General features: G+C 37.4%; 211 protein-coding genes, 7 tRNA genes, 1 other RNA gene, 2 riboswitches and 8 other annotated features (1 of these 229 cut by a window edge). Of the genes, 29 read left to right on the top strand and 190 right to left on the bottom strand.

All coding sequences use genetic code 11. The features are described 5' to 3' along the window. The 10 genes from AC4PG8_RS01095 to lepA form a co-directional block, all read right to left on the bottom strand. Positions 1–171: the 5' portion of a GatB/YqeY domain-containing protein gene (locus AC4PG8_RS01095; RefSeq protein ID WP_003736634.1), read on the bottom strand. Its footprint begins 276 nt before the window's first position; 171 of the gene's 447 nt are visible here — the first part of the coding sequence; it begins with the start codon at positions 169–171; its stop codon lies off the left edge, out of view. A 19-nt stretch (positions 172–190) separates the two neighbouring features. Continuing rightward, positions 191–364 (bottom strand): 30S ribosomal protein S21, encoded by a 174-nt coding sequence (rpsU, locus tag AC4PG8_RS01090; RefSeq protein ID WP_003719762.1) that lies wholly within the window; start codon positions 362–364, stop codon positions 191–193. A 197-nt stretch (positions 365–561) separates the two neighbouring features. Further along, positions 562–1,329, bottom strand: a complete 768-nt coding sequence (locus AC4PG8_RS01085) for a 16S rRNA (uracil(1498)-N(3))-methyltransferase (protein WP_185539894.1) — start codon at positions 1,327–1,329, stop codon at positions 562–564. Next, positions 1,330–2,274, bottom strand: a complete 945-nt coding sequence (gene prmA, locus AC4PG8_RS01080; protein ID WP_070753082.1) for a 50S ribosomal protein L11 methyltransferase — start codon at positions 2,272–2,274, stop codon at positions 1,330–1,332. Positions 2,275–2,346: 72 nt separating this feature from the next. Continuing rightward, complete coding sequence (gene dnaJ / locus AC4PG8_RS01075) at positions 2,347–3,477, bottom strand: molecular chaperone DnaJ (RefSeq protein WP_003766918.1); 1,131 nt, start codon at positions 3,475–3,477, stop codon at positions 2,347–2,349. A gap of 141 nt (positions 3,478–3,618) precedes the next feature. Then, the gene (gene dnaK / locus AC4PG8_RS01070) at positions 3,619–5,460 is read right to left on the bottom strand and encodes a molecular chaperone DnaK (RefSeq protein ID WP_033533024.1); all 1,842 of its coding nucleotides are present in this window, start codon (positions 5,458–5,460) and stop codon (positions 3,619–3,621) included. A gap of 33 nt (positions 5,461–5,493) precedes the next feature. Further along, positions 5,494–6,069, bottom strand: coding sequence for a nucleotide exchange factor GrpE (gene grpE, locus AC4PG8_RS01065; protein ID WP_033533023.1), 576 nt, complete (start codon positions 6,067–6,069; stop codon positions 5,494–5,496). Positions 6,070–6,110: 41 nt separating this feature from the next. After that, complete coding sequence (gene hrcA, locus AC4PG8_RS01060) at positions 6,111–7,148, bottom strand: heat-inducible transcriptional repressor HrcA (protein WP_003721983.1); 1,038 nt, start codon at positions 7,146–7,148, stop codon at positions 6,111–6,113. Positions 7,149–7,294: 146 nt separating this feature from the next. Further along, positions 7,295–8,452: a radical SAM family heme chaperone HemW gene (gene hemW, locus AC4PG8_RS01055; protein ID WP_194322235.1), complete on the bottom strand. Its 1,158-nt coding sequence runs from the start codon at positions 8,450–8,452 to the stop codon at positions 7,295–7,297. Between the two features lie 143 nt (positions 8,453–8,595). Further along, entirely contained in the window at positions 8,596–10,422 is a 1,827-nt protein-coding gene (lepA, locus tag AC4PG8_RS01050; protein ID WP_003766925.1) for a translation elongation factor 4, read from the bottom strand. A gap of 244 nt (positions 10,423–10,666) precedes the next feature. Here lepA and rpsT point away from each other — a divergent pair, with 244 nt between their 5' ends. Further along, entirely contained in the window at positions 10,667–10,921 is a 255-nt protein-coding gene (rpsT, locus tag AC4PG8_RS01045; protein ID WP_003726526.1) for a 30S ribosomal protein S20, read from the top strand. 84 nt (positions 10,922–11,005) lie between these two features. Here the strand turns inward: rpsT and holA are convergent, their stop codons facing one another. From holA to AC4PG8_RS00985, 12 genes are all read right to left on the bottom strand, one after another. Continuing rightward, positions 11,006–12,037 carry a DNA polymerase III subunit delta gene (holA, locus tag AC4PG8_RS01040; protein ID WP_492169936.1) on the bottom strand — a complete coding sequence of 344 codons (1,032 nt, stop codon included), beginning with the start codon at positions 12,035–12,037 and terminating at the stop codon, positions 11,006–11,008. A 67-nt stretch (positions 12,038–12,104) separates the two neighbouring features. Beyond that, on the bottom strand, positions 12,105–14,327 hold the full coding sequence (locus AC4PG8_RS01035) for a DNA internalization-related competence protein ComEC/Rec2 (RefSeq protein WP_492170200.1): 2,223 nt from the start codon (positions 14,325–14,327) through the stop codon (positions 12,105–12,107). A gap of 34 nt (positions 14,328–14,361) precedes the next feature. After that, on the bottom strand, positions 14,362–14,922 hold the full coding sequence (locus AC4PG8_RS01030; protein ID WP_003762318.1) for a ComE operon protein 2: 561 nt from the start codon (positions 14,920–14,922) through the stop codon (positions 14,362–14,364). 71 nt (positions 14,923–14,993) lie between these two features. After that, positions 14,994–15,596 (bottom strand): helix-hairpin-helix domain-containing protein, encoded by a 603-nt coding sequence (locus tag AC4PG8_RS01025; RefSeq protein WP_033533018.1) that lies wholly within the window; start codon positions 15,594–15,596, stop codon positions 14,994–14,996. A 102-nt stretch (positions 15,597–15,698) separates the two neighbouring features. Further along, positions 15,699–16,430 (bottom strand): class I SAM-dependent DNA methyltransferase, encoded by a 732-nt coding sequence (locus AC4PG8_RS01020; protein WP_185539890.1) that lies wholly within the window; start codon positions 16,428–16,430, stop codon positions 15,699–15,701. A 59-nt stretch (positions 16,431–16,489) separates the two neighbouring features. Next, positions 16,490–16,846 (bottom strand): ribosome silencing factor, encoded by a 357-nt coding sequence (rsfS, locus tag AC4PG8_RS01015; protein WP_003721994.1) that lies wholly within the window; start codon positions 16,844–16,846, stop codon positions 16,490–16,492. 4 nt (positions 16,847–16,850) lie between these two features. Continuing rightward, positions 16,851–17,426, bottom strand: coding sequence for a bis(5'-nucleosyl)-tetraphosphatase (symmetrical) YqeK (gene yqeK, locus AC4PG8_RS01010; protein WP_185539888.1), 576 nt, complete (start codon positions 17,424–17,426; stop codon positions 16,851–16,853). Further along, positions 17,413–17,979 carry a nicotinate-nucleotide adenylyltransferase gene (locus AC4PG8_RS01005; protein ID WP_003762326.1) on the bottom strand — a complete coding sequence of 189 codons (567 nt, stop codon included), beginning with the start codon at positions 17,977–17,979 and terminating at the stop codon, positions 17,413–17,415. Before AC4PG8_RS01005 ends, yqeK begins: the two co-directional genes overlap by 14 nt. 18 nt (positions 17,980–17,997) lie before the next feature. Then, a complete protein-coding gene (yhbY, locus tag AC4PG8_RS01000) occupies positions 17,998–18,288 on the bottom strand; it encodes a ribosome assembly RNA-binding protein YhbY (RefSeq protein ID WP_003771899.1) in 291 nt (96 codons plus the stop codon). Then, positions 18,288–19,109, bottom strand: coding sequence for a shikimate dehydrogenase (gene aroE, locus AC4PG8_RS00995; RefSeq protein WP_492169935.1), 822 nt, complete (start codon positions 19,107–19,109; stop codon positions 18,288–18,290). The genes yhbY and aroE overlap by 1 nt, the downstream gene beginning before the upstream one ends. Positions 19,110–19,128: 19 nt before the next feature. Continuing rightward, on the bottom strand, positions 19,129–20,229 hold the full coding sequence (gene yqeH, locus AC4PG8_RS00990) for a ribosome biogenesis GTPase YqeH (RefSeq protein ID WP_185539886.1): 1,101 nt from the start codon (positions 20,227–20,229) through the stop codon (positions 19,129–19,131). After that, the gene (locus tag AC4PG8_RS00985; protein WP_003762335.1) at positions 20,226–20,747 is read right to left on the bottom strand and encodes a YqeG family HAD IIIA-type phosphatase; all 522 of its coding nucleotides are present in this window, start codon (positions 20,745–20,747) and stop codon (positions 20,226–20,228) included. Before AC4PG8_RS00985 ends, yqeH begins: the two co-directional genes overlap by 4 nt. Positions 20,748–20,910: 163 nt before the next feature. Between AC4PG8_RS00985 and AC4PG8_RS00980 the strand changes: the two genes are divergently transcribed. After that, complete coding sequence (locus AC4PG8_RS00980) at positions 20,911–22,719, top strand: M3 family oligoendopeptidase (RefSeq protein ID WP_185549670.1); 1,809 nt, start codon at positions 20,911–20,913, stop codon at positions 22,717–22,719. Positions 22,720–22,751: 32 nt separating this feature from the next. Here the strand turns inward: AC4PG8_RS00980 and AC4PG8_RS00975 are convergent, their stop codons facing one another. The 6 genes from AC4PG8_RS00975 to mltG all read right to left on the bottom strand — a co-directional run bounded on the left by AC4PG8_RS00975 (position 22,752) and on the right by mltG (position 27,286). After that, positions 22,752–23,453 carry a 5'-methylthioadenosine/adenosylhomocysteine nucleosidase gene (locus tag AC4PG8_RS00975; protein WP_033533013.1) on the bottom strand — a complete coding sequence of 234 codons (702 nt, stop codon included), beginning with the start codon at positions 23,451–23,453 and terminating at the stop codon, positions 22,752–22,754. A 50-nt stretch (positions 23,454–23,503) separates the two neighbouring features. Continuing rightward, positions 23,504–24,136: a YrrS family protein gene (locus AC4PG8_RS00970; RefSeq protein WP_160463831.1), complete on the bottom strand. Its 633-nt coding sequence runs from the start codon at positions 24,134–24,136 to the stop codon at positions 23,504–23,506. 47 nt (positions 24,137–24,183) lie between these two features. After that, positions 24,184–24,666, bottom strand: a complete 483-nt coding sequence (gene greA, locus AC4PG8_RS00965) for a transcription elongation factor GreA (protein WP_003722004.1) — start codon at positions 24,664–24,666, stop codon at positions 24,184–24,186. A gap of 193 nt (positions 24,667–24,859) precedes the next feature. Then, positions 24,860–25,489, bottom strand: coding sequence for a uridine kinase (udk, locus tag AC4PG8_RS00960; RefSeq protein ID WP_003762345.1), 630 nt, complete (start codon positions 25,487–25,489; stop codon positions 24,860–24,862). Further along, positions 25,486–26,139 (bottom strand): O-methyltransferase, encoded by a 654-nt coding sequence (locus AC4PG8_RS00955; RefSeq protein ID WP_003771906.1) that lies wholly within the window; start codon positions 26,137–26,139, stop codon positions 25,486–25,488. The genes udk and AC4PG8_RS00955 overlap by 4 nt, the downstream gene beginning before the upstream one ends. Positions 26,140–26,215: 76 nt before the next feature. Further along, positions 26,216–27,286 carry an endolytic transglycosylase MltG gene (mltG, locus tag AC4PG8_RS00950; protein ID WP_003762348.1) on the bottom strand — a complete coding sequence of 357 codons (1,071 nt, stop codon included), beginning with the start codon at positions 27,284–27,286 and terminating at the stop codon, positions 26,216–26,218. A 202-nt stretch (positions 27,287–27,488) separates the two neighbouring features. On the opposite strand from mltG, the gene AC4PG8_RS00945 reads away from it, so the two are divergent. Continuing rightward, the gene (locus AC4PG8_RS00945; RefSeq protein WP_010991582.1) at positions 27,489–28,115 is read left to right on the top strand and encodes a DedA family protein; all 627 of its coding nucleotides are present in this window, start codon (positions 27,489–27,491) and stop codon (positions 28,113–28,115) included. 44 nt (positions 28,116–28,159) lie between these two features. Here the strand turns inward: AC4PG8_RS00945 and AC4PG8_RS00940 are convergent, their stop codons facing one another. The 6 genes from AC4PG8_RS00940 to AC4PG8_RS00915 form a co-directional block, all read right to left on the bottom strand. Further along, positions 28,160–28,462, bottom strand: coding sequence for a DUF1292 domain-containing protein (locus AC4PG8_RS00940; protein ID WP_003722010.1), 303 nt, complete (start codon positions 28,460–28,462; stop codon positions 28,160–28,162). A gap of 15 nt (positions 28,463–28,477) precedes the next feature. Next, the gene (ruvX, locus tag AC4PG8_RS00935; RefSeq protein WP_185539882.1) at positions 28,478–28,894 is read right to left on the bottom strand and encodes a Holliday junction resolvase RuvX; all 417 of its coding nucleotides are present in this window, start codon (positions 28,892–28,894) and stop codon (positions 28,478–28,480) included. Then, on the bottom strand, positions 28,891–29,163 hold the full coding sequence (gene reoM, locus AC4PG8_RS00930; RefSeq protein ID WP_003719797.1) for an IreB family regulatory phosphoprotein ReoM: 273 nt from the start codon (positions 29,161–29,163) through the stop codon (positions 28,891–28,893). Before reoM ends, ruvX begins: the two co-directional genes overlap by 4 nt. Positions 29,164–29,255: 92 nt before the next feature. Then, positions 29,256–31,895, bottom strand: coding sequence for an alanine--tRNA ligase (gene alaS, locus AC4PG8_RS00925; protein ID WP_045554185.1), 2,640 nt, complete (start codon positions 31,893–31,895; stop codon positions 29,256–29,258). Positions 31,896–32,203: 308 nt separating this feature from the next. Continuing rightward, on the bottom strand, positions 32,204–32,899 hold the full coding sequence (locus tag AC4PG8_RS00920; protein ID WP_010991584.1) for an ABC transporter ATP-binding protein: 696 nt from the start codon (positions 32,897–32,899) through the stop codon (positions 32,204–32,206). Positions 32,900–32,907: 8 nt separating this feature from the next. Continuing rightward, positions 32,908–34,410 (bottom strand): ABC transporter permease, encoded by a 1,503-nt coding sequence (locus tag AC4PG8_RS00915; RefSeq protein WP_194323459.1) that lies wholly within the window; start codon positions 34,408–34,410, stop codon positions 32,908–32,910. Positions 34,411–34,577: 167 nt separating this feature from the next. On the opposite strand from AC4PG8_RS00915, the gene pieR reads away from it, so the two are divergent. After that, on the top strand, positions 34,578–35,264 hold the full coding sequence (pieR, locus tag AC4PG8_RS00910) for a two component system response regulator PieR (protein ID WP_003762357.1): 687 nt from the start codon (positions 34,578–34,580) through the stop codon (positions 35,262–35,264). Then, on the top strand, positions 35,261–36,700 hold the full coding sequence (pieS, locus tag AC4PG8_RS00905) for a two component system sensor histidine kinase PieS (protein ID WP_185482068.1): 1,440 nt from the start codon (positions 35,261–35,263) through the stop codon (positions 36,698–36,700). The genes pieR and pieS overlap by 4 nt, the downstream gene beginning before the upstream one ends. 29 nt (positions 36,701–36,729) lie before the next feature. Here the strand turns inward: pieS and recD2 are convergent, their stop codons facing one another. From recD2 to AC4PG8_RS00870, 7 genes are all read right to left on the bottom strand, one after another. After that, complete coding sequence (recD2, locus tag AC4PG8_RS00900) at positions 36,730–39,126, bottom strand: SF1B family DNA helicase RecD2 (RefSeq protein ID WP_492169934.1); 2,397 nt, start codon at positions 39,124–39,126, stop codon at positions 36,730–36,732. A gap of 25 nt (positions 39,127–39,151) precedes the next feature. After that, positions 39,152–39,790 carry a tetratricopeptide repeat protein gene (locus tag AC4PG8_RS00895; protein WP_010991587.1) on the bottom strand — a complete coding sequence of 213 codons (639 nt, stop codon included), beginning with the start codon at positions 39,788–39,790 and terminating at the stop codon, positions 39,152–39,154. A gap of 43 nt (positions 39,791–39,833) precedes the next feature. Continuing rightward, positions 39,834–40,574 (bottom strand): alpha/beta hydrolase, encoded by a 741-nt coding sequence (locus AC4PG8_RS00890; RefSeq protein ID WP_492169933.1) that lies wholly within the window; start codon positions 40,572–40,574, stop codon positions 39,834–39,836. 117 nt (positions 40,575–40,691) lie between these two features. Then, entirely contained in the window at positions 40,692–41,807 is a 1,116-nt protein-coding gene (gene mnmA, locus AC4PG8_RS00885) for a tRNA 2-thiouridine(34) synthase MnmA (RefSeq protein WP_185512602.1), read from the bottom strand. An 18-nt stretch (positions 41,808–41,825) separates the two neighbouring features. Further along, positions 41,826–42,974, bottom strand: a complete 1,149-nt coding sequence (locus AC4PG8_RS00880) for a cysteine desulfurase family protein (RefSeq protein WP_492169932.1) — start codon at positions 42,972–42,974, stop codon at positions 41,826–41,828. A gap of 114 nt (positions 42,975–43,088) precedes the next feature. After that, positions 43,089–43,284, bottom strand: a non-coding RNA gene (ssrS, locus tag AC4PG8_RS00875) — 6S RNA. A gap of 70 nt (positions 43,285–43,354) precedes the next feature. Further along, positions 43,355–44,638, bottom strand: coding sequence for a replication-associated recombination protein A (locus AC4PG8_RS00870; RefSeq protein WP_185538676.1), 1,284 nt, complete (start codon positions 44,636–44,638; stop codon positions 43,355–43,357). A 149-nt stretch (positions 44,639–44,787) separates the two neighbouring features. Between AC4PG8_RS00870 and cymR the strand changes: the two genes are divergently transcribed. The 4 genes from cymR to AC4PG8_RS00850 all read left to right on the top strand — a co-directional run bounded on the left by cymR (position 44,788) and on the right by AC4PG8_RS00850 (position 47,569). Further along, entirely contained in the window at positions 44,788–45,210 is a 423-nt protein-coding gene (gene cymR, locus AC4PG8_RS00865) for a cysteine metabolism transcriptional regulator CymR (RefSeq protein WP_003732594.1), read from the top strand. A gap of 244 nt (positions 45,211–45,454) precedes the next feature. Next, positions 45,455–46,660: an ammonium transporter gene (locus tag AC4PG8_RS00860; RefSeq protein WP_003771923.1), complete on the top strand. Its 1,206-nt coding sequence runs from the start codon at positions 45,455–45,457 to the stop codon at positions 46,658–46,660. Between the two features lie 13 nt (positions 46,661–46,673). Beyond that, positions 46,674–47,039 (top strand): P-II family nitrogen regulator, encoded by a 366-nt coding sequence (locus AC4PG8_RS00855; protein WP_003766988.1) that lies wholly within the window; start codon positions 46,674–46,676, stop codon positions 47,037–47,039. 149 nt (positions 47,040–47,188) lie between these two features. After that, a complete protein-coding gene (locus AC4PG8_RS00850) occupies positions 47,189–47,569 on the top strand; it encodes a hypothetical protein (protein WP_003762380.1) in 381 nt (126 codons plus the stop codon). 35 nt (positions 47,570–47,604) lie between these two features. Here the strand turns inward: AC4PG8_RS00850 and aspS are convergent, their stop codons facing one another. Both aspS and hisS read right to left on the bottom strand, forming a co-directional pair. Further along, entirely contained in the window at positions 47,605–49,380 is a 1,776-nt protein-coding gene (gene aspS, locus AC4PG8_RS00845) for an aspartate--tRNA ligase (RefSeq protein WP_185539870.1), read from the bottom strand. 1 nt (position 49,381) lies between these two features. Continuing rightward, positions 49,382–50,659 (bottom strand): histidine--tRNA ligase, encoded by a 1,278-nt coding sequence (hisS, locus tag AC4PG8_RS00840; RefSeq protein ID WP_033838177.1) that lies wholly within the window; start codon positions 50,657–50,659, stop codon positions 49,382–49,384. A gap of 54 nt (positions 50,660–50,713) precedes the next feature. After that, positions 50,714–50,941: a binding site (T-box leader), on the bottom strand. A 159-nt stretch (positions 50,942–51,100) separates the two neighbouring features. Here hisS and AC4PG8_RS00835 point away from each other — a divergent pair. Beyond that, complete coding sequence (locus AC4PG8_RS00835) at positions 51,101–52,384, top strand: N-acetylmuramoyl-L-alanine amidase family protein (RefSeq protein WP_045553064.1); 1,284 nt, start codon at positions 51,101–51,103, stop codon at positions 52,382–52,384. A gap of 48 nt (positions 52,385–52,432) precedes the next feature. On the opposite strand, the gene dtd is transcribed toward AC4PG8_RS00835, so the two are convergent. The 56 genes from dtd to AC4PG8_RS00555 all read right to left on the bottom strand — a co-directional run bounded on the left by dtd (position 52,433) and on the right by AC4PG8_RS00555 (position 116,696). Continuing rightward, positions 52,433–52,885, bottom strand: a complete 453-nt coding sequence (dtd, locus tag AC4PG8_RS00830) for a D-aminoacyl-tRNA deacylase (RefSeq protein ID WP_003762386.1) — start codon at positions 52,883–52,885, stop codon at positions 52,433–52,435. A gap of 15 nt (positions 52,886–52,900) precedes the next feature. Beyond that, positions 52,901–55,117, bottom strand: a complete 2,217-nt coding sequence (locus tag AC4PG8_RS00825) for a RelA/SpoT family protein (protein ID WP_003762388.1) — start codon at positions 55,115–55,117, stop codon at positions 52,901–52,903. 205 nt (positions 55,118–55,322) lie between these two features. Next, positions 55,323–55,844: an adenine phosphoribosyltransferase gene (locus AC4PG8_RS00820; RefSeq protein WP_003723528.1), complete on the bottom strand. Its 522-nt coding sequence runs from the start codon at positions 55,842–55,844 to the stop codon at positions 55,323–55,325. Continuing rightward, positions 55,834–58,185 (bottom strand): single-stranded-DNA-specific exonuclease RecJ, encoded by a 2,352-nt coding sequence (gene recJ, locus AC4PG8_RS00815; protein ID WP_492169931.1) that lies wholly within the window; start codon positions 58,183–58,185, stop codon positions 55,834–55,836. Before recJ ends, AC4PG8_RS00820 begins: the two co-directional genes overlap by 11 nt. A gap of 104 nt (positions 58,186–58,289) precedes the next feature. Further along, the gene (locus AC4PG8_RS00810; RefSeq protein ID WP_003771938.1) at positions 58,290–58,634 is read right to left on the bottom strand and encodes a LapA family protein; all 345 of its coding nucleotides are present in this window, start codon (positions 58,632–58,634) and stop codon (positions 58,290–58,292) included. 96 nt (positions 58,635–58,730) lie between these two features. Further along, positions 58,731–60,995 (bottom strand): protein translocase subunit SecDF, encoded by a 2,265-nt coding sequence (gene secDF / locus AC4PG8_RS00805; protein ID WP_003771940.1) that lies wholly within the window; start codon positions 60,993–60,995, stop codon positions 58,731–58,733. 109 nt (positions 60,996–61,104) lie between these two features. Then, positions 61,105–61,398, bottom strand: coding sequence for a post-transcriptional regulator (locus tag AC4PG8_RS00800; RefSeq protein WP_003762397.1), 294 nt, complete (start codon positions 61,396–61,398; stop codon positions 61,105–61,107). Positions 61,399–61,538: 140 nt separating this feature from the next. After that, on the bottom strand, positions 61,539–61,868 hold the full coding sequence (yajC, locus tag AC4PG8_RS00795; RefSeq protein ID WP_153648100.1) for a preprotein translocase subunit YajC: 330 nt from the start codon (positions 61,866–61,868) through the stop codon (positions 61,539–61,541). Between the two features lie 33 nt (positions 61,869–61,901). Beyond that, complete coding sequence (gene tgt, locus AC4PG8_RS00790) at positions 61,902–63,041, bottom strand: tRNA guanosine(34) transglycosylase Tgt (protein ID WP_003762399.1); 1,140 nt, start codon at positions 63,039–63,041, stop codon at positions 61,902–61,904. A gap of 86 nt (positions 63,042–63,127) precedes the next feature. After that, entirely contained in the window at positions 63,128–64,156 is a 1,029-nt protein-coding gene (queA, locus tag AC4PG8_RS00785; RefSeq protein ID WP_492169930.1) for a tRNA preQ1(34) S-adenosylmethionine ribosyltransferase-isomerase QueA, read from the bottom strand. A 3-nt stretch (positions 64,157–64,159) separates the two neighbouring features. Beyond that, a complete protein-coding gene (gene ruvB / locus AC4PG8_RS00780) occupies positions 64,160–65,167 on the bottom strand; it encodes a Holliday junction branch migration DNA helicase RuvB (protein WP_003762401.1) in 1,008 nt (335 codons plus the stop codon). A 15-nt stretch (positions 65,168–65,182) separates the two neighbouring features. Next, positions 65,183–65,788, bottom strand: a complete 606-nt coding sequence (gene ruvA / locus AC4PG8_RS00775; RefSeq protein ID WP_003762402.1) for a Holliday junction branch migration protein RuvA — start codon at positions 65,786–65,788, stop codon at positions 65,183–65,185. A 124-nt stretch (positions 65,789–65,912) separates the two neighbouring features. Continuing rightward, positions 65,913–66,848: an L-lactate dehydrogenase gene (locus AC4PG8_RS00770; RefSeq protein WP_003762403.1), complete on the bottom strand. Its 936-nt coding sequence runs from the start codon at positions 66,846–66,848 to the stop codon at positions 65,913–65,915. A 66-nt stretch (positions 66,849–66,914) separates the two neighbouring features. After that, complete coding sequence (locus AC4PG8_RS00765; protein WP_003762405.1) at positions 66,915–67,640, bottom strand: YebC/PmpR family DNA-binding transcriptional regulator; 726 nt, start codon at positions 67,638–67,640, stop codon at positions 66,915–66,917. Positions 67,641–67,752: 112 nt separating this feature from the next. Further along, positions 67,753–68,601, bottom strand: coding sequence for a prephenate dehydratase (gene pheA / locus AC4PG8_RS00760; RefSeq protein ID WP_003762407.1), 849 nt, complete (start codon positions 68,599–68,601; stop codon positions 67,753–67,755). A gap of 67 nt (positions 68,602–68,668) precedes the next feature. Next, positions 68,669–69,958 (bottom strand): GTPase ObgE, encoded by a 1,290-nt coding sequence (obgE, locus tag AC4PG8_RS00755; RefSeq protein ID WP_003767023.1) that lies wholly within the window; start codon positions 69,956–69,958, stop codon positions 68,669–68,671. A 159-nt stretch (positions 69,959–70,117) separates the two neighbouring features. Then, on the bottom strand, positions 70,118–71,611 hold the full coding sequence (gene glpK / locus AC4PG8_RS00750; RefSeq protein ID WP_003771956.1) for a glycerol kinase GlpK: 1,494 nt from the start codon (positions 71,609–71,611) through the stop codon (positions 70,118–70,120). 74 nt (positions 71,612–71,685) lie between these two features. Next, a complete protein-coding gene (locus AC4PG8_RS00745) occupies positions 71,686–72,504 on the bottom strand; it encodes an MIP/aquaporin family protein (RefSeq protein WP_492169929.1) in 819 nt (272 codons plus the stop codon). Between the two features lie 366 nt (positions 72,505–72,870). Then, complete coding sequence (rpmA, locus tag AC4PG8_RS00740) at positions 72,871–73,161, bottom strand: 50S ribosomal protein L27 (protein ID WP_003726866.1); 291 nt, start codon at positions 73,159–73,161, stop codon at positions 72,871–72,873. 13 nt (positions 73,162–73,174) lie between these two features. Further along, positions 73,175–73,492 (bottom strand): ribosomal-processing cysteine protease Prp, encoded by a 318-nt coding sequence (locus tag AC4PG8_RS00735; RefSeq protein ID WP_003762411.1) that lies wholly within the window; start codon positions 73,490–73,492, stop codon positions 73,175–73,177. Between the two features lie 18 nt (positions 73,493–73,510). Then, positions 73,511–73,819, bottom strand: coding sequence for a 50S ribosomal protein L21 (gene rplU, locus AC4PG8_RS00730; protein ID WP_003719835.1), 309 nt, complete (start codon positions 73,817–73,819; stop codon positions 73,511–73,513). Between the two features lie 12 nt (positions 73,820–73,831). Further along, positions 73,832–73,910: a sequence feature (ribosomal protein L21 leader region), on the bottom strand. Positions 73,911–73,975: 65 nt separating this feature from the next. Continuing rightward, positions 73,976–75,337 carry a ribonuclease E/G gene (locus tag AC4PG8_RS00725; RefSeq protein ID WP_492169928.1) on the bottom strand — a complete coding sequence of 454 codons (1,362 nt, stop codon included), beginning with the start codon at positions 75,335–75,337 and terminating at the stop codon, positions 73,976–73,978. 52 nt (positions 75,338–75,389) lie between these two features. After that, on the bottom strand, positions 75,390–76,190 hold the full coding sequence (minD, locus tag AC4PG8_RS00720) for a septum site-determining protein MinD (RefSeq protein ID WP_003762415.1): 801 nt from the start codon (positions 76,188–76,190) through the stop codon (positions 75,390–75,392). A 2-nt stretch (positions 76,191–76,192) separates the two neighbouring features. Beyond that, positions 76,193–76,870 carry a septum site-determining protein MinC gene (gene minC / locus AC4PG8_RS00715; RefSeq protein ID WP_003762416.1) on the bottom strand — a complete coding sequence of 226 codons (678 nt, stop codon included), beginning with the start codon at positions 76,868–76,870 and terminating at the stop codon, positions 76,193–76,195. 178 nt (positions 76,871–77,048) lie between these two features. After that, complete coding sequence (mreD, locus tag AC4PG8_RS00710) at positions 77,049–77,567, bottom strand: rod shape-determining protein MreD (protein ID WP_045554197.1); 519 nt, start codon at positions 77,565–77,567, stop codon at positions 77,049–77,051. Positions 77,568–77,569: 2 nt separating this feature from the next. Continuing rightward, on the bottom strand, positions 77,570–78,457 hold the full coding sequence (gene mreC / locus AC4PG8_RS00705) for a rod shape-determining protein MreC (protein WP_003762420.1): 888 nt from the start codon (positions 78,455–78,457) through the stop codon (positions 77,570–77,572). 85 nt (positions 78,458–78,542) lie between these two features. Beyond that, the gene (locus AC4PG8_RS00700) at positions 78,543–79,556 is read right to left on the bottom strand and encodes a rod shape-determining protein (RefSeq protein ID WP_003767044.1); all 1,014 of its coding nucleotides are present in this window, start codon (positions 79,554–79,556) and stop codon (positions 78,543–78,545) included. Positions 79,557–80,008: 452 nt separating this feature from the next. Further along, complete coding sequence (gene radC / locus AC4PG8_RS00695; RefSeq protein ID WP_003762424.1) at positions 80,009–80,683, bottom strand: RadC family protein; 675 nt, start codon at positions 80,681–80,683, stop codon at positions 80,009–80,011. A gap of 12 nt (positions 80,684–80,695) precedes the next feature. Continuing rightward, entirely contained in the window at positions 80,696–81,406 is a 711-nt protein-coding gene (locus AC4PG8_RS00690; RefSeq protein WP_033838194.1) for a prepilin peptidase, read from the bottom strand. A 213-nt stretch (positions 81,407–81,619) separates the two neighbouring features. Next, positions 81,620–82,909 (bottom strand): bifunctional folylpolyglutamate synthase/dihydrofolate synthase, encoded by a 1,290-nt coding sequence (locus AC4PG8_RS00685; protein ID WP_492169927.1) that lies wholly within the window; start codon positions 82,907–82,909, stop codon positions 81,620–81,622. Positions 82,910–82,972: 63 nt separating this feature from the next. Then, positions 82,973–85,621: a valine--tRNA ligase gene (locus AC4PG8_RS00680; protein WP_045553073.1), complete on the bottom strand. Its 2,649-nt coding sequence runs from the start codon at positions 85,619–85,621 to the stop codon at positions 82,973–82,975. Between the two features lie 47 nt (positions 85,622–85,668). Continuing rightward, positions 85,669–85,895, bottom strand: a binding site (T-box leader). Between the two features lie 47 nt (positions 85,896–85,942). Next, on the bottom strand, positions 85,943–87,232 hold the full coding sequence (gene hemL, locus AC4PG8_RS00675; protein ID WP_003762428.1) for a glutamate-1-semialdehyde 2,1-aminomutase: 1,290 nt from the start codon (positions 87,230–87,232) through the stop codon (positions 85,943–85,945). Positions 87,233–87,244: 12 nt separating this feature from the next. After that, entirely contained in the window at positions 87,245–88,219 is a 975-nt protein-coding gene (gene hemB / locus AC4PG8_RS00670) for a porphobilinogen synthase (RefSeq protein WP_070753020.1), read from the bottom strand. Beyond that, complete coding sequence (locus tag AC4PG8_RS00665) at positions 88,216–88,938, bottom strand: uroporphyrinogen-III synthase (RefSeq protein WP_492169926.1); 723 nt, start codon at positions 88,936–88,938, stop codon at positions 88,216–88,218. Before AC4PG8_RS00665 ends, hemB begins: the two co-directional genes overlap by 4 nt. Beyond that, complete coding sequence (hemC, locus tag AC4PG8_RS00660) at positions 88,935–89,864, bottom strand: hydroxymethylbilane synthase (RefSeq protein ID WP_492169925.1); 930 nt, start codon at positions 89,862–89,864, stop codon at positions 88,935–88,937. Before hemC ends, AC4PG8_RS00665 begins: the two co-directional genes overlap by 4 nt. 3 nt (positions 89,865–89,867) lie before the next feature. After that, positions 89,868–91,175: a glutamyl-tRNA reductase gene (gene hemA / locus AC4PG8_RS00655; protein ID WP_070753017.1), complete on the bottom strand. Its 1,308-nt coding sequence runs from the start codon at positions 91,173–91,175 to the stop codon at positions 89,868–89,870. A 127-nt stretch (positions 91,176–91,302) separates the two neighbouring features. Then, positions 91,303–91,887, bottom strand: coding sequence for a ribosome biogenesis GTP-binding protein YihA/YsxC (gene yihA, locus AC4PG8_RS00650; RefSeq protein WP_003762435.1), 585 nt, complete (start codon positions 91,885–91,887; stop codon positions 91,303–91,305). A 107-nt stretch (positions 91,888–91,994) separates the two neighbouring features. After that, the gene (gene thrS, locus AC4PG8_RS00645; protein WP_160463811.1) at positions 91,995–93,917 is read right to left on the bottom strand and encodes a threonine--tRNA ligase; all 1,923 of its coding nucleotides are present in this window, start codon (positions 93,915–93,917) and stop codon (positions 91,995–91,997) included. 69 nt (positions 93,918–93,986) lie between these two features. After that, positions 93,987–94,217 (bottom strand) — a binding site (T-box leader). Between the two features lie 50 nt (positions 94,218–94,267). Continuing rightward, positions 94,268–95,191, bottom strand: a complete 924-nt coding sequence (gene dnaI / locus AC4PG8_RS00640) for a primosomal protein DnaI (RefSeq protein ID WP_003767061.1) — start codon at positions 95,189–95,191, stop codon at positions 94,268–94,270. 9 nt (positions 95,192–95,200) lie between these two features. Next, a complete protein-coding gene (locus AC4PG8_RS00635) occupies positions 95,201–96,577 on the bottom strand; it encodes a replication initiation and membrane attachment family protein (RefSeq protein WP_160463809.1) in 1,377 nt (458 codons plus the stop codon). Between the two features lie 5 nt (positions 96,578–96,582). Then, complete coding sequence (nrdR, locus tag AC4PG8_RS00630; protein WP_003762439.1) at positions 96,583–97,047, bottom strand: transcriptional regulator NrdR; 465 nt, start codon at positions 97,045–97,047, stop codon at positions 96,583–96,585. A 77-nt stretch (positions 97,048–97,124) separates the two neighbouring features. Next, positions 97,125–97,727: a dephospho-CoA kinase gene (gene coaE / locus AC4PG8_RS00625; protein ID WP_070753013.1), complete on the bottom strand. Its 603-nt coding sequence runs from the start codon at positions 97,725–97,727 to the stop codon at positions 97,125–97,127. Between the two features lie 16 nt (positions 97,728–97,743). Beyond that, positions 97,744–98,565 (bottom strand): DNA-formamidopyrimidine glycosylase, encoded by an 822-nt coding sequence (gene mutM / locus AC4PG8_RS00620; RefSeq protein ID WP_010991606.1) that lies wholly within the window; start codon positions 98,563–98,565, stop codon positions 97,744–97,746. Positions 98,566–98,588: 23 nt separating this feature from the next. Then, positions 98,589–101,216 carry a DNA polymerase I gene (polA, locus tag AC4PG8_RS00615; protein WP_185570777.1) on the bottom strand — a complete coding sequence of 876 codons (2,628 nt, stop codon included), beginning with the start codon at positions 101,214–101,216 and terminating at the stop codon, positions 98,589–98,591. Positions 101,217–101,381: 165 nt separating this feature from the next. Beyond that, the gene (icd, locus tag AC4PG8_RS00610) at positions 101,382–102,644 is read right to left on the bottom strand and encodes an NADP-dependent isocitrate dehydrogenase (RefSeq protein ID WP_003771987.1); all 1,263 of its coding nucleotides are present in this window, start codon (positions 102,642–102,644) and stop codon (positions 101,382–101,384) included. A gap of 19 nt (positions 102,645–102,663) precedes the next feature. Beyond that, complete coding sequence (gene citZ, locus AC4PG8_RS00605; RefSeq protein WP_003771989.1) at positions 102,664–103,785, bottom strand: citrate synthase; 1,122 nt, start codon at positions 103,783–103,785, stop codon at positions 102,664–102,666. Positions 103,786–103,821: 36 nt separating this feature from the next. Further along, positions 103,822–104,283: a DUF441 domain-containing protein gene (locus tag AC4PG8_RS00600; protein ID WP_003762446.1), complete on the bottom strand. Its 462-nt coding sequence runs from the start codon at positions 104,281–104,283 to the stop codon at positions 103,822–103,824. Positions 104,284–104,440: 157 nt separating this feature from the next. Continuing rightward, positions 104,441–104,818, bottom strand: coding sequence for an FxsA family protein (locus AC4PG8_RS00595; protein WP_185562364.1), 378 nt, complete (start codon positions 104,816–104,818; stop codon positions 104,441–104,443). A 118-nt stretch (positions 104,819–104,936) separates the two neighbouring features. Continuing rightward, the gene (gene pyk / locus AC4PG8_RS00590; protein WP_003771992.1) at positions 104,937–106,694 is read right to left on the bottom strand and encodes a pyruvate kinase; all 1,758 of its coding nucleotides are present in this window, start codon (positions 106,692–106,694) and stop codon (positions 104,937–104,939) included. A gap of 281 nt (positions 106,695–106,975) precedes the next feature. Continuing rightward, positions 106,976–107,935, bottom strand: a complete 960-nt coding sequence (gene pfkA / locus AC4PG8_RS00585) for a 6-phosphofructokinase (RefSeq protein WP_003762450.1) — start codon at positions 107,933–107,935, stop codon at positions 106,976–106,978. A gap of 284 nt (positions 107,936–108,219) precedes the next feature. Next, positions 108,220–109,176 (bottom strand): acetyl-CoA carboxylase carboxyltransferase subunit alpha, encoded by a 957-nt coding sequence (locus tag AC4PG8_RS00580; RefSeq protein WP_003771994.1) that lies wholly within the window; start codon positions 109,174–109,176, stop codon positions 108,220–108,222. Continuing rightward, entirely contained in the window at positions 109,166–110,050 is an 885-nt protein-coding gene (accD, locus tag AC4PG8_RS00575) for an acetyl-CoA carboxylase, carboxyltransferase subunit beta (RefSeq protein ID WP_010991609.1), read from the bottom strand. Before accD ends, AC4PG8_RS00580 begins: the two co-directional genes overlap by 11 nt. A gap of 215 nt (positions 110,051–110,265) precedes the next feature. Further along, positions 110,266–113,592, bottom strand: coding sequence for a DNA polymerase III subunit alpha (gene dnaE / locus AC4PG8_RS00570; RefSeq protein WP_492169924.1), 3,327 nt, complete (start codon positions 113,590–113,592; stop codon positions 110,266–110,268). 122 nt (positions 113,593–113,714) lie between these two features. After that, positions 113,715–114,650 (bottom strand): DHH family phosphoesterase, encoded by a 936-nt coding sequence (locus AC4PG8_RS00565; RefSeq protein WP_185504935.1) that lies wholly within the window; start codon positions 114,648–114,650, stop codon positions 113,715–113,717. 20 nt (positions 114,651–114,670) lie between these two features. Beyond that, a complete protein-coding gene (gene ytoI, locus AC4PG8_RS00560; RefSeq protein ID WP_010991612.1) occupies positions 114,671–115,984 on the bottom strand; it encodes a CBS-HotDog domain-containing transcription factor YtoI in 1,314 nt (437 codons plus the stop codon). A gap of 25 nt (positions 115,985–116,009) precedes the next feature. Then, positions 116,010–116,696, bottom strand: a complete 687-nt coding sequence (locus tag AC4PG8_RS00555; protein WP_003772005.1) for a metal-dependent hydrolase — start codon at positions 116,694–116,696, stop codon at positions 116,010–116,012. A 163-nt stretch (positions 116,697–116,859) separates the two neighbouring features. Here AC4PG8_RS00555 and AC4PG8_RS00550 point away from each other — a divergent pair, with 163 nt between their 5' ends. Beyond that, positions 116,860–117,957 carry a M24 family metallopeptidase gene (locus tag AC4PG8_RS00550; protein ID WP_492169923.1) on the top strand — a complete coding sequence of 366 codons (1,098 nt, stop codon included), beginning with the start codon at positions 116,860–116,862 and terminating at the stop codon, positions 117,955–117,957. A 39-nt stretch (positions 117,958–117,996) separates the two neighbouring features. Here the strand turns inward: AC4PG8_RS00550 and ald are convergent, their stop codons facing one another. Beyond that, on the bottom strand, positions 117,997–119,109 hold the full coding sequence (ald, locus tag AC4PG8_RS00545) for an alanine dehydrogenase (RefSeq protein ID WP_492169922.1): 1,113 nt from the start codon (positions 119,107–119,109) through the stop codon (positions 117,997–117,999). 238 nt (positions 119,110–119,347) lie between these two features. On the opposite strand from ald, the gene AC4PG8_RS00540 reads away from it, so the two are divergent. Continuing rightward, positions 119,348–119,806 (top strand): universal stress protein, encoded by a 459-nt coding sequence (locus tag AC4PG8_RS00540; RefSeq protein ID WP_003762459.1) that lies wholly within the window; start codon positions 119,348–119,350, stop codon positions 119,804–119,806. A gap of 51 nt (positions 119,807–119,857) precedes the next feature. Here the strand turns inward: AC4PG8_RS00540 and AC4PG8_RS00535 are convergent, their stop codons facing one another. The 5 genes from AC4PG8_RS00535 to sppA all read right to left on the bottom strand — a co-directional run bounded on the left by AC4PG8_RS00535 (position 119,858) and on the right by sppA (position 124,390). Continuing rightward, positions 119,858–121,051 carry an acetate kinase gene (locus tag AC4PG8_RS00535; protein WP_010991613.1) on the bottom strand — a complete coding sequence of 398 codons (1,194 nt, stop codon included), beginning with the start codon at positions 121,049–121,051 and terminating at the stop codon, positions 119,858–119,860. Positions 121,052–121,061: 10 nt separating this feature from the next. Then, positions 121,062–122,072: a class I SAM-dependent methyltransferase gene (locus AC4PG8_RS00530; protein ID WP_033838198.1), complete on the bottom strand. Its 1,011-nt coding sequence runs from the start codon at positions 122,070–122,072 to the stop codon at positions 121,062–121,064. A 190-nt stretch (positions 122,073–122,262) separates the two neighbouring features. Next, positions 122,263–122,760, bottom strand: a complete 498-nt coding sequence (gene tpx, locus AC4PG8_RS00525) for a thiol peroxidase (RefSeq protein WP_003727378.1) — start codon at positions 122,758–122,760, stop codon at positions 122,263–122,265. 60 nt (positions 122,761–122,820) lie between these two features. After that, positions 122,821–123,357 (bottom strand): RDD family protein, encoded by a 537-nt coding sequence (locus tag AC4PG8_RS00520; protein WP_033838200.1) that lies wholly within the window; start codon positions 123,355–123,357, stop codon positions 122,821–122,823. Between the two features lie 19 nt (positions 123,358–123,376). Next, complete coding sequence (sppA, locus tag AC4PG8_RS00515; protein ID WP_112119904.1) at positions 123,377–124,390, bottom strand: signal peptide peptidase SppA; 1,014 nt, start codon at positions 124,388–124,390, stop codon at positions 123,377–123,379. 179 nt (positions 124,391–124,569) lie between these two features. On the opposite strand from sppA, the gene AC4PG8_RS00510 reads away from it, so the two are divergent. Continuing rightward, positions 124,570–125,373 carry an NAD kinase gene (locus AC4PG8_RS00510; RefSeq protein WP_003723315.1) on the top strand — a complete coding sequence of 268 codons (804 nt, stop codon included), beginning with the start codon at positions 124,570–124,572 and terminating at the stop codon, positions 125,371–125,373. A 70-nt stretch (positions 125,374–125,443) separates the two neighbouring features. Here the strand turns inward: AC4PG8_RS00510 and AC4PG8_RS00505 are convergent, their stop codons facing one another. The 9 genes from AC4PG8_RS00505 to ezrA form a co-directional block, all read right to left on the bottom strand. Continuing rightward, positions 125,444–125,695: a hypothetical protein gene (locus tag AC4PG8_RS00505; protein ID WP_112119905.1), complete on the bottom strand. Its 252-nt coding sequence runs from the start codon at positions 125,693–125,695 to the stop codon at positions 125,444–125,446. 292 nt (positions 125,696–125,987) lie between these two features. Beyond that, the gene (argF, locus tag AC4PG8_RS00500) at positions 125,988–126,938 is read right to left on the bottom strand and encodes an ornithine carbamoyltransferase (RefSeq protein WP_492169921.1); all 951 of its coding nucleotides are present in this window, start codon (positions 126,936–126,938) and stop codon (positions 125,988–125,990) included. Position 126,939: 1 nt separating this feature from the next. Continuing rightward, positions 126,940–128,094, bottom strand: a complete 1,155-nt coding sequence (argD, locus tag AC4PG8_RS00495; RefSeq protein ID WP_492169920.1) for an acetylornithine transaminase — start codon at positions 128,092–128,094, stop codon at positions 126,940–126,942. Then, a complete protein-coding gene (argB, locus tag AC4PG8_RS00490; RefSeq protein ID WP_492169919.1) occupies positions 128,091–128,843 on the bottom strand; it encodes an acetylglutamate kinase in 753 nt (250 codons plus the stop codon). The genes argD and argB overlap by 4 nt, the downstream gene beginning before the upstream one ends. A gap of 12 nt (positions 128,844–128,855) precedes the next feature. Beyond that, positions 128,856–130,052 carry a bifunctional glutamate N-acetyltransferase/amino-acid acetyltransferase ArgJ gene (gene argJ / locus AC4PG8_RS00485; protein ID WP_492169918.1) on the bottom strand — a complete coding sequence of 399 codons (1,197 nt, stop codon included), beginning with the start codon at positions 130,050–130,052 and terminating at the stop codon, positions 128,856–128,858. Positions 130,053–130,067: 15 nt separating this feature from the next. Next, a complete protein-coding gene (gene argC / locus AC4PG8_RS00480; RefSeq protein WP_492169917.1) occupies positions 130,068–131,099 on the bottom strand; it encodes an N-acetyl-gamma-glutamyl-phosphate reductase in 1,032 nt (343 codons plus the stop codon). Between the two features lie 171 nt (positions 131,100–131,270). After that, positions 131,271–132,482 carry a tRNA uracil 4-sulfurtransferase ThiI gene (gene thiI / locus AC4PG8_RS00475; protein WP_160463798.1) on the bottom strand — a complete coding sequence of 404 codons (1,212 nt, stop codon included), beginning with the start codon at positions 132,480–132,482 and terminating at the stop codon, positions 131,271–131,273. 1 nt (position 132,483) lies between these two features. After that, positions 132,484–133,623, bottom strand: a complete 1,140-nt coding sequence (locus AC4PG8_RS00470; RefSeq protein ID WP_492169916.1) for a cysteine desulfurase family protein — start codon at positions 133,621–133,623, stop codon at positions 132,484–132,486. Between the two features lie 127 nt (positions 133,624–133,750). Beyond that, a complete protein-coding gene (gene ezrA, locus AC4PG8_RS00465) occupies positions 133,751–135,466 on the bottom strand; it encodes a septation ring formation regulator EzrA (RefSeq protein WP_492169915.1) in 1,716 nt (571 codons plus the stop codon). Between the two features lie 279 nt (positions 135,467–135,745). Between ezrA and AC4PG8_RS00460 the strand changes: the two genes are divergently transcribed. Continuing rightward, positions 135,746–136,234 carry a GAF domain-containing protein gene (locus AC4PG8_RS00460; RefSeq protein WP_031649367.1) on the top strand — a complete coding sequence of 163 codons (489 nt, stop codon included), beginning with the start codon at positions 135,746–135,748 and terminating at the stop codon, positions 136,232–136,234. Between the two features lie 211 nt (positions 136,235–136,445). Further along, positions 136,446–137,048 (top strand): 30S ribosomal protein S4, encoded by a 603-nt coding sequence (gene rpsD, locus AC4PG8_RS00455; RefSeq protein ID WP_003723325.1) that lies wholly within the window; start codon positions 136,446–136,448, stop codon positions 137,046–137,048. A 99-nt stretch (positions 137,049–137,147) separates the two neighbouring features. Here the strand turns inward: rpsD and tyrS are convergent, their stop codons facing one another. The 5 genes from tyrS to AC4PG8_RS00430 form a co-directional block, all read right to left on the bottom strand. After that, positions 137,148–138,407, bottom strand: coding sequence for a tyrosine--tRNA ligase (gene tyrS, locus AC4PG8_RS00450; RefSeq protein ID WP_185510523.1), 1,260 nt, complete (start codon positions 138,405–138,407; stop codon positions 137,148–137,150). 59 nt (positions 138,408–138,466) lie between these two features. Further along, positions 138,467–138,675: a binding site (T-box leader), on the bottom strand. A gap of 53 nt (positions 138,676–138,728) precedes the next feature. Continuing rightward, complete coding sequence (gene ccpA / locus AC4PG8_RS00445) at positions 138,729–139,736, bottom strand: catabolite control protein A (protein ID WP_492169914.1); 1,008 nt, start codon at positions 139,734–139,736, stop codon at positions 138,729–138,731. 234 nt (positions 139,737–139,970) lie between these two features. After that, a complete protein-coding gene (locus AC4PG8_RS00440) occupies positions 139,971–141,056 on the bottom strand; it encodes a bifunctional 3-deoxy-7-phosphoheptulonate synthase/chorismate mutase (RefSeq protein WP_003767131.1) in 1,086 nt (361 codons plus the stop codon). A gap of 217 nt (positions 141,057–141,273) precedes the next feature. Continuing rightward, entirely contained in the window at positions 141,274–141,798 is a 525-nt protein-coding gene (locus AC4PG8_RS00435; RefSeq protein ID WP_160465865.1) for a YtxH domain-containing protein, read from the bottom strand. Between the two features lie 21 nt (positions 141,799–141,819). Beyond that, on the bottom strand, positions 141,820–142,275 hold the full coding sequence (locus tag AC4PG8_RS00430) for a DUF948 domain-containing protein (protein WP_003762481.1): 456 nt from the start codon (positions 142,273–142,275) through the stop codon (positions 141,820–141,822). A 257-nt stretch (positions 142,276–142,532) separates the two neighbouring features. Between AC4PG8_RS00430 and AC4PG8_RS00425 the strand changes: the two genes are divergently transcribed. Further along, positions 142,533–143,645 carry a M29 family aminopeptidase T gene (locus AC4PG8_RS00425; protein WP_003762483.1) on the top strand — a complete coding sequence of 371 codons (1,113 nt, stop codon included), beginning with the start codon at positions 142,533–142,535 and terminating at the stop codon, positions 143,643–143,645. A gap of 39 nt (positions 143,646–143,684) precedes the next feature. Here AC4PG8_RS00425 and AC4PG8_RS00420 read toward each other — a convergent pair whose 3' ends face one another. The 8 genes from AC4PG8_RS00420 to AC4PG8_RS00385 form a co-directional block, all read right to left on the bottom strand. After that, positions 143,685–144,230 carry a peroxiredoxin gene (locus tag AC4PG8_RS00420; RefSeq protein ID WP_003762484.1) on the bottom strand — a complete coding sequence of 182 codons (546 nt, stop codon included), beginning with the start codon at positions 144,228–144,230 and terminating at the stop codon, positions 143,685–143,687. A gap of 144 nt (positions 144,231–144,374) precedes the next feature. Further along, the gene (gene murC / locus AC4PG8_RS00415) at positions 144,375–145,718 is read right to left on the bottom strand and encodes a UDP-N-acetylmuramate--L-alanine ligase (protein ID WP_185539847.1); all 1,344 of its coding nucleotides are present in this window, start codon (positions 145,716–145,718) and stop codon (positions 144,375–144,377) included. A 295-nt stretch (positions 145,719–146,013) separates the two neighbouring features. Continuing rightward, the gene (locus tag AC4PG8_RS00410) at positions 146,014–148,362 is read right to left on the bottom strand and encodes a DNA translocase FtsK (protein ID WP_492169913.1); all 2,349 of its coding nucleotides are present in this window, start codon (positions 148,360–148,362) and stop codon (positions 146,014–146,016) included. A gap of 309 nt (positions 148,363–148,671) precedes the next feature. Next, positions 148,672–149,289 carry a YtpR family tRNA-binding protein gene (ytpR, locus tag AC4PG8_RS00405; RefSeq protein WP_160463795.1) on the bottom strand — a complete coding sequence of 206 codons (618 nt, stop codon included), beginning with the start codon at positions 149,287–149,289 and terminating at the stop codon, positions 148,672–148,674. A gap of 5 nt (positions 149,290–149,294) precedes the next feature. Beyond that, a complete protein-coding gene (locus AC4PG8_RS00400; protein WP_492169912.1) occupies positions 149,295–150,095 on the bottom strand; it encodes a DUF1444 domain-containing protein in 801 nt (266 codons plus the stop codon). A 34-nt stretch (positions 150,096–150,129) separates the two neighbouring features. Continuing rightward, positions 150,130–150,441 (bottom strand): thioredoxin family protein, encoded by a 312-nt coding sequence (locus tag AC4PG8_RS00395; protein ID WP_003762489.1) that lies wholly within the window; start codon positions 150,439–150,441, stop codon positions 150,130–150,132. 113 nt (positions 150,442–150,554) lie between these two features. Then, the gene (locus AC4PG8_RS00390) at positions 150,555–150,773 is read right to left on the bottom strand and encodes a hypothetical protein (protein ID WP_160463793.1); all 219 of its coding nucleotides are present in this window, start codon (positions 150,771–150,773) and stop codon (positions 150,555–150,557) included. Continuing rightward, a complete protein-coding gene (locus AC4PG8_RS00385) occupies positions 150,766–151,839 on the bottom strand; it encodes a M42 family metallopeptidase (RefSeq protein WP_160463792.1) in 1,074 nt (357 codons plus the stop codon). Before AC4PG8_RS00385 ends, AC4PG8_RS00390 begins: the two co-directional genes overlap by 8 nt. A gap of 196 nt (positions 151,840–152,035) precedes the next feature. Between AC4PG8_RS00385 and AC4PG8_RS00380 the strand changes: the two genes are divergently transcribed. Then, positions 152,036–152,347 (top strand): PepSY domain-containing protein, encoded by a 312-nt coding sequence (locus tag AC4PG8_RS00380; RefSeq protein WP_003762492.1) that lies wholly within the window; start codon positions 152,036–152,038, stop codon positions 152,345–152,347. Positions 152,348–152,383: 36 nt separating this feature from the next. On the opposite strand, the gene AC4PG8_RS00375 is transcribed toward AC4PG8_RS00380, so the two are convergent. The 9 genes from AC4PG8_RS00375 to AC4PG8_RS00335 form a co-directional block, all read right to left on the bottom strand. Beyond that, on the bottom strand, positions 152,384–152,632 hold the full coding sequence (locus AC4PG8_RS00375) for a metal-sensitive transcriptional regulator (RefSeq protein ID WP_185539834.1): 249 nt from the start codon (positions 152,630–152,632) through the stop codon (positions 152,384–152,386). 132 nt (positions 152,633–152,764) lie between these two features. Beyond that, positions 152,765–153,613, bottom strand: coding sequence for a YtnP family quorum-quenching lactonase (locus AC4PG8_RS00370; protein ID WP_160463790.1), 849 nt, complete (start codon positions 153,611–153,613; stop codon positions 152,765–152,767). 61 nt (positions 153,614–153,674) lie between these two features. Further along, positions 153,675–154,319, bottom strand: coding sequence for a tRNA (guanosine(46)-N7)-methyltransferase TrmB (gene trmB, locus AC4PG8_RS00365; protein ID WP_003762495.1), 645 nt, complete (start codon positions 154,317–154,319; stop codon positions 153,675–153,677). Positions 154,320–154,325: 6 nt separating this feature from the next. Then, positions 154,326–155,108 carry a phosphotransferase family protein gene (locus AC4PG8_RS00360; RefSeq protein ID WP_045553091.1) on the bottom strand — a complete coding sequence of 261 codons (783 nt, stop codon included), beginning with the start codon at positions 155,106–155,108 and terminating at the stop codon, positions 154,326–154,328. 203 nt (positions 155,109–155,311) lie between these two features. Further along, complete coding sequence (gene mdrM, locus AC4PG8_RS00355) at positions 155,312–156,787, bottom strand: multidrug efflux MFS transporter MdrM (protein WP_194317855.1); 1,476 nt, start codon at positions 156,785–156,787, stop codon at positions 155,312–155,314. Beyond that, the gene (locus AC4PG8_RS00350; RefSeq protein ID WP_003762499.1) at positions 156,784–157,224 is read right to left on the bottom strand and encodes a MarR family winged helix-turn-helix transcriptional regulator; all 441 of its coding nucleotides are present in this window, start codon (positions 157,222–157,224) and stop codon (positions 156,784–156,786) included. Before AC4PG8_RS00350 ends, mdrM begins: the two co-directional genes overlap by 4 nt. A 225-nt stretch (positions 157,225–157,449) precedes the next feature. Next, positions 157,450–158,319 (bottom strand): D-amino-acid transaminase, encoded by an 870-nt coding sequence (gene dat, locus AC4PG8_RS00345; RefSeq protein ID WP_003762500.1) that lies wholly within the window; start codon positions 158,317–158,319, stop codon positions 157,450–157,452. Between the two features lie 112 nt (positions 158,320–158,431). Then, positions 158,432–159,844, bottom strand: a complete 1,413-nt coding sequence (gene pepV / locus AC4PG8_RS00340; RefSeq protein WP_160463788.1) for a dipeptidase PepV — start codon at positions 159,842–159,844, stop codon at positions 158,432–158,434. Positions 159,845–159,917: 73 nt separating this feature from the next. Continuing rightward, positions 159,918–160,331, bottom strand: coding sequence for an NUDIX hydrolase (locus AC4PG8_RS00335; protein WP_003762502.1), 414 nt, complete (start codon positions 160,329–160,331; stop codon positions 159,918–159,920). A 104-nt stretch (positions 160,332–160,435) separates the two neighbouring features. Between AC4PG8_RS00335 and AC4PG8_RS00330 the strand changes: the two genes are divergently transcribed. Beyond that, the gene (locus tag AC4PG8_RS00330; protein WP_045554220.1) at positions 160,436–161,266 is read left to right on the top strand and encodes an NAD(P)H-hydrate dehydratase; all 831 of its coding nucleotides are present in this window, start codon (positions 160,436–160,438) and stop codon (positions 161,264–161,266) included. 36 nt (positions 161,267–161,302) lie between these two features. Here AC4PG8_RS00330 and AC4PG8_RS00325 read toward each other — a convergent pair whose 3' ends face one another. The 11 genes from AC4PG8_RS00325 to trpE all read right to left on the bottom strand — a co-directional run bounded on the left by AC4PG8_RS00325 (position 161,303) and on the right by trpE (position 172,184). Further along, the gene (locus tag AC4PG8_RS00325; RefSeq protein ID WP_185482037.1) at positions 161,303–161,956 is read right to left on the bottom strand and encodes a phosphatase PAP2 family protein; all 654 of its coding nucleotides are present in this window, start codon (positions 161,954–161,956) and stop codon (positions 161,303–161,305) included. A gap of 9 nt (positions 161,957–161,965) precedes the next feature. Then, positions 161,966–163,579 (bottom strand): putative polysaccharide biosynthesis protein, encoded by a 1,614-nt coding sequence (locus tag AC4PG8_RS00320; RefSeq protein WP_003772090.1) that lies wholly within the window; start codon positions 163,577–163,579, stop codon positions 161,966–161,968. Between the two features lie 110 nt (positions 163,580–163,689). Next, entirely contained in the window at positions 163,690–165,303 is a 1,614-nt protein-coding gene (locus AC4PG8_RS00315; protein WP_003772092.1) for a putative polysaccharide biosynthesis protein, read from the bottom strand. An 84-nt stretch (positions 165,304–165,387) separates the two neighbouring features. Then, entirely contained in the window at positions 165,388–165,825 is a 438-nt protein-coding gene (locus tag AC4PG8_RS00310; RefSeq protein WP_003762507.1) for a hypothetical protein, read from the bottom strand. Between the two features lie 70 nt (positions 165,826–165,895). Further along, entirely contained in the window at positions 165,896–166,669 is a 774-nt protein-coding gene (gene trpA, locus AC4PG8_RS00305) for a tryptophan synthase subunit alpha (protein ID WP_160463785.1), read from the bottom strand. Further along, a complete protein-coding gene (gene trpB / locus AC4PG8_RS00300) occupies positions 166,662–167,864 on the bottom strand; it encodes a tryptophan synthase subunit beta (RefSeq protein ID WP_160463784.1) in 1,203 nt (400 codons plus the stop codon). The genes trpA and trpB overlap by 8 nt, the downstream gene beginning before the upstream one ends. Continuing rightward, entirely contained in the window at positions 167,864–168,475 is a 612-nt protein-coding gene (locus AC4PG8_RS00295; protein WP_185510222.1) for a phosphoribosylanthranilate isomerase, read from the bottom strand. Before AC4PG8_RS00295 ends, trpB begins: the two co-directional genes overlap by 1 nt. Beyond that, a complete protein-coding gene (trpC, locus tag AC4PG8_RS00290; RefSeq protein WP_185510221.1) occupies positions 168,472–169,230 on the bottom strand; it encodes an indole-3-glycerol phosphate synthase TrpC in 759 nt (252 codons plus the stop codon). Before trpC ends, AC4PG8_RS00295 begins: the two co-directional genes overlap by 4 nt. Next, positions 169,227–170,246, bottom strand: a complete 1,020-nt coding sequence (gene trpD / locus AC4PG8_RS00285) for an anthranilate phosphoribosyltransferase (RefSeq protein ID WP_492169911.1) — start codon at positions 170,244–170,246, stop codon at positions 169,227–169,229. The genes trpC and trpD overlap by 4 nt, the downstream gene beginning before the upstream one ends. Continuing rightward, positions 170,218–170,823 carry an aminodeoxychorismate/anthranilate synthase component II gene (locus tag AC4PG8_RS00280; RefSeq protein WP_185482030.1) on the bottom strand — a complete coding sequence of 202 codons (606 nt, stop codon included), beginning with the start codon at positions 170,821–170,823 and terminating at the stop codon, positions 170,218–170,220. Before AC4PG8_RS00280 ends, trpD begins: the two co-directional genes overlap by 29 nt. Continuing rightward, positions 170,820–172,184, bottom strand: coding sequence for an anthranilate synthase component I (gene trpE, locus AC4PG8_RS00275; protein WP_492169910.1), 1,365 nt, complete (start codon positions 172,182–172,184; stop codon positions 170,820–170,822). The genes AC4PG8_RS00280 and trpE overlap by 4 nt, the downstream gene beginning before the upstream one ends. 64 nt (positions 172,185–172,248) lie before the next feature. After that, positions 172,249–172,473 (bottom strand) — a binding site (T-box leader). 48 nt (positions 172,474–172,521) lie between these two features. Then, positions 172,522–172,765: a binding site (T-box leader), on the bottom strand. Between the two features lie 489 nt (positions 172,766–173,254). Here trpE and lap point away from each other — a divergent pair. The 4 genes from lap (at position 173,255) to AC4PG8_RS00255 (ending at position 178,475) form a co-directional block, all read left to right on the top strand. Next, positions 173,255–175,855 (top strand): adhesion-mediating acetaldehyde/alcohol dehydrogenase LAP, encoded by a 2,601-nt coding sequence (gene lap, locus AC4PG8_RS00270; RefSeq protein WP_003762516.1) that lies wholly within the window; start codon positions 173,255–173,257, stop codon positions 175,853–175,855. A 123-nt stretch (positions 175,856–175,978) separates the two neighbouring features. After that, on the top strand, positions 175,979–176,407 hold the full coding sequence (locus AC4PG8_RS00265) for a VOC family protein (RefSeq protein WP_010991640.1): 429 nt from the start codon (positions 175,979–175,981) through the stop codon (positions 176,405–176,407). 83 nt (positions 176,408–176,490) lie between these two features. After that, entirely contained in the window at positions 176,491–177,411 is a 921-nt protein-coding gene (locus tag AC4PG8_RS00260) for an ABC transporter ATP-binding protein (protein WP_003762518.1), read from the top strand. Beyond that, positions 177,408–178,475, top strand: a complete 1,068-nt coding sequence (locus AC4PG8_RS00255; RefSeq protein ID WP_003772110.1) for an ABC transporter permease — start codon at positions 177,408–177,410, stop codon at positions 178,473–178,475. The genes AC4PG8_RS00260 and AC4PG8_RS00255 overlap by 4 nt, the downstream gene beginning before the upstream one ends. Positions 178,476–178,514: 39 nt before the next feature. On the opposite strand, the gene AC4PG8_RS00250 is transcribed toward AC4PG8_RS00255, so the two are convergent. From AC4PG8_RS00250 to AC4PG8_RS00210, 9 genes are all read right to left on the bottom strand, one after another. Continuing rightward, complete coding sequence (locus tag AC4PG8_RS00250; RefSeq protein ID WP_185540571.1) at positions 178,515–179,489, bottom strand: S66 family peptidase; 975 nt, start codon at positions 179,487–179,489, stop codon at positions 178,515–178,517. Next, the gene (locus tag AC4PG8_RS00245; RefSeq protein WP_070752933.1) at positions 179,489–180,070 is read right to left on the bottom strand and encodes a DNA-3-methyladenine glycosylase I; all 582 of its coding nucleotides are present in this window, start codon (positions 180,068–180,070) and stop codon (positions 179,489–179,491) included. The genes AC4PG8_RS00250 and AC4PG8_RS00245 overlap by 1 nt, the downstream gene beginning before the upstream one ends. A gap of 12 nt (positions 180,071–180,082) precedes the next feature. Beyond that, the gene (locus AC4PG8_RS00240) at positions 180,083–180,316 is read right to left on the bottom strand and encodes a hypothetical protein (protein ID WP_003762523.1); all 234 of its coding nucleotides are present in this window, start codon (positions 180,314–180,316) and stop codon (positions 180,083–180,085) included. A gap of 103 nt (positions 180,317–180,419) precedes the next feature. Then, positions 180,420–183,122: an aconitate hydratase AcnA gene (gene acnA / locus AC4PG8_RS00235; protein WP_033532966.1), complete on the bottom strand. Its 2,703-nt coding sequence runs from the start codon at positions 183,120–183,122 to the stop codon at positions 180,420–180,422. A gap of 155 nt (positions 183,123–183,277) precedes the next feature. Continuing rightward, positions 183,278–184,081: an STAS domain-containing protein gene (locus tag AC4PG8_RS00230; RefSeq protein WP_003762527.1), complete on the bottom strand. Its 804-nt coding sequence runs from the start codon at positions 184,079–184,081 to the stop codon at positions 183,278–183,280. A gap of 23 nt (positions 184,082–184,104) precedes the next feature. Beyond that, positions 184,105–184,527, bottom strand: a complete 423-nt coding sequence (locus AC4PG8_RS00225; protein ID WP_003762529.1) for a general stress protein — start codon at positions 184,525–184,527, stop codon at positions 184,105–184,107. Beyond that, positions 184,527–187,745 carry a DEAD/DEAH box helicase gene (locus AC4PG8_RS00220; protein WP_492169909.1) on the bottom strand — a complete coding sequence of 1,073 codons (3,219 nt, stop codon included), beginning with the start codon at positions 187,743–187,745 and terminating at the stop codon, positions 184,527–184,529. The genes AC4PG8_RS00225 and AC4PG8_RS00220 overlap by 1 nt, the downstream gene beginning before the upstream one ends. An 83-nt stretch (positions 187,746–187,828) precedes the next feature. Next, on the bottom strand, positions 187,829–190,900 hold the full coding sequence (locus tag AC4PG8_RS00215; protein ID WP_492169908.1) for an SbcC/MukB-like Walker B domain-containing protein: 3,072 nt from the start codon (positions 190,898–190,900) through the stop codon (positions 187,829–187,831). Further along, positions 190,897–192,021, bottom strand: a complete 1,125-nt coding sequence (locus AC4PG8_RS00210; RefSeq protein ID WP_185484711.1) for an exonuclease SbcCD subunit D — start codon at positions 192,019–192,021, stop codon at positions 190,897–190,899. Before AC4PG8_RS00210 ends, AC4PG8_RS00215 begins: the two co-directional genes overlap by 4 nt. Before the next feature lie 115 nt (positions 192,022–192,136). On the opposite strand from AC4PG8_RS00210, the gene AC4PG8_RS00205 reads away from it, so the two are divergent. Then, complete coding sequence (locus tag AC4PG8_RS00205; protein ID WP_003762533.1) at positions 192,137–192,745, top strand: lysophospholipid acyltransferase family protein; 609 nt, start codon at positions 192,137–192,139, stop codon at positions 192,743–192,745. A gap of 42 nt (positions 192,746–192,787) precedes the next feature. Here the strand turns inward: AC4PG8_RS00205 and AC4PG8_RS00200 are convergent, their stop codons facing one another. From AC4PG8_RS00200 to leuS, 12 genes are all read right to left on the bottom strand, one after another. After that, a complete protein-coding gene (locus AC4PG8_RS00200) occupies positions 192,788–193,303 on the bottom strand; it encodes a hypothetical protein (protein ID WP_003767188.1) in 516 nt (171 codons plus the stop codon). Between the two features lie 173 nt (positions 193,304–193,476). After that, positions 193,477–193,965 carry a CcdC family protein gene (locus AC4PG8_RS00195; protein WP_070023880.1) on the bottom strand — a complete coding sequence of 163 codons (489 nt, stop codon included), beginning with the start codon at positions 193,963–193,965 and terminating at the stop codon, positions 193,477–193,479. 80 nt (positions 193,966–194,045) lie between these two features. Then, positions 194,046–195,851, bottom strand: coding sequence for an ABC transporter ATP-binding protein (locus AC4PG8_RS00190; RefSeq protein ID WP_492169907.1), 1,806 nt, complete (start codon positions 195,849–195,851; stop codon positions 194,046–194,048). Continuing rightward, positions 195,835–197,604 carry an ABC transporter ATP-binding protein gene (locus AC4PG8_RS00185; protein ID WP_185512567.1) on the bottom strand — a complete coding sequence of 590 codons (1,770 nt, stop codon included), beginning with the start codon at positions 197,602–197,604 and terminating at the stop codon, positions 195,835–195,837. The genes AC4PG8_RS00190 and AC4PG8_RS00185 overlap by 17 nt, the downstream gene beginning before the upstream one ends. Before the next feature lie 413 nt (positions 197,605–198,017). Next, a complete protein-coding gene (locus AC4PG8_RS00180) occupies positions 198,018–198,638 on the bottom strand; it encodes a cell surface protein (protein WP_185484714.1) in 621 nt (206 codons plus the stop codon). Between the two features lie 15 nt (positions 198,639–198,653). Further along, positions 198,654–199,148: a matrixin family metalloprotease gene (locus tag AC4PG8_RS00175; RefSeq protein WP_070752915.1), complete on the bottom strand. Its 495-nt coding sequence runs from the start codon at positions 199,146–199,148 to the stop codon at positions 198,654–198,656. 177 nt (positions 199,149–199,325) lie between these two features. Beyond that, positions 199,326–199,835: a VanZ family protein gene (locus tag AC4PG8_RS00170; protein WP_492169906.1), complete on the bottom strand. Its 510-nt coding sequence runs from the start codon at positions 199,833–199,835 to the stop codon at positions 199,326–199,328. Between the two features lie 514 nt (positions 199,836–200,349). Further along, on the bottom strand, positions 200,350–200,589 hold the full coding sequence (locus AC4PG8_RS00165; RefSeq protein ID WP_492169905.1) for a hypothetical protein: 240 nt from the start codon (positions 200,587–200,589) through the stop codon (positions 200,350–200,352). Positions 200,590–200,722: 133 nt separating this feature from the next. Further along, complete coding sequence (gene tsf / locus AC4PG8_RS00160) at positions 200,723–201,607, bottom strand: translation elongation factor Ts (RefSeq protein WP_003762546.1); 885 nt, start codon at positions 201,605–201,607, stop codon at positions 200,723–200,725. Positions 201,608–201,686: 79 nt separating this feature from the next. Further along, positions 201,687–202,436: a 30S ribosomal protein S2 gene (gene rpsB / locus AC4PG8_RS00155; protein ID WP_003772143.1), complete on the bottom strand. Its 750-nt coding sequence runs from the start codon at positions 202,434–202,436 to the stop codon at positions 201,687–201,689. 195 nt (positions 202,437–202,631) lie between these two features. Continuing rightward, positions 202,632–203,009, bottom strand: a complete 378-nt coding sequence (locus AC4PG8_RS00150; RefSeq protein ID WP_160463766.1) for an ArpU family phage packaging/lysis transcriptional regulator — start codon at positions 203,007–203,009, stop codon at positions 202,632–202,634. 131 nt (positions 203,010–203,140) lie between these two features. Continuing rightward, the gene (leuS, locus tag AC4PG8_RS00145; protein ID WP_185538758.1) at positions 203,141–205,552 is read right to left on the bottom strand and encodes a leucine--tRNA ligase; all 2,412 of its coding nucleotides are present in this window, start codon (positions 205,550–205,552) and stop codon (positions 203,141–203,143) included. A 73-nt stretch (positions 205,553–205,625) separates the two neighbouring features. Continuing rightward, positions 205,626–205,827: a binding site (T-box leader), on the bottom strand. Between the two features lie 128 nt (positions 205,828–205,955). Between leuS and mnmL the strand changes: the two genes are divergently transcribed. Together mnmL and mnmM are read left to right on the top strand one after the other, a co-directional pair. Then, positions 205,956–206,921 (top strand): tRNA modification radical SAM protein MnmL/YtqA, encoded by a 966-nt coding sequence (mnmL, locus tag AC4PG8_RS00140; RefSeq protein ID WP_492169904.1) that lies wholly within the window; start codon positions 205,956–205,958, stop codon positions 206,919–206,921. After that, a complete protein-coding gene (mnmM, locus tag AC4PG8_RS00135) occupies positions 206,918–207,493 on the top strand; it encodes a tRNA 5-(aminomethyl)-2-thiouridylate-methyltransferase MnmM (RefSeq protein WP_185538760.1) in 576 nt (191 codons plus the stop codon). Before mnmL ends, mnmM begins: the two co-directional genes overlap by 4 nt. Positions 207,494–207,518: 25 nt before the next feature. Here mnmM and asnB read toward each other — a convergent pair whose 3' ends face one another. Together asnB and metK are read right to left on the bottom strand one after the other, a co-directional pair. After that, on the bottom strand, positions 207,519–209,384 hold the full coding sequence (asnB, locus tag AC4PG8_RS00130) for an asparagine synthase (glutamine-hydrolyzing) (protein WP_003762560.1): 1,866 nt from the start codon (positions 209,382–209,384) through the stop codon (positions 207,519–207,521). Between the two features lie 136 nt (positions 209,385–209,520). Further along, the gene (gene metK / locus AC4PG8_RS00125; RefSeq protein ID WP_003762563.1) at positions 209,521–210,720 is read right to left on the bottom strand and encodes a methionine adenosyltransferase; all 1,200 of its coding nucleotides are present in this window, start codon (positions 210,718–210,720) and stop codon (positions 209,521–209,523) included. Positions 210,721–210,827: 107 nt separating this feature from the next. After that, a riboswitch (SAM riboswitch) is annotated at positions 210,828–210,936 on the bottom strand. A 194-nt stretch (positions 210,937–211,130) separates the two neighbouring features. On the opposite strand from metK, the gene AC4PG8_RS00120 reads away from it, so the two are divergent. After that, positions 211,131–211,433 carry a hypothetical protein gene (locus tag AC4PG8_RS00120; protein WP_003772154.1) on the top strand — a complete coding sequence of 101 codons (303 nt, stop codon included), beginning with the start codon at positions 211,131–211,133 and terminating at the stop codon, positions 211,431–211,433. A gap of 66 nt (positions 211,434–211,499) precedes the next feature. Here the strand turns inward: AC4PG8_RS00120 and AC4PG8_RS00115 are convergent, their stop codons facing one another. From AC4PG8_RS00115 to ytkD, 3 genes are read right to left on the bottom strand one after another with little or no spacing between them, the layout of a single operon-like run. Then, on the bottom strand, positions 211,500–212,408 hold the full coding sequence (locus tag AC4PG8_RS00115; RefSeq protein ID WP_185484720.1) for an L-lactate dehydrogenase: 909 nt from the start codon (positions 212,406–212,408) through the stop codon (positions 211,500–211,502). Between the two features lie 16 nt (positions 212,409–212,424). Then, positions 212,425–212,667: a DUF2584 domain-containing protein gene (locus AC4PG8_RS00110; RefSeq protein ID WP_003762570.1), complete on the bottom strand. Its 243-nt coding sequence runs from the start codon at positions 212,665–212,667 to the stop codon at positions 212,425–212,427. A gap of 50 nt (positions 212,668–212,717) precedes the next feature. Next, on the bottom strand, positions 212,718–213,191 hold the full coding sequence (gene ytkD / locus AC4PG8_RS00105; RefSeq protein WP_492169903.1) for an RNA deprotection pyrophosphohydrolase: 474 nt from the start codon (positions 213,189–213,191) through the stop codon (positions 212,718–212,720). A gap of 73 nt (positions 213,192–213,264) precedes the next feature. Here ytkD and yidD point away from each other — a divergent pair, with 73 nt between their 5' ends. After that, positions 213,265–213,531 (top strand): membrane protein insertion efficiency factor YidD, encoded by a 267-nt coding sequence (yidD, locus tag AC4PG8_RS00100; RefSeq protein WP_003772163.1) that lies wholly within the window; start codon positions 213,265–213,267, stop codon positions 213,529–213,531. 148 nt (positions 213,532–213,679) lie between these two features. Continuing rightward, positions 213,680–214,633: a metal ABC transporter substrate-binding protein gene (locus AC4PG8_RS00095; protein ID WP_185538769.1), complete on the top strand. Its 954-nt coding sequence runs from the start codon at positions 213,680–213,682 to the stop codon at positions 214,631–214,633. A gap of 21 nt (positions 214,634–214,654) precedes the next feature. Here AC4PG8_RS00095 and AC4PG8_RS00090 read toward each other — a convergent pair whose 3' ends face one another. From AC4PG8_RS00090 to AC4PG8_RS00070, 5 genes are read right to left on the bottom strand one after another with little or no spacing between them, the layout of a single operon-like run. Beyond that, positions 214,655–216,064: an o-succinylbenzoate--CoA ligase gene (locus AC4PG8_RS00090; RefSeq protein ID WP_492169902.1), complete on the bottom strand. Its 1,410-nt coding sequence runs from the start codon at positions 216,062–216,064 to the stop codon at positions 214,655–214,657. A 15-nt stretch (positions 216,065–216,079) separates the two neighbouring features. Next, positions 216,080–216,898: a 1,4-dihydroxy-2-naphthoyl-CoA synthase gene (gene menB / locus AC4PG8_RS00085; protein ID WP_003723264.1), complete on the bottom strand. Its 819-nt coding sequence runs from the start codon at positions 216,896–216,898 to the stop codon at positions 216,080–216,082. Further along, positions 216,895–217,722: a 2-succinyl-6-hydroxy-2,4-cyclohexadiene-1-carboxylate synthase gene (gene menH, locus AC4PG8_RS00080; protein ID WP_492169901.1), complete on the bottom strand. Its 828-nt coding sequence runs from the start codon at positions 217,720–217,722 to the stop codon at positions 216,895–216,897. The genes menB and menH overlap by 4 nt, the downstream gene beginning before the upstream one ends. A gap of 1 nt (position 217,723) precedes the next feature. After that, the gene (menD, locus tag AC4PG8_RS00075; protein WP_492169900.1) at positions 217,724–219,466 is read right to left on the bottom strand and encodes a 2-succinyl-5-enolpyruvyl-6-hydroxy-3-cyclohexene-1-carboxylic-acid synthase; all 1,743 of its coding nucleotides are present in this window, start codon (positions 219,464–219,466) and stop codon (positions 217,724–217,726) included. Further along, positions 219,463–220,851, bottom strand: coding sequence for an isochorismate synthase (locus AC4PG8_RS00070; protein WP_003772173.1), 1,389 nt, complete (start codon positions 220,849–220,851; stop codon positions 219,463–219,465). The genes menD and AC4PG8_RS00070 overlap by 4 nt, the downstream gene beginning before the upstream one ends. Before the next feature lie 174 nt (positions 220,852–221,025). Between AC4PG8_RS00070 and AC4PG8_RS00065 the strand changes: the two genes are divergently transcribed. After that, positions 221,026–221,964 carry a 1,4-dihydroxy-2-naphthoate polyprenyltransferase gene (locus AC4PG8_RS00065; RefSeq protein ID WP_003767239.1) on the top strand — a complete coding sequence of 313 codons (939 nt, stop codon included), beginning with the start codon at positions 221,026–221,028 and terminating at the stop codon, positions 221,962–221,964. Between the two features lie 34 nt (positions 221,965–221,998). Here the strand turns inward: AC4PG8_RS00065 and AC4PG8_RS00060 are convergent, their stop codons facing one another. The 12 genes from AC4PG8_RS00060 to AC4PG8_RS00005 form a co-directional block, all read right to left on the bottom strand. Beyond that, positions 221,999–223,852, bottom strand: coding sequence for a bifunctional homocysteine S-methyltransferase/methylenetetrahydrofolate reductase (locus AC4PG8_RS00060; RefSeq protein WP_492169899.1), 1,854 nt, complete (start codon positions 223,850–223,852; stop codon positions 221,999–222,001). Then, the gene (gene metC / locus AC4PG8_RS00055; RefSeq protein ID WP_070752885.1) at positions 223,849–225,021 is read right to left on the bottom strand and encodes a cystathionine beta-lyase; all 1,173 of its coding nucleotides are present in this window, start codon (positions 225,019–225,021) and stop codon (positions 223,849–223,851) included. The genes AC4PG8_RS00060 and metC overlap by 4 nt, the downstream gene beginning before the upstream one ends. Beyond that, the gene (locus tag AC4PG8_RS00050) at positions 225,014–226,138 is read right to left on the bottom strand and encodes an aminotransferase class I/II-fold pyridoxal phosphate-dependent enzyme (RefSeq protein ID WP_492169898.1); all 1,125 of its coding nucleotides are present in this window, start codon (positions 226,136–226,138) and stop codon (positions 225,014–225,016) included. The genes metC and AC4PG8_RS00050 overlap by 8 nt, the downstream gene beginning before the upstream one ends. Before the next feature lie 21 nt (positions 226,139–226,159). Then, positions 226,160–228,457 carry a 5-methyltetrahydropteroyltriglutamate--homocysteine S-methyltransferase gene (gene metE / locus AC4PG8_RS00045; protein WP_185547529.1) on the bottom strand — a complete coding sequence of 766 codons (2,298 nt, stop codon included), beginning with the start codon at positions 228,455–228,457 and terminating at the stop codon, positions 226,160–226,162. 106 nt (positions 228,458–228,563) lie between these two features. Further along, positions 228,564–228,670, bottom strand: a riboswitch (SAM riboswitch). Positions 228,671–228,764: 94 nt separating this feature from the next. Further along, positions 228,765–229,922: an MFS transporter gene (locus AC4PG8_RS00040; RefSeq protein WP_160463755.1), complete on the bottom strand. Its 1,158-nt coding sequence runs from the start codon at positions 229,920–229,922 to the stop codon at positions 228,765–228,767. 62 nt (positions 229,923–229,984) lie between these two features. Further along, positions 229,985–230,056 (bottom strand) — tRNA-Glu (locus AC4PG8_RS00035). A 5-nt stretch (positions 230,057–230,061) separates the two neighbouring features. Further along, a tRNA-Ser gene (locus tag AC4PG8_RS00030) sits at positions 230,062–230,152 on the bottom strand. 36 nt (positions 230,153–230,188) lie between these two features. Continuing rightward, a tRNA-Asn gene (locus AC4PG8_RS00025) sits at positions 230,189–230,261 on the bottom strand. Between the two features lie 6 nt (positions 230,262–230,267). Next, positions 230,268–230,341 (bottom strand) — tRNA-Ile (locus tag AC4PG8_RS00020). Positions 230,342–230,367: 26 nt separating this feature from the next. Beyond that, positions 230,368–230,438, bottom strand: a tRNA-Gly gene (locus AC4PG8_RS00015). A gap of 22 nt (positions 230,439–230,460) precedes the next feature. Then, positions 230,461–230,533 (bottom strand) — tRNA-His (locus tag AC4PG8_RS00010). Positions 230,534–230,559: 26 nt separating this feature from the next. Then, positions 230,560–230,632: transfer RNA gene (locus AC4PG8_RS00005), tRNA-Phe, on the bottom strand. Between the last annotated feature and the right edge of the window lie 54 nt (positions 230,633–230,686).

Here is a 230,686-nt window from a genome sequence, read left to right as displayed (position 1 = left end):
TTCGCGGGAAATCACGGTTACTTCATCATCCGGAGTAAGATCTTTCACACCTTGGTGAATTGCTTCGTTTTGTAAAGCTGCTTTTAACATGCGAATAACGGAAAGTTTTTCTTTTTCTTTATCGCGCATCGCTTGCTTCATATCTTCATTTAACTTGTCAAGCAGTGTCAACGAAATCATCGCCTTTTAATTAGAATTTGCGTTTTCTTGCTGCTTCGGATTTTTTCTTACGTTTTACGCTTGGTTTTTCATAAAATTCGCGCTTTCTGGATTCTTGCAAAGTTCCACTTTTGGAAACAGTACGTTTAAAGCGACGAAGAGCATCTTCAAGCGATTCGTTTTTACGAACTACTGTTTTTGACATCTCTCTTTCCCTCCCTCCGGCACTTACATGCACTCACTTAAATCCTTCATTTAAGTTCCAGAATAGGACATAACGGAAAATAAATTATGAATTATTCTGAAGTAATGCAGATAAGCATTCACTCATTAAAAATTATATACGAAACATTGGGCATCGTCAACATGAAATCGTTAACTTTCGCATAAAACTTTGAAATGTTAACGATTTTTATTTTTGTAAAGGTCAAAATAGAATGAAGCAGCTGATAATACATAGAGCGGAGCAGTTTCTGTTCTTAAAATTCTTGGGCCGAGTCCGGCAAGTTTGGCATTTACTTCTTGAAGAAGCAACAGCTCTTTTTCACTAATGCCGCCTTCTGGTCCAAAAATACACAAAACAGACTCACCAGGCTTCATTGTTTGAAATAAACTAGCAAGCGCACTATCCTCACCTTCTCGGGCACTCTCTTCATAGGCGGCAATAACATAGTCATAATGAACATGGTCAAACATTAATTCTTTGAAACTAGCAGCATAATGAACTTCTGGAATGACAGTTCGGTGCGATTGTTCAGCTGCTTCTTGCGCAATTTTTTGAAGGCGCTCGATTTTTTTGATGACTTTTTTATCATCCCATTTCACCACAGAACGTTCGGCTTTATAGGGAATGAATTTGTGTGCACCTAGTTCTGTACTTTTTTGAATGATGAGTTCTAGTTTGTCGCCTTTCGGTAGGCCGCTTGCAATAGTGATTTCAATAGGCAATTCAGTATCTTCTTCTAGCCATTTTACTAGATTTAACAATACCTCTTCCTCATTTATTGCCGTAATAGCCGCGATACATGTTTTTTTGCTCGGAAAAACAATGAATACTTGGTCGGATTCTTTCATCCGCATAACACGTGCAATATGATGAAAATTTTCTCCTGTAATGCTTAGGGTATCGTTATCGTTTTCTAGCTCATAAGTTACAAAATAACGTTGCATTTATTCCACTCCTCGTTTGGAAATGATCGCAACCCAGTCCCCTTGTTGCTCGATTTTTTCGATGATAAGCCCAGCGTTTTTCAGCGCTTCTTCTACTACTTTGGCTTTGTCTTCAATAATTCCTGAAGCAATGAAAATTCCGCCTGGTTTAAGTGCTTTATAAACATCTTCCGGGAAAAGCAAAATAACTTCTGCTAAAATGTTGGCTACGACAATATCTACATCGGATTTATTAATATCTTGAAGGAGATTATTTTGCTTTACGGTAATGATATTTTCTGTTTTATTTAAACGAATATTTTCTTCTGCAGCGCGAGTAGCAATTTCGTCGAGGTCTGTTGCTAAAATGGATTTTGCTCCAAGTTTGGCGCTAGCGATACTTAACACACCGGAACCCGTGCCAACGTCAATGAGTTCATCACCTGGTTGTAAATAATCACTTAGCGCGCGGATACAAAGTTGTGTTGTCGGATGTGTCCCAGTACCGAAAGCCATTCCTGGATCTAGCTCAATGATTATTTCGTTAGCAGATGGTGTATAAGATTCCCAACTTGGTACAATCGTAATACGGTCTGTGATTTGAACAGGATGATAGTATTTTTTCCAAGCAGTTGCCCATTCTTCATCGTCTACATCGTTCACAACAAATTGAAATTTACCAAGAGGAATATCAAAGGTTGTAAGGTTCTTCAAAGTTTTTTCGATTTCTGGGATTTGCTCGACAAATTCCGTGGTTTTTAAGAAGTAAGCTTTGATGATAACGCCATCTTCTGGATAATCTTCTCGTTTTAATGCATAAATTTCACCGAATTTGTCTTCTCGTTCGCGTAAAAAGTCTGCTACATCTTCAATAGAAACTCCCGCTGCCCCGAACTCCGTTAAAACATTTGCAACTGGCTCCACTGCTTCGTTTGTTGTATGGACTTCTACTTCTGACCATTCCATTTTTCAACACTCCTTTAGTATGTAGAAAAGGTCGATGGTTGCTTCTCGCACAACTATCGACCTCTACGTTCATCAATCGCCTTTAAAAGCTCGTTTCATTTTGTCAAAAAATCCAGATGTTTGTTCGTCTACTTTGTCTCCAGTAGTGGAAGCAAATTCTCGTAAGATTTCTTTTTGTTTATCATCTAGTTTTTTCGGAACGATTACTTTGACGATTACATGTTGATCACCTGTTCCGTTTCCACGAAGATGCGGAACACCTTTACCTCGTAAGCGGAAGGTTGTCCCTGTTTGTGTACCACTAGGGATTTTGAGGCGAACTTTACCGTGCACAGTTGGTACATCGATTTCGTCACCTAGGGTAGCTTGTACGAACGTGATTGGCACTTCTACATAAATGTCGTCAGCTTCTCGTTCGAAAAACTCATCTGGAATCACAACAAATACAACATATAAATCGCCGTTTGGTCCGCCGTTAATACCAGCTTCTCCTTCGCCAGATACGCGCATTTGTTGTCCGTCATTCACACCAGCCGGAACTTTCACTTTGATTTTTTTCGTTTTAGTCACGCGGCCTTTACCGTGACAAGTTGGACATTTTTCTTTGATTTCTTTACCAGTACCATTACAGTATTGACATGTGCGTTTATTGACTACGCGACCGAATGGGGTATTTTGTTCCACGTTAATAGAACCTTTACCTCCACAATGGCTACATTTTTCTGGTGTAGTTCCAGGTTTTGCGCCAGAGCCGTGACAAGTATCACAGTTTTCTTCGCGAGGAATTTCGATTTCCGCATCTTTACCAAAAATAGCTTCTTTGAATTTAAGGCGCATCGTATATTGTAAATCGCTACCTTGTCTTGGTGCGTTAGGGTCTTGTTGGCGTCCTCCGCCACCGAAGAATGTGTCAAAGATGTCTTCAAATCCAGAGAATCCCCCGCCGCTAAAACCGCCACCAGCACCGCCGCCGAAGCCTTGGTTTGGATCTACGTGTCCATATTGATCATATTGCGCACGTTTTTGTGGGTCACTTAATGCTTCATAAGCCTCTGATATTTCTTTAAATTTTTCATCAGCGCCTGCTTCTTTATTTATGTCCGGATGATACTGTTTGGACAGTTTCCGGTAAGCTTTTTTTATTTCGTCCGCTGAGGCGCTTTTGGAAATACCAAGCACTTCATAGTAATCTCGTTTTGCCATCCGCCATCACTCCTGTCCATGATAGATTTTTATAGTCCTAACGTATTGTAACATTTGAAAGAGATGTTGTAAAAACTTTATTTCAGATAAAAAGCCAAAGCCACAGTAGACTTTGACTCATTATCCTTACCTTTAAAAAGATTATTTGTTTTCTTTGTCGTCGTCATTTACTTCTTCAAATTCAGCATCTACTACATCGTCATTTTGAGGAGCTTCTTGACCTTCTGCGCCACCTGCTGCTTGTTGTTCTGCTGCAGCTTGTTCGTATAATTTAACAGATAGGTTTTGAACGATTTCGTTTAAGCTGTCTGTTTTTTCTTTGATAGCTTCGAAATCTTCACCTTTAAGAGCTTCTTGTAGTTCATCACGAGCTGCTTCTGCTTTTTTCACTTCTTCTTCTTCAACTTTGCCTTCTAGTTCTTTCAAAGTTTTATCGACAGTGAATACTAATTGGTCTGCATTGTTGCGAAGTTCAGCGTTTTCTTTGTTCTTTTTATCTTCTTCAGCATTAGCTTCTGCGTCTTGAACCATTTTTTCAATTTCTTCATCAGTTAGGCCAGAAGAAGATTTAATAACGATGTTTTGTTCTTTACCAGTTCCAAGATCTTTTGCACGAACTGTTACGATACCATTTTTATCGATGTCAAAAGATACTTCGATTTGTGGAATTCCGCGTGGTGCTGGTGGAATATCCGCTAATTGGAAACGACCTAATGTTTTGTTGTCTTTTGCCATTGGACGTTCACCTTGAAGTACATGAATATCTACTGCTGGTTGGTTATCAGCTGCTGTAGAGAAAGTTTGTGATTTAGATGTTGGGATAGTTGTATTACGTTCGATAAGTGTAGTCATAACGCCACCCATTGTTTCAATACCAAGGGATAATGGAGTTACGTCAAGTAGTACAACGTCTTTTACATCACCAGTGATTACGCCACCTTGAATTGCAGCACCCATTGCTACAACTTCATCCGGGTTTACACCTTTATGAGGTTCTTTGCCTAATTCTTTTTTGATTGTTTCTTGAACTGCAGGGATACGAGTAGATCCACCAACTAAGATTACTTGGTCAATATCGCTTGCAGATAGGTTTGCATCTTTTAATGCTTGACGAGTTGGCGCAATAGTACGTTCAACTAAGTCATGTGTTAATTCATCAAATTTAGCACGAGTAAGGGTTACTTCTAAGTGAAGTGGACCAGCTTCTCCAGCTGTGATAAATGGTAAGGAGATTTGTGTGCTTGTTACGCCAGAAAGATCTTTTTTCGCTTTTTCAGCTGCATCTTTCAAACGTTGAAGCGCCATTTTATCTTGGCTTAAGTCAATACCATTGTCTTTTTTGAATTCTGCTACTAGGTAGTCGATGATTTTTTTATCGAAGTCATCTCCACCTAATTCGTTATCACCAGCAGTTGAGTGTACTTCAAATACGCCGTCACCTAATTCAAGGATAGATACGTCAAAAGTACCGCCACCAAGGTCAAATACTAGAATTGTTTGGTCTGTTTCTGTTTTATCCATACCGTAAGCAAGAGCTGCTGCTGTTGGTTCGTTGATAATACGTTCTACTTCAAGACCAGCGATTTTACCAGCATCTTTTGTTGCTTGACGTTGTGCATCGTTGAAGTAAGCTGGAACTGTAATAACAGCTTTATCTACAGTTTCACCAAGGTAGTCTTCTGCATAGCTTTTTAGATATTGTAAAATGATTGCACTGATTTCTTGTGGTGAGTAATCTTTTCCTTCGATTGTTTCTTTATAGTTAGTACCCATGTGACGTTTAATAGAACTAATTGTATTTGGGTTTGTAATAGCAGCACGTTTCGCTACTTCACCAACTTGGCGTTCGCCGTTTTTGAAACCAACTACAGAAGGTGTTGTACGTGCGCCTTCTGGGTTAGGGATAATTTTAGCTTCTCCGCCTTCTAATACTGCTACTGCAGAGTTTGTTGTTCCTAAGTCAATTCCGATAATTTTACTCATTGTTATTTCCTCCTGTTATTCAGTAATTATTTTTTATTGATTCACTTTTACCATCGATGGGCGAATAACCCGGTCTTTTAATTTATAACCTTTTTGAAGTTCAGCAGTGATTTCATTACTACCTGCATTTTCATCACTATCTTGCATCACGGCTTGATGGAAGTTCGGGTCAAATTGTTCGCCGACAGCCGGAATAACCTCAATACCTTCTTTTTCAAAAGCAACAAGAATTTGGTTGTATACCATTTCCATTCCTTTTAGAATTTGTTTCACTTCTTCTTGATCAGAAGTCGTTGCAAGAGCTTTTTCAAAACTATCTAGTGCAGGAAGTAAATCTTGCGCTAGGCTTTGCGAACGGTATTTTTGGCTAGCATCGCGGTCAGCAATATGTCTTTTTTTGACATTTTCAAAATCCGCTTGCATGCGAAGATAACGATTTTCAACTTCATCTAGTTTGTTTTCAAGCTCTAAAATTTTGGCTTGTTCTTCTGTTAAAGTTTCTTCTGTCGCTTCTTCTTCCACTGTTTCTTCTGATTCATCTAAACTATTTAATTCTTCTTGTTCGATTTCCTCAGCTAGTTTTTCTTTTTTGTTCTTTTTCTCAGACACTGTAGCCACCTCCTGAAAAAACTTATGCTTTTTCAGCCTTCCTAATTTTGGTTATCACGATAAAGTTTGGTTAACACATCGGTTAAATCTCGACTCATTACATCAACTAAGCCCATCATTCTGCTATATTCCATTCTTGTTGGACCTAGGAGCACAATACCGCCAACACGTTCGCCAGCAATATTGTATGTTGCTGTAATGATACTACAATCTTCCATTAGACTATTATTGTTTTCACGGCCAATTTTAACTTGTAGGCCGTCGGGAATATCCCTAAACAACTCATATACATCTTGTTCTTCTTCCATCAAATGGAGCATCTCACGGACTTTATTAATATCATGAAATTCTGGTTGATTTAAGATGTTCGTTTTTCCGCCAAAATACACTTTTTGCTGGCTGGCCTGGGCAAAAGAATCAGAAAAGACATGCATAAAGCTTTCATAGTTTCTAACATGCTTTCCAAGTAGTTCTTTTACTTCCATTGGTATTTGTACTTTTAAATCATCCAGTGAAAGCCCAACTAACCGTTCGTTTAAAATGTTGACCATTCGTTCAATATCAGAAAGCGTTGTGCCCTCGGGTATTGTCACAAGATGGTTATCAACATGCCCTTGATCGGTAATTAAAATGAGCATTGCCTGGAAATTATTTATTGGTACAAATCTAAAGCCACTTAAATGATTTTTCGTTGCTTCTGGACCAAGCAAGATGGACGTGTAATTGGTTAAATCGGATAACATTAATGCTGAATTTTGGATGAGTCCTTCCATTTCGTAATAATTCTCTGAAAAGAAAGAACGAATCATTTGTCTGTCGGATTTGTCTAGCTTCTTGGGCTGGAGCAAATAATCGACATAGAAGCGATACCCTTTCTCAGAAGGAACACGTCCGGACGAAGAATGTGTTTTTTCAATAAAACCGTATTCTTCAAGGACACCCATCTCATTACGGATAGTCGCTGAACTATAAGGCAAACTTTTTTCTTTCAGCAAATTTTTCGATCCAACCGGCTGAATAGTCCAAGTGAAATGATCGATGATGGCACGGAAAATCAGAAGTTGTCTTTCTGTTAACATATCTATCACCTCTTTTAGCACTCAATAACGTCAAGTGCTAAATACAAGTATAAATTTACCAAACAATTCTAGCTTAGTCAACCGAAAACACTCGATTTCAGACTAAAGTAGGATTGTTTGGTCAAAAAAGGTCAAATGATGCGGTTTTAGAGAAATTCTTGAAAAACATTATTTCCTAAAAATCTTCCGCTTCTTGTAAGTGCCACATTTTCTTCGTTATTTTCAAGCCAGCCTTTTGCAGTAGTTTTTTGAATAGCATGCGCAAAAGTCGTATCTAAATCTTGACCGAATTTTTGCTTGAAGTGAATTTTATTAACTCCGTCTACTTTTCTAAGGCCTAAAAACATTTCTTCTTCCATTTTTTCTTTTAAAGTAAGTTCTTTTTGTTGGAATGTAGGAAGTTTATTTTCTTGTAATGGTTCCATGTATTTTTTTATTGGACCAAAATTGCTATAACGGGTGTTGCCGACATATCCATGTGCTCCGGCGCCAAACCCGTAATAATGCTCATTGCTCCAGTAAGTAATATTGTGTTTGCTTTGAAAGCCTTCTTTCGCGAAATTACTAATCTCATATTGTTTCCGACCGTGTTTTTCCATTTCTGTTAGTAATAAATCATACATGTTTGCTTCGGCATCTTGGCCAGGTAGGAATAGTTTTCCTTTTTGCATAAGGTTGTAAAAAATCGTTTTTGGTTCAATAATTAGTGAGTATGCTGAATAGTGAGGTAAGTCTAAATCAAGTGCTTGTTTTAAAGTGTCTTTAAAGTCAGCCTCTGTTTGACCTGGCAAACTAAAAATCAAATCAATACTTACATTTTCAAAACCAACTTTGCGCATGTTTTCAACAGATTGGTATACATCTTTCACGGTATGAATGCGACCAATTTTTTTAAGAAGCTCGTTATTGAAACTTTGAACACCCATACTAATGCGATTGACACCATAATCTTGCATCGCTTGTAATTTGGATATAGAAAGATCTCCTGGATTTGCTTCAAAGGAAAACTCAATTTCATTTTTGAGTGGTAAAATTTCTTGGATAGCTGTGCAAAGTCTTGCAATTTGCGCCTCATTTAAGGTCGTAGGTGTTCCGCCGCCCACAAAAACCGTGTCAACCGGAGCGATGGGACCTTTTGCAGCAGTCATTTCCATTTCTTTTATTAGTAAATCTACGTATTCATCGACTGGTTGTCCTTCTAAGAATACTTTATTAAAATCGCAGTAATAGCAAATGTGTTCGCAAAACGGAATATGGATATATACCGCTGAACTTTCATTACTCGATAGATTCGTATTTATCATTTTTATCAATTCCTTGCACTTAAAATTTGCTTCGTTGTCCACTAGTCAGTTTAACATATTTTTTAGTGCATATGTGGAGGTTTCGCTTTTAACATAAAAAGATTGTGCTATGAACATATTCGCTCTTAGCACAATCTTTGTTATTATTTCGATTCGTCCATTTTCAAGATTGCCATGAAAGCTTCTTGCGGTACTTCAACGGAACCGATTTGTTTCATTCGTTTTTTACCTTCTTTTTGTTTCTCTAAGAGTTTTCGTTTACGCGATACGTCCCCACCATAACATTTAGCAAGTACGTTTTTACGTAGAGCTTTAATAGTGGAACGAGAAACAATTTTTGTTGCAATTGCTGCTTGAATAGGTACTTCAAATTGTTGTCTTGGAATAAGTTCTTTTAATTTCTCCACAATGATTTTTCCACGCTCGTAGGCAAAATCACGGTGAACGATAAAGCTAAGTGCATCCACTTTTTCTGCATTTAAAAGAATATCCATTTTCACAAGTTTAGAAGCTTTATAGCCAATTAATTCATAATCAAAGGACGCATAGCCTTTTGTAGATGATTTTAATTGGTCGAAGAAGTCGTATACTATTTCAGATAGTGGGATTTCGTACACAATACTAACGCGAATATCATCCAAGTACTCCATCGTAATGAAGTTCCCCCGTTTGTTTTGTGCAAGTTCCATTACCGCACCAACATAATCATTTGGAACCATGACAGTTGCTTTAACGTATGGTTCTTCCACGCTTTCAATTACGCCAGGTTCAGGCATATCAGCTGGGTTATCGACCACAATATTAGATCCATCTGTTAAATTCACGTGGTAAATAACACTTGGGGCCGTAGTAATTAAATCGATATTAAATTCGCGCTCAATTCTTTCTTGAATAATTTCCATGTGTAGTAGACCTAAAAATCCACAACGGAATCCAAAACCTAATGCTTGAGAAGTCTCTGCTTCAAATTGTAAAGCTGAATCATTGAGTTCTAATTTTTCAAGTGCATCACGCAAATCGTTATATTTGGAAGAGTCAATTGGATAAAGTCCGCAATAAACCATTGGATTTAATTTGCGGTATCCGTCAAGAGCTTCTTCAGCAGGATTGTTCGCGAGTGTAATTGTATCACCCACTCGAGTATCTCCAACATTTTTGATTGCAGCTGTTAAGTAACCAACGTCACCAACAAGGAGCTCATCACGTGGTGTTGCTTTTGGAGAGAAAACACCAACTTCTGTAACTTCAAACTCTTTGCCGTTTGACATCATTTTAATTCTGTCGCCAGCTTTTACAACGCCATCCATAATACGGATATTAGCTATTACACCACGATATGCATCAAAAACAGAGTCAAAAATAAGTGCTTTAAGTGGTTTATCTACGTCACCAGATGGTTCTGGTACTTTTTCAACTATTTGTTCAAGGATGTCTTCAATCCCGATGCCTGATTTTGCAGAAGCAAGGACAGCATCTGATGCATCCAAGCCAATAACATCTTCAATTTCAGCACGAACTCTTTCTGGATCTGCTGCTGGCAAATCAATCTTATTAATTACAGGTAAAATTTCTAAATCATTATCTAGAGCTAAATAAACGTTTGCCAGTGTTTGCGCTTCGATACCTTGCGCAGCGTCTACTACTAAAATAGCACCTTCACATGCGGCTAAACTTCTAGATACTTCATAAGTGAAATCGACGTGTCCCGGTGTATCGATCAAATGAAAGATATACGTTTCTCCGTCTTTTGCTTTATATTTTAATTGTACAGCATTTAATTTTATGGTTATCCCGCGTTCACGTTCTAAATCCATCGAATCTAGTAGCTGATTTTTCATTTCACGATGCGTCAAAGCACCTGTTTGTTCTAAAATCCGATCAGCGAGTGTAGATTTACCATGATCTATGTGCGCGATAATCGAAAAGTTTCTAATTTTCTTTTGTCTTGCATTCATTTCTTCTTTGTTCATTTCCCCAGCTCCTGATTAGAACTCATCGCATAAATCCGATGGCAAGCTATCCTTGATTATATCAGTAGAACGCTTAACATTCAATGACTTCTTTATTAATTACGGATAAATTTAAAATAAAATAGAAAGTATTATTGCAATATGGCTGTGTTTTCGGTATAATAGCATTTGTTCTGATATAATTTAAAAAGGTATGTTATATGAAATAAATACTACCTCATTAGTTTGGACGGAGGTGAATGGAATGCCAAATATTAAATCTGCAATTAAACGTGTAAAAACTGCTGAAACTCGCAACAGCCGTAATGCATCTCAACGTTCTGCAATGCGTACTGCTATCAAAAAATTTGATGAAGCAGCTGCAAACAACGCGGACAACGCGAAAGATCTTTACGTAGAAGCATCGAAAAAATTAGATAGCGCTGTGAGCAAAGGATTGATTCACAAAAACAATGCTGCTCGCAACAAATCTCGCTTAGCTGCTAAATTAGCTAAATAATACCATTTAGGTATAAAACATCACACCTTGTGTGGTGTTTTTTGTTTTTAAAATAGCTTTGTCCTCAGGAGACAAAGCTATTTTTTATACAGTTTTTTGGCGATTATCCTGTAATTCAAATAAAAACCATTCTAACTTCTGTTCTTTATCACCGAAGCCTGTTTTCATTTCAAGATCTATTTCAGCCAATCGTTTTAAAGCTTGATTTAATTGTAGCTCTGAGAAATTCTTTGCTTGTTTAGACGCTAATTTCACACGAAACGGATGTACTTTTAATTTAGTTGCAGCTTGTTGTTGTGAATAACCTTGTTGCTCAAGTAACTTTAATTGATTTAACAAGCGAAATTGGCTAGAAATTAAAGCTAATATCTTGATAGGTTCTTCTTTTTGTTTTAACAAGTCGTAATAAATTCTAAGTGCCCCACCAATATCCATCGCAATCATCTTATCTAGCAATAAGAAAATATTTTGCTCGAGAGAACGAACGACTAGAGATTCGACATCCTGCACCGTGATTTCTTTAGTGTCAAAGCAATACAACATAAGTTTTTGTAATTCATTCATTGCTGTCGTTAATTGACCACTTGTAAGTTCAATAAGCCGAGTAATCGCCTCTTGAGACATATGCATATTGTTCTCGTTTAGTTTTGCTTCAAGCCATTTCTTCAGTTCATTTTCATTAGGTCGTTTCGCTTCTATTACTGTAGCAGTTTTTTTGAGTAGTTTGGTAAGTTTTTTACGTTCATCTAATTTTTCTACCCGTGCCACAAAACATAATACAGAGTAGTCTACCGGCTCATTTAAATAAGCTTCTAACTTTGCAGTGTCGTGTTCTACTTTGTTTTTACTTTTTTCGGTGGTTAAGAACATCGGATTATTTGCCATTACTAGGCGCTTATCGCCAAAAAACGGCATACTTTCGGCTTCTTGAATAACTACTTCAATTGGCATTTCTTCTAAATCTAAATTAGCATAATTAAACTCGACTTCTTCCCCATCTAAAATATTATCTATTAAAAGTTGCTTTGTCTCGTTAATAATATAATCTTCTGTCCCAATGATTAAATACACAGGAGTTATTTTTTTGGAGCGTATCTGTTTCCATTCTGGCAGCATTCATTTCGCCTCGCTTCACTCTTATTTCTCTTTCTATGGTAAAACATGAAATAAGAGATAGCAAGTTTTATTTCAAAGTGGTTTCGAAGCCCTTTCCAAATGTATAGATTATTTCTCCTTGTAGATCAGTTCGTAAAATCATTACATCTGCTTCCTCTAACGTGTCTATCGTTTCTTTATGAGGATGGCCAAAACGGTTCTTTAAACCACAAGAAATAATTGCATAAGTTGGCTTTACTTGATTGACGAATGCTTTAGAGGTTGACGTTTTACTTCCATGATGCCCAACTTTTAAAATATCGGCCTTAATCGATTTATCTAAAAGCGCCTTTTCTCCGCTTGCTTCTAAATCTCCTGTGAAAATCCATGTCTTATTATCCAATATTGCTTTTAAAACAATAGAATCATCGTTTCCGCCTTCTCCCATTTCATTTGGATACAAACATTCAAATTTATTTTGACCAACTTGCCACTGTGCTCCGGCTAAAATAATCGTTTGTTTTACTTTTGGCATAGTCTTAAGAGCTTCTCTCATAATGGCTTTATTTTCTGCCCCTTTTGCAAAAATCAGTTCTTTTATGGCAATATTTTTTTGCAGTTCATCGAGCCCTTCCATGTGATCCGCGTCGCTATGTGTAATGATGACTTTATCTAAACTACTAATTCCTTTTGATTTTAAAACGGGTGTGAGAGTACTTCCACCGATTGTGAAAGGTTTTCGTTTTTTTGTCCAAGCTTCTTTCTCCATCAGAAGTTCACCACCAGTATCTATAAGGTAATTGCCTTTGTTTTTCGGTAATTGTATTAATATGCTATCTCCTTGCCCGACGTCAATAAAACTAATCTTGCCAGTAACATTAAAACTAGAAAAATAACATAATAAACAAAAGCAAATAAAGATTCCGATTGGAAATTGTTTCTTTTGCCACTGATAAAAAAATAGTAGTATTGTAACGATAATTAGCACGATCATGATAGTGTTTGGTCTGCCAGTAATAATAGTTTGATGCGGTATCTTTGCAAAGAGATTAGTTAAACTTTCCATTAATTGAATCAAAAAAGTAAGCATATATTCAGGGATTTTCATTAATGTTGGGGAAATAATAGATAGAAAAAAAACACCTAAACAACCTGGTAATACAATGATTGTAAAAAGTGGAACATATAGTAGGTTAAAGAAAATCCCTACCCAAGAAAACGAGTAAAAATGATACATCATAACAACAGAAGACATCATCGTTGAGATAAAGGAAATAGTCAATGATTTAACAAAAGGACTTTGTTGCCTTACTAATATTTGACGGGATGACAAAATTATCCCAAAAGATACAACATAAGAAAGTTGAAAACCCACTTCATAAATGACATGAGGTTGTATTATAAAAAACAAGATAAAAGATATACAAATAACAGAAAAAGAACTCAATTTAGTAGCATATTTTTCTGAAAGCAAAAGTAAAGCAGTCATTGTCGCTGCTCGAATTACAGGCGGACTTGCTCCTGTGAGGATAACGTAAAAAGGTAATAATACAAGGAGAGAAATAGTGACTCGCTCCCTTGTTATACCTAGCTTTAACAATAAAAAATAAATTGATCCGATTAATAAATTAACATGAAGCCCTGATATAGCTAATAAATGAACAACGCCCATTTGTTGATATACTTCATACATTTCAGGTGAAAAGCCATTTTTCTCACCAGTGATTAACGCTAGTAGATAAGGAGTTATTTTTGGAGAGATGTTTTCAGTTAGGTGATTCATTATCAATAAACGTATATTTTGAATGCGCATTAGTATGGACGGAGCAGATTGTCCAGAAATATAGAGTGTATTTACTTGTAATATATAGTTAATGTTTTTACCTTTAAGATACTCTTTATAATTAAATTGAGCTTGATTACGATTTGTTTGAGGGGGCTCTAACTTAGCGGAAACCGAAATAAATTGGCCATAAGTGAGCTTTTTAAGATTTTGTTGCTCTTTTTCAGTTGATATTTTGTAACTCAATTGGAATTTTTCTTTCTGGCAGCGTACTACAGCTTGGAAACTATCACCATCTACTTTTAAGTCATTGATTATTTGGCAATTTCCGTTAAATTCAGTAGCTGTATAAGAAGACACATTTGATTTTTCCACAAAAAGTAAAAAACAACAAGTTAGGAGATAAACGAGGACAAACAGAAGAATAATTTTGGATTTTTTAATAAAAGCAACGATGCCGAGCAAACAAATACATATGGGAACGATAGAGCTTGTAAAAGTAGTACAGATAATAGCTAAAATAATGATAGCTAAATATCGCTCGATAACGTTCCCTCCTTATTTAATTCAATTTATTTGAAATGTTTTGATAGAGTTGTTCTGCTTTTTCTGGTTCGATATTCACTTCCACTGCTGCTTCTTTTACTAAAGTATGCATTTTTTCTGCATTCCAATTATTAACTTGAAGAACAGATTCATCAAATTCTACTTTTTGTAATTCAACTCCAGCAATATTAAATAGTTCTAAAGCGTATGGGTGGTTTTTGTAGTCTTTAGCGAAATACACTTTCTTTATTCCTGCTTGAATGATTGATTTCGTACAAGCGAGACAAGGGAAATGTGTTACGTATAATTCTGCTTTATCTGTCGAAGCGCCAAATTTAGCACACTGTAAAATCGCATTCATTTCTGCGTGAATAGTCCGGATACAGTGGCCATCAACAACGTAACAACCATGTTCTGCGCAGTGATCTCCGCCAGCTATTGACCCGTTATATCCGCCCGCAATAATACGTTTATCACGTACTATAGTTGCACCTACCATTAATCTTGTACACGTGCTCCTTGATGAAATTAGATGACTTTGCGCCATAAAAAACTGATCCCATGCGATTCTTTGCACATTAAAAACTCCCTTATGATTTGATAAATATTAGTATAGGTGTTTATAAGGAAGTTCGTCAACCACTTTTATTAATTAACATCCAAATATTCTTTTAATTTTTCAACTGTTTTTTCGCCTATGCCAGTAACATTTTTTAAGTCTTCTATTGTCTGAAACAATCCTTCTTTTTCACGATATTCGATAATAGCTGTTGCTTTTGAATCTCCAATTCCGGGTACTTGTTGTAAGTCTACCTTCGTTGCGCTATTAATATTAACTTTTTTGTCTGTTTCAGATGATTCTATATCATCTTTTACTACTTCCTCTGATCCTGCTTCTCCATTTTTATAAACATAGATACTCATTTCGTCTTTTAGTTTTTCGGCTAAGTTTAATTTGCTGTTGTCCGCATCTTCTGTGAGTCCTCCTGCTACTTTCACAACATCTTGCACTCTGGCATCTACTGGTAATTTATACACACCAGGAGTTCGGACTGCTCCTTTGATGTCAATATAGATATGTGTAGCATTCTTTTTTTCCTCTTTTTGTGGTTTTTCTTCAGTATTTAGCGCTTGGTTTGCTGTAACCTTATCTGTTTGAGAAGTTGGGATACTTATATAAATTACTCCAGCACAAAGAATGGCAATTCCTATTAAAAAATAGTTTTTGTGTTTCTTCAGTAGTTCCATCATCCATTTCACCGCCTTTAATTATATTATTCGCCAAACGACCAAAAACTCCTTTTCGATTATTTAGAGCAAAAACACATAAAAAAAGAAAGTAATCTTGGAAAATTACTTTCTTGCTACGAAAAAGATTCTTTCGCTGGTATTTGTTGGATTTTCATGACTGAAATCAGCGTAAACATCAATTTTCGAAAAACCGTATTTTTTTAATAATTCTTTATATGTGGTGATTGGATAGGTCCTTTCTTTATGTAATTCATCGACCCGATTATACGTGTTATCCTCTCCTAAAATGTAAAAGGTTAGTTCATGTTCGACTGAATGGGGATATTCACCAGGAAACGAATTCCAAATTATCGAAATTTCCTCATCGCTATCACCATAAGAATAATCTTTAAAGCCTTGATCTATTTTAAATACAGAATGTACATCAAATAAAAATAAGCCATTTTGTTTTAAGTGAGCAGATACCGCTTTAATAGTATTCTCAAGTGCTTGTTCGGTTTCTAAATAATTAAGAGAATCACAGAAACATGTAATGACATCGAAGCTTTGATTTAAAGCTAACTTTGACATGTCTTGCTCTAGAATTGGTAGATTTATTTCAGCTGCTGCGACTTTTTCTTTAGCAACTGCTACCATCTCTTTCGACAAATCCACACCAGTAACTTGATGCCCTAAAAAGCTTAATCGTAGAGCGAATTCAGCTGTACCGCATGCTAAATCGAGTACTTTTTTTGATGTTTCACCAATAAAGTCCGCTGAAAACTCCAACCATTCATCATAAAGCTCAGAATCCATGAGTCTATCATAGAATCCCGGAAAATATTCATAACTCATTATCGATTTCTCCTTAAAAAAACAGACGGATTTTTTACCCGCCTGTTTTTTGTTAGTTATTAAGAAATAAACGCAGCAGAAACGTCCACAAGTGGCGCGTCTCCCCATAGTTTTTCTAAATTATAGTAAGAACGCTCTTCTTTGTGGAATACATGGATAATAACATCTCCTAAATCGATTAAAATCCACTGAGCCGCATCAAAGCCTTCTAAACGTTTTACATCTACTTGGTTTTCAAGCGCTTTTTCTTTAATTTCACGAGCAATTGCTTGGACTTGTTTGTCTGAATTACCATGGCAGATAACAAAATAATCCGCGAAACTTGATAACCCCTTCATGTCTAGTGCTAAAATATCCTCTGCTCTTTTATCGTCTGCTGCCTTTGCGGTCAGCATTAATGTATCATAACTGTTCAAATTATTAATAGTCTCCTTCCAAATTTAAATTAACAAAATAATTATAGGCATCCAGTGTATCTGGAAAAACCGATTGTTGCTTTTTAATCAAATACGTTATTGTATTGGATAAAGCAAACAACATTGCTGCATCAAGTGATTTCAGTGCTAGTCTGCGTGCTTTATATACACCAGGAAATGTTCTTCCGGGTTCCGTATAATCTGCTAAATAGATGAGTTTATCGAAATCGGACATCGCTCCGCTTCCTGTCGTATGAAGACGAATAGCTTCCAAGATTTCTGGATCAGTAATACCAAACTCTTTTTCTGCTAAATATGCGCCAACTGGAGCGTGCCAAAGCGAGCGATGAAACTGTAATAAACGTGGATCAAATCCCTCGTCTTCAATGATTTTTCTCGCTTTATCATCTTCATAGTATTTCGCATAATCATGTAACAGGGCGGTTATTCTCGCCTTTTCTACATCCATATGATAATGTTCTGCGAGTTCTATTGCTGCTTTTTCAACGCCTAAAGTGTGTTTGTATCTTGCAGTTGGCATAGCTTCTTCTACTTTTTTTAGCACTTCATTTCTTTCCATAAAGTTGATGCTCCTTTATATATGACCATACTTTTTCTGGTAAAAAGGCTTCTGCGTGTTCAATATCATTTCTAATTTCAGTTGAAGAAATAGCTGTTTCCGGCATATTGATTTTAACAATATCGTACGGAACTTCTTTTTGATATAGTGGGCGGTTAACCCCAACGAATGTCACCATTTTTACTAAGTCATCTATATGATACCACTTTGGCAAATATTCTACCATGTCCCCGCCGATAATAAAATAAAAATCCGTATCTGGCTGTTCGCTTATCATATCACGCATTGTATCATACGTATAGGACTTTCCAGTTCGCATAAGCTCGCGAGTGTCAATTTCAAAAGAATCCCTATCTTCTATCATCAATTGAAGCATTTCCACTCGTTCCTCATTTGAAGCCATACCACTAATCTGTTTATGTGGAGGAACTTTATTGGGGAGAAAAAGGATTTTTTCAAGACCGAGTTGCGCTTTTGCTTCTTCTGCCATATGGAGGTGCGCTAAATGTGGTGGATCAAATGTGCCGCCTAAGATACCGACTTTATGTTTCATGACAGGTTTCCTCCAAATTTAAGGCAACTTAATTTGTTGCTTATTTACGGATTGTTTGTATAGGATAATCGTTCTGCCAATAACTTGAACGATGTCTGCTCCTGCACGTGTGCTAATTTTCTCAGCAACTGTTTGTTTGTCTTCCTCGCAATTTTGCAAAATGGAGATTTTAATTAATTCTCTAGCTTCAAGTGCTTCTTTAACTTGGATAATTAAATTTGGTGACACGCTTCCCTTTCCTACTTGGAAAATTGGTTGAATCGTGTGTGCTTCTTTTCTTAAAAAACGTTTTTGTGTAGCTGTTAACATTAGTTTCCTCCTAATTGTTCGAGTACTGCTTCTTTCATCAGTGATCGCTCTGGCTTGATGCCAGTCCATATTTCAAAGGCTAGTGCCCCTTGATTAACAAACATTGGTAAGCCATTTTGTGTAATAGCCCCATTTTTCTTTGCTTCTTTTAAAAAGGCTGTTTCGGCTGGATTATAAATAATATCAGAACAAATTGTTCCTTTTGTTAAATTAGAAAGAGAAATTGGGCTTTTATTCTTAGAAGCTTCTAGACCGATAGAAGTAGTTTGGATAATAATTGTAAAATCAGCCAGTTCTTTTTCAGCTTGTTCTAGTGTCATGGCATGATGATTATCATTATCTTTCGTCATTTCTATCGCTTTTTCTGTTGTTCGATTGGCAACGGTTATTTTCGCCTCAGTATGGCTTTTAAGTGCAAGATAAATTGCTTTACTAGCTCCACCTGCGCCTGTGATTAAAATAGAATCGTCTTTTGTAATCGAACGAATTTCTTCTAATCCTTCTAAATAACCTTTGCCATCTGTATTGAATCCATACCACTTGCCATCTTTTCTAAGCACTGTATTCACCGCGCCTGATGCTGCTGCCAAATCCTCTAATTCATCTAAAAATGGTAAAATACGCTCTTTAAATGGTGTCGTGATATTAAATCCGCGCACTCCAGAATCCATTAATTTTTTTATTTCTACCTCAAAAGTATCTTCTTCTATCAAAACAGAGTTATACTCCGCGTTCATTCCAAGTTCTTGGAAAATCCGATTTTGCATAGCTGGTGATAACGAGTGACGAATAGGATTTCCGATAACAACATATTTTTCCAAATGCCAGGCCTCCTTAGTTTTACACGAGTGATGTCCGGATTGTTGCGCTAACGCCTTCAGGAACCCAAGCAGTGACTTTTGCGCCGCCTTCAGGTATTGTCACCCATCCAAGTCCAGAAAACACAATATCCGCTTTATCTTTCACGATAAAGGTATACGGTACGAGCTTAGGAAGTGTCTTCATCCCTTCTTCTGTTGGAGGTTGAAGAACAAAACCGGCTTGTTTTTCATATAATGCATCTGCTTTTTCTAATTTTGTTCGGTGAATTGGTAAATTATTAGATACATAGACAACTAATGATTTTCTTCCACCTGACACGTAATCTAAACGAGCAAGCGCGCCTAAAAATAGAGTTTGTTCTTCATTTAATTGGAAGACGGCAGGTTTTACTTCTTTTTTAGGTGTGATAGCTTTTAAAGTTGTTGTATCGATAAAATGCGCCATTTGATGGTGATTTATAATTCCAGGTGTGTCAACAAGTACATTGCCATCAGCAAGCGGAATTTCGATTTTATCAAGTGTTGTTCCAGGGAATTGCGACGTAGTAATCACATTGTTTTCACCTGAAGCTTGTTTGATGATACGATTGATAAGCGTTGATTTACCAACATTTGTACAACCAACAACATACACATCTTGTCCATTTCGTAATTCTTCTATCTTTTCTAAAAGAGTATCAAAACCGTGCCCTTTTTCAGCGCTGACTAAAACAACATCTGTTGCCGCCAAACCTTGTTCTTTTGCACGAGTTCTCATCCAGCGAGTTAATTTATCACGTTTTAATGATTTTGGTAAAACGTCTTCTTTGTTTCCGACAAGTAATACCGGGTTGTTTCCTGCAAAACGAGGAAGTCCAGGCAACCAACTGCCATCAAAATCAAAAATATCTACTACATAGACGATTAAAGCTTGCTTCGAACTAATTTGATTTAAAATACGTAAAAAATCATCGTCTGTTAGCGCCACATCTTGAATTTCATTGTAATGCTTTAGACGAAAACATCTTTTACAAATAACTTGTTCATTATTTAGCGATGACTTAGGAGCATAGCCGATTTTATCAGGATCTTCTGTTTGAATAATGGCCCCACAACCAATACATCTTATTTCTTCTGTCAAAGTGATTCCTCCCACTTAATTTGGTTTTTCTTTGCTAACCGTTTTAAAATAATACTTTCCATCATTCGATTTAATTTTGTCGCCATACCGTCTGTTTGTTTTACAGGACGAACAAAAATAGTTGTTAATTTTTGACGATTACCACCGAATATATCTGTCATAATTTGATCACCAATCATCACAGTTTCTTCTGGTGTTGCGTTCATTTCTTTTAGTGCCCAGCGAAAATTAGCGCCTAAGGGTTTTTTTGCCCGCGCTAAATAAGGGACATCAATTGCTTTTGCCACACGAGCAACTCGTTCTTCATTATTGTTAGAAAAAATCATAACTTTGATTCCTTCTTCTTTCAATATAGTAAACCAGTTGATTACTTCATCCGTTGCATCTAGTTGATCCCAAGCAAGCAGCGTATTATCGAGATCAGTTAAAATAGTAGTCTTTCCCATTTTACGAAGCTGATCTGCTGTTATTCCAAATGGAGTATTCAACATTTTATCTGGTGAGAATTGCTTTAACACGTATTGGCACCTCATTCTTTTATTTAGTACAGTCTATTCTATCATACATTCAATTAGACTAATAATCTATAAATTTTACCATCTTTCTGCTTATTTTACAAAAAAACCTTAGAAAAATGCTATAATATGAAAGGAAATGTTATTTTTTTAAGGAGGTAGACGAATGTCAAAAGATTATGCATTAACTTGGGATTTAGAAAATATATATGTTGGCGGTAGTGGTTCTGAAGAATTACAGCAAACACTTCAAGAGGTAAAAGCTGATTTGGATAGCTTTGTCGTGAATGTAGCTGAGTGGGAAGTTCCCGAAAACGTCGAAGCTTCAGTAGAATTTCTACTATTGGTTAATCAAAATGCGGACATCTCAAAAGTTTTATTAACTGCTGGTTCTTTTTTAGAATGTCTTGCTTCAGCCGATGTTAATGATACTCGTGCAAATGAACTTTCTGCGTTAATTTATCAATATGTGGCTACCCTATCGACGGCAGAAGATGAATGGCATGACAAATTTGCTCAAATATCTGACCGTGTTTGGGATGAACTAATGCAGCAAAATGGTTTGTCACAAATTAGTTTTATTTTAAGTGAAGCTCGTACAAAACGTCGTAAAAAAGGCAGTAAAGAACAAGAAGCCGCGATTAATTCTTTAGCTGTTGATGGTTATCGTGGTTGGTCTGACCATTATGATACAATCGTTGGTAAACTACGGATGCACATTACTACTGACGGGGAAGAAAAGTCCGTATCTGCTGGACAAGCTCTGAACTTATTAAATCACCCTGATCGCGCAGTCCGTCAGGCAGTTTTCAAAGAATATACTCGTGTTTGGCAAGAAGAATCTCGTCTATTTAGCGATACTCTAAATCATTTATCAGGTTTCCGTTTAGCTACATATGATATTCGTAAATGGGATAATATTTTAGAAGAACCACTTGCTATTAATCGTTTGGATGAACAAACATTAAAATCTATGTGGAACGTCATTCAAACGAACAAGCCGACTTTTGTCCGATTCTTAGATAGAAAAGCTCAATTGCTTGGGCTTGAAAAATTAAGCTTTTATGATGTCGAAGCTCCTCTTGTATTCTCAAGCGAACCAAAAAAATATACTTATCAAGAAGGCGCAGATTTTATCATCGAACAATTTAATAAATTCAGCCCGAAAATGGCAAACTTCGCGAAATCCGCTTTCGAAAAAGGTTGGATTGAAGCAGAAGATCGTGATAATAAACGTCCTGGTGGCTTTTGCACGGATTTCCCGGTCGAAAAAGAAAGCCGGATTTTCATGACATATGACGGAGCTCCTGGTACTGTGGCAACTCTTGCACATGAACTCGGACACGCCTTCCACTCTCATGTTATTCGGGAAGAGCCATTTGAAAACACTGATTACGCAATGAATGTTGCGGAAACTGCTTCTACTTTTGCTGAAATGATTATTGCCGATGCTTCTGTAAAAGATGCCAAAACAAAAGAAGAAAAAATCACCTTACTAGAAGATAAAATTGGTCGTAGTATTGCTTTCTTTATGAATATTCATGCTAGATTTATTTTTGAATGCAATTTTTATGAAGCACGCAAACAAGGTGTAGTGTCAGTTGATAGACTTAATTCTTTAATGGAGGAAGCGCAACGTGAAGCTTACTTAGATGCTTTAGATGAATATCATCCACAATTTTGGGCTTCTAAACTACATTTTTATATTGCTGATGTACCATTTTACAATTTCCCATATACTTTTGGTTACTTATTCTCGCTTGGTATTTATCACAAAGCACAAGCGGAAGGTGCTAGCTACGAAGATAAATATATTGCGCTTCTAAAAGATACGGGTTCGATGACAACAGAACAACTTGCAGAAAAACATCTTGGAGTCGACTTGCGTAAAGCTGATTTCTGGGAAGAAGCAGTTGCCCTAGCCGCTAAAGATGTAGAAGATTTCCTAACTTTAACGGAAGAATACGTAAAATAAAAAAATCCAGGAGAATCTCTCTCCTGGATTTTTTATATTGTTTTTAATAATTCGATGATACAAGTAGCTGATTGTTTTGCAGCTAAATGAATAAACTCATCAAAAGACATTGTCGCCTCTTGATTGGCTAAATCCGATATAGCTCGGATGATAAGAAATGGAATATCAAATTGATAGGCTACTTGCGCAATGGCAGCAGCTTCCATTTCCACAGCTTTAACATCCGGGAAAAATGTTCGAATAATTTCATGTTGATCTGGACGCATAATAAATGAATCATTTGTAATTACAAGACCATATACTGCTTTATTTTCACTATCTGCAAAATAATCACGATAAATAGTCTCTGCTTTTTTCAAAAGAACAGCATCGCCTTGATAAAATGCTGGCATACGTGGAACTTGGCCATATGTATAACCAAACTCAGTAACATCAACATCACCATATGCTAAGCGATCAGATATAATGACATCGCCAATTGCTAAGCCTTCACCTATACCTCCAGCTGAACCAGTGTTAATAATAATTTCTGGTTTAAAACGGTCTGCTAGAAGTGTGGTACCAAGGGCAGCATTAACTTTCCCTATACCTGATTCTAAAAGCACAACTTCTTTACCAGCAATTTCACCAATGTAAAATTTTGCTCCGCCGATAATTACTTCTTCTGTGCTGGGCATGGTGTTTTTTAACAGTTCAACTTCTTCTTCCATTGCTCCAATAATGCCTATTGTCATTATGTAACCTCCAAAAAAAGCACAGTCGTTAACAACTAACTTCTGTGCTTTTATCTTTTGTCGTTTGTTTTTAGCTCTTCTACTTTTGTTGGTTGCCATCCTTCACCGTCTACCCATGTAATATAAACACGGTAAGCTTTATCAGGATTTGCTTTAGTAGAAAGTGTACCAATTGCTTGAGTAGCAGGGTCAGCCCCTTGCTCTACAAACCAAAGTGATGTATTTGAGATTGGGATATCTGTCGCTGCTGAAAAAGCTTTGCGTTTTTCTTGCCAGTCTACACTTGTAGAGCTGTAGGAATTCACATGATCACCAGTTTGCTCAGTTCCAATTGGTTTCCAGCCTTTTGTAATAACTTTTGCCACATTAGGATCATCGCTTTTAGTCGTTTCTGTTGTTTTTTCATCCGAAGAAGTCGATTTTTTTTCGGAAGTTTTATTTGATTTAGCGGCATCTTCTTTTTTCGCATTGGAAGATGCCGTTTTGTTTTCTTGCTGAGTTGGATCGCTTTCTGTTTTAAACAGTACAAAATATAGACTACCAATGATAAGTAAGCTTACCACGATAATTAAAAGATTTAAAACTAGATTCGTTTTTTTTCGTTTTGTATTTTGTCTTGAGCGAGATCCTTCGACTAAGTTTTGTTTAATGCGACGGTTATTTGATTGTCGATTATCTGCCATTTGCTTTCACCACCTTATAAGTAACCGCTGTATAAAAACAGATAAAATTAAGATGCAGTGATTTTTTCGATCTTAACACTCATGTCACCAGCAGGGGTTTGGATAGTTACTTCTTCCCCTTCTTTATGACCAAGTAAACCTTTAGCAATTGGAGAATCGTTAGAAATCTTACCTTCAAAAGGATCAGCTTCTGCGCTCCCTACAATCGTGTATGTTTCTTCTTCTCCGTCTGGTAATTCAATAAATGTAACGGTGTTTCCAAGTGTTACTAAACCATTATGAGCTTCTGCTGCATCAATGATTTGAGCATTACGAATCATATTTTCAATAGTAGTGATACGACCTTCAACAAAAGCTTGTTCGTCTTTTGCGGAATCATACTCGGAGTTCTCAGATAAATCACCAAAGCTACGGGCAATTTTAATCCGTTCTACTACTTCTTTCCGTTTTACTGTCTTAAGTTCTTGTAATTCATTTTCTAATTTTGCTTTCCCATCTAGGGTCATTGGAAATACTTTTTCTGTCGCCAATCGTTTTCGCTCCTTTTGTTTGTTCATTATTGTATAGAAAAGCACGGAGATATCGCTCCGCACCTTCATAAAAAAACATTACTACTCGTGAGAAAGATTAACATGCCACGCTAGAAATAGCAAGCAATTGTCTCTCTTTTTACTAGGAAAATTTTACCTTAAATTAATCTGTTTGACAAGTGTTACCTGTTACTTATACATGTTTTTGCAAGATTGATTCAATTTTTGTTGTCATCAAATCAATTGCCACATGATTTTCTCCACCTTCTGGAATAATTATATCGGCAAATTTTTTCGTTGGTTCAATAAATTCGTTATGCATTGGTTTTACTACAGAAAGATATTGATCGATAACAGAATCCATCGTTCGACCTCGCTCTTTCATGTCTCTTAATAACCTACGAATAAAACGAATATCGTCATCTGTATCAACATATACTTTAATATCCATCAAGTCGCGTAATCGCTTATCTTCTAAGATTAAAATACCTTCTAAAATAATTACTTCTCTAGGTTCTTGAATTTCTACTTCTTGTTTCCGCGTATATTTTTCATAATCGTAAATTGGTTTTTCTATTGTTTCATAACGGCGTAGTGCTGCTATATGGGAAATAAGTAAGTCCGTATCAAATGCTAACGGATGATCGTAGTTTACTTTTAAACGCTCTTCAAAACTAATATCTGCTTGATCATGATAGTAGACATCTTGCGCAATCATTAAAATAGAATGCCCGCTAAAATGATCACAAATTGCTTTAGTTACACTGGTTTTTCCTGAACCTGAACCACCAGTTACACCGACTACGATTGGTTTTTTTGTCATGATATGCCTCCAGTTTTCTTTCTTTTTGAAATAGATAAACCATCTCCGAGTGGAATAGTTGTAGTATCAAAATCAGGATGCGTCACTAAAAAATCATTAAAATGGCGCATTTTACGAGCAACTCGAAGTTTACGCTGTTTTTCTGGTGACATATCAAGCGCAAGTCCTTTGAAAAGAACATTATCACTATAAATCACACCATCTGGAGCAAGGGAATCTGTATAAATATGGAAAAACTTTTCATATTGTGCTTTGGCAGCATCAATAAATATGGCATCAAACGGACCATACGTCAAAATTTCTTCTGAACCTTCAATTGCATCAGTAAGCAAGACTTTTATTCTGTCAGAAGCCCCGTAACGCTCTATATTATGTAAAGCTTCTTTATATCGTTCTTCATCACGTTCGACTGTGATAATTTCCGTTTTTGGAAGTTTATCTGCCATTTTTAAAGCAGAGTATCCGATTGCTGTTCCAAGTTCTAAAATACGTTCCGGCTTTTGAATATCTAAAATTTGCAATAAACAATGTAACGAATCTGGCTCCATAATCGGCACTTCATGTTCCTTTGCGTATACTTCTAATTCTTCAAAAAAAGGCGTGCTCTTTGGAATATGTTTTAATAAATAATCATGAATTATATCATTCACTGCTAAATCCCCTCATTTTAACAAACAAAGCACCTGCCAAAAACATGCAATACACGTTTCTGACAAGTGGTTCATTTTAATTATTTTTCGTAATATGCTCTTCTTTTAGTTTATTGTGCTCTTCTAATGTTTTAGAGAAATAAACTTTACCAGTTTTCGTATTCGCTAAAAAGTATAGATAATCACTTTTTTCTGGGTAAAGAGCTGCTTCCATAGATGTGTCACCGCTATTAGAAATCGGTCCTGGTGGCAGTCCATTGTTTTTGTATGTGTTATACGGCGAATCTACTTCTAAATCTTTATAGGTTGTTTTGCTTTTATGTTCACCAAGCGCATAAAGAACAGTAGGATCGGTTTGTAAACGCATATCTTTTGCTAAACGATTATAAAAAACGCTAGCAATCATTTTGCGATCCACATCAGCAGTTGCTTCTTTTTCAATGATGGAAGACATTGTTAGGAATTTATGCACGGACATTTTTTGTTTCGTTAGTTCGTCTCGGTATTTAGCAATATTAACGTCTGTTGCTTTCACCATTTCTTTAATTATCGTTTCAGCTGATACATCCGAGCCTTTAAAAGTATATGTCGCTGGATATAAATAGCCTTCTAACGGATGTTTTATAGATTTATTCAAAACATCATTTGTGACAGTTTCTGGGAATGCTTTAATAATAGAAGCAACAAACTCTGGATCATCCATTATTTTAAGAACATCGGCTTTTTTTAATTTAGGTTGATAAGCGACGATTCTATCAGCAATTTGATCGAGTGTATATCCTTCTGGAATGACTAGTTTTGCCGGTGCGACAGTCTTTCCTTCTTGCATTTTCTTCACGATTTGATCTGTGTTCATAGCTTGCGTGAATTCATAATTCCCAGCTTTTAAATTCGTATCATTATTGTATTTTACATAAAAAGAGAAAATAGAAGCGTTATTAATGACTTTTTTATCTTCTAAAATAGTAGATATATCTGAAATACTAGATCCTGCTGGAATTTCAACAGCGATCTTCTCTTTGCTTGCTTCATCTCTTGGCTCTAGCTGTGACTTCACATAATAATACCCTGCAAAAGTTGCGATTACTAAAATTAGAATGATAATAGAAATAATAATTGTAATTTTCTTACCTTTTGTATTCTTCATTATAGACCTCATTTCATTGAAAACAATTCCTATCTATTATACCGATTATCTAAAAAAAATGCTATTCAATACGGAAAATTTTCTTAAAAAGTGACGTTTTTATGTTTTTTCGGTATAATAAACAGCGTGATTAAACGAACAAGACAGAATCGGTCAAGGACTTGCTTCTGCCAATTAAATAAAGATTGAAGGAGTCTTTTGGATGTTACATACGTTAATACAAAGTTTGCAAGATTTCACGATGTGGTTAGTAGACTCACTTGGACACTGGGGAATTTTCCTCGGAATGCTTATCGAAAGTGTCTGCATTCCGCTTCCAAGTGAAGTTATCATGCTGTTTGGCGGATTTATGGCGGAAGCTGGGAAACTGAATTTCTGGCTCGTTGTATTTGCTGGTATCGCTGGTAACTTAGTTGGTTCACTGATTGCTTACTACATTGGTAAATTCGGTGGTAGAGCTTTAGTATTGAAATTCGGAAAGTATATATTCTTAAATGTGAAGCACTTGGATAAAGCAGAATTATGGTTTGGTCGATACGGCGCAAGAGCTGTATTTTTCGGCCGTGTTTTGCCAGTTATCCGAACATTTATCTCTTTACCAGCTGGAATTGCCAAAATGAATGTCTGGAAATTTGTTATATATACGATTTTAGGCTGCATTCCGTGGAATATTTTTCTGACATGGCTCGGTTATTCATTAGGTTCCAATTGGAGCGTTGTGGAAAAATATACACGACCAATTAGCTATTTAATGTTAGCTCTAGTAGTTGCAATTGTTGTCTACCTTGCTTACAAAGTATGGAATAAACGCGCTAGAAACGCAAAATAAAAAGCATGTCTTGACAGTTTTTGTCAGGACATGCTTTTTTTATATTATTCTTCGTCTTCGTCAGCTAGGAAAGTTGCAAGTATTTCTTCAATCATATCCCACTCTTCGTCTGTTTCAACAGGTTTAAGTTGACCTTGTTTACCTTCTTCATCTTGAATGTAACTAGATGCAAGAATTTCGATTTCTTCGTCTTCCCCTTTTCCTGCTGGGAAATATAATACGTAAGATTTGTCAAAGTCTTCGGAATCAAAGTCAAAAAGAATTTCGTAAGCTTCTTCTTTTCCTTCTTCATTTGTAATCCAAATAATATTTTCTTCTTCATGATTATGGTTATGTTCTTCTGCCATTAAATTCACCTCAAATTAATTAGTAGTGTCCAAATAGGACTGTAAAATCATTACTGCAGCTAACTTATCAATTACTTCTTTTCGTTTTTTACGCGAAACGTCTGCTTCGATCAAAGTTCTTTCAGCGGCAGAAGTGGTCAAACGTTCATCCCAAAGTACAATAGGGAGTCCAATTCTTGACTCAAGTACTTCAGCATATATTTTGGAACTTTCAGCACGAGGCCCGATGGTATTATTCATATTCTTCGGTAGCCCAACAACGACTTTTTCAACTTCGTATTCGAGCACAAGCTCTTTTACTCTGTCATAGCCAAATTGTTTTCTGCTCTCGTCAATCTGAATGGTTTCAACACCTTGTGCGGTCCAACCAAGTGGATCACTTATCGCTACGCCGACTGTTTTCGAGCCGACATCTAAACCCATTATTCTCATTTCTCACCAATTTCGTTATTTTTCAGATACGCTTTAACAAGTTCCTCGATAATTTCATCTCGTTCTAAACGGCGTATCATGCTCCGGGCATCCTTGTGACGAGGTATATAGGCAGGGTCACCTGAGAGTAAATAGCCAACGATTTGATTAACGGGATTATAGCCTTTTTCTTCAAGAGCGACGTAGACTTGTTTCATTAATTTTTTTACATCTTCTTCAATAGAGTCATCGCCGAAGTTGTAAAACATTGTTTGATCTTTTGAATCCATAATCGAAGCACCTCATTCCTTCATGTATCTCTATTCATTTTACACCATGTGAACGGAAATAACAAAGAAAAATGAAGTGCTTTAACGAAAATTTATGCTTGTTGTTCTTTCACCCATGTAGAAACATAATCAAGAGCTGTTCCTAGTTCAGCTGGATTTTTACCGCCAGCTTGTGCCATATCAGGACGTCCGCCACCATTTCCGCCGCATCGTGTCGCAACTTCTTTTAAAAGTTTACCAGCATGATAGCCAGCTTTGATTGCATCTTCTGAAACTGCAGAAATCAAGTTTACTTTATCACCTTGAACTGCTCCTAGAACAAGAACGCCACCAATTTTTTTATCTTTCCAGTTATCAACAAACTGACGTAATTGGTTCATATCTTTCGCATTTACTTGTTTAGCAATTACTTTTACGCCACCGATTTCTTCTGGTGATTCAAAAATATCGGCACTGGCAGCACTTGCTAATTTACTTAATAATGACTCGTTTTCACGTTTTACTTCACGTAAATCCGCTTGCAGTTGCTCTACTTTTTGTGGCGTTTCTTTTGTAGTTGTTTTTAGTAGGTTAGCAGTTTGTTTTAGTGTATTTTCTTGCTCAGTCACAAAGCGATATGCTTCTTTTCCGGTAACTGCTTCAATACGTCGAGTTCCCGCTCCGATACCTGTTTCAGAAACGATTTTAAATAGACCAATGTCTGCTGTATTACGAACGTGAACGCCACCGCAAAGTTCAATACTATATTTACCAACTTGAACCACACGAACGACCTCGCCATATTTTTCACCAAAAAGGGCCATAGCTCCAAGTTCTTTCGCTTCTGCAATCGGCATTTCTTCAATAATAACATTGATTTGTTCCCAAATTTTTTCATTGACGATTTCTTCCATTTTTGTTAATTCTTCTTCTGTAATTTGACCAAAATGAGAGAAGTCAAAACGTAAGCGATCTGGGGAAACGAGTGAACCTGCTTGGTTAACATGTTCGCCTAATGTATCTTTGAGTGCACGATGTAAAAGATGGGTTGCTGTATGATTTTTGATTGTTTCACGACGTTTTACTTTGTCAACAGCAAGTTTCACTGTGTCGCCTGTTTTTAATACGCCTTCTTTTACAGAAATACGATGTAAGTTTTGTTTATTAGGAGCTTTTTGAACATCTTCTACGTAAGCAACTCCTGTTTCACTTTCTATCGTTCCTTTATCAGCAACTTGTCCGCCGCTTTCTGCATAAAATGGTGTTTCTTTGAAAATAACTTGTGCCTCACTTCCAGAAGCTACTTCATCAACAAGCGTATCATCTTGAATTAAATACAATATTTCAGAAACATGTTCTGTTGTATTATAGCCAACGAATTCACTTTTATCTGTTAAATTAGCTAGCAGTTCGCCCTGAACTTGCATTGATTTCACGTCTGCTCTGGCGGAACGAGCACGGTCGCGTTGTTCTTTCATTTCAGCTTCAAATCCAGCATGATCGACTTTTAAGCCATGGTCTTCTGCGTATTCTTCCGTTAATTCTACTGGGAAACCAAATGTATCATATAATTTGAAGATATCTGCGCCTTTAATAGTTTGTTCGTTTGTTTCTTTGGCATTTTTAAGGATCGTTTCAAGGATTGCTAGACCTTCATTTAATGTTTCGTGGAATCGTTCTTCTTCCGTACGAATTACTTTTTGAATAAAGTCTGTTTGATTTTCTACTTCTGGATAGAAACTATTCATGATTTTACCAACGACTGGTACTAATTTGTACATAAATGGTTCATTGATTGTAAGTACTTTTGCGTAACGAACTGCACGGCGAAGTAAACGACGCAAAATGTATCCACGTCCTTCGTTGGATGGCAATGCGCCATCGCCAATTGCAAATGCCACGGTACGAATATGGTCAGCGATTACTTTAAACGCAACATCATTTTCTTGTTTGTGACCGTATTTCACGCCAGAAATTTGTTCTACTTCACGAATAATCGGCATAAATAAATCTGTTTCAAAGTTCGTTGGCGCGTCTTGGATAATAGAAACCATGCGTTCTAGACCCATCCCGGTATCAATGTTTTGTTTAGGAAGTGGTGTGTATGTTCCATCTGGATTATGGTTAAACTGAGAAAATACAAGGTTCCAAATTTCTAAGTAACGTTCATTTTCGCCACCAGGATATAATTCTGGGTCACTTTCGTCATCTCCAAAAGCAGGTCCGCGATCATAGAAAATTTCGCTGTCCGGGCCACTTGGTCCAATACCGATATCCCAGAAATTATCTTCAATTTCGACGATATGATCTTCACTTAAGCCGATTTTTTCGCGCCATAAAGTTTTCGCTTCTTCGTCTTCAGGATAAACAGTGACATATAATTTATCAGGATCAAAGCCAATCCATTTAGGACTTGTTAGAAATTCCCAAGCAAAAAGAATTGCGCCTTCTTTAAAGTAATCACCAATCGAAAAGTTTCCTAGCATTTCAAAGAAAGTATGGTGACGGGCTGTTTTACCTACGTTTTCAATGTCATTCGTACGGATTGATTTTTGTGCATTAGCCATTCTTGGATTATCCGGAATAACCGAACCATCAAAGTATTTTTTCATTGTTGCTACACCACTATTAATCCAAAGAATCGTTGGATCGTTGTTTGGTACAAGTGGTGCACTAGGTTCGATTGTATGCCCTTTTTCTTTAAAGAAATCTAAAAATAGCTGTCTTACTTCTGCGCTTGATAATTGTTTCATTTTTTATTTCCTCCTTTTGGTTTTTTACAACAAAAAAAGCCTATATGATTGCTCACAGGGACGATTTCAGTAAAATCGCGGTACCACCCTGTTTGCAATGATATAGACTTTGTATCATTACCTCTTCAGTTATCTGTTAACGTGGATAAGACGGATCATCTAATGGGAGAGCAATTTTGGTGCAAGCGTGGTTTTCCTTCCAGCCATGGGAAAACTCTCTAATCACGTGGAAACCAAAATCATATTCCTATCATGTATCAATTTCTATTCAACAATAAACTAAATTATAAAGAACGGATGGCTAAATGTCAACTGTTTATTAAGCTATTCGTTGATTGTTTCTTTTCAACAAAGCTTCCGTTTTTAAGAGTTAGTTTTACATCTGATACTTTCGCAATTTCTGGGTCATGCGTTACCATAATGACACATTTTCCTTCTTTATGCGCTAAATCCTGGAATAACGTAACTACTTCTTTACTTGTTCGTTCGTCTAAGTTTCCGGTAGGTTCATCAGCAACGATTAATTCTGTTTCACAACATAACGCCCGTGCGATGGAAACCCTTTGCTGCTGTCCGCCACTTAAAGTCAGCACTTTTTGGCGTGCCATTTTCTCGGTAATGCCCACTTTTTCAAGCATGCTTAGTGCAAAAGCTTTTTTGTCTGGCTGATTGACATGGGTAATTTCCATTGCAGTTGTTACGTTTTGAAGAGCAGTCATATATGTTAACAGATTATAACTTTGGAATACAATGGATACATATCTATTTCTAAATTGTTGTAAGCCAATGCTTTTGAGTGAACTACCTTTATAGTAGATGTCTCCTTCTTTTTGCGTATCCAGTCCTCCTGCAAGCGATAAGAAAGTGGTTTTCCCAGAGCCAGAACTTCCTACTACAGTGTAAAAAACCCCAGCTTCAAAATCATAATTTATATCACTTAAAATCGATTCATCTTTTGTTTTATACCAATAAGAGATATTTTCAAACGTCAATACTTTGGTCATATCGTCACCTACTCCTGTTTAGTTAGAATTGTTTTTGGATTCATACGAAGAACAAGTGCTGCCGGTAAAAGAACGGATATAAAGGCGATTCCAATACCAATTCCGCCCATTTTCAGCATATCTTCTAAAGTTACTTGGATGTTGAGCTCTTTAATTTGTTCTGTATTTTTCGTTAAGTTACTAACACTTCCCGCAAATCCACCTGGACCTCCTGGACCACCGCCACCTGGGCCGCGATTTTCTGAAGTAGTTGATTCACTTGTAGTAGATGAATTTTGCTGTGCTAGTAATTGGTTTCCAGCTAATTGAGCTACATAATGACTACTTGCAGCTGCTAAACCAAAGGAAACGAGCGCTACTATTAAAATTTCTACAAAGAACTGAGCGATTAATTTACCACGTTTTTCTCCAATAGCTAATAGCACGCCCATTTCGTATTTACGATCACGTACTTGCATCATTACAAGTAAGCCTAGGATTAAGGCTCCCGCAATACTAACTATATAAACTACATTTTTAGAAAACGAAGCTACACTATTAATTGGGCCAATCATTTGTTGATAAAGTGTATCATTGGCATCTAATTTAAATGTGTCCCAGTCAATGCCATCAACTTTTTTCGCTTCTTTCTCAAAAGCAGAAATATTAGCCGCATCATCCATTGTGTAAACGGCGGAGTCTACTGTGTCTTTATAATCAGAACCTTTAATAGTATTGGCTACTGTATAAGGAACGTATACTTTGTTATAAGGGTTTAGGAAGGAGAAGTTTTGCGCCATATCACTTCCTGAATCGGTTGTTTTATAAATACCAACAATTTTTAGTGTTACTTTTGTATTTCCATCACTTGAAGTAACGGTAAAAGAGTCGCCAACTTTCCAGTCATTTTGTTCTGCTAAGTTTTCTTCTACCATTGCAACATTTTTATCTTTATCATTAGCTGTAATTGCTACACCACTTGTTAATTTACTTGTTCCTGCATCAAAATCGGTACTTGTTGCGGAATCAAGTAGACCGCTAATACTTAAGTCTGCATCTACCATTTGCGGACCGCCATTTCCACCTCCTGGACCTCCTGTTTGATTAGAACTCGAGGAATCATCACTGCTAGAGGAAGTGTCTCCTGAAGATTCAATAGGGTCAAATCCAGACGCTAATGCTTGCGTACTTGAATAGTAATTGTAATTTTTCACATGATCTAATGATGCTAATTCGTTCGCATCGCTTACATCAATTGGGTTACTTTGAAATTTTGGTTTTGAGTCTGTCGAACTGCTATCACTATTTGCAGCCTCTTCTTTCATTGCAGCCATTTGCTTTTCTTGGTCAACAGTTAATGTTACTGTACCTCCTAGCTGTTCCCTCGCTAATTCGCTTGCTTTATCTGCAGCGGATTGAATGGTAAAGCCTGATAAAATAAGCACACACACTACTGTGAAAATAATTAGTTGTAAAACAGATCTACCTTTTCTTGCTTTCATGCTGAGCCATGCTCTCTTAAAAAAATTCATGTAATTTCCTCCATTTCTGTTTCTACCCCACTAAGATTACTGGGCAGTTATGAAGAAAGTATGAACAAACTATGATGCATATTTTAAACTTTCGCGAAAAAAATAATTTGGCTTGATTATTGGGTCTAATTAGTCTAGTTTTAATGTAAGAGGAGTGAATACAAAATATGAAACTACTTATGATAGAAGATAATGTCAGCGTTTGTGAAATGATAGAAATGTTCTTTATGAAAGAAGAAATTGATGCTACGTTTGTGCATGATGGCAAACTTGGTTATGAAACATTTTTTAAGGATGATTTTGATATTGCAATTATTGATTTAATGCTGCCAAATATGGACGGAATGACAATTTGCCGTAAAATTCGTGAAGTTAGTGATGTTCCGATTATTATTTTAACGGCAAAAGAGTCTGAATCTGATCAAGTGCTTGGTCTTGAAATGGGCGCTGATGATTATGTTACGAAACCATTTAGCCCACTTACATTAATGGCGCGTATCAAAGCTGTTACTCGTCGAAAAAACAATCATACGACGACTGAAAATGATGAAGACATTTTAGAAACAACTTATTTTAAAATTAGTAAGCGCACCCGGGAAATTTTTTATCAAGGTGAGCTGCTTGATGCCTTGACTCCGAAAGAATTTGATTTACTTTACTTTCTAATGCAACATCCGCGTCAAGTTTTTTCAAGAGAACAGTTACTCGAGCAAGTCTGGGGTTATCAATTTTACGGGGATGAGCGTACAGTGGATGTTCATATCAAACGTTTACGCCAAAAAATCGCAACAGACACGAAGCCGTTTTTACACACTGTTTGGGGTGTAGGCTATAAATTTGATGAAACGGAATGAAGCGAATGAAATTTAAATATGCCTACCAACTTTTTTTCACACAATTTATCATTTTACTTATTGCTTGTATTATGATTGGCGTGCTTGTTTCTCACTCACTAAAAGACTATTTTTATCAAAGCCAAGTAGATGATTTAACTAGTTATGGTGAAACGATTTCGATGGACATTCGCCACTCGCCGCAAGATGCAACCATTCAAGTTCTTAATACGTATCAGCGCATTTTAGATGTTAAAAAGATCCATTACACCATCAAAAATGCAGATGACGAAACGATTTACCCTACTCAGCTCAATCAACCATTACCAAAAGATTTTTCAATTTCAAAAGATGATAAGAAAAAATTGAAAAGTGGTGAAACAGTTAGTAAAAAAATCGACAATCGTTTTAATCGTGAAATGACTATTGTTTATGTACCAATTATGGATGGCGATAAATTTGTTGGATCTATCGTCTTGAATTCTCCAATTAGCGGAACTGAACAAGTGATTGGAACAATTAATCGTTATATGTTCTATACTATTTTACTGTCGATTACGATTGCGCTTATTTTGAGTGCTATTCTGTCCAAACTACAAGTCAATCGGATTAATAAATTGCGTTCAGCGACAAAAGATGTGATTCAAGGCAATTATAAAGCGCGCCTAAAAGAGAATAATTTTGATGAAATTGGTGCACTTGCCATTGATTTCAACAAAATGACGGAAACGCTTGAAACATCTCAAGAAGAAATTGAACGACAAGAAAAACGTCGGCGCCAGTTTATCGCGGATGTTTCCCATGAAATGCGTACCCCACTCACAACAATTAGTGGCTTAACAGAAGGTCTAGTAAACGATATTATTCCAAAAAGTGAAACAGATCGCTGTATTGCTTTAATAGACACGGAAGCAAGACGATTAACAAAATTGGTTAATGAAAACCTTGATTATGAAAAAATACGCAGCAATAAAATCAAACTACAAAAAACTCGCTTTAATGGTCGTGAATTTTTAGAGCTAATTAAAGAACAACTAGATTATGTAGCCACCGAAAAAGGCAATAAGATTACAGTCGATATTGATAAAGATATGTATATTTACGCCGATTATGACCGTTTAACTCAAGTATTTATTAATATTGTTAAAAATGGTGTCCAGTTTACTGAAAATGGTCTGATTACCTTAACTGGGACTCAAGATTATAAGGAATCTGTATTAACTATTACGGATACTGGCATCGGCATGAACACAGAAGAACTAGAACAGATTTGGGAACGATTTTATAAAGCAGATATGTCCCGCACGAATACAGCTTTCGGGGAATCTGGAATTGGTCTTTCTATCGTGAAACAGTTAATTGAATACCATGATGGAACAATTAGCGTTACTAGCGAGCCAAATAAAGGCACGACATTTACGATTCGTTTACCGTTTTTCCAAGATAATGAGCAATAAAAAAACACCCACTTGCGAGTGGGTGTTTTTCATCCTGCCATAAATTGTTCTGGAGTAATTCCTTCCATCCCAATCATTGGATCAATCTCCATAATGTTTTCGGCAGTTAATATTCGTTTATTTGTCATTTGTTCGAGCATCACATCTTCACTCATTAAACGTTCCGATAGAGTGGTATTTCGCTTATTTTCATCTACACGTTCTACACCCATTCGGAAAGCTTCTTCTTCTCCGCAAAGAATTAGGAATTGTTTACTTCTTGTAACGCCAGTATATAACAAATCTCTACGTAACATCCGGTAATAACTACGCACAATTGGCATAATAACAATCGGAAACTCACTACCCTGCGCTTTATGAATCGAACAACAATAAGCATGGGTTAATTGATTAAACTCTTGCCTGTAATAAGAAACCTCTGTTTGGTCAAATTGAACGACAATTAAATCTTGTTTCTCGGTATTTTCTTTGGCATAAATAATGGATACGATTTCACCAATATCTCCGTTAAAGACATTTTTCTCCGGTTGGTTGATTAGTTGCAACACTTTGTCGTGAACCCGGTATTTGATTTCGCCAAATTGTACTTCTTTTCGGCGACCAGTGTCGTTTGGATTAAAGATTTCTTGTAGTTTTTTATTTAATATATCAATTCCAGCTGGACCGCGATACATTGGAGCCAACACTTGAATATCTTTTGCACGAAAACCTTTATTTTTAGCATTTTTCACGACTTGTTCCACAACGTCACCAATTTGATTTACAGTACAGTGGAAAAATGACCGATCGGCACTATTTTTCGCAAAATCAGCTGGTAGCATTCCTTCTTTGATATAATGAGCCATTTCAATGATGGAAGAACCATCTTTTTGCCGATAAATATCGGAAAGTGCAACCGTCGGAATTTGCTCTGATTGAAGAATATCTTTTAATACTTGACCTGGTCCAACAGAAGGAAGCTGGTCTTGGTCGCCAACGAGCACTACTTGCATATGAGCAGGTAAAGCGCGGAATAATTGATTCGCAAGCCAAATATCCACCATTGACATTTCATCCACAATTAACAAACGTCCATCAATTAATCGTTCTGCATCGTCATCCATCTGTTCTTGGCCATTCATTCCAAGTAACCGGTGAATCGTCATTGCTGGAAGGCCAGTGGATTCAGACATTCGTTTAGCCGCACGACCTGTTGGAGCTGCGAGTAACACTGGAAAAGTCGCACCATCTTTATAGGCATGTGGATCAAGACTAACACCATTTAACTCGGCATATAATTCTACAATTCCTTTAATAACAGTCGTTTTCCCTGTTCCTGGTCCTCCAGTAAGAACGAGCATCGGTGACATTAAAGCTTGTTCTAATGCCGCACGTTGAGATTCCCCGTAATGCACACCAATACGCTCTTCAAGTTCCCCAAGCGCTAATAAAAACTCCGATTGCGGAAATTGTTCTTGATACTCTGTTTGCTTTAACATTCGTTTTACATGGTAAGCAAAACCGCTTTCTGAATAATAAAGTGACGGCATATAGACGCGCGTGTTTTCGGTAATTATTTTTTGTTCTTCTGCAAGTTTTTCTATTTGTTGCAGTAAAATTGCCTGATCAATCCTAATGCCTTCACTTTCTTCTAGCAGATAAGTTACTTCCCCGAGCAAAACCTCTTGTTCCATATAGACATGCCCTTGCTGCATACAAACGGAATCTAGCATAAATAAAATCCCTGCTCTAAGTCGTTCTGGATGGTTTCCGCCAAGTCCAAGCTTACGTCCAAGCTCATCAGCACGCTGGAAACCAATTCCTTTAACATCTTCAATTAATTTATAAGGATTATTTTCTAGCACTTCGATCGCATTTTGTTTATATACCTGAAAAATTTTCATGGATAATTGCGGGCCAAAGCCATATTCATTTAAACCAACCATCACATGCTCTAAACCTTGATTTTCTCTAAGGGAAGCAAGCAAACTTTCCGCTGTTCCAGAAGGCAGTTTAGGAACAGTATTTAGTAAACTTGGGTCAGATAGTATTTTCGTAATCGCGTCATCACCAATTGTATCGACAATGTTTTCCGCCGTTACTTTACCAATCCCCTTAAAAAGTTCCCCTGAAAGATAGTTAATCAAGCCAGCGCGAGATTGAGGCATTTCTTTTCGAAACCGGTCCGCTTTAAATTGCTGACCAAATTTAGCATGTTCCTGCATTTTTCCGTAAAAAGTATACACTTCTTGTTCATGAAGCGCTGGGAAAAAACCAGTTACAATAATATCCTTTTCATCCCAATTCGCATTCGTCTCTTTTACTAAAATTCTTACCACAGAAAAGAGGTTTTCGGCATTATAAAAAATGGTAGACAACATCGTCCCCTTCATGAAAAGTTCTTCTGGGGTATCATTAAATAAGGCGAGAGATTCTTGTTCAGCCATCTTTAGCCGCCTCCTTTCTATATTTTTATTCCGCTTCGTTTTCTAAATCTTGAATAGCGTTTAAAGCATTCTCAGCAAGTTCATGCGGTATTCCAGTTGCAAGCGCGCGTTCAAAGTAATTTTTTGCAAGTACAATGTCGCCTTGCCATGCCAGATAAGCAGCTCCGATATTATAAAGTGCATCTGGATCTTCTTGTTTAATAAGAAGTACTCTTTCAAGCATATTAATCGCATCTTCGTAAAATCCGCTGCGAGCAAGAACGATACCATATTGAAATAACGCTTCACTATCTTCTGGATTTAATTCGACACTTCTAAGTAAATAAGGCATAGCTAGCGTTAACTCTTCCATTTGAACAAAACTCATTCCTAACATGAAAAATAAATCGCCATTTTCCATTCCTTGTTTTGTTGCATTTTGGAAGCTATCCGCAGCTTCTTGATAACGTTCCAATTCGTAATATAAATTCCCTAAGCTATAATAAGCCGCCGGAACCGTGTCATCTAGTTCAAGCGCTCTTTTGAAAAATAATTCTGCGCGTTCAAAATCATCCATTGATAGTAAAACATTACCAAAATTAATATAACCAACTGGATCACTAGGATGTTCTTCAATTACTTCCGTAAATAGTTTAACTGCTTCTTCTAAGTTTCCCTCTTGCATTTGTTTGATTCCTAATTGATTTTTATCCATTTTAAATTCTCCTCTATCTTTCTTGGTTTTTTACAGACGTATTTAACCATGCTATCAGCGCGTTTGAAACTTGATCAGTTTGTTCCGCCTCACTAATAGTAGCTTTACCGTCACCATGCTGAGCTCCGTATGAGCCGAATTGCGCATGATTTCCACCCTCAATAGATACAAATGTAGTATCTTTAGGCAAGTATTTTTTATTTTTATCATAAGAATCTTTATTTAAAACATCATCTTTTGTCCCAGTTATGGAAAGCGCTGGGAAAGAGGCATTTTTCAGCGAACCTTTTTTATCAGGATAACTCGCTAAGAAAAATACGCCTTCGATTTCACTCTCGTTTTCATGTGCAAATCGGGAAGACATAACGCCTCCAAGCGAATGACCGCCAATCACAAACTTTTCATCAGGTGCTTCATCAATAATATCAGCCGCACGATTTTTACCAAATACAGCTAAATTAAGAGGCATTTCAGCAATGTATGTTTTATAACCACTCGAAGCTAGTTTGTTCGCAAGTGGCGCATAGCTCAGTGCGTCCACAAAAGCTCCTGGATACAAAATAACGCTGATCCCTGCATCCGACTTTCGCGGAGTAAAAACAAGTATATCATTTTCCTCAAGCACATCAACCGTTTTTGTTGAGTTTGCAGCTTCTTCAGCTACATTTGATGGCTCAGAATTAAAATAAAAATATCCCCAAATTAGAAGACAAAATAAAACTATTACACTCCCGAAAATCGCTAACTTTTTCATAAAGGACCTCTTTTCCTTGTATCGTTTAATATTTTACCATAAAATCGCCTTAAAATAACTCATTTAAACAGGAAAAAACCGGAGTCTCGTAGAAAACAAGATTCTCCGGTTCTAATTTTAACCAACATAGTTTAACTTTGCGCCTTTTTTCCAAACGGTATCAATAGTTCCCCCGCCTAAGCAAATGTCGCCATCATAGAAAACAACTGCTTGACCAGGAGTAATTGCACGCACTGGATCCGCAAAAATCACTTCTGCTGTGCCATCTTCACGCATGTTTACAGTTACTTTTGTATCTGTTTGACGGTAACGGAATTTTGCTGTGCAAACAAAAGTTTTTGGTTTTTCTGAATTGGTAGTAAAGGAAATATCTGTGGCAATTAACGAATCTGAGTACAAGGAATCATGATGGAAACCTTGTTCTACAAATAAAACATTATTTTTTAAATCTTTACCAACAACAAACCAAGGTTCACCGTCTCCACCGATTCCTAGACCATGGCGTTGACCAATTGTGTAATACATTAAGCCATCATGTTTACCAAGCACTTCGCCGTCCAAAGTTCTCATATCACCAGGTTGTGCCGGAAGATATTCACTTAAAAATTGTTTGAAGTTTCTTTCACCAATAAAACAAATCCCCGTGCTATCTTTTTTGTTGGCAGTAGCAAGTCCAGCTTTTGTCGCAATTTCACGAACTTCTGTTTTTTCCATACCACCTAGCGGAAACATTACTTTTTTCAGTTGATCTTGCGAAAGTTGATTTAAAAAGTAAGTTTGGTCTTTATTATTATCGACTCCACGAAGTAATTCGATTTCGTCGCCTACTTTTTTTACTTGCGCATAATGACCAGTAGCTACATAGTCTGCACCAAGACTTTCTGCATGTTCCAAAAATGCCTTAAATTTAATTTCTTTATTACACATAACATCTGGGTTTGGCGTACGGCCAAGTTTATATTCATCTAAGAAATAGGTAAATACTTTGTCCCAATATTCTTTTTCGAAATTCACTGCATAATACGGGATTCCAATTTGGTTCGCTACTCGAATGACATCATCATAATCTTCCGTTGCTGTACAAACACCAAATTCATCTGTATCGTCCCAATTTTTCATGAAAATACCAATGACATCATAACCTTGTTCTTTTAATATATGAGCAGTGACTGATGAATCTACTCCGCCTGACATGCCGACAACTACACGAATGTCACTATTATTTGTACTCAAAGCTAGCTCCTCACCTTCTTAATTTTTCATTAAACGCGCCACGACTTCACTAACTTTCGTAGCCGCCGCTTCTATTTCTTCCAAATGGTTCCCCAGCCCAAAACTAATCCGAACGGTTTCTTGGATTGCTGGGTGATTTTCTCCAAAAAGAGCTACTAAAACATGAGAAGGATCAACAGTTCCCGCTGTACATGCTGAACCACTAGAAACAGCAATGCCTTCCATATCTAAATTCATTAGTAATTGCTCAATGGAGACTCCTGGGAAACGCACGCTAAAAACATGTGGTAATGTATTCGCTTCTAAACCGTTCACTTCAAAATCTAAGCCCGCTGCACGCCAAATTTCCGCCATGCGCTTTTTAAAGGAAACATACTCCTCATTTTTAAGTTCACGTTCATTTGTCATAATGGTAGAAGCTGCACTAAAACCACAGATTCCTGCTAAGTTTTCAGTCCCAGCGCGACGTTTTCGTTCTTGTTCCCCGCCGTGCATTTGATAAGCAAGACGTGTGCCATTTTTGACGTATAAAAAGCCTACGCCACGTGGTCCATTTATTTTATGAGAAGAAGTAGTTAATAAATCTACTCCAAGTTCTATTACATTTATATTTAATAGCCCGTAAGCTTGTACTGCATCTGTGTGGAAAACGGCTTGATGGTCAAGAAGTACAGCGCCAATTTCTGCAATTGGCTGGATAGTACCAATTTCATTATTACCATACATAATAGAAACAAGAATTGTATCAGGGCGTAAAGCTTTTTGCACGCTCTCACTAGACACTATCCCATGCTCATCTACTGGTAAATAAGTGACTTTAAAACCTTGCGTTTCAAGATATTCACATGTTTTTAAAACAGCATGATGCTCAATCTGTGAGGTGATAATATGTTTTCCATTCTCTTTATGTGCTAAAGCTGTTCCAATAAGAGCCAAGTTATCTCCTTCTGTACCACCGCTAGTGAAAACAATTTCTTTTTCTTCAGCTTGAATACTTTGGGCAATAGTATGACGTGCTTCATCAAGCGCTTTTCTTGCCTCTCGCCCAGCATAATGGATACTGGATGGATTGCCGTACGTATTAGTAATTGCGCCAAGCATTGTTTGGATAACTTCTGGATGAATCGGACTTGTCGCAGCATGGTCTAAGTAAATTCTGTTTTCCATTTTTTATCGCGTCCTTTTTTGGTGACGAATTCCTGTTCGCCGTTAATCGTTTCTTATTGTAACAGCAATACTCCTGTAAAGTAAAGAGGAATAACTCCTATTTACACGCAAAAAAGAAACCCCAATCGTACCGTTTAGGATTCCCTTCCTTTGAACCCGCTCTCAATTAAAGCAGGTGGGTGCTCTGTCTAACGGTTTGCACTTCCTCGTGTGAAGGCATGTGCGCCGCGCCGGAACTCCAAGCTCCCTAGGTATAAAAAATTGTTCGGTTCAAAAATATCAGGAACTATATCGAATACATTAGGGTTTCTTTTCTTAACTTAGAATACCATATGAAAGACGAAATTTCAATGTTAGCGACTTTTCAGTTTGGTAATTTTTTATTCTTTTTTCGCTTTATTTTCATTAATTTTTTGGTACACACCAGCGATTGTTTGTTCGAATTTTGAAGTGAATTTCGGGTCATAATATAATTTATTTTTGAGTCGATCAGGTAAATATTGTTGATCCACCCATGCATTATCGTAATTATGCGGATACTTGTAATCAATTGCTCGACCAAGTTTTTTGGCACCTGAATAATGACCATCACGTAAATGATCGGGCACTTCGCCACTATTTCCCTGGCGAATATCAGCTAATGCTGCGTCAATTGCCATAATAGCAGAATTTGATTTCGGTGAAAGACAAAGTTCAATAACAGCATTTGCAAGCGGAATTCTTGCCTCAGGAAAACCTACTTTTTCTGCGGTTTGAATTGCAGAAAGTGTATGTGCACCGGCTTGTGGGTTTGCGAGACCAATATCCTCATAAGCCATAACTAGCATTCTCCTGCTAATACTCACTAAATCTCCTGCTTCAATTAAACGCCCCATATAATGGAGTGCTGCATTAACGTCGCTACCACGAACTGATTTTTGGAAAGCACTTAAAACATCGTAATGAGCATCGCCGTCTTTATCATGTGCAAGACTTTTCTTTTGCAAACACTCTTCCGCCACATCAAGCGTAATATGAATAACCCCGTTCTCATTTGGTTCAGAAGAAATAACAGCAAGCTCCAGCGCATTAAGAGCACTACGTACATCACCATTACTCGCCGTGGCAAAATGTTTTTTCGCAAATTCATCTATTTCTACTTCATAGTTTCCAAGTCCACGTTCTTTATCATGAAGAGCTCGGTCCATTGTTATCATAATATCTTCTACCGTTAAAGGTTTTAATTCAAAAATTTGCGTTCTACTTCGAATCGCAGGATTGATTGCGATATAAGGGTTACTTGTCGTTGCGCCAATTAAAATAATCGCTCCACTTTCAAGTAAAGGAAGTAAAAAATCCTGCTTTGCTTTATCTAAACGATGTACTTCATCCAATAGAAGAATAACTGTACCGCTCATTTTCGCCTCGGCTGCTACTACTTCCATATCTTTTTTGTTATTTGTTACTGCGTTTAATGTCCGGAAAGCATATTTAGTACTACCCGCAATCGCACTAGCAATCGAAGTTTTTCCAATTCCAGGAGGCCCGTATAATATCATAGAAGATAATTGTTTCGCTTTGACCATCCGATAAATAATTTTATCTTTACCGACTAAATGCGTTTGTCCTACAATTTCATCAAGTGCTTTTGGACGCATTCGGTAAGCTAAAGGTTGAATTGCCATATAACCGCTCCTTCTCATTTGCTTGTTTTCTATTATACCATAAGAACACCTGTACGTTCACTCGCTTGTTTCCATTGCCTTCTGACAGTAATTCCGATATAATAGATGCGATATAAGTGTTTTTTGAAATTACTGGAGGTTATATAAAAATGAAAATTACAACAAAAGGCCGTTATGGCTTAACAATAACACTTGAACTTGCGAAAAGAATTGGTGATGGGCCTATCTCTCTTCGCAGTATTGCGCAAGATAAAAATTTATCCGAGCATTACTTAGAACAATTAATCGGACCGCTACGTAATGCAGGAATTGTCAAAAGCATCCGCGGTGCACACGGTGGATATGTATTAAACGGCGACCCTGAAAAAATTACTGCGGGTGACATTATCCGCACACTGGAAGGTCCTATTGTACTCGTTGAAAGTATGGAAGATGAAGAAGCAGCCCAGAGAGAACTTTGGACTCGAATGCGCAATGCTGTCCGCGACGTGTTAGATCAAACCACTCTTGCTGACTTACTAAAACATTCTACTGATTCTGAACTAACAGATGGTTACATGTTTTATATTTAATGGAAAAAGCCTATTTTTTAATAGGCTTTTTATCTACCATTTTTATGGAAACTAACCCATTTATTTGTCTGATTATTCTGAAATAAATCTAAAAAGCACCCAATTGAAAACGCTGTATGTTAGATAATCTAACCAAATTGATTGAATTGATAAAATATTCTTGCCTTTATTTGAATATAGTGTATTATAAACGCATAAATAAAATATTACATGTTAGTTTATCTAACAAAAAGGAGAGTTGAGTATGGAATCAGTATTTATGTTCTTTTGTACTTTATTGGTTTGGTTGATGACACCAGGGATTGCATTATTTTATGGCGGTATGGTTCGCCGCAAAAACGTGTTAAGTACAGCAATGTATAGTTTTAGCTCCATGGCAATTATTTCTATTCTTTGGGTGATTGTTGGCTACTCGTTAGCTTTTGCACCTGGAAATGGCTTTATCGGCAGTTTCGACTGGACTTTCCTTCATAATGTCGGTTTTGCGGCAAACGACACTTACTCAGATGCAATTCCACACATTCTGTTTATGATGTTCCAAATGACTTTCGCTATTTTAACAGTAGCTATCATTTCTGGGGCATTTGCTGAACGGATGAACTTCTCTGCTTACTTGATTTTTATTATTTTATGGTCGTTACTAGTATATTCCCCTGTTGCACACTGGGTTTGGGGCGACGGTGGTTGGTTACGCGAGCTAGGAGCACTTGATTTCGCTGGTGGAAATGTTGTTCATATCAGTTCAGGTGTAACGGGTCTCGTCTTAGCTATTATGATTGGTCGGAGAAAAGAAGCTGATTCTGCTTCACCTCATAACCTCCCACTGGCTCTTATTGGTGGAATTCTAGTCTGGTTTGGTTGGTATGGGTTTAATGTCGGTAGCGCCCTTACGATTGATAATGTAGCGATGACTGCATTTGTTAATACGAATACAGCGGCTGCAGCTGGAATTATTGGCTGGGGATTGGTTGAATGGTTAATCAATAAAAAACCGACTATGCTTGGAACAATTTCTGGCGCTATCGCTGGTTTAGTGTCCATTACACCTGCTGCCGGTTTCGTTACAGTACCTAGCTCTTTGATTATCGGCTTTCTTGGCGGAGCACTTTGCTTCTGGGCAGTATTCTGGTTGAAAGGAAAAGTGAAATATGACGATGCGCTTGACGCGTTTGGCTTACACGGAATTGGTGGAATTTGGGGCGGCATCGCTACGGGACTTTTTGCCACAACGAAGGTAAATGAAGCTGGAGCAGATGGTCTCTTTTACGGTAATGCTTCCTTAGTTGTAAAACAATTAATCGCAATTGGCTCCACTGTCGCATATGTTGCAGTAGTCACAGCTCTAATTGTCGTAGTAATCAAACTATTTTTACCAATTCGCGTAAACGAAGAACAAGAATATAAAGGACTTGATTTGACGCTACACGGCGAAAAAGCATATCAAGAATAAGGGGGCTTACAATATGTCAGGATTAACTAAAATCGAAATTATTACACGTCCAAACCGCTTCCATTTATTTCAAAAAGAACTTGCAAAAATTGGCGTAAGTGGACTAACTGTTACAAAAGCACTTGGGACTGGCTTAGAAAAAGGATTTATTGAATTATACCGCGGTACTAAAAAAGAAAGTAATGTTCACGAACGAATGAAAATTGAAATTGTTGTTTCTACTGTTCCGGTTGAAGATGTCCTTCGCGTCGTTAAAGAAACTCTTCGAACTGGCGAACCTGGTGATGGAAAAGTATTTATTTATCCCCTTGCCGAGGTCGTTAAAATCAGCACAGGTGAAACCGGCATCGATGCTTTACAAGATAAACCAGCAAAATGAATAGTTAAAATGGTGAATTAATTAAAAATGGGGCCTCTATTCTAAAAAATCAATGAGAAATGGCGTTTACCCCTTCCGCTTCTTAGCTTTTACACTTATAATGGAAAAGGAAGAACGTTTAGAACAGATAAGGAGGCGCGAAATTCCCTATGCGTAAAATCCCCATTTTCACCCTTCTAGCAGCCATACTACTTTTTGGCGGTTATTACCTTTATCAACATGCTTCGTCAAAAGTAGATGTTACATTTAACTTTGTGGTGGATCAAAAAGATAAAAATAATACCGTCACCGGCAAAATTGATGGTGCTGGAAACAAATCAATTACTTTACCGCTTTCTAAGGAGAGCTGGGATACAGTAGAAAAAGGGAATCGCTACAATGTGGAAGCCACTTTTTATAATAAAAATAAAATCAGCTCCAGTGAAGCGAAGGAACTTGACGGCCCATTTTGGTCCAACGATTCCAATCAAGGATTATTAGTTAATAAAGTGCACGTCGAAAATATTCAAGAATTAAGTGATGATTTTTAAAAAAGAAGCTGAGCGCGGACGCTCAGCTTCTTTTTTTAGTTAGTTTCTTTTTTCACTGTTTCTAGTTTTAATTCTGCTAATTGTGCTGCACTAACTTCACCTGGTGCGTTTGTTAGTGGATCTACTGCACTTCCTGTTTTAGGGAATGCGATAGTGTCGCGCAAGTTATTTCTACCGGCTAGAATCATTACAATACGGTCTAAACCAAGTGCAATTCCTCCGTGTGGCGGTGTACCATATTCTAAAGCCTCCATTAGGAAACCAAATTGCTCTTTCGCTGACTCGTCTGTGAAACCAAGCGCGCGGAACATCGATTCTTGTACTTCTTTTTTATAAATACGAAGCGAACCACCGCCAATTTCATAACCATTTAAAACAATATCATACGCTTCTGCCATTACTTTGGAAGAATCTGTTTCAAGAAGTGGAATATCTTCTTCTTTTGGTAAAGTGAATGGATGATGCGCCGATACATAACGCCCTGCTTCTTCGTCATACTCAAAGAGCGGCCAATCTGTTACCCAAAGGAAAGCAAGTTCATCTTCATTAATTAAATCTAAGTCTTTCCCTAGCTTGTTACGAAGCGCTCCAAGTGATGCTGCAACTATATCCGCTTTATCTGCTGCAAATAGCAATAAATCGCCATCTTCAGCTTGAAGTGCTGCTTGTAGTTCTGCTGCTTTATCTTCCGGGAAAAATTTAGCAATTGGTCCTTTTAATTCACCAGCTTCTACTTTCAGCCAAGCTAGCCCTTTTGCCCCGTAATTAGCAACAAAAACGCCTAATGCATCTAAATCTTTACGAGAGAAATTAGCTGCGGCAGCTTTTGCATTAATCGCTTTTACTTCGCCACCGTTTTCAATAGCTGATTGGAATACTTTAAAATCAACATCTTTTACAACTTCTGAAACGTTTTGTAATTCTAAACCGAAACGAATATCTGGTTTATCGCTACCAAAACGGTTCATTGCTTCTTTATAAGTCATACGTGGGAATGGTTTTTCGATCGTAATGTTTTTCGCTTCTTTAACAACATCCACCAACATGTCTTCTGTAATCGCTTGAATCTCTTCTTTTGTTAAAAAGCTTGTTTCTAAATCGATTTGTGTGAATTCCGGTTGACGGTCACCGCGCAAATCTTCATCACGGAAACAACGTACGATTTGATAATATTTATCAAAACCGGCAGTCATTAATAACTGTTTCAAAATTTGCGGAGATTGCGGCAGCGCATAGAAATTACCTGGATAGACCCGACTTGGTACTAGATAATCACGTGCACCTTCTGGCGTGCTTTTCGTTAAATAAGGTGTTTCAATATCAAAGAAACCAAGTGCATCTAGTTTGTTTCGGAAAGTTCTTGTTACTGTATGGCGCATTTTGAAAATATTGTTCATTTCTGGGCGGCGCAAGTCTAAGTAGCGATATTTTAAGCGAAGTTCATCAGAAACATTCACGCCGTCTTCAATGTAAAATGGCGGTGTTTTGGAGGCATTTAAAATAGTAATTTCTTCCGCTAAAACTTCTACTTTACCGGTTGCTAACTTATCGTTAATCGCTTTTTCCCCGCGAGCATGAACTTTTCCTTTGATTGTAACAACAAATTCATTTCTAACGCTATCTGCAATTTCCAATGCTTCTTTTGAAAATTCAGGATTAAAAACTACTTGCACGATCCCTTCACGGTCGCGCAAATCAATGAAAATAAGTCCACCTAAATCGCGACGCTTCTGCACCCAACCATGAAGGATAACATTTTGACCAATATGTGTTTCGTTTAATTCACCGCAGTAACTTGTACGTTTTTCCATTTTATTTCTCCTCCTTGGTGTTTGTTAGTTTTTCGATAATTGTAGTTTCAGAAACAGCTTCTTGTTCGCCTGTTTCCATATTTTTTAATTGATAATTACCTGTTTGTAACTCTTCTTCACCTAGAATTACGGTATATATTGCTTTTTTTCTATTAGCATCTTTTAATTGTGCTTTTAATTTTCGTTTTAAATAATCTTTTTCTGCGCTAATTCCATTTTGTCTTAATTTATTTACAAGTGTCACTGCTTTTAATTCAGCTTCTGGCTGTGCAGTAATTACATATACTTCTAAAGGTTTTGTTTCTGGAATATTGATTTCGGCTTTTTCTAAGGCAAGTAAAATTCGCTCTACTCCAATTCCAAATCCAATCCCTGGTGTGTCAGGACCACCGAATTCTTTTACTAAACCGTGATACCTACCACCACCGCAAAGTGTTGTTTTCGCTCCAAAGCCTTCTTCTACACTCATAATTTCAAACGTTGTATGATTATAATAATCTAAACCACGAACCATTGTTGGATCAATTTCAAATGGAATTTCTAATGCAGTTAGGTATTTTTTAACATTTTCAAAATAAGCAACTGATTCTTCATTTAAGAAATCCAAAATAGATGGTGCTGATTGAATAAGCGGATTATCATGATCTTTTTTACAATCTAAAATGCGCAGTGGATTTTTGTGTAGACGCACCTGACATTCTGCACAAAATTCATCAATATGTGGTTCAAAATGTGCAACTAGTGCTTCTCGGTGTTTTAAACGACTTTCTTTATCACCAAGACTGTTAATGACTAGTTTAATATTAGTTAAACCAATTTTCCTGAAAAACTCCATTGCAAGCGAGATAACTTCTACATCAATGGAAGGATCATCACTACCAAGTGCTTCGATTCCCATTTGAGTAAATTGGCGTTGTCTTCCGCCTTGTGGACGTTCATAGCGGAACATTGGCTCATTGTAGTACATTTTAATAGGTTGGCTAACTTCGCCGTATAATTTATGTTCGACAAAAGCGCGCACGACCGAAGCAGTTCCCTCTGGTCTTAATGTAAGACTTCTACCACCTTTATCTAGAAAAGTATACATTTCTTTAGATACGATGTCTGTTGAATCACCCACGCCTCGTTCAAATAACTCAGTGTGTTCAAAAATAGGCGTCCTAATTTCTTCGTATTGATAGTTTTCACAAACTTTTTTAAATGCTGATTCTAAAAAATGCCATTTACTAACTTCTTCTGGCAAAATATCTCGTGTCCCTCTTGGTAATTGCAAATCCATCACCATACCCCTCCTTAAAAATATAAAGAAAAACCCCCGTCACTTGTTATAAAAACAAGGGACGAGAGTTTATTTACACCCGTGGTACCACCCTAATTAGAACTATTAATAAGTCCTCACTTAAGTCAGTTAACGCCTGAATACGTTCTTGTTTACTGTTTTCAACAAGAAACCTCGAGAGTGTCTTTTCGGAAAATATGACTATCTTTATCCTTTCAGCCAAATGGGATAAATTCTCTGTATAGCAGGGATTTTCTTACTTTTCTCTGTCGCTAGTTTTAAATATGAATTATTCTAAGATTACTAAAAACACACTGAAAAGTCAACATTTTGTCAGTTTTTTTATAAAAATCCACTTTCTAGTTCCATGAAAGCGCATTTTATGGTAACATTTTACTGTCAGATAAAAGTTTATGAGTATATGGGTGGTGTTAGCTTTAAATGAAGAATAAATTCATTTTTATCACCGTTGTCTCCATTTTATTGATTGCAGCAGGTATTTTTACAACGATTGCAATGGCGAATGCGAATTCCGTCATCGTAAAAGCAGAAGTCTTAAATGTCCGCAGCGGTCCTGGTTTAGCCTATGATGTAACAAGCCAAGCCAGAAAAAATGAAGTACTCCGGGTAGTTGGTGAAGAAAATCAATGGTACAAAGTTCAATTAGATAACGGAAATAGCGGCTGGGTTGCTAGCTGGTTAGTAGAAAATACAGATGTCAGCGCAGCAAGTAACAGTATTGCTATTGTCTCTTCTGATGGTGGACTCAATGTACGTGAAAAACCTAGTACTTCAAGCACATCACTTGGATTACTAAATAACGGTGATCAAGTAACCGTTACAAGCCAACAAAATGGTTGGGCGCAAATTCAGTATAACGGTAAAAGCGCATGGGTTAGTTCTCAGTACTTAACTATACGTGAATCCGTAACAAAAGTAGATGAAAGCGAACTTCAAACAGTAACGATTCGCGATGACTCCACAAACATAAGAAATAAACCAGGACGAGATGGCGCTGTTATTGAAAAAGCCAATTCTGGCCAAGGTTTCGCTATTCAAGGAGTTCAAGGTGACTGGTATAAAATTCGTACCACAAGCGGAGAAGAAGGTTATGTTGCTAACTGGGTAGTTGATGTGTCCGACAAAGGCCAAACTTCCAGCCCACGAAGTAAAACAACTAAATTATCCGAAGCGACCATTGTTATTGACCCCGGTCATGGCGGCAATGATCCAGGAGCAAAAGGTGCTAATGGTACTATAGAAAAAGAAATGACTTTAAAAACAGCTAAAAAACTGAAAGAAAAATTAGAATCAAGAGGCGCTAAAGTAATTTTAACGAGAAATAGTGATAAATATGTTTCCTTAAAATCTCGGACTAATGTAGCAGCAGAAAATAAAGCAGACGTCTTTATTAGTATTCATTTTGATAGCTTAGAAGATAGTAGCAAAGGTGTTAGCGGACAGACTACTTATTATTATGATAATAGTGATAAATCGCTCGCTGAAAGTATAAATACTACGCTTGGAAATGATCTCCCTACTACTAACCGCGGCTCAAGAGTTGGCGATTATTATGTAGTAAGAGAAAATTCACAACCAGCTGTCCTTCTAGAACTTGGTTACTTGAGTTCTGCAAAAGACGAACGAAACATTAATTCGGCATCTTATAGAAGCCAAATTGCTGATTCAGTAACTGATGGATTATCTAATTATTTTTCTAACTAAAAAAAGCAATCATTCCAGTGATGAAATATCACCAGAATGATTGCTTTTTTATTTTCGCATTTCTTCAGAGTCGAGCATAATAGTAACTGGGCCATTATTGACAATTTTCACGTCCATAAATGCACCAAACACACCAGTTTCAACTATAAATCCTGCATCGGAAAGTTTGTTATTAAATAAATTGTACAATCCTTCCGCCTTTTCTCCAGGAGCAGATTTTGTAAAGCTTGGGCGTTTGCCTCTACTAACATCCGCATATAAGGTGAATTGTGAAACGCTGAGAATCGCGCCTCCCCGTTCGGCTAAAGAAATATTCATTTTCTCTGATTCATCTTCAAAAACTCGTAACCCAATAATTTTTTTTGCCATGTATTCTACTGTTTCTTCAGTATCACTATGAGTAAACCCAACTAATAGACATAGACCTCCAGCAATTTCACTAATAATTTCCCCTTCAACACGGACGGAAGCTTCATAACATCTTTGTAGTAGCACACGCACTTCTTTTCCACTCCTTTAATTCATTAATCTTCTAACTGTATAAACATCTGGAATTTGTTTTATCTTATCCACAACTCGCTGTAAGTGATTAATATTATGAATTTGTAGTGTGACAACGAGGGTTGCCATTTTATTGTTGTCTACTTTTGCATTGACTCCATTAATATTGGAGGTCAAGCTATTAATAACTTGAAGAATATCATTTAGCAAGCCGTTACGATTATAACCATAAATTTCAATATCAACATTATAGTCATTTTTTGCTTGCGAATCTGTATCTTCCCAGTCTACTTCTATTAAACGTTCTGGTTCAATCGCTTGGACGTTCGGGCAGTCTTGGCGGTGAATGGAAATACCGCGCCCTTTTGTAATATAACCTACAATATCATCACCAGGCACTGGATTACAGCATCTAGAAAGACGAATTAATAAGTTTCCTACCCCTTGAACTACGACACCGGCATTATGTTTAATCTTCAGCTTCTCGTTATTAGCATCTGAATTAGACGGTTTATTTTCTGCTTGTGTTAATAGTTTTTCCGTTTCAGCTTCAAGTTCCCGCTCTTTCCGCAGTTTCTCTGTTAAGCGATTAGCAACCTGTAAAGCAGTAATGCCATTATAACCAACCGCTGCAAAAAGATCATCTTCATGAGAAAAGTTCAACTTATCAGCTAACTTGCGAAGATTTTCAGTCACCATGATTTTTTTCGGTTCAAATCCAAGCTGTCTAATTTCTTTTTCAACTAAATCGCGGCCTTTTTCAACGTTTTCTTCTTTTGCTTGTCGTTTGAAAAATTGCTTGATTTTGTTGCGGGCTTGTGAAGTTTGAACTAATTTTAACCAGTCACGGCTTGGTCCATAAGAATGTTTGGATGTTAAAATATCAATAATATCGCCTGTTTTTAATTTATAATCTAGTGTGACAATTTTTCCGTTGATTTTTGCACCGATTGTTTTGTTTCCAATTTCGGTATGGACACGATAAGCAAAATCAAGTGGAACTGAGCCATTTGGTAATTCGTATACATCTCCTTTTGGCGTGAAGACATAAACAACATCAGAAAATAAATCGAGTTTTAAGCTTTCCATGAACTCTTCCGCATTATCCGATTCGTTTTGATATTCTAAAATTTCGCGGAACCAAGTAAGCTTGTTATCAAAAGAAGTTTTTGAATTAACGACTTTGCCTTCTTTATACGCCCAGTGAGCAGCGACCCCATATTCAGCGATTTGGTGCATTTCATGGGTTCTGATTTGCACTTCGAGTGGTTCGCCCTGTGGTCCAATAACCGTCGTATGAATGGATTGATACATATTAGATTTTGGCATTGCAATATAGTCTTTAAAACGACCTGGCATCGGTTTCCAGCGCGTATGAATAATCCCAAGCACAGCATAACAATCTTTAATACTACTAACAACAATACGGACTGCAAGCAAATCATAAATTTCGTTAAATTGCTTATTTTGCTCCGACATTTTCCGGTAAATAGAATAAATATGTTTCGGTCTTCCAGAAATATCAGCTTGAATATTTAATTCGTCCAGGTTTTCATTTACCCCGTCTATAACATCATGCAAATAGCGCTCTCTGGCATCTCTTTTTTGCTTCATTAAATGGACAATACGGTAATATTGTTGTGGATTTAAATAACGTAACGCGGTATCTTCTAATTCCCATTTAACTCGTGAAATCCCTAAACGATGCGCTAGTGGAGCGAATATTTCTAAGGTTTCATTCGCAATTCTACGTTGCTTCTCGACTGGTAAATGTTTTAAGGTACGCATATTGTGTAATCGATCGGCAAGTTTTATTAAAATGACACGAATATCTTGCGCCATTGCAATAAACATTTTCCGGTGGTTTTCAGCTTGTTGCTCTTCATGCGATTTATATTTAATTTTACCTAGTTTTGTAACGCCATCCACTAGCATGGCAACTTCCTCGCCAAAAACTTCTTCTAAATCAGCTAGTGTAACGGGTGTATCTTCTACGACATCATGTAGAAACCCTGAAGCAACAGTCGATGGATCCATTTTCAGTTCTACTAAAATACCAGCGACTTGAATTGGATGAATAATATACGGCTCACCTGATTTACGAAATTGTTCTTTATGAGAATCGCGCGCAAATTCATACGCTTTTTTTACAAGCGCAAGATGTTCCTGATTCATATAATGAGAAGCCATATCGATGACTTGCTCAGCTGTCAGATTTTGTTCTTTCGCCATTTACATTCACCCTCTTATTTCTTTGTCATATATCCAACTTAAAAACACCCAATAACTGAGTGTTCCTAAAAAGATTCTTGTATAATATTATAGCATGACGCTTGTTTGTTTATAAAGCACTTTTCCTTGTTTTTCCACATTTTCTAGTGGTTTAGAGATTTTTATGAAAAAAACTACTCCTAAAATATCAGGAGTAGTTCGTTTTTTATAATTTCATTAGAATTAAACGATCGTAACCATTTAATTTTTTATGTCCTTCTAATTCTTTTAGTTCGATTAGGAAAGCACAACCAGCAACAATACCGCCTAGTTCTTCTACTAGTTTGATTGTAGCTTCAATTGTTCCACCAGTTGCTAGTAAATCATCTGTGATTAAAACGCGTTGACCAGGTTTGATGGCATCACTATGCATGGATAATTTATTTGTTCCATATTCTAAATCATATTCCATTTCAATCGTTTCACGTGGAAGTTTACCTGGTTTACGAACTGGAGCAAAACCTATTCCAAGCGCATAAGCCACAGGACAACCAATAATAAAGCCACGTGCTTCCGGTCCTACAATAATATCGATTTTTAATTCTTTTGCATATTCCACGATTTTATCCGTAGCAAAACGATATGCCTCGCCGTCATTCATAAGTGGCGTAATGTCTTTAAAAACAATACCTTTTTTCGGCCAATCGTTCACAATCGCTACGTAATCTTGTAAATCTTTAATTTCCATTTTCTAGTTCCTCCGCATTCGGGTAAATTGATGTTTCCATCATTGATTTCATCCAACTATGAAGCTCAGTATAATTGGAGTATAACAGTTTTTTTCTAGTAGTTATTTCTTCTATCTTTTGTTGATAAACTATGGATTCGTCCAAATTACGTTTTTCAACAACATGGTTAATAATAATCTGACCACTATCCATTTTAGCAAATTCTAAATCAAAAAACACCTTTGACATGAAATCTATTTGTTCTTTGTTCCAGCCAAACTTTTGTATAAGCCTAGGAGTGTATTTTTCGATTGGAAATGGTTGGAATTTTTTTATTAAGCTATATAGTTCAGCAAATGCTCCCCGATCAGGTATTGCTGGGATTTGATTACCTTCAGAAGCATCAAAATGAACAAAGATTCGCTCTGGTTTTGTTTCGCGTACAATTTCTTCTATTAGCTCTACTTTCGCCGGCATATCAGCAAAAACTAATTCCTCAGTTTGAAAATCTGCTGTAAAACCTTTCGTTTCATCGACCAATATATATTTTTGTTCCGCGAGGGTTGTAACTGTTCTTTCTTCAAAGCAAACAAAAAGTCGCTGCTCATTTCGTTCTTGTAAAATTCTAGACCATTCAGCTTTATTCCGCACATCAAAAAGTTGCCAGTGCGGGATGTGAATATCCATCATTCGAAGTTGTGGCTTTTTAATATTATTCCACTCATTAATAGACAGCTCACCGACAACAACTACTGCTGCATGAGGCGATATTTTCTCCACTAAGTCTCCTACACCAAAACCAATAGCATCTAAAGTTACATCACTATCTTCATTTGCAAGCATCGTTTTTAAATGAGTTTTATCTGCCCCAATTCTTTTAGTACCTTTTAAATTCATCTCTTCTAAAAGGAAAATTGGTTTTGGATTATCCATTCCAAACGGCGCTAATTTTTCTAATTGCGCTATAAAAGAAACAGAAATATCTGCAAGGTTTATTTTTTCTTCTATTTTCAAAGCAGGTCGGAAATCTTCATCGGAAAGGTGACTAGCTTCTTCTTGTAGCTTGTTATCAAGTTCAGCTAAGTTTTCTGCTGGTAAAGTAAGACCCGCAGCCATTGGATGGCCACCGAAAGCTGTCATTAATGAACGATGCTTATCTAACGCTTGATACAAGTGAAAAGCTTCTACACTACGTCCTGATCCTTTTGCTACACCAGTCACTGGATCAATGCCAAGTACGATAGCCGGTCGAGAATAAACGCTAACTAATTTTGAAGCGACAATCCCTAAAATACCAGTATTCCAGCCTTCTCCGGAGACAACAATGATATTTCCAAGCGATTCTTTTGCCTCGATTGCAGCCATCGCTAATTTCGTCACATCTACAACCACTTGTTTCCGTTCTTTATTAGCATCATCAATCTCTTCCGCTAAGAAAAGCGCTTCTTCTGGATCCTCGGTTAAAAGTAAATCCGCGGCAGGATCAGCAGGACCAAGCCGGCCGACAGCATTAAGTCGTGGCGCAAGTCCAAATCCGATTGTTTCTTCTGTAGCTTCTTCTAATTTCAAACTTGCTTTTTTCGCTAAAACAGCAAGTCCTAAGTTAGCATTTTCACGTAATTGGCGTAACCCTAATTGAACTAAAAGTCGGTTTTCATCCGTTAAAGAAACTAAATCCGCTACTGTCCCAACTGCTACTAGATCCAGTAATTCTTTCGGTTCCTCACCAAGAAGGGCATGAGATAATTTATAAGCAACACCGACTCCAGCAAGTTCATCAAATGGATACGCAGATTTAGGATGCTTTGGATGAATTACTGCAATAGCATCTGGCATGACTTCACGCGGTTCATGGTGATCCGTAACAATGACATCTAGCCCGATTTCTTTCGCATGCGTCATCACTTCTAGTGCGGCAATTCCATTATCCACCGTAATGATGAGATCAACACCTTGGTTTTTCGCCATATCAAATGCTGCAACATTTGGTCCATATCCTTCTGTAAAACGATTTGGAATATAAAATTCGGCATTTGCTCCTAAATGTCGTAGTGTCTTCATTAAAACAGCAATACTTGTCACACCATCAGCATCATAATCTCCGTAGACTAAAATCTGCTCATTTAAGTCAATTGCTTGTTTAATTCGAGCAACAGCAAGGTCCATTTCTGCAAGTAAAAATGGGTCGTAACTTTCATATTTCTCTGGGTGGAAAAATTTATCGAATTGTCCTTGCGTTGTAATTTTTCTTTTCCAAAGTAATTTTGCAAGTGGAAGCGAGATTTTTAATTGTTCGGCTAGTTGGCTAGCTTTCTCGTCGCTTGCTTCCTCGATATTCCATAAGTATTTTGAATGAATCACTTTACCCCACCTCTCAACCTTCCTATTATATCTAAAATTGCTAGAAAAACCAAGAGGAATCTTCCAAACAAAAACGCTAACTAAGTAAGTTAGCGTCTTCTTTATTATTTAATTGGCTCTACTGTATTTTCAGTATCGCGTTTTTCTACATTAGATGAATGTGTTTTCATCGATTTTGCAGCTGCTAATTGACGTTCTAGCTCTGTTTTTTCAGCAGTTAATTGCTTTACTCTTTTCTTCATGCCACGTGATTTGGCAATGTTTAAGAAAAAGATAATTAAACAACCAACTAGTACAGAACCTATAATAATTAAAATTAACGGCCACTCAGCTTGAGCAAATAAAAAGTTGACTTCAACTGGGTCTACATTAATAACTGCAAATATCGCAATAATAAGTGCTAGAATAATCCCCACAATCACTTGCCATTGAACTTTGTTTTCTTTCATCCTCTCTCTCCTCCTCGCAACAATTATCTTATTATTTACCCGTTTCAAGTCTATTAAAAACAGCCGAACTTCATTTTATGAAATTCGGCCATTTTTTTAAACTACAGGTTGTCCATTATTACGTGGTTTTTTCTTTTTAACCGTACTAATCGGACCTTTTTTACGTAACTGTCTTGCTTTAAATACGTACCATAATTGCATTGCCATGAAGATGGATGAGAATACACTTGAAACCAATCCAACTAGTAAAGCAATGGAGAAGTTAAGAATCGATTCACTACCAAATAATACAAGTGCAAGTACAGTAAAGATAACTGTTAGAATTGTATTAATGGAACGAGTGAATGTTTGACGTAATGCTTTATTAACAGCATCTGCAATCTCTTCTTTTGTTTTAAAGCGTTGCATCTTCATGCTAATATCTCGTATCCGGTCGGCGGTGACTATCGTATCATTTATGGAATAACCGATAACCGTCAGAACCGCTGCAATAAATGTTAAGTCAACCTCAAGTCTTGTAACACTAAAGAAGATGAAGATAATAAAGGCGTCGAATAGCAGTGAAAGTATCGCTGCAATCCCCATATAGAATTCAAATCGAACAGCGATATATAACACGATTAAGACAGAAGCCACACCAAGGGCCCAGAAGCCATTTTTAGCAAGTTCTTTCCCAACTGTCGGGGAAACTGTACTAATGCTTGGTTCGTGCTTATACTTATCTTCAAAGTAATCTTTAAATTTAGCTACATCATTTTGTGATAAGGTTCCTTTGTAAGACACAACAGCTGTTTTCGATCCTGAGCCTTGGAACACAATATCATTCGATGGCATATCAATCGCATCTAAATCTTTCTTAATTTGCGTCTCAGTCAATGTTTGATTAGCTGTAACTTCTGCTCGAGTCCCGCTGGCAAAGTCAATCCCAAGATTTAATTTAAAGATGGATAGTATAACAATACCAACGATAACTATTGCAGCAAATATAGATAAAAATAGACGATGATGTTTTACAAAGTCATAACGATCAAAGTGCGTTTTTAAGCTAAAGCTGTTAATACCTTCATGTAAGTTATGAATATCTTTTCGTTTAACTGCAAAGAAACCTGGTTTGTTGTTAAGCCAATTGCTTTTCACGAGTAATCCTAGTAAGAATCTTGAACCCCAAACAGCTGTTAGGAAGCTGACTAGAATACTAATGATTAGAACTGTAGCAAACCCTTTGATAGAGCTTGTACCGAAGTAGAAAAGAACTGCAGCAACAATCAGTGTCGTTAAGTTACCATCTAAAATCGCACGGAATGCTTCTTTTCCACCGACTTCAAATGCTGCTTTTGTCGACCTTCCGACCTTGATTTCTTCTTTTATTCGCTCGTATGTTATAACGTTTGCGTCAACAGCCATACCTATACCCAGAATTAAACCTGCAATACCTGGTAAAGTAAGTGTGGCATTGAGTAAGCTTAGTATTAATAGAACTAAATAAGTGTAAGCAACTAATGTAATAGATGCGATAACACCCGGTAGACGGTAAACAGCCATCATGAAAATAAAGATAGCCATAACCCCGATAATACCAGCTAAAATAGTTTCTTGTAATGCATCTTGACCAAACTGTGCGCCAACAGATGTAGAGTAAACTTCAGTCATTTTTACAGGAAGTGCGCCAGAGTTTAACAATTCAGCTAAATCTTTTGCTTCTTCGGTTGTAAAACTTCCGGAAATTTCTACTTTATCTGTATCAAGAACACTACTTACATTTGGTGCAGATAAGTAAGCTGGATTTTTCTTTTCACGTTCTGTTTTGTATTTTTGTCCTTCTTTCCAGTCTAACCAAATAACTAATTGATTGTCAGGTGCTTCTGCTAGAATAGTTTTTGTTACGCTAGCAAATTTATCTGCGCTTTTTAGTTTTAAAGTAACGATGGGATTATTGCTAGAATCGAAAGCTTGTTTGGCGCCACCTGCAACCAAGTCACTACCATTCATCATCATTTTGTCATTTGCATCTCTAAATGATAACTGGGCAGTAGTTGATAACATTTTTCGTGCTTCTGCTTGGTCAGTTACCCCAGCAAGTTGGACACGGATGCGGTTATTTCCTTCGATTTGAATACTTGGTTCCGCAACACCTAATGAATTGACCCGTTTATCAAGTGAAGTAACCGTATCTGTTAATGTTTGCTTAGAAACAGTTCCTTTACCATCAGCTGGAGACACTTCATATAGAACTTCAAATCCCCCTTGAAGATCTAAGCCAAGATTAATATTTTGCATAACCATTTTCGCGGTACCAAATACAGCACCGAAGATAATTGCAACTACTAGAAAGAAAATAACTATCTTACTCTTTTTTACCATTTCTGTTTCGTTCCTCCCTCATCTAAACCATAACAAATCCCAGTCTAACAACTAATACTTAATGATTTTATGTACTTAACTTACTATTTAAGTATTCGTCAGCAGGCTGTTAATCTTCCACATTTGGTTGAAGCGAATTTTCCGCTTGAGCAACATGGTTATTAGATTCTTGTTCAGCTGTTGTCATAATAAACTGCATTAATTGTCCAATTTTCATTTGCATGACATCATTTATTCTTTCATGCAATGCTGGGGCTGGGTTATTCTTCCACTTTTCCTCTGTTAAAAACGCCCAAATGTGACTAGCCTTGATTTCTCGGTAGCCTAGAATATGAAAATCTTCCACTTTGATTAATATCGCTGGTTCTAAATCCTCATACCAAGCCGAAAATGTATCCGTCATCAAGTCATCCCCTTTCTTAAACAATAAGCATATTCCCATTTTATCTAAAAAAAGCTTAAATGGAAAGTATAAGCTCTATTTTTATGTTTAAAAAATGCCACTCCACCGTTTAAAGGGAAATGGCATTTTTATTTCAAGTATTATTTGTTGTCTTCTACAACTTCAGTGTCATCAGAAGTTGTTTCTGCTACAACTGGATTAGAAACTGTATTACCTTTTTCAAGTACAGTTCTGATTGCATTACGGTCAAAAGTTAATTTGCTGTTTCCGCATTTCAAAATGACTGTGCCATCTTCAATTGCTTCAACAATACCGTGAAGTCCACCAATAGTAATAATTTTATCACCTTTTGCTAAACTACTTTGCATATTTTGTACTTCTTTTTGACGTTTTTGTTGAGGTCTGATTAGTAAGAAATAGAACAAAACGATCATCAAGATAATTGGTATAAATGTTACAATACCGCCCATATTTTCCAACTCCTTTCGATACTATATATATATTTAGAAATTTTTTGCATCAGGACGATTAAATCCATATTGCTCAAAAAATTCTTCCCTAAAATCAGCAAGACGATCTTCCATAATAGCGCCACGGACTTGCTTCATTAAGTTTAACAGAAAATGAAGATTATGATAAGTTGTAAGTCTAATTCCAAATGTTTCTTCACAACGAATCAAGTGTCTAATGTATGCACGTGAGTAATTTTTACATGTATAACAATCGCAATTTTCATCGATAGGACGGAAATCATGTGTGAACTTAGCGTTTTTAATAACTAAGCGACCACTAGATGTCATACAAGTACCATTACGTGCAATACGTGTGGGAAGAACACAGTCAAACATGTCCACTCCTCGAATTACGCCATCAATTAATGAGTCAGGCGAACCTACGCCCATTAGATAACGCGGTTTATTAGCTGGTAATAGTGGTGTAGTGTGTTCCAAAACGCGATTCATCACGTCTTTAGGTTCACCGACAGACAATCCACCAATGGAGTATCCAGGGAAGTCTAGAGATACTAAATCTTTAGCACTTTGAGCGCGTAAGTCTTCGTAAGCTCCACCTTGGACGATACCAAATAAACCTTGGTCTTCTGGTCTTTCGTGTGCTTTTAAGCCACGTTCAGCCCAGCGTGATGTTCTTTCTACTGATTTTTTCATATATTCATGAGACGCTGGATACGGCGGACATTCATCAAAGCTCATCATAATGTCCGATCCAAGCGCATTTTGAATTTGGATTGCTTTTTCTGGTGATAAGAAAAGTTTATCTCCGTTTAAATGGTTGCGGAAATGAACGCCCTCTTCTTTAATATCACGCATTTTACTCAAACTAAACACCTGAAAACCGCCTGAATCCGTTAAGATTGGTTGGTCCCAGTTCATAAACTTATGTAGCCCGCCCGCTTCTCGAATTAATTCTTCTCCGGGACGTAACCATAAATGATAGGTGTTACTTAAAATAATACCTGCGCCCATCGCTTTTAATTCTTCGGGCGACATTGTTTTTACCGTTGCAAGTGTTCCAACTGGCATAAACATGGGTGTATCAAATGTGCCGTGTGGTGTATGAATTTTACCAAGACGAGCACCAGTTTGTTTATCTGTTTTTATTAGTTCATAACGAATCGCAGACATGTGTTACCTCTTTCTAATTTACTCTATTCACTAGCATAACGAAAATTACCGATGAAAACAAGCTTTTCTGTTATTTTTTTCGCAAATTAATGAATAAACATTGCATCGCCAAAACTAAAGAAGCGATATTGTTGTTCTACCGCATGGTTATAGGCTGCTAATATTTTAGTGCGATCAGATAAAGCGGATACAAGCATAATCAATGTCGATTTTGGTAAATGGAAATTAGTAATTAACGCATCTACTGCCTGGAATTCATATCCTGGAGAAATGAAAATATCTGTCCAACCTGATTCTGCAATTAGTTTTCCATCATGACGACTCGCAATCGTTTCTAAAGTACGAATGGAAGTTGTTCCGACCGCAACCACTTTTCCGCCAGTTGATTTGATTTTATTAATTCGGTCAGCAGATTCTTCGGTTAAACGATAAAATTCAGAATGCATTTTGTGGTTTTGAGTATCTTCCACGTCTACTGGGCGGAATGTACCAAGGCCAACATGCAGAGTTACAAATATTATTTCTACACCTTTAGCACTAATTTGCGCTAATAACTCTTCCGTGAAATGAAGGCCGGCAGTTGGCGCTGCTGCAGAACCATTTTCTTTCGCGTAAACTGTTTGATAACGATCTTGATCTGCAAGTTGCTCTTTAATGTATGGAGGCAGTGGCATTTCACCAAGTTGCTCCAATACTTCATAAAAAATACCTTCATAAGAAAATTCAAGAATTCGGCCACCGTGCTCAAGTTCTTCTAAACAAGTAGCTTTTAACGCCCCATCCCCAAAGGTAATAGTAGCACCTTTACGAATTCTTTTTGCAGGTTTTACCAAAGTTTCCCAAGCATTGCCTTCTTTTTGTTTTAAAAGTAATACTTCAATATGAGCGCCAGTTTCATCTTTAATTCCATGAAGCCTAGCTGGAAGAACACGCGTATCGTTTAATACTAGTGCATCTCCTTTATTTAAATAACTAATTATATCAGTAAAATGTTGATCTTTTATCTCACCTGATTCTTTATCAAGTACCATTAGTCGGCTTGAAGTCCGGTCAAGTAATGGGGTTTGCGCAATTAATTCTTCTGGTAAATCAAAATCGAAATCTTCTACTTTCATTCTTTATACCTCTTTTTCATAACTTATTCCTAAATGGTTGTATGCTGTTTCCGTCGCGATTCGTCCTCGCGGGGTTCTTTGTAGAAAACCGATTTGTAGTAAATAGGGTTCTTGCATATCTTCAATGGTTTCGCGCTCTTCACCAATGCTTGCTGCGATTGTATCTAAACCAACAGGACCACCTCTAAATGATTGAATAATCGTATGAAGTAGCTTTTGGTCAATCGTATCAAGTCCTCTTGGATCCACTTGAAGTAGTGTCAGTGCCTCTTTTGCCAATTTTTCAGTAACTGTGCCGTTCCCTCTAACTTGCGCAAAGTCACGAACACGCTTCAATAGCCGATTAGCAATCCGCGGGGTTCCCCTTGACCGTCTTGCAATTTCACGTGCACCAAGGTCATCGATTTTCGTATCCAATATCCCAGACGTTCTAAGGACAATTTCGGTTAATTGCTCTTCCGTGTAAAATTCTAAATGGTCAATTACACCAAAGCGGTCTCTAAGTGGTGCCGATAAAAGTCCCGCCCGAGTTGTCGCTCCAATCAGCGTAAATGGCGGCAAATCTAAGCGAACAGAACGCGCGGTAGGTCCTGTTCCAATAACAATATCCAAACAATAATCCTCCATTGCTGGATATAAAATTTCTTCAATTGCTCGCGATAAACGGTGGATTTCATCAATAAATAAAACGTCACCTGGTTCTAAACTTGTCAAAATAGTCGCCAAGTCACCTGGGCGTTCAATCGCAGGTCCACTCGTTGTCTTAATTTCGCTCCCCATTTCAGAAGCAATGACCATCGCAAGGGTTGTTTTACCGAGTCCAGGAGGTCCATATAAAAGCACATGATCCAGCGCTTCATTTCGGAGTGTGGCAGCTTCAATAAAGACAGTTAAGTTATTCTTTACTTTGTCTTGCCCAATATATTGTGAAAGGGTCTGTGGCCGCAAACTAGTTTCAAAAGATACTTCTTCTGCGTCTACCGTTTCACTTGAAATAATTCGTTCATCCATGCCACAAGCTCCTCTCTATTTTGTCATTAATCGCAGTGCTAGCTTGATGTATGCATCGCTTGTTAAGTCGTTTTCTTTTGCCATTTTTGGTATAACTTTTTTTAGTTCTCTCGTACTGTAACCAAGTGCTTCGAGCGCTAAAACAGCTTCCTCTAGTTGCGGTGAAAGCCCCGTAACAATATCGTTTTCTGCAGCTTTATAGACGATTTCACTTGCAACTACATCTGCTAGTTTACCTTTTAAATCAAGGATAATTTGACGTGCTGTTTTTTTACCGACACTTGGAAATTTAGTTAAATAAACATCATCTTCTGATTCGATTGCAGTAATAAGTGGTACTACATCTCCAGAAGCTATAATAGCTAGCGCACTTTTTGGCCCAATACCTGAAACGCTTAATAATTTTTTGAACAGATAACGTTCTTCTGTTGACTGGAAACCAAACAAGGAAATGTTGTCTTCCCGCACATGTTGATACAAAAAGACTTGTGCTTCAGTACCTTCTAATCGTTGAAAGGAAAATGGGTTTCCTGTAATTATTTGATAGCCGATTTGTCCTGTTTCGACAACAATATATTCTGGTGTAATCGTTTTTACTATTCCTTTTATGTAATCGTACAATTTATTCGTCCTCTCTTCATTTCACGTCATACATTATATGATAGCATAAAAAGGAACATCTGTACTAGTTTTTGTTCATAAAAGGAAATCGTTTTTTAGTTTACATAATAATATTATTGACTTCTTATATAGATTTTATATTTTCCTTGATTACAGCAGCTGAATGGTCAAATGCTTGTTGCTCTTGTTCGTTTAATTTTAAGGAAATAATTTCTTTTACACCATTTTGGCTTAAAACTGCTGGAACGCCGATTGCTAAACCAGTTTGACCATATTCGCCATCAAGAACACAAGAAACAGTTAGAGCACGCTGACTACCGCTGAAAATATGGCGGCAAATCTCTACAATAGTTCCAGCAATCCCGTATTCAGTGCAGCCTTTTTGATGATATATTTCAAAGCCAGTATCACGGGCAGTTTCACCAATTAATTTTAAATCAAGGGATTCTCCGAGTTTTTCCATACTATATTCATTTACTGGTTTACCGTATATCGAGGAATGTGACCAGACAGGGAACTGCGAATCACCGTGTTCGCCTAAAATAAATGCATCGATACTTTGAGCAGCAATATCTAATTTCTCTGCTAATAAACGGCGTAATCTTGTTGTATCAAGCCAAACTCCAGTTCCAAGCACCTGCTCTCTTGGTAGTCCAGATAATTTCCAAACTTGATACGTAATGATGTCACAAGGATTTGTGGCAATTAAGAAAATACCTTTAAAGCCGCCTTTCATCATTTCAGGAACAATACTCGCCACTATTCTTGATGTGCTTCTTAGTTCGTCTAAACGTGTTTGCCCTTCTTTTAATGGTCCCGCTGTCACTGTAATTACTGCAATATCGACATCTGCGCAATCACTTGCTTCACGAACTGAAATATCCATCTTACCGGACATAAATGCTGCTGCATCTGCCAAGTCCTTCCGATTTCCTTCCACACGTTCTTTATTTAAATCAACAAGGATTAACTCCTCTACAAATTTTTGGTTAACAAATGCGTGAGCCGCTGCCGACCCTACATTACCTGCCCCAATTATCATAACTTTACGTGGTTTCATTTTTATTTCCTCCTCTTGATTCATATAAAACACCCCATTCAGATTGCACAAAAGGGGTGTTTTGACTTAATTTATCTCAGCGTTTGTATAAACTTCTTGTACATCATCGTCATCTTCTAATGCTTCCATCATTTTATCAAATTGTGTTTGGTTGTTTTCTGCAATTTCGTTGTAGACAGTTGGAAACATCGAAAGTTCTGCTGTAGCAAAAGTATAACCAGCTTGTTGTAAAGCATCTTTGACATCAGAAAATGCTCCGGGTTCAGTGAACACTTCAAAGACGTCATCACTTACCTCTACATCATCTGCTCCAGCTTCAATCGCTTCTAGCATAAACTCCTCTTCATCAACGGTTAAGCCTTCCCTTAGAATAACTAAGTAGCCCTTACGATCAAACATATAGCTGACACTTCCCGTTTCCCCGAGGCTACCACCGTTTTTATTGAAAGCAACACGGACATTCGTACTTGTGCGATTTTTATTATCTGTAAGCGCATGGACAAGCACTGCAATTCCACCTGGCGCATACCCTTCATACGTTACTTCATCATAATTTTCGCCGCTAGTATTTCCAGCAGCTTTATCTATAGCACGTTTGATGTTGTCATTCGGCATATTGACTGCTTTTGCTTTATCCATTACTAATCGAAGTGACGGGTTCAGATTCGGGTCAGGGCCTTTTTTTGCTGCAACGAAAATTTCTCTTGCTAACTTTTGAAATACTTTAGAACGCTTGGAATCTTGCGCATTTTTTCGACCTTGAATATTGTTCCATTTTGAATGTCCTGCCATCTGTTTCACTCCTTCAAGTTTTAGTAAAGCTTTTCTCCTACAAATTTTAACGTAAAAAATAACTATTCGCAAATAAAAAAAGTTACCGCAATAAAATACGATAACTCATTATTTAAGTAGTTTGTAAGCGATGCACATGGTAAGTTCCAAGTTTGTTCGCCTTACCTCCTAAAAGCCTAATTTCATCAAGAGCATTCGTTACAAGTGTTTCTTTACCTTCTGAAAGCACATCTATTAAGAAAAAATATTCTCCTAATGACGTTTTAAGTGGTCTCGACTCAATTTTACTTAAGTCAATGTCACGCCAAGCAAATGTAGACAATACTTTATGTAACGCTCCCGGCATATTGTTAGGTAAAATGACCGAAATCGAAGTTTTTTCTTCTTCTTTTGGTAATAAAATGGAAACTGGCTTACGACTTAAAACAAAAAATCTCGTTTGGTTCAATTCTAAATCTTGGGCATTTTCTTGAACGATTTCTAGTCCATATTCACTGGCTGCCATCCGAGGAGCAATTGCTGCTACAAGTTCAGTTGGATTATTGCTAACCCATTTTGCCGCATAAGCTGTCGAAGGTGTTACTTCACGCTCTACCCCGTAAAGTTCTGCCTGAAGGAACGTATGACACTGGGCAAGAGCCTGCGGATGCGACATTACTTTTTGCACGGATTTCCAAGTTGCTTTATGAGCTGGATGAACCATTAAATGTTGCGCAATCGGTAAAACAATTTCCGCCACAACAGGGACACTTGAAAAATGAAATAAATAGTCTAGCGTAATATTGACGCTTCCTTCAATAGTATTTTCAATTGGGACAACCGCCACGTCCACATCTTCTTTTTCGATTGCCATAATGCAATCAGGAATAGTGCTTTTAGCAACCATCTCTTCTTTTGGAAAAGCTTTCGCTGCTGCTGCATGAGTAAAAGATGCTGCTGGGCCTAAATAAGCAATTTTCATTTTCAACTCTCCTTTTTATTGTAGCTAGGAAAAAAGCGTGCGCCAATTGATTGGCGCAGCACTTTTTTTAATCCATAAATTCAAATTCATAATCAAGTAAGCGAACAATGTCTCCGTCTTTAGCTCCACGTTTTCTAAGTGCTTCATCAACACCCATTGCACGAAGTTGACGCGCAAAACGGCTAATAGAAGCATCCCGTTCGAAGTTAGTCATAGTGAATAAGCGTTCAATTTTGGCACCGCTAAGTACGAATGTACCATCTGGCTCTCTTGTAATTTCAAAGTCAGGTTCTTCAGCAACATACTTGTAAAGAACTGTATCTTCATCTTCTTGTTCCAGAATTTCATTGAGTGGGAATTCTGGGGTTGTTTCTAATTTATCTGCAATTGCAAGAAGTAATTCACGTAGACCCGTTTTTGTTACTGCGGAAATCGGGAATACCGGAATATCTTCAGCGATTTTAGTTTTAAACTCTTTTAGATTTTCTTCCGCGTCCGGCATATCCATTTTGTTCGCTACGATGATTTGTGGACGTTCCATTAAGCGTAAGTTATATTGTTCTAGTTCATTATTGATTGCCATATAATCTTCATAAGGTACGCGACCTTCTGAACCAGACATATCAATTACATGTACGATAACTCGAGTTCTTTCGATATGGCGTAGGAATTGATGTCCTAGACCAACACCTTGGCTAGCCCCTTCAATTAGACCTGGTAAATCAGCCATAACAAAACTACGTCCATCTCCCGCATCAACCATTCCTAAATTAGGAACAATCGTCGTGAAATGGTAAGCAGCGATTTTTGGTCTTGCTGCAGATACAACAGATAATAAGGTAGATTTACCAACACTTGGGAAACCAACTAAACCAACATCTGCTAATACTTTAAGTTCTAATTGTACATTTCGTTCTTGCCCTGGCTCCCCGTTTTCAGAGAGTTCTGGAGCTGGATTTGCTGGTGTTGCAAAACGTTTGTTACCACGTCCGCCACGTCCGGCTTTTGCAATAACTGCACGCTGACCATGTGCCACTAAATCAGCAATAATCTCTCCAGTATCAATATCTTTCACAATCGTTCCTTGTGGTACTTTGACAACTAAATCTTCTGCACCGCGTCCATGCATACTTTTACTCATGCCATGCTCGCCGTGTTCTGCTTTAAAGATTCGTTTAAAGCGAAAATCTACTAGTGTGCGCAAACCTTCATCTACTACGAATACAACGTCTGCTCCTTTACCGCCGTCACCGCCAGCAGGACCACCGTTTGGTACAAATTTTTCGCGACGGAATGCTACCATACCGTCCCCACCATTACCAGCTTTTACATATATTTTAACCTGATCTACAAACATAATTTTTATATTCTCCCGTTCCTTAAAAGTCTTATCTTTCATTATAACGAACAAACTATACATCTGTCACTATATTTATTTCTATTTCCAGATATTTATTTGTTTTACATCACAAAAATGCGCCAAATGCTTTTACACATTTGGCGCATCTTTTAACAATTATTTGAAAGCTTGTGCAGCTTTGACTGCTTTATGCCAACCTTCATATAAATCTTCTCTTTGATCGTCTTTCATTTCTACTTCAAAACGTTTGTCTAGTTTCCAATGTTTTTTAATTTCGTTTTTATCTTTCCAAACGCCTACTGCAAGTCCTGCTAAGAAAGCTGCTCCAAGAACAGTTGTTTCTTTGTTTTCTGGACGTTCTACAGGAACACCTAGAATATCGGATTGGAATTGCATTAAGAAGTTATTAGCAGAAGCCCCGCCATCCACACGTAACGTTTTTAAGCTAATACCAGAATCTTGTTCCATTGCATACAGTACATCACGAGTTTGATAAGCAAGAGATTCCAATGTCGCACGGATAAATTGTTCTTTTTCAGTACCGCGAGTTAATCCAAAGACAGCACCACGAACGTCGGAATCCCAGTAAGGTGCGCCTAAACCAACGAATGCTGGTACAACATATACACCATCACTAGATTCAATCCGGCTCGCATAGTTTTCAGAATCACTTGATTGACGAACCATACGTAAGCCATCACGTAACCACTGAATAGCAGAACCAGCAACGAAAATACTACCTTCAAGCGCATATTCCACTTTACCATCAAGTCCCCATGCAAGTGTAGTTAATAGTCCATTTTCAGAACGTACTGCTTTTTCGCCTGTGTTCATTAGTAAGAAACAACCAGTTCCGTAAGTGTTTTTCGCCATACCTTTTTCAAAACAACCTTGACCAAATAATGCGGCTTGTTGGTCACCGGCAATACCTGCAACAGGAACTTCTTCACCAAAGAAGTGATAAGGCACTGTGTCCGCGTATACTTCAGAGGAAGGACGAACTTCAGGTAACATTGCTCTTGGGATATTAAGCATTTTTAGAAGCTCATCATCCCATTCTAAATCATAAATATTATAAAGAAGTGTCCGGGAAGCATTGGAATAATCGGTAATATGAGCACGACCACCAGTTAATTTCCAAACTAACCAAGTATCAATTGTACCGAAAAGAAGTTCTCCTTTTTCAGCACGTTCTTGTGCGCCATCTACATGATCAAGAATCCAGCGAGCTTTTGTACCTGCAAAGTATGGATCAATCAAAAGACCAGTTTTTGATCTAATCGTATCTTCGTAACCATCTTTACGAAGTTGTTTACAAATATCTTCAGTTTGACGAGATTGCCAAACAATCGCATTATAAATTGGATTTCCGCTTTCTTTATCCCAAATAACAGTAGTTTCACGTTGGTTTGTAATACCAATCCCAGCAATTTCTTTAGAAGAAATATTTGTTTTGAGTAATACGCCTGCAATTACTGCTAAAATCGAAGCCCAGATTTCATTGGCACTATGTTCAACCCAACCTGGCTTAGGAAAAATTTGATCAAATTCTTCTTGCGCAACGCCAATTACTTCTCCTTCTTCGTCAATAATCATCGCTCTTGAACTTGTTGTTCCTTGATCCAGTGCTAAAATATATTTCTTTTCCATGTAAAATTCCTCCTCTAGTTTTAAGTACAACGAAAGCCCAGAGACTTTCGTTTAGAGCTAGTTATTATTCTAGCTTATGCTAAATCTTTTTTCTTGTCGAGCTGCATTGTTAAAATAAGAATTAAAACAAATAATACTGCGAACACCCAGAACCACATTCCTAGTTCGCCATTAATAATTGCATTATACCCTAAAGCACCTAATGCACCACCCATAATTGGTCCAATAACCGGAATCCATGAGTAACCCCAATCAGATCCACCTTTGCCAGAAATCGGCCAAACAAAATGCGCAATTCTTGGTCCAAGGTCACGTGCTGGGTTGATTGCATAACCAGTAGTTCCACCAAGAGACATCCCGATAGCTACGATTAATGCGCCAACAACAAGTGGATTTAATCCATCTGAAAAGGAATTTGCACCTAGTGATAGTAATCCAAACACTAACATAAAAGTACCTAATGCTTCACCAAAAAAGTTAGATGTAAAATGGCGAATAGCTGGCGCCGTTGCAAAAACACCTAGTTTTGTTGGTTTATCTTCTGTTTTCTTCCAGTGCGGGTAGTAATGTAACCATACGAGTGTTGCCCCAATGAATGCTCCGATAAACTGAGCAACAATATACGGCAATACATAGTTCCACGGGAAAGCACCTGCAAGCGCCATACCGATTGTTACAGCCGGGTTAAGATGGGCCATACTCATATATCCTGAAACATATACACCCATTGTAACACCTAGCCCCCAAGCTAAAGTAACAACGACCCAGCCGCCATTCTCTGCCTTGGATTTCTTCAGTGAAACACCCGCTACGACACCAGCACCTAAAATAATTAGGATGGCAGTACCAATTACTTCACCTAGAAATTGTGTTGCTAAACTTGTGTCAATCATCTTTTCCAACTCCTTCTTCTTGCTTATTTGTAGCACCGGAATTTTAACACTTACTAGTCCCCTTACATTCCGATTATCAATTAACTTCAAAAAAAGAATGACAATCAAAACGTAGGCACACTAGTACCCTTGCATCGTTTCGATTGTCATCTCTTCTCCTGACATGTTAATTAACTTGAGTCTATTTAATCACATCAAGAAAACGCTGTCAATCAAACGACTTGTCCTATTTTTCACAATGTCTCTTCATCTGCCTCTTTACTTTTACCCCAATTTAGGAGAGTTATAACCCTTTTTAAAAGGAATTAATTCACAAAGAAGAAAACACAAAAAAACCGCCACAAGTGACGGTTTTTAATTTTGTATTTAAGCTTCTTGTACTTCAGGATAAACGCTAACTTTTTTCTTGTCGCGTCCCATACGTTCGAAACGTACAACGCCGTCAGTTTTAGCGAATAGAGTATCATCGCCGCCACGACCAACGTTAGTTCCTGGATAGATTTTAGTACCACGTTGACGGTAAAGGATAGATCCACCAGTAACAAATTGTCCGTCCGCACGTTTTGCACCTAAACGTTTTGATTCAGAGTCACGTCCGTTAGAAGTCGAACCGCCACCCTTTTTGTGCGCAAAATGTTGAATATCAAATTTTAACATGAAATTCCACCTCCTATTTGGAGTTAATTTTTATATGATCAGGATAGCTGTACGCTAATGACCTTAGTTGATTTTCCATCCCTGTAAGCAAGATTTGTACCACATCATCTCCAACAAAATCAGCAGGCACAGAATAGTAAAGGTAACCCTCCGACTCTTCAAACACAGGCTCAAAGTCACGTACTTCTGAAATAGCATTAACCATCCCAAAGGCAATTGACGAAGCTCCTGCACAAACCAAATCACTGCCATGTTCGGCAAAATCGGCATGTCCACTCATTGTAAAAGAAACTATTTGGTTGTTTTCTCGCATAACATCGACTTGAATCATTTTTTTCGTCCTTTCAAATTAAGCATTGATTGCATCAATAGTTAATTTTGTGTAAGGTTGACGATGACCTTGTTTTTTGTGGTAGTTCTTTTTCGGTTTATATTTATAAACTGTCAATTTCTTCGCACGGCCTTGTTTTTCAACTTTAGCTGTTACAGTTGCTCCGTCCACGAATGGAACGCCAACTTTAGCGGAATCTCCGCCTACGAATAGAACTTTGTCAAAAGTAACAACATCACCAACTTCACCTGCTAATTTCTCAACATAGATTTCTTGGCCTGCTTCTACTTTGATTTGTTTCCCACCTGTTTCAATAATTGCGTACATACTTGCACCTCCTCATATACTAAGACTCGCCATTACAGGGGACTTACACAAGGTAAATACTTAACCCAGCTCTGTGCGGTTGTAGCTTGGTGCGCTACAAACATAACAGTAAAATGATAGCATAGAGAAGCTGTCTATGTCAATCACTTGTTAATTTTAATTTTCAACACGAGCAATTTGATAAAAAGGAACTCGTTCGTCTGCCACTTCCCAATCAATTGGAGCATTATTAAAGGTATTCAAATCTAAGAACGCATCTAACACATCCTCTGTGGTGATGACTTGGATGCTACTTGGATCTCCCATCATAATCCCACTTAATTCTCTTTCTAGTTGAAAAGCAAGTGTATCTTTTGAAGCAACGTGTCCTGTCCCGTAACAAACCGGGCATGGAATTGTTGTCACCTCTAAAAAGGATTGTTGTTTCTTTCGTCTCGTTAGTTGCAAGAGCCCTGACTGCGATAAAGCGGCCACTTGTGTCGTAATGTATTCTTCACGACTTTCTTTCTCTATCGCCTCACGCAGCTCTCCTTGCCCCTCCTCTGACATACCACCAATAAAATCAACAAGAATCATTCCACTCATATTCCGAAGACGAATTTGCCTAAAAATCTCGGGAACCGCTTTTATATTAACAGCTTCTACCGTTTTTTCTTTAGCACTTGTACCTTTAAAACGACTAGAATTCACGTCCACTACCCACATAGCTTCTGTTTTTTCAATAAAAAGAGAAGAACCATTTGAAAGATGAACGACGGGTCTGCTAAGACGATCCATCTGTTGCTTAATACCTAAATCAGCAAATAAGTCCGCACTTTTCTTTAAACTAACTTCTTTATCAGTAAAATTAGCTTCCACTATCTTCGCAAATTCAAAATCATCAGTAATAATTTCTATTGGCATATAGCGCTGGATAAATTGCTTCGTACTCAAGAAAACGCCTGAAGCAGCAGATAAAAGTAAGCCAGGTTTCTTTCTTGTTTCGGCTTCTTTAATTAATGTTTGATATTTTTCTCTTGCTTGGTTTAATGCTAATTCTAATTGCTCTTTCGTTGCAGTTTCTGCGCTAGAGCGAATAATTATTGCTTCATTCTCTTCTAAAAGCGACTCCATTACTATTTTCAGAGGTTCTTTATCCTGAATTCTTTTGGAAATGGAGATATATTCTTTTCCGTGCAAATAAATCAGCAAATCTCCTGAAAATTCAAGAACAGCTGATAAAAGTGGAAGTTTTGTAGCACTGCCTTCTCGAACAATTTGAACAGGTATTTTTGCGCCTTGTGTTTTTTCATAGCTAGCTGGAATATCTTTTAAATGTATAAAACCTTTATTTTGATTACCTAAATCAACAAAAGCTGCGTCCATTTTTCGGTCTATTTTTTGAATAAAGCCATAAAAAATGTCACCTACTTGAATTTTGTTAGATGGGCGAATAATTTCAACATCAATTAGCACGTCGTCTTCTAGTACTGCTACACGTTTTTCTATGTTAGCTGCATTTATTACTAGTTTTTTCATCCAATCACCTTTTATAAAGACCCTTCATCCAAAAGATAAAGGGTCTAATTTTTTATTTTCCGCCAAAAAGTTGTTTTAAGCGCGTGAAAAATCCTGGTTTTTTCGCTTCAATCGACATTAATGGAATAGATTCACCAAGAATGCGTCGTGCAATATTGCGGTATCCTTGAGAGGCGCGATTATTCGGTAACATCGCAACCGGATCTCCGCTATTAGATGAACGAATAACTTCATCATCATCAATAATTATACCAAGTAATTCAATAGATAAATGCGTAGTGATTTCATCGATGTCCATCACATCCCCATTTACCATCATTTGTGTACGAATACGATTGATAATAAGTTTTGGTGGCTCAATATCTTCTTTTTCAAGCAAGCCAATAATTCTATCCGCATCACGGACAGCTGAAATCTCTGGAGTAGTCACAACAATTGCTTTATCAGCCCCAGCAACCGCATTTTTATATCCTGTTTCAATTCCTGCTGGGCAATCAATTAGAATATAATCGTAATCAGGACGTAGTTGATTAATTAGCTCTATCATTTGTTCTCCCGAAACAGCATTTTTATCCGTAGTTTGTGCTGCTGGAAGTAAGAAAAGTAAATCATCAAAACGCTTATCTTTAATCATAGCTTGATGAATTTTGCAGCGTCCTTCAACAACATCTACTAAATCATAAATAATCCGATTTTCAAGGCCTAGAACAACATCTAAATTACGAAGACCGATATCCATATCAATCAAGCACACTTTCTTACCTTGAAGAGCAAGTGCAGTTCCTAAGTTAGCAGTTGAAGTAGTTTTTCCTACTCCACCTTTCCCAGAAGTAATGACTATAGCTTCTCCCATGTTTAACGCCCTCCTTGAAAATTAGAAATTTCCGGTCTAATTTTTCTTATCTTATGTATTTCATCAATTACTATTTCACCCGCGTCATTTACAAACGCAGAAAATAAATCTGTATCTGCAACTTCTTTATAATCTTCACTATCAAATCCATACACTTTGCCAGCTATTCTAACTTGTGATGGATAAAGAAATTTCCCAGCAACAACAGCATTTTCATCGCCTTCAAAACCAGCATGAATGATTCCCTTAATATTACCAAGAACAAATACATTTCCATTAGAACGAATTTGTCCACCAGGATTCACATCGCCAATTAACAAGAAATCTCCAGGAACTTGAACAACTTGTCCAGAACGAATAATCGTTGCCATGGAAAAAATTTGGTCATTTTCCTTCCATTTTTTAGCGTCATCTTTAGACATAACATTACTATAAAATGCGCTAATCTTCATTTGACTATTGTTATGAATAATAGTTGAAATTTCGCGTTCTTCTTCCTCTGAAAATAGTCGATTCCCAATTTGAACTTGTACCTCTAATTTTTCACCAGAGTATGGGTTTTGCTTTTGATCTGCTAGTAATTGCGATAATTCTTGTTGCAGCTCCGATATACTTGCCTTATCACTAAGAAAAATACTGATGCCACTTTTTGTGCCTTTAATTTGAACATTCTTCTTCATATACCATTTCACCCCGCAACATTTATACTCTAGCCTTTAGTATACACTAACTCAAATTAAATGATAATAAAAAAATACTTTTTCTGAAAAAAACAGCTTGAAATCGCAAACTGTGGATATACTCCACAGTCATACTTTTACAAGTAATAGCGAATTCAAACTGATAAAATTACTATAGTTATTCTGATTTAACCAAACGATCAAGGAATAATCGGAATGGGAAAAAGATAACTAAAAAGAATGCTAGATTAAACAAAATCGTTGTCCAAAGACGCTGATCAATAAATACCGGAATGGTCATTGTGGTCGAACCAATTAAATAATAAAAAGCATATACCAGACTCTCAGTAAGGATAACATTAAATACAGTGATTAATCCTACCAAGAAGATATTATTCTGTAAAACTTTCATAAATTTATCGGTAATGTAAACCGTAAACGGAAAGATTGCAAAATAAATCCCCATGACACCTGTATAATAAATATCAAACAATAACCCTAATATAAAAGCATATACTAAAGTAGTATTACGTTTATAAAAACAAGTCATTATTGTTAGCATTACAAGTAAAAAGTGTGGAATAAAGAGATGCTTATCATTGAAAAGACCATTACCAAACTGGAGGCTAATGACACCTTCTAAAATAAATGTTCCGACCATAATTGCAGGAAGCGCAATATTTTTCTTTACATTCATGGTTACCTGCCTCCAGTCGTGTCCGAACTGGATGTATCATCTGCCGTTGTTCCTGCTTCAGCTGAACGCTTTAGAACAGTAACATGATTTAGATCATACATATCAGCACCCGGCTTAATAAACGCAGTCTGAGATAATCCCATCTTATCAGTTTCTACTTTTTCAATAGTACCAATAAAAATACCTGCCGGGAATTTCCCTCCGAGTCCAGAAGTAACAACTTTTTGTCCTTTTTTAAACTTCATATCATAAGGTAATTGTTTTAATTCAAGCAACTTCGTATCACTGTCATATCCATTAATAATTCCAAATGCATTTTCGTCTCCCTGTACTTTAGCAGAAACACGATTTTTAACATCCGATGAAGTTAACAATTCAACCGTAGCTGATTTTGCACCTGTTGTTGTCACCCTACCAATAAGACCACTCGGCGTAGTTACTGCCATATCTGGTTTTACTCCATCGCTTGAGCCTTTGTCAATCTCAACTTGATCATTCCAATTAGTAGGATTTCTAGAAATAACAGAGGCGTTCAGTGGATCATAGTCCCGGATACTATCAGTAATATCTAGACTTTCTTTTAAATCTTTATTTTCTTTTTTTAAGTCTGCAACTTCACTTTCAAGTTGTGCCAATTCTTCTAAACGTTCTTTCAGATGTTGATTTTCAGTATATGTGTTTTTTAAGTCTGCAACTCCACCAAACACACCTGAGACAAATGAAGTAGGCTTAGCTACAATATTCTCGCCAAATCCAACAACATCTTTCACAAATTGTTCTGGCCACGAAGCATTTTCACGATCGCGTAAAGAAAAACCAACTAACGCGACAAGAACAATAATGGATATTAACAAGATAATCAAACGTTTATTAAGAAAAAATTGTGGCATAACGACACCTCATCTCGTTAGTACTCTTTTTTCATTTTTTTGCAGCGAATTCATCTTGTTATATGACATAAATGAGTGTGTCCATTTAGTTCATTTTTTTGCGTTTATACATGTCCATGTTTTCTAGCGCTTTACCAGTACCAATGGCAACACAATCAAGTGGTTCTTCAGCAATAATTACAGGCATTTTTGTTTCTTCGGAAATAACTGTATCTAAATTGCGAAGAAGTGCGCCCCCACCTGTTAATACAATTCCTTTATCCATAATATCAGCAGATAATTCTGGTGGCGTATTTTCAAGTGTTCCTTTTACAGCATCAATAATTGCTGCAACGGTATCAGAAAGTGCTTCACTGATTTCTTCCGGAGTAACTTCAATTGTTTTTGGAAGACCAGTTACTAAATCACGACCACGAATACTAAATGGAGATAAGTCCAATCCTTTTGGACTAGCTGAACCGATTTCCATTTTGATTGCTTCTGCAGTACGATCACCGATTAATAAATTATATTTTTTGCGGATATAATTAATAATAACTTCATCTAAATCGTCGCCAGCAGTTCTTACAGAGCGGCTTGTTACGATGCCACCTAGAGAAATTACAGCGACTTCTGTTGTACCACCACCAATATCAACTACCATGCTACCAGTTGGTTCCCCTACAGGAAGACCAGCACCAATAGCTGCAGCGAAAGGTTCTTCAATAGTGAAGGCATCTTTAGCCCCTGCTTGACGAGTTGCATCAATCACAGCGCGTTTTTCAACACCAGTAATGCCTGATGGTACACATATCATTACACGTGGTTTGCTAGCATTAACACTTTTACCAGCTTTTTGTATGTAATATTTCATCATTGCTGCTGTTGTATCATAATCAGCAATAACGCCATCTTTCATTGGTCGAATAGCAACAATATTTCCTGGTGTTCTACCAATCATATTTTTTGCATCGCTACCAACTGCAACTATTTCTTGTGTGTCTTTTTTCATTGCCACAACGGAAGGCTCACGAAGGACAATACCTTTTCCCTTCATATAGACAAGTGTGTTCGCTGTTCCTAAGTCAATTCCAATATCTTTATTACCAAATCCAAACATCTGTATTCTCCTTTTCCTTCGTAATATTCTACAGGATACATTAAGTTTCCTTATTCGTCCATTAAATTAATGTTACCTTATCCCTTTATGTCAATGTTTCTGTATAGACACATAAACAACCATCTTATTATAACATAAGTAAGAGTATCAGACATTAATTTTTCATGAGAAGGAAAAAATTTTAACTTTTCTTTAAAAATATGTTTTTTGCATTTTTAATTTTATCGAAATTAAACTTTTTAAAGTAATTATTTTTATTTTGAAAATTCCATAATACAAAGAAAAACTGGAATAATAAACATCCCCACAACTATAGAAAAAACAATAATATTATCTTTATATACTTTCCATCGTTTTAGCATAATAAGTCACCTTCTGCTTTTTAATTGATACTCACTTTAACACAAGGAAATAAATGCTGTCTGTAGATAATTTGTGAACACTTTTTTGGTTTAAAAGTAGCCTTTTTCTTTTAAACTAATGTATTTGTTTTTCCCAATAATAATGTGGTCTAAAAGCGTTATTCCAACAATATTTCCAGCCTCCGCTAAACGTTTAGTCACAAGTAAATCTTCGCTTGAAGGCGCGGGATCACCAGACGGATGGTTATGAAAACACATTATAGAAGCTGATGATTTTCTTAATGCCAGTCTAAAAACTTCTCTAGGATGAACAATGGAAGCATTCAAACCACCGACAAAGATTGTTTGCCTATAAATCACTTGATTCTTGGTGTTTAAAAAAATACAGTGGAAATGTTCTTGAAAAAGGAAAGCTAACTCAGGCATTACTAGTTTCACTGCATCTTCCGGACATCTAATGACAATTTCTTTTTGTTCCGTAACTAAACTGATGCGTTTCCCAAGTTCGACTGCTGCCATAATTTTTGAGGCTTTAGCAATTCCAATTCCATTCACTAATTGAAATTCTTCAATAGACGCGTACTGCATTTCAGCTATATGTTTAAATTTCATCATAATTCGATTAGCAATTGTTAAAACTGATTCCGTTTTCGTTCCAGTTTCAATAATTAATGCCACTAACTCCGAAGTCGAAAGCGCCTCTATCCCATAATTTTGTAATTTTTCTCGTGGCTTCTCATTTTCCGAGATTTCATTTACTAGCATAAATCCCAACCCTCATTTCATTAAAATACTAACTATGATAAATGATATAAAAATGTAAGGTACAAAAGGCACTTGTTTATTTTTCTCCACTTTTTTTAAAACTAAAGCACTTAAAAGGATGATTGCACCTAGAACAATGGAGAGAAAAAAGATAATATATCCCATTTCAAAACCTAAAAAAGAACTTAAAATAATAAGTATTTTAATGTCGCCTAATCCAATGCCTTTTCGAAATAAAATAAAAAATAGTAAGTAGAAACAATTACTTATAAGACTAGAGTAGATTAAAGATACAGCTGGTTGTTGAAAGGAAATATAACATGTCAACAATACTAAAAAGAATAGAATCATTACAGAATTAGGAACATGCAAATATAAAATATCTGTCACGAAGAAAAAGGCGAGAAAATAATAAATAATACAGCCTATAACAAAACGATAAGAAAAAGAAAATTGATAATGTAGAAGAAGGATGTAAATTGGTGTCGTTAATTCTAATAAAAAGTAGTTAAGCGGAATAGGAGTTTGACAGCATTTAGATTTCCCTTTTAAAAATAGGAAGGAATAAATTGGTATCATTTGAGAGAACGATAACGTTTTTTGACAATGATTACATTCTGAAAAACGAAATAGAAATGATTTTTTTATTGGAAAGCATTCCCCTGCGACTTGAATAAAAGAAATAAAAATAGAACTATAGATTATTAGTAAAAAGTAAACCATCCGCCACCTCCTAGTTGTTACAAACAGAATAGCAAAGAAGATTTATTTTTGCACATTGGTAAAATGATGTTTTCACTGGGTAGACTAACTAAAAAACACCTATTTTCCCTTAGTAGAAAATAGGTGTTTTTATTTACTTTTAGCATATGAAAATACTATTTTAGCAGTTTGCGCTTTTTTATTTTTCTAAGTATACTCACTTTATTCAAAAAGTTAGTTGTGCGATGTAAGCAAATATTTACGGACTTCAGAAATGAAATAAAGCGAGCCTGTAACGAAAAACTTAGTATCATTTTTGATTTCTTTTATATCATCTAGCGCTTGCTTCCAGTTTGGATTAGTAGAAATACCTTCTATAGTTCCAATTTGTGTGACTTCGTAATCACTCATTGCCCGAGGATAATCAAAGGTTGTCAATAAAATTTCAGTATCAGGAATTGTCTTTAATAAAGCTATCATTTCTTGAAAATTTTTATCTTTAAGTATGCTAACTATTATTTTTTTATGCCCAGGATATGTTTTTATTGAGTCAGCAAAGGTTTTTACGCCTTCAGGATTGTGTGCTCCGTCCAGCATAATAAATGGTTTCACATCAAGCAATTCCATTCTTCCTGGCCAAAAAGCTTTCTTTAATCCCTGTTTAATTGCTGATTGATTAATCTCATAGGATGAAAATGTGTTTAGATACTGTAGTACTTTTATTGCAACTGCTGCATTGTTTAACTGATGTATTCCTAACAAGCCAATGGTTATGTCCGGTATTTCGTCTCCATGGGATGTTCTAAATGTGATTTCATCGCCTCTATTTTGAATGAAGAAATCTTTGTTTAGCCATGCAACATTCGAATTGTTTCTAACAGCATTATTTATTATTACTTCTTGCGCTTCTTTTTGAATGACTCCAGAAATAACAGGTATACCAGGTTTTATAATTCCTGCTTTTTCGCCAGCTATTTGTTCTATGCTATTTCCTAAAAACTCCATATGATCCATTCCAATGGTTGTAATTACAGAGATTAAAGGCGTTAGAACATTTGTGGAGTCTAGTCTTCCTCCAAGCCCAACTTCAATGATACCAATATCGATTGGCTCATACTCTGCAAAACATAAGAACATCATTGCTGTAATAATTTCAAATTCAGATGGCGGACCGTATACAGTTTTTTCAAGTTCTTCAGCTATAGGTTTTATTCTATTTGCTAAATCTACAATCATTTGATCACTAACAGGAATACCATTTACACTAATTCGTTCATTAAAAGTTTCAATATAAGGAGAAGTAAAAGTTCCTGTTTTATATCCTGCTTCTTCTAAACTACTTCTAATAAATGTTAGAGTAGACCCTTTCCCATTAGTGCCAGCTATATGTACCCACTTATTAGCCTTTTCCGGATGGTTAAGCTTTTCCATTATATATTCCATTCGAGCTAATCCGGGTTTTATTCCTAAACGAAGCGTTCCATGAATCCAATCCAAAGCTTCCTGATACGATTTTAATGCCATCTTTTTAACCACCTTAAAAGATGACCTTACCACACGATTTTATGATAAGGTCAAATCATTTTATTAAACTTCTTTCAATGTTTCAATCCTTTCAAGAACTGAAGCTTTTTTCTCTAGATAATCTTTTTCTTTTAAACGTTCTTCTGCTACAACATTTTCAGGAGCTTTACTAATGAAACGTTCGTTATTTAGTTTGCCTTGAACTCTAGCTACTTCTTTATTCCATTTTTCCAGTTCTTTTTCAAGGCGAGCGATTTCTACGTCTAAATCAATTAATGCTTCTAATGGAATAAATATTTCAGCGCCAGATACTACAGCTGTCATTGCAGTCTTAGAAGGCTCGATGTCAAATGCTATAGTAATATTTTCTGGATTACAAAAGCGTTCTATATAAGAGATGTTTTGTTCTAAAATTTCTTTATAAGTTTCATCTTTTGGTTTTATTTCGAGCACGATTGGTTTGCTAAGAGGCGTATTCACTTCTGCACGGATATTTCGTACAGCTCGAATTACTTCAACTAATGTTCGCATTGCAGTTGATGCTTTTGAGTCCATTTGTTGCTCATTAACTTCAGGCCAGTTGGAAATGGTGATAGATTCACCTTCATGAGGCAAGTTTTGCCAAATTTCTTCTGTTACAAATGGCATGAAAGGATGTAGCAAGCGCATTGTAGTATTTAAAGTATATGCAAGTACTGATCTTGTAGTTTGTTTAGCAACTTCATCTTCTCCGTATAATGGAATTTTAGCAATTTCAATATACCAATCACAAAAATCATCCCAAATAAAGTTATACAAAGTTCGGCCAACTTCACCAAATTCATATTTTTCACCTAGAGAAGTAACTGCTTGAATGGTTTCATTTAGTCTTGTTAAGATCCACTTATCACTAACTTCAGTCACATTAGATAGGTCGATTTCATCATATTTCATACCATCAAGATTCATTAATACAAATCGTGATGCATTCCAAATCTTATTAATGAAATTCCAAGTAGACTCTACTTTTTCAAAACTAAATTTCAAGTCTTGACCAGGTGAGGAACCAGTGGCAAGTGTGTAGCGTAATGAATCGGCTCCATACTTATCAATAACTTCAATTGGATCTACTCCGTTACCAAGTGATTTAGACATTTTGCGCCCTTCTGAATCACGTACCAAACCATGAATTAAAGTGTCTTTAAAAGGTCTTTCTCCTGTAAATTCAACAGATTGGAAAATCATTCTTGATACCCAGAAAAAGATGATATCGTAACCAGTTACTAATGTATTAGTTGGGAAGAAATGTTTGTAATCAGGATTTTCAGTGTCAGGCCAACCCATAGTAGAAAATGGCCATAAAGCAGAACTAAACCAAGTATCCAGAACATCTTCATCTTGCTCCCATTGATCTAGGTTTTCAGGCTCATTTTCGCCAACGTAGATTTCACCAGTTTCTTTGTGATACCAAGCAGGGATTCTATGTCCCCACCATAATTGGCGAGAAATACACCAATCGTGAATATTATCCATCCAAGTTTCATATGTTTTTTCAAATCTAGCAGGTACAAAATTTACTTTGTCTTCTGTTTTTTGAAGTGCTAATGCTTCAGCTGCAAGAGGTTCCATTTTAACGAACCATTGCAATGAAAGATACGGTTCTACTACAGCGCCTGTTCTTTCAGAATGTCCTACTGAATGAAGATGAGGTTCTTGTTTTATAAATAAGCCTAAATCTTTAAAGTCTTGAATAATAGCTTTTCTTGCAACAAAACGATCTAAACCATCATATTTACCAGCATTTTCATTCATTGTTCCATCTTCGTGCATTACAATTATTCTTGGTAAATCATGACGATTGCCCACTTCAAAGTCGTTTGGATCATGCGCTGGAGTGATTTTCACTGCTCCTGAACCAAATTCTCTTTCTACGTATTCATCAGCAACGATGGGAATTTCTCTGTTTAAAATAGGCAACATAATCGTTTTACCAATTAAGTGTTGGTATCTTTCATCTTTTGGATGTACAGCAACTGCAGTATCTCCAGGAATTGTTTCTGGTCTAGTTGTTGCAACTTCTAAATATCCTGATCCATCAGTAAGTGGATATTTTAGATGATAAAAACTTCCTTCTATATCTTTATGAATAACTTCAATATCTGATAAAGCTGTTTTTGCTTCTGGATCCCAGTTTATAATATACTGTCCACGATAAATAAGCCCTTTATTGTATAGCGTAACAAATACTTTTTTTACTGCATCAGATAAGCCGGCATCTAAAGTAAAACGTTCTCTGGAATAATCTAAACCTAGACCTAATTTTTCCCACTGTTCTCGGATAAAATCAGCATATTCTTCTTTCCATTCCCATGTTTTATCAACGAATTTTTCTCGACCTAAATCATAACGAGAAATATTTTCTTCTTTTAATTTAGCTTCTACTTTTGCTTGTGTAGCTATACCGGCATGGTCCATCCCTGGTAAATAAAGTGTATCAAAGCCTTGCATTCTTTTCATACGAGTAATTATATCTTGTAATGTTGTATCCCAAGCATGCCCCAGATGAAGTTTTCCGGTTACATTTGGTGGCGGGATTACAATGCTATAAGGCTTTTTATCAGTATTACCTTCTGCTTTAAAAAACTCTTTTTCTAACCACCATTTATATTTCCCGGCCTCTACATTACTAGGTTCGTATTTGGTAGGCATATTTATTTCGTTTTGTTCTGTCATAACGATTCCTCCTTTTTAAGCAAAATAAAAAACTCTTCTCATCCTAATAAAAGGACGAAAAGAGTATTATTCGCGGTACCACCTTTTTACCTACAATAAGAAATGTAGGCACTTCATTGTGTTAACGATAGACGAGATCTACCGGTTATTCCCTACTATTATTTCAGGAAAACTGCTCCAAGGCTACCTTCAGACATTATTTTTGAAAGCTTGCACCGACCGCTTTCTCTCTTAGAAAAATAAATGACCTACTCTTCCTCTTCATCGCATTTAGTTCTATATACTAAAAATAATTTTAACAAATGTTTGTAGATTCGTCAATTAGCCGCGAAGCATTTTACAGGTAACGTCAAAAGCTTCTAAAGTCGCATCAATTTCTTTTTCAGTATGCATTGTAGAAATAAAAACGCCTTCAAACTGAGATGGTGGTAGAAAAATACCTTGCGCTAACATTTCTCGGTAGTAGTTTCTGAAAAATTCTAAATCACTTGTTTTAGCAGTATCAAAGTTAGTGACTTTTTGGTCAGTGAAGAAAAAGCCGAACATCGAGCCTGCTTTGTTTATTGATAATGGTACTTCGTGTCTATTTGAAATTTCGGTCAAGCCTTCTTCCATGCGCTTAATCAGGGAACGGAATACATCATAATGTTGTGGTGTTAATTGTCGAACCGTTTCAAATCCAGCATTCATTGCTAACGGATTACCTGATAAAGTACCAGCTTGGTAGATAGAACCGGCTGGAGCAATTTGTTCCATGATTTCTTTTTTACCACCATAAGCACCAACTGGTAATCCACCGCCGATTACTTTTCCTAAACAAGTAATGTCTGGGGTTACAACATAGTATCCTTGGGCAGAATAATAGTCTACACGGAAGCCTGTCATAACTTCATCAAAGATCAGTAGCGCACCGTATTCAGTTGTTAGTTCTCGTAATCCTTCTAAGAAACCATCAATTGGAGGGACAACACCCATGTTTCCTGCGACTGGCTCCACGATAACAGCTGCTATTTCTTCACCAAATTTTTCAAAAGCTAGTTTGGCGCCTTCTACGTCATTGTATGGAACAGTAATTGTATCAGCAGCAAGACCTTTTGTAACTCCAGGCGAGTCAGGTAATCCTAATGTTGCAACCCCTGAACCAGCTTTGATTAATAAAGAATCTCCGTGACCATGGTAACTTCCTTCAAATTTCAAGATTTTTTCTCTTTTCGTGTATCCACGAGCTAAACGAATAGCGCTCATTGTTGCTTCTGTTCCCGAAGAAACCATACGCACTATTTCGATAGATGGAACGCGCTCAATCACGAGTTTTGCAAGTTCTGTCTCAATTTCTGTAGGTGTACCAAAGCTAGTTCCTTTCATAGCTGCGTTTGTTATCGCATTAACAACAGAAGGATCCGCATGTCCTAAAATAAGTGGTCCCCATGATAAAACGTAATCAATATATTCATTTCCATCGACGTCAGTAATATAGGCGCCTTTCCCGTGGTCCATAAAAACTGGTGAAGCATCGACTGAGTTAAAGGCGCGTACTGGGCTGTTTACGCCACCAGGTAAAACTTTTTTTGCTTCTTTAAATGCTTTTTCAGATTTTATATAGTTTTGCAAAATTCCCGCCTCCTATTTGTTTAAGTATGTTGCTACATCTTTTGCAAAGTAAGTAATAATTAATGTCGCTCCAGCTCGTTTCATACTAGTCAGCATTTCTAAAACAATTCGCTCTTCATCAATCCAACCATTTTGAGCTGCTGCTTTCACCATTGCATATTCACCGCTAACATTATAGGCTACAACAGGTAAATTCGTATGATTCTTTACATCTCGCATTATATCAAGGTACGAAAGAGACGGCTTCACTATTAGAAAGTCTGCGCCTTCTTGCTCATCCGATTGAGCCTCCCGTAATGCTTCTTCGCGATTCGCTGGATCCATTTGATAGGATTTTCTATCTCCAAATTGCGGTGCACTACCAGCGGCATCACGGAAAGGTCCATAAAATGCAGAAGCGTATTTCACTGCGTAAGACATAATTGGTATATCGTAGAACCCAGCTTCATCAAGGCCTTCTCTGATTACTTGAACAAAACCATCCATCATGTTTGAAGGCGCAATGATATCCGCACCCGCAGCAGCTTGACTGACAGCTGTTTGTTTCAGTAATTCTAGTGATTCATCGTTTAGAATTTGACCATTCTCGATTACACCACAATGTCCATGATCTGTGAATTCACATAAACATGTATCTGCTACCACAATTATTTCAGGAAATTTGCTTTTTATTAATCTAGTTGCTTCTTGGATAATGCCATGGTCATGATAAGCTTGTGTGCCAACAGCATCTTTTTCAGCAGGTATTCCAAATAAAATAACAGCTTTAATTCCAAGGCTCGCAACAGCGTTCATTTCCGCTTCTAATTCATGTAAAGGGAATTGAAAAACGCCTGGCATGGAAACTACTTCTGTTTTTGGTTCTGTACCATCTTTGACAAAAATCGGATAGATTAAATCATCTGTATGTAAAACTGTTTCCCTCACTAAATCACGCATTGTTTTTGTCTTTCTTAAACGACGATGTCTATCAAATTGATTATTCATTTAAATTCCTCCTGTATTATCAAATCAGCTAAGTGCTTCATGGTGAAGGTTTTTGGTTGGTATGTAACTTCCCAACCATCTGCTAAAATTGCTTCGGTAGTTATATTACCGATTGATGCAATGCGCCAGTTTTCATTTTTAATAGAAAATTGTTTCGCAATCATATAAAAGTTTTTCCAAGCGGAAGGGCTAGCGAAAATAATTATTCGTTTTTCCTCTAGTTGCAATTGTTCGATTAATATTGTTTGAGAATTTTCTGGGAAGCTTGTTTCATATAATTCAATCGGAAAAACTAGGTGGCCGTTTTGCGTCAGTGTATCTTCTATTATCGTTCGACTTAAGTTGCTTTGTGGAATTAAAATACTTGTTTGGCTAGTATTTTCACTTAACCACTCAGACAAAAATACTTCTGATTGGTAAACGGACGGTACAAAATTAGGCTTATATCCATATTCTGCTAACTTTTCTTTTGTTTTCTCTCCAATAACGGCTATTTTGTAATTTAATTTATCAGCTTGTTCATTGAAGAAATATTCTACTGCATTCGCACTTGTTAAAAAAAGCCAGTCTGCCTCTTTTTGATTTAGACTCAGACTAATTTTTTTAGGATGCGTTTCAATTAGTGGAATTGATTCAACGTCGAAACCATTTTGCGAAAAATAATCTTGCCATGGTTTATTTTTGCTCGCTTCTCTTGTTAAAACAATTTTTTTAATCATATATTTCTCAGCTCTTTGATAATGGTATCTGCACCTTCACTCAGCAATTCTTCAGCTACTTGATTGCCGATTTCAGCTGGGCTCGCACCAGTTCGTTCAGATTCAAGAATAATGGAACCATCTGCGTTACCAACCAAACCTTTAAAGTGAACTGAATCGCCTGTTTTTGTTGCAAATCCAGCAATTGGGATTTCGCAGCCGCCATTTAGTTTTTTCAAGAAAACGCGCTCTGCTTCTACACAGATTCCCGTTTCTTCATGGTGAATAGAAGCTAGCATATCGCAAATTTGAAGATCGGTTTCTCTACATTCGATAGCAAGAGCCCCTTGCCCTACAGCAGGTAAACATAATTCAGGAGATATATCTTCTAGTTTTAAACTCGTATTTTCAAGCCAACCCATTCGTGCAAGTCCAGCTTTTGCTAAAATGATTGCATCAAAGTTTTCAGCATGTAATTTTTGAAGCCGAGTATCAATATTGCCACGAATTGGCTTAACGACAAAATCAGGACGATGGTTTAAGAGTTGTGCCGCGCGACGTAGACTACTTGTGCCGATTACTGCACCTTTTGGTAAGTCATCTAGCGTGCTTACCTCATTAAAAACAAAACAATCTAATGGGGATTCACGTTTTGGAATTGCTCCAATGACTAGTCCATCTTTCAAACTTGAAGGCACATCTTTCATACTATGTACCGCGAAATCTATTACTTCATCGCTCAAAGCTTGCTCAACTTCAGAAACAAATAGACCTTTTCCACCGACTTTACTCAAAGTAACATCTAAAATACGGTCGCCCTTTGTAACAATTTCTTTTATTTCAAAATCGATTTCAGGATAGTTTTCTTTGAGTTTTTTTATCACCCAGTTAGACTGTGTTAAAGCTAATTTACTACGTCTTGAACCAACAATTATTTTCCGTTTCATGCATTAACTCCTCGTTTCAGCTTGTTCTTTTTCTATTATAGCTACATCTGTTTCCGTTAAACCAAATATCCGTTTAAAATGTTCAATGCTTGTATCTGCATTTTCTTCCACAGACATTTCCTTTAATTCTGAGATAGGTTGTTTTAGCATTTGATTAATGATACTTTTCATATGTTTCCCGATTTGGATGTATTCACGTTCTGTTAATCCAGGAAGTTTATTTTCTAAGCTAGTCATAGTAACTTCTTGCATATCTAACGCTTTTTCGCGCAAAGCTCGGATGACAGGAACGACGCCGAGTTGTTTTTCCCATTCAAAAAAGCTTCGAACTTCTGTCTCAATGGTGTTTTCAAGTTCTTGAACGATCCTTTGACGTTCTAAAGAGTTAGCACTTACCACTCCAGCTAAATCATCAATATCATATAAATGGAAATTGGGAATATATGAACAATCATGTTCAACATTTCTTGGTAAGCCGATGTCAATTACAAGCATAGAGCTCGCTTTTTGTTCCATCAATTCTTGCATAGCTACCTGTTTAATAATCGGCTCTTCAGCACTTGTTGAGACGAGAACAATATCTGCTTCTAACAAATGGTCCGACATATTTTCATATGCACCAACTTTTGCTTGAAATTGATGCGCTAATATTTCTGCGTTAGATTTTGTGCGATTGATGATAGTAATATCTGCAATGCCACTTCCAGCAAGATTTTGTAAAGCAAGTTCGCTCATTTCCCCTGCTCCAATAAGGACGATTTTTTTATTATCTAATGAACCATATAGTTTTTTGGCAACTTCTACAGCTGCATAACTGACCGAAACGGCATTTTCGTTAATTTTCGTATGATGATGCACTTTTTTTGCAAAAGTAACTACTTCCCGAAAAAGTTTATTTAAAAGCGTGCCTGTTGTTCCAGTCTGTTTCGCGATTTCGAATGCATGTTTTACTTGTCCGAGAATTTGCGTTTCTCCGAGTACAAGTGAATCGAGTCCCGCAGTTACTTTATATAAATGATTGACGGCCTCTGTTTCTTCATGAAAAAACAAATAAGGCTCGATTTTATCCATATCCATTTGAAACCAATTGGCCATAAAGCGTTTTAAGTAATATCTGCCTGTATGTATTTGATCGACAACTGCCACAATCTCCGTACGATTGCATGTCGAAATAATAACATTTTCGAGGATACTTTTTTCCTGCAGTAATGTTACTAAGGCCATTTCTTCTTCCGTTTCTTTAAAAACTAATTTTTCGCGGATGTCGATTGGTGCTGTGTGATGATTCAGCCCCATGGTGAGAATAAACATTCGATAATCCTCCTAAAATTAAATTGAACTCTAATACATTCTACCACTTTTCGATGTGTACACCAAATAGTCCGTTTATGTATTTAGACGGAAAAAAGAGCTGGATTTTTCATTCCAACTCTCTCTATTATTCCATTCCTTCTTTGATAAACTGCCATGCTTCGTCTTTTCCCATTTTTGTTTCAGAAGAAAATAAGACAAATTTGTCGTCAGGATCAAAATCTAGTGTTTCGCGAACAATTTTAGCATTTTTTTGCCATTTGCTGCGTGGTATTTTGTCGGCTTTTGTTGCTACGACGATGACAGGAATATCATAATACTTTAGAAATTCATACATCATTCGGTCGTCTTCTGTAGGTTTATGACGCAAATCTACAATTTGAATCACACCACGAAGTTGCTCACGAGAAGTAATATAAGTTTCAATCATCACGCCCCATTTTTCGCGTTCGGTTTTCGAAACTTTGGCAAAACCGTAGCCTGGTACATCGACAAAGAAAAGTGCTTCTTCAATTTTATAAAAATTTAGCGTTTGTGTTTTTCCTGGTTTTTGTGAAATTCTTGCCATACTTTTACGGCGAATCATCGTATTAATAAACGATGACTTTCCGACGTTGGATCGACCTGCAAGTGCATATTCTGGAAGGTCTGTTTCAGGGTATTGCTCTGGTCGAACAGCGCTTATTACTAGTTCTACATTATTTACATCCATAATTGTCCATCCTGTTCTATTCATTATCTTTTACTAGTATAACGGAAAAAGAGGAAAAAAGCACCATGAAAAAATACTGCCCCATTTGAGAGACAGTATTTTCGCGATTAATATTTGCTTACTTCAGCAACAACTTGTGCGATAAACGCATCTAAATCCATTGTTTCAGAGTCTTTAGAGCCGTAACGACGAACGTTAACAGAACCAGCTTCTACTTCTTGATCCCCAAGTACTAATGCGTATGGGATTTTCTTAGTTTGTGCTTCACGAATTTTATATCCTAGTTTTTCGTTACGGTCATCTACTTCCGCGCGAAGTCCAGCGCGTTGTAATTTATCTTGGACTCCTTTTGCATAATCTAAATGAGCGTCGGCATTAACTGGAATAAGTTCCATTTGTACTGGAGCTAACCAAGTTGGGAAAGCACCCTTATATTCTTCAATTAGGTAAGCAACAAAGCGTTCCATTGTCGATACAACACCACGGTGAATAACTACTGGGCGATGTTTTTCACCATCTTCGCCGATGTAAGTTAAATCAAAGCGTTCTGGAAGTAAGAAGTCAAGTTGTACAGTAGAAAGAGTTTCTTCTTTTCCTATAGCAGTTTTTACTTGAACATCTAATTTTGGACCATAAAACGCAGCTTCACCCTCTGCTTCAAAGTACTCCATATTCATTTCATCCATGGCTGATTTAAGCATTGCTTGGGCTTTTTCCCACATCGCATCATCGTCAAAATATTTTTCAGTATTTTTCGGATCGCGATAGCTTAAACGGAATGAGTAATCTTTAATATCGAAGTCTTTGTATACTTCTAAAATTAGTTCCACCACGCGTTTGAATTCATCTTTAATTTGATCTGGGCGAACAAATACATGTGCGTCGTTTAGAGTCATGCCACGAACACGTTGTAGTCCTGAAAGTGCTCCACTCATTTCATAGCGATGCATCATACCAAGTTCTGCAATACGGATTGGCAGTTCACGATAACTATGAATGTCATTTTTATAAATCATCATGTGATGTGGACAGTTCATTGGTCGTAACACAAGTTCTTCGTTATCCATTTTCATAGTTGGGAACATATCTTCATGGTAGTGATCCCAGTGACCACTTGTTTTGTAAAGTTCCACGTTTGCCATAATTGGAGTATAAACGTGATTGTAACCTAAGCGTTCTTCTTTATCCACGATGTAACGTTCAATAACGCGGCGGATAGTTGCACCTTTTGGTAACCAAAGAGGTAGTCCTTGACCGACTTCGATACTGTTCGCAAATAAATCTAATTCTTTCCCTAATTTACGATGGTCACGTTCTTTTGCTTCTTTTTGCATTTGGATAAATTCTTTTAAGCCATTTTTGTCAAAGAAAGCTGTGCCGTAAATACGTTGAAGCATTTTGTTGTTGCTGTCGCCGCGCCAGTATGCACCAGCCACGCTTAACAGTTTAAACACTTGAATTTTACCAGTAGAAGGAACATGGACACCGCGACAAAGGTCAAAAAACTCGCCTTGAGTATAAATTGTCACTGTTTCATCTTCAGGAATTGCTTCGATTAGTTCTAATTTATATTGATCGCCAATCGCTTCAAAACGTTTAATTGCTTCTTCACGAGAAACAACTTCGCGTTCGATTGGTACATTTTCACGAACGATTTTTTGCATTTCTTTTTCGATTTCAACTAAAGATTCATCACTAATAACAGCTTCTGTATCAATATCATAGTAGAAACCAGATTCAATCGCTGGACCAACCCCAAATTTCACATCTGGATAAAGTCGTTTTAGCGCTTGAGCCATTAGATGAGCAGTACTATGGCGCAAAATGCCAAGTGCATCTTCATGATCCGGAGTGACGATTTCAATTGCCCCATCTTCATGGATTGGAGTTACTAAGTCAAGTAATTCTCCGTTTAATTTACCTGCGAGTGCTTTCTTTTTTAGACCTGGGCTGATGGAAGCCGCGATGTCAGCTGTTGACACGCCTGGCTCAAATTCTTTTACAGCGCCGTCTGGAAATGTGATTTTCATACTAATCTCTCCTTTTCTTTTTTTAAATGTGGTTAGGAGGGCAAAATAAAAAACCCATCCCTCCTGTTGTCAAGGGACGAGTTTATGCTCGTGGTTCCACCCAAGATTCAGAAATAGCTAAAATCAACTACTTCACTCTTGTCGCCTGTAACGGAGCGATCCGTCTATTATTACTAGTAAAAAACGTTCCTAATAGAAGTTCCAAGGTGGTCCAAATTTAAGTTCCAATAGAAGGTTCCCAGCTAGCCCTTCCTCTCTATAATTTTCCGTTAAATTGGTTGTCCTTTTCATCACTTTGTTTTATATTACTTCACATTATAAGCCCGATGAGATATATTTGCAAGTACTTTTTAGAAGCGGCGATTTTTTCCTTCTAAGTTGACCTCTTTAGATAAATAACGCACCCGTTCCATGATTCGGCGAGCTTTTAGTTTTTCTTCCGTACCATTTTGAGCAAACATTAAATGATTCTCAAGTTGATCCATATTGTAATTAGACGAGAAGAATGTTGGTAATTCTTCTTGCATCCGGAATTGTAAAATCGCACCCAGCACTTCATCGCGTGTCCACGCTGTCATCGATTCTGCGCCAATATCATCAAGCATTAATACTTCAGTTTCTTTGGCAAACTGGATTTTTTCGCCAACAGTATTATCCGAAATAGACTGCTTCACTTCCCGCATAAATTCTGGTAAATAAACTAAAGTTGTTGAAATACCTTTTAAAGCTAACTCTTTTGCAAGTGCTCCAAGCAAGTAGGATTTTCCAGTCCCAAAACTTCCATGAATAAATAACCCCTTCACACGCTCACCATTTTGAGGTGGATAGTTATTTAAAAATTGATAAGCTTCAACAAGCGCCAGTTTACGCGATTCTTCATCGGTATAAAAGTCAGCTAAATTAGCATCCACCACTTGTTTTGGCATGTAAAGCGAACGAATTCTCCGCTCGACAGCACGACGTTTATCTTCTTCAATTTTTTCTTTTGTTGGATAATAGGTGACAGTAATGAATTCCCCGTTAAGGACAAGTTTTGGAGCATAACCAGGCATTAATGTCTCTTCTTGCTCTGTGAATTTTTTATGTTGCGTCATAAATTCGTACAAATTAGACAAGTTTTGATTAATTAATTGTTCCGTAATATCTTCTTTATTTTCCTTGAAAAAATCTTGAATTGGTTGATAATGGAGAACTTGTTGTTTTAAACCTTGGTATTCTTTTTCAAAATCTCGCCCTTCAAAAAGCTGTCCTAATGTTCTTTCGATGTTATCCATATTCTTCACCTACCTTTTATTTAGTCGTTCTTTAATTTCACGAACTTGTTCTTCAAGCGTTTGTTTTTCTTTATCTGTCATTTTGTTTTCTGCTGGAGCAACTTGTTCTTTATCAAACCAATCCGGTAAAATTTCTTTTCTAGTGGATTTTTGGTAATTTCGGTTGTAATTATTATTTTTCGGTGTGGCTGGTTCTTCTTGTAGTCGTTTATATTTTTCGTGCTCTTGCCACGCGAGATCCATAGCTTCTTTTGCCGTTTTTACATTTTTTCGTTTCCAGTGGGCCGCGATAGTCATCATGTAATTTTTAGAAAGCTTCCGGTCTAGGCGAAGTAAAACATATTCAATTAGCACATTCATCACGGGAACCGGTAGATTTTGTTGATTCATGACTTCTTCTACGACGCGTAAATCGGTTTCTGCCGGGATCGCCCCATCTGAAATATCCACTAATAATTGGAATGGCGTGATGCTCTCTAAATATACTTGAAGGGCTTCTTCATCATTTAAAGCTTCTTCTGGTTCTTTAGTTACAGGTGTTTCCTGCTTCATTTGTAATTTTGGTGGAGCGCCATTTTCAATCGTATAGCCTTCGCGCACGATTTTTCGTAAATAAACGATGTCGATTTCGCCATTTGCATCAAGCGCACGATACAAATAACTCGGCATATCTTTTTCAGAAACTTGATAAATCCCGTGTAATTTTAAAATCGTTTGGCGCACTTCTTTTGTTATTTTTTCCCTGGCAATCATACCTGGTGAAAGTAAACTTAAGAATAAATTAAAGTCAAAACTCGCGTCATCAAATTCGATTTCTTTTGGCACAATTTTATCCACTAAAACCTGATTAGATTCTGATGGAACTGCACTACTGCCGCCTTTAAAGGGTTCAAAAACATCTTGGAACGAACGAGTAATTTCGCTGTATGTATCTGTGTCAAAAGTTTCATCTGCAAAAAAACGACGCAAACGCTGAAACTGCGCATTGCCAATTTTACTATATAAATAAATATTTAAAAGACCATCTGAAAAAAACTTTTCGGGTGATAACGGTGGTAAAATTTCGTAAATATAAAAGCGTTGGTCATTTTCTGTTTTTACATAACTTTTTAAAAGACCTAAGCCTTCTAGTTTCAATCGCGCCTCGAATAACGCTTTCAAACTAATATCAAGCATATTTAAAAGTTGGACGTGCGAATGCGCTTCTGACCACAGTCTGTTTTCTTCCACTTCTGTGAACAGGGTTTGGTATAAAGCAAGACATTCTGCCCCCATTAACGGTTGATACAACATCGTAATTATTTTTCTATCGGCACCTGTCAAAATCCCACTTGCCTTCACTTGATAGCTATCTACCGCCTGAAGCTCCATCCAAAATTCCGTCAATTTACTCACCTATCTTTATTTTTTTCCATCAAATCTTTTAGTTCTTCTACAAACACACTAATATCTTTAAATTGGCGATAAACCGATGCAAAGCGTACGTATGCAACTTCATCAAGACTCGCTAATTTATTCATTACTTTTTCACCGATTAAATCAGAAGCGATTTCGCTGTCACCAATGTTTCTTAGTTCGCGCTCTACTTCATTCACGATTTCTTCAATTTGTTCCGCACTAACTGGGCGTTTCTCACAAGCTCTTATTAAACCGCGTCTTACTTTTTCACGAGCAAATTCTTCTCTTGCCCCGTCTTTTTTCACAACTATTAAAGGACTCTCTTCTACCTTTTCAAAAGTAGTAAAACGGAATCCGCATTTTTCACATTCACGCCTTCTTCGGATGGAGTTACCATCGTCTGCCGGTCTTGAGTCTACAACACGCGTGCCATTATATTTACAAGTAGGACATCTCACAAAAAATCACTCCTATCTCTAGCATTCTTTATCTGTTTATTTGTATGCCTCATTATACCATGTGAAAGTAAGGGTGGCTATTTGTTATTAACAAAACGCTCGATAAATGTAAGGACTTGCTTTTGTGTTTTTTCAAGTGACTCATTATTATCTATCACAAAATCGGCTTTTTTCGCCTTTTCATCAATTCCCATTTGGCTATTAATTCTTGCTAATGCCTCTTCTTTAGTTAGGTTATTTCGTTCCATTAAACGCTTTAACTCTGTTTCCGGTGTCGTCCAAACCACGATAATTTGATCCACTAAAGATTCTAAATGACTTTCAAAAAGTAGCGGAATATCAAAAAATACAACTTTTTCTCCTGCTTCAAAAAAGCGTTCTCTTTCATTCAACATATAGTCTTTCACGCGAGGATGGGTAATTTCATTTAATTTTTCCCGTTTTTCTTTATCACGAAAAATAATTTCTCCTAGTTTAGCCCGGTTTAAAGTACCGTCTTCAAGTAAAATGTCTTTTCCAAAGTATGCAACAATTTCCGCTAGGCCATCTGTTCCTTTTTCAACTACTTTTCTAGCTGCAACATCAGCATCAACTAGCGGAATTCCAGCTTGCTGAATCAGGTTACTCACAGTTGACTTTCCTGTTGCCACACTTCCTGTTAATCCAATTGTTTTACCCATGATTTCAGCTCGCTTTCTATTTTTGACAGTGCGGGCAAAAATGCGTCCCGCGTCCATTTAGTTTAATTTTTTCAATGGGTGTCCCGCAAATAACGCACGGTTCCCCAGTTTTTCCGTACACTTTTAATTTATCTTGATATTGTCCTAGTTTACCTTGTGAATTCACGTAAGTTCTAACAGTGGAACCACCAAGGGCAACTGCTTCAGTCATGATACTTTTTGTCGCTTCAAATATGCGATTAATTTCTTTATCAGATAGCGAGTTGGCGGCTCTCTCTGGATGCACTTTTGCTTCAAAACAAATTTCATCCGCATAAATATTCCCAACACCAGCAACTAATTTTTGATCAAGTAAGGCTGTTTTGATAGCTCTACTCGTTTTTTTCACACCAGTTGCAAAATCAGCTAATGTAAATGCAGGGGTTAAAGGTTCTGGACCTAGTTTTTTTATCGATTTTGTTTCTGACTCGCCGTATTTATTCGTCACTTCCATTGTCCCAAACTTCCGCACATCTAAAAAGCGCAATTCAGTATGATCTTCAAAATGAAAAATGATATGCGTGTGCTTAGTAACTTCCTCGTTCTCATCCATTAAACGGAATTTACCTTCCATACGCAAATGGGATAAAATCGTACAATTTGTTAAGTCAAATAGTAAAAATTTACCGCGACGACGCACTGCTTCTATTTCTTGCCCGACAAGCATATGGACAAACTCGTCGGGTGGTGTTGCTACTATCATTTTGGGAACGCGGACAATCACTTGATCTATTTTTTTACCTGGGACTAATTCTTGTAATGTTGCGCGGACATTTTCTACTTCCGGCATTTCTGGCATATATAAACTCCCCGTTTCTCTATTTATTTCGCATCATACCAAGTGTCGCCAAATGCGCTATCAACTTTAAGTGGCACAGAAAGTTCTACCGCATTTTCCATTACATCAGGTACAATCTCTTCTAATTTTGCAATTTCTGCTTCAGGTGCTTCAAAGATAAGCTCATCGTGCACTTGAAGTAATAATTTTGCTTCTAAATTCTCAGATTTTAAGCGTTCGCTCATGAGAATCATTGCTTTTTTTATAATATCCGCGGCACTACCTTGAATAGGTGTATTCATTGCCGTTCTTTCTGCAAATCCTCTTACATTGAAATTGCGGCTGACGATTTCCGGAATATACCGACGACGATGTAAAATAGTTTCTACGTAGCCTTTTTCTTTCGCAAAACGAACAATATCTTGCATATATTCTTTTACAGCTGGATAACTCACAAAATAACGATCAATAAAGTCTTTTGCTTCTTTTCTCGTGATACCAAGGTTTTGAGAGAGCCCATAATCACTAATTCCGTATACAATTCCAAAGTTTACTGCTTTGGCTTGACGACGCATTAAAGAATCAACTTCATCTTGTTCTACATGGAAAACATCCATCGCTGTTTTTGTATGAATATCATAGTCGTGTTTAAACGCATAAATTAAATTCTCGTCTTCAGAAATATGCGCTAAAACACGCAATTCTACTTGGGAGTAATCGGCGGAAAACATTTTCCAACCAGGTTTACTTGGTACGAAAACTTGTCTGATTTTCCGGCCTTCTTCTAGGCGAATCGGGATGTTTTGTAAGTTCGGATCTACAGAGCTTAAACGACCCGTTTGCGTTAACGTTTGGTTGAAACGCGTGTGTACTTTATGCGTTTCTTTGTCAGTTACTTTAAGCAAGCCTTCAATGTAGGTAGATTGAATTTTACCAAGTTGACGATATAATAAAATTTCATCAATAATCGCATGTTTTCCTGATAAGCTCTCTAGTACATCCGCTGCGGTTGAATAACCAGTTTTGGTTTTTTTCACTGGAGGAAGTTCTAGTTTTTCAAATAAAATGACACCTAATTGTTTTGGTGAATTGATGTTAAATTCTTCGCCAGCGAGTGAATGAATCGATTCTTCTAATGTTTTCAATCTACCAGCTAATTCTACTTTCATATTTTCTAAGCGTTTAGTATCTACGCTAACTCCTTGCATTTCCATTTGAGCCAAGACAAATGTCAGTGGTAACTCTAAATCTTCCATCAAAGCTAATTGCTCATTTTCCTCTAAATCATCTACTAGTCTTTTCTCTAATTCAGCAATTGCTACTGCTTTTCTGGCTAAGTGGGCAGCAACAATGTCCTCTTCCGGCGTGCTTCGTTTAGCGCCTTTTCCATAAATTGCTTCGTCTGTTTCTACTTCTGTATAATCATGTCTCACAGCAACACTTGTAAAGTCATCAATGGAATCTGATGGATTTAGTAAATAAGAAGCTAACATAATATCAAAAGTGACACCTTTTATAGCAAAACCAATTCGGTTCATCGCTACCATTGTTTTTTTCGCATCATAAACGACTTTTGTTTCGTCACTTTCCACCCAATTACGGAAAACCGCACTTTTTTCTGCAGTTTCCTTCGTAAAGAAGTATGTCCCTTGGCTAGAATGAACGGTTAATCCAATAAAGTTTGCGGTATGATAATTATCATTTTCCAGTTCCACATAAAGCGCGGTTTTCCCGCCAAAGTGTTGTTCTTTTAATTCGGTTACTATTTCAAAAGATAGTTCTTTTAATTCTTTTGCTTCTTCCGCTGTATCTCCTTCGATGTTTTTCAAAAGTGTTGTGAAGTTCATTTCTTTTAATAGTGGGATGACTTTTTCTGTTTGATAGCCATCATATTTCGTACTTTCGACTGTACATTCAATTGGTGAATCTACATTGATTGTCGCAAGTTCTTTACTTAAAATAGCTAATTCTTTATTTTCTAGTACTTTTTCTTTTAATTTTTTACCTGAAATTTCTTCAGCATGTTCAAGGACACTTTCAACTGTACCGCCAAATTCATGCAAAAGTTTCAAGGCTGTTTTTTCACCTACGCCAGGAATGCCGGGAATATTATCAGATGAATCTCCCATTAAACCTTTCATATCAATGATTTGCGATGGTGTTAAGTCATATTTTTCTTTTAAGGTTTCTGGAGTGTTTGTTTCCATATCAGCTATACCTTTTTTAGTAATATAAACAGTGGTTTTCCGAGAAGCAAGTTGAGTTAAATCGCGGTCTCCTGTTATAATAGCGACTTCCATTCCGTCTGCTTCTGCTTTTTTCGTTAACGTCCCGATAATATCATCGGCCTCGTAGTTAGCAAGTTCATATTGCGGGATATCGTAAGCTGTTAAGAGCTCTCGGATAAATGGAAATTGCTCGGATAATTCACTTGGCGTTTTTTGGCGACCACCTTTATATCCTTTAAATGTAGTATGGCGGAAGGTTGTTTTTCCTGCATCAAAAGCAACGAGCACATGGCTAGGCTTTTCTTTTTCAAGTACGTTCATCAGCATCATTGCAAATCCGTACACCGCATTTGTATATACACCTTTATCATTATTTAAGAGCGGCAACGCATAAAACGCGCGGTTCGCAATACTATTTCCATCAATTAATACTAATTTATTCACAGGGATATCCTCCTCGATATTATCATTCACTTGTGTCTATTTTACCATAGGAACATAAAAACAAACCACTTATCCGAATGGGATTAAATGGTTTGTTTAAAATACGTACATTTCCTTTATAAAAAGATATTACAAACTAGTTTTATCGTTTAAAATTGACTTATTTTAGAAGTTTTTGATTAACTCGTCCGCAAATTCCGAACATTTAACTTCTGTAGCTCCATCCATTAATCTAGCGAAATCATATGTTACGGTTTTTGCAGCGATAGTTTTTTCCATAGAGTGGTTAATGAGTGCTGCTGCTTCACCCCAGCCAATATGTTCAAGTAGTAATGTTCCAGATAAAATAACGGATGATGGATTGACTTTATCAAGACCAGCATATTTTGGAGCAGTACCATGTGTTGCTTCAAAAATCGCATGACCAGTTAAATAATTAATGTTCGCTCCAGGAGCAATTCCAATTCCACCTACTTGAGCAGCAAGGGCATCAGAAATGTAATCTCCATTTAAATTCATCGTAGCTACTACATCAAATTCAGCTGGGCGAGTGAGGATTTGTTGTAAGAAAATATCTGCAATCGAATCTTTTACTAATATTTTCCCAGCAGCAAGCTCTTCTTTTTGTTTTGCATCAGCAGCTTCTGTACCTTCTGCTTCTTTGATACGATCATACTCGTTCCAAGTAAATACTTTATCGCCGTATTCGCGTTCACATAAATCATAGCCCCAGTTTTTGAAAGCTCCTTCAGTGAATTTCATGATATTTCCTTTGTGTACAAGTGTTAAAGATTTACGTCCTTCTTTAATCGCATATTCAATCGCTGAACGGACTAAACGCTCTGTTCCTTCTTTTGAAATTGGTTTAATCCCAATACCAGAAGTTTCCGGGAAACGAATTTTATCCACACCAAACTCCGATTTTAAGAAATCAATTAATTTTTTCGATTCTGCGCTACCTTCTTTAAATTCAATTCCCGCATAAATATCTTCTGTATTTTCACGGAAAATGACCATATCAGTATCTTCAGGACGTTTTACTGGTGACGGAACACCTTTGAAATAACGCACTGGTCGTAAACATACATATAAATCTAACTCTTGACGTAAAGCAACGTTTAGAGAGCGAATCCCGCCACCAATTGGCGTTGTAAGTGGCCCTTTAATAGCAATTAAATACTCATCAATTGTATCTAGTGTTTCTTGTGGAAGCCATTCGCCAGTTTGTTTAAATGCTTTTTCGCCAGCTAGAACTTCTTTCCAAGCAATTTCTTTTTCGCCATTGTAAGCTTTTTTAACTGCCGCATCTAAAACGCGTTTTGCAGCTGCCCAGATGTCTGGACCTGTTCCATCTCCTTCAATAAAAGGAATGACTGGGTTGTTCGGTGTTTTTAAAACACCATTTTCTACTTGAATTTTTTGACTCATAAAACTTGTTCCTCCTCCATTAAATTCGTTCTTCTACAGGTAAATAACTTCTATTTTCAGGTCCAACGTAGATAGCACGTGGACGAATAAGACGATTATCACGATATTGTTCAAAAATGTGCGCTAACCAACCAGAAACACGACTTACAGAAAATACTAGCGTGAATAAATCGCGGTCAATCCCAAGCGCGTGATAAACCGAAGCTGAATAAAAGTCGACATTAGGTTTTAAATGTTTTAATTCCCAAACAGCTTCTTCTACTTGCAGTGAAATATCAAACCATTTTTCTTCGCCTTTTTCAGCAGTTAATTTTCTAGACATTTCACGTAAATGTTGGGCACGCGGATCCCCACCACGATAAACTCGGTGACCAAAGCCCATGATTTTTTGTTTAGTATCGATTTTTTCTTGGATATAATTACGTACATCGCCAGCTGCATCGATTTCTTCTAACATATCAAATACACGTTCGTTCGCACCACCATGAAGTGGGCCTTTTAGCGCACCAATGGCAGATGTTACACCAGAATAAACGTCCGAAAGCGTTGCCACACAAACTCGAGCTGTAAATGTAGATGCATTAAACTCATGGTCTGCGTGCAGTACTAGCGCTTTGTTCATTGCTTCTACCGATAACTCATCCGCTTCTTCCCCTGTAATCATATAAAGGAAATTTGCTGCCATATTTAAATCTTCTCTTGGCGGAATGGGATCAAGTCCGCGACGAATTCTTGAAAAAGCAGCAACAATCGTTGGCATTTTCGCTTGAAGACGTAGCCCTTTTCGGTACACAGCTTCCCCATCATCTAATTCTGCTTCGGTGTCAAACACACCTAACATCGATACCGTTGTTCTTAAAACGCTCATTGGATGCAATTTTTGATGATTTTGCATTCTTAAACTTGTAATAATGGTTTCAGATACTGCCATATTTTCTTGGATTTCTAATTTAAACTTTTTAAATTCTTCTTTATTTGGCAAACGTAAATGCCATAATAAGTAAATCACTTCTTCAAAAGAAGCATTATTTTCCATCAAATCATCAATACCGTAACCAACGTACGTTAACATATCATCAATAATAGAACTAATGGAAGTCTCAGCAACATATACATTTTCCAACCCTTTAGATAACGTCATTTCGTTTCCTCCTTTTATCCTTTTTTACTTATGTATTTATTTTATGAATGCAACTAACTGCATTGCCATATACGCAATACCCGCTGCAATTACCGGTCCAGCAGCAATCCCTCTAAACAGTACTACTGCTAAAATCGTTCCAAATACAAGTGAAACAGTTACTTGTGGATCAACGGCCATATAGCCTACACCCTTTTTCGCTAAAATAGAAACAGCAATTCCTGCCCCAAGACCAATCCAGCCAGCTGCCGATTTAAAAGAATCAATTAAATCTTTAAAACCGATTTGACCAGTCGCGATTGGAATTAAGATAGCAACAGTAATAATCGTTACGCCCCAATTAATTCCTTTAGCTTGAATCAGTTCCATTGCTTTACCATCGACGTGAAATAACTTTAATAAAATAACGACAGCTACCGCAATAATAAGCGAATTATTTTTTGCTATAAGTCCAAGAAGTAAAAAAAGAAGTAAAAACAACATACTTTCCGTAAACATACTAAGTCACCTTTCAATATCACGCATCTAGGAAGCGAGATAACAATTATTATATCATAAACATACCTTATAGTAATACTAAAATGCCATAAGGAAAATGAATTACCCTTTTTTCAACTAAACCTCTATAGAAAGTTTTTTCCCATAGAGGTTTCAATTACATATCAAAATAATAATATTGTGTGTGTTTCTTTTGGTTTCCAAGCCACTTCGTTAATTTAGGTTTTAATAGTTTACGAGAAAACGGGATAAAAATAACTAGCCCTAAAATAGTTGTAATAACTCCTGGAATAATTAATAGGAAACCCGCGATAAAAAAGCATAGGCTATCTAATAAATATGGTGCTACTGTTCGTCCATCACGTAAATTCCGGAAAAGGTTGCCTCCAAGGCGTTTGAAAATAAAAATACCAAAGGCGCTCGAAGCTATTTGAATAAAAAGAAGTGGCCAAAAACCGATTACTTGGAATAGCCAAACATACATAATCAATTCTGTTAAGCCATATAAAGCCCAATAAAGAATAAATTTTCTCATAAAATCAACTCCAATACTTAATGACTATTATAACCTATTTTAGCGCAATCGAAAAACAATACAAGCGTAGACACAAAAAAAGCGTCCCGCTAGCGGGACGCTTTTAGAAAGGTTAATTTTAGTGAGTTGCTGTTTTGCCGTTATATACAACACCTTGACGAGAATCAACAGTGATGATTTCACCGTCTTTTACAAGAGATGTTGCGTCTTTAGCGCCAACGATGACAGGAATGCCAAGGTTGATTCCAACAACTGCTGCATGGCTAGTTAAGCCGCCTTCTTCGACAACAACTGCAGCACTTTTCTCGAATGCAGGAAGGATTTCTTTATCAGTTGTTTTAACGATTAAGATTCCGCCTTCTTCTGCTTTTTGAAGAGCTTCTGCATTGGATTTAGCAACTACTGCTTTACCAATAACTGATTTGCTACCAATACCTTGGCCTTTAACTACTTTTTCACCAATTAATTGGATTTTCATAACGTTTGTTGTTCCACTTTCTGTAACTGGAACACCAGCAGTGATGATGATTAGATCGCCTTGTTTCGCAACACCAGAAGCAAGAGATTCTTTTACTGCAAGGTCGAACATTTCGTCTGTATTGCTAACAGGAGTAGCTAGACGAGGATATACGCCCCAAGAAAGAGCTAATCCGCGATATACATGTTCGTTGAATGTTACAGCAACGATATGAGATTTTGGACGGTATTTAGAAATCATACGAGCTGTGTGACCACTTTGAGTCGCAGCAACGATAGTTTGAACGTTTAGGTTTTTCGCAGTATGGCCAACTGCTTGACCGATAGCTTCTGTCATATCTGTATTTTCATGAAGTTTAAGTGCAAATTTATCTTGAGCAACTAGAACTTCCTCAGTACGAACAGCGATTTTCGCCATCATTTTAACTGCTTCTACTGGATAATCCCCAGCAGCTGTTTCACCGGATAACATAATAGCATCTGTTCCATCAAAAATCGCATTCGCTACGTCACTTGCTTCAGCGCGAGTTGGACGTGGGTTACGTTGCATGGAATCAAGCATTTGTGTAGCAGTAATAACAGGTTTACCAAGTTTATTACATTTTCTGATAAGTTCTTTTTGTACAATCGGAACTTCTTCAGCTGGAATTTCAACGCCTAGGTCACCACGAGCAACCATTAAGCCTTGAGATACTTGTAAGATTTCGTCGATGTTGTCAACGCCTTCTTGGTTTTCGATTTTAGGAATGATTTGTACGTGAGTTGCGTTATGCTCTTCTAAAATTTTAGTAATTTCAAGAACATCTGTAGCACGACGTACGAAAGATGCAGCGATAAAGTCAATACCTTGTTCTAAACCGAAGCGGATATCAGCAGCATCTTTTTCTGTGATTCCTGGTAGGTTGATAGAAACATTCGGTACGTTAACACCTTTTTTATTTTTAAGTACACCTGGGTTAAGTACTTTAGTTACTAGTTCGCGATTAGCTTCGTCTTTTTCGATTACTTCAAGACCGATTAAACCGTCATCAAGTAAAATGGAAGAACCAATTTCTACGTCATCATAAAGTTCTCCGTAAGTTACAGAGAATTTTTCTTTTGTTCCTTCAACAGGAGTCATAGATACACGTACAACGTCACCTGTTTGGAATTCTAATTTTCCGCCGACCATGTCGTTTGTACGGATTTCTGGACCTTTTGTATCAAGTAAGATAGCAACTTGTTTGCCAGTTTTTTTCGATGCTTCACGGATATTTACAATACGCGCACCGTGCTCTTCAAAATCTCCGTGAGAGAAATTAAGACGTGCAACGTTCATTCCTGCTTCGATCAACTGAACTAATGTGTCAACTGACTCACTTGCAGGACCAATTGTACAAACAATTTTCGTTTTTTTCATGTTATTACTCCTCCTAGAACTTAGCTATTCATTCGTATTCATTATAAACATATATTACCTATTTTACCAGTCACAACCTTGCAAAACAAGTAAGTTTGTGAATAAGAGCGCAATTGTGAAGCATGGTAACGATAACAAGAAAACGTTTTCCAGATTGTTACAGCATGCTTGATTAACAATTGACTTCTCTTTTTTCTCAAAGTCTATTTTTATACGTTACTAAAATTTTTCACAAAGAAAGGCTACCATGCTTTGTCATGGCAGCCAGCTCTTCAGCCGTTTTAAATCGACAAAATAGATGCAAGATCAAATAATTTTTGATCAAGAGTGTGTTTTTCTTTTAAAATTTCACCAATATTATTTTCGACAATTCTATTTTCACGGATTCCAACAGCTAATCCTCCGCGGTTTTCTAGCAATAATTCTACTGAGCGCGCACCAAGACGACTTGCAAGTACACGGTCAAATGCAGTTGGGCTACCACCACGTTGAACATGTCCAAGAACAGTTACACGTGCATGATAATCGCCATATTCAGCTAGTTGTTTGGCAAACTCGTTACCAGACATAACTCCTTCAGCAACTACAATAATACTATGTTTTTTACCACGTTCGCGACCTTTGTTTAAACGATCCACAACATCGTCCATGTTAAAGCTTTCTTCTGGAACGATGATAGCTTCAGCGCCACCAGCAAGGCCAGACCAAAGTGCGATATCACCTGCGTCACGACCCATAACTTCAATAATGAAAGTACGTTCATGACTTGTCGCTGTATCGCGGATTTTATCAAGTGCATCAAGCACAGTGTTTAGCGCTGTATCAAAACCAATAGTAAAATCAGTTCCAGAAATATCATTATCAATTGTTCCTGGGATACCAATAGTTGGGAATCCACGTTTTGTAAGTGCTTCCGCGCCGTGATAAGAACCATCTCCACCGATAACAACTAAGCCATCGATTTGATGTTTTTTCAATTGTTCAATTCCTTTAAGTTGTCCTTCTTCTGTAGCGAATTCAGGATATCTTGCGGAATAAAGGAATGTACCTCCGCGGTGAAGTAAATCACCAACAGAACCTAATTCTAATTTACGAATATCGCCATTGACTAGCCCTAAAAAGCCATAGTTAATACCGTAAACCTCAAGTCCTTCATAGATTGCTTTCCGTACAACAGCGCGAGTGGCTGCATTCATTCCAGGAGCGTCTCCTCCACTTGTTAAAATTGCAATTCGTTTCATTTTACTTACCACCTCAGACAATGATATTGTTTTTCATCACATGTGTTTATTCTACATGAAAAAAGCTCAAATGAAAAGCTCCAACAGAACACTTTTTTAAAGCGTAACCGCTTGCACATGCGCTTTTTCATATCGGTCTATTCCATTTCACCCGCAAAATGGCTTTCTACCTAAATAACACTTTAATTGGTCTATACTTGTGAACTTATAAACTTTCTTTTCTACATTACTATATAAAAAGAAGATGATTCCTTAAAAATAAGAGAATCATCTTCTTTTGGACTTTATAAAGTTTCGTAAACGCCGATTTTTTTGAATTTATCGTAACGTTGCTCAATTAGTTGCTCTTCAGAAAAGGCCATTAATGCATGAAGGGATTTCGTGATAGTTTTATTAATTTCTTCTGCTTGTGCTGCTAAATCGCGATGAGCACCGCCTTTTACTTCAGGAATAATCCCATCAGTAATACCTAATTCGTATAAATCTCCTGCTGTAATTCGCATAGACTCCGCTGCTTTTTTGGCTAGACTTGCATCTTTCCATAAAATTGCTGCAGCGCCTTCTGGTGAAATAACAGAGAAAACAGCATTCTCTAACATGAAAATTTGGTTACCAAGGCCAAGAGCTAACGCACCGCCACTTCCACCTTCACCAATAACAATAGAAATAATTGGTACTTTCATATCGCTCATTTCATAAAGGTTTCTAGCAATCGCTTCACTTTGACCACGTTCTTCTGCAGCGCGACCTGGATAAGCCCCTTTAGTATCAATGAAGCAAATAATTGGTCGACCAAATTTATCTGCCTGTTTCATTAAACGAAGCGCTTTGCGGAAGCCTTCAGGATGCGGCATACCAAAATTACGATGTAAATTATCTTTAGTATCTTTACCGCGTTGGTGACCAATAACTGTGACTGGAGTGCCTTTAAAAGTAGCAATTCCACCAACTATTGCAGCGTCATCTCCAAATGTCCGGTCGCCGTGAAGTTCCATAAAGTCTTCGAATAAAAGCGAGATATAATCAAGCGTTGTAGGTCGTTCTGGATGACGAGCCACTTGAAATTTGTCCCAAGCAGTCATATTACTATAAATGCTTGCTTCTAATTTAGCTAGACGCTTCTCCAACTTCTCGATTTCATTCGTTAAGTCTACATCTGATGTTTCATTGTATTCTTTTAAGTCTGCAATTTTACTTTTTAATTCTAAAATTGGTTTCTCAAATTCCATTTCATTCGCCATCAGATTCACCTCCAGCTTCAGGTGTTTTCACATGGATTTTTAAAATAAAGCTTAATTTATTTTTTAAATCAAGACGTGAAATACAGTCATCTAGTTGTCCATGTTTTAATAAGAATTCCGCTGTTTGGAAATCTTCTGGTAGTTCTTCACGAACAGTTTGCTCAATAACTCTTCGTCCTGCGAAACCAATAAGTGCGCCTGGTTCTGCAAAATTATAGTCTCCAAGTGATGCAAAACTAGCCGAAACACCACCTGTTGTTGGATGTGTCATCACAGTAATGACAAGACCACCGTGATTGCTAAACCGTTTAAATGCCGCAGAAGTTTTTGCCATTTGCATTAAGGAAAGCATTCCTTCCTGCATACGCGCGCCACCAGAAGCTGTGAAAATAACAAATGGTTTATTTGTTTTATCGGCTTCTTCTACCCCGCGAAGGATTTTTTCGCCAACTACTGACCCCATACTCGCCATTCTAAAGCGCGAGTCCATAACAGCAATCACAAGTGGATTACCATCAATGGTAGCATGACCAGTAACAATCGCTTCATTCAAACCACTCTTCTGCTTATCTTTCTCAATTCGATCCATATAATTTTCAAAACCAAGTGGATTTGCCGTTGTTAAATTAGCATCAAGTTCTTCAAACGAACCTTCGTCAACTAACATATCAATTCTAGCTGTTGCTCCAATTGGATGGTGAAAACCACAATAATTACATACCATAAGATTCTTTTGCAATTCTTTGGTATACATTATTTTTTTGCATTCTGGACATTTTGTCATAATACCTTCTGGAACATCCGCTTTCGTCCCATCAGAAGGAATTGTGGCATATTTTCTCTTTTTTGGTTTTGTAAACAAGTCTCCTAGCAAGGATAACCCTCCCCATTTACGCTTTCTATTGTGGTTCATAACGATTTTAATGTTATATAAATGAAAAATGAATAAAGACGTGAAACATATTTCAACCGCATTTTCCCACAAGAAGACAAAATGCCAGTCTATCCGAATCAAAATGGACAGACTGCGCAGTATTGTTTTCCACGTTAAACTATAACATACTTTCTATAAATATAGAAAGTCTAAGATTACTTAAACACCACATTCTCTTTACCAAGTAACTCTACTAGCGCTTCTTGCAACTCATTTGACGGTTTAACTTGAATATTTTTTAGTTCCGTTGTTTGTTTAGTTATCGCTTGGTGAATAATGACTTTACTGTCCCCTTTATGACGCGCTAAAATCGGTTTTATTTGTTCCATTTGCAGTGATTCCGTGACTTTTAAAAATAGTCTTACCGGAGCTTTTATTTCTTTTAAGTCTTGGGCTTCATTGATAATTAATTGAAGTTCGCCATTCCTCATATCTGCCTTCACTTTAAGAAAAAGAATTTCTCCTTTTTGAGCAAAATTCGCGTATTTTCGGTAGCTTTCAGGAAACATAACTGCACTTAGTTCCTTTGATTCATCGCTAATAGTCAAAAAACACATCGTTTCACCTTTTTTAGTTCGTATTGATTTCACCTCATGAACATAGGCTGCAACTTGATAAATTTTCCCAGAGCTAACACTTGCTAGTCTTGTAATAGCAAGGTTTTGTAATTTATTTTGGTAATAAGATACGGGATGTGCCGAAACATATTGACCTGTATATAGTTTTTCTTTTTCTAGCTTTTCATCAATCGAAATTGGTGCGGTTTTCCGGTAGCGTGGTTTCATTTTTTTCAAAAAATCGTCATCTTCTGCAAAAAGATTCATCCCTTTTGAATCTTCTCCGAGTAATGAAATGTATTGCAGTACTGCATCTATTGTTGCTAAAATAGTTGCCCGGTCTTCGCCAAATTCATCAAAACAACCAGAAAAAACAAGCGCTTCTAAAACAGTTTCTGAAAGCATTTTATGTGGCATTCTTTCACAAAAATCAAAGAAGTCTTTAAAAGGCGCTTTTTTTCGTTCATTGATGATTTCTAAAATAAATTTCGTTGGTACTTTTCGAATAACGCGGAAACTATAACGAATCGAGGTCTCGTTTTCCATTTGAAAGTAGTAATTACTATGATTAATGCTCGGTGCTAACATGTTGATACCGTAGTTCTTTGCTTCTGTGATATATTGAGAAATTTTGTCATCATTTCCAAAAACAGAACTAAGAAGCGATGACATAAATGCTGCTGGATAATGGGCTTTTAAATAGGCCAATTGAAAAGCGATTTTCGAGTAAGCAGCTGCATGACTTCGGTTAAACCCATAGTTCGCGAATTGAACAATCATGTCATAAACTTGGTTAGCACTACTCTCTGAATAACCTTTACTTTTAGCTCCTTCAACAAAATGAATCCGCTGCTCGTTTAAAACATCCGCTTTTTTCTTGCTGACAGCTCGTCTTAATAAATCTGCTTCCCCAAGTGAAAAACCAGCCATTTGATTCGCTACTTGGATAATTTGTTCTTGGTATACGATAACGCCGTAAGTCACTTCTAAAATAGGTGCTAAATCTGGATGTGGGTATTGGATTTTTTCTTTTCCGTGTTTTCTGGCGATGAAAGTATCAATTTGTTCCATTGGACCTGGGCGATAAAGCGCGTCCACGGCCACAACATCCTCAAAAGAAGTCGGCTTTAGTTTCCGAAGTACGCGGCGAATACCATCCGATTCAAATTGGAAAACACCTGTCGTGTCACCGGTTTGGAAGAGTTTTAAAGTTTTTTTATCTTCCAAAGAAATATCTGCTAAAGTTAATGGCGTTTCTCTATTATAATTAACTGATTTTAAAACACGATCTAATAAACTTAGATTTCTAAGTCCAAGAAAATCCATTTTAAGTAAGCCGATTTTTTCTAATTCCCCCATAGCAAACTGGGTCAATCTAGCATCGCCGCTACCTAATTGAAGCGCAACTTGTTCGACGAGTGGCTTATCGCTAATAACAATCCCGGCAGCATGCGTCGAAATGTGGCGCGGTAAACCTTCGAGTTGGCAAGCTACTTCCCATATCATTTCGTTTTCTTTGGAACTTTTAATATGATTTTCTAAGCGAGGACTTTCTTGTAAAGCTTTTTGTAAGGTAATGCCTAATTGACTCGGAATTAACTTCGACCATTCTGATAAAAGTACTGAATTTAAGCCAAAGCTTCTGGCAGTATCACGAATCGCCGCTTTAGCCGCTAATGTTCCGAATGTGCCAATTTGGGCAACATGCGCCTCGCCGTATTTCGATACAACATAAGAAATCACTTCATCCCGGCGATTATCTGGAAAATCTAAATCAATATCGGGCATCGTTATTCGTTCTGGGTTTAAAAATCGTTCAAATAGCAAGTTATAACGAATTGGATCGACATCGGTAATTCTAAGTGCATAGGAAACAAGCGATCCTGCCGCAGAACCCCGACCTGGCCCAGTTAAAATTCCTGCTTCTCGAGAATAACGTATAACATCCCAAACAATTAGGAAATAATCCGCAAATCCCATCTCCGTAATAACTTTTAGCTCATAATCTAGCCGTTCTTGGTATTCTTTTGCTAATAAATTCCGCTCTTTTAAGCCAGCATAAGCTGTTTCTCTTAAAACATCAGGTGCGTTTTGTTCTTCATTTAACGGAAATCTTGGCAATAAATGCTGATCTAAGGCAATTTCAACGTGGCAGCGTTCGGCTAATTTCTCTGTTTCGAGACATGCCTGTTTTTCAAAATCAGTTTGCCAGTCACGCTCCATTTCAGCTTGTGAAGTAAAATAATTCGGACCAGCGAGTGGTAATGTCGCCCAATCCACAGTCCGATTGTCACGTATCGCAGTCAAAACTTCTTTAGCCTGAGCATCTTTTGGCTCCATATATTGGACATCTTTCGTTGCAACAACAGGAGCCTTTTCTTCTGCTGAAAAAGCTTCTATTTTGGCAAAAAGACGTGTGTTTTCTTTTTGGGCTGATAAATAAACGGATTCTTTGCCAAAAATACTGACTAAGTTCTCGTAAACTTCTAGTGCCCCGTCGCGATTTTCTTCCATAAGAAGACGCTCTACTTCTCCTTTGGCGCCGGGTGAAATGGCAATTAAATTACTGCTGTACGCACGTAGCCAACTTTGCGGTAATTCGGGACCTTCTTCCCGCGTTTGAATGGCACTCGCGATTTTTAATAACTCATGATATCCAGCGGTTGATTCCGCAATTAATATCAACTCATATGAATTAATTGGATTTAAGTAACCTTGTATTGTCACCGTCATCCCAATAATTGGTTTTATATCCGCCGCTAAACATTTTTGATAAAACTCGACTACTCCATAAAGTACATTTTTATCCGTAATTGCTAAGGCTGGATAATGGTATTCTTTTGCTTTAGCGATTAACTTATCGATTGATGCTGTACTAGAAAGCAAATCATAAGCACTCGCAACTTGTAAATGAACAAACCCCACTATCCTCTCTCCTTTCAAAACTCTCTTTTTCCATTATATCGGTTAAGCTAAAAAAAAGAAAGTGTGTTCGCGTTTTTATATAAAAAATAAAGCCAGTTAGTTAAACTGGCTTTATTTCTTGTTTATTTAGCCGCACAGATGCGCGCAAGTTTTGCTGTCATTTCTTTTATTTCTTCTTCATTATGAAGAGTCGCGCCAGAAGCAAGCGGATGTCCGCCTCCACCGTATTCTTTGGCTAGTTCATTAATAACTGGTCCTTTTGAACGTAACCGCGCTCTGAAAACCGGGCCTTCTTGAATGAACATAATCCACGCCTTAATTCCTTCCACGTTTTCGATACAAGATACAAGTGCGGAAGCGTCGCGCGGATCTACTTCAAACTCTCTCAAAAGCGTATCACTTAAATAAACGGTTGCAGCGCCATTTTCATCCATGACAAAGTTTTGCAAAATATACCCTGAAAGCTTCACCGTATTTTTTGGTAGCTCATATAATTCACGGTAAAGCGCCGGACGATCAAACGGAAATGTTACTAAATACGAGGATAGAAGTAAAGTTTCTTCTGTTGTACTTGGATACAAGAACCGTCCAGTATCACCAACAATTCCAGCATATAGCAGTCTTGCAGCTGTTTCATTTAGAATTAACTCTTCTGAAAATGATTCCCAAAAAGCAGCAATCATTTCGCTACAAGAAGAGGCCGTCGTATCAACCCAAAGTAAATCACCGTAAGCATCGTCATTTGGATGGTGATCGATTTTGATTAGTGCTTTACCGAGGTTAAACCGCCCATCTGAAATCCGCTCTTGATTCGCGGTATCACACACAATTACAAGCGCATCCTTATATACTTCATCAGCTATTTCATCTACTGCACCTAGAAATTGGAGCGATACTTCATCATTTCCAACCGAGTAGACTTTTTTCTCAGGAAAACTAGCTCGAATAATTTCTGCAAGTCCCATTTGCGAACCGTATGCATCTGGGTCAGGACGTACATGTCTATGCAAAATAATCGTTTCATATTGTTTTATTTGTTGTAAAATCTCACTTTTCATTGTTTCGCCTCTGTTTCTTTTTAACGTTCCATCATTTGACAAGCGACTATAGCTTTTCCGGTCAAAATCCCTTCTAAATAAAGCTCCACATCTAACTTCCCAGCTTTACGTCCCATTTCCAAAATTCGCGGTTTAATGACGATTGTCGCATCCATTTGAACAGGTTTTAGAAAATACATCGTTACATTTTCAATCGCCACATTGCGTTTTTTCATAGAAAATAGTTTTTGCTGCACAACTTCGCAGACCACTTGGGTAAATACGCCATACGATAAAGTCCCAAGCGAATTAGTCATTTGTGGACTTACTTTAAATTCGTAATCCGCCTCTTCGCCCGTATCTGCTTTTTCGGAAAGTTGATTTGCAATCGTATCGTCAATCGTTTCGCCGACTTGTGGTTGTTTTTGAATCATTTGCATCGATTTCAAAATGTCTTGTCTACTAACGATGCCGATTAAAGTTAAATCATCTTTGACAACAGGGATGACTTCGATACTTTCCCAAATCATCATATGTGCCACTGATGCAACACTCATTTTTGGACCAACAGTTAGTGGATTTTTAGTCATCACTCGTTCAATCGAAATGCTCGGATTTTTTTCTAAAATATCTTTACTCGTAACCATACCAGTTAGTCGCATCGCCCGATTTACGACAGGAAAACGACTATGCCCGGTTGCTTCTTCCATTTTGTGCCAATCTTCCACTTTATCTGATGTGGACAAATAAGCAGTTGTTTCAAGCGGCGTTAAAATGTCCTCTACGAAAACAACTTCTTTTTTAATCAATTGATCGTAAATCGCCCGGTTAATCATCGTCGCAACTGTAAAAGTATCATAAGACGTTGATAAAATTGGTAATTCCTTCTCATCTGCCAACTGTTTTACTTCGTCGTCCGTATCAAAACCACCAGTAATAAGTACCGCAGCACCGCGTTTTAAAGCAAGTTCATGTGCACTCACCCTATTTCCGACGATTAATAAGTTACCGGCATCCGTATAGCGTTCCATTGCCTCCACGGTCATCGCACCAATAACAAACTTATTGAGCGATTTATATAACCCAGCACGACCGCCAAGCACTTGTCCATCGATCATATTAACAATCTCAGCAAAAGTTAATTTCTCGATGCTATCTTTTTGTTTCCGCTCAATTCGAAGCGTACCTACTCGTTTAATAGTAGAAACAAATCCAATTATTTCCGCATCTTTAATTGCCCGGTAAGCAGTACCTTCACTTACTGACAGGTTTTTCGCGATTTTCCGCACAGATATTTTTTCGCCAACTGCAAGATTTTCAATGTATTTTAAAATCTGTTCATGTTTTGTGGCCACGACTCGTTCACCCATTCCTATTTTGTTAGATTTCGATACCTTCCCCAATTTCAAGTACTTTTCCGGAAATACCTTCATCAAGCGACGCAACAAATTGATGTGGATCTTGCTCAATCAACGGAAATGTATTGTAATGCATTGGAATAACTAGTTTTGCTTGTAAAAAACGTGCCGCAATCGCCGCGTCTTCTGGACCCATGGTAAAATTATCGCCAATCGGTAAGAACGCAACATCTAACGGATTTAATTCTCCAATTAATTTCATATCAGAAAACAAACCAGTATCTCCAGCAAAATAAATATTTTTACCTTCTATTGTAAAAACGATTCCTGTTGGAAAACCAAGGTTAATTATACGCCCATCACGCACTGTTTGCGAACCGTGAAATGCTTGTGTCAACTTCACTTGTCCAAAATCAAACTGTCTTTTCCCACCAATATGCATTGGCGCAATGTTCTCAAGCCCATCTTCTACCGCTAAAAATGAAGCTAAATCTGCATTACAAATAACAGTTGCTCCTGAATTTTTAGCAATTTCAACTGTATCACCGACATGATCGTCATGCCCATGCGACAGAACGATAAAATCTGGCATTTGCTCTTCTGCTTTTAAATCACATTTTTCATTACCAGAAATAAATGGATCAACTAGAATAGTCGTATTCCCAGTGATAATTTTAATACAAGACTGACCATGAAATGAAATCTTCATGTTAAAAAACTTCCTTCCTGATTAATTATTCTATGTGTATTATTGTACCACTATTATTATAAACTAATATATAACACCTCGTAAACTAGGAGGTGTTTATTACCAAAATATTTCCGTTGCATGTTATCATTGTAGAGAAATCAATTGGAAAGAAGGTACAAAAATGGAAAAAAATATTGATGTCTTACAAAACTGGCTAAAAGACCAAGATGCCGAAGTGGCATTTATCACAGACCCAGAAAACATCGCTTATTTTTCAGGTTATTATAGTGAGCCTCATGAACGCGTGCTAGGGCTAGCTGTTTTCCCGGAAAGCGAACCGTTTTTATTCACGCCAGCACTTGAAGTAGAAGATGTACGCGGCGGCGATTGGTCCCACCCGGCATACGGTTATAACGATACCGAAAACCCATTCAAAATTATTGCAGATGAAATCAAAAAACGTGTAGCAAATCCAAGTAAATTTGCCATTGAGAAAAAACATATGAGTGTCGACCGTTACGAACAATTAGCAGGACTTTTCTCTGGCAGCTCATTCATTCCGATTGAACATAAAATTGAACAAATCCGCCTTATAAAAACAGAAGCTGAACTTAAGATTTTAAAAGAAGCTGCTTTACTAGCTGATTACGCTGTCCAAGTCGGTGTTGATGAAATCGCAGAAGGTAAAACAGAAGCAGAAATCGTTGCCAAAATCGAATATGAAATGAAGAAAAAAGGCGTTACAGCCATGTCATTTGATACGATGGTACTCACTGGTAAAAACGGCGCCCTACCACACGGAACTCCCGGAGAAACAAAAATCAAAAAAGGCGATTTAGTTTTATTTGATTTAGGAGTAGTTCATAAAGGTTATTGTTCAGATATTACGCGAACAGTTGCATTTGGCGATATTACTGATGAACAGAAAAAGATTTACGATACTGTTTTAGAAGCTCAAGTAGCTGCGGTTGATAAAGTAAAAGCTGGCATAAAAGCAAGCGAAATTGATTTAACTGCTAGAAATATTATTCGTGAAGCAGGGTTCGGCGATTATTTCCCACATCGTCTTGGTCACGGACTAGGAGCTAGTGTACACGAGTTCCCTTCCATTACAGAAACAAACAATATGGAACTGCAAGAAAATATGGTATTTACAATTGAACCAGGTATTTACGTTCCAGGAGTTGCTGGGGTTCGTATTGAAGATGATTTAGTTGTTACAAAAGATGGTGTTCAGGTACTAACTGAATTCCCTAAAACTTTACAAGTTATCAAATAACAAAAAAGCAAACTTCCACGCGGAAGTTTGCTTTTTTTATTAAATTAATTCTGCACTATTTGTATATGGTAAGTCGAGAGAATCCGAAACGGCTTTATACGTGATGTGACCTTGATACGTATTTAAACCACGTAACAGGTAAGGATCTTTTTTCACAGCCTCTTCTAATCCATCATTTGCAAGTTTTAATCCAAACGGTAAAGTAGCATTTGTTAGCGCTAGCGTAGATGTCCGCGGAACTGCTCCTGGCATGTTAGCAACTGCATAATGAAGCACTCCATATTTTTCATATGTTGGATCATCGTGTGTGGAAACATGGTCGGTAGTTTCAAAAATTCCGCCTTGATCAATTGCAATATCAACAAGAACCGAGCCAGGAATCATCTGTTTAATAACATGTTCCTTAACTAATTTTGGTGCTTTTGCGCCTGGGATTAATACTGCTCCTATAACTAAATCCGCTTTTTTGACAGCTAATTCAATATTAAAATCATTCGACATTAAAGTTTGTACTTGGTTGCCGAAAATGTCATCCAATTGGCGAAGTCGTTTTAAATTCATATCTAGTATTGTAACATTAGCGCCAAGACCTACGGCAATTTTTGCTGCATTTGTTCCAGCGATTCCGCCGCCAATAATAACGACTTCACTTTTCTCAACGCCAGGAACACCACCCAGCAACACACCCATGCCGCCATTTGTTCTTTGTAAAAATTGTGCGCCAATCTGAGCCGCCATTCTTCCTGCAACTTCACTCATCGGAGAAAGTAGTGGTAGTGTATGATCAGCAAGTTCTACTGTTTCATAAGCCACACTGTTTACTTTACTCTCTAGCAAAGCTTTCGCAAGAGTTGGTTCATTCGCTAAATGTAAATATGTGAAAAGTAATAAGCCTTCTTTAAAATATGTATACTCGGATGCAATGGGTTCTTTTACTTTTACAACCATATCTACGCCCCAAGCTTCTTTTGCTGTTTCGACAATTGTTGCCCCCGCTTGCACAAAATCAGCGTCTTGATAATTAGAGCCACTTCCCGCGCCTTTTTCCACGTATACAGTATGCCCTGCGTTTACATAGGAAAAAACACTTGCCGGAGTCATTGCCACCCTATTCTCATTATTTTTTATCTCTTTTGGTACGCCGATCAACATCAAAATCACTCTCCTTGGTATAGGTATAATAGACTATAAAAGATTTTCTACACCCCCATGCTAACACAATATACCTAAATTGTAAAAAATTAACTAACTTAAATTTAAACAAAAGAATTATTACAAAAGTAAAGGATTTTCATGGTTTCTTAATTTATTTTTCAATTTATGGTTCTTTTAGGAAAAAAAGGGTAAAATATAAATATAGTAGATACATATTTTGATTGGAGGAATTATTATGTTACAACAATACGAAAGAGTTTTAGTAGCAGTTGATGGATCCAAAGAAGCAGAAAGAGCTTTCCAAAAAGCAATTCAAGTGGCTAATCGTAATGATGCTGCACTTGGTCTTGTACATGTTATTGATACACGTGCTTTCTCGTCCGTAGCCAATTATGATACAAGCATGGCTGACAAAGCGACTGAATATGCGGATGAATTACTTAGCGGCTATAAAGAAGATGCTTTAAAAGCAGGCGTAACTAAAGTAGAAAGCTATATCGAATACGGTTCGCCAAAAACAGCCATCACAAAAGAAGCAGCAAAAGCATTCCAAGCTGACTTAATTATGTGTGGTGCTACTGGTCTAAACGCTGTAGAACGTTTATTAATTGGTAGTGTATCTGAATATATTATTCGCCACTCCCCTTGTGATGTGCTTGTCGTTCGTAATGATGTTCCTGATTATAAAGAATAAAGCTAAATAAAAAAACTCGCTCTTGAAATTCAAGAGCGAGTTTTTTTTATTTTAATGGTTTTGTTTAATTGTTTCTACATCACGAGCAATCATTAATTCTTCGTTTGTAGGAATGATGATAACTTTTACTGGGGAGTGTGGGTAGTTAAGGAATCTTTCTTCTCCGCGCACTTGGTTAAGTGCTGGATCCCAGTATACGCCCATGAATTCAAGTCCACGAAGTACTTTTTCACGGATATAAGAACTATTTTCACCGATACCAGCTGTGAAGATAATTGCATCTACACCATTCATACGAGCTGCGTAAGAACCAATGTATTTATGGATACGATCAACGAAAACTTGAAGTGCAAGTTCTGCGCGGTCGTTCCCTTTCGCTGCTTCATCTTCTAAATCACGAAGGTCACTTGAAATACCAGATACACCAAGCATACCGGATTCTTTGTTTAAGACATCAAGTACTTGTTCTGCTGTTTTGCCAGTTTTTTCCATGATGAAAGGAATAAGCGCTGGGTCAATGTTACCAGAACGAGTTCCCATAGAAACACCAGCTAGTGGTGTGAATCCCATGGAAGTATCCATTGATTTTCCGCCTTCGATTGCAGCGATACTAGCACCATTACCAAGGTGACAAGTTAGTAAACGTAACTCTTCTACAGGACGACCTAGAAGTTCTGCAGCGCGTTCGGATACATATTTGTGACTTGTACCATGGAAACCGTATTTACGGATACCATAATCTTCATAGTAGCTGTAAGGCAAGCTGTAAAGGTAGCTTGCTGGAGGCATTGTTTGGTGGAATGCTGTATCGAAAACAGCCACTGAAACAACGTCAGGTAAAATTTTACGGAAAGCTTTAATTCCAGTAACGTTTGCCGGATTATGAAGTGGCGCAAGTTCAGATAGAGCTTCAATATCTTTAATTACTTGGTCATCAATATAAACGGATTCAGGGAATCTTTCTCCACCATGAACAACACGGTGACCAATGCCAGTAATTTCATCGTAAGAACCGATAACTTTGTGATTAATTAATTTTTCAAGTAACATTTGAACGGCAATTTCATGATCAGGAATATCAATAATTTCTTTGATTTTTTCTCCGTCTACAGTAATTGTAAAAATAGAATCTTTCAAGCCAATTCTTTCTACAATACCTGCTGTAATAACACGTTCAGATGGCATATCATATAATTGGAATTTCAGTGAAGAACTTCCGGCGTTAATTGCAATCGTTTTTTCCATTTTGTTTTTGTCAATTCCTTCCATTATTGTTTCCCTTGAACCAGTTCTCAATTTCAGCTAAAATCGGTGCAGTTACGCTCGGATCTGTTAGCGAAGAGAGATTGGCCAGTAAAACTTCTTTTGGCGGCTTTACATCTACGTCCGCTTTTCGTAAAATCAAGATGCTTTTTCGTGCTTGTTCAGACTTAAACAGTGTTTCAGGTAATTTAATAATTCCCTCAATATGACCGTTTTTCTTGATAAACTTGTCCACCTTAGCAAAGTCACTAGTCCCAAACATTGCGTCAGGTACCAAGAAGAATAAATATCCTCCTGGCTTTGTGTAGCGCATTCCTTGTTCAATAAATAAGAAATGTGCAAATGAATGCCCTTCTTCACGGCAAAGTTCAAATGTTTTTGCATTTTCATCATCTGGATAGTAGCCAACTGGCAAATCACTAATTACGACATCTACTGGATCTACTAATAAATTAGCTAACCCATCTTGATGAAGTAAGGTCATTTTTTGTCGCTGTAAATCCGCGCCTACTAATGCAAGCGAAATAAGCAAATCATCTACATCCACACCACTCGCATGAACTTCTACATCGCCTTTTAGCTCTAGTTGGTTTATCACAGTAGTTAAAAGGTTCGCTGTTCCACAGGCTGGATCCAAAATAGAAATGTTTTTCTTTTTTTGAATCACTTTTTCAAGTAAGTATGCCACAATAAATCCGATCGAATCTGGTGTCATTTGGTGATTAACTTGAATACCGTGTTTCATGCCTTTTAGTAGTGCTAACTGAAGACCTTTGCGTATTTCTTCATTTGAGAAATTTTCGAGTTCTATACTTTCATAGGACTCTTGTAATTTCAATTGTTTTTCAGAAGACAACTCTTCTTTTTGTAAAACTTCTTTTTGAAACAGATTTTCTCCTGTTTCATAAACCGCTTCCAAATAGCTTATTTCAAGCTCATTTTGCAAGATAATAGCTGTATTATCAAGCACTTGAAATAATTCTTGCGTTGCTTCATTTGCCAAAAGTAACACCTCGAATTTTTATCATTACTAACACCACCAAACATTATACAGTATTTCCAAAGAATGTGAAAGGATTTTCTGTAGTAAAATGTGAAATATCTGCTGGAAATATTTAATTAGGAATAGTACAGTTTATTTTTAGTAGTAATACAGAAAAAAGCCCCCCTCATACAAGGAAGACTTTTATCATTTATGCTTTTTTCGCTGCTTCTATAGCTGCTTCATAATTCGGATGATCGCTGCCTTCAGGAACAACTTCTGTGTAAACAATTTCTCCTGCTGCGTTTACAACAAACACTGAACGTGCGAGCAAGCGAAGTTCTTTCATAACGACACCGTATGCTTCTCCAAAAGAAAGGTCACGGTGATCAGATAAAGTAATCGCATTTGGTAAACCTTCTGCTGCACACCATTTCTTTTGCGCAAATGGTAAATCAACTGAAATAGTTAAGACTACCGTGTTATCAAGATTGCTTGCTTCTTCATTAAATTTACGCGTTTGAGTAGAACAAACACTTGTATCAATGGAAGGAACTACGCTGATAAGTCTCACTTTTCCGTCATAATCGTGCAAAGTTACTTCTTCTAAATCTCTATTAACCACAGTGAAATTTGGCGCTTTATCGCCTACTTTTCTTTCAGTACCTACTAGTGTAACTGGATTATGCTTAAATGTTACTTGAGTCATTTTTCTTCCTCCTTTAAATTGACGCTTCTATTCCATTCTAAAGAAGAAAAACTCGATAAGCTATTTTTTTGCTCCATTTGTCCATTTTTCGTCTAGCTCTAAATAACCAACGTGGACAACTGATGTGGATTCAAAAAAGTCTGCAATCCCTTGTTTGTTTGGCGTGAAAGCACAAACTACATACAGTGGCCACACCGTCTTTAAAACAAAGCGCATGGCACCTTCACGAAATAGAACGGTAAGCCACGTTAATTTCTCGCCGTCTAATTTTACTACACGAAGACCGAACAGCATTTTACCAAGTGTTTGCCCGAAAAATTTCGTTAGTAGAATAAAATACGCGAGAAATAGAACGGTAACCATTATCCAATAACCAGAGAAAAAACTGTTCTCCATATTGATTCCAGCAACTCGGAAAATAGGATTAACAATGATTCCTTTAAGTGCAGCAATAGCAACTAAATCAACCAAGTAAGCTAAAAATCGCACCCAAAACCCAGCAAAGTACTGCTTAGGAATAGCATCTTCTTGTTTGATTGGCGGCTCATAATGGTAGACTTGGCGTTTATTTTCCAAAGCAACATTTTCATTACTCATTTGCGCCTCTCCTCTCACATTATTCTCCATATAAATACATCATCCTTGGTGCTTTGAGTGTGCCAGTTAACTTAATTAATTGAGTAATATCAGCATTTTGACCACTCATTTTTTGAGCAGCTACAGAGAATAATGAACTAAAGCTTTCAGGAGCATCATATTGAATTACCGTAGCGTCTTTTAAGTCTTTTTCTTTTTTCAAGGCTTCTAAAGCATCTTCTTGATAACCAAATGCGTCAATCAAGCCGTTTTCTTTTGCTTGGCGACCATCGTAAATACGACCATCAGCAATTTTACGAACTTGCTCTTCAGACATACCTCGTCCTGTCGCTACTACTTTAACAAACTCATTATAAGAATCATCAATCATTGACTGCATAATTTTTTTCTCATCATCAGTCATCGGTCTTGTTCCGCTCATGATGTCTTTATATGCACCACTTTTAATGGTATTATCGGAAACCCCTAATTTTTTCATTAATTCGCTGTAGTCATAACCTTGCATAATAACCCCAAGAGAACCTGTTAGCGTTTCTTTACTTGCAAAAATCTTATCGGCTGGAGCTGAGATATAATACCCGCCTGATGCCGCCATACTCCCCATGGAAACATAAAACGGAATTTTACGTTCTTTTTTAATTTGTAAAATTTTATCGCGAATTTGCGCGGATTCCATAACACCGCCACCTGGTGAATTAACATACAACAGAACACCTTGAATAGCATCGTTATTTCGCACTTCTTCTAATTGATCCATGAAAAACGCGTGATTATAACCAGTCTCGCTAAATAAAGATCCCGCTTCTCCAGTGTCTTGAATCGTTCCATCAACGGATAATACAGCAATTGTATCTTCCCCGCCTTCCTCGATGACTGTTTCTGTTAGTTCACTAGTGTCAGCGAATATACTTTCCATTAGTGTCGGTTCACTATCTTCCATTGAAGCAATTTGACTTGATGTAAACTTAGCTAGCGCACTAACAATTAAAAGTGCAAATACAATTCCTAGTGCAATCCATCTTTTTGCGTTCATTAAATTCTCCCCTTTTTCTATTTAGATACTGTAATAATACCAGTCTCCTCTGTTTTGCACAATCTTTCTTTTAAATTGTGTCCTATTTCACTTTTTTACTGGATGAAGAAAGTAATTGAACTTAAGTCGTGTTATAATAAGTTTGTTGATTAAAATTGGATTCTGGAGGGACAACTAACATGGCAAAAACTATTTTTTATTTTTCCTATCGAAAAACAGAAGAACTACATGCAAAAGCAAAAGAACTAAAGAAAATTACGACGGATTATGGCTATGAATTAACTGATGATTATCAAAAAGCAAACGTTATTATTAGTATTGGTGGCGATGGTGCTTTTCTTAAATCCGTAAGAGAAACAGGCTTCCGTCAAGATTGTTTATATGCAGGAATTGCGCTTACAGAACAATTAGGTCAATACTGTGATTTCCATATTAATCAATTGGATGAAATCATCAAAGCAGCAATAGAAGATCGTTGGTTAGTACGTCGTTACCCAACTATTTATGGAACAGTGAATAATACGAAAGCATTTTACGTATTAAATGAATTCAACATTCGTTCTTCTATTATTAGAACGCTTACGATGGATCTTTATATTAATGATTCTCACTTTGAAACTTTCCGAGGCGATGGAATGGTTATCTCCACACCAACAGGAAGTACCGCTTATAATAAATCAGTGAACGGTTCTATCGTGGATCCGCTACTGCCATCTATGCAAGTAAGTGAACTCGCTTCTATTAATAATAATAAATTCCGTACACTTGGTTCTTCTTTCATTCTTAGTCCAAAACGTAAACTACGTATTGAAATTGCGTCTGAGGAAGGAAACAACGAATTCCCAATGATCGGAATGGACAGCGAAGCACTTAGTATCCAACACGTTCATGAAGTTAACTTAGAAGTAGGCGATCGTTTTATCAATATTATTAAATTGCCTAAGAATTCTTTCTGGGACAAAGTTAAACGTAATTTCTTATAAAAAACTGAGCATCAAATAAATGAATAAAAAAGCAATATGTTTTGGAATTTTTCCAATTCATATTGCTTTTTTATTTTAGTAGTTGTTGTTTTAGCAAATCTAATAACTCCTGAAAAGTTACTATTTTATCCGGATACTCTTCGTCAAGAATATAATAGGAGATTATTACTTCCTGTGTTTCAAACTCAAAATTTAATTGTGTCAGATTAAAGGTCATTTTAGCTTCCCTTTCAGATTTTAAATTTGCAACAATCTTATAAGCTAAATTTTCGGATAAATTATCACTACTTAAAAAAACATGTATTACTTTATCTCTATTCATATCTACGCGCTCCATTATAGAATTATCATAAGCTGTTTGCAAAAATTCTTTCCAATAAAAATTGGGTCATATACGATTGCTTCAAGTTCCTGTAAAAATTTTGTGTCTACTCTGCCCCTACCTAACATAAAATCGCTTCACTTGATTTTTCACACAAACAATATAGCATAGTGATATTGTTAAATCAATAGGGGTTTCACTTTTACTATTGATCACAAACAAATTAGTTAGGAGAATTATATTAGAATTCAGAGATTTTCAAACATTTTTCTCACATTATCTATTCCTTTAATTATTTTACTTCTAAGATCGCTGCTAGTAATGCTTTTTGCGCATGAAGCCGATTTCCTGCTTGTTGATAAATAACCGAGTGAGCGCCATCAATGATCTCAGCTGTCACTTCTTCTTCCCGGTGTGCTGGTAAACAATGTAAGAAATGATAATCTGGCTTAGCAACACTAGCTAACTCTCTGTTCACTTGATATTTTTCACCAAAATCTGCTAAACGTTTTGCATTTTCCTCTTCCTGCCCCATGCTTGTCCAAACATCTGTATAAATAAAATCAGCATCTGCTGCTGCAAGTTTTGGATCTTCAGTTATGAAAATCTTTGCGCCACTTTCTTCTGCTAATTTTTCAGCAGTACTAAGAATCGCTTCATCCACTTCATATCCTTTTGGCATTGCTAGTCGTATATCTAGTCCAACCATCGCGCTTGCTAAAACGAGAGAGTGACATACATTATTTCCATCACCGATATAGGCTAATTTGACACCTTCAAATTGATCTTTCCATTCATAAATAGTCATTAAATCCGCTAACGCCTGGCATGGATGATGTAAATCGGTTAAACCATTAATAATGGGAATCGCTGCATGGTACGCCAATTCTTCTACTTTTTCATGGCTAAAAGTCCGAATCATGATTGCGTCAATATACTCTGACATCACATGCGCTGTGTCCTTAATTGGCTCGCCGCGGCCGATTTGAAGTTCCTTAGAACTCATTACAATCGCCTGACCACCCAATTGCAAAATCCCCGCTTCAAAAGACACCCGCGTTCTAGTAGAAGGTTTATCAAAAATCATTCCTAAAATTTTTCCACTTAAAATATGACTATAATGAGCTGGATTTGTTTTCATCGCAACAGCTAGCTTAATAATATCGATCAACTCTTCTTTATTCCATTCAAGTAAACTTAACATATCTTTTCCTGTCGTATTACTTTTAACGTACATCGTCATCTCACTCACTTCCAATCAATTGTTTTTCCAAAACGCTTTTTAGTATGCTAATTGCTTGATCTATTTCTGCATAGCTGACAGTTAAAGGCGGTAAAATCCGTAATATATTGGGCCCGGCTGTTAGTATTAATAAACCTTGATTACGTAATTCTGTAACAACTGGCGCCGCGCTACTACCCAGTTCTATGCCAATGAGAAAGCCTTCACCGCGAATCGCTACAACATTTTCTAACTGCTCGAAATGTTCTTCTAATAAATTTCTAAAATAAGCTGCTTTTGCATTCACTTCTTCTAAAAATCCGGTTTGCTTCATTGTTAATAAAATTTCTTTCGCCGCAGCGAGTGCCAGTTTATTTCCGCCAAAAGTAGATCCATGACTTCCCGGTCCAAAAGCACTGCTTAAGTATTCTTTTCCGACCATTGCTCCAATTGGCAAGCCGTTCCCAAGCCCTTTTGCTAAAGTAAAAATATCTGGATCTAAGAAAGTGTGCTGAAAACCAAAAAGCGTTCCCGTTCGACCAAGTCCTGTTTGAACCTCATCAATAATTAGTAATGCGCCCGCTTTTTTACATAGCATTTGAACTTCCATTAGCCAGGCTGCATTCCCTGGTATGACGCCGCCTTCACCTTGGATTACTTCTAACAGTACAGCTGCTGTATTTTCGTCAAGCTCGGTTTTGAAAGACTCTATGTCGTTATAGGGAACGTATGTAAAGCCGGGAACAAGACTTCCGAAACCTTGATGGATTTTAGCTTGTCCGGTAGCTGACATCGAACCAAAAGTACGTCCATGGAAAGATTTTTCAAACGTTATTATTTTTTCTTTGCCTGTATATTTTCTCGCTAATTTAAGAGCAGCCTCATTTGCTTCTGTTCCGCTATTACAAAAAAAGACTAGTTTGTCTGTCCCATCAGTAATTAATTCCGCCACGCTATCTTGCAGTGCACATTCATATAAATTCGAAGTATGCCAAATATTTGCTAATTGGGATTGAATCGCCTCTGTAACATTCTCCGGACAATGACCTAAGTTGCAAACTGCAATCCCGCTAGTAAAATCAAGATATGTTTTACCTGTTGTGTCTTTAACAACTGTACCGTTACCTTTAACTATATCAACTGGGAATCTATTATACGTCGGAAAAACATGTTTCATCTAATCGCCACCTTACTTTTAATTTTTGTTCCAGGATTTTCCAGTGAATTTGTAATAATTACTTGCCCAACACCATTTTCAGCAGCAAAAGCGGCACTTGCTAATTTTGGAATCATTCCGCCTTTTATTATGTCGCTAGTTTGTAATTTGTTTATTTCATCCGTAGCTATTTCGTCGATAATTTTTGCTCCATTTTTCACACCTGGGACATCCGTTAGTAAGTAAAGTGCTTCTGCATTTAGCGCACTTGCTACTTCACATGCCGCTGTATCAGCATTGACATTTAGCCAATCATGCGCGCTATTGATACCAAGCGGCGCAATCACAGTGATAATATTTTCAGCAAGTAATTGTTCGATTAAAGCGGTTTTCACTTTAGTAATTTTCCCAACGAAACCGAGGTCAGAATCATTGATTTGATTCGCTTCTAACAAACCAGTGTCGCCTGCGTTTAATCCAATAACAGAAATATTTCTTTTTTGAAAAGCTGTAGTGATGGCTGGTTGAACTTGGCCAATTAAAACCATTTTTGTGACTTCAAGCGCTTGTTTATTAGTAACGCGCAAGCCTTTTTTTGTCTCAACAGGAATATCAAGTGCTTTCATCATCTTTGTTATATAATGACCGCCGCCGTGAACTAGTACGATTTTCTTTTTCTCTGCCTGCCATTTGATAATTTGCTGGAAGAAATCGTCTGTCAAATTATCACTTGCAACGCCGCCTAATTTTATCACTATCGTATTTTTCATTCTATTCACTCCTTACGTCCGGTAACATGCATTGATTTTGACGTATTCATAACTTAAATCGCATCCCCACGCTGTTCCTGACTCAAGGCCAATATGAAGGTCGACTTCAATAACGATATGTTCTTCTTCTAAATAGGCATCTAATGCTTGTTGATTAAAAATTGTTTGGCTACTATGGTTTAGTATTTCTATGCCGCCAATTTTAATAGTAATGTTATCTGGTGCAAAACGACCACCTGAGTAACCAATTGCGCAAATAATGCGTCCCCAGTTGCCATCCCCACCAAATGCCGCTGTTTTCACGAGACTAGAAGAAACGATTTTTTTAGCTATCATTCTGGCATCTTCTGTTTTAGTCGCGCCTTTTACTTGAACCTCAATTAATTTAGTCGCGCCCTCACCGTCTCGAGCAATACTTTTAGCAAGGTGTTCTGTTACTGCTTGAAACATAGCTGCAAATTTTTCGAAATCAGCTGTTCCTTCTTGAATAAGCGGGTTTTCTGCGCATCCATTTGCCATAACAACGACCATATCATTAGTAGAAGTATCGCCATCAACCGTTATTTGATTGAAAGTTTTATCTACTTTTATTTTTAGTAATTTTTGCAATAATTCAGCTGAAATGGCAGCATCTGTCGTAATAAAAGCGAGCATGGTAGCCATATTAGGGTGAATCATCCCTGAACCTTTCGCTACCCCTGACATCGTGACTGTCTTACCACCTATTTCTGTTTGAAAACTAATCTGTTTTTGAAAAGTATCTGTTGTTAAAATAGCTTCTTCAAAATCAGCTGCGTTTCCTGTTTGTTTTTCTAATAAATCGATTCCAGTCATTATTTTATCCATTGGGAGCATTTCACCAATTATTCCTGTCGAAGCAACTGCTACTGTATCCAGTGGAATCGCTAATTTTTCTGCCGTTTTTGCTCGCATCGAAAGCGCATCTAACATTCCTTGATTTCCTGTCACCGCATTGGCATTGCCACTATTCACTATAATCGCCTGTAACTTCGCGCTATTTTTAAAAGAATCTTTTGTGACAAAAATGGGTGCGGCTTGCATTTGGTTCATCGTGTAAACTGCCGCAGAATTTGCTGGTACTTCTGAGTAAATCCAGCCAATATCATTTCGTTTTCTTTTCAGCCCAGCATGTTTTCCGTCTGCATAAAAGCCTTTTGGTGAGGCGATATTTCCTTTAATAAGCTCCATTTTTTCTTTCCCCTTTCACGGATACACTGGAATAAATCCTAATCCGTCACTCTCAGCAAAATTCGCCATTATATTTAAATTTTGAATTGCTTGACCAGCCGCTCCCTTAACTAAATTATCAATCACGGAAACGATGGTGATTACATTCGTTTTTTCATTATAAGCAAGACCAATATCACAGTAATTAGAAGCCGTTACTTGTTTTACAGTTGGGTAAGTATTTTCTGCTTGAATTCGGACAAATGAAGCATGTTCGTAGGTGGATTCGTATAATTGATGTAACTCTTGCTGGGTAATTGGATTTTTAGGTTTAACGTAGATGGTTGTGAAGATTCCTCGTGTGATGGGAATTAATGAAGTGGAAAATTGAATTGCTGGGATATTCTTATCCCATTTTGTTAGTTGTTGCATAATTTCCGGAATGTGTTGATGGGAATTCATTTTATATAGTGTCATATTTTCATTTGTTTCTGTAAAATGGGTGCTTTTAGATGGCACTTTTCCCGCTCCGGAAATACCTGATTTGGCATCTACAATAATGGATGTGGGATCAATTAGCTGCTTTTTCACGAGTGGAGCTAACCCTAACAAAGTCGCCGTTGCGTAACATCCTGGATTAGCAATAAAAGTCGCAAGTTCATTATCGCGAAATTCTGCTAAACCATATTCCGCCTTAGCTAAGTAATCCTCAGGTGCTGCTTTTTTCCCGTACCATTTCTCGTAAAGCTGATTATCTTTTAGTCGAAAGTCTCCGGATAAATCAATCACATTAAGCCCGGCATTGATGTACGGTAAGGCCACATCTTTCGCGATTCCCGATGGAGTAGCAATAAAAACCGTATCGCTTTTTTCGATAATTTCTGCTGGATTTATCTTCTCTAAGGGGCTAGCTTCTAAACCTTTTAAATGCGGATAAAAGTTTGCCAATGTTTCTGATTGTGCGGAAAAACTATGTAACGTCGCTATGTCGACCGAAGAATGCTGGTGCAGCAAGCGGATTAGCTCAAGCCCTCCGTATCCTGTCGCCCCAATAATAGAAACTTTCATCCTAACCCCTCCCGTTAATTATTAAATGATACTTTTCATTATAGTGATGTATATTTATAATGTCAAATGGTTTTTTATTAATATTTAAAACTATTTTATGCATTTTCAGTTATTTATTATGTATATTATATACAAAAAACCGTTTACCCTAAAAAGGATAAACGGTTTATCTTAAAATAAGTCAGCAAACTCATCTTTTATTTCTGCATTCTCGGCAACATTAACAGAAATCGTTTCTACATTTTCTAATGCCTTTAAAATTAAGGCATCAAAATCTGTGAAACTTTCGTAATGCTCGATTTTATCAAGTTTTGGCTTTGTTTTTGGAGAAGGTGGTGTAAAAATCGTACAGCAATCTTCAAATGGTTGGACAGATAAATTATACGTATCGATTTTTTGTGCGATTTGAATAATTTCATTTTTATCCATTGAAACAACTGGGCGAATAATCGGTGTAGCTGTTACAGCGTTAATTGCTAGCATACTTTCGAGTGTTTGGCTGGCAACTTGGCCTAAACTTTCACCATTAACAATCGCTAATCCATTTCTCTTACGGCGAAGTTCATCCGTAATTCGAAGCATCATTCGGCGTGTAACAGTCATAATCACGCTCTCAGGAATTTGCTGTTTGATTACTTCTTGAATTTCTGTAAATGGAACGATATGCATTTGAACTTGTCCGCTATACTTAGCCAATTTCCCTGCTAGATCGATTGCTTTTTGTTTAGCTTGTTCGCTCGTATATGGCGGGCTGTGAAAATGAACCGCTTCAATCTCCACACCACGTTTTTGTGCTAAATACCCAGCAACTGGACTGTCGATACCACCAGAGAGCATCAGCATCGCGCGACCAGAAGAACCAACCGGAAGACCAGCTGCCCCAAGAATCGTCCGACATGATAAAAAGACGCCTTCTTTACGAACATCAATCGTTAGTTTTACATCTGGATTTTTTACATTGACAGTCAGGTCCTCGATATTTTGTAACACATGTGCGCCGATTTCCTGATTGATTTCATTAGAATCAAGCGGAAACTCACGGTGGCTACGTCTTGCCGCTACTTTAAACGTGCCATTTTCCTCGTGCGCATCTTGAACTAAAGAAAGAGCAGCCGCTTTGACCTCTTCTAAATCTAAATTAACACGAACTGCTGGACTAAATGATTGAATCCCAAAAATCGGTTTTAAACGTTCCTCTGCAAGTTGGTAATCCGCCCCATTTAAAATAATATACATCCGGTCGCGTTCCCCGTGAATACGGACTTCCGGTAAATCTTTCATTGCGCGTTTCACATTTTGTGCCAGTCTAGTCACAAACTGCTTTCTGTTTTTTCCTTTAGTAGATAGTTCTCCGTATCTAATTAACATACGATCAAATTCCAATTTATTTCACCACTTTATTTAGATTTTCAATAATTTCTTGCAACTTTTGAATAAAAATTTTCGCTTCAGATAAACGGTTTTCGTAGGATAGGCTTACTCGCACAGCACCAGTTGCTTCTTCGTCTGTCACGCCCATCGCTTTTAATGTACTGCTTGCTAGTTTTTGTTTAGATGAACAAGCACTCGTCGTCGAAATGTATATATCTTCTTTTTCTAATGCATGAACTAGAATTTCTCCGCGATGACCTTTGGCGGAAAAACAAACGATGTGCGGTGCGGCTACGCTTTTCTTCGTATGGACAGTCATATCAGGCATTTGAGTGATTTCCGATAATAAATAATCACGGATTTCGATTAGTTCTGCTCTCTTTGATTCATTTTCTAGCGTCAACCTTAATGCCTTAGCAAGTGCCACTCCACCAGCTAAATTTTCTGTTCCACTACGGTAGCCCATTTCTTGGCCGCCACCAATAATTTCCGGATGCAAATGAACATTTTTTCGTTTAACAAGTGCTCCTGTGCCGCGTAAAGCATGAAACTTATGACCTGAAAAAGTTAGTAAATCAATCGCATTTTTATCGATTTCGAGCGGAATTTTTCCAATCCCTTGAACAAAATCGACATGAAAGAAAGTATGTTCCCGACTAGCAAGAATCTCGCCAATTTCTTGCAGTGGTTGAATACTCCCGACTTCATTATTAACGCCCATAATAGATACTAAAATTGTTTCATCCGTAAGTGCCGCTTTTAATTCATCTAACTGGATAACGCCATTTTTATCAACTTTTAAATACGTCACTGTAAAACCATTTTCCTCAAGCTCTTCCATTACTAAACGTACAGAAGGATGTTCGATACTCGAAGTAATTATATGTTTTCCACGGTTTTTGTAGCTATAGGCCAGCCCTTTAATCGCTAAATTATTTCCTTCTGTTCCACCAGATGTAAAGATAATTTCTTCTGGCAAAACGTCTAGCATTGTGGCGATTTGTTTTCTGGATGTGTCTAGCAATTCTTTAGACTTAGCGCCAAAACGATGAAGTGAAGATGGATTAGCGAAGTAATTACTTGCTACTTTCGTATATGTTTCAAGCACGGCAGCATTTGGCTTAGTCGTCGCGCTATTATCGAAATAAATCATAAAAAATAGACTCTCCTCCCAAATATTCCACTCTCCATTTTATCATAATTCCAACACTTTCCAACTACTAATTTAGAAAAAAACAAGGATTCCTATTATTATAATAGAAATCCTTGTTTTTTAGGCTTTATTCAATATCATCTACGCTTACTTTTGATTCATAAGCTTTTTCTACTTTTTTAAATGCGCCCGTTTCTACTTTTTCGAGTGCAGTTACAGCAATTTCAAGCGCTTTTTTATATTGGTAGTCGTTATAAAAATGGTTTTCTGCTTGAACTAACTCATCCGCCAACTCCTTGTTGCGCAATCGATAGCGGTTCGCATATTGAATGACGTGCTCAACTAAGCGAACATTTTCCATCATTTCTTCTGCTTTTTCCGTTAAATGAGTTAAATCTTCTTCCGCAATCCGCCAGTCTTGACTAACAGCTTTCATGTTTAAAGGCTTTTCTTCTAAACGTTTTTCAAGTGCATCAATAGATTCTCCCATGTGTGCTCGAAGTGATAGATACTCTTCTGGAAGACCTGGCAAGCGTTCTCGTTCCATTTTACGATCAAGCGTGATAATTCCTCGTCTCATCCGTTCTGCATCATCGCGAGCTTCTAATTCGTCTTTACGCAGCGAACGCAATTCCTCTGCAAAATTATCTTGTTCTGAACTAATAGAAAGTAAAGCAGCATCGATTTCTTTCAGTGTATCTTGTGCTGCAGAATAAGCAATTTCTCCGCTAGCAATTAATGCTGTCAACTGCTCAAAGTTTTCTTTAGCTTCACTTAATTTAGCACTTGTTTTAAGGTAAACGGCTAAATCATCTTCTGCCACATGATACGTTTGTTTTACTTCCGTGATTTGTTCAGCAAGTGCATCAGAAACAGCATTTTGTCGTTTTAATTTATCAGAAGTAGGACTGTGATTTTCTTTCACGAAATGACGCGCTTCTGCTTCGTGTTCAAGCGTATCGTAAAATAATTCGATTTCATTATGTAATTCTTCAATTCCTTCTTCAGCTTCATTTAAATCAAGATTGATTACATTTTGTTTCATTTTTTCAATTTGCGTTTTCATACGAGAAATTTCTTTATCTAACTCCATTTGGGCTAAATAATAACCTTTTCGAACCATTTCTTCATAACCAGCGCGCAATTTATTCATTTCTTCCGGTAAAATTGTATCTGTTTCATGTAGTAATGAAGGAATCCGTTCCATTTGTGCTTCGATGACTGCCATTTCTTTTTGGACGGATATAACGATTTCACGAGCTTCTAAGTGATCTCCTTGGTCTGTTAGAGAATCATAGCGATTTAAATTTTCAGCAAGGCTGTTTAGTTTTGCTTCCACATAAGGTAATGTTTCTCCTAGTTTAAACCCTCGTGTCAAAACTTCCCGACGAAGTTCCGCAAATTTTTCTTTCGTCATTCTGCTTTCTTTCGCGTTCTTTTCTTCACTAATAAGCAATTCTTTTAGACCGCCGAGAATTTGGTCCATTTGTTTTTCAATTACAACAAGCATTTGCTCAATATCGTTTTCTGTATTTGTTGCAGAACGGAATCTGTATCGATCTGCATTCATTTCTGCTTCTAACAAAACTTCTTCTAAATCAGGAAATAATCTAGTTTCAATTTCGTCCCAAGAGGAGCGCCATGATTCGAAAAGTTCTTCTGTTTGACCCGTTAGCTTTAATTTTTTTACTTTTGAAAGTTCATCAATAACCGGCCGTTCTCTGAGTTTAATTTTCGTTTCTTCTAATTCGTTTATTCTTTGGTAATGTTTTCTTTTTAAAATGTAGCCTGCACTAATGACTGCAATTACTACGATAATAAAGCCGATTAACATGTAGTACATCCAAAATCCTCCCATCAACGTTAACTTGTGAAAGAAAAACAGCCACACTCGTGCTGTCCATACACTTTTTCCATTATGTACATCTTTCCATATGTAGTCTTTAATTCCTTATTTTCAGTTCATTATACACATCTTTTATTTTACCACGATTTGCGCAGAATTACTTGCGTTTAGCGAAAAAATTTTCAAAGCAACTTTATCTCAAAACAAATTTCCGAAAATCCATTTTATTTCATGCTATACTATAAACATTATTTGAAAAGAAATGTGGGGATAAAAATGATTGAAATCCAAAAAATGACTGGTACAAAAGAAGAAAATTACGCTCTTGCTTTAAAACAAGTACAAGCAATGATTGCTGGTGAACCAAATCTCATTGCAAATTTAAGTAATGTTTCTTCTATATTAAATCAAGCACTTTCCGATATTAATTGGGTTGGGTTTTATTTACTTGAAAAAGAAACAAATCAATTAGTACTCGGCCCCTTTCAAGGTCTACCTGCATGCATTCGCATTCCACTAGGTAAAGGTGTCTGCGGTTCTGCTGCCTCTGACCAAAAAACATATATAGTAGAAAATGTGCATGATTTCCCTGGACATATCGCCTGTGACGCTGCCTCTAATTCAGAAATCGTTCTACCCATTGTAAAAAATAATCAGTTGCTTGGTGTGCTTGATATTGATAGTCCCCTCTTTAATCGTTTTGATGAAGTGGACCAGTTGTGGCTAGAAAAAATCCGTGATGCGATTACTCAAGAAATAAATTGACAAAGAACTAGTAACTATACTATACTGGAAGATGTGTAAAATGCAGCTTGAGTAAAATGAATGAGTGTGTTGTTTACCCCCAGATGTAATTCTGTGGTATATCGCGTAACCGGCGGCTGCTATGGTGATGGTATATGAAGGTAAACTGCCCTGATTTGGTTTTACGTCACGTTTGTTTTATACCAAAAACAAATAAAAGGAGGAGTCTCTTATGGCTCGTTATACAGGTCCAAGCTGGAAAGTTTCCCGTCGTTTAGGAATTTCACTTTCTGGAACAGGTAAAGAATTAGAGCGTCGTCCGTATGCTCCAGGTCAACACGGCCCAACTCAACGTAAAAAAATCTCAGAATATGGTTTGCAACAAGCTGAAAAGCAAAAATTGCGTCATATGTATGGATTAACTGAACGTCAATTCAAAAACACGTTCAACAAAGCTGGTAAATTACAAGGTAAACACGGTGAGAACTTCATGATCTTACTAGAACAACGCCTTGATAACATCGTTTACCGTCTTGGTCTTGCTCGCACTCGTCGTGCAGCTCGTCAATTAGTAAACCATGGCCACATCACTGTAGATGGCAAACGCGTAGATATCCCTTCTTACCAAGTATCTGTTGGTCAAGTGATCTCTGTTCGTGAAAAATCTGCTAAAAACTCTGCAATCGCTGAAAGCTTAGAAGTTTCAAGCTTCGTGCCTGAATACGTAACTTTCGATGCAGAAAAACTAACTGGTTCTCTTAACCGTCTACCAGAACGTTCTGAACTTGCTGCTGAAATCAACGAAGCATTTATCGTAGAATTCTACAGCCGTTAATTAGAACTAAAAACCTTACAATTCATGACCTCGGTTATGGTTGTAAGGTTTTTTTATGCACAAAAAAGCACTCGCCTTTAAAAACGAGTGCTTTTCTTCTTATTTATAAGAAACTAAGAAGTATTTTTTCTTCCCGCGTCTCACAATTGTAAATTTATTTTCAATCCGGTCACTTGCATCAATTACTTTTTCCACGTTTTGCTGACGTTCACCGTTAATGTAAATTGCTCCGTTAGTTACATCTTCACGAGCTTGGCGTTTTGATGGCTCAATCCCAAGTGATACTAACCAATCTACTAGGTTTACTTCTGCATCTTCCGCTACAAATGTTGGCACATCTTTGAAACCTTGTTCAATTTCATCCGCAGTTAGAGCTGTTACATCCCCACTAAATAATGCTTTTGAAATTTTAAGTGCTTGTTCTAACGCTTCTTCACTATGCACAAATTTAGTCATTTCAGCAGCTAGAGTTTTTTGTGCAGCTCGTAAATGTGGTTCTTCTTCCACTTGTTTCGCTAACTCATCAATTTCAGCTTCACTCAAGAATGTAAAGTACTTCAAGTATTTCACTACATCGCGATCATCCGTATTAATCCAAAATTGGTAAAATTCGTATGGCGTTGTTTTTTCCGGATTTAACCAAATCGCGCCACCTTCTGATTTCCCAAATTTAGTTCCATCAGCTTTTGTTAAAAGTGGAATTGTTAGACCGAAAGCTTTGGCATTTTCACCTTGTTTTTTGCGAATTAAGTCTAGTCCAGCAGTAATATTTCCCCACTGGTCACTACCACCAATTTGCAGACGACAATCATTAAATTCATATAAGTGATTAAAGTCCATCGCTTGTAAAATTTGGTAAGCAAATTCTGTAAACGAAATTCCCACTTCTAAACGGCTAGCGACAATATCTTTTGAAAGCATCGTGTTTACATTAAATTCTTTTCCGTAATCACGTAAGAAATCAAGAATACTCACATCTTTCGTCCAGTCATAGTTGTTTACCATGCTAGCAGCCGAATCCCCTTCAAAGTCAAAAATCTTTCCAAGTTGTACGCGTAAGCTCTCGACGTTCTTGCTAATTTGTTCCATTGATTGCAACTTACGCTCTTCCTTTTTACCACTCGGGTCACCAATAGTTCCTGTCGCTCCACCAACTAAAATAATCGGACGGTGCCCAGCATTTTGGAAACGGCGTAAAATCATAAATGGAATTAAATGACCGATATGCATCGAATCTCCAGATGGATCAATCCCGCAGTACAAAGAAATCTGTTTTTCTTCTACCCATTTGCGTAATCCTTCTTCATCTGTTTGCTGGTAAATAGCTCCGCGCCACTCTAATTCATCAATAATATTCATTTTCATCATTCTCCTTTTATTTTTGGACATAAAAAACGCCCCTCCGCTAAACAGTTTAGCGAAGGGACGTATTAATTAACGTGGTACCACCCTACTTTTAGGAAAAAATCCTACTTCAAAAAATAACGGCTCAACACCGGCCGCACCATTATCCTGTGCAGCGTGACTCCGGGATGTAATTCGTCCACTCATCTCTACTAGTTTCCACCAACCACTAGCTCTCTAGGAATAAGAATAAGCAACTACTTCGTCCGTTCATAGTCATTTTCGTTATGAAAAGTATACATACATTTATAACATACCGCTAAAAATGCTGTCAACTTATTTTTTTTCTTTTGTAGTCCCACGTAGTTTTTCACTATGTGGTAGAATAACTGTTTTTTCGTCTACTTCTTCATTCGTCATTAATTTTGTTAATAAACGCATTGCTACTGCTCCAATGTCGTATAAAGGTTGTACGATTGTAGAAAGTTGTGGACGTGACATTAATGTTAATTTTGTATTGTTACTTGTCATGACTTCTAATTCTTCAGGAACTTTAATACCAGCATCTAATGCCGCATTTAAAATTCCGATTGCTAGTTCATCATCCGCAACAACAACAGCATTTGGTTTCTTAGATAATGCACTTAATTCTTCCCAAACTTTTACACCAGCATTGTAATTGTATTTTGCTTCAATAATGTAGTCTTCTTGGTAAGTAATATCAGCTTCTTCTAGCGCTTCTTTATAACCAGCCAATTTCATTTCACGGTTTACAGGCTCATTTAAGGAACCACTAACAAAAGCGATTTGCTTATGTCCATTATCTACAAAACGTTTCACTGCTTCTTTTGTCGCTTCTTTGTAATCGATATTAACAGAAGCTAATTTGTTTTCCATGTCTACCGCTCCAGCTAAAACTACTGGTGCAGGAGAACGGTCAAATTCTTCTTGTAATTGTTCAGAAATTCGTTCACCCATATAAATAATACCATCTACTTGTTTACCAAGCAGTGTATTTAGTACTTGAAGTTCTTTATCCTCATTTTCGTCCGAATTACTAAGGATAATATTGTATTTGTACATTGTAGCAATATCTTCAATTCCGCGCGCAAGCTCTGCATAAAAAACGTTAGAAATATCAGGAATAATTACACCGACAGTCGTTGTACGTTTACTTGCAAGACCTCTAGCTACTGCATTAGGACGATAACCTAATTGATTAATAACATCCAATACTTTCTTTCTTGTTACTGGTTTAACATTCGGATTGCCGTTAACTACCCGAGATACTGTCGCCATAGAAACATTCGCTTCACGAGCAACATCATAAATTGTTACATTCATCCCTATTCACTCTCCATATTCATTATTTTAATGGCTCTATATACCATTGTAAACGGAAACAAACTTGCCTTCCCTTAATAATACGATAACTTTTTTCGATATGCAATTGTTTTTACTCTTTATTTTCATTTATTTTCATACCGAAACGGCATTGAATATTAGTATTAAATACCAATTGTGCATTATTAGTTTTGGCCAAAATAAAAAACCCTGGCGTACCAGGGCTTTTCGAGATTATTTGATTTTGTGAGGAACGAGGTTACTAGCTAAAATTGCATTCCAGAACTCTTCAAATTCAGGAATATCCATTTGTTGTGCAGAGTCAGATAAAGCAACAGCTGGATCCGGATGAACCTCAGCCATTACACCGTCAGCTTCAATAGCTAGGGCAGCTTTAGCACATGGAAGTAATAAATCTTTTCGGCCAGTAGAATGAGTTACATCGACCATCACTGGTAAATGCGTTTCTTTTTTCAAGATCGGCACGGCAGAAATATCAAGTGTATTTCTTGTTGCTTTTTCATATGTGCGAATGCCGCGTTCACATAAAATAATTTTACCGTTACCTTGTGACATAATATATTCAGCAGCACCGATAAATTCTTCAATCGTTGCAGATAAGCCACGTTTAAGTAAAATCGGTTTATCAACACGACCTGCTGCTTTAAGTAATTCAAAGTTTTGCATGTTTCTTGCACCGATTTGAATAACATCTACATAATCAAGCGCAACTTCAATATCAGCTGGAGTTACGATTTCACTAATAACAGCTAAACCATACTCATCTGATACACGTTTAAGAATTTTCAAGCCTTCTAAGCCTAATCCTTGGAAGTCATATGGGCTAGTACGTGGTTTAAATGCTCCACCGCGAATAAGTTTTAAACCTTTTGCTTTAATAGACTCAGCAACTGCAGCCACTTGTTCGTAAGATTCTACAGAACAAGGCCCAAAAACGAATACGGGTTCGCCGTTTCCGATTGGTAAACCTTTAACAGTAACAATCGTGTCTTCTTTTTTATTTTTTCTAGAAACAAGTAATGCTTTTGAATGATCCTCTTCTTGAAGTTCTAGTCCCGCTTTAAAAATTTCTTTAAATAATTTTTGAACCGTGCTATCCTCAAAAGGTCCTTTATTTGCTGCAAGAATCGTATTAAGCATCTCTCTTTCACGTAATGGATCGAAACGTAGAGAACCTTGTGTTCCTTTGATTTTACCGATTTCTTGTACCAAATTGGCACGTTTGCTGATTAATTCAAGCAAATCAATATTTAATTGATCCACCTCTGTTCTAAGTTCCTCTAAATTTGTATTAACCATTTTACTTCCACCCTTCTAAAAATCTGCTCCAAGATTATTTCTCATTATAGAGGAAAACAGATAATTTGTCACGAATCCACTTTTATACTTAATCGCTTTTAAGCATTAAAGTGAATAATGTAAAACTAATGTTAACACGTTTTAAAATAAATTACAAGCGGATATTGCTTTTTTTGTATAAAAAAACAGCCTCGCAAGGCTGTTTTTTAACTTAGTCTTATTTTACTTCTTTTTTTGCATCAGAAGCAATTTTTTTCGCTTCATCTTTGCCATCATCTAATGATTTTTTTGCTTCTTTTTTTGCTTTATCTGCTGCTTTTTCTACATCGCTTGCAGCATCTTTCGCTTCATTTTTTACTGTTTCTGCTGCTTTTTTGGCAGCTTCTTGGTTTTCTTCTTTATTTTGTGAAACAACTTCTTTCACAGCTTTACTTTGTTTAGAAACTGTATCAGCTAATTTGCCTGATTTGTCTTTAACAACATCAACAAACCCGCCAGCAGAATCTACTAATTTATCTTTTGTTCCTTTTGCTACACCACTGATTTCGATACCTTTTTCATAAGCAACGTCTTTCCATTGATTGCCTTTTTCTTTAATTGTATCTACTTGTGTATTTAAATCTTCGCGTAGTTCTTTACCTGATTTAGGTGCAAATAGAAGTGCTGCGGCTGAACCAACGATCGCACCAATTAAACCACCGATTAGAAAATCTTTTGTATTAATACCATCTTTTTCTGCCATTGTAAATCCCTCCAAATTATATTAGAAATTAGATTGCTCTCGAGCTTCTTTTGCGGCTTCTTTCGCTGCTTTATTCGCTTTCATCTTTTCTCTAAAAGAAAGAATTGAATTGCTAATTGAGACAGCTTGAGAAATCTTCGCTTCGTTTTGTTCTACTTTGTTTGTTGCGAGTGTTGCTAGTTCGCGAACAGATTGACTTAATCCTAGTAAAGAAGTCCCAATATCACCAACTGCATCAAAAACTGGATCAACTTTCGCAACTTTGCCATTTACATCTTCTAGAAGTGTATTGGTCTTATCAAGCAATTTTTGTGATTGTCCTGTAATCCCTTGTACTTCTACTGTTATTTTTTCTAACGATTTAGCTACCTCATCCATTGTTTGGGAAGTTGATTTTAACGTTTTTCCCAAATAGATGGCAATAACTAAAAGCGCAATTGCGGCAATGAGTGCTGCAATATACAAAATTACTATCATCTATCCACACCTCCATATTCTTTTTTCTATACCCTGAGTATTCCCCTCTAAAACTTTCTTCTCTAATGAATCTATGTACAAAATGTAAAAAAGAAAAGGTATTAGCTTCATTTTAGCAAGTAACTGCTGAAAAATAAACTAATATGAAAGAAACCCGCTAATTTGTTATAGAAGGTTGCTTTTAGCGTAATTTGGAGTAAAATAGATACAGGCTTGTTTTTTAGGCTTATTTTGTTAAATTTCAGGGAGGGTACAATATGAAAGATGCAAGAATCGAAAAATTAGCACATAATTTAATCAACTATTCCGTCAAACTTGGCGCTGGGGAAAAAGTATTAATCGAAAACTTCGGTGTGCAAAAAGAACTAGTAATGGCTTTAGTAGAAGAAGCATATAAAGCTGGAGGATTCCCGTTCGTTTCTTTAAAAGAACCACAAATCGACCGTGCGATGATGCTCGGTGCTGATAGTGCTCAATATGAAAAAATTGCCGAGTTCGAAGGTAATGTTATGAAAGAAATGGATGCTTACATAGGTTTACGTGCTGGTGATAATATCAACGAAACATCTGATGTACCCGCAGATAAATTAAAAATTCACGGTGAGACTGTTGGTAAAATGCATTCTGACATTCGTGTAAAACAAACTAAATGGGTCGTGCTCCGTTACCCAAGCTCCTCCATGGCACAACTTGCAAAAATGAGCACGGTTGGTTTTGAAGATTTCTATTTTGACGTATGTAATTTAGATTACGGTAAAATGAGCACTGCAATGGATGGTTTAGTAGAACTTATGAATAAAACAGATAAAGTGCACTTAGTTGGACCAGGAACAGATTTAACATTTAGTATTAAAGATATTCCGGCAATTAAATGTGCGGGCGAAATGAACATTCCAGATGGCGAAGTATTTACTGCTCCAGTTCGTGATTCTATCAACGGAACACTTACTTACAACACGCCTTCACCATACCAAGGCTTCACATTTGAAAATGTCTCTTTCACTTTTAAAGACGGAAAAATTATTAAAGCAACTGCCAATGATACAGATCGCATTAATAAAGTTTTAGATACTGATGAAGGCGCTCGTTTTGTTGGGGAATTTGCTATCGGTGTCAATCCGTTTATCCACGAACCGATGCAAGATATTCTTTTTGATGAGAAAATTGAAGGAAGTTTCCATTTCACTCCTGGTCAGTGCTACGATGAAGCATTTAATGGCAATCAATCAGCCATTCACTGGGATTTAGTAAATATTCAACGCGCTGATTATGGTGGCGGCGAAATTTACTTTGATGATGTGCTTATTCGTAAAGATGGCATTTTCGTTCTTCCAGAATTAGCTCCTCTTAATCCAGAAAACTTAGTATAAGAAAAGCGCTTAGGATATGCTCCTAAGCGCTTTTATAGTTTAAACAATTGTTTTTTCACCTGGTTGCCAGTTAATCGGGCAAAGTCCACCAGTTTGCAAAGCTTGAAGTACTCTTAACACTTCGTCAACTTCACGACCAATATTGTTATGATGAACCACTTCGTATTGAATTTCACCTTTTGGATTAATAATGAAAAGCCCGCGTAGTGCCACGCCTTCTTCTTCAATTAGTACCCCGTAATCACTTGCTACTTGGTGATTAGTATCCGCAGCAAGAGGATAGGTTAATTTTCCAATTCCGCCTTCTTTAATCGGTGTATTCGTCCATGCAAGATGGGAATGAATCGTATCTGTTGAAGCACCAATTATCCGCGCATTTAATGCATCAAATTCATCTGACCGAGCGGAAATCGCTACAATTTCAGTCGGACAAACAAAGGTAAAGTCCATTGGATAGAAAAAGAGAACTGTCCATTTATCGTCTTCTATATTTTTCTCTAGACTTACTTTTCCGAAAGTCTGATTTGGCATAACAGCTTCCATTTCAAATCTTGGAGCTTGTGTGCCTACTAAACGTTCTGCCACTTTTATCCCTCCATTAATCTATGTAGTTGTATTTTGTATCACATGGTATATTTTAATACACCTATCAAATCGTGTAAAGCTTTATTTATAGTAATTATAAACAAGCAAAAAGCATGCCAAATAAATGACACGCTTTACTGAAAGTTAATTAATCGCACTTTTATTTAGAACTTCATTAGCCACGATTTCGTTATCTAGAACTTTTTCATAGGCAGCTTGGAATTTTTGGACATCCCCTGCTCCCATAAACAAAATAACTGCTTCTGGATATTGTAATAATTCTTCTGTGTGCTCTTCTTTAATAATATGATTTCCTTTGGTTTTATGCGCTAAATCAGCAATAGTTAAATTACCAGTTTTTTCACGCGCAGAGCCAAAAATGTCACAAAGATATACTTCATCCGCTAAATTCAAGCTATCTGCAAACCCTTGTAAGAAGGTGCGCGTTCTTGTAAATGTATGCGGCTGAAATACAGCAACGATTTTTTTATTTGGATATTTTTGTCTAGCAGCATTAACAGTCGCACGAATTTCTGAAGGATGGTGCGCATAGTCATCTACTAAAACTTGATTTCCTTTTTCAGTAATGCTAAATCTTCTTTTTACGCCTTCAAAAGTTTTTAATTCTTTTTTCACTTCGTCTACTGGTAATCCCTCATAGTCACAAAGCGCAATAACACTTAACGCATTTAACACATTATGATCTCCGTAAGCAGGAATTTCAAATGAAGCTAAAAACTCGTCGCGATGATAGACGTCGAATTTAGTTCCAGTAGTTTCTTTTTTAACATTTTTAGCTTGAAATTCGTTTTCTGAATCAAAGCCAAAGTAAATAATCGGAACGTCTAACGATAATTTGCGTAGTTCAACATCGTCTCCTAAGGCAAAAACTGCTTTTTTCACTTGTTTACCAAGCGTTTCAAATGCATTAAATACATCATCTACGCTCTTGAAATAATCTGGGTGATCCCAGTCAATGTTGGTCATAATTGCATAAGTTGGTTTGTACGCAAGGAAATGGCGTTGATACTCACAAGCTTCTAACGCAAAATATTTAGCATCTTTTGTGCCACTACCAGTTCCATCACCAATCAAATATGAAGTGGGACGAATGGCACCGACCACATGAGAAAGAAGACCAGTTGTCGATGTTTTACCATGAGAACCAGTTATTGCAATACTTGTATAGCCATCTATTAATTGACCTAAAAATTTATGATATCGAATCACGGGAAGATTAAGCTCATTAGCACGCTCAATTTCTTCATGTGTATCTGGAAATGCATTACCAGCAATAATTGTTAGGCCTTCTTTTATATTATCCGCTGAAAACGTCATAATTGGAATTTGTTTTTCTTCCAATGCTTTCTGCGTGAAAAAATATTTGTCTACATCGCTGCCTTGCACTTGAAAACCTTTATCGTGCAGGATCTGAGCAAGTGCACTCATTCCCGACCCTTTTATTCCAACAAAATGATAGATAGTCATTATTTGAACCCCCATTAATTTATCTTGAAGAGGGTGCCTAAAAAAAACATGTTAACTGTTAAGCACCAAGTCTTAACTTTGAAAACAGTATAAAGTCTCCGTTTTCTAGACATCATCTTACGTTCCAATTGTGTTTTATGCTTGATTTCATAGTTGAGTCAATAATTCACCAGCTTATTATATCACTTTCCATGTAATTAGAAAAATCTTTCAGCAAATATAAGCGAAATTACTCATGAAAATACAGGTGATTTGTAAAACTAATTAAGTATCGTGTTATTTTAGTACTATAAAATTAAGTTTCTTTGTTTCTGAGTTTAGCCAATTGGTCCTTCGTGATGATAACATCTCGTGGCTTAGAACCATTAATTCCTGAAACTATTTGATGATTCTCAAGAGATTCCATTAATCTAGCCGCTCGGTTGTAACCAATCCTAAAATGTCTTTGCAGTAAAGAGGTAGATGCGGCATTTTGGCTTAAAACAAAGTCACAGGCCTCTTCAAATAATTCATCAGTGTTTTCTTTAACCGATTCTTTTACAAGTAACTCTTGCTCTTCAAAGATGTAATCAGCCTCACCTTGGCTACGAACATGAGCTACGACTGCATCGATTTCTTCATCACTAACAAATGTCCCTTGAAGACGCACTGGTTTGCTTGCACCACTTGGTAAGAAAAGCATGTCCCCTTTGCCAAGAAGTTTTTCAGCACCGCTTGCATCAAGGATGGTTCTAGAATCGATTTGTGAAGACACAGAGAAAGAAACGCGTGTCGGAATGTTAGCTTTAATAAGACCGGTAATTACGTCTACAGATGGTCTCTGCGTCGCTACAATCATATGGATACCACATGCCCGCGCTTTTTGTGCAATACGACTAATAGATTCTTCTACGTCATTCGGCGCAACCATCATTAAATCAGCTAATTCATCAATAACTATTAAAATATATGGTAGTTTTTCGCCGGTATGATCAGGATGACTTGCATATTCATTATATTTTCCCATATTTCTAACGCCGGTATGACTAAAGAGTTGATAGCGACGTTCCATTTCTTCTACAGCCCATTTGAGTGCAACTGTTGCCGCTTTTGCATCTGTAATTACCGGACTGACGAGATGCGGAATACGATTATATGGAGCGAGTTCAACCATTTTTGGATCAATTAAAAGCAATTTCAATTGGTCGGGAGTCGCTTTATAGAGCAAACTTACGAGTAATGAGTTGATACAAACACTTTTACCGGAGCCTGTAGCACCAGCAATTAAGCCATGAGGCATTTTTTGCAGGTCTGTAATAATCGGCGTTCCAGAAATATCAAGACCAAGTGCGGCAGTTAACGGCGACTTAGATGATTGAAACGCTTCTGTGTTCATTAACTCAGAAAGCATCACAGGACGACTTGTTTGGTTTGGAATCTCGATACCAACTGTGCTTTTCCCTGGAATTGGAGCTTCTATTCGAATATCTTTTGCAGCTAAGTTTAGCTTAATATCGTCTGTTAAATTAGTGATTTTACTTACTTTGACCCCTTTTTCTGGTTGGACTTCAAATCTAGTTACAGCGGGTCCTTGTGTTCTATTAACAACGCTCGCATGAACATTGAAATTTTCTAATGTTTCATCTAGCATTTCTTGTTGCATTTGTAACCATGAATCGTCTTCTCGTTTCGATACGGGCGGATGTAGCAACCCGAACGACGGAAATTGATAATTGCTTGGATATTCTGGTGCTACTTGTTTTTCTTCTGTTATAGCAACGGGTTGAATATTTTCAGTAATTACTTCTTTCTCTTGAACGATTTCAGCTGCTGGTTCTTTTTGAAGTGCTTGTTTATCTTTTTTTACCATCATAACGTTAAATGGAATTCTGCTTTTCAACATTTGTTCTTGTCTACTTGCTTCGACTTGTTTCTTTTGTTTAGGAACTTGCGTCGTTTCTTCTTGAATAAGGGTCACGCGTTTTGGAGCTGGTTCAACTGGACTAGCTTCATTACTAGCTAAAACTGGTTCTTCTACTACTTCCTCAATTCCAACTTCTTCGGGGTAAGTGTCTTCTATTTGTTTTTCAATTTCTGTATCAAAAGCAATTGTTTCTGCTTCTGCAAATTCTGGTAAATCCACTGGAGGAATAGTTAAATCTTCTTGGATTTCTGCAATTTCATCTGGTTCAGACACTGCAAACTCAAATTTACTCGGTCGTTTATTAAATGCATAAACAGGAGAAGGAACATCTGTTGCGGCAAAAGGACGTTTTCTTGTTTCTTCTTTTACAACAGGCGTTTCGCTCGTTTGATGCATAGTTCTAGTTGGTTGCGTTTGTTTTTGTGTTTGAATTGGTTGGCTGACTGGCTTGTCAGGTATTAGCGGAAAGCGGAATTCACCTTTTGGATATTGATATACCATTTGTGTTTTCACTTGCCGTTTCACTGGTTGCAGGTGTTTTTGCTTTGGCACTACACTTTTTGGTGTAGGTCGTACAGTTCTTGTATTTCGTTCTTTTGTTTTAATTGCCGTAACTTTTGATTTCGGCTCTACTTCAGGAGCATACGTTACTTTCTTTTCTACTTTTTTAGTAGGCGTATTTTCATATGTATCTATTTCTTCGTCCATATCGCCAAAGAAAAAATCTTTAAACCATCCCATTCATTATCACCCTAAATTTAATTTTCTTGTTTGATTTTAACAGACAAAATCAAAATAATCTATGACAAAATTGTGAATTCGCTATTTTTCGAGCCGTATTCGTTATAATACCTTGATACAACTAGGTTTAAACCCGATATAAGTTTTTATTATACCTTGAAAATTATCTTTATTTTGTACGATTTATGTATATATTGTATACAATTAAAGTTATATTGTTCTACATTTTAATCATTTTCACAAAGTAGCGAATTTAGCAAGCAAAAAAGCGCCCGATATAGCATCAGACGCTTAAAAAAAATCAATTATTTAAAAATTTACCGGAAACTCTTCTCCTGGCGTAGCGGAATCTTCTAAAACAAGAATACCTTTTTCAGTTGGCGCATCAGGAATTGCTAATTCACGCGCGGCACATACCATACCAAAAGAATCTTCGCCTCGTAAATTAGATGGCTTAATGATTAAACCACCAGGCATTACTGCGCCGATTTTCGCAACCACTACTTTTTGTCCAGCTTCGATATTTGGGGCACCACAAACAATTTGCAATACTTCCCCACCTACATTAATCTGGCATACATTTAGTTTATCCGCATTCGGATGTTTTTCTTTCGACTCCACATACCCAACGACAAACTTCGGGGTTAGATCAGCAACGATTTCAGGTTCAAATCCCGCTTTTTCGATAACTTGATTCATTAAGGCAACAAGTTCTTCAGTTAAATCCACCTTGCCATTTGCAGTAATGTCAAAGTATTTTGAGCTGTTAAAAATATTGAAACCAGCAACTTGCTTTGTTTCGCGATCAAAAATTCGTGCGACATCACCACGGCGCTCCCACTCGCGATTTTCAAATGTTACTTCGCCTGTTTCAATTAGTAGAGTGTCCCCTACCCCTTTTTCATTATAAAATGCGTTTACTATCACGTCTTCTACTCCTTTAGTCTGTTTTTTGCCATTATAAATATCGGTTCAAGTTTACCATTATTATAGACAAATGGCAAAGAGGTTATTGGCACAAGACCATCTGCGAAAAAGTCCATCGTCATGTGAGCCAAAACGTCATAGCCGGTATTATCTTTAATAGCACCAATAATCAAAACATCTTGATGCGGCACAGCAAGCACCATCTCTCCAGTTAGCTTTTCGCGCATTTGCTGAAGAAAATCAACATTTAGCAAACGACTCGCATCATAGCCATCATTTGTACGTACGAAATAAAAATCATTTCCATTAACCGAATCTTTTTTTAGCGGTATTTCTAGTTTTTTTAGATTATCGAAGGCCGCTTTTTTGACTCCTTCATGGGATAATCCTTCTTTTTCCAGCATGTTTTTTTCGATGAAGCGGTAGGATTTCCCTAAATCAAACGCATAGAAAATTTTTGTTTCGGCGGTATGTTCATCTGTTAATAGCACTTCTCCCGCTTTGGTGGTATCAGGAAAAGAAGTCGCTCTAACAACAGGAAAAATATTCGCTGTATTGCTTTTGAGTTCAACGTTTCCAGATGCAGCCAGAAAACCTTCTTCGACATAGTAAATAATTTTTTCAATCGCAGCTTCACCATCGTTTTCATAATTTGCGATGATTTGCGGAATTGCCAAAGTTACTTTTTTGCCATTTTGGGTAACCGAAAGTGTGTCACTATCTCGATCGTAAGCAAACTGCCGATTAGGTTTATTCAGTTCCTTCTCTAGTCGTTCTTTCATTTTTAATGTCGTCATTTTTGCCATAGGTGCCTCCCCTTCCATAAAAAGCAGTCACTTTTTATATTGCAGCTAGAAAATCATTAATTTCTTCTTTTGTTTTTCTATCTTTACTAACAAAACGCCCTACTTCTTCACCATCTTCAAAAGCAAGGAAACTAGGGATTCCAAAAATCGCTAAGTCAGCACATAAATCAATAAATTCATCTCGATCTACATGATAAAAAGTGAAATCCTCGTTTTCGGCTTCAATTTCTGGCATTACAGGTTCAATATATTTACAATCGCCGCACCAATCAGCGCTAAACATAAAAACAGATTTACCTTCCGCTTTTATCTCATTAAATTGTTCTACTGATTCTAAGTTTTTCATTTTTTATTCGCTCCTTCTTCTTTCATACTAGTTAAATCCTAACGCCTTAGCTAACTTTCGTCCAGAATAACGCTCATGAAAAAAGTCCGGCTCCGTTATAAGAGCCAAACTTTTCACCGTACTTTAGATCGCATTTTCTTCTTTTCTACATAATGATTAAAATAACCAACGATTAACGTCATTACTCCCGCTATCAGGGTAGTAATGATCCAGCCGATTTCAGCATCGCGGAGGCAAGGTATCCCTGTAGCGTAACCTACTAAGAATACTAGACTTGCTACCAAAAGTAGAAATCCAACCAAAAATACTGGTTTTTTCATTATTTTACGCATTATTTTTAATGGTTTCAAAAGTTGTTTTATCCAAACCGCGAATAAGCGTTGTAATCATTTCTTTCGCCGCAGCGTAGTCATCCACATGTAAAATCGAGTTAGATGAGTGAATATATCTAGCCGGAACACCAATTACTGCACTCGGAATACCACTAAGTGACGTGTGAACTTTTCCAGCATCTGTTCCACCAGGTGAAACAAAATATTGATATGGAATTTTATTTGATTCCGCAGTATCAAGTAAAAATTCACGCATACCACGGTGCATAATCATCGTCCGGTCAAAAATACGCAGTAAGAAACCTTGGCCAATTTGACCGAATTGCGATTTATTCCCAGTCGTATCATTGGCAGGGCTAGCATCTAACGCGAAGAATAAATCCGGTTTAATCATGTTCGCACTTACACCCGCACCACGAAGACCGACTTCTTCTTGCACATTCGCACCAGCAAAAAGAGTATTTGGTAAAGATTCTCCTTTTAATTCTTTCATAAGCTCAATTGCAAGACCGACACCATAACGGTTATCCCACGCTTTAGCTAAAATTTTCTTTGGATTTGCAAGTGGAGTGAATTCAGCGACAGGGACGATAAATTGCCCTGGTTTGATACCGATTTTTTCAGCGTCCGCTTTATCATCTGCACCAATATCAATAAGTAAGTTTTTCGGGTCAGTTGGTTTGCTACGTTCCGCTTCCGATAGTAAATGCGGAGGAACAGAGGCTACAACGCCAATTACAGGACCATTTGGCGCCATAATTTGCACACGTTGCGCTTGTAAAACTTGCGGATTCCAACCACCAATTGTTTGGAAACGAATCAAACCATTGTCTGTAATTTGCGTTACCATAAAGCCAACTTCATCCATATGGGCCGCAACTAATACGCGCGGACCATCAGTCGCTCCGTGTCGCACGCCAAAAATGCCACCTAAGCCATCTTGGATAATTTCATCGGAAACCGGTTCAAGTTCTTTTCGCATAAATGCTCGAATTCTATGTTCATCACCCGAAGTACCTTGAAGTTCCGTTAATTCTTTAAACATTGCTAACGTTTCTTTTTCCATTAATAATCATCTCTTTCCGTGTGAAATCTATTTTATTATAGCAAATAAAAGATGTTTCCGCTTGCCTTACTTCTCCATTTTATCGAAAGCGCGTTCAAAAATCCTTTTATAATCAAAAATTTGTAGTATAATGGTTAAAAGAGATGTTCGTAAGACGTCTTTTAAAAAGAATAGCAAACACTAGGGAGGAAAAGCGATGAACTGGAAAGCTTTCATTGCCGGCGTTGGAGCAGGAGCAGCAGCTGGACACCTTGTTTATCATTATTTACTTAGCGATAAAACAATTTCAGGGGACGTCATCTTAGAAAATGTAAAAAATGCGTTCAAACAAGAAGGACCTATAGAAGGTTCTTGGATTCAACTAAAAAAGCAACACTATAAAAAATTCGCCATTGATACATTCGTATACCACGGTGGTATCACTTGCATTCGTGAGGGCGAGAAAAAACAATTCGAATTTATCGCAGACGCTAACACAGGAACAATCATTGATGTGTATTTAGCCTAAAAATTAAAACGACTACCCACTTGGGGAGTCGTTTTTTTAACGAATAAAACTATCAATTTTCTTTTTAATAACAGCTTCGTCCACCACGCCTTGCTCAATCAGTTCTTTCATTTGTTCTGTATAAATCACTTTCGCAGCTGCATCCATTGCTTTTTTTACAGCTGCTATTTGTTGCATAATTGTTTCTAAATCGCGTTCTTCCTCTGTCATATTTTTGATTGAACGTACGTGACCTTCAATCTTCGCAAATCTTGTTACTAGTGCTTTCTTTTGTTCGCTTTTCATATATACCCCCTTATAGTATATTAGATAGGAACCCCCTACCCAGGTTGTTGTTTTGGCTTTAAATAAAGCTTTATAAGTTATATAATAACACAAAATAAAAATACCCTCAAAAAAGAAGCGGAATCCCACTTCTTAATTTCGATTTTCTATTTTTAGTTCAGCGTCAATTTCTCCATTTCCGCCGATTTTAACTGCCCGGAATCTAGCATCATGGTACGATAAAAACCAATAATTTTTCCCAAAAGTTCGCTTGAAAATATCTTGTTTTGCCGCGATGGATGTCATAGGATAATCATCATATGCCGTTACCCATAAAACATTTTGGTGAGCGAATGTCGGAAAAACATCTGCCATATGAATCGCTAGTTCTCCACCGGACTCAAACCAAACGGCAGAATGTCCAGCACTATGTCCTCCAGTATGAGTCATTTTAATCGCATCATTAAATTGTTTTTCTTTCGTAAATGTGTGGACTTGCCCTTTTATTGCTTGCCAGTTTTCTTGCCAATAAGTTGCTTTTGAACGAATATTCGGGTGTTGCATTTCGTCCCATTCAATTTCAGAAGTCCAGATTTCCGCATTTGGAAAAATAGAATAATAACCCTCTTCTGAACAACCAGTCAAACCTAACACGTGGTCAAAATGTAAATGAGTCATTAAACAGTAGTCTATATCCTCAGGGGCAATATTTAGTTTTGCTAAATCTTCTAATACAAAAGACTCTTCGGTTACCCCGTAATTACGCTTTTGTTTTTCTGTTAGTCGCCCGTTCCCTAGCCCGCTATCAATCAGATAATTTTTCCCTAAATACTGAAAAAACATCGGATCGGTTACATTAGCTAATTGATTTTTTTCATTTGCTGGATATTTTTTCTCCCATAAAGGTTTTGGAACTACCCCAAACATTGCCCCGCCGTCAAAATGAGTATAGCCTCCGCGCAACCAATAAATTTTTATTTCTCCAATTTGAATGGAATCCATTTTTAACGCCTCCAATTAAAAATAAAAACCAGATGCAGCAAGTGCACCTGGTTTATCCTAGTCAATTTCTATCAAATTTTGCTTCAAGACGATAGATTGGGAATCCTTTAGCTGAAAATTTTTCTTCATATTCAGTTTTTATATTCCCTTCGTAATCGCTATTATGCAAATCAAGTGATACAAAAGTTAGTAACATATTATATTCTGAAAAAGCTACTAATGAATATTCAAACAAGCTGCGGTTATCCGTTTTGAAATGAATCTCCCCTGCTTTTGGTAATAGTCGCTCATAAATAGTTAAGAAGGTTGGATTCGTTAATCTACGTTTTGTGTGGCGTTTTTTCGGCCACGGATCAGAGAAATTCAAATAAATTTGTGCTATTTCTCCTTTTTCAAAAGATTCTTCCAGTAATTTGGCATCCCTTGCAACAAGGCGCAAATTAGGTACTTCTGCTTCAATCGCTTTATCAAGCGCAGAAACTAGGACACTTTCAATCATTTCAATGCCGATATAATTAATTTCCGGGTTTGCTTTTGCCATGCCACTAATGAACTGGCCTTTACCGGAACCAATTTCGATATGAATAGGATTATTATTTCCAAATACTTCTTGCCAGCGTCCCTTAAAATCTTCTGGGTTTTTAATGTAAATTGCTGGAAATTCTTCCAATCGATCTTTTGCCCATGGTTTATGTTTTACACGCATCTTTCTTTACACCTCATCATCTTCTATTGCATTTTGAAAAATTTGTTTTGCTCGTTCGTATGCTTCTTCTGATTGGTTGGTCGTAAGTTGCATGACGGTTTGGCAAAGTGTATACCATTTTAATTTACGATGTAATTCGCTAGTTAGTGTTGTTCCATAATTAGAAAGCCATTCATCCCAGCCTTCACGCGGGATATATTGGTATAATATCATTCCTAAATCATTTGCAGCATCAGCAAGCATTGCGCCGTCCCAATCAACAAGAAACAATTCATTTTCTTCTGATATTATCCAATTATTGTGGTTGACATCTCCGTGACAAACGACGTAATCTGCTTTCTCGACAGCTGTAATATTTTGCTCTAAATACTCAATTGCCGTGAGCATTGCTTTCGTAGCTTCATTTTTAGCTTCCATTTCTGCTTTTAGACGAGCTAGTAATTGGTGGGCAGAAAAATAGCAGTTTTCGATTTTTTCGAGCATATGACGTAAGTTTTCCGAATGGTGAATTTTCGCCAAGAGTTTCGCCACTCTAGGTCCAACCATTTCTTCACGAGTTAAAATATGGCAATTCACCCATTTTTGCGCAGTGATAACATCTCCGTTTTCTACTCTTCTTGTCCAGACGAGTTTTGGAACAATGTTCTCTACCGAAAGCGCTGCTAAAAAAGGCGAAGAATTTCTTTTTAAAAAGAATTTTTCGTCTTCATGTGTTGCAACAAATGCTTGGCCAGTTTCCCCTCCAGCCGGCGCTATGTCATATTCTCTCCCAAAAAAATTATCTTTCATTTACATGCACACCTTTTATTAGCTCTTTGCAACTTCATTATCCCCTGTTTTTAACTTCCGAACAAATAGGTAACTATTCATGATTTTACTTCTCTTAAGAGCTCTCGTCAAGTCAACATATGTTCGTTCTCTATATTTTTTTATATATCGAACTATTTTGCATGAAAAAAGCGCATTCTCATTAAATGGAATGCGCTTTTTAATTAATTTTTTATTTCTTCCGTTTTAGTAACAATTGGATCCATTGCGCTTCTATTTTTTTGAATAAATAAAGCTAAAATACAAGCTACCACAGAAAGAATTCCTGCGACTAAAAAGGCTGTTTCAATTCCGTGAATAAGCACATGGTTAGCAACTTCTGTTTTCGTTTTTCCAATTACATCAGCTGGACCAAGTTTACCTGCAAAACTCGCGGCACTTTTTGACATTACTGTAATAAGTGCAGCTGTACCAATCGAGCCAGCTACTTGTCTCATCGTATTAAACATCGCTGAACCGTGAGAAGCTAGTTTTAGTGGTAGTGAATTGAGTGCAGCTGTTTGAAGCGGCATCATTACCATTGCCATACCCGCAGAACGAATAGTTTGAACGATAATAATAAAAGTTAACGTGGTTGATTCATCTAGATTTGTAAACATGAAGGTTGAACCTGCCATAATAATTAAGCCTACTAGCGATAAATACTTAGCCCCAAACCGGTCAAACATAACCCCAGTCACCGGCGAAAGTATAGCTGTAACTAGCGCACCAGGTAAAAGGACTAAACCAGATTCAAGCGGTGAAAAACCTCGAACAGTTTGTAAGAAAATCGGTAGTAACAACATACCGCCAAAAAGCCCCATCACAACGAAGAAACTAATTGCTGTTGTAAGTGCAAATGTTGGATATTTAAACACTTTAAAATTAAGAAGTGGCGCTTTGTTGCTTGATTGATAACGGATAAAGATACCTAATACTACTAAACCAAGAATAATAAATCCGGCTACTTTCCACGTTAACCAGTCGTGATCTCCGGCGTTACTAAATCCAAGTAATAAACTACCGAACCCAACAGTCGACATAATGACTCCGAGTATATCGAGTTTCGGGAAAGTTCTTTTACCGACATTTTTAAGTAAGAAGATTGCTACTACAATATCAAGTATTGCAAATGGAATAATAATAAAGAATAAATTGCGCCAATCATATTGCTGAACAATCCAACCTGAGAGTGTCGGACCAATTGCTGGGGCAAAGTTCATAGCTAGACCAATTAAGCCCATCGCCCGTCCTCTTCGTTCCATCGGGAATAAGTTTAATACGACAACGGTTAGAAGTGGCATAACTATCCCAGCGCCAATTGCTTGTACCATACGACCAGCAATAAGCATTGTATAATCTGTTGCAAATCCGCCAATAGCTGTACCAATTGCAAAAGTAATCATCGCAAATAAGTAAAGCTGACGAGTCGTAAACCTTTCAATTAAAAAGGCTGTCATCGGGATCATGACACCATTTACTAACATAAAACCAGTAGACAACCACTGTCCTTGACTGGCAGTAATCCCAAAATCTTTCATAATACTTGGTAGCGCGACATTCATCAACGTTTGGTTGAGAATCGTAACAAAGGCGCCCATAAGCATAACAATTAAAATACCATTACGCTTCACTGATGTACTTGCTGCTTTCATATTCAATCTCGTGCACCTTCCCTTTCTAAAATAGTAATTATCTCCTGATGCATTTCTAACATTTCTTTTAACCTTTCTTCACCAATTTCTAAAATAGGTTCTAAGCGGTTAAAAAATACATGATACGTTTCTGCAGCTTTCGTCGCTCCTTTTTCGGTTAATTCTAAGCTAAGCGCGCGTCGATTGCTTTCATTTCTTGTTCGTTTTAAAAATCCGGCTTTTACTAAGCGATCAACAATGCCCGAAACAGTACTTTTTCCAAGTTTCATGCGTTCTGCTAGTTCACCAAGTGTTAAATCTGACTCTTTCTGTAGTTCTCTAATTGCAAGCAATTGTGTCGTTGTGATTTCACGGTTAGCAGCTTCTTCCGCTAGCACATGATGCGTTTTTCGTTGCACTTCACGAAAAGAAAAAATAACCTCTTTTACTAACTTCTCATCCATTAACTTCCCTCCGTACTGTTCGCCCACAAATATTTCGTATGCGAACTATTAGCCTTTTGAATTATACACCTTCAAAAAAATTTGTCAATTGCTTTAAAACAGTTGTTTTCGTTTGAAAGCGGAGCCAAATGAGTCGTTTCAATGCATAAAAAAAGTTATATAATTTTTTACATAGGTGGCTAAACATAAAAAAACCTTCCTTAAAAAAGGAAGGTTTAAGATTTATTATTTTGCGTATTCTAATTCGCCACAAGCGCGAACGATTTCTTCTACAAAGTAATTATGAAGTTGAGCGGTAATTGGACCACGTTTTCCATCAGCAACTTGTACTCCATCAATGTGAGTAATTGGTGTGATTTCAATTGTAGTACTGGAAATAAACACTTCATCTGCTTCTCGTAAATCTGTTAAAGTGAAATCGGCTTCTTTTACAGGAATACCGTTCTTTTTCGCTACATCAATAATAACTTGACGAGTAATACCATTTAAAATTAGATTGTCGGCAGCATGTGTCCATAAAACCCCATCTTTAATAATGGATACGTTAGAAGCAGAACACTCGGTAACTTGCTCCCCGCGATGTAAAATAGCTTCAAGCGCGTTTTGTTGATGTGCTTTGTTTTTCGCTAAAATATTTCCAAGTAAGTTTAAGCTTTTAATATCACAACGTAACCAGCGTACATCTTCTTCAGTAATTGCTGAGCCGCCTTCTATGAATTGACGCTCATTTCTTGGTACTTCACGAGCTGCCGCAGTCAATACTCCTTCTAACGGGAAATCATCTGGAAGAACGTGATTACGAGGATTTTGAACTCCTCTTGTTACTTGTAAATATACATTTCCGGTATTGATATTATTTTCAGCTACTAATTTGTCTAATAACGCTCGTAATGTTTCTTTGGAATAAGGAATAACTAAGTCAATTTTTGCTGCACTAGCGTATAAACGATCGATATGCTCGTTATAAGTAAAAAATTTACCATTATATAAACGAACAACTTCATATACTCCATCACCAAATTGGTATCCACGGTCTTCTACGTCAACTGTAGCATCATTTCTTTCTACTAAACGGTCATTTACTAGTACTTTCATGTCGAGTCTCTCCTTGCATAGTTAATTTTTGGAACTATCTAAAAACTTAATGAAACAAAGAAACTGCCACAAAACTAAGCTTTGCAGCAGTTAATTTTTTCAATTATAACCCTTACTTCGCTAATTTGTAAAGTGCTTCTGCGTAAATTGCAGTAGCTTTTAATAAATCATCAAAATAGCTGAATTCGTCTTTTTGGTGCATTGTATCTTCGCGGCCTGGGAACAGTGCGCCGAACGCTACTCCTGTTTCCATATGACGTGCATAAGTTCCCCCACCAATCGCTAGCAAGGTAGCTTCTTCACCTGTTTGTTTTGTATAAACTTCTTGTAAAGTTTGAATAAGCGGGTGATCTTTTGGTACGAAAAGCGGTTTGGAATCATCGTAATGTGTATATTGAGCGTTGTACTCATATACAACTGTTTGCATTTTATTTTTTAGTTTATCCATATTAGCTGTCACTGGGTAACGGAAATTAAGACCGTATTTACCACCTTCTGCTACATCATAACGAATAACGCCGACGTTCATTGTTAATTCGCCACTTTCTACGTCTTCATAGCTAATACCAAGTTTTACAGCACGAGAATCACCGAATAAGTAATCGCGACCAAATGTCACAAAATCATTTGCAGCGCCAGTTAATTTAAATTTACCTAGGAAAGCTACTAAGTGAAGACCAGCATTTACGCCGTTATTTGGTTCCATCGCATGGGCGGATTTTCCGACGATATTGATTTTGACTGTTTTGCCGTTTTCTTCTAATGAGCCTTCAACTGGATGATTTGCTAAGAACGCTTTAAATTCACTTGCTACTTTATCAAAGTCTTTTACGTCTTCAATAATAGCTGTTGCGTGGTCAGGAACCATGTTATAGCGTTCGCCTGATTCTACACTAAGTAGACGGAATGCTGCTTCTCCACTAGCTTCTCCGTCTTTAAAAGATACATCTAGTTCTGAGATACCTTTTTCAGCGTGAATGATTGGGAATTCTGCATCTGGAACGAATCCTAGTGTTGGTTGTTCTTCTGTTTCAAAATAACGTTCTACACAGCTCATACCACTTTCTTCATCAGAACCAACAATGATTCTAACGCGGCGAGAAAGAGGTAAGCCTAGTTCTTTAATAATTTTTAATGCATAGTAACCGGCAATTGTTGGACCTTTATCATCTGCAACTCCGCGCGCATATAATTTACCATCACGTAATGTTGGTTCAAATGGTCCATTAGTCCAGCCATCACCAACTGGCACTACATCAACGTGTCCTAATACGCCAACAAGTTCTTCTCCTTGACCGTATTCAAGGTGTCCAGCAACATTACCAACTTCTTTAGCGGTAAAGCCATCTTTTTTACCTAGTTCAATCATATAGTCGAGTGCGCGTTTAACGTCTGGTCCAAACGGCGCATCTTCTGTTTTTTTACTATCATCGCGAACACTCGGAATGCGAAGAAGCCCTTTTAAATCTTCTAAGAAATCATCTTTACGTGATTCCACTTCTTTTTGCCAATTAATTTCTGTCATAATTATTATTCCCTCCTTCAAACTTATCTTCTCTATTGTAAACTGTTTTCACGCCGCTTGGAAGTCGGAACTACTATTTTCTCATAAAACCTTTAATTGCTTCAAAATCCCAACGTTCCATCCGCGTAGAAAATACGACATCCATTATATTCAGACTTTCTTTTTCAAGTGGTAAGAAGCGATATTCTTCGTGTTCATCAGACAACACTACTTCCCCTTCTTCAGGCATTTCCACTAAATAAATAACGCCTGTAATTTGGTAGTCTTCATGAAAAAACTCCCATGTGTCATATAAGATAAATGGTTGGACTTGTAATTTAGTTTCTTCATAAACTTCTCTAAAAAGCGCTTCTCCGTGAGTTTCACCGTAGTTCATACGGCCTCCCGGAAGTTCAAATACTTCGCCTTCTACGCCTCTTTTTTTAAGAGCTAAAAATTTACCATCTTTTACAATAACTGCTTTTACGGCAGGATATATAGGTTTCATTTTACAAAAGCCTCCTTATCATTTAAGATAAACATGATTTATCTGTTCTTTATTTTACCCGGTTGAGTAGATAAAAGCCAGTGTCATAAGGAGGTTTTACAAAAGTGAAGAAAATTACACCGAAAGCAATGTGCGCGTGGATTCCAAAACGTGAAGATGAAACACATAAAGGTGATTACGGGCGCGTTTTAATTGTCGCTGGAAATAAACAATTTGGTGGGGCCGCGATTATGGCTGCAGAGGCTTGTGTTAAAAGTGGTGCTGGTTTAACAACGGTTGCCTCAGATAGTGTTAATCGCCCTGCGCTGCAAACACGAATTCCTGAATGCATGTTTATTGACTATGAAAACATCACAAGTCTAAGTGAACAAATTAATCATTTTGATACCATTTTAATTGGTCCTGGGCTTGGATTAGATGCCTATGCCGAAGAAATTTTTCGATTAGTATTACAAAATTCAACAGAATATCAACAACTAATTATTGACGGCGATGGCATTACTATTTATGCAAAAGGAGAAAATCCTCATCCTGCCGCCAAGCTTACCTTTACACCACATGCAGGTGAATGGGAACGACTGAAAGCACTAGCACCTGAAGCAGAAACGCCAACTGATGTCGCACTTCATATTGACGCAACGATTGTTCTAAAAGGGCATCGTACAAAAGTGTATTCAGGTGAATCAGCATGGCAAAATATGTACGGCACTCCCGCAATGGCAACAGGTGGCATGGGCGATACTCTCGCTGGAACGATATGTGGCTTGATGGCACAAACAGAGAAGCCGCTTACCGGAACATTAGCTGCTGTTTTTCTTCATAGCTATATTGGAGAAATTTTAGCTAAAAAACGCTATGTTGTGTTGCCGACTGAAATTGCTGAAGAGTTACCGACCTATTTGAAAATTTTTAGCGAAACAGACGAACATGCTTAATAAAAAATCCTCTCTTTATCTAAAGAGAGGATTTTTTTACGATTTATTAAATTTATTAGCCCATAAAGCTAATTTTTTATTCCAAATAAAGTAACAACCAATTCCACTGAAAATAACAGCATTTCCAATTAAGAATCCTGCTACAACATCACTTGGGAAATGTACTCCTAAATAAACGCGGGAATACATAATAAACAATACAAGCCCTAGCGCAAGAATACTAATCGCAAAACGAAGCCATTTATGACTAACATATAAAATTAAAAAGAACGCTAGCATTCCATAAAAAACAGTTGAACCAGTCGCATGACCACTTGGAAAACTAAATCCACCTTGTTCGATTAATTTATAGGTTGGTCTTGGGCGCTGAACGATATTTTTAATGATTGATGGAATAAGCGCCCCGCCAACTAGGACAATCCCACCAAACCAAATTGCCGTATCCACTTTTTTCATTAGAACAAGCGCAATAATAACAACAACGGTTAAAATACAAATGGTCGCTACCCCGCCAATATCAGTTAAATAAGAAATCAGTGTAGTTTTTGTATCCGTTATTCCGACCCGAATAATACTATTCCAGTACTGGTCAAACCTGTGAATCCATTTTGCCCCAGTCATAACGCCTATCATAAAGAAAACAAATCCAAGGAGAGCAATGCCACTAATTACAAATGGTGTTTTTTTCATAAAATCCTCCTAGCGAATTCTTAATTTCTCACGTAATCTAGTACCACGTGGGCCAAATAATTTATCAGACAAGTGAAGTTTGAATGCCATATAACCGTAGAAAACAGCACCCGTTCCTCCGCAAATAAGCGTCAATACCAGCGCAGACATTTTACGATCCGGACTAATAAAGTTAGCAAGTCCCATGTACAGTCCGATGACAATAACGCCCATCAAAGCTGTCATAAAGAAGAAAAGCACCGTTCGCCGCAAAATAACTTTAAACGAGAAACGAACATATTTTTTAATAATAAATAACATGAACAGACAAGATACTGCATAACCAATACCAGTTGCAATGATTGACCCAGGAGCTTCAAACATCATAATGAGTGGCATTTGTAATACCGATTTCGCTAGTAGCCCTAACAGTAAGCCTAGCACTGTGAATCGTTGTTCATCAATCCCTTGAAGAACAGCCGCGGAAACACTAAACAATGAAAATAAAATGGCGATTGGTGCAAATAATTGTAATAGCGCTGTCCCATTATCACTAGGTGCGAAAAACACTGTGAATAAAGGTCTCGCTAGCATAGCAATTCCAAAACAAGCTGGAATCGTTAAGAATAATAAAATTTGGAAAACATCATTGAGTTGACGCTTCACTTGCGCGTACTCTTTCCTTACATAAGCACCAGTAACAAGTGGAACAAGTGCCATCGAAAACGCAATTGCCAACGTCCCTGGAATCATAATTAATTTTTGTACATCAAAGTTAATAATTGCTACAAAAGAATTGACCAAATCAGGAGCAGTTCCAATATATTCTAACACTCTTCCTAAAGTGAATTGGTCAATTAATTGATAAAGCGAAGTAGCAGACCCAACTATAATAAAAGGAATTGCCGAAAGAATAATATCTTTATATAGTGTCGGAATGGAAATTTTTACAGTGCCTCTATCTTCTAAAAGCATTCGGTCCAGTCCAGGTTTTCGTTTATAAAAATACCAAAGTAGTAATAGTAAACTCGCAAAAGCTCCAACAAAAGCTGAAAAAGTAGCGATACTAATTGCTGTAACTACATTCCCGTCAAGTACATACATTACAATGAAAGTCCCCGCAAGCAAGAACACAATACGGACAACTTGTTCTAACACTTGAGATACAGCAGACGGCCCCATCGAATTATATCCTTGGAAAAAGCCACGAAGCAAGCTCATTACTGGAATGATAAGTAGCGCGAAACTAACTGCACGAATAACTTGAATACCATCCGCTAAACTATATCCGCCTTCCAACTGCTGCATTCGAGCGAGCGTTGGAGCAAGTCCATACATCGCAAGGAAACAAACAATCCCGGAAAAAATCATTAAATATACACCGGTTTTAAATAATCGACGGCCAACAGCATATTCTTCCATGGCGTTATATTTCGCTATATATTTGGCAACAGCTAACGGTATCCCAGCAGTTGCAATGCTTAAGAATAATTGATACGGTACATAACCGAAATTATACAGAAGCGCTGGTTCATCTCCTCCAATAATCGCATAAAACGGAATCACATACAATATTCCGAGCACTTTAGAGATTAATGTCCCTAGCGTCAGAATAAATGTTCCTCTGAGCAGTTTTGAACCCATCGTCTAACTTCCTTTACATTAAATTATATATCCTTGTTTACTTTACCATTAACTCTTTTAAAAAAAAAGAACAAACCCAAATAAATATCGGCTTGTTCTTTACAAAAAGCTTAAATCAAATGAAGTTTTTTACGAATTTTATACATCCGGTCACCTAGAATATAGTTTAATAGCCCTGCTTTTGCAGCTAAAAAGGCATAAATATAAGCCCCCACTCCAGCTGATATAAAAACAATCACTAATGCAGTAAATCGTGCATGCGGATTTAAGAATAATGCGAGCCCATGATAAATGAGCCAAACACTAACTAACATCACAAAACTTATTCCAAGAATTAACACCAGGCGTCTAATAATATACTTAAATGAATAATGAGCATATTTTTTAATAATAAAAATGGTGAACAGCACAGAAACAATGTAACCAAGTCCGGTCGCAAGTGCGCCACCTTTTGCACCAAGAAGTAAAATTAGCGGCATTTGTAGTACGGATTTTGTTAGTAACCCGAGAAGTAAACTAAGTACTGTATAACGTTGCTCGTCAATCCCTTGTAGAATCGCAGCAGTGACACTAAACAGCGAGAAGAAAATTGCAAATGGAGCGAAAAAGCTTAGCAACATTGATCCATCAGCATTATAACCATAAAATATCGTATAGAGCGGATCAGCCAAGAGCGCTATTCCTAAACAAGCTGGCACGACTAAAAATAGCAATACTTGGAAAACAGCTGTTAGATGATGATGCACTTCGCGAATCCGACCTTTATGAAATGAAGCGGCCACGAGCGGAACGAGCGTCATCGAAAACGCCAACGCTAATGTACCCGGAATCATAATGATTTTTTGAACAGAAAAGTTGAAAATAGAAAGTAAATCTTCCGCTGCTTTCCCGGGCATGCCATCGTATGTTAAAACACGCGCAAAGGTGAATAAATCAATTTGTTGATATAGTGACATCGCCATTCCTACTATAATGAAAGGCACTGCTGAGATTGAGATTTCTTTTAATAAATGTAACGTCGACACTTGTAATTTATTTTCACTGCCGGCAATCATTTTTTGAATACCTGGTTTGCGTTTTCGGTAATACCACAGTAAACAAATTAAACTGAAGAAAGCTCCAACAAAAGCCGCAAAAGTCGCTAAGCTCATTGCTGTTACAAGGCTTCCACCAATAAGATGAAGCACAATATACGTACTTGCAAGTAGGAAAACGATTCTTGCTACTTGTTCAATTACTTGCGATACAGCAGAGGGTCCCATTGAATGAAACCCCTGGAAATAACCGCGAAGTAAACTCATTACTGGAATAATAAGTAACGCAAAACTCACTGCACGAATAACGGTTGTAATATCTTGAATGCTCGTTCCGCCACTGACCTCTTGCATCCCAGCTAAAAGCGGTGCAAAAATATACATAATTAAAAAACTAATAATCCCGGTAAATATCATCAAATATGTACTAGACCTATACAATCTTTGGCTTAAAGCATATTCATTTAACGAATTATATTTAGAAATGTACTTAGCAACTGCTAATGGAACTCCAGCTGTCGCAATATTTAAGAAGATTTGATAGGGAACATATCCGTATTGATAAAGAATCGTTGCCTGTTCCCCGCCAGCAATCCAGTAAAATGGAATAACATATAAAATCCCTAAAATTTTCGATAATAAAGTTCCCGCAGTAAGTACGGCCGTTCCTCGCATTAATTTTGAACTCATAATTTCTATTACCTCAATTGATTTTTTCTTTTAAGTCTGTCTGTTATATATGTTTATGTAAAAATCATTCTTACATTACTACTTTTAACGCATTCTTCTAAGATTTAAAATACAAGTTACACTCAAGGCAAGTAGCACTGCTGGTAAAATAAGCGAAACAAAGTTCACACCACTATTAATCATTGATAAAACGACACCAAGAATGGTAAACGCGCCATATAAATAAAAAACAAGCGGTGTAATTATAATGCCTTTTCTAAGTTTGTTATAAGAAAGAAATAGCATAATCGTAAATGCGATACAAATAACAGCCATTATCGTTGTCGTCATAATCGTATTTTGAACGACAGCGGTTGCATTTGCATTAGCAAGTACTTCTTTTCTTTGTTGTAGAGCAATAAGCCCCACAATAGAAACGCTACTTAATACGGCTTGGATAGTAGATACAATCGCTATCCCAAGTGTTACATTTTTCGTGTTATTGAGCATTCTTGCATGCTCTGGTTTTACTTCAACAGACATTCTTACAACTCCTCTTTAACATTCTATACACCAGACTTTACCATATTTAAAGAGAAATTGTAAGTAGTAATTAGTTTTCGATTTGAACTTCTGCTGCATTTTGTAAAAACGTACCTAGCTCCCTCGTTTCCCCGTCATGCAACATTTGTACGACCTTACTTCCAATAATCACACCATCACAAACACGCGCAAATTTTTCCACATGTTCAATAGAAGAAACTCCAAAACCTGCAAGAACAGGAACAGGGCTAATACTTTTTAAATAAGCTAAATGGGTATCAATGTGCGTATTAAATTCATTTCTTACGCCCGTCGTCCCGTTTACTGTTACGGCATAAATAAAACCTTCTGCTTGGTTAGCTATTTCTTCTAAGCGCTCTTTCGGACTGGTTAGTGAAACAAGCGGAATAAGCGCAATATCTGTCCCTTTTAGTTCGGGTGTAATAAGCGTACGATGTTCATAAGGTAAATCAGGAATAATAAGTCCTTTTACAGGTGTTTTTTGAACCATTTCGATAAATTTTGGAATACCTAAATGAAAAATCGGATTAATATAGCTCATAATAATTAGTGGAATTTGCACCTTGCTTGTGGCTAATTTAGTTAAAATTGCTTCTAAACTAACTCGTTCTTTTAATGCGCGTAAACCAGCAAGTTGAATGACAGGGCCGTCAGCAACTGGATCAGAAAAAGGAACCCCAATTTCAATCGCGCTTACGCCTGATTTTTCTAGGAATAATAGTTGTTCTTCTAGATTATCTAAACCACCATCGCCGCCCATAATATAAGTTACTACAGCAGCATGGTCTTTATTCGCCAATTTTTTTGTTAATGTCTTAGTCATTAGCTTGCCCCTCCAATCGTTCTTTTAGTTGATTAACATCTTTATCCCCGCGACCAGATAAGCATACAACCATACTTTCATCCGGACGCATCTGGCTTGCAAGTTTCACAGCATAACTAATGGCATGCGAACTTTCAAGTGCTGGAATAATCCCTTCTGTCCGGCATAAAAGTTGAAAAGCTTCGACTGCTTCATCATCTGTAACAGAATGATACTCAGCGCGACCTAAATCACGGAAAAAACTATGTTCCGGCCCAATACCAGGATAATCTAATCCCGCGGAAATCGAGAAAGCTTCAAGGATTTGTCCATTTTCGTCTTGTAAAACATCCATCATTGCCCCGTGCAGAATGCCAATTTCGCCTTTAGAAATCGTGGCTGCATGGAACTCTGTTTCAAGACCATGACCAGCAGCTTCTACGCCGTGCATTTGAACAGAAGAATCATCCACAAACGGATAAAATAAGCCCATCGCGTTACTGCCACCACCTACACAAGCCACAATCGCCTCAGGTAACTTACCTTCTTTCTCTAGATGTTGTTTACGTGCTTCTGTCCCGATGACACTTTGGTAATCACGAACAATTTCTGGGAACGGATGGGGCCCAAGAACAGATCCCATAATATAATGCGTATCTTCCACATTCGCCACCCAGAACCGCAGTGCTTCATTTACGGCATCTTTCAAAGTACGGCTACCAGCTTTCACGCTGACAACTTTTGCGCCAAGTAACTCCATTCTAAATACATTAAGCGATTGACGTTTAACATCTTCTTCTCCCATGAAAATAGTACATTCCATATTAAAAAGTGCTGCTACTGTCGCTGTAGCTACACCATGTTGCCCTGCTCCAGTTTCTGCCACTACTTTTTGCTTGCCCATTTGCCGCGCAAGTAATGCTTGACCAATCGTATTATTGATTTTATGCGCACCAGTATGATTTAAATCTTCTCGTTTTAAATAAATTTTAGCCCCGCCAGCATAGGTAGTAAGTTGTTCCGCAAAATAAAGCGGCGTTTCCCGGCCTACATATTCTTTTAAATAGTAGTTTAATTCTTTTTGAAAAGCTGCATCTGTTTTAGAAGCTCGGTACGCTTCATCTAATTCTTTCACTGCTTTCATTAAAGTTTCTGGCACAAATCTGCCACCGAATTTTCCGTAAAAACCATTTTCATCAGGTGCTTGATATGTCATTATTTTCCAACTCCTTTTGCTGTTTTAATGAAGATTTTAATTTTTTCAGGATCTTTTTCACCATTCGTTTCTACGCCAGAAGAAATATCGACGGCATATGGTTCAAAGCGACTAATAGCTTCTTTCACGTTTTCGGCATTTAAGCCACCAGCAATGATTAATTTATTTTTTATTAGTAAATCGCTATTTATTTTATCCCAATCAAAAGTTTTCCCGCTGCCGCCCTCGTATTCTTCTGCCGGAGCATCAAGTAAGATATAGGCATTTGAATAATCATTTATATTGTTAGGAAGTTTGCCCTCTTTAACTGGAAAAGCTTTAATTACTTCGGCATCGGTGCGGTCTGCTTGCTCGGTCGGTTCTTGTCCATGGAGTTGCACGATGTCTAGTGGTACGCCTTTAATAGCAGCAGTTAACTCATCTTCCGTCGGGTTAACAAAAACGCCAACTTTCTTAATATTAGGTGGGATGTTTTTAGCTAACTGGTGTGCTTGTTCAATCGTAACTTGGCGTTTACTTTTCGCAAAAACGAAACCAATCATATCCGCACCATTCTCAACTGCTGCTTTTACATCGACACTTTTTTTCAATCCACAAATTTTTACAATCATCGTTTCACCTTCAAACTTTCTGCTGCTTTTTGTGGAGTTTTGTCTCGCATAAGCGCTTCTCCAACAAGTATCGCATTAAATTCTTTACTCACTCGGTTAACATCGTCTGCCGTTTTAAAACCCGATTCACTAATGAAACATGCCTCTGTTGAAAAATCACTCGCAACCATTTCACTTACCGCAATATCTACTTCAAACGAGTGCAAATTCCGATTATTCACTCCGATTAATTTAGCCCCAATTTTTTGCGCGAGAGCTAATTCGCCTCGGTCATGTACTTCTACTAATACTTCCAAATCAAGGGCACTCGCTTGTTTAAAAAGTAAGGCTAGCTCATCTTCCGTAAGAGCTGAAATTATTAGTAATACAACCGTTGCTCCAGCATTTCGAGCGCGAATTAATTGTTTTTCACTAATAATAAAGTCTTTACACAGTACTGGAATTGCTACGTTTTTCGCTACTTCTCGTAAATCTTCAATCGATCCTTTAAAGAAAATCGGGTCGGTTAATACAGAAATCATACCTGCTCCAGCTGCCTCATATGATTTTGCTTGAGCGACTGGGTTTACATCCATATTTATTTCACCTTTTGAAGGCGAGGCGCGTTTTACTTCCGCAATAAGTTGCATTTGTTCCGTATTTTCTTTTAAAAATTCATAAAACGAATAAGTTTTCCGTTTTTCTGCTACTTGTTCTAATGGCATTTCAGCTACCTCTACTGCTTTTTGAGCTAAAATTTCTTCTAAAAATGTCATTTCGCTAGCACCTCTTTTTGATAAGTAATTAAATCTTGCAATTTTTGTTTAGCTAGACCACTTCTAACTAGGTCGCGGGCTAAATCAACGCCTTCTTTTACTGTTCTTACTTTGCCATTTGCGAATAAACCAAATCCGGCATTTAGCAAAACAGTGTCTAAATAGGCACCAGGTTCGCCGTCAAGTACACTACGAAGAATTGCTGCATTTTCTTTTGCATCCCCGCCCCTAATTGCTTCTAGTGGGTAGCTAGCTAAACCGACTTCTTCAGGTTTTAGTGTATATAAGTGAACTTCCCCGCTTTCATATAATGCGTAATGATTTTCACCGGCTAGAGAAGCTTCATCCATAAAGCCAGCGCCATTTAAAACTACGGCCCGTTTTCGTCCAAGTTGTCCTAAAACTTCCACAGTTTGTCTGATTAAATCACGACGATAAATGCCCATTAATTGTGTTTCGAGATGAACCGGGTTGGTTAAAGGTCCAATCAAGTTAAAAATGGTTGGCGTCCCAAGTTCTTTCCGAACGTCCATCACGTATTTCATATTAGGGTGAACATGTGGTGCGAATAAAAAGGCAATCCCTACTTTTTCAAGTAAATAAGTCATATCTTCAGGACGCATATTAATATCAATCCCTAATTCCTGACAAACATCCGCACTACCTGAACGACTAGAAATACTTCGATTCCCATGTTTCGCCACTGGAATTCCTGCTGCTGCAAGGACGAAAGCCGACGTTGTACTGATATTAAAACTATTCGATTTATCTCCGCCAGTTCCGCAATTATCCATCGCAGTTCCAGCTGGGAAATCCACTTGAATCGCAACTTGCTGCATCGCTTCTGCTATTCCAGCCATTTCTTCTGCGGTTTCTCCTTTGACTTTAAGTGCCATTAGAAAGGCAGCAATTTTCGTTTTTGAAAGACGTCCTTCAAAAATTTCTGTTGCAACGATATTCATTTCTGCTTTTGATAGATTTTTTTGGTCATATACTTTTTGTAATAAGATTTCCATTTTCTCCCGCCCTTTCTACTATGTGAATAAAGTTTTCCATCATTTGTTTTCCGTCATTCGTGCCGATTGATTCTGGATGAAATTGCAATCCATAAACCGGGTAATTTTTCAGTTTCATTGCCATTACTTCCGCGTCATCCGTCGCCACTGCTAATATTTCTAAGCAATCCGGCAAAGTATTTTTATCTACTATTAAAGAGTGATAACGCATCACAGGCATTTCTTTTGGCAAGTTAGTAAAAATGGCTCCACTTGTTTGCCGCATCAGCGAAACTTTACCATGACGAATTTGCTTTGCTCGTTTTACTTCTCCGCCAAATACCTCACCGATCGCTTGGTGTCCTAAACAAATCCCAAGTAGTGGTTTTTCTTTCGCAAATTTGAAAACAACTTCTTCCAAAAGTCCGGCTTCACTCGGTTTTCCTGGCCCTGGTGAAAGAACAATCCCATCTGCCAAAGCCGCATATTCCATTAAATCCACGGCATCATTTCGTTTTACTACGACATCACTGAACTCTGCCAAATACTGCTCTAGGTTATACGTAAAAGAATCATAGTTATCAATTAATAAAATCATTCTCCCACCTCCAAAAGGGCTTTCGCTTTTTGTAATGTTTCCAAGTATTCACTCTCAGGTTCTGAATCATAAACAATTCCTGCGCCAGCTTGCACATAAGCTTTTCCATCATGGAGTACCATCGTTCTAATCGAAAGAGCAAAATCAGAATCACCATTTTTCGTTAAGTAACCTACCGCACCAGCATATGGTCCACGTTTTACATTTTCCCATTCATAGATTCGCTCCATGGCTCTTATTTTTGGTGCTCCGCTAACTGTACCAGCCGGCAGCGTCGACCGAAGAGCATCCATCGCACTTAATCCTGGTTTTAATGTACCTTCAACAACAGAAACTAAATGCATCAAGAATCGGTAACGTTCGATTGTTAGATATACTGGTACATGAACCGAACCCGTTTCTGCAATTTTTCCAATATCATTACGTCCTAAATCCACTAACATTCTGTGCTCTGCAAGTTCTTTTTCATCGGATAATAATTCCGCTGCCAGCATTTCATCTTCTTGTTTTGTTGCCCCGCGACGCCTTGTACCAGCAATTGGATTTGTCGTAACAGTCCGCCCTTTCGTTTTAATTAAACTCTCTGGTGAAGAACCAATTAAGACCGTATCGCCAAAATCAATGAAAAAGAGATAAGGAGAAGGATTTAACAATCGTAATTTTCGGTAATAATCAAACGGCTCCACTGTAAAATCTGCCTCTAACCGCTGAGAAAGTACTATTTGAAAGAAATCGCCATCTTGAATATAGGTTTTCGCTTTTTTGACTAAGTTCATATACTCCTCTTTTGTATAATTACTTTTGTAAGTCATTTTCGGAACTTGAACTGCTTTGTGTTCATCTATTTTTGGTGTTGTAAGTTCTAAAAACATCGCTTCAAGTGCCTCATCCAGTTCTGCTTCACTTCTCCCAGAGTAGCAATTATCTTGCACTAAAATAAGTTCTTCCGCTTGATGATCCATAATGACAAAACTTTCATATATATAAAAACGAATATCTGGCATGTCCCGCGTTTCGACTGGAATATCACCTAAATTTTCATAAAGTGCAATAACGTCATAACCAACATAACCAATTGCCCCTGAATCTAAAGGCAAGCTTTCTTCCTCCGTCTTTGCTTTTTCAATAAATAGTTCAATTTCTTTTAAAGGGTCTGTCACTATTTGAAGTGCCCCGTCTATATAATATTCATGTTGATATACTTTAATTTCATGTACAGGATTGATAGCAATAATAGAATATCTTCCTGCCTCTGCATCTTTTGCAGCTCCTTCAAGTAAGCTTTTGCCTGTTCCGGAAAGACGTTGAAAGGCTAAAATCGCGGTTAATGTATCTGCATCCATTCTTTTCATTTTTCTCATTTAAATCATCCCTTCTTCATTAAAATAAAAAAAGCCCTCTGAAAAAGCCTACTATCATGCTTTTTCAGAGGACGAGTTATCGCGGTGCCACCTCATTTTAGGGAATTCCCCCTATCTCAGTGCTGCTTTTTTGCAGCTGCTCTATAACGGGAGCTCCCGTTCACCCCTACTTCAGTTCAAGGTATCACGCACAAGGCCCATTCCTATTTCATCTATTTATTAGCTCGCACCAAACGCTAACTCTCTTTGAAAATCGATGAAAAGTACTATTCTTGTTTCATGTTTTCGTTTTATAAAATTAAAAAAGGGCCTCTCTCCAAGCCTAGCAAATATACTAGACAAGGACGAGAGACCCGTGGTACCACCTTGATTAACTGCAAAAACAGTTCACTTAATCCATCCAAATTCCGAATGGGCGCCTTGTGTAACGATAAGGCCTAATCGCTGCATCCTACTAAGGAAATTCCTTTTCAAACCAGAGCTCAGAAGTCCATTCACATCATGTCCGCTACTGACTTTCACCAACCGTCAGCTCTCTAAAAACTTTCATCATGCTACTTACTCTTCATCAAAGCTATCATTTTTTACTTGTATTCATCTTACATAAGAACAAACGGAAAGTCAAGAAAATAAAACCACATAAATCAAAATAGCAGTTAATAAACAACTAAGTAAAAAGAACTATCACAGAAAACTCATCTACACTCTATTAATACAGGATATTATTAATAGTAAAAAAAGAATCATTATCTTAATTACCTTTTATTTACGAGTCAACTAGAGATGAAAATCCCCTTAAAATCATATGATAAAACCACTCATACAAGCTATGCCTTATAGACTAAAAACCACTTTCCCAGAAGGACTATCCGCTCATTTTCGTCTATTTGTGAATATTTTCACGTGAAACACTGGACAAACTTTTATTGATGGCTTATACTAACGGTGTAATCAAATAAAACAAAAGAATACGGCACAGCAACAAGCCAAATTTTTTTGGATTATCAGGGACGTCAAAAGTCTACTATGGACATTTAGAGTCCCGCACAAATATTAGGAGGTTCTGGAAAATGGCAATTAAAGAAAATGCGGCCCAAGAAGTATTAGAAGTTCAAAAAGTGATTGACAGATTAGCAGACAATGGACAAAAAGCATTGAAAGCATTTGAAAGTTACAACCAAGAACAAGTAGATAATATCGTACACGCAATGGCGCTTGCCGGACTTGACCAACATATGCCCCTTGCAAAATTAGCAGTAGAAGAAACAGGACGTGGATTATACGAAGATAAATGTATTAAAAACATCTTCGCAACAGAATATATTTGGAACAACATTAAAAACAACAAAACAGTCGGAGTTATTAACGAAGATACTCAAACTGGTGTTATCGAAATTGCTGAACCAGTCGGAGTAGTTGCCGGGGTTACACCAGTAACTAACCCAACTTCAACAACACTTTTCAAAGCAATTATCGCGATTAAAACGCGTAACCCAATCATCTTCGCTTTCCATCCAAGTGCGCAACGTTGTTCATCTGAAGCAGCAAAAGTTGTTTATGATGCAGCAGTTGCAGCTGGAGCACCAGAACATTGTATTCAATGGGTAGAAAAACCTTCCCTAGAAGCAACAAAACAATTAATGAACCACGATAAAGTAGCACTTGTACTTGCAACTGGTGGTGCTGGAATGGTTAAATCAGCATACTCTACTGGTAAACCTGCACTAGGTGTTGGCCCAGGTAACGTACCAGCTTACATTGACAAAACAGCTAAAATCAAACGTTCTGTTAATGACATCATTCTTTCTAAATCTTTTGACCAAGGTATGATTTGTGCTTCTGAACAAGCAGTTATCGTGGACAAAGAAGTTGCTAAAGAAGTAAAAGCAGAAATGGAAGCAAACAAATGTTACTTCGTTAAAGGCGCTGAATTTAAAAAATTAGAAAGCTATGTAATCAACCCTGAAAAAGGAACACTTAACCCAGATGTAGTTGGTAAATCCCCTGCATGGATTGCAAACCAAGCTGGTTTCAAAGTTCCAGAAGATACAAAAATTCTTGTAGCTGAAATTAAAGGTGTTGGCGACAAATACCCACTATCTCACGAAAAATTAAGCCCAGTTCTTGCATTTATCGAAGCTGCTAACCAAGCAGAAGCATTCGATCGTTGTGAAGAAATGTTAGTATACGGAGGACTTGGACACTCAGCAGTTATTCACTCTACTGATAAAGAAGTTCAAAAAGCATTTGGTATCCGTATGAAAGCTTGCCGTATCATCGTAAATGCACCAAGCGCTCAAGGCGGTATCGGTGACATTTATAACGGTTTCATCCCTTCCCTAACACTAGGTTGTGGATCTTATGGTAAAAACTCTGTATCACAAAATGTAAGTGCGACTAACTTGCTGAACGTTAAACGTATCGCGGATCGGAGAAATAATATGCAATGGTTCAAACTTCCACCAAAAATTTTCTTTGAAAAATATTCTACTCAATACCTTCAAAAAATGGAAGGCGTTGAACGCGTATTTATCGTAACTGACCCAGGTATGGTTCAATTCAAATACGTTGATGTAGTAATCGAACACCTGAAAAAACGTGGTAACGACGTAGCTTATCAAGTATTCGCTGATGTTGAACCAGATCCATCTGACGTAACAGTTTACAAAGGTGCAGAACTAATGAAAGACTTCAAACCGGACACAATTATCGCTCTTGGTGGTGGTTCTGCAATGGATGCTGCCAAAGGTATGTGGTTATTCTATGAACACCCAGAAGCTTCATTCTTCGGCTTGAAACAAAAATTCTTAGATATCCGTAAACGTACTTTCAAATATCCTAAACTTGGTGGAAAAGCGAAATTCGTTGCAATTCCAACAACAAGTGGTACAGGTTCTGAAGTAACTCCATTTGCGGTTATTACAGACAAAGAAAACAACATTAAATACCCTCTTGCTGACTATGAACTAACTCCAGACGTTGCGATTGTCGATGCACAATATGTAACAACTGTTCCAGCACACATTACTGCTGATACTGGTATGGACGTTCTAACTCACGCAATTGAATCTTATGTATCCGTAATGGCAAGCGATTATACACGTGGATTATCTATCCGTGCAATCGAACTTGTTTTTGAAAACTTACGTGAATCTGTTCTTACTGGTGATCCTGATGCGCGTGAAAAAATGCATAATGCTTCTGCCCTAGCTGGTATGGCGTTTGCGAATGCGTTCCTAGGAATTAACCATAGTTTGGCACACAAAATTGGACCTGAATTCCACATTCCTCACGGTCGTGCGAATGCAATCCTTATGCCACACGTTATTCGTTATAACGCACTTAAACCTAAAAAACATGCGTTATTCCCAAGATATGAAAGCTTCCGTGCTGATGAAGATTATGCTCGTATCTCTCGTATTATCGGCTTCCCTGCTGCAACTACAGAAGAAGGCGTTAAATCACTTGTAGATGAAATCATCAAACTTGGTAAAGATGTTGGTATCGACATGAGTCTTAAAGGACAAAATGTTGCTAAAAAAGACTTGGATGCTGTTGTAGATACACTTGCAGATCGCGCATTCATGGACCAATGTACTACTGCCAACCCTAAACAACCACTTGTAAGCGAACTAAAAGAAATTTACCTTGAAGCTTACAAAGGTGTTTAAAAACTAGCTAACTTGTCCACCATTAATATATAAAGTTAGAAGAAAGCGCAAGTCCATCCCAGGGCTTGCGCTTTCGCTTTAGTACTAAAATTAGTATAATGAAACAAGAATGGAGTTGATTTAATGATACGAGCAACTGTGCCCTACTTCACTTTTAACGGGGAAGCCCAAGAAGCACTAGAATTTTATAAAAAAGTGTTTCAAGCAGAAATTACAAAAACTCGTTTTTTTCACGAGATGGAAGGATTCTCTGGAGATGAAAAATTAGGCGAACGAATCCTTCATGCTAGGCTTACGAAAGACGATAAAGATTTGTTTTACTTCTCAGATACACTAGAAGGCGAAACAGATGCGGGAAATCGTTTATCACTTGCAGTTAATTTTGAAACTGAAGAAAGTTTTGTACATGCTTTCGTACTACTTTCTAAAACAGGGACCGTTGAAATCCCTATTCAAAAAACTTTTTGGGATGCAAAATACGCAAAAGTTATCGATCATTACAGCATAGATTGGCACCTTAACTTAGAAAATGAGTCTACTACTAAAGTATGATTTTTTCCCGTCCTCTAGCCGAATGTAATTAGAACTAAAAAATAGTACAATTTTAGTAGTGAGAGAAAAAAAGGAGTGAGTTCATGACTGAGACAGTTTTAAAATTAGAACATGTCACGAAAAAAATCGGACAAAAAAATATTGTCCACGATATCAGCTTTGACATACATAAAGGAGAAGTATTTGGTTTACTTGGTCCAAATGGTGCCGGTAAAACAACTATTATCCGCTCGATTGTAGGCTTAATTCGCCGCTCAGAAGGTACAGTTTATATTAATGGTAAAAATATTGATACCGACTTTAAAGCAGCAATTTCTGAAGTAGGAGCAATTATTGAAAATCCGGAATTTTATATGTATATGTCTGGATGGGCTAACTTAAAGCAATTTGCACGGATGAGTCAAAAAAATATTACAGACGATCATATTCGTGAAATTGTAGAACTTGTAAAACTTTCAGATGCCATCAATCAAAAAGTAAAAACATATTCCTTAGGTATGCGTCAACGTTTAGGCGTTGCACAAGCCTTACTTCACAACCCCGCCCTACTTATTTTAGATGAGCCAACCAATGGACTTGATCCACAAGGGATGGCAGAATTTAGAGCATTAATTCGTGATTTAGCAACAAACGGCACTTCTGTTTTAATTTCTAGCCATTTACTTAGCGAAATTCAACAAATTACCGATCGTTTTGCTATTATTAATAAAGGTGTCTTAACTCATACGGAAAAAATGAGCGACGTACTTGAAAATCACGTGGCTGTTTATCAACTTAAAGTCACTGATAGCGTAGCAGCAAAAACTGTTCTTGCTACACTTCCAGTAAAACTTGTTGCTGAGAAAGAAAATTCCTTTAAAATCGAAGTGGCTCACGAAGATGTCCATTTAATTGCCCGCGCGATTATTCAAGCAAATATCGATTTATTGGAAATGGTTCCGCTTCAAGCCTCCCTTGAAGAACGATTCCTAGAATTAACAAATGGCGGAGGTGTGAAAGCATGATAGCATTAATAAAAAATGAATTTACTAAATTATTTTCTAGAAAATCTAGTTGGATTATGCAAATTGTCTTATTTGCAGCAGTTTTAACTTTGGCACTACTTATGTTTTTCGTTAGTAAGATTGATACAAGCGGTGTTGAAGGTGGCAATGCAAGTAATGCTGGAATTACAGCTTATTACGATGATAAAGGAACTCCGGTAAGTGAGGAGGAATACTGGAATTCAGCAGATAAAGATGGTAACCCAACATATAAAACCGAAACACTATCACTAACAGATTCCGTTGCTTACTTAAAAACTCAAAAACAAGCAGCTCAAACGAAAGATGAAAAAGAATCAGTTCAAAAACAAATTGATTTCTATCAAGCTTATGTAGATGCAGATGAAAAACCTGCTAGCAATTCAGCGGGAATTTCAAGTGCTGACTTCTTTGCATCACTCGGTAGCTCTGGGGCAGTCGCAACGATGCTAGTAGTAATTGTGGCAAGTATTATTGTTGCAACAGAGTTTTCTGGCGGAACAATTAAGTTATTACTCGCACGACCTTATTCTAGAAGTCAAATTCTTTTCTCTAAATATTTTATGTGTATTGTTTATAGCATCATTAGTTCCATCACGCTATTATTAGCTAGTTTTATCTTCTCGTTTATTCTTCCGAAGCAATCGATTTTCATGCCGCTCTCCCCTTCATCAGGCGCAATGACAGCGTGGGATCATGCTTGGATGTTACTCGGAACAAACTTCTTACTGATGATCGTGTATGCAACTATCGCATTCTTCTTCTCATCCGTTGTTCGTTCACAAGCATTAGCAGTTGGTGTTGGTGTCGGAGTACTATTCTCTGGTGGAATTATTCGTCAACTACTACCACTCGCTATCGAAAAATACGACTGGATGAAATGGATTATTTTCAACTTGCTTAGCTTAAATGATACAGTTGGCGGTCAAAAAATCGCTGGCGGTTTAGCAGATTGGCAAATTATTGCTGGCCTTGGCGTATATACAGCGATCATCCTCTTCTTTACATTCTTCATTTTCAAAAAACGAGATGTCGCGTTAAGTTAATCCAAAAAAGAGGTTGTCCGTTATGGACAACCTCTTTTTTTAATGTTTGATAATCTCAATTTTATTTACTGCATTTGTATCAATTCTTGCTGTTCCGCCAATTGGGAAAGTAGCAAGTGGTTGCGTATGGCCAAAATCCGCGCCTGAAATAACTGGGATTTTTTGTAAAGCTGTTTTCGTTTCTATGATAAAAGCAAGTTTTTCTTTTGTCATTGCCGTTTTTGTTTGGAAGCGACCAATGACCAAACCTTTTATTTCATCTGCACCTGGTTGATTAAGAAGTGACTCCAAATCACGATCAAACGTTTCTGGAACAGTCATAAAATCATCTTCCAGAAATAAAATAGCACCAGATAAATCAGGCATATATTCGGTTCCTTGTAGTAAATTAAGCGTGCAGAGATTCCCGCCGATAATGGTTCCTTCTGCTTCTCCATCTTGAAGAACAACTAGCCCTTCATTTGGCTTGAAGTCCCTGTTTTCTTGATCCAAGTACCATTCATCATCACTCCACGAGGTACTTGCCGTTAGCGCAAATGGTTCTTTATCTACTAAGCAAGCGCTAAATGAATCAAGTATGTAGTCTAGGCCTTTTTTCATTGAAAAGGTAGAGAAATGTGCGCCGGAATAAGTAACGAGTTCGGTTTGGGTATAAATAGCCGTTCCTAGCGCTGTAATATCAGAGAATCCGCATAAGATTTTAGGATTCTCAGCAATTAAATCATAATCTAAATATGGTAGTAATTGATTGCTATTAAAACCACCGATAACAGTTAAAATCGCTTTCACATTCGAATTATTGAACGCTTCATGAATGTCAGCTACTCTTGAGCGAATACTAGAGCTTAACATACAATCTATTTCTGAAACATGCTCTCCAAAAGTAACTTTGAAACCCATCTCATTTAGGCGTTTAACAGCGAAATCGACTTGATTTTCTGCCATTATACCAAGAGATCGACTTGGAGCAATGATACGAATTTCATCACCTTGTTTTAATTTTGCGGGAATCATCATTTCATCGCCTCCCTATTTAGCGTATGGAATGGACATGAACGTAAATGATCGTCCAGGATGCCAATAGCTTGTAAATAAGAATAGATAATCACAGGCCCAACGAACTTAAAGCCTCGTTTCTTCAAATCTTTACTTATTTTTTCAGATAGTTCCGTCTTAGCTGGAACTTCTCCCATTCCCTGCCATTCATTAATAATTCGCTCTCCATTTGTAAAACTCCAAATATAATTAGCGAATGAGCCGAATTCTGCTTGGACTTTTTGTGTAGCTAGGGCATTGGTGCGAACTGCTTTGACTTTCAAACGGTTCTTCACAATGGCCGCTTCTGAAACGATCCGCGCTAAATCTTCATCTGTTAACCGAGCACACTTATCAATATCAAAATGAAAAAAAGCTTCTTGATAGGCTTTTCTTTTATGTAAAATTAATTTCCATGACAGGCCAGCTTGTGCCCCTTCTAAATTCAACATTTCAAATAAATAAGTATCATCCTTACTCGGGACGCACCACTCGCCATCATGGTATGCTAGTTCAAACGGGTCATTAATCGACCATGGACAACGTAATTCTTCGGACAAATTGAGTTCCTCCTATATAGTTAAAATATAATACACACTAATTAATACGGCTACAAACAAACCAATACAACTCCAAATTATCCGTTTCTCTTTCCACTGACTAACTGCAACTGCGATACTCAATGCTAAAAATAAAAATAATAGCCAGTTCGGAACATCTGGGTGATACTCGCTTTTGAAAATAAGATAACCAACTACTGCTGCAATTATTCCTGTTACAACCAAACTTATCTTTTGATACCTCATTCGCTCAAGCCTCCTATTTACCAATAATAAAACATACGTTCCCTTTTTGCAAGTGAAAATAAAAAAAGAAGCGAACTTATTTGCTCGCTTCTTTTTTTGGTAATTATTTTAATTTGCCACGAAGGACCATTGGTAAAATCCCACCATGACGGTAATAGTCAATTTCTACTTCTGAATCAAATCGTGCAAGTGCATCAAAAGTGAAGCTAGTGCCGTCTTCGCGAACAGCTGTTACTTTGACAATATCTCTTGGCGCTACACCTTCACTGATTTCCACTTGTAAACTTTCTGAACCAGTAAGGCCTAGTGTATCTGCGTCTTCTCCTGGTAGGAATTGAAGTGGTAAAACACCCATCATTACAAGGTTAGAACGATGAATCCGTTCATAACTTTTTGCAATTACAGTTTTAATTCCAAGTAAATTAGTTCCTTTGGCAGCCCAGTCACGTGAAGATCCCATTCCGTAATCATCGCCAGCAAGAATCACTAAGCCAGTGTTGTTTTCGATATATTTTCTAGATGCATCATAAATGGACATCACATCCCCAGTTGGCCAGTATGTTGTGTAACCACCTTCTGTTCCAGGAGCGATTTGGTTTTTGATTCGAATATTGGCGAATGTACCGCGCATCATAACATCATGATGACCACGACGAGAGCCATACGAGTTGAAATCACGAATCGCTACGCCTTCTTCTTGCAGGAATTTTCCGGCTGGTGTATCTTTACCGATTGCGCCAGCTGGTGAAATGTGGTCGGTTGTAACAGAATCACCAAATTTACCAATAATACGAAGACCAGATAAAGCTTCTACTTTGCCAGCTTCTTTTGCTAAATTATCAAAGAATGGCGGGTTGGCAATATACGTCGAATTTTCATCCCATTTGTATAAAGCATCCTCTGTAGTTTCAATCGCATTCCAAGCTTCATTTTCATCAAATACATGGGCATATTGCTCACGGAAAAGTTCTGGCGTTACGGTTTCTTCTACAAGCGCCTTCACTTCTTCTGAACTTGGCCAAATATCGTTTAAGAAGACATCTTCGCCATTATTACCACGTCCGATTGGTTCTGTTAACATATCTACGTTCGTTGTCCCAGCAAGCGCATAAGCAACTACAAGTGGTGGTGAAGCTAAGAAGTTTGCTTTCACAAGTGCATGAATTCGTCCTTCAAAGTTACGGTTACCACTGAGAACTGCGGAAACTAGTAAATCACTTTCTTGAATCGCTTCTTCAATTTCTTCTTTTAATGGACCTGAGTTACCGATACAAGTTGTACAACCATAACCAACTAGGTCAAAGCCAAGTTTTTCTAAATATGGAAGTAAACCGGCTTTTTCCAAGTAGCCTGTAACAACTTTGGAACCTGGCGCTAAGGAAGTTTTGACGAATTTTGGTACTTCTAAGCCTTTTTCAACAGCTTTTTTAGCGACCAAACCGGCGCTTAGCATTACGTATGGATTAGAGGTATTCGTACAGCTTGTAATTGCTGCAATAGCAACGGAACCAGTTTTCATTGTTGATTGGTCACCATTGCCAAATGTAACAGTTACTTCTTTGTCTAAAGCTGATTTATCAAGACCGAAACCTTGGTTTCCTGCTTTCGCTGTAATGGATTCACGGAATGTTTCTTTCATTTTTGAAAGCGGAATCAAATCTTGTGGACGTTTTGGCCCAGCTAAATTCGGTTCAATAGCAGAAAGATCGATTTCCACTGTTTGTGTATAATTTGGTTCTACTTTTTCTGGTGTAAAGAATAAATCGTTTGCTTCTAAATAAGCTTCTACTAATTCGATTTGTTCTTTGTCACGACCAGTTAGTTTTAAATAGTTAAGCGCTTCTTTGTCTACCGGGAAAAATCCGCAAGTTGCGCCGTATTCAGGAGCCATATTGGCAACAGTCGCGCGGTCAGCTAGTGGAAGTGTTGCAACACCTGGACCATAAAATTCAACAAATTTCCCTACTACTTTTTGTTCCCGCAAAACTTGTGTTACTTTCAAGGCAAAATCAGTGGCAGTTGCGCCGTTTGGTAAAGCGCCTAATAATTTCACACCGATAACTTCCGGAATTGGGAAATAAGATGGTTGTCCGAGCATTCCGGCTTCAGCTTCAATACCGCCAACTCCCCAACCTAAAACGCCAATACCATTAATCATTGTCGTATGGCTATCTGTCCCAACAAGGGAGTCTGGAAACGCTACAAATTCGCCGTCCGAAACTTCATTCGCGATGACGACGTTTGCTAAATACTCTAAGTTAACTTGGTGAACGATACCAGTTGCAGGTGGCACAGCACGATAGTTATCAAATGCTTTTTGCGCCCAGTTTAAAAATTGATAACGCTCCATATTGCGTTTGAACTCTAGCTCCATGTTGATTTTTAGCGCTTCTGGATTCGCATAACTATCAACTTGTACCGAGTGATCGACTACTAAATCAACTGGGATTTCTGGATTGATTTTTTCTGGGTCGCCTCCTAGGTCAGCCATCGCTTTTCGTAATGAAGCTAAGTCAACAACTGCTGGAACACCGGTGAAATCTTGTAAAATAACACGCGCTGGTTTAAATGGAACTTCTCCTTCGTTACCATTTTTTGACCAATGAGCTAGGTCTTCTACGTGTGAATCCTTAATTACTCTGCCATCAGCTTGTCTTAATACGGATTCAAGTAGAACACGTACAGAATAAGGTAATTTCTCGATGTTTGTGATTTTGTCCTCTTCTAAGGTTTTAAGTTTGTAGTAATGATACGTTTTGTCATTAAGTTTAAATGATGCTTTTGCTTTTTCTTTCCAATTAGTCATCCACGTTTCCTCCTTCAATTCTTGAAACGACTGGTCTCTCTCATCTATTGTACTTAAAAATAAGCGATAAGTAAACAAAGAGAATTCGCTATAATTCAATAACTTTTTCTTATAACAAAAAAATGAATGACAACGAAGTGCCATTCACCTTTTCTTTATAGACCTAAATTGGTTAATGCTTGTTCTAGGGAGCCAAATGATTGGAGTTTCGAAATATTCGAACCGACTTGAATTGTGCGCTGGGCAAAGCTTGGTTGCATACCAGAAAGTATCGGGATTAATCCAATCAATTTAAATGACTGAATCATATCTTCCATGTGTTTTGTTGCAAAATCATCTTTTAAAACGGCGCTAGAAAAATCTATTACGATGAAGTCTAAATTTAACTTATCCGCAGATTCGATTGCTTTTTCTTTCATAAAATAGCCTCGATCATCATCTAAACTTCCAACTATCGGTAAAACTCCGATGGAATCAGTAATCGGAATAATACGCGTCGATAATTGGATAATTTCTTTGCGCTGAGCCATAACTTGATTTCTATTTTCTTGCATAAATCCTTCAAGAAGTTGCTGTTGAATGGATGCGAGTGTGTCTTTTATTTCTAACATAAACTGAATAATATCAGCATCCGTATAAAAAACATCTTCAGTTTCTTTCCATTTAAGTAAGCTGTTTATAATAAATTTATCAATTTCGCTCATATGTTGATGGATTTTTCTAATGTCCGTTTTGTCATTGAAGCGTCTTTTACCGATGTTTTCAAAATCTCGTTCTTTCACTCCCGTAATGACATCAATAATCATGCCACACGATGCGGTACTTAGTGAGCGAATAGATTGTTCATCCTCACCAGCACTAAGCCTTAACTTATATTCATCCGTTTGAGTATAATAATTATCGTAAAAATTGTTAACTACCTCTGAACGACGACTAATCAAAAATTCTTTAATTTGCATAAACTTCTCCTTTTTCACCGATACTATCTCGCAAAAATTAAGATGTTATCTGCATGTAAATTTTCAATCATTTTATCAACCTGTTCTTCTGTTAAGTCGAAATCTTCTAGAAGTTTTTTAACAGATTTATCGTCTGTTTTTGAGAACCATTTAGCAAAAGGTCCTGCCGCATAAAGGGCACCGTATTTCGGATTATAAGCTTGTGGAATAACAATTGCGCCACTAAGTGATTGCAGTATTCCAGAAATAATGCCAAACGCCTCTTCATTAACTGGACGTTCGATTTCAATGTTTTCTTTTTCCGCTAATGTTTCGAGATTTTTATTATGTTTGGATTTAGCTAAAACAGAAATATCTTCTTTTTCATAGCCCTCACTTACTAACTTGTTGATAATTTCCTCTGCTGCGCCTACATTTTGAACTGCGAATACTTCCCACTTTTTCATTATTTGTCATCCCTTCCATTATCCAATTGTAAAATTTGTTTAATTTCTTCTGTGCTTAACTTACCTAGCATTTGTTCCCCTGGTTGGATAAGTTCATCCACGAGCGCTTGTTTTTTCTTTTGTAAGTCAAAAATTCGTTCTTCAATCGTTCCTTTTGTAATCATACGGAACACTTGGACGACACGTTTTTGACCGATTCTGTGAGCACGTCCTGTCGCTTGTTCTTCTACAGCTGGATTCCACCATAAGTCGTATAATATCACCGTATCTGCACCCACAAGATTTAGCCCGGTTCCTCCTGCTTTTAAAGAGATTAGGAAAATATCATTCTCACCTTCATTAAAAGCATTAACCATATCTAATCTTGTTTTAGCAGGCGTTTTACCATCCATATAGAAAAGGGGTTGACCATCTTCTTCTAATTTCCGGCGAATAATCGCAAGCATACCAGTGAACTGAGAAAAAATCAGTATTCGTTTGCCGTTTTCTCTTGCTGTCTGTATTGTATCAAATAACTGTAGTAATTTACCAGATTCACCTTGATAATTTTCGACAAAAAGACTCGGATCACAGCAAATTTGGCGTAAACGGGTTAATCCCGCGAGTAATTTGATTCGCTCTTCCGAAGCATTGCTATTACTTTCTTCTAAGTCAGCTTGAATTTTCTCTAAATAAGCTAAGTAGATTGTTTTTTGCTCATCGGTTAATTCAGAATAAAGGTTTGTTTCAATTTTATCGGGTAGTTCTTTTACTACGTCTTGTTTTAATCTGCGCAGTAAGAACGGACGAATCATTTTGGCAATGTTTTCGTACGGGATTTCTTTGAATTTGCGTAGCGATGGGAAAAATCCTGGCATTAATGTTTGGAAAATCGCCCATAATTCATCAATACTATTTTCAAGCGGCGTTCCACTTAACGCAAATACATGATTTCGTTTAAGCGCTCGCACCGCTTGAGAAGCTTTTGTATGGTAGTTTTTAATGGCTTGCGATTCATCAATAATGACGCTTGAAAAAGCTACATCAGCGAAATGAATAATATCTTGACGTAAAGATGGATAAGAAATCAAATAAACATGACCGTGTTTTATCTCTTCCATTTCTGCCATACGAGCTTGTTTCGTTCCATGTAAAACAGTCACAGGGATTTCTGGCGCAAATTTTTCTAATTCACTTTGCCAGTTGTAGAGCAGTGAGGCTGGTGTAACTATTAAGACCGGTTTTAAGTTCGGATTCTCTTCTAATTCTGATGCCAAGAAGCTAATCGTTTGCACAGTTTTACCGAGTCCCATATCATCTGCCAAAATACCACCAAGATTATATTTAGCAAGTGATTTCATCCATTCAAAACCTGTTAACTGATAATCACGCAACTCTGCTTTTAATCCTTTTGGTAAACTAAAACTGTCTTCTGATTGGGTAGTTATGTCTGTCAGTAGTTCACGGAAAGAACGGCTGAATTTATGATGTTCATCTTGCGTTCCCGCTCCTAAAATATCGTAAATTTGCATACCTCGATAAAGCGGAACTTGCATATTCGGCTGGACATCTTTTTTACGCACTTCTAACATTTGTAGTACGTCTTCCATTTGTTTATAGTTTTCTGATTCAAGCGATAAGAAACGTCCATTTTTCAGACGATGATAGCTACGTTTTTCTCGCAATGATTCCAGGACATTTTGGACTTCTTCTTCCGGGATGCCTTTGAAATCAAACGAAACAGAAAGATAATCATTATCTGAAGAAACATCTAGCGTTGTCACAGGGCGCACATTGTCTTCTACCATTTCTTCTAAACCATCTTCCATATAAATCTCCGCATACTCGGCAAGTTTTGGAATGGTTCGATAGTAAAATTGATATAAGTCCTTTTCTTGTTTATTAACAACCATTTTTGTTCCTGAAAAATGAACAGGGGCGCTTTCGATAATATTCATCACGCGTGCTTCTTTTTCAACATCGCGAATCATGATTTTTTCGTTTTCTTCTTCCGTAATTGCAAATGGGTCAAATAATTGATTGCCATAATGATATTCAAGGCGTAATGTATGCTCTCCGTATTCCAGGGCAATAAATAATTTACAGTCAAGTGGTTGCTGTGTAATCCGGTCTTCAATCGAGTCGTCCAGTTTCAATTTACCACTTTTTTGTAAAGCTGGTAAAACATAGGAAATCACTTCACTCAATTGCGACTCTGAAAACTGCACCACTTCATTTTTCGTAACTTTATGAAATTCCATTAACGGTTTTAAAGATTCCCAAACTTCTTTAACAGGGATGAAAAAAGTACCATCAAAGAAAAGTAATTGATAAGCTTCGAAAAAGATTGCTTGCTGTAAGTCTTCCATTTCCAGTTGATATTTGTCATCCGCACTTTTTTTAAGTTCAAAAATAAAGTCTAGGTTATCGCGGCGAACGTTGATGCCGCGGTATTTAATATCTTCTACGCGTTCTTTCATAATAATACAAGTCGTGTCGCGTTCAGTTAAGAGTTCTAATAGTTCACCAGCCATGCTAGGTGGAATAGTTAGATTTTTCTCTTCTGCATAGGATTTTGACCAGTAGAAAGAATCTGTATCATACATCTTGGCAATTTCACTGATTTGAAGTAATTTATCCAAAATTTGTTTGTCTTCTTCCAAAAAGAAATGCTCATTTGGATCATAAGCAAAATTCTTAGTAAAGACAAGCCACTGCCGATCACGAATCGCAGCTAAAAATGTATTCATATTTTTTACTACATACGTTCGCTCTGTCCCTACTTTGACTTCAATTGTCATAATATAACTAGAATCATCGGGTTTTAAGCGAATGATATATTGTGTTTGAAGTGGTATTTTATTAGTAATATCCTCTTCCACTTCAAGTTGTTGCGCCATATTTTGTTGAAAAAGGGAAAGAAGTGTATTTGATTCTTGTGTGAGAATTCGATTTTTAAAATCTTGTTTGGCTGCTTTTTGTTTTTCTTTTTCCATTTTTAAATGTGTCGCGTAGATATGTTTGCAAATAGCATTTAGCTGAAAATCGGCACAGCTACAAGCATAATTTTCACTACCAGCATCTTCTACGACATTTTGATCAATAAAATAGGTTAAAAAATGGTCTGATGCGTCTTTTTCACGAAACTGAATGATTTCTCCGTCTTCCATCAGTTTTTTTCCAGCCTGTTTCACACTATATGGAATCATTTTATTTTGAATTGCTGTAAAGTGCTCCATTACTTTCTTCCTCCCAAAACCGTCCATTACTCTAAACTACTATTATATAGGAAAAGACGAGTGACGGCAACGCAAGCGGTCTTTTAGCTATTAGCAGTAATAAATTTAGTTGTACTTCCGTGATTAGTTGCGGTTACTTCTAACCTTGCTGAAATGCGTTCTTTTAGCTCTGGCACATGGGAAATAATCCCGACTAAGCGGCCATTTTCTTGTGTTTCCAGTAAACATTCTACGGCGACCTCTAGTGACTCTGGATCAAGCGTACCAAACCCTTCATCAATAAACATGGTTTCCAGTGAAATTCCACCAGCCATTTCTTGGACAACTTCTGCAAGCGACAAAGCAAGTGCTAGCGAGGTTTTAAAACTTTCTCCACCTGAAAGTGTTTTTACATGACGCGTCAGCCCCGTATATTCATCAAAAACTTCAAGTTCTAACCCACTTTGGACATTCCCTTTTGCTTTTTCGATTTTTCGCTTGAGTTCAAAGCGTCCGCTAGTCATTTTAGATAAACGATGATTAGCTCGGTGGATAATAGTATCTAAAAACATCGCTAAAATATAACGTTCAAATGTTAGCCTTCTAGCATTTTTACCACGTGCTGAGTCTGCTAATAAGCCAATGTCCGCATAATTTACTTCTGCTTTTTCTACTGCTTGAATACTGTTTTGATAGTTTTCGGCAAGTTCTTTTCGTTTCAAAACAAAGTCGCGTTGCTTAATTGTGTTTTCTTCTGACTGAGCAAGTTCTAATTGCTTTTCGGTCATAAATGATTCTAGTTGTTCGATATTTGGTTTTTGTTTGTTTTTCAGTTTTTCTGTTAAATCAGCTCGGCGTGATATAGCTAAATGGCGTTTCCGCTCAAAGTCAGCTAGTTGTTCTTCTTTACTTTTTAATTCTTCTGCTGACATTAAAGCTTGTTTATAAGCCTCATAAGTAGGAAAATCATTTTGTTTCATTGCGTCTTTAAAAACTTCGCGTTGGACTTGTAATGCTTCTTTAGCGTCTAGTGTTGTGTTCTCGGCAGATTGCAATGTTGATTCCAGCCTAGTTGTTTCTTTTTCAGCTTCTCTAAATATTTTATCCACTTGTTCGACTTGTTCCAGATGCGTTTTAATGCTGTTACTTAATTCATTCTTTTTCTTATCAAAAATAGTTTTGTCTCGTAAATCGACTGGAATTGCTTGTTCTAAATAGCTTAGTTTTCCAGATGAGAGTTGGACTTCTTGATGAAAACTTTCTACTTGAAGAGCCGTATTATTTTTTTCTGTTTCTAGCTCTTTTTGTTTGTTTATTAATGTTTCAAGTGCGCCTTGAATATTTTCTTTTTGCGCCACGTTAGTTTGCAATTGATTTATTTGATCTGTTAGGTTTTTAGCTAATTGGCGGTTTTCTGCTAATAACTTTTCTACTGCGACTAAGTCCACATCTGCTATATCCGCCCATTCAGCTAATTGCCATTCAAGTTGGCTGATTGATTTTTCAACCTCATTAATCGCTAATTGTTTTTCATGTAGTTTGGCTTTTGCCTCTTCTAGCGTTGTGAGGCTGGCCGATTCCCCGTATTCTGCCAATTGTGGATGTGACACAGATCCGCAGACAGGACAAGCGTCACCCTCGTGCAAATGAGCTGCGAGTGTTGCAGCTTGTTCTTGTTGTAAATTTGATTCTTCTTGTTTAATCGTTGTTTCTATAGCTAATTTTTCTGTTAAAAGTTGTTTTAGCGTTTGTTCTTCTGTTTGTTTTTGTTTATTCCATAGATCCATTTTCATTCGTTTATTAACAAGTTCTTGATTTTTTTCAATGAGAGCTTCGGCAGTTGTTCGTTTATTAATAGCCTCTAAAATCGCTAGTTCTGCTTGGTTAATTTCTCCTAAACGAGTTTCCATTGACTGTAGTTCTGCTGCGATTTCCTGCTCTGTTTTCATCACTTTTTCTAAACGATTCGCTGCTTCTTTCCAATTAATTTCTGCGCGTCTTTTTTGAATCGTTACTGTTTCTAATTCAATGATTTTTGGTTCCATTTCTTCTAATTGAAAAAGTGTCCGTTTGTTAGTTTCTAGTATTTCTTCTTGTTCGGCGAGTGCTTCTTTTTGTTTTTTTGCATTTGAAAATTGGTTTGTTATCAACTCTACTTCATGCGCTACTTGTTTTTCAGTATTTACTGCTGTTTCTAATTGTTCTTTTAAACGGATACAAAGCGCATCCTGAGAACGCAGGTTACTGGCTCTTTTAGCTGCTTCAATTCGGTTTGCTATCACTTGATAAAAATCTTTTTCAGCTTCTAATTTAGCTACTTCTTCTATATATAAATCTAAATTTTGCCAATCAAGCAGTTGTTCTTTCGCAAGAGTCACTTTTTCAACCGCTTCACTTGTTTCTTTACGAATGATGCTTAAAGCACTTTCTAACTCTGCTAAAATTGCTTGTTCTTGCTTGATAGCTTCTTTTTGCAGCGAACTAATTTCAGTTGTTGTCTTGCCGGTTATTTCTATTCCTGGCAAGCTGAGTTCGGCAAGCTCGGCGACTTTTTTTCTCGCTTCGACAACTAAAATTTCTGCTTCTTTTTGTTTTTCCCACAGCAAATTTTCAACTTTTTCATAGTACACTGTATGCGCTAATCGTTGCAAAATTACTTCTTTTTCTTTACTATCCGATACAAGTAGTTCTCTAAATTCACCTTGAGGAATCATTAAAATTTGTCTAAATTGATCCACATTAAGTTGAATTAATTCTTCCATTTTCGTATTAACATCACGAACGGAACTCGCAAGGAGCTTCATTTCATCACCTATGAGTTCGTATAATTCAGCTTTTTGAGGAGAAGTTGTCGTTCCATTTCCTCGTTGTTTAGCAATTTCTTGTTGAGGAATACGACTGATCTGATAAATTTTGTCTTTCAACCTAAACACAAGCGTTACTTCCGTTATTTCTTTGTCCGTCGCAAAATGGCTGCGCATGGAAAAACTTTCCCGATCGAATGTGTTTGCTTTTCCAAAAATTGCAAAGCTAATTGCATCAAAAATAGTGGATTTCCCCGCCCCTGTTTTACCAGAAATCACGAAAATTTGTTCCGTTCCTAGTTTTTCAAAGTCAATTACTTCTTTTTTGGCATAAGCTCCAAAAGCTTGCATGGTTAATTTTATCGGTCTCATTCAGTATCCTCCTTTCGCGCTTCTTCAAACACATCTGCTAATTTTTGTTGTTGCGTCTCCGTTAATTTCGTACCATTTACATATTCAAAAAATTGTCCAAATAACTCTAAATCATCTTTTTTCATCATTTCTTCAAAGTTATCTTGCGTTTCTTTTAAGGTTTGCTTTTTACGTTCTAAATGTAAAATATTGGGATAAAATTGGCGCAATTTCCCCATTGGATCAATTAAAGCACCTTCATCCATTAAATTAACTTGAAAGAAATCATTTGGATTTTCCACTAAGTTTTCCGTAAGTTCCGCTAGTGTTCCAGAAATAATGCGCATATCATGTTTCGGCGTTAGAAATCGCTCTTTTACATTAATAAGTTCATTTCCCTCAATTTCTACAATGCGCACACTTTTATTATCCTTTGTTTCTGAAAAAGAATATTTTAACGGCGATCCGCTATAAAAAATAGCAGGATGATTAATCGCATGCGGGTGATGCAAATGACCAAGCGCGGTATAAGTAAATCCATCAAAACAGTTCGTTGAAACTCGGTCCACATTTCCTATCGCAAGTTGGCGTTCTGAATCGCTAGGAATCCCGCCAGAAACAAACGCATGTCCTACTAAAATTTGCGCCTTAGCTGGGTTCCATTTTGTTCGAATTTGTTTCGTCACGGCTTGCATAGCGTCCTCAAAGCTACGAATAGAACTGTCAGCCAAGACTTCACGAATAATTGCCGGCTCATGATAAGGCACAAGCCACACTTCCGCATCCATAAACGAAATTGGTTCAAACTGCGAAGTACATTTCCCTTTCATATATAGCTTGCTGCTTTCGTACCACTGACTGCCAAAAGCTAGTCGCTCTGCACTATCATGATTACCACTAATCGCAAATATCGGAATACCTAGTTCTACATTCCATTTCACTAAAATATCATTTAGCACTTTCACCGCATCCGCAGGCGGTACAGCACGGTCATATAAATCTCCAGCCAAAATAAGCGCATCAACTTGTTCTTCCTCGGCAATCTTCGTTATTTGTGCCAAAATATATTCTTGCTCAGCTAGCATCGATACGCCAGATACAATTTTTCCTAAATGCAAATCAGCTGTATGTAAAAATTTCATCGTTTTCCTCTTTTCTTTTTCTCAGAGATTATTTATTTTTAATGCAAAACTCGTCATTTTTAAGTATACTAGATATAGTTTAAAAAAATAACTAGCAATATTGGGAGTGAAGAAGTTGTTTTATCATTTCGCAAAAAACCTCGTTCATTTTATTTTAATTATTATTGGTGGACGATTTCAAGTACAAAACAAAGAGAAAATTATCGAAGCGCCTTATGTTGTAGTTTCCACTCATACGTCTTGGATTGAAATCTTATATCTTGGTTTCGCTTTGTCGCCAACACCAGTACATTATATGGCGAAACAAGAGCTTTTCAAAGGAAAATTCCTCAACTGGCTAATGACGCACCTTAATGCTTTCCCAGTCAATCGTGATAATCCTGGACCAAGTGCCATTAAAGCTCCCATTCGGATGCTTAAATCTGGTAAAGTAGTTGGTATTTTCCCTAGTGGTACAAGAAAAACAACCAACCTTCATTTAAAACGTGGTGCTGTAACTATCGCTCATAAAGCAAAAGTTCCAATGCTACCTGCCGTTTATGATGGACCAAAGACCTTTGGAGAAATTTTAAAACGCAAAAAAATCATTATTCGTTTTGGCGATCCGGTATTATTCAATGATACCGAACTTGACCAAAAAGAGCTACTAGAAGTTAAGTCTCAAGAATTAATGGCGACATTTGAACAACTTCAAAATGAAATTAACCAAACAAAAAACAAATAATAAAAAAGACAGCTTCCAATTTGGAAACTGTCTTTTTTATTATCAGGAAGCTGTATCAGTTGTAATGCTTGAAGGATTAAGTCCAGCATCTTTTAATACGCCAGCAATTGCTTCGTCCGCTTTTGCCATCGCTTCGTCTGCTTTTGTTGTATCACGACCACTAGCTTTAAGTGCATCTGCTTCTAATTTATAAGCATCACTTAATTGTTTCACAGCTGCTTTGAAATCATCTGTGTATTTACCTAGGTCTGGTGTTTTTTCACTAGCAAGTGTTTCAGATACTTTAAGTGCTGATTCACTAGCTGGTTTTGCAAGAGCAGCAAGGTCTGCTTCAGATGGTTTAGGATCTGCGCCAACCGCTCCTACATAAGCGTTGTAATCGCCATTGTTTTCATTAATAACGTCTACTAAGTCCATGTAATAATTTAATACGTCGTCCTTAACGTTTGATGTTTCTTTTTTTGTGTCTTCTTTTTTGTCGGAACTATTAGAACCGGAACAAGCCGCAAGCGACAATCCTAGTGCTAAAGTTAAAACTACTAATAACCATTTTTTCAAGATGATGTCCTCCTTTTTTTCAAGCCAAACTCGGAAGCCCTTTTGTAACTGGCCGCGTCAGTCTCGGATATGCTTCACCCATCCGGCAAGTAACATTACTCACGATGTAACATTATTCATTATAAGCTATTCATACTAGATAATTCAAGCTGTTTTGGAAAATGCTTTCACTATTATTCGTACTCACCACTAACTTCTACTTTACCTAGCTGTTTTTCCGTATTTTTATATTGGAAATACATAACGATTCGCCAAGGCACAATCATTGCAAACGCCATAATCCAGAACATACCAGATAATTCGCCTACTTCCAAACTGCCGCTAATCCAATATTTAATGAAAATCCGAATAAGCAATAATCCCATCAAAATAACCGGAAAAGCTTTCGTGCGTTTAATAAATACGTATTTATGACGAACTTCGAATTTTGTAGTCCAAATTAAAATAACAGAAAACACTAGCCCCATGGCAATTGCTTCTAAAATATCTACTAACGAAACACGGAAAAAAGGAATAACAAACATGAGTGCGCCTGTCGACATCATAATTGGCGGTATGATAATCCCTTTCACACTTGCTGGACGCTTCGATGCTTTCATTCTTATCATGATAATTCCAGCCCCAAAAACAAGTGTAATGATAATTGAAATGACTAATGACACGATTAATTCCCCCTACTTATCTGCTGTAACACTTCGCTCCTCATTATATTCCTTTTACCGCTTGAAATAAACTTCTCTGCTTAAAGCGCTTCGTCTAAATCCATTCCGCTATTTTGTAATTGATACATTGAGTGATATACACCTTGTTCTGCAATTAATGAATCATGTGTACCACGCTCAATAATTCGCCCTTTAGATAAAACTAAAATTAAATCGGCATCCTTAATTGTCGAAAGTCGATGCGCAATCGCAATCGTTGTACGTCCTTCTCTCATTCGTTTTAACCCAGTTTGAATTAAGCTTTCTGTTTCTGTATCAATATTTGCCGTCGCTTCATCTAACACAAGAATTTGTGGATTCGTCACAACTGTTCTAGCAAAAGAAATCAACTGCCTTTGCCCACTTGAAAATGAAGCACCTCGCTCAATAACTTTATGTTGATATTGATCGGATAGCGTTTGAATAAAACCATCTGCTTGAACAAATTTCGCGGCATCCACAATTTGCTCATCCGTAATGTTTTTATCATAAAGACGAATATTCGTGTTAATATCGCCATAAAACATAAAACTATCTTGTAAGACAAGTCCAGTCTTCTTACGCAATTCAGCTATTTCATGGGATTTAATCGACTTACCATCAATTAAAATATCGCCGCGCTCGAATTCATAAAAGCGCATCATTAAATTGATAATCGAACTTTTCCCGCTTCCTGTATGACCAACTAAAGCCACCGTTTGACCAGGTTCTGCTGTAAAGCTAATATTTTTAAGTACATCACGTCCGCCTTCGTACGCAAACGAAACATCTTTAAACTCAATTTTTGCACGAGTGATTTTTGCTTCTGGATCATTTAATTGAGCTGGGACTTCTTCTGTTTCATCCATAATACGAAATACTCTAGACGCTGCTGTGATAGCTTCTTGATACATAGCCAAACGTTCCATTACGTTATAAATCGCTTCTAAAAACCGATCAAAATAACTAACAAACGCATAAATTGTCCCGATAGCTACAGGACCAGTTAAAGATTCAGCCCCGAAAAAGCTAAGAATAATCACAACTGCTAGCGCGTAAATCAAGTCAATGGCTGGCCCAAGTAAGAGTGCATTAAATTTAATATTTTTCATTCCAACATCATAATAGTCTTTGTTGATGTGCTCGAATTCTTTTACTAAACGGCGCTCTTGATTAAATTGTTGCACAATCGACATCCCTGAAATCGACTCAGCAATTTTCGCATTTAATTGGCTTAATTTTTCTCGTCTTGCCCGGTAAAACTGGGAACTATATTTCCGGTAAACAAAAATAATAAAGACGATAAGTGGGAATAACAGCAAGCTATAAAGCGCTAACTGAACATTGAGCACAAACATCGCCGCATAAATCCCTACGAGCATAAACAAACTTTGAATCGCAGTTGAAAGCACATTAATAAACATATCTTTCACAGCTTCCGTATCATTTGTCACACGCGAAACGATACTCCCAGCAGGCGTTTTATCGAAATAACGCATTCCAAGTGAATGAAGCTTCGTAAAAATATCAATCCGCATTTGCTGCACAATTTCAAGCGCGATTTTTTGGAAATAAAGCAATTGGAAGTACCACACAATGGATTTCCCAATTGTCAGCCCTAAATACCCCGCTCCTAAAATTAACAAAGCTTGCATTTCTAAATTCATTGGCGTTAAATAATCATCCAAGAATATTTTAATTAAAATTGGCGCGAATACATCTGCAAGCGTTACAAGAAGAACAAGAATTCCAGTCCAAATCAAACTTGGAATATGATATTTTGTGTAACTAAGCATTCGCTTTAATACTGCACGGTGTTCTTTACCGGACATCACTAACATTTCGTCTTGTTCATTCATCACTTCCATCAGCCGCACCCCCTTCTCCTAAAGCTTCCTCTAGTTGTTGCTCATGGAACATTTCTGCATACCAGCCATCTAGCGTCATTAGCTCACTATGCGTTCCTCGTTCCACAATTCTCCCTTTATCAATAACAATAATCAAATTAGCATGTTCCACAGAGCTAAGTCGGTGTGCGCTAATGATAGTCGTCTTATCAGAACGATTCTCTTTTAAATTAGATAGAATCTGTTCTTCCGTTTTTGCATCTACCGCCGAAAGTGCATCATCCAAAATCAGCAATTCTGGATTCATAATTAAGGCACGTGCGATGGCAAGCCGCTGTTTTTGCCCGCCAGAAAGTGAAACTCCGCGCTCGCCGACAATCGTATCATAACCATGTTCAAACCCAAGAATATCTTCATCAACGGATACAAGTTGCGCGATTTTGCTCACTTCTTCTTGAGATGCTTCTGGTTTCCCAAAACGAATGTTATCACGCACGGTTGTTGAGAATAAAAACTGATCTTGTGGCACATAACCGATTGCTTCTCTCAAAGCTCGTACAGTGTAATCTTGAATTTTTACATCTGCAAAAGAAATTTCGCCATCGTACGTATCATATTCTCGCATTAATAATTTTAATAACGATGTTTTCCCAGAACCAGTTCGCCCAACAATTCCAAGCGTTTCACCAGATTTTAAGTCAAAACCAATCTCAGACAATACTGGTTCACTTTCATCTGGATAGGTAAATGCATTAATTTCCACATGTAAATTACCTTCTGGCGTAACATCTACTGCATCTGCGTGATCAATTACATCTTCTTTTTCCGCAAGCAAATGCTGCACACGGTCGTAAGAAGCATTTCCGCGCTGAATGATATTGTATAAAAATCCAAATGCTAACATCGGCCAAATGAGTAAGAATAAATAGTTTGAAAAAGCAATTACTTGTCCAATAGTCAATTCTCCATCAACAACAAATTTAGCTCCAAACCCTAAGGAAAGCACAAAGGAAATCCCTACAATAATCGAAATCATTGGATCGAACATCGCATCCACTTTAGCAACCGAAATATTTTTTTGAACTACTTCTTTTGTTTGTTTGGCAAAATCTTGAATATCTTCTTTTTCTTGCCCAAATGTTCGTGTGACTTTAATTCCTGAAATACTTTCTTGTGTTTTATCATTTAACATCGAAAAAGCAGCTTGAGCCCCGTGGAAACGATCATGTAATTTTTTACCTAAAATCGAACTTCCGAGTACCATAAACGGCATTGGAAGTAATGCAATCAAAGTAAGGCGCCAGTCAATCGTAATCGCCATGGTTGCAATAACCGTTCCTCCTGTTAACACAGAATCCGATAATGTCAATACACCAATTCCCGCCACTTGTTGAATAGCGGTAATATCATTCGTCGCATGTGCCATTAAATCCCCAGTACGATAACGTTGGAAGAAAAATGGTGACATCTTCGTAAAATGTTCGAACAGTCGTAAGCGTAACGTCCGTTGTAATTTGTTATCAGAACCAAAAATCAACATCCGCCAAACGTAACGTCCAACGTAAGCAAGAACAGCTGCTACAACGAGAATAAGCATCCATTTAATCAATTTTTCTTTTGTCAGTGAGTCATTTGTGACTGCATCCACCGTGTAGCCAATTATTTGCGGCGGTACTAACTGCAAAAGCGCAATTGTAAATAAAATTGTTACCCCAAACGCATAAGACTTCCAATTTTCTTTAAAAAACCAGCTTAATGCTTTAAAAATTTTCAAACAACTATCCCTCCCTTTTTTCCTTAAATTTGGACAAATAAAAATAATGGACCTATTTCTGCCCATTATTACCCGAAAAAATATATTTATTTGTCACCACTTTGTATAAAATAAAACCAACTTAAAGGAGAGTTCCCTTGCTCGCGAAATGGTCCGGTGAAATAAATTCTATTTTTAAGCGCAATAATGCCATGTTTGAAGTCGTAATATAATTATTCATCGTCCATTCCTCCTTTGTTTTATTATGCAACGATATTAGTTTAACCGATTTCATTTGAAAGCGCAACAAATAATTGCAAATTGTTTAAAAATTATTTGTATTTCGGGATTACTTTTAAGAAAAAATACAGCTATATACAATAAAAGCATAACGATACTTATTAAGCACCGTTATGCTTTTTGATCATTTCTATTTAGTTTTCTTCTATTTTCACTTGGTTTTCTACGGCATTTTCATACGTTTCATATTCTTCTGTTTGCGTAACTTCTTTTGCTGTATCGATATTTTTTGTTTTTTCATCGAAGGCTATTGTAGAGTTACCACCTGAAATAAGTAATGAACCATCATCTTGCGTATAAGCAGTAAAAATATAAACTTTTCCTACATCTGGCAGTATGTCATCTTCAAATATATCATAGGCAGAACCGTCCTCTCGAATACCACCTTGTTTGGCTATCGCAAGTTCTTTATCCGTTGCCAGTTCATTTTTTAAATTAGAAATAACTTTGATTTTATAATTTGTGTAGGCTTCTCCGATATATTTTACCGAACCATCTTCTTGTTCGATTGGCGTTTTATTTTTATAAATAGTCCCGCTCTCTTCTGTTACTTTTCCGACAAACACATAATCCGCATCACCAACAACTTCATTTGGATTATCGATATTTAGTGTATAGTCTGAATGGATTGCATAAGTTGGAACTTCTTTTTTCTTTGGTTCTGTTTTTTCTGCATATGTACTTACTGTTAGCAAGCAACCGATACCTAAAATTGTTACTGTTGAAGCAATTATTCCCATAGTTGTCTTTTTCATCTTAAGTACCCCTTTTTAATATTTTTTATATGCTGCATCATAAGATATTTTGTCGTTCGTAGATAAGCTCGTCTTGGAAGTACTATATTGGTACATCACATCAGAGGATGCATTATGAGCTAATCGCAAACCATGACCTAATTCGTGTGTTGCTACATTTTGCTTACCAGCATTATTTTTTTTATCCATATTTTTTTTGTTAAAAGTAATTTTTCCATTGCTATAAGTAGTAGCATTAACATTGTTATTGACGGAAACATCACTGCAATAAACATCAGATTTATTCTGCGCAGAAGCTGGTCTAATTACTCCCTTTTTATAGGCGTTCCAAGTATTGGCCCCTGATCTTATAAAAGACATATACTTCGAATTACCTGAGTAATCTAAATGCTTACTACTATCTACTAAATCCCATGTAATAATTTTAGCTGCCGCACTCGCTTCCACACTCGGCATAACCATACTCCATACGCAAATAAATGCTACTAACAATGATAAAATTTTCTTCATTCTGTGTCGCTCCTCTTTGTAAGTAATTTTTCAAGTGAAACAGTAAACATATTAGTTAATACGTATACCTTTTTTTCTTCCAAACGTGATGAATACTCCCCCTTTTCTCTCAAACTATATCATAAAAATAGGAAATCCCTATTTAAATAATAACAAGCTTTCGTTCGTACCAAATTTTTAAAATTGGCTCGAGTTTCTGGGCTTTTGTGCTCTAAATACATTTTTTATACAACAGTAAACTCCGAATCCAGCGAAAAATCCGATGATATATAATAGCAAATCGGTTACATCAAACATCCCCACTTTTAATATAGATTGCAAGCTTTCGATTACTAAAATCAAAGTAAAAAAGGCAATAAAGCGCTTTAGAAAATCATCCAAAAATGGAACAAAGCTTAGCAGAAAATACATAGGAGTGAATAACACTAAATTAATTAAAAGTACGGACCACGAAGCTTCATTAACGCGTAAATCTTCCAAAATAAGCATCACATTGACATTAAAATAGGACTCTAAAGATCCACTATCATCAGGTCTTAATAAGCCGATAGTTAAAACGAATAAATACAATAAAAGTAGTAAATATCCATCCCATTTATTTTGAAGCTTAAAAACCATTTTGAGTAAAATGTATAGCGTGAGTACCACAATCCCAAAAGCTAAAACATTTTTATTCAAGCTCTCCATATTGCCAAAGTACATGGGTAAGATATTATAAAATATACGGAAATATACAATAAAAGCTACTAGCAAACTGAGTAAAAATAAAAGTAATTTATAAATATTTTTTTAATGTTCGTCATCCCTTTTTCCAACCTTGAACGCCTCATTTCTAAGCTTTATACCCTCCAAAAAAATTGTAACATGGATAGCGAATGTATAACCAAAAATGTAATGAAATAGCCGATTCTTGTCATGAACGACTAAAATCAGGCTTAAATTAGAATTATTATTACACTTTTTGAAACGAATCGTCTATTTGGTCTATTATTTCACCTTATTTTGAGTGTATTTCACTATTTTATGCAACCAACGTTCCAAATATGACAAATTGTTCAAGGAACTGGATTTCGTGGTTAAGAACCAATACCAAAATCCCTTTATATATATAAATTCTTATATATAAAATGTATAAATATTCATCCGTAGTATATTAAAATTCTCAAAAAAAAGCCTCGATAATTAAATCGAGACTTTTTGTTTATAAAGTGATAATAATACTTGCTATCATAATCATAACTCCACATAAAAATGCGATAAAAAAACCGAACCACTTTTCTTTATAGGCACCAATTGCAGAAACTAGATAAGCTAATAAATAAACGATTTGCAGCCAAAGAGGTGAATCTAACCCGTCCTTTGTTTGAATCATTACTCGTAAATTATTTACTAAAAATAAAATAAATAAAGTAACAAAAATAACCTTGATGATTTTTTTCATGCTGTTCTCCCTTAGTTTTATTGTACCTTCTAAGTATAGCAAAAAACACACGCAGGATAAACTATCAAAATAAATAAAAAAACTCCTGCAATCCATAGAGGGTTGCAGGAGTTGATATTCATTCAAATATTACTTATTTTTTCACTTGGCTCATTACTTCTTCAACAAAGTTATCTTCTTTTTTCTCGATTCCTTCGCCTACTTCAAAACGTACGAATGATACAACTTTTCCGCCGCTTTGTTTTACGTATTCGCCAACAGTGATGTCTGGGTTTTTAACAAATGGTTGGTCTTCTAAAGAAATTTCGCTTAGATATTTTTTCAAACGACCTTCTACCATTTTTTCAACGATATTAGCTGGTTTGCCTTCGTTTAATGCTTGTTGAGTTAATACTTCTTTTTCGTGTTCAACTTCTTCAGTAGAAACGTCTTCACGAGAAATGTATTTAGGGTTGATTGCAGCGATGTGCATTGCAACATCTTTTGCAACTGTAGTGTCAGTAGTTCCTTCAAGAAGTGTAAGAACACCAATACGTCCGTTCATGTGGATGTATTCGCCGAAAGCAGAGTTGTCCGCTTTTTCTTTAACTTCAAAACGACGAAGGGAAATGTTTTCACCGATTTTTGTAATTGCTTCAGTGATGTAGTCTTGAACAGTTTGACCATTAGGCATTTCTGTTTTAAGTGCATCTTCTAAGCTATCTGGACGTACTTCAAGAATTTGTTTAGCTAGTGCATCAACTAATTGTTGGAAGTTGTCGTTTTTAGCAACGAAATCTGTTTCAGCATTTACTTCAAGTACTACAGCATGTTTTTCATTGCTGATTACATGAGTCATACCTTCAGAAGCAACACGATCAGATTTTTTCGCAGCTTTAGCGATTCCTTTTTCACGAAGATAGTCAATTGCTTTTTCCATATCTCCTTCAGTTTCTACAAGCGCTTTTTTACAATCCATCATACCAGCGCCAGTTTTTTCACGTAATTCTTTTACCATTTGAGCTGTAATATTAGCCATTTATTTTCCCTCCAATTTTTCTCTTTAAAAAAGGTGATAAGAATAGTGCCTTATCACCTTGAAAGTTTCAAATAAAATCTTATGCTTCAGTAGTTTCTTCTGCAGCTTTTTCTTCTACAGGAGCAACTTCCGCTTCAGTTAACTCTTCCCCTTGGTTCACTTCAATGATAGCGTCAGCCATTTTAGCAGTTAAAAGTTTAACCGCACGGATAGCGTCATCATTTGCAGGGATTACGTAGTCGATTTCATCCGGATCACAGTTTGTATCAACAATACCGATGATAGGAATATGAAGTTTACGAGCTTCTGCAACCGCAATACGTTCTTTGCGTGGGTCAACGATGAATAAAGCATCAGGAAGACCTTTCATGTCTTTGATTCCGCCTAAGAAGCGTTCTAGTTTTTCTTGTTCTTTTTTAAGAAGGACTACTTCTTTTTTAGGAAGGACTTCAAAAGTTCCGTCTGCTTCCATTTTTTCGATTTTTTTAAGGTGTTGAATACGTTTTTGAATAGTTTCAAAGTTAGTTAAAGTACCACCTAACCAACGATGATTTACGAAATATTGTCCAGAACGGATAGCTTCGTCGCGAACGGATTCTTGAGCTTGTTTTTTAGTTCCTACAAACAGGATAGTTCCGTTGTCGCTAGCTACTTCACGCATGAAGTTGAAAGCTTCGTCTACTTTTTTCACTGTTTTTTGTAGGTCAATGATATAAATACCATTTCTTTCTGTGAAGATATATTTCTTCATTTTTGGGTTCCAACGGCGAGTTTGGTGGCCGAAGTGAACTCCTGCTTCGAGTAATTGTTTCATTGAAATAACAGGCATGTGTTATTCCCTCCTATTGGTTTATTTTTTGCGGATAACCGCCCTCCGCATGGATCAACCAGCTGAAAAACTTAAGCGAACAAGTCGTTAAGCACCTTCTCAGTCTGTCACCGTGCGTGTGTGATTTAACACCGTTTCCTAATATACCATAAAAACGAGAAATATGCAACCTGTAATGCATATCTTCTTCTAAAACTAATTTTTTTCAACGATGATTTCAAGGTCTTCGGCTAAACTGAGAACAGCTTGTTTTTTTATTCTTTTAAATTGTGCTATTTCATAAGGTAGTTCCATCATTGTAGCGATGTCTTTTTGTTTATCAATATAACATTTAATTAGAATAAAACGATGCAGAGGTTTCATGGTATTTAATATCTCTGTATATAATTGAACTAATTTTCCTATTGCAGTTAGATAGCTACTGTCATCAGTTACTAACTTTTCTTCTATTATTCCCTCAGAATTAAGTTTTATTTTGTTCCTAGGTCCTAAAAGGAAGACCAAATACTGAAACTCCTCAAAAAAACGTTTTACATTTTGGACAGTTTTAATGTAATCTATACTGTTTTTCATTGCTGAAACCCCGTTTTACATTAATACTAGCAAAATATTAGCTATATTTGTTATGCATGTTGCTTAAAATTTTCCAAAGAAAAAACGCTTCAAAATTAGCAACAAAGCTCAATTTCGAAGCGTTTCTCTAATCAATTCGCAACAATATTTACAAGTTTTCCTGGAACGACGATTACTTTACGGATGGTTTTTCCGTCTATGTTTTCTTTGATTTTATCGTCTTCATGTGCGAGTTTCTCTAGTTCTTCTTTTCCGAGTGACTTTGCAACGGTGATTTTACTTTTTACTTTGCCATTTACTTGAAGTACGATTTCTACTTCATCTTCTACTAGTTTTGTTTCATCGTAGGCTGGCCAAGCTACATAGCTAATTGTTTCTGTATGACCAAGGATTTCCCACAATTCTTCTGCAAGGTGTGGCGCGATTGGGGACAAGAGTTGCACGAAACCTTCAACATATTGTTTTGGAATCGTATCTTGTTTGTACGCTTCATTGATGAAAATCATTAATTGCGAAATACCGGTATTGAAACGCAGGTTTTCGTAATGATTGGTAACTGTTTTCACCATATGATGATACGCTTTTTCTAAGTTAGCATTCGCATCGGTTGTAACTTTTCCAGCGAGTGTGCCTTCTTCAGTTACTAGTAAGCGCCAAATACGATCTAAGAACTTACGCGCACCTTCTAGTCCATTTTCATTCCAAGCAATAGAAGCTTCTAGTGGTCCCATGAACATTTCGTACAAGCGAAGTGTGTCTGCGCCGTATTTTTCTACTACTTCATCAGGGTTAACGACATTGCCTCTTGATTTGGACATTTTTTCGTTATTTTCGCCAAGAATCATACCTTGGTTAAATAGTTTTTGGAAAGGTTCTTTTGTTGGAACTACGCCAATATCGTACAAGAATTTATGCCAGAAACGTGCGTAAAGAAGGTGAAGTACTGCATGCTCTGCCCCGCCGATATAAACGTCAACTGGAAGCCATTCTGCTAGTTTTTCTTTGTCAGCAATTGCTTCAGTATTGTTTGGATCGATATAGCGCAAGAAGTACCAGCTTGACCCAGCCCATTGTGGCATAGTATTTGTTTCACGACGACCTTTACGACCATTTTCGTCTGTAACGTTTACCCAGTCGTGCAAGTTAGCAAGTGGAGATTCGCCAGTTCCTGAAGGTTTGATTTCCGTTGCTTTTGGCAGAAGCAGTGGTAGTTCGTCTTCTGGTACAAGCGTTGTTTCCCCGTCTTCCCAGTGAATAACTGGAATTGGTTCGCCCCAGTAACGTTGTCTACTAAACAACCAGTCGCGCAAACGATATGTGATTTTACGGCTACCAATGCCTTCTTTTTCTAGCCAATCAATTGCTGCGGTAATCGCTTCTGCTTTAGCTAGGCCATCTAAGAATTCCGAGTTAATATGTGGTCCATCGCCAGTGAAAGCTTCTTTTGTAACGTCGCCGCCTTCAAGTACTGGACGAATATTCAAACCAAATTGTTGCGCAAATTCAAAGTCGCGTTCGTCATGGGCTGGTACGGCCATAATTGCCCCTGTTCCGTATTGAATCAATACATAGTCAGCAATCCAAATTGGCACTTCTTCGCCGTTAATTGGATTAATCGCATAAGCTCCTGTGAAGACACCTGTTTTATCTTTTGCAAGGTCGGTTCTTTCTAGTTCGCTTTTTAGTTCTACTTGTTTTTTATAAGCTTCAACTGCTTCTTTTTGCTCAGGTGTTGTGATTTTTTCGATAAGTTCGTGTTCTGGTGCAAAAACCGTATATGTTGCGCCAAAAAGTGTATCTGGGCGTGTTGTAAAGACATTAAACGTTTCATCGCTATCTTTAATTTTAAAAGTAACTTCTGCGCCTTCTGAACGACCAATCCAGTTACGTTGCATATCTTTAATATTTTCAGGCCAGTCTACAAGTTCAAGGTCATCTAGTAAACGGTCTGCATAGGCAGTAATTTTAAGCATCCATTGACGCATTGGTTTACGGAAAACTGGGAAGCCACCGCGTTCACTTTTGCCATCAATTACTTCTTCATTGGCTAGTACGGTTCCAAGTGCCGGACACCAGTTTACAGCGATTTCGGCTTCATAAGCTAGGCCTTTTTCATATAGTTTTTCAAAAATCCATTGTGTCCATTTATAATATTCTGGATCTGTTGTATTAATTTCACGGTCCCAATCATAGGAGAAACCAAGAGATTTAATTTGGCGAGTAAAGTTGGCAATATTCAGTGCGGTGAATTCTTCTGGATCGTTACCAGTATCAATCGCATATTGCTCTGCAGGAAGTCCAAATGCATCCCAACCGATTGGATGAAGGACGTTCTTCCCTTGCATGCGTTTCATTCTAGACAAAATATCTGTTGCAGTATAGCCTTCTGGATGTCCTACGTGAAGACCTGCTCCAGATGGATAAGGAAACATATCAAGTGCATAGAAGTTTTCTTTATCTTTATCTTCTGTTGTTTTAAAAGTGTTATGTTCACTCCAATATTGTTGCCATTTCGGTTCCATTTTTTTATGATTAAATGTCACTTTACTCATCCTCTTTTCCTTAAAATATCGAATTTTGGCTACAAAAAAATCCCTACATCCCAACGGCTTATCGCCATGGGACGAGAGATGCTTCTCCCGCGGTACCACCCACATTAGTGTTTAACCACTCAACTTAACAATTCCTTAACGCGGAAAACGGGGATACACCCAAGCTCCATGGTAAGTTCATCCGGATTTTGTGACTGACTTGCACCAACCGCCAGCTCTCTTCACATCAAAATATGCAGATTACTACTCCAATTCATCGCTATTTCGCAAAATTCATTAGTCTTATTGTAGCTGAATTTAGGTTTTTTAGCAAGCGGTCTGAAGATTTATCTAACTTTCGTAGTAAAATGTGCTAAAATGAATGGAGAATTTCATTTGAAGGAGTCTAAAACTAGTGAAACAAACGAATCCATTTGTATATAGTAATGATAATAAAAGATACCATACATGGAACTACTGTTTACGAGAAGAATTTGGGCAAAAGACATACAAAGTTGCGCTTGATGGCGGTTTTGATTGTCCAAATCGTGATGGCACAGTAGCGCATGGCGGTTGTACATTTTGTAGTGCGGCAGGTTCTGGTGATTTTGCTGGGAACCGAGCGCTTGATTTAAAAGTACAATTCCAACAAGTGCGCGACAAAATGCAAACGAAATGGAAAGACGGGAAATGTATTGCTTACTTCCAGGCTTTTACTAACACTCATGCCCCTGTTGCTGAACTGCGCGAGAAATTTGAAACGGTTTTGAATGAGCCTGGCGTGGTTGGGCTTTCGATTGCGACACGACCTGACTGTTTGCCGGATGATGTCGTTGAATACTTGGCTGAATTAAATGAACGGACTTATTTATGGTTAGAGCTTGGTTTACAATCTGCTCACGATGAAACTGGGCGCTTAATTAACCGCGCGCATGACTATGATTGTTATTTAGAAGGTGTGCGCAAACTACAAAAACATAATATCCGCATTTGTGCCCACATTATTAATGGGCTTCCGAAAGAAACGCCGGAAATGATGATGGAAACCGCACAAAAAGTAGTTGAAAGTGGCGTTGATGGTATTAAAATCCATTTACTCCATTTATTAAAAGGAACGCCAATGGTAGAAGATTATAAAAAAGGTGACTTAGAATTTTTAACCCGTGATGGTTATGTGAACTTAGTAGCTGACCAACTTGAAATTCTGCCTCCTGAAATGGTTATTCACCGAATTACAGGTGATGGTGGCGTGGATGACTTAATTGGCCCAGTTTGGAGTTTAAATAAATTTGAAGTACTGAATGCCATTGATGCAGAACTCGTTCGAAGAGATAGTTGGCAAGGGAAACTATATCAACCTGTGGAAGTGAGTTCCAAATGAATTTACGTGGTATTCTCCCCTTCGCTCATGATACACTTCGAAAAGTAGTTCGCTCTGGAGATTATGTAATTGACGCAACATGTGGTAACGGGCATGATACGCTTCTACTAGCTGAACTTGTTGGTGTAAATGGTCATGTGCTCGGGTTTGATATTCAACAAATGGCAATTGATGCAACGAAAACTCGTTTAGAAAATGCTGGTGTCGCATCACAAGTAGAGCTCGTATGTGCTAGCCATGCGCTTATTCCAGAATATGCAACAAAACCTGTTCGCGCTGCTATTTTCAATCTCGGCTACTTGCCAGGTGGCGATAAAGAAATTACGACAACCGCTGATTCTACTTTAGAAAGCATTGGCCATTTAATGCAGCTACTTGAAGTTGGTGGCGTCATTATTCTTGTAATTTATCACGGTCATCCAGCTGGAAAAGTCGAAAAAGATGCTGTCTTGACTTTTTGTGAAGCGATTCCGCAACAAGATTTCCACGTTTTATCTTATAACTTTATTAATCAAAAAAATGATGCCCCATTCGTCATTATCATCGAAAAAAGAAAACCTAGACAAAGCTAATAATTAGCCTGTCTAGGTTTTCTTTTTATTTTCCAAAATCGTATTTATCTGCTACGTATACATCATACCAAATCATAAAGATAACAACTGTCCAGATTTTACGACTGTAATCGAATTTACCGGCACAGTGATCGTCTAGTAAGCCTAGAACGTATTGTTTGTTAATTAAATGATCTGTTGGTGATTCTTTAATGATATTTTTAACCCAAGCGTTCATTTCGTCTTTTAGCCAGTGACGAATTGGTACTGGGAATCCTAGTTTACGGCGATTAAGTACGTGTTCTGGTACAAAAGTGGCTGCCGCTTTACGTAAGATATATTTGGTTGTTCCATTGGTTGTTTTCATTGTATCTGGAATATTTCTTGCTACATTGTACACTTCTTTATCAAGGAAAGGTACACGAACTTCCAGTGAATTAGCCATCGTCATCCGGTCAGCTTTTAGGAGAATATCTCCACGTAGCCACGTATGAATATCAATATACTGCATTCTTTCTACAGGATGATAATTCTTAGTTTCTGCATAAAATGGATCCGTAATGTTCGTATAATCATGACCAGATTGGTATTTCGGAAGTAAAATTTGTTTTTCTTTTTCTGTGAACATTTTGGCGTTTCCGATGTAACGTTCTTCCATCGGCGTTGTTCCACGTTCTAAGAAACTTTTACCACGCATTCCTTCTGGCATAATACGCGCCACGCTATTTAACATTGATTTAAATACGCCTGGCATTTTGTTAAACATCGCAAGGGAATTTGGTTCGTTATAAATGTTATAACCGCCAAAAAGTTCATCTGCGCCCTCACCTGATAATGCTACTGTTACTTGTTTACGCGCTTCTCTTGATAAGAAATAAAGCGGAATAGCAGCCGGATCAGCAAGTGGGTCATCCATATGCCAAACAATTTTTGGTAATTCTTTCATATATTCTTCCGGTGAGATAACATAACTAATATTTTCTACACCAAGCTTATCTGCTGTTTCTTTTGCTACATCGATTTCACTGAAACCATCGCGTTCAAAACCAACAGAGAATGTTTTAATTGCAGGATGATATTCTTTGGCAATTGCAGCAATAATCGATGAATCAATACCACCAGATAGGAATGAACCAACTGGTACATCGGAGCGCATATGCATTTTAACAGAATCATACATCACGTCACGCACTTCTTTAATCCATGCGTCTTCTGATTTAGTTACTGGTGCAAAAGATGCTTTCCAATAAGTAGTAATCTCCATTGGTTGACCGATTTTTTTCGTGAACTGATGCCCTGGTTCTAAGCGTTTTACATTTTTAGTTAAGGAATCTGGTTCTGGAACGAATTGATAAGTCATATAGTTTTGTAATGAAACTTCATCTAGTTCTTTTTCTTTTAAAGCATGTAAAATGGATTTCTTTTCAGAACCCATAAATAGCTTACCGTCTTCTTCTGCATAGAAAAATGGTTTAATGCCGAATGGGTCGCGTGCGCCGTAAACAAGTTCTTCTTGTTTATCCCAAATAACGAAACCAAACATCCCACGAAGACGTTCTGCTGTTTTTTCTTTGTATTTCGCATATGTAGCGATAATTACTTCTGTATCACTTTCGGTTTCAAATGTCATTCCTTCAGCAACTAATTGCTCGCGGAGTTCCACATAGTTATAAACTTCTCCATTAAAAATAATCCAGTAACGTTCATTTTCATACGTTAACGGTTGATGACCGTTTTCTACATCAATAATACTTAAACGGCGGAAACCAAACTGCACGTGATCATCTGTGAAGTATCCTTCATCATCTGGCCCACGGTGCGTAATCATACTGTTCATTTGTCTAAAGGTTTCTTTATCAGCGCCAGTAATTTCTGTAATGCGGTCATGTACGCATCCTACAAATCCACACATGGTAACATTTCTCCTCTATATAGATAATCATTTTATCTTTTTTTCACAACGTCTATCATATCATAACTAGGCTTTCTTTGCACTGTTTAGGAAAGAAAAAAACCGAACATTCCTCACAAGAAATGTTCGGTTAAGCTTATTTTACGATTAATTTTTTTAAGGCTTCTGCTTTATCCGTTCTTTCCCAAGGTAAATCAAGGTCGCTACGGCCAAAATGACCAAATGCAGCTGTTTGACGATAAATTGGGCGACGTAAATCAAGCATATGGATTATCCCAGCTGGGCGTAAGTCAAATAGCTCATTAACGCCATCAATTAGTTCTTGTTCTGAATAGTCACTTGTTCCATATGTGTCAATCGAAATGGAAACTGGACGCGCAACTCCGATGGCATATGCAACTTGTACTTCTACTTTTTTAGCAAGTCCAGCAGCAACGATATTTTTAGCGACATATCTTGCAGCATAAGCACCCGAACGGTCTACTTTGGTTGGATCTTTACCAGAAAATGCTCCCCCGCCGTGACGCGCATAACCACCGTATGTATCCACGATAATTTTACGGCCAGTAAGTCCAGCATCGCCAAGTGGTCCACCAATAACAAAGCGGCCAGTTGGATTAATAAAGTATTTCGTATTTTCATCTAAGAAAGAAGCATCAATTACTTCTGGGAATAGATGTGTGTGTAAATCTTTCGCGATTTGTTCTTGTGTGATGTCAGGATGATGTTGCGTTGAAACAACAATTGTATCAATGCGAACAGGTTGATTAAATTCATCATATTCTACAGTTACTTGTGTTTTCGCATCTGGTCGTAAATAATCTAATTTATTCGTTTTGCGTAATTCTGTTAACTTGCGTGCTAAGCCATGTGCCAAAAAGATTGGTAGTGGCATTAACTCTTCTGTTTCATCTGTAGCAAAGCCAAACATCAAACCTTGATCTCCTGCCCCAATTGCTTCAATAGCAGCATCAATTTCGCTGCCACTTCTTGATTCTAGTGCCTCATCCACACCTTGCGCAATATCTGGTGATTGTTCGTCAATAGCCGTTAAAACAGCACATGTCTCTGCATCAAAACCATATTTTGCTCGAGTATAGCCGATTTCTTTAATAGTATCACGAACGATTTTAGGAATATCTACATATACAGAAGTAGTAATCTCACCTGCTACTAAAACTAAACCAGTTGTCACAGTAGTCTCACAAGCGACACGTGCGTCTGGATCTTTTGAAATAATTGCATCTAAAATTGCATCAGATATTTGATCTGCAATTTTATCTGGATGTCCATCAGAAACCGATTCCGATGTAAATAGATGACGGTTTTTAGCCAATTTTATTTTCCTCCTTTAGTTCTCTCCAAATACGTCTCATATAAAAAGCCTCTCTCTATTTTGCACGAAACGCGCACGAATAGAGAAAGGCTATAATTATACCTTTGCTCTCATCGTTCAGGAGATATTACTCCTGCAACAGATTAGCACCTTTCACTTATATGTGTAGGTTGCTGGGCTTCAAAGGGTCAGTCCCTCTACCGCTCTGGATAAGAGATAAATTTTAATTCTAAGATAGAATACCATAAACTGAGGCTATATGCAATAAAAATTCGGTTTTGTCTTGATTTCCATTTTCAAAAAACAGTAAAAAAATGCCTTCCATTATTTTTCGCTTATCATTATTTCCATCCTGTGGTATGATAGATGGATAAAAAAGATGTTTTACTTATCTAAAGGAGATTGTATCTATGAGTTTAATTACGTTATCCTTGATTATTTTTCTTGGGTTTTTAGCCGTTGTATGTTTATTTGATTTTGTTTTTCGTTGGTATTGGTTTAAATATTTCTTAGCAACAATGGGATTAATTGCAAGTGGTGTGGTATTTTTCATCAGTTTCTACGGTGGTGGGATGTCACAAACAGAAATCGCTATTGCTATTTTTATTGGTTCATTTGGTGAATATGTCGTATCACTTATTATTAGCCTAGTTCGCTTTATTTCAAAAAAATCAAAAAAACCTAAACAAAAGAAAAAAGTCAAAACAGCTTAAAAAACTAGCTACGTTAAAAGATGATAATCTTTAATGTAGCTAGTTTTTTTATGGATAATTTTAAATCTAAAGCAAGTCGAAAGCTTTACGGATAACTTCCGCTGAATGTTCAAAATTAGTTTGTTCTTCTTTAGTTAGTGGTGGTTTTATCGTATCTAAAACCCCATTTGCTCCAATAAGCGCTGGTTGGCCGATATATGTATTTGTTTGTTCTGAAAAAACAGCTAACGGAAATACTTGTTTTGCATCTGTTAAGAGAGCATCAACAATTCCCGCTGTAGCAGTAGCAATTCCAAAACTCGTCCAACCTTTCCCCGTTAAAATATTCCAGCCACCACCGCGTACTGCATCTTTTAAAGCAGGTAAATCAAGCGGTGTCTTCGTTTTATAATCAGTGATATTGACGCCACCGATTTTCACAGTTGACCACGCAACGAATTGTGATTCACCGTGCTCGCCAAGAACGTACCCCTCGATGCTTTTAGGATTAATATGTAAAGCTTCTCCAACTACTCTTCTCATTCTAGCAGTATCAAGCGATGTCCCTGTTCCAAATACACGGGAACGATCAAAACCAGATATTTTTTGAATGAGCATGGTAATAACATCACACGGATTAGTAATATTCACAAAAATCCCTTTAAAACCTGTCGCTAAAATTTTCGGCACAATCTCCGTTACCGAACGACTTGTTTCAACGAGTTCTTCCATACGATCTTCTCGTAGTAATGTTTCCGGACCAACAGCCATCACAATAATATCTGCATCTGAAAGAGCTTCCCAGTTATTCGCTGTAATGGTTGTATAGGAACGAGTCATCGATGCCATATCGCGTAACTCAAGCGCTTCACTCTCTGCTTTTGCTTCTATTTTATCAATTATAACGATTTCATCACAAATCCCTTGCGTAACAAGAGAAAAAGCCACGTCGCTTCCAACATGACCAGCACCAATTATACCAACTTTGCGTTTCAAAAAATCCCCTCCAAAATTAGTTACTTGAATTTAAAGCGATTAATTCATATTTAATGATGGTTTTATTATTTTCCCATACAAGTTTGCGCGGAATTGCTTCTCCAAGTGTTTCGCCTTCTTTTGTTTTACGAACAGCAATTGGAACATCAATTGGATAAATCCGGTAACCTACTTTTTCCAGTTCAAAGAAATTATCTGAAATTCTTTTTTCATTTCCCTTTGTTACGATCATTGTGTTTACCTCAAGTGGCATACCCAATTTTCTCACCTCCAGTTTCTTTTATCATAGCAGAGATTACCCTGGTTTGACTAGTTTTTATCGTTTAAAATCCGCTCAGCCTGCTTAACAATTTGTACCATTCCAGCGTCACGCATAAAAAAACTAAATGCCGGTTGCAAAATAAACTTACTAAGAGTTCCTTTCACAACAACTGGACCTTTTGTTTCTAAGTAGTTTTGTTGCCTTGTTATTGAAACAATCTTTGCTGTATAAACCCGTTTTGTAAAAGTTCGTTCCTTAGATTCAACTAAATAATCCGCAACAAAATGAAATCCTTCAGCTACTGCACCAGTCTCTTCCATTAGTTCGCGGCGGGCTGCCATAAGACTCGTTTCACCGTGCTCTCCTTTACCACCAGGAAATTCGAGACCGCGAATTTTATGTTCCGTAAAAAGCCAACCATCGTCAATTTTAGGAATAATGAGTACGTCATCTGGATTTTCCCCCTGTTCTTCAAAATAAATGGTTACTTTATTGCCTAAAGTATCTTTATAAATAAACAAAAACTCACTTCCTTTTCTTTTTTCAAAAATATGGTAAGCTGTTAGTAAGATGAATTTTAGAGGATGAATATTAATGAAAAAAATGCTTATCGGAGGAATCCGACTTTATCAAAAATATATCTCTCGTTTCACTCCGGCTACGTGTCGTTTTTATCCGACTTGTTCTGCTTACGGAATTGAAGCGATAGAAACACATGGCGCCCTAAAAGGAAGTTATCTAGCAATTAGACGTATTTCCAAATGCCACCCTTTTCATAAAGGCGGACTTGATTTCGTACCACCTAAAAAAGATAAAAATGATGATTCTAGCCATACTTGTAAAGCGCATCATCACCATTAATAATAGCATGAATCGGTTTATACCGGTTCATTTTTTCTTGCTTTTTCTGAAATAATAAGGTATTATCAAATTCGGACTATAAATCGTAATTGCTACGATTAGTATATTATTTAAACAAGAACAATTTCGATTTAGAGGAGTGAATGGATTGAAAAAAAGTTATCTTCTTGCTTTAACAGCATTATTATCCGTTTTTTTAATACTTACGGGCTGTTCAGACAGTAGTAATACAAAAGCAACAAAAAGCGGTAAATTGAACGTTTATACTACCGTTTATCCTTTGCAGTATTTAACAGAACAAATTGGTGGCAAATATGTAGACGTTAAAAGCATTTACCCGCCTGGTTCTGATGCCCACAGTTTTGAACCGACACAGAAAGATATGATGAAAATTGCCGATAGCGATTTATTTTTCTATATCGGACTTGGTATGGAAGGTTTTGTCGATAAAGCAGAAAAAACATTAGCGAATGAACATGTTACTTTTGTCCCTACCGCAGAAAAACTCGACCTGCCAAAAGATCCTGATGCAGCCGAAGAACATGACCACGAAAGCGAAGAGGAACACGAGCACGGCGATATAAACCCACACGTATGGTTAAACCCTGTGTATATGGAACAAATGGCTACTATCGTAAAAGATAAGTTAATTAAAGAAATGCCCGATCAAAAAGAAACATTCGAGCAAAATTATCAAGCTGTAGAAGAAAAATTAAAAAAACTAGATCAAGATTTCCGCTCCGTTACAAGTGAAGCAAAACAAGAAGATTTTGTTACAGCTCATGCCGCTTACAGTTACTGGGAAACAGAATATAACTTGCATCAAATCCCTATAGCCGGCGTATCGACTAGCGACGAACCTTCTCAAAAAAAATTAAAAACTATCGTGGAAAAAATCGAAGCAGCAAAAATCCCTTACATTATGCTGGAACAAAACACTAATTCAAAAATAGCAGATGTCATCAAACAAGAAACAAATACAAAAACGCTGACACTTCATAATCTAGAAACACTGACACAAAAAGATATAGACCAAGGTCGCGATTATCTTTCCATCATGAACGATAATTTAAAAGCTTTAAAACAAGGACTTGATTATTAAAAAAAAAGAAAGGCGCTCTAATTAATTAGAGTGTCTTTCTTTTAATTTATTTCGCTGAATTTTGCCTGAAGCTGTTTTCGGTAGATGTTCCACAATCGTTATTTGCTTAGGGATTTTAAAACTAGCTAAGTTCGTTTGACAAATATCTTTTAATATCCCTTCATCAAATCCTTCATTTACAACGATAAAAGCAACAGGAACACTGCCCCATTTAGCATCTGACTTACCTACAACCGCAACTTCTTCCACAGCCTCATAAGCGCCAATCACATGTTCTATTTCAGTCGGATAAATATTTTCGCCACCAGAAATAATTAAATCAGAACGCCGCTCTAAAACAAATAAGAAGCCCTCCTCATCCAAATAACCAATATCGCCCGTTTTAAACCAGCCATCTATAAAAGCTTTTGCCGTTGCTTCTTCATTGTGTAAATATCCAGGTGTAATCGAAGGTCCTTTTAGTAAAATTTCGCCATCGTCAGCAATTTTTACTTCTGCAGGAAATAACGCTTTACCTGAGGAGCCAATTTTGTTTAAGGCATCTTTTGGTGGCAATGTCACAATTTGTGAAGCCGTTTCAGTCATTCCAAACGACTGTACTAATGGAATATCGCGTTGTTTACAAATTTCCAAAACAGCTTTACTTGCCGGACCCCCACCTAACAAAACAGTTCGCACATTCGGATGGTAGCTTCCGCCTTGAATTTTTAACAATCGTTCTAACATCGAAGTCACTACAGAGATGGTAGAAATTTTACCACTTTCAAGCAATTGCGTAATTTTTTCTTCATCGAAATGCTCTTCTAAATACACGGGAATTCCATAAATAATGGAACGCATCATAATTGATAAACCGCTAATATGAAAAATAGGTACAGCACAAAGCCAACTATCTTTCTCCGTTAAACCTAAATTTAAAACTGAAGAAACAGCGCTCCACCAATGATTTTCATACGTTTGCATTACACCTTTTGGTTTTCCAGTTGTCCCTGAAGTATACATAACCGAAGCCGTGCGTGATAAATCCCATGTTTTGCATAAATCGGGTTCCACGTATGTCGTTTGCTCTAACTCTTCATAGCTAATTCCAGAAGTCACTTTATCCACAAACACATCTGCTACAATCACTTGTTTTACCTCAGCATTTGCCAATTGAAAAGTAATCTCTTTTTTCGTTAAACGATTGTTAAGGAATAAAGTGATAGCTCCAAGTTGTTGCAAAGCATGAATAAGTAAAAAAGTCATTCGGTCGTTTTTTCCAAGTAAAGCAACCATCTCGTCTTTCCTAATACCACGCGCGAATAATTTACCCGCAAGTTTCTCTACGGCTTCATATATTTCTTCAAACGTTTCTTGTTTTCCTTCAAAAACGAGCGCGGTTTCTCCAGGAGAAAGCCGCACTCGTTTTTGAAGCCAGTTTGTCATGTCCATTTTTACACCTTCAAATCAAGGGAATTTTGGAAATTGGTCAAAGTCTGGATCGCGTTTTTCTTTAAAGGCATCGCGACCTTCTTTGGCTTCATCTGTTGTATAGTATAGAAGTGTTGCGTCACCAGCTAATTGCTGAATACCTGCTAAACCGTCAGTATCTGCATTGAAAGCTGCTTTGATGAAACGCAAGGCAGTTGGACTTTTTTGTAGCATTTCTTTTGCCCAAGCTACCGTTTCTTTTTCTAAATCTGCTACAGGAACAACTGTGTTAATCCAGCCCATTTCAAGCGCTTCGTCCGCTGTATATTGACGGCACATGAACCAAACTTCTTTCGCTTTCTTATGGCCAATCACACGTGCTAAATAACCAGAACCATATCCAGCATCAAAGCTACCAACATTCGGCCCAGTTTGACCGAATTTCGCATTGTCTGCTGCAATTGTTAAGTCACAAACTAATTGAAGAACATTTCCTCCACCAATGGACCAGCCTGCAACCATCGCGATAACTGGTTTTGGAATAACGCGAATTAAACGTTGTAAATCAAGTACGTTTAAGCGTGGAATTTGATCATCGCCAACGTAACCGCCGTGACCGCGCACTTTTTGGTCTCCGCCAGAACAGAATGCTTTTTCGCCTTCCCCAGTTAAAATAATAACGCCAAGATCCGAATTATCGCGTGCCAAGTTAAATGCATCAATCATTTCTGTTACCGTTTTTGGTGTAAATGCATTATGTACTTCTGGACGATTAATCGTAATTTTTGCGATTCCTTCATAACTTTCATATTTGATTTCCTCGTATACTTTTTCTGTTTGCCAATTAAAACTCATTTTTCTTCCTCCTTTAAAATACCTTCCAGCCAGTATATGAGCTGACTTGAAAAAATGTTTGGTTGTTCTAAATAAACAGCATGCCCCGCTTCTTGTACCGTGACATGTGTGCTATTTGGTAAAAGTTGTTTCATTTCTCGGGCGATTTTTTCGAATTTCTCATCTAAATTGCCCGTAATCAGTAGCACAGGAAACGTAAATTCCGCTAAATTTTCCCAATAAGAAGGTTGCTTCCCGGTGCCCATTCCGCGTAAACTCTTTGCTAAACCATGTGGATTTTGAGCTAATCGCTCTAATCTTATTCGCTTTTTTAACGCAAACGGTAAATTCTTCTGTGATGCAAAAAGGGCTAAATTTTCCCAGTAAGCTACAAAAGGTTCAATACCATCTGAATCAAGCGTGTCTGCTAACCGATTATCTGCACTAATTCGACTTGCGCGTGCTTTTTCATCTCGCAGTCCTGGTGAACTACTAACTAGAATAAGCCCGCGCACAAGCTCCTTATATTTTGCAGCAAAAGCAGTCGCTACTCGCCCGCCCATTGAGTACCCTAAAACAAAACAGCTATCGATTTTTAATTGATGTAAAATACTGGCCAAATCATCGCAAATATTTTCAATCGAATAACGCGCAACTTCCTTGGGACAAGAAGTTTTTCCATGCCCAAGTAAATCAGGCGCGATGATACTAAAATGCTCTTTTAAAAGCGATATGCTATCTTGAAAAGTCTCGCTGGAACCAGTAAAACCATGTAACATTAATAAAACTGGTTTTTCGCCGTTTATATCATTTATTAAATGATAATGTTGACCGTTTACTAGCATATTAATCTAACGCCTTTAAAGCAGTCGCAATTTTTTCCCAAAGCGCTTGGTGGTTTGCTTTATTTTCATGACGATTGGTTTTTACTTCAATAATATCTAAACCTTTGTGATAGCTTGCTTTATCAATAGCTTCTTCAAGTGAGTCCACAGATTTTGCTTCATGATAATCAGCATCATAAAATGCCGCAGCAAAGCGGAAATCAAGTTCAGTTGAAGTACCAAACAGTGACTCAAAATACTTCGGTTCATTTGCTTGAGGTAAAAATGAGAAGATCCCACCGCCGTCATTGTTGACGATAATAATAGTAAGATTCATTTTATATTTTTTCGCCATAAGTAAGCCATTCATATCATGATAAAACGATAAATCACCAATCAGTAAAAACATTGGTTGGAATACAACACTAGCACCTAGCGCCGAGGAAACAACCCCATCAATACCATTAGCGCCACGGTTTGCGAGCATTTTTATTTTCTTATCAATTTGCGAAAAATAGGTATCTACATCGCGAATTGGCATACTATTACCAATAAATAAACCAGCTTTATCTGGTAACAAACGGCGCAATTCCGAAACAATTTTGCCCTCTTCTAAAGTAGTTGTATTCGCCATTTCTTCCAGAACGATTTCGCGCGCTTTTTGATTGTAAGAAGTCCATCTATTTAACCATGAAGCGTCTTTCGTATCGTCCGGCATATTTTGTTGCATAATATCAAGTAAAAATCGCTCGTCGCAGTGGATCATATCAGTTACAGCTTTAATTGGATCCTTCCAAGCAGCACCAGGATCTACTACGTAAAATCTGATACCAAAAAGATGTTCCAACCAGTTTTTTAGTGGTTTAGAAACTGGCATACTTCCAAAGCGAATCACTACTTCTGGTGTTAATTTATCCAAAATATCCGTTTCTTTTAAAAATGCATCATATTGGTCAATTACCACTTCATCCATTGCCCCGTAAGAACGTAAGCCAGAAAGAGGATCCGCCAAAATTGGCCACCCTAGTTTTTTCGCCAAATCTACCATGGGCTGTTCCAATTCTTTTTTATCAATCGGTCCAACAACGAATACGCCTTTTTTGCCCGTGCATTCGGTGACCATTTTTTGAATGGAACTATCGTCTAAAACTTCATGCGTATAGTAAATATGTACATGATGATGTTTTTTCCCAGTAGCAGTAAATGGAGAAGGTTCTAAAATAGGCACAAGTGGTTCACGAAGCGGAAAATTAAGATGCACTGGTCCCCTAGGTGTTTTCATAGCAATATCCACCGCGCGACTACTATGCCATTTAGCATAACGAAGCATTTCATCACTGTTTTCAGGAAGCGCCATATCAGTGAAATCTTTTACGTGCGAACCGTATAAATGCAGTTGATCCATTGCTTGTGGTGCTCCAACATTTCTAAGTTCATGCGGACGGTCAGCAGTTAGGACAATTAATGGAATTTGTGATAAATTTGCTTCCACCACAGCAGGAAAATAGTTTGCCGCTGCAGTTCCGGAAGTACAGAGCAGAACAACTGGACGTTTGGATGCTTTCGCTAGCCCAAGCGCAAAAAAACCAGCTGATCGTTCATCAACATCTACATAAATCTTCAATGTTGGATGTTCTGCCATCATCAGTGCCAGCGGAGTTGAACGAGAACCCGGGCTAATAATTGCTTCTTTTACACCGGCTTGCACAAGCTCCTCAATAAATGCAGCTAAATAATCTGTCAGCACTTGTTCGTGGTTTGTCATTTCTTTATGCCTCCTAATACGCGTAACATCGGTTGGAATTTAACCTCAGTTTCTTTTAATTCTTCTTTTGGAACAGAATCACCAACAATCCCGCAACCAGCATAGATCAAACCTTGCGAATCAACAATTAAACCAGAACGAATCGCAACAGCAAACTCACCAGAGCCTTTTAAATCAACCCAGCCAATTGGTGCGCCGTAAAATCCGCGGTCCATTTCTTCCTTCATTCGAATAATCGCCAGCCCCATTTTTTGCGGTAATCCTCCAAGTGCCGGTGTCGGATGAAGAGCTTTCACCATTTCAAGCATTGTCACATCAGGCTTTTTCTTCGCTGTAATATTCATATATAAATGTTGAATATCGCGATTTTTTAGCAGAACGGGTTGGCTAGATAACGAAAGACCTGTTGTAAATGGTTTTAATGTTTCTTCCATCATTTGTACAACATAGGAATGCTCTCGTAAATTTTTTGCATCTTGCAGTAAAGCATTTCCTAGGGCTTCATCTGCGTCATCCGTAGCACCACGCTCTGTTGAACCAGCTACACAAGAGGACTGGATTGTATCCCCATTTACAGCGAGCAATCTTTCTGGAGTTGCGCCAAAAAAGACTCCTGTTCCCTTTTCTATAAGAAAGAAATAACTATTTTCTTGTGTTGCTAGCATATTTTCCAAAATAATTGCGCTATCTACTTGTCGCTGGAAACGTAACCCCATCCGTCTAGCTAAAACTACTTTTTTCACGTCTTCTGAATGATTAATCATATCGATAATTTCACTTGCAGTCTCTAGGAAATGCTCTTTTCCAATTTCCTTAAAATCTGTTAGTAATGCCATTTCAGCTTCATTAACCTCTTGATGAATGATTTTTTGCCACTGATTAAAAACAGCTTCTAATTTGCTCTCCGTATCATCTGAGTAGATGGACAAATTGACCGTTAAGTAGCTTTTTCCATCCTTATTAGTCAACATAAATAGCGGTAAGTAGAACAAACCATCTTTAAAACTTTGCCATTCTTTCTCTGTATCCCGCTCAGGATCAAAAGCAAAACCGCCAAAGTAAATTGGCCCAGTTGCATCTACTGTTGCATTTGTTACACAAGTGCGCAGTCTTTTTTCAATTTTCTCTTGCAGTCCAAGAAAAGCATCTTTTTTCTTCTCCGCCAAAAATTGTTTCGTTACACCAAAACCGGTCATCGTCAGTGTCATTTCTGGATTTTGCCAGAAAAAACGTTCACCTTTAAAAGCCGTACCAGCTTTTTTAAACAATTTGACTGGAGACACTAATTCATCTAACTCAGTTACCCAGCTAAATAGAGCCGGTTGATCTTGGCTTGCGCTACGTTTCGCTTGATTAAATAAATCAAGAGGCAATTTAGTATTCATATGCTTATCTCTCCTTTTACATTCACATCTTCTATTATACCAAAAATAGAGCTAAACTGCTTGGTTTGCGTTTTTTCTTTCATTTCGTTATTAATTATTGACGTCGTTCAATTAATTCCCTAAAATGAAGGGTAGACATCTGAAACATATGGAAGTGAAAAAGGAGAGAAAAACATGGCTAATGCCTCAAAATCTGCACTTACAAAACAAACTGGATTTCAAAAATGGTGGTCGTTACTTCGCCCTCATACGCTTGTAGCTTCTTTTGTTCCAGTATTTTTAGGAACCTCCGTCGCAATGAGCTATACCAGTTTTCATTTTACACGTTTTATCGTCATGCTAATTGCTTGTTTCTTCATTCAAACATCAGCCAATCTATTCAATGAATATTTTGATTATAAAAAAGGACAAGACGATGAACATTCGGTTGGAAATGGTGGTGCTATCGTTCGTAATGGTATGCGCCCAGGTTTTATATTGTTCCTAGCAATCTTTTTATACATTTTATCGATTCTCGGTGGCGTTTATCTATCCATTGAATTAAATTGGTACGTTGGCTTACTTGGCGCAATTTGTATGCTTGTTGGCTTTCTTTATACAGGCGGACCTTACCCAATTGCTTATACGCCGTTTGGTGAAATTATGGCAGGGTTCTTTATGGGAGGAATTATTACTTTCATTTCTTTCTACATCCAAGCGGAATTCATTAGTTCGTTTATCGTCTACGTTTCCATTCCAATAATGGTACTTGTTGGAAACTTGTTACTAGCCAATAGTATTCGTGATCTAGTTCCTGATAAGAAAAATGGTCGTTTAACTTTAGCTATTTTACTTGGTCGTAAATGGGCAACCGTTCTTTTCGCAGCTGCATTTCTTTTCAGTTATGTATTTGAAATCGCCCTTATCTTTACCCAAGATGCTCCGTGGTGGACACTATTAATTCTACTCAGTTTGCCAGAAGCCATTCGTGCGGTTCGTCGTTTCATCGGAAAAACTTCACCGATCACAATGGTTCCTGCAATGAAATCTACTTCTAAAGCTTTAACTATCTTTGGAATTACACTAGCATTCGCTTATCTTTTAAGCCTATTATCTAGAAACTTATTCATGTAAAAAAAACTGGTTGTCATAATGACAACCAGTTTTTTTATTTGGAAGCAATTTGCACTTGTTGTTTATTTTGAACATATTTTGCAAGTTCGATCGACAAATCATATCGTAAAAATGGCGTAATAATATAAATCCCTTGAAAATGCTCACAAATAGCATCAACTAATTCTCGCGCAATCGTCATGCCTTCTTCATTTGCGCGACCGTGTTCTTCCGCTTCTCTCATTCGTTCACGCACCTCATCAGTCAAGCGAATGCCCGGTACTTCATTGTGAAGAAATTCTGCATTTCGACTTGAAAGTAATGGCATAACCCCGATAAAAAGCGGCACATCAATATTTGCCTTTTGCAAAGCTTCTTTAAGTAAAACAGCTTTATTTACATCATAAATGGGCTGCGTAATAATATAATCCGCGCCGTATTCTACTTTTCGTTCAATTAATCGAACCGCCTTTTCTAAGTTAAGCACATTGGGGTTAAACGCTGCGCCAACATGAAATCGCGCTTTTTCCTTCAACGATTTTCCCGTATATGAAATACCGTCATTAAACTTTTTAATCAGCTGAACGAGCTCCACCGATCTTAAATCAAACACCGAGGATGCTCCTGGGAAATCACCTACTTTAGTCGGATCGCCCGTAATCGCAAGCACATCATGGAGACCGAGCTTATGAAATCCCATCACATGCGAATGCATCCCAACTAAATTATGGTCCCGCGTCGTCAAATGAATCAGCGGTTTAATACCATACTCATGTTTCAAAATGGAAGCCAGCGCCATATTACTAATTCTCGGAGTCGCTAGTGAATTATCCGAAATCGTAATCGCGTCAACTCCAGCCTCATCCAGCGCCTTAGCTCCTTCAAAAAATTTCGATGTATCAAAAGTCCGAGGTGGATCAAGTTCTACTAAAATCGTCAACCGTTGCTTCACCTTATCAAGTAAACGCTCACCAGACTCCTCGTCCTCGACTTCTTCAGGAACAAGCTCCAAAATCGGTCGAACTTCTTTTTCCAAAACGGGCTTAGTGCTCTCTAATCCTTTACGTAAAGCCCGAATATGATCTGGAGTCGTTCCGCAACAGCCACCAATAATTCGCGCACCTTCTTGTCGAAAAACTTCCCCGTAATGCTCAAAATAATCTGTATCTGACTGATAAATGACTTTCCCTTCTTGCACTTCTGGCAGGCTCGCATTGGGATAAACAGCTAAGTATGCCTTATCATAAAGTGGTACTGTTTCAAGAGCACGCGCCATATGATATGGTCCAAGTCGGCAATTGATACCAACCACATCTGCACCGAGCGCAATAAGTTCTTCCAGCGCATCTGGTAATTTTTTCCCGTTTTGAAGGATACCTGGTTCATGCATCGATACATTTGCCACGACAGGTAAATCAGTCGTCTCACGGAGAATTTTCAACACCGTTTTAAGTTCATCTAAATCATAATACGTCTCAAGCAAAATTGCATCCACACCATCTAACAAAAAACAGTATAGCTGCTCCCGAAAACTACGCTTAATTTCTTCCAGAGGAGCCGCCGGAAGTCTTGCATCCACAGCACCATTTATCCCGCCAATCGTGCCAAAGATATACGTCCCGGTCCCTCTCGCCGCTTCCTTTGCTAAGCGAATGGCTGCTTGGTTAATTCGCTTCACTTCATCCTCAAGACCATATCGAGCGAGTTTAATATAATTGGCTCCGTAAGTATTAGTTTGAATAATATCCGCACCAGCACCAATATAAGCCTTATGAATCGCTACAATATCTTCCGGATGAGATAAATTCAGCTCTTCAAACGAACGGTCCACTCCGTAGGAATAAAGCAAAGTGCCCATCGCACCATCTGCAATTAAAACTTTTTCACTTAAATCTTTTCTTAAATTCATTTCGCGACACTTCCTTTCTTAATGAACGAAAGTGCTTGTTTTAAATCAGCAATCAAATCATCTGCATCCTCCAGCCCCGCTGAAAAACGTAATAATCCTGGAGTAATTCCTTGCGCCAAACGCTCCTCTTCCGGAACAGCAGCATGAGACATTTTAGCAGGGTAAGATAAAATACTCTCAACCGCACCTAAACTCACGGAAAATACCGGTAACTCCAAATGATTCACGAGCTCGCGCACAGCTTCTTCGCTACCAAGATCAAAAGACAAAACAGCTCCACCACTCGTCGCTTGTTCTACTTGAATTTCATAGCCTGCATGGGATGGTAAGCCAGGATAATGCACTGCAACTACATCTGGTTCCGCATTTAAAAACAAAGCAATTTTTTCCGCAGTTTCCGTCCCAGCTTTCATCCGAACAGATAGCGTTTTAAGTCCACGAAGCAGCAACCAAGAATCTTGTACCCCAAGAACCCCACCAGTTGAATTTTGCAAAAAGTAAATAGCTTCAGCCAAATCCGGGTTATTAGTAACAATAAGCCCCGCCAAAATATCACTATGACCGCCAAGAAATTTCGTCGCACTGTGGATAACCAAATCTGCCCCAAGCTCTAACGGTTTTTGAATAAGCGGTGTTAAAAATGTATTGTCAACAAACGTATGGCAGCCATTCGCTCTCGCAAGTTTAGAAACAGTCCGAATGTCCGTCACATGTAATAGCGGATTGGATGGTGTTTCCAAGTAAACCAACTTAGTATTCGCTTGAAACGCCTTCGCAACTTCATCAATGTTTGTCGTATCAACAAAAGTATGCGTAATCCCAAACCTCGGCAACACTTGCTCAACCAAACGAAAAGTTCCACCATACACATCTTTTGAAATAATAAAATGATCCCCTTTAGATAGTGTGAAAAGTGCCGCAGAAACAGCAGCCATACCACTTGCAAAAGCAAAACCATTCGTGCCACCTTCTAATTCCGCAATCGCTTGCTCCACTTTTTCCCGAGTTGGATTGCCACTTCTTGCATAATCATAAGTATGGTAATTATCAAAATCATGTTGATGAAATGTAGACGATAAATGAATGGGCGTATTAAGTGCACCTGTTTCTTTATCGATTCCTAAACTAGCTTTAATTACAGCTGTATCTTGCCCATAATCCTTAGCCACGAGCGGTCACCCCTTTCAAAACCGTATCAAGTGCTTTAGATAAATCAGCAATTAAATCTTCACTAGCTTCAATTCCAACCGAAATTCGTAATAATTTATCTGTGAGTCCATAAGAATTTCTAAGTTCCACTGGAATATCGGCATGAGTTTGCGTTGTTGGATAAGTAATCAAACTCTCTACCCCACCTAAACTTTCCGCAAAAGTAAACAACTCAAGCTCTTTTAAAAGTGGCGATACGAGCGCTGCATCCTTAATAAAGAAACTAATCATTCCCCCGCGGCCCGGATAACGCACTTCCTCCACTAACTCATGCTCCTCCAAAAACGCAGCGATTTTCTCCGCATTTGCTTGATGCTGTCTCACTCGTAAAACAAGCGTCTTCAGACCACGAATCAAAAGCCAACTATCAAATGGCGATAACACAGTACCCGTTGCATTTAGCTGATCAAAAAAGAATTTTCCAAGCCATTCCTCTTTAACAATAACCGCGCCTGCCAGCACATCGTTATGTCCACCAAGATACTTCGTCGCACTATGAATAACAATATCTGCGCCTAAAGTTAATGGTTGCTGCAAAACAGGTGTATAAAAAGTGTTATCTACAATAACAAGTAAATCATTCGCATGTGCCCACCGAGACACACTAGCAATGTCTGTTTCTTGCATCAATGGATTAGTCGGCGTTTCGATGAAAATCGCTTTTGTTTCCGGGCGAACCAATTTTTCCAAATCATTCACGTTCGCCCCGTCCCAATAAGAAAAACCAATCTGATATTGCGCTCCAAACTGTTCAAAATATCTAAAAGTCCCACCGTACAAATCCTGCGAACTTATAATATGTTCACCCGTTTTAAATAGCTGAAAGACTAATTGAATCGCACTCATCCCAGAACTCGTCGCAAATGCATGCGTGCCATTCTCTAGTTCCGCAAGTGCTTCTTGTAAAGCATCTCGCGTTGGATTTCCAGTTCTAGTATAATCATATCCCGTTGATACCCCAAGATCGGCATGCTGGTAAGCTGTAGAGAAGTAGACTGGCATATTGACAGCACCCGTTCTTTCACACTTTCTATTTCCAATTTGCGCTGCTATCGTCTCTTGTTTCAGCTTTGCCATAATTACCTCTCCTCCATTCCTTTATTTCTCTAATACTTGATATTCTGCACGAACTTCTTTAGTCGCTTTAATCATATCTTGAAGTGCTGCAATTGTTTCAGGCTCTTTACGCGTTTTCAACCCACAATCCGGGTTAATCCAAAATTGTTTTGCATCAATTGCACGTAACGCACGGCGGATATTATCTTGAATTTCTGAAACAGTTGGAACTCGTGGACTATGAATATCATAAACACCCAGTCCAATTTCTTTATCATAAGTCACTTCTTCAAATGTCGAAATAATTTCCCCATGACTTCTTGAGGTTTCAATCGAAATCACATCGGCATCCAAAGCACTGATTGTATCAATAATGTCATCAAAATCCGAGTAACACATATGAGTATGAATTTGCGTATCATTTTGAACCGAAGCAGTTGTTAATTTAAATGAATATACCGCATCATCTAAATATTTTTGCCATCTCGCTTGTTTCAATGGTAAACCTTCACGTAAAGCTGGCTCGTCCACTTGGATAACTTTAATGCCATTACGTTCTAGTGCTTCTACCTCTTTACGAAGCGCGAGGCCAACTTGATTCGCAACAACACTTTCCGGCACATCATCACGGACAAAACTCCAATTGATGATTGTTACTGGCGCCGTTAGCATCCCCTTCACTGGGCGCTTCGTTAACGACTGGGCATAGACGCTTTCTTTCACTGTAATTTCCTCCGTAAAAGCAACATCCCCGTAGATAAGTGGTGGACGAACCGCTCTCGAACCATAAGATTGTACCCAGCCAAATTTAGTTGCTTGGAAGCCAGCTAATTTTTGTCCAAAATATTCCACCATGTCAGTACGTTCAAATTCACCGTGAACTAACACATCGATATCTAAATCCTCTTGAATTTTAATCCAGCGAGCAGTTTCTTTTTCAATAAATGCATTATATTCTGCATCGGTGATATTTCCTTTTAACCAATCTGCACGTGTTTTCCGAACTTCTGGTGACTGTGGAAAACTTCCGATAGTCGTTGTTGGAAACAGTGGTAATTTGAGCCATTCATGTTGTAATTTGATTCGTTCTGCAAATGGTAATTCTCGGTCAACCCGAACATTTTCCAAATTAGCAATCGCCGCTTGAACTTCTAAATTATTTCGATGGCTTGATTCATTAAGTGCTTTTACAGCCTCACGAGCTTCATTTAGCTCAGCAGCCACACTTTCCGCACCTTCTGTTAAAGCTTTCGTTAATATAGCAATTTCATCTAATTTTTGATCAGCAAATGATAAGCCGCCTAGAATCACTTCATCTAAATCAGGTTCGCTTAGTTTTGTTACTGGTACATGTAATAATGAATTGGATGGTTGGACAATCAATTTATCCTCCGCCACATAATGAGCGATGTCAGTAAGGAGTGCCAATTTCGCATCCAAATCACTGCGCCAAACATTTCGACCATCAATCACCCCAGCCGCTAAATATTTATTTTGCGGAAATCCGTGAGCTTTCAACGCTTTAATCGAATCGCCGTGATCATGAACAAAATCAATTCCAACCGCCGCAACTGGCAAATTAACAACCTCTTCATAATAATCCAAACTTTCAAAATAAGTTTGTAATTCTATTTTCAAGTTTGGTACAGCATCATGAAACGCTTTGTATACTTTTTCAAATAAAGCAATTTCTTTTTTATCAAAACTAGTTGCAAGATAAGGTTCGTCAATTTGAACCCAGGTAGCACCAGCAGTTTCAAGCTCTTTCAAAATTTCAATATACGCTGGAATAAATTTATCTAATAATATTTCAAAGCTTTCTGTATCGCTACCTTTTCCAAGTTTTAAATAAGTAACCGGACCAACAAGGACTGGCTTCCCTTCAATCCCAAGCTCATTTTTCGCTTCCTCGTAGTAGTAAAGCGCCCGGTTATCTAATACTTTAGGATCAGCTTCAGCAAGTTCTGGCACGATGTAGTGATAGTTAGTATTGAACCATTTAGTCATTTCAGAAGCAACCGCGTCACTCTTACCACGCGCAATATCAAAATATGTATTTAGCGAAACCTTTCCACCATCATGTTGAAAGCGTTTTGGAATAATCCCAAATGTAACGCTCGTATCTAGCACTTGATCATAAAAACTAAAGTCACCAACTGGAATCAAATCAATTCCTTTATCTTGTTGTTTCTTTAGCGCATGTAATCTTAGAGCTTTTGTTTCCGCCAATAATTCCTCTTCTGAAATCGCACCATTCCAAAACTTTTCTAGCGCACGTTTCCATTCACGTTTCTCCCCAAGTCTTGGATACCCCAAGTTTGAACTAATCGCCTTTACCATACCTATCACCTTATCCTCTCAATTTTTTGCCAATAAAAAACCTCCCTAGAGAACTAGAGAGGTTTGGAAGTTTCGATACACAAATACAGTGAAACTTTTTAAGTCTCTCTTATCTCTCGAAGCATCACACTTCGCAGGATTTAGCACCTTTTCAACGAATTGAAAGGTTGCTGGGTTTCAACGGGCCAGTCCCTCTACCACTCATAATAAGAGTAATTTATTTAGTTTTTTTAATCACTTAAATTGGATTGAAATCATCATACCACTTGCAACTAAAAACTGTCAATCATTAAATTTTTATTTTCTTTCAATGTGCTTCCTTCCGTCCTCCCAAAGCTAATAATAAACAGCCTAGCAAAAGGATTCCAGCGACCACAAAATAAAATATTTGATTTCCAAAAATCCCTATCATCATCCCCGTTGCACTCGGACCAATAATACTCCCTAAACTAAAGAACATTCCTACCAAAATATTTCCAGCCGGAAGTAGTTCAAGCGGCGTCAAATCAGTCATATAAGATAACCCTAGTGAATAAAGCGAGCCTAGCAATATCCCCAAAATAAAGAAAAATATCACAAAGAAAATAGGTATCTTAACAAACGCTGTTAATACAAAAACCACAGCCCCTGCTCCAGTCAAAAGCGGTAACATTTTACCCCGACCAAATTTATCACTAATAATCCCAATCGGCACTTGAAAAATAATCGTCCCAACTGAAAAAGAAGAAATAATCATCGCAATCATCATTGTATCAAGCCCATCTCGCAACCCTACAACCGGAAATGTCGCATTAAGTCCGGTTTCAAGAATCCCATACAAAAACGGTGGAATCATCGCAACCCAAGCCATCTTAAATACGCCCGAAAAGCGTTTTATACTTCCCCAAAAAGAAATTTTCCGAATAACAGCCTTTTCTCCCACGAAATCATTTCGAATAAACCAAACAAGGCTCCAAGCAATCAATACTAAAATACCTGACAAAAAGAAAGGCAAGTTTGCATTTACTTTTGCCAAATTCACCAATTGCGGCCCAATCGCAAATCCTACAGAGAAAAACAAACCATAAATAGCCATATTCCGACCACGCTTACTAGGATCACTCATTGCTCCAATCCATGTCTGCGATGAAAAATGCAACATATGATCCCCAATACCAATAAGCAATCGCAATATAAACCAAAAATATAAATTAAACCAAATAGGAAAAGCAAATATTGCAATCGCAACAAGCCCTCCGCCAACTAATATTATAGGCTTGTAACCATATTTATGTAAAGGTGCCTCAATAAATGGAGAAATCAGTAAAACACCTAAGTAAATTCCTGTTGCATGAAACCCATTTATTCCAGCACTTACCCCTTTTTCTTCTAAAATTATCGCAATAAGTGGCAGTAAAACACCTTGAGATAATCCAGATATAGCTACAACCATCGTTAAAATCCAAAACTTCCCTTTTGCCCCCATAACACACCTCCGAAAACTTACTAAAAAAAAACAATGTCGATGTTCGACATTGTTTTTTTAGATGACCCGTACGGGAATCGAACCCGTGTTACCGCCGTGAAAGGGCGGTGTCTTAACCGCTTGACCAACGGGCCATATCTGGCGGAGAAGGAGGGATTTGAACCCTCGCGCCGCGCGAGCGACCTACACCCTTAGCAGGGGCGCCTCTTCAGCCACTTGAGTACTTCCCCAGATATAAAAAATCTATTCTCTTTTTGAAAGAATAACTCCACAGGCAGGACTCGAACCTGCGACCGATCGGTTAACAGCCGATTGCTCTACCAACTGAGCTACTGTGGAATAAAATGGGCCTAAATGGACTCGAACCATCGACCTCACGCTTATCAGGCGTGCGCTCTAACCAGCTGAGCTATAGGCCCCTAGTAAATCTAATTTTATGGTAAAAAGCGGGTGATGGGAATCGAACCCACGACAACAGCTTGGAAGGCTGTAGTTTTACCACTAAACTACACCCGCATAATAAAATTTAAAAACAAAGGGCGGATAATGGGAATCGAACCCACGAATGCCTGAACCACAATCAGGTGCGTTAACCACTTCGCCATATCCGCCATAAGGCAAAAATGTTTAAAAAGAATGGCTTGGGACAGAATCGAACTGCCGACACCTTGAGCTTCAATCAAGTGCTCTACCAACTGAGCTACCAAGCCATAATGGCGGTCCCGACGGGATTTGAACCCGCGATCTCCTGCGTGACAGGCAGG

The sequence above is a fragment of the Listeria sp. MAN/IMW/UF555 genome, assembly GCF_058684075.1.
The sequence above is the reverse complement of the archived record's forward strand: the minus strand, read 5'-3'. Positions and strand labels throughout refer to the sequence as shown.

What these genes read in the sequence shown, in the direction of transcription:
- rpsU (WP_003719762.1), bottom strand. Translation starts at nt 364, where the DNA reads ATGTCAAAAACAGTAGTTCGTAAAAACGAATCGCTTGAAGATGCTCTT.
- AC4PG8_RS01085 (WP_185539894.1), bottom strand. Translation starts at nt 1,329, where the DNA reads ATGCAACGTTATTTTGTAACTTATGAGCTAGAAAACGATAACGATACC.
- prmA (WP_070753082.1), bottom strand. Translation starts at nt 2,274, where the DNA reads ATGGAATGGTCAGAAGTAGAAGTCCATACAACAAACGAAGCAGTGGAG.
- dnaJ (WP_003766918.1), bottom strand. Translation starts at nt 3,477, where the DNA reads ATGGCAAAACGAGATTACTATGAAGTGCTTGGTATTTCCAAAAGCGCC.
- dnaK (WP_033533024.1), bottom strand. Translation starts at nt 5,460, where the DNA reads ATGAGTAAAATTATCGGAATTGACTTAGGAACAACAAACTCTGCAGTA.
- hrcA (WP_003721983.1), bottom strand. Translation starts at nt 7,148, where the DNA reads ATGTTAACAGAAAGACAACTTCTGATTTTCCGTGCCATCATCGATCAT.
- hemW (WP_194322235.1), bottom strand. Translation starts at nt 8,452, where the DNA reads ATGATAAATACGAATCTATCGAGTAATGAAAGTTCAGCGGTATATATC.
- lepA (WP_003766925.1), bottom strand. Translation starts at nt 10,422, where the DNA reads ATGAACAAAGAAGAAATGAATGCAAGACAAAAGAAAATTAGAAACTTT.
- rpsT (WP_003726526.1), top strand. Translation starts at nt 10,667, where the DNA reads ATGCCAAATATTAAATCTGCAATTAAACGTGTAAAAACTGCTGAAACT.
- holA (WP_492169936.1), bottom strand. Translation starts at nt 12,037, where the DNA reads ATGCTGCCAGAATGGAAACAGATACGCTCCAAAAAAATAACTCCTGTG.
- AC4PG8_RS01025 (WP_033533018.1), bottom strand. Translation starts at nt 15,596, where the DNA reads ATGATGGAACTACTGAAGAAACACAAAAACTATTTTTTAATAGGAATT.
- AC4PG8_RS01020 (WP_185539890.1), bottom strand. Translation starts at nt 16,430, where the DNA reads ATGAGTTATGAATATTTTCCGGGATTCTATGATAGACTCATGGATTCT.
- yqeK (WP_185539888.1), bottom strand. Translation starts at nt 17,426, where the DNA reads ATGGAAAGAAATGAAGTGCTAAAAAAAGTAGAAGAAGCTATGCCAACT.
- AC4PG8_RS01005 (WP_003762326.1), bottom strand. Translation starts at nt 17,979, where the DNA reads ATGAAACATAAAGTCGGTATCTTAGGCGGCACATTTGATCCACCACAT.
- yhbY (WP_003771899.1), bottom strand. Translation starts at nt 18,288, where the DNA reads ATGTTAACAGCTACACAAAAACGTTTTTTAAGAAAAGAAGCACACACG.
- AC4PG8_RS00980 (WP_185549670.1), top strand. Translation starts at nt 20,911, where the DNA reads ATGTCAAAAGATTATGCATTAACTTGGGATTTAGAAAATATATATGTT.
- AC4PG8_RS00975 (WP_033533013.1), bottom strand. Translation starts at nt 23,453, where the DNA reads ATGACAATAGGCATTATTGGAGCAATGGAAGAAGAAGTTGAACTGTTA.
- AC4PG8_RS00970 (WP_160463831.1), bottom strand. Translation starts at nt 24,136, where the DNA reads ATGGCAGATAATCGACAATCAAATAACCGTCGCATTAAACAAAACTTA.
- udk (WP_003762345.1), bottom strand. Translation starts at nt 25,489, where the DNA reads ATGACAAAAAAACCAATCGTAGTCGGTGTAACTGGTGGTTCAGGTTCA.
- mltG (WP_003762348.1), bottom strand. Translation starts at nt 27,286, where the DNA reads ATGAAGAATACAAAAGGTAAGAAAATTACAATTATTATTTCTATTATC.
- AC4PG8_RS00945 (WP_010991582.1), top strand. Translation starts at nt 27,489, where the DNA reads ATGTTACATACGTTAATACAAAGTTTGCAAGATTTCACGATGTGGTTA.
- AC4PG8_RS00940 (WP_003722010.1), bottom strand. Translation starts at nt 28,462, where the DNA reads ATGGCAGAAGAACATAACCATAATCATGAAGAAGAAAATATTATTTGG.
- ruvX (WP_185539882.1), bottom strand. Translation starts at nt 28,894, where the DNA reads ATGAGAATAATGGGTTTAGATGTCGGCTCGAAAACAGTCGGCGTAGCG.
- reoM (WP_003719797.1), bottom strand. Translation starts at nt 29,163, where the DNA reads ATGGATTCAAAAGATCAAACAATGTTTTACAACTTCGGCGATGACTCT.
- alaS (WP_045554185.1), bottom strand. Translation starts at nt 31,895, where the DNA reads ATGAAACAATTATCAAGCGCAGAAGTAAGACAGCTATTTTTAGATTTC.
- AC4PG8_RS00920 (WP_010991584.1), bottom strand. Translation starts at nt 32,899, where the DNA reads ATGACCAAAGTATTGACGTTTGAAAATATCTCTTATTGGTATAAAACA.
- AC4PG8_RS00915 (WP_194323459.1), bottom strand. Translation starts at nt 34,410, where the DNA reads ATGAATTTTTTTAAGAGAGCATGGCTCAGCATGAAAGCAAGAAAAGGT.
- pieR (WP_003762357.1), top strand. Translation starts at nt 34,578, where the DNA reads ATGAAACTACTTATGATAGAAGATAATGTCAGCGTTTGTGAAATGATA.
- pieS (WP_185482068.1), top strand. Translation starts at nt 35,261, where the DNA reads ATGAAGCGAATGAAATTTAAATATGCCTACCAACTTTTTTTCACACAA.
- recD2 (WP_492169934.1), bottom strand. Translation starts at nt 39,126, where the DNA reads ATGGCTGAACAAGAATCTCTCGCCTTATTTAATGATACCCCAGAAGAA.
- AC4PG8_RS00895 (WP_010991587.1), bottom strand. Translation starts at nt 39,790, where the DNA reads ATGCAAGAGGGAAACTTAGAAGAAGCAGTTAAACTATTTACGGAAGTA.
- AC4PG8_RS00890 (WP_492169933.1), bottom strand. Translation starts at nt 40,574, where the DNA reads ATGAAAAAGTTAGCGATTTTCGGGAGTGTAATAGTTTTATTTTGTCTT.
- AC4PG8_RS00880 (WP_492169932.1), bottom strand. Translation starts at nt 42,974, where the DNA reads ATGGAAAACAGAATTTACTTAGACCATGCTGCGACAAGTCCGATTCAT.
- AC4PG8_RS00870 (WP_185538676.1), bottom strand. Translation starts at nt 44,638, where the DNA reads ATGGCAATTCAACCTTTAGCTTACCGAATGCGTCCAAAAGCACTTGAT.
- cymR (WP_003732594.1), top strand. Translation starts at nt 44,788, where the DNA reads ATGAAAATTACAACAAAAGGCCGTTATGGCTTAACAATAACACTTGAA.
- AC4PG8_RS00860 (WP_003771923.1), top strand. Translation starts at nt 45,455, where the DNA reads ATGGAATCAGTATTTATGTTCTTTTGTACTTTATTGGTTTGGTTGATG.
- AC4PG8_RS00855 (WP_003766988.1), top strand. Translation starts at nt 46,674, where the DNA reads ATGTCAGGATTAACTAAAATCGAAATTATTACACGTCCAAACCGCTTC.
- AC4PG8_RS00850 (WP_003762380.1), top strand. Translation starts at nt 47,189, where the DNA reads ATGCGTAAAATCCCCATTTTCACCCTTCTAGCAGCCATACTACTTTTT.
- aspS (WP_185539870.1), bottom strand. Translation starts at nt 49,380, where the DNA reads ATGGAAAAACGTACAAGTTACTGCGGTGAATTAAACGAAACACATATT.
- hisS (WP_033838177.1), bottom strand. Translation starts at nt 50,659, where the DNA reads ATGGATTTGCAATTACCAAGAGGGACACGAGATATTTTGCCAGAAGAA.
- AC4PG8_RS00835 (WP_045553064.1), top strand. Translation starts at nt 51,101, where the DNA reads ATGAAGAATAAATTCATTTTTATCACCGTTGTCTCCATTTTATTGATT.
- AC4PG8_RS00825 (WP_003762388.1), bottom strand. Translation starts at nt 55,117, where the DNA reads ATGGCGAAAGAACAAAATCTGACAGCTGAGCAAGTCATCGATATGGCT.
- AC4PG8_RS00820 (WP_003723528.1), bottom strand. Translation starts at nt 55,844, where the DNA reads ATGGAAATTAAAGATTTACAAGATTACGTAGCGATTGTGAACGATTGG.
- AC4PG8_RS00810 (WP_003771938.1), bottom strand. Translation starts at nt 58,634, where the DNA reads ATGAAAGAAAACAAAGTTCAATGGCAAGTGATTGTGGGGATTATTCTA.
- secDF (WP_003771940.1), bottom strand. Translation starts at nt 60,995, where the DNA reads ATGGTAAAAAAGAGTAAGATAGTTATTTTCTTTCTAGTAGTTGCAATT.
- AC4PG8_RS00800 (WP_003762397.1), bottom strand. Translation starts at nt 61,398, where the DNA reads ATGACGGATACATTTTCGGCTTGGTATGAGGATTTAGAACCAGCGATA.
- yajC (WP_153648100.1), bottom strand. Translation starts at nt 61,868, where the DNA reads ATGGGCGGTATTGTAACATTTATACCAATTATCTTGATGATCGTTTTG.
- tgt (WP_003762399.1), bottom strand. Translation starts at nt 63,041, where the DNA reads ATGTCTGCGATTCGTTATGAACTAATAAAAACAGATAAACAAACTGGT.
- queA (WP_492169930.1), bottom strand. Translation starts at nt 64,156, where the DNA reads ATGAAAGTAGAAGATTTCGATTTTGATTTACCAGAAGAATTAATTGCG.
- ruvB (WP_003762401.1), bottom strand. Translation starts at nt 65,167, where the DNA reads ATGGATGAACGAATTATTTCAAGTGAAACGGTAGACGCAGAAGAAGTA.
- AC4PG8_RS00770 (WP_003762403.1), bottom strand. Translation starts at nt 66,848, where the DNA reads ATGAAACCACGTAAAGTTATGATAATTGGGGCAGGTAATGTAGGGTCG.
- AC4PG8_RS00765 (WP_003762405.1), bottom strand. Translation starts at nt 67,640, where the DNA reads ATGGCAGGACATTCAAAATGGAACAATATTCAAGGTCGAAAAAATGCG.
- pheA (WP_003762407.1), bottom strand. Translation starts at nt 68,601, where the DNA reads ATGAAAATTGCTTATTTAGGCCCAGCAGCATCTTTTACTCATGCAGCA.
- obgE (WP_003767023.1), bottom strand. Translation starts at nt 69,958, where the DNA reads ATGTTTGTAGATCAGGTTAAAATATATGTAAAAGCTGGTAATGGTGGG.
- glpK (WP_003771956.1), bottom strand. Translation starts at nt 71,611, where the DNA reads ATGGAAAAGAAATATATTTTAGCACTGGATCAAGGAACAACAAGTTCA.
- AC4PG8_RS00745 (WP_492169929.1), bottom strand. Translation starts at nt 72,504, where the DNA reads ATGATTGACACAAGTTTAGCAACACAATTTCTAGGTGAAGTAATTGGT.
- rpmA (WP_003726866.1), bottom strand. Translation starts at nt 73,161, where the DNA reads ATGTTAAAATTTGATATTCAACATTTTGCGCACAAAAAGGGTGGCGGT.
- AC4PG8_RS00735 (WP_003762411.1), bottom strand. Translation starts at nt 73,492, where the DNA reads ATGATTCAAGTCGATGTTATGCGAGAAAACAACCAAATAGTTTCTTTT.
- rplU (WP_003719835.1), bottom strand. Translation starts at nt 73,819, where the DNA reads ATGTACGCAATTATTGAAACAGGTGGGAAACAAATCAAAGTAGAAGCA.
- AC4PG8_RS00725 (WP_492169928.1), bottom strand. Translation starts at nt 75,337, where the DNA reads ATGAAAAAACTAGTAATAAATGCAGCTAACATAGAAAAACGTGTAGCA.
- minD (WP_003762415.1), bottom strand. Translation starts at nt 76,190, where the DNA reads ATGGGAGAAGCTATAGTCATTACTTCTGGGAAAGGTGGAGTAGGAAAA.
- minC (WP_003762416.1), bottom strand. Translation starts at nt 76,870, where the DNA reads ATGAAGAAGAATGTTCAAATTAAAGGCACAAAAAGTGGCATCAGTATT.
- mreD (WP_045554197.1), bottom strand. Translation starts at nt 77,567, where the DNA reads ATGAATGTAAAGAAAAATATTGCGCTTCCTGCAATTATGGTCGGAACA.
- mreC (WP_003762420.1), bottom strand. Translation starts at nt 78,457, where the DNA reads ATGCCACAATTTTTTCTTAATAAACGTTTGATTATCTTGTTAATATCC.
- AC4PG8_RS00700 (WP_003767044.1), bottom strand. Translation starts at nt 79,556, where the DNA reads ATGTTTGGATTTGGTAATAAAGATATTGGAATTGACTTAGGAACAGCG.
- radC (WP_003762424.1), bottom strand. Translation starts at nt 80,683, where the DNA reads ATGCTAGTAAATGAAATCTCGGAAAATGAGAAGCCACGAGAAAAATTA.
- AC4PG8_RS00690 (WP_033838194.1), bottom strand. Translation starts at nt 81,406, where the DNA reads ATGGTTTACTTTTTACTAATAATCTATAGTTCTATTTTTATTTCTTTT.
- AC4PG8_RS00685 (WP_492169927.1), bottom strand. Translation starts at nt 82,909, where the DNA reads ATGGCATTAAAATCGTATCAGGAAGCTTTGGATTGGATTCATGGAACG.
- AC4PG8_RS00680 (WP_045553073.1), bottom strand. Translation starts at nt 85,621, where the DNA reads ATGACAGAACAAAACGAAATAAATATGCCTACCAAATACGAACCTAGT.
- hemB (WP_070753020.1), bottom strand. Translation starts at nt 88,219, where the DNA reads ATGAATAATCAATTTGATAGACATCGTCGTTTAAGAAAGACAAAAACA.
- AC4PG8_RS00665 (WP_492169926.1), bottom strand. Translation starts at nt 88,938, where the DNA reads ATGATTAAAAAAATTGTTTTAACAAGAGAAGCGAGCAAAAATAAACCA.
- hemC (WP_492169925.1), bottom strand. Translation starts at nt 89,864, where the DNA reads ATGAAACGGAAAATAATTGTTGGTTCAAGACGTAGTAAATTAGCTTTA.
- hemA (WP_070753017.1), bottom strand. Translation starts at nt 91,175, where the DNA reads ATGTTTATTCTCACCATGGGGCTGAATCATCACACAGCACCAATCGAC.
- yihA (WP_003762435.1), bottom strand. Translation starts at nt 91,887, where the DNA reads ATGGATGTAAATAATGTAGAACTAGTAATAAGCGCTGTTCGACCAGAG.
- thrS (WP_160463811.1), bottom strand. Translation starts at nt 93,917, where the DNA reads ATGAAAATCACATTTCCAGACGGCGCTGTAAAAGAATTTGAGCCAGGC.
- dnaI (WP_003767061.1), bottom strand. Translation starts at nt 95,191, where the DNA reads ATGGATAACATCGAAAGAACATTAGGACAGCTTTTTGAAGGGCGAGAT.
- coaE (WP_070753013.1), bottom strand. Translation starts at nt 97,727, where the DNA reads ATGGGTAAAACAATTGGATTAACAGGAAGTGTGGCAACAGGAAAGTCA.
- mutM (WP_010991606.1), bottom strand. Translation starts at nt 98,565, where the DNA reads ATGCCAGAAATGCCGGAAGTAGAAAATGTCCGCGCAACATTACAAGAA.
- icd (WP_003771987.1), bottom strand. Translation starts at nt 102,644, where the DNA reads ATGAGTCAAAAAATTCAAGTAGAAAATGGTGTTTTAAAAACACCGAAC.
- citZ (WP_003771989.1), bottom strand. Translation starts at nt 103,785, where the DNA reads ATGACGTTATCTAAAGGGTTGGAAAATGTATATGTTGCTGAGACTTCC.
- AC4PG8_RS00600 (WP_003762446.1), bottom strand. Translation starts at nt 104,283, where the DNA reads ATGTTTACGGAAAGTATGTTGTTTTTACTTCTTTTTTTACTTCTTGGA.
- AC4PG8_RS00595 (WP_185562364.1), bottom strand. Translation starts at nt 104,818, where the DNA reads ATGAGAAAATTTATTCTTTATTGGGCTTTATATGGCTTAACAGAATTG.
- pyk (WP_003771992.1), bottom strand. Translation starts at nt 106,694, where the DNA reads ATGAAAAAAACGAAAATTGTTTGTACAATTGGTCCTGCAAGTGAGTCA.
- pfkA (WP_003762450.1), bottom strand. Translation starts at nt 107,935, where the DNA reads ATGAAACGAATTGCAATTTTAACAAGTGGAGGAGACGCTCCTGGAATG.
- AC4PG8_RS00580 (WP_003771994.1), bottom strand. Translation starts at nt 109,176, where the DNA reads ATGGCGAATGAAATGGAATTTGAGAAACCAATTTTAGAATTAAAAAGT.
- AC4PG8_RS00565 (WP_185504935.1), bottom strand. Translation starts at nt 114,650, where the DNA reads ATGAAAAGTGAGATTTTACAACAAATAAAACAATATGAAACGATTATT.
- AC4PG8_RS00555 (WP_003772005.1), bottom strand. Translation starts at nt 116,696, where the DNA reads ATGAAGATTTCATTTCATGGTCAGTCTTGTATTAAAATTATCACTGGG.
- AC4PG8_RS00550 (WP_492169923.1), top strand. Translation starts at nt 116,860, where the DNA reads ATGGAAAAAAATATTGATGTCTTACAAAACTGGCTAAAAGACCAAGAT.
- ald (WP_492169922.1), bottom strand. Translation starts at nt 119,109, where the DNA reads ATGTTGATCGGCGTACCAAAAGAGATAAAAAATAATGAGAATAGGGTG.
- AC4PG8_RS00540 (WP_003762459.1), top strand. Translation starts at nt 119,348, where the DNA reads ATGTTACAACAATACGAAAGAGTTTTAGTAGCAGTTGATGGATCCAAA.
- AC4PG8_RS00535 (WP_010991613.1), bottom strand. Translation starts at nt 121,051, where the DNA reads ATGGAAAAAACGATTGCAATTAACGCCGGAAGTTCTTCACTGAAATTC.
- tpx (WP_003727378.1), bottom strand. Translation starts at nt 122,760, where the DNA reads ATGACTCAAGTAACATTTAAGCATAATCCAGTTACACTAGTAGGTACT.
- AC4PG8_RS00520 (WP_033838200.1), bottom strand. Translation starts at nt 123,357, where the DNA reads ATGAGTAATGAAAATGTTGCTTTGGAAAATAAACGCCAAGTCTACCAT.
- sppA (WP_112119904.1), bottom strand. Translation starts at nt 124,390, where the DNA reads ATGAACGCAAAAAGATGGATTGCACTAGGAATTGTATTTGCACTTTTA.
- AC4PG8_RS00510 (WP_003723315.1), top strand. Translation starts at nt 124,570, where the DNA reads ATGGCAAAAACTATTTTTTATTTTTCCTATCGAAAAACAGAAGAACTA.
- AC4PG8_RS00505 (WP_112119905.1), bottom strand. Translation starts at nt 125,695, where the DNA reads ATGAATAGAGATAAAGTAATACATGTTTTTTTAAGTAGTGATAATTTA.
- argF (WP_492169921.1), bottom strand. Translation starts at nt 126,938, where the DNA reads ATGACGATGTACGTTAAAAGTAATACGACAGGAAAAGATATGTTAAGT.
- argD (WP_492169920.1), bottom strand. Translation starts at nt 128,094, where the DNA reads ATGAAACATGTTTTTCCGACGTATAATAGATTCCCAGTTGATATAGTT.
- argB (WP_492169919.1), bottom strand. Translation starts at nt 128,843, where the DNA reads ATGAAAAATACGATAGTGATAAAATTAGGCGGCGTTGCAAGTGATAAT.
- argJ (WP_492169918.1), bottom strand. Translation starts at nt 130,052, where the DNA reads ATGGAGCTTATTAAAGGAAATATCGCCTCACCAAAAGGCTTTTATGCA.
- argC (WP_492169917.1), bottom strand. Translation starts at nt 131,099, where the DNA reads ATGAAAGTTTCTATTATTGGGGCGACAGGATACGGAGGGCTTGAGCTA.
- AC4PG8_RS00470 (WP_492169916.1), bottom strand. Translation starts at nt 133,623, where the DNA reads ATGATTTATTTCGATAATAGCGCGACGACTAAGCCAAATGCTGCCGTG.
- ezrA (WP_492169915.1), bottom strand. Translation starts at nt 135,466, where the DNA reads ATGTACTACATGTTAATCGGCTTTATTATCGTAGTAATTGCAGTCATT.
- AC4PG8_RS00460 (WP_031649367.1), top strand. Translation starts at nt 135,746, where the DNA reads ATGATTGAAATCCAAAAAATGACTGGTACAAAAGAAGAAAATTACGCT.
- rpsD (WP_003723325.1), top strand. Translation starts at nt 136,446, where the DNA reads ATGGCTCGTTATACAGGTCCAAGCTGGAAAGTTTCCCGTCGTTTAGGA.
- tyrS (WP_185510523.1), bottom strand. Translation starts at nt 138,407, where the DNA reads ATGAATATTATTGATGAATTAGAGTGGCGCGGAGCTATTTACCAGCAA.
- ccpA (WP_492169914.1), bottom strand. Translation starts at nt 139,736, where the DNA reads ATGAATGTAACAATTTATGATGTTGCTCGTGAAGCGAATGTTTCTATG.
- AC4PG8_RS00440 (WP_003767131.1), bottom strand. Translation starts at nt 141,056, where the DNA reads ATGGTTAATACAAATTTAGAGGAACTTAGAACAGAGGTGGATCAATTA.
- AC4PG8_RS00435 (WP_160465865.1), bottom strand. Translation starts at nt 141,798, where the DNA reads ATGGCAGAAAAAGATGGTATTAATACAAAAGATTTTCTAATCGGTGGT.
- AC4PG8_RS00430 (WP_003762481.1), bottom strand. Translation starts at nt 142,275, where the DNA reads ATGATAGTAATTTTGTATATTGCAGCACTCATTGCCGCAATTGCGCTT.
- AC4PG8_RS00425 (WP_003762483.1), top strand. Translation starts at nt 142,533, where the DNA reads ATGAAAGATGCAAGAATCGAAAAATTAGCACATAATTTAATCAACTAT.
- murC (WP_185539847.1), bottom strand. Translation starts at nt 145,718, where the DNA reads ATGACTATCTATCATTTTGTTGGAATAAAAGGGTCGGGAATGAGTGCA.
- AC4PG8_RS00410 (WP_492169913.1), bottom strand. Translation starts at nt 148,362, where the DNA reads ATGGGATGGTTTAAAGATTTTTTCTTTGGCGATATGGACGAAGAAATA.
- AC4PG8_RS00400 (WP_492169912.1), bottom strand. Translation starts at nt 150,095, where the DNA reads ATGGCAAAAATGACGACATTAAAAATGAAAGAACGACTAGAGAAGGAA.
- AC4PG8_RS00395 (WP_003762489.1), bottom strand. Translation starts at nt 150,441, where the DNA reads ATGAAAAACTTAGAATCAGTAGAACAATTTAATGAGATAAAAGCGGAA.
- AC4PG8_RS00390 (WP_160463793.1), bottom strand. Translation starts at nt 150,773, where the DNA reads ATGCGTAAAATAATGAAAAAACCAGTATTTTTGGTTGGATTTCTACTT.
- AC4PG8_RS00385 (WP_160463792.1), bottom strand. Translation starts at nt 151,839, where the DNA reads ATGGAAAAAGAAACGTTAGCAATGTTTAAAGAATTAACGGAACTTCAA.
- AC4PG8_RS00380 (WP_003762492.1), top strand. Translation starts at nt 152,036, where the DNA reads ATGAACTGGAAAGCTTTCATTGCCGGCGTTGGAGCAGGAGCAGCAGCT.
- AC4PG8_RS00375 (WP_185539834.1), bottom strand. Translation starts at nt 152,632, where the DNA reads ATGAAAAGCGAACAAAAGAAAGCACTAGTAACAAGATTTGCGAAGATT.
- AC4PG8_RS00370 (WP_160463790.1), bottom strand. Translation starts at nt 153,613, where the DNA reads ATGGATTCCATTCAAATTGGAGAAATAAAAATTTATTGGTTGCGCGGA.
- trmB (WP_003762495.1), bottom strand. Translation starts at nt 154,319, where the DNA reads ATGCGTGTAAAACATAAACCATGGGCAAAAGATCGATTGGAAGAATTT.
- AC4PG8_RS00360 (WP_045553091.1), bottom strand. Translation starts at nt 155,108, where the DNA reads ATGAAAGATAATTTTTTTGGGAGAGAATATGACATAGCGCCGGCTGGA.
- AC4PG8_RS00350 (WP_003762499.1), bottom strand. Translation starts at nt 157,224, where the DNA reads ATGGATGAGAAGTTAGTAAAAGAGGTTATTTTTTCTTTTCGTGAAGTG.
- dat (WP_003762500.1), bottom strand. Translation starts at nt 158,319, where the DNA reads ATGAAAGTACTAGTAAATGACCGTTTAGTAGAAAGAAATGATGCTACA.
- pepV (WP_160463788.1), bottom strand. Translation starts at nt 159,844, where the DNA reads ATGACAGAAATTAATTGGCAAAAAGAAGTGGAATCACGTAAAGATGAT.
- AC4PG8_RS00335 (WP_003762502.1), bottom strand. Translation starts at nt 160,331, where the DNA reads ATGAAACCTATATATCCTGCCGTAAAAGCAGTTATTGTAAAAGATGGT.
- AC4PG8_RS00325 (WP_185482037.1), bottom strand. Translation starts at nt 161,956, where the DNA reads ATGAAAAAAACACCATTTGTAATTAGTGGCATTGCTCTCCTTGGATTT.
- AC4PG8_RS00320 (WP_003772090.1), bottom strand. Translation starts at nt 163,579, where the DNA reads ATGGGTTCAAAACTGCTCAGAGGAACATTTATTCTGACGCTAGGGACA.
- AC4PG8_RS00315 (WP_003772092.1), bottom strand. Translation starts at nt 165,303, where the DNA reads ATGAGTTCAAAATTAATGCGAGGAACGGCCGTACTTACTGCGGGAACT.
- AC4PG8_RS00310 (WP_003762507.1), bottom strand. Translation starts at nt 165,825, where the DNA reads ATGTCTGTTGAAGTAAAACCAGAGCATGCAAGAATGCTCAATAACACG.
- trpA (WP_160463785.1), bottom strand. Translation starts at nt 166,669, where the DNA reads ATGACTAAGACATTAACAAAAAAATTGGCGAATAAAGACCATGCTGCT.
- trpB (WP_160463784.1), bottom strand. Translation starts at nt 167,864, where the DNA reads ATGACATATCAAGCACCTGATGAAAATGGTTTTTACGGAAAATTCGGT.
- AC4PG8_RS00295 (WP_185510222.1), bottom strand. Translation starts at nt 168,475, where the DNA reads ATGATTGTAAAAATTTGTGGATTGAAAAAAAGTGTCGATGTAAAAGCA.
- trpC (WP_185510221.1), bottom strand. Translation starts at nt 169,230, where the DNA reads ATGACATTTTTAGAAGAAATTTTAGCTCAAAAAGCAGTAGAGGTAGCT.
- trpD (WP_492169911.1), bottom strand. Translation starts at nt 170,246, where the DNA reads ATGGAAATCTTATTACAAAAAGTATATGACCAAAAAAATCTATCAAAA.
- AC4PG8_RS00280 (WP_185482030.1), bottom strand. Translation starts at nt 170,823, where the DNA reads ATGATTTTATTAATTGATAACTATGATTCTTTTACGTATAACCTAGAG.
- trpE (WP_492169910.1), bottom strand. Translation starts at nt 172,184, where the DNA reads ATGAGAAAAATGAAAAGAATGGATGCAGATACATTAACCGCGATTTTA.
- lap (WP_003762516.1), top strand. Translation starts at nt 173,255, where the DNA reads ATGGCAATTAAAGAAAATGCGGCCCAAGAAGTATTAGAAGTTCAAAAA.
- AC4PG8_RS00265 (WP_010991640.1), top strand. Translation starts at nt 175,979, where the DNA reads ATGATACGAGCAACTGTGCCCTACTTCACTTTTAACGGGGAAGCCCAA.
- AC4PG8_RS00260 (WP_003762518.1), top strand. Translation starts at nt 176,491, where the DNA reads ATGACTGAGACAGTTTTAAAATTAGAACATGTCACGAAAAAAATCGGA.
- AC4PG8_RS00255 (WP_003772110.1), top strand. Translation starts at nt 177,408, where the DNA reads ATGATAGCATTAATAAAAAATGAATTTACTAAATTATTTTCTAGAAAA.
- AC4PG8_RS00250 (WP_185540571.1), bottom strand. Translation starts at nt 179,489, where the DNA reads ATGATTCCCGCAAAATTAAAACAAGGTGATGAAATTCGTATCATTGCT.
- AC4PG8_RS00240 (WP_003762523.1), bottom strand. Translation starts at nt 180,316, where the DNA reads ATGAGGTATCAAAAGATAAGTTTGGTTGTAACAGGAATAATTGCAGCA.
- acnA (WP_033532966.1), bottom strand. Translation starts at nt 183,122, where the DNA reads ATGACTAATTGGAAAGAAAAAGCAAAAGCATCATTTAAACTTAATGAC.
- AC4PG8_RS00230 (WP_003762527.1), bottom strand. Translation starts at nt 184,081, where the DNA reads ATGCAAATTAAAGAATTTTTGATTAGTCGTCGTTCAGAGGTAGTTAAC.
- AC4PG8_RS00225 (WP_003762529.1), bottom strand. Translation starts at nt 184,527, where the DNA reads ATGAAAAAGTGGGAAGTATTCGCAGTTCAAAATGTAGGCGCAGCAGAG.
- AC4PG8_RS00220 (WP_492169909.1), bottom strand. Translation starts at nt 187,745, where the DNA reads ATGGAGCACTTTACAGCAATTCAAAATAAAATGATTCCATATAGTGTG.
- AC4PG8_RS00215 (WP_492169908.1), bottom strand. Translation starts at nt 190,900, where the DNA reads ATGAGACCGATAAAATTAACCATGCAAGCTTTTGGAGCTTATGCCAAA.
- AC4PG8_RS00210 (WP_185484711.1), bottom strand. Translation starts at nt 192,021, where the DNA reads ATGAAATTTTTACATACAGCTGATTTGCATTTAGGAAAAATTGTATCT.
- AC4PG8_RS00190 (WP_492169907.1), bottom strand. Translation starts at nt 195,851, where the DNA reads ATGGAAGTGATGAATGAACAAGACGAAATGTTAGTGATGTCCGGTAAA.
- AC4PG8_RS00180 (WP_185484714.1), bottom strand. Translation starts at nt 198,638, where the DNA reads ATGAAAAAGACAACTATGGGAATAATTGCTTCAACAGTAACAATTTTA.
- AC4PG8_RS00175 (WP_070752915.1), bottom strand. Translation starts at nt 199,148, where the DNA reads ATGAAGAAAATTTTATCATTGTTAGTAGCATTTATTTGCGTATGGAGT.
- AC4PG8_RS00170 (WP_492169906.1), bottom strand. Translation starts at nt 199,835, where the DNA reads ATGGAGAGCTTGAATAAAAATGTTTTAGCTTTTGGGATTGTGGTACTC.
- AC4PG8_RS00165 (WP_492169905.1), bottom strand. Translation starts at nt 200,589, where the DNA reads ATGAAAAAAATCATCAAGGTTATTTTTGTTACTTTATTTATTTTATTT.
- tsf (WP_003762546.1), bottom strand. Translation starts at nt 201,607, where the DNA reads ATGGCTAATATTACAGCTCAAATGGTAAAAGAATTACGTGAAAAAACT.
- rpsB (WP_003772143.1), bottom strand. Translation starts at nt 202,436, where the DNA reads ATGCCTGTTATTTCAATGAAACAATTACTCGAAGCAGGAGTTCACTTC.
- AC4PG8_RS00150 (WP_160463766.1), bottom strand. Translation starts at nt 203,009, where the DNA reads ATGAAAAACAGTATAGATTACATTAAAACTGTCCAAAATGTAAAACGT.
- mnmM (WP_185538760.1), top strand. Translation starts at nt 206,918, where the DNA reads ATGAATTTACGTGGTATTCTCCCCTTCGCTCATGATACACTTCGAAAA.
- asnB (WP_003762560.1), bottom strand. Translation starts at nt 209,384, where the DNA reads ATGTGTGGATTTGTAGGATGCGTACATGACCGCATTACAGAAATTACT.
- AC4PG8_RS00120 (WP_003772154.1), top strand. Translation starts at nt 211,131, where the DNA reads ATGAGTTTAATTACGTTATCCTTGATTATTTTTCTTGGGTTTTTAGCC.
- yidD (WP_003772163.1), top strand. Translation starts at nt 213,265, where the DNA reads ATGAAAAAAATGCTTATCGGAGGAATCCGACTTTATCAAAAATATATC.
- AC4PG8_RS00090 (WP_492169902.1), bottom strand. Translation starts at nt 216,064, where the DNA reads ATGGACATGACAAACTGGCTTCAAAAACGAGTGCGGCTTTCTCCTGGA.
- menB (WP_003723264.1), bottom strand. Translation starts at nt 216,898, where the DNA reads ATGAGTTTTAATTGGCAAACAGAAAAAGTATACGAGGAAATCAAATAT.
- menH (WP_492169901.1), bottom strand. Translation starts at nt 217,722, where the DNA reads ATGCTAGTAAACGGTCAACATTATCATTTAATAAATGATATAAACGGC.
- menD (WP_492169900.1), bottom strand. Translation starts at nt 219,466, where the DNA reads ATGACAAACCACGAACAAGTGCTGACAGATTATTTAGCTGCATTTATT.
- AC4PG8_RS00070 (WP_003772173.1), bottom strand. Translation starts at nt 220,851, where the DNA reads ATGAATACTAAATTGCCTCTTGATTTATTTAATCAAGCGAAACGTAGC.
- AC4PG8_RS00065 (WP_003767239.1), top strand. Translation starts at nt 221,026, where the DNA reads ATGGCTAATGCCTCAAAATCTGCACTTACAAAACAAACTGGATTTCAA.
- AC4PG8_RS00060 (WP_492169899.1), bottom strand. Translation starts at nt 223,852, where the DNA reads ATGAATTTAAGAAAAGATTTAAGTGAAAAAGTTTTAATTGCAGATGGT.
- AC4PG8_RS00050 (WP_492169898.1), bottom strand. Translation starts at nt 226,138, where the DNA reads ATGGCAAAGCTGAAACAAGAGACGATAGCAGCGCAAATTGGAAATAGA.
- metE (WP_185547529.1), bottom strand. Translation starts at nt 228,457, where the DNA reads ATGGTAAAGGCGATTAGTTCAAACTTGGGGTATCCAAGACTTGGGGAG.
- AC4PG8_RS00040 (WP_160463755.1), bottom strand. Translation starts at nt 229,922, where the DNA reads ATGGGGGCAAAAGGGAAGTTTTGGATTTTAACGATGGTTGTAGCTATA.